The organism is Streptococcus sanguinis (assembly GCF_026781265.1).
GTDB classification, from domain to species: Bacteria; Bacillota; Bacilli; order Lactobacillales; family Streptococcaceae; genus Streptococcus; species Streptococcus sanguinis_T.
Genome location: NZ_JAKUVC010000001.1, coordinates 1 through 162,604, shown reverse-complemented (window position 1 = coordinate 162,604; position 162,604 = coordinate 1). Strand labels below are relative to the sequence as shown.

The following is a 162,604-nucleotide window of genomic DNA, read 5'->3' as shown; positions in this document are numbered from 1 at the left end:
AGCGGTTCGATCCCGTTAACTCCCATATTCAAGCGGGTGTAGTTTAGTGGTAAAACTACAGCCTTCCAAGCTGTTGTCGCGAGTTCGATTCTCGTCACCCGCTTTGAACGAAAGTTCATACCAAGTTTTCGAACTTGGGCGCGTAGCTCAGGTGGTTAGAGCGCACGCCTGATAAGCGTGAGGTCGGTGGTTCGAGTCCACTCGTGCCCATTTCAATAATATTATGGTCCGTTGGTCAAGGGGTTAAGACACCGCCTTTTCACGGCGGTAACACGGGTTCGAATCCCGTACGGACTATATATTCGGAGGATTACCCAAGTCCGGCTGAAGGGAACGGTCTTGAAAACCGTCAGGCGTGTAAAAGCGTGCGTGGGTTCGAATCCCACATCCTCCTTAGGGACGAATAGTAATAACGCGGGATGGAGCAGCTAGGTAGCTCGTCGGGCTCATAACCCGAAGGTCGTAGGTTCAAATCCTGCTCCCGCAATAGTTGGCTCGGTAGCTCAGTTGGTAGAGCAATGGATTGAAGCTCCATGTGTCGGCGGTTCGATTCCGTCTCGCGCCATAATTTTATAATCGGAAGGGTAGCGAAGAGGCTAAACGCGGCGGACTGTAAATCCGCTCCTTCGGGTTCGGGGGTTCGAATCCCTCCCCTTCCATAACCTTTACGGGCATAGTTTAAAGGTAGAACTAAGGTCTCCAAAACCTTCAGTGTGGGTTCAATTCCTACTGCCCGTGTTTAAATATGGCGGGTGTGGTGAAGTGGTTAACACACCAGATTGTGGCTCTGGCATGCGTGGGTTCGATCCCCATCACTCGCCTATTTAATATTATTGGGGTATAGCCAAGCGGTAAGGCAAGGGACTTTGACTCCCTCATGCGTTGGTTCGAATCCAGCTACCCCAGTTAAAAACTTGAGCCGGCGTGGCGGAATTGGCAGACGCGCTGGACTCAAAATCCAGTGTCCTCACGGACGTGCCGGTTCGACCCCGGCCGCCGGTATAGCTTAAGTTTAGCGAAGTATTTTTCTTCGTTTTTTTGTTTTCTCTTTAGTAATTCTGGCTCTTTGTCAACTGTAGTGGGTTGATGAGAAGTTATAATCTGGAGAGGACTAAATCAGTCCTCTTTTTTTTGATGTTCAAAGCGATGAGGATTCTAGTTTTAAAATTGTCAAAGTTCCGAAAGCCGAAAGCGTTTCGCTTGATGACTTTGATGAGGTTGTTAGTAGTTTCTAGTTTTGCGTTTGAGTAGGGCAGTTCCAGTGCGTTCAGGATCTTGTCCTTATCTTTCAAAAAGGTTTTAAAAACAGTTAGAAAGATAGGATTTACACAAGAAATGGTATCTTCAATGAGTCCAAAGAAATGTTCAGCTTGTTTCTCTTGAAAATGAAAAAGTAAGAGTTGATAAAGCTCATAATGTTCTCGGAGTTTTTGAGAGTACGAGAGAATCTTTTCAAGAATGTCTTTATTAGTCAAGTACATGCGAAAAGTTGGGCGATAAAATCGTTTATGACTTAGTTTACGGTTATCCTGTTGGATGAGTTTCCAGTAGCGTTTACGTGCCTTATATTCGTGCGATTTTTTATCCTACTGATTCATGATTTGGATGCGCAGGCGGTTCATATCCAGGCCGAGATGTTGTACAATGTGAAAGCGGTCGAGGACAATTTTCGCAGAAGGAAATAGTTTTCTGGCAATATCGTAGTAGGTGCTAAACATGTCCATTGTAATGATTTTCACGCTATTTCGGACCTGTCTGGAATAGCGCAGGAAGTGATTGCGAATGGTTGCTTGGGTCCGTCCATCTAAGATAGCAATGATCTGTCTGGAATCGAAATCTTGTGCAATGAAGCTCATCTCTATCTGCTGATTGAAACAGTCACTTCCCTGACTGTTTCCACATCCCAGCTCATGTGCGCTGGAAGGTAGTTAAGGTCAGTCTTGAACTTGAATTCTTTCAATTTACGAATGACGGTGGAAGTAGAGACAGCTAAGCTTTCAGTGAAGGCTGTCATAGGGACTTTCTCGATTAGTTTTTGAGCGATTTTCTGCTTGACGATGGCTGCGATTTGGTGATTCTTCTTGACTAAGGAAGTCTCTGCGACCGCCATTTTTCCGCAATCCTGACAGCCGAAGCGTCGTTTCCTTAGGCGAATGAGTGTCCTGTATCCCGCACACTCTAGGTAAGGTATTTTCGATTCTTTCTGGAAGTCATATTTAGCCATTTGTCCTTGACAGTGAGGGCATTTAGGAGCAGGATAATCCAGCTTAGCGATGATTTCTTTATGAGTTCCAGCATCTAGAACATCCAAGATTATAATGTTAGGGTCTTTTATTCCGAGTAAGTTTGTGATAAAATGAACTGTTCCATAAGAGTCTTTCTAATGATGGTTTTGTCGCTTTTCATTATAGGTCTTATGGGACTTTTTTTCTACAACAAATAGGCTCCATCATTCCTACAGTGGTTTTACCCACTACAGAAATTATAGAGCCGTAATTATTTGCAAGCTAAGGCGGAAGGTTGAATCGTGATTTTGCGTGTAAATTTACACTCAACTAGTGTAAGAGATATGGAAGAATTTCACCATTAAATGGCTTTTAAGATCTAGAATGCTAATACGAGGCAACTTTGTTTGTTCCTTTTATTCTCTGATTGAGTTTTATTTTAGGCTTAAGAATCTAATTGTATGATTAAATATTTTTTGTGAAAAGCATCTTACTTTTACTGAAAATTCTTGACTCTTTTCTGTTTTGTGGTATAATTAACCAGTAAAGCTTTAACTGGTTAAGAGAAGGAGGGAAGAAATGACTCATTTAGCGCAGAAGATCGATCAATTTTTAAATGAAGTTATTTTGAAAGCAGAAAATCAGCATGAGATTCTGATTGGTTCTTGCACTAGTGATGTGCCTTTAACCAATACGCAGGAACATATTTTGATGCTTTTGTCTGAAGAATCTTTGACAAATTCTGATTTGGCAAAAAAACTGAATGTGAGTCAAGCTGCTGTGACTAAGGCTGTGAAATCTTTGGTTCGGCAAGAGATGCTGCAAGCTTTTAAAGATAAGAGAGATGCACGGGTTACCTTTTACCGTTTGACTGAGTTAGCTCAGCCGATTGCAAAGGAACATCAGCATCATCACTCTCATACTTTGGAGACGTATCAAAAATTGGCAGAGCAGTTTTCTGCTAGTGAACAGGCGACAATCGCGAAGTTTTTGGAAGCCTTAGTGGGAGAGATTGGCGAATGAGATATATCACAGTGGATAATCTTTCTTTTTACTATGACAAGGAGCCTGTGCTAGAGCATATTCACTATTTTCTAGACAGTGGTGAGTTTGTAACTTTGACGGGGGAAAATGGAGCTGCTAAGACGACGCTTATCAAGGCTAGTTTGGGTATTTTGCAGCCTAAGCATGGGGAAGTGAAGATTTCCAAGACCAATGTGCGAGGCAAGAAATTGCGGATTGCTTATTTGCCTCAGCAGATTGCTAGTTTTAATGCAGGTTTTCCTAGTACGGTGTATGAGTTTGTCAAGTCGGGACGTTATCCGCGCAAGGGTTGGTTTCGTCGTTTGAATGAGCATGATGAGGAGCATATCAAGGTAAGTCTGGAGTCGGTTGGAATGTGGGAACATCGGGATAAGCGGATTGGTTCTCTCTCTGGCGGGCAAAAGCAGAGGGCTGTGATTGCTCGGATGTTTGCTTCGGATCCGGATATTTTTGTCCTTGATGAGCCGACAACAGGGATGGATGCAGGCAGCAAGGATGAATTTTACAAGCTCATGCACCATAGTGCTCATCAGCATGGGAAAGCTGTCTTGATGATTACACACGATCCGGAAGAAGTTCGTAAATATGCTGATCGCAACATCCACCTGGTCCGTAATCAGGACTCACCTTGGCGCTGTTTCAATGTGCATGAAAGCGACAATGGACAGGAGGTGAGTCATGCTTAGTCTATTTTCCTATGATTTTATGCAGCGAGCTTTTTTGGCAGTTATTTCCATGAGCCTCTTCTCACCGATTCTGGGGACTTTCTTAATTTTGCGTCGGCAGAGCCTTATGAGTGACACCCTTAGCCACGTTTCACTGGCAGGTGTGGCTTTTGGCTTGGTTCTTGGACTATCGCCCACTCTCACAACGGTGCTTGTCGTCATTGTCGCAGCAGTATTTTTAGAGTACCTGCGAACTATCTATAAGAATTTCATGGAAATCGGGACAGCCATTCTTATGTCAACTGGCTTAGCCATTTCCCTGATTGTTATGAGTAAAGGCAAGAGTTCTAGCTCGATGAGTCTGGACCAGTATCTATTTGGCTCTATTGTGACTATCAGTAGGGAGCAGGTGATTTCTCTCTTTGTCATTGCTGCAGCAGTGCTTGTCTTGACCTTCCTCTTCATTCGCCCCATGTATATCTTGACTTTTGATGAGGATACGGCCTTTGTAGATGGGCTGCCTGTGCGGACCATGTCTATTCTCTTTAATATTGTGACGGGTGTTGCGATTGCCCTCATGATTCCAGCTGCGGGAGCCTTGCTAGTTTCGACCATTATGGTCTTGCCAGCTAGTATTGCACTGCGGATTGGAAAAAATTTCAAGTCGGTCATTCTACTGGCCAATGTCATTGGCTTCTTTGGTATGATTGCCGGACTTTATATTTCTTACTATGCAGAGACGCCAGCTAGCGCTAGCATTACGATTATCTTCGTCAGCTTGTTCTTGCTGGTGAATCTGGTCAAAAAATTTATGAAATAGGAGCAGAAAATGAAAAAAATTAGCTTACTATTAGCAGGCTTACTGAGTATTTTCTTAGTAGCTTGTTCCAATCAAAAAAATGCAGATGGCAAGCTCAATATTGTCACAACTTTTTATCCGGTTTATGAGTTTACCAAGCAGGTGGCTGGAGATGAGGCCAATGTTGAACTTCTAATCGGGGCTGGTACAGAGCCGCATGATTATGAACCCTCAGCCAAAGCTGTTGCTACGATTCAGGATGCAGATGCCTTTGTCTATGAAAATGAAAACATGGAGACTTGGGTTCCTGATCTGTTAAAAACTTTGAAAAATAAGGAAGAAACGGTTATCAAGGCGACAGGAAATATGCTCTTGCTGGCTGGTGGTGAAGAGGAAGAAGACCACGACCATGGTGAAGAGGGACATCATCATGCCTATGATCCCCATGTTTGGCTGTCACCGAAGCGAGCTATTAAAATGGTGGAGCACATCCGTGATAGTCTGAGCAAGTCTTATCCTGACAAGAAAGCTGCTTTTGAGAAAAATGCAGCGGCTTATATCAAGAAGCTGGAAGCCTTGGATAAAGAATATGAAGATGGTTTGGCCAATGCCAAGCAAAAGAGCTTTGTCACTCAGCACGCAGCCTTTAAGTATCTGGCATTGGACTATGGCTTGAAGCAGGTGCCAATTTCTGGACTTTCACCAGACAGTGAGCCATCCGCTTCACGCTTGGCTGAATTGACCGAGTATATCAAGAAAAATAAAATCAAGTATATCTACTTTGAAGAGAATGCTTCTCAGGCTCTGGCTTCTACTCTGGCTAAGGAAACAGGTGTAGAACTTGATGTCTTGAATCCGCTGGAAAGCTTGACCGAAGAGCAGACCAAGGATGGGGCAGACTATATTTCTATCATGCAGGCCAATCTAAAGGCTCTTAAAAAGACTACTGACCAAGAGGGAGCAGAGATTGCGGCTGAGAAAGAAGAAGATACTAAGACTGTTCAAAATGGATACTTTGAAGACAGTGCCGTCAAGGATCGGACCTTGTCTGACTATGCTGGCGAGTGGCAGTCTGTTTACCCTTATCTGAAGGATGGTACCTTGGACCAAGTCTTTGCCTACAAGGCTAAGCTGACTGGAAAAATGACAGCAGCAGAATACAAGGACTACTATGACAAGGGCTACAAGACAAATGTTTCTAATATCAATATCACAGACAAGACTATGGAATTTGTGGTAGATGGAAAATCTAAGAAATATACCTATAAATACGTTGGTAAGCACACTCTGACTTACCCTAAGGGAAATCGTGGAGTTCGCTTTATGTTTGAAGCGACAGACGAGGATGCTGGTGAATACAAGTATGTTCAGTTTAGCGACCACAACATTGCACCGACTAAGGCAGCTCATTTCCATATCTTCTATGGTGGCGAAAGCCAGGAAGCACTCTTTGATGAACTGGAAAACTGGCCAACCTACTATCCAAGTAAATTGACTGGTCAAGAAATTGCCCAAGAGATGCTGGCGCACTAATATAAAAAAGTAAGAAGACGGGACTATCCCGCCTTCTTTTTTACATTTTTAAAATTAGCGATAAAAATACTTGACAAATTATGATTACAAATGTAAACTAATAAAGAGTTAGATTACAAATGTAAATGTTAAGGAAGTGTTAAACAATGGAACAGCAAAATATTAGCCAAGCAGAATGGCAAGTGATGCGTGTACTTTGGGCGTATCCACACAGTCGCAGTACAGAGATCATAGCGCGTTTGGAAGCTGATTTTTCCTGGAAGCCGGCAACCATCAAGACTCTTTTGAATCGTCTGAAGACCAAAGAATTTATCGCTATGGAAAAAATCGAGGGCAAGTTTTACTACGATGCTCGGATTTTAGAAGCAGACCATCTGGAAAGTACATGGCAGGCGCTTTTTGACAATATCTGTAATACTAAACACGGAGATCTTTTGATTTCGATGATTGAGAGAAGTCAGTTCAGTCAAGGGGACTTGGAGCGGCTCAGTCAGGTCATTGATAAGAAAAGAGCCTCGGCTCCGCTGGAAATTAAATGCCACTGTCCGCAAGGTCAGTGTCGGTGCGGGCACGGAAAGGAGGAGCATTGATGAGCGAGAAGAAAGAATACAAACTCTCAGGAATGACCTGTGCATCTTGTGCTATGACAGTTGAGATGGCGGTCAAGGACTTAGAAACGGTTGAGGACGTCAGTGTCAATCTGGCGACCGAACGTCTCAGTTTGCTGCCTAAGGCAGGATTTGACAGCCAGCAAGTGCTGGATGCTGTAGCTGAGGCTGGTTATCAGGCAGAAGAAAAAGGAAAAGCTAGGTCATCCGATGTGAGCGCAGAGGCTACAATGAAAGCGCAGGAATTGCGAAGGAAGAAGCAAGAATTACTAATTCTTTTGGTTACAGCTCTGCCTTTGCTTTATATCTCTATGGGCAGTATGGTCGGTCTTCCTCTACCTAGCTTTTTGGACCATATGGCGCATCCCTTGGTCTTCGTTCTGTCACAACTTCTTTTGACTCTGCCTGCTGTGTGGATTGGGCGCGGCTTCTATCAGAGAGGATTTCGCAATCTTATCAAGCAACATCCTAATATGGATAGTCTGATTGCAGTGGGAACCAGCGCAGCATTTTTCTACAGCCTCTACTCGGTCGGTCAAGTTTTTCTTGGTCATCATGCCTTTGTTCATCAACTCTATTTTGAGTCGGTTGCAGTGATTATTGCCTTGGTTCTTCTGGGTAAATATCTGGAGAGTTCTGCCAAGGGTCGAACGTCTCAGGCGATTCAGTCTTTGCTTGAGCTTGTACCTAGTCAGGCGACAGTGATTCGCTATGGTGAGGCTGTGATCATTGATACGGAGGATATCCGAGTCGGAGATATTATCCTTATCAAGCCAGGAGAGCGTATGCCTGTGGATGGCCTTGTGACGGAGGGCCAGACCTTTGTGGATGAGTCCATGATGACTGGTGAAAGTGTTCCGATTGAAAAGAAGGTTGGCGACACCATTACCAGTGCAACAATCAATCAAAATGGTAGTATTGACTATCAAGCAACTAGGGTGGGTTCGGATACGACCTTAGCTCAGATTGTTAGATTGGTGGAGGAAGCGCAGGGGTCTAAGGCGCCGATAGCGGCTTTGGCCGATAAGATTTCACTCTATTTTGTTCCAATCGTGCTAAGCTTGGCTACTTTGTCTGCGCTGGGCTGGTATTTTCTAGCTGGTGAGAGTCTTAGCTTTTCTCTGTCAATCTTTATCGCAGTTCTGGTCATTGCTTGCCCTTGTGCGCTGGGATTAGCCACTCCGACAGCCATCATGGTTGGGACTGGCAAAGGGGCTGAAAATGGCATTCTGATTAAGTCTGGTCAAGCTTTGGAAGCTGCTTATCAACTGGATACTATTGTTCTTGATAAGACGGGGACGATTACAGTTGGTAAGCCCAGTCTGACGGATCTGCTGCCCTTGAGTGATTTTAATCGGTCTGACTTGTTGCGGTTAATAGCCAGTGCTGAGCAGCATTCTGAGCACCCTTTGGCTCAGGCTATCTTGGAAGCAGCTGAAGAGGAGGAGCTTGGCTTGCTACCTGTCAGTCATTTTGAGGCCATTGTTGGTCGAGGATTGGCTGCTCAGGTTGAAGGTAAGCATCTTCTGGTCGGAAATGAAAGCTTGATGAAAGACAAGAACATTGACAGCAGTGCCTTTCAAGAACAGTTGTTGAAGCTATCCCAAGAAGGGAAGACAGCCATGTTTGTCGCAATAGATGGACAGCTGGCTGGTATTTTAGCGGTAGCAGATGAGATGAAGTCCAGCAGCCTGTCGGCGGTGCAGGAGCTCCAGTCTATGGGGCTGGAAGTTATCATGCTGACAGGAGATCGTGAAGAAACCGCGACAGCTATTGCCCAGAAAGCTGGAATCCAAAAAGTCATCGCAGGTGTATTGCCAGATGGTAAGGCCACTGCTATTAAGGGCTTGCAGGAAGCTGGGAAAAAACTAGCCATGGTCGGAGACGGTATCAATGACGCGCCAGCTCTGGTCCAGGCAGATGTTGGGATTGCTATCGGATCAGGCGCTGATGTAGCTATCGAGTCAGCAGATGTAGTACTCATGCATAGTGACTTGCAGGATGTGGTCAAGGCTATCAAGCTCAGCCAGGCGACCATTCGTAATATCAAGGAAAATCTTTTCTGGGCCTTTGCTTATAATACACTAGGCATCCCGATTGCTATGGGGCTATTGCATCTTTTCGGCGGTCCCTTGCTTAATCCTATGCTGGCTGGTCTAGCCATGAGCTTGAGCTCAGTGTCAGTTGTGGCCAATGCTCTGCGTCTAGGACGCTTTAAAATGAAGAAATATACGGAGGAATGAATCTATGAAACAAAGAGTCCAATTAGAAAACTTATCTTGTCAAAATTGTGTCAAACACGTCACCAAGCATTTCCTGTGCATGGAGGGAGTGTCAGATGTGGCGGTAGAGCTAGAGAAGCAGACAGCCCAAGTCACTACTGATAAGCCTTATGGTGCAGCTGATTATGAAGCTGCTTTGGCAAAAACAATCTACAGGGTTCTGGATGTGGCAGAAGCTGAATGAATAAAGTCAGTAGCTTTGCGCCTGCCTAGCTGCTAGAATTCTTCTTGTAAAAAGCGATAAAATAATCTATAATGTTACTAATCACATGATTTATCTTACCGTGAGAAAGAGGAGAAAAATGAAAAAAAAAGCTTTACCTTTTTTACTAGCAGGAGCTGCTTTATTAGCTATGACAGCTTGCTCAAACGGCAGTGCTGCAAATCAATCAGAGACGCCTACTAGCAGTACTGGCTCAGTAACAAGTTCTGTGGAGCAGGTATCTAGTCAATCAACTGTGTCAGCATCTTCAGCGGCTAGCAGCACTAGCTCAGAGAGTGCGAGCACAGAAAAAACCAAGGAAAAGAAGGAAGCGATGGACATTTCAGCACTTGCAAATGGCGGTTATGCCAGCGTTAAAGGAACCTGGCAGGATGCTTCTGGCAACAAGCTTGTTTTTGATGACAAGGGCTTGGTTTCAAGTGTTTATGAATTGTACGGAGCTTCTCTGACAGACTATGGCACTGCTGCTGGCGGTGTCTACGGCGGAGAAAGCGGAGGTTTTCTGATTGAGTTTCTTCCTAAGGGAGTTAAGATTGCAGACAAGGAAAACTTTACAGACAACTCCGATGCCGGTCAAGACAGAATCTGGACAGGGGTTGGTCTGAATAGCTTTGACGAGCAAGGCAGCTTCTATTATCGGGTAGATTAAACGAAGCTTGGCTTTTAGTTTTATAGCTTATATATTGACGAGAGCAGAAAAACATCTGCTCTTTTTTTGTAAAGTAAGAAATTTTACCGACAAAAAAGCCTGCCTAAATTAGGCAGGTTTTATAGCTTTTAGTTGAATTAGGACTCACTGTGAGGCGTTATAAACTGATCCATAGGGGTTGAAATCACATTCAGGAAGAGCTTGGCGAAATCCTCTGCAGGCATAGGTTTTTCTTTGATAATCCAAATTTCAATGAGGGAGTTAATCCATCTAACAACAATTTCCGTAGCCATTTCTTTTGGAATTCCCAACTTTTTAGAGTCAATTTCTAAATTTTGTACGACCCACTGAGTGAAGAAGGTAGATAGATAGTCACTCCAGAAAGGATCGATAGCTGTAGTGTAGAGCACCTTCATCCATTTCCTATGTTCATAGAGGGTAGGAATCATATGCTTGGCAAAGAAGCAGAATGGATTTTCTCCATTTCCTTCTTCATAGCTTTCATACAGGGGCAAAAACGGAGTCATAATTGTCTGGCGGATGTATTGAATAATGTCTTCAACATTGCTAAAATGCTTTTTATAGATAGCCTGGCGCGATAGACCAGCTTGTTTTGCAATCTCTGAAAAAGTAAAATAAGACTTTTCAGGATTTTGCTCTGCCAGCTCAATTAAGGCATTGACGACTTTGTCTCGAGTATCTTGGGGCATAAGTACCTTCCTTCTTTTTTATTAAGTTCTTGCTGGTTTGTCTAAAAATAGAGCAAATCCCAACAAAATAGTTTACCGCTTGTCAACTAAAATGATAACACTTTATAGAGGAAATGTCGAATTATTTTTAAAATTTAATATAAAAATATTAAAAAACCAGTCTTCCCTTACAAGGACCGGTTCTGTCATTTCTCTGTTTTTCTTCTGGTTGGCTATGCGATAACAATTTTATTTGAAGGACCAGCTGGACTATCATAAGCAGCAAAGCTGGTTAGGGGTGAAGATACAAGGTTGAGAAATGTCTTAGAGAACTGCTTGCAAGGAACGGGGTCATCCTGAGTGATCCAATTCTCAATAAGAGAACTAATCCAGCCGGCCAGCAGTTGATTGGCCAGGTCTTCAGGGATACCTAATTTTTGGTGGTCAAGATTTAGATTCTGCTCGATCCAGTCCTTGTAACTGGCAGTAATAAAATCGCTCCACAGGGGATCGACAGAACTAGTATATAATATTTTAATGCGTTGGCGTTGCTCATAAATAGCGGGAAGAATAGTTCGAGCCAAAAAGGTGAAAGGATCTAAGTCCGCTTCAGAATTGTTGCTATTCCAGTTGGGAGCAAAGGCTTGCTTTACCATGTCTTGGCGAATGTATTCGATAATTTCAGTAGTGTTATTAAAGTGTCGTTTGTAAATAGCCTGTCTTGACAAACCGGCTTCTTTAGCGATTTCTGTAAAGGTAAAACGCAGCCTGTCTGGCTGTTTATCTGCTAATTCAAAAAATGCATCCAAAATCCTATCTCGTGTATTAAGAGCCATAATTTTATCCCTCCTATACCATTTTACTTTTTCTGTCTGAAATAAGCTAGAAAATAGCCCAAAATTTTTACTAAAAAAGTTTACACATTGTTAAATGGAAAAAATTTTAGTTTTATTTCTGGACATATTGTCTATTTAAAAATAGACAATATTACAAAAATGTACATATATCAAGCCGATAATTGTTTTGTTTTAAAAGGTTAATATGATAAAATAATAAAAAATCTTATCAGAAGTCAAATAGAAAGTGTAGTTTAAAAATTACCAAATCTGAAAGATTTATGGGAGGTTTGACTGGACTTTTTATTAAGGGTTACTGATCAGGATAATAAAATATGTTCAGAGGAGAAAAAGATGAAAAGAACAGAAAAAGTTTTGCGATATTCTATTCGGAAGTCTGTTTTAGGTGTTGGGTCAGTCCTTATTTGTGCTCTGTTTTTGGGTCACAGTTTGGTGGCGGCGGATGAGGAACAGCCAGTGGCAAATGCAGTAGAGACTCCAGTCGCTGCATCGCCAGTAAATCAGGATTTGACAACGGTTAGGGAGGCTGCTAACACGGAAGTAGGCACATTTCTGGCTGAGAAAGTGACAGATCTTGGGAATAATCCAAATTTGTCAGATGAGGAGCTTGCAGCAGCTAAGGACGAAGTCAATCAAACAGCGGCAAAGGCTCAGAATGAAATTGCCGCAGCTGAGGATAAAGAAAAGATTGATCAAGCTAAAGAAGATGGATTGGCAGACATCAACTCTATCAATCCAGTCGGCAAAGATTTACTTCTAGATGAAATCCAAAATGGGAAAGCAGAGTTTGACAAACTTGTAGATAGTAGTGATTTATTGCCTGAGGAGCAAAAGAAAAGTTTCCAAGAGTCTGTAAGGAAGAAGGCTGCAGAAGCAGAAGATGCAATTCAAAAATTAGATGTTAATGCAGCAACAGCAGAGCAGGCGGAAGTGATTCAAGAGCAAGCAGTAACCGAGGAAGATAAGTTTTTCAAATTTATAGCAAGTTCAACCGTAGATTTCACTCTGGCTGCCAAGTTAGCTGACTTGGAAGCAAATCCTAATCTTTCAGAAGCAGAAAAGAAAGCAGTTAGAGGCGAGATAGAGCAGGTTGTGGAAGCGGCCAAGAAGGCTATTGAAGGAGCAGATTCTCAGGAAGTCTATGATCAGGCAAAAGAAACAGCCATAGCCCACTTAGCCAAGATTCACCCTATTGGCAAAGAGCAGTTTTTAAAAGAAATTCAGGAAGAAAAAACAGCTACTATCGAGGCTGTTGAGAAGAGTCAAAGTCTTTCTACTGAGGAAAAAACTGCAGCTAAAAAGAAGATTGAAGATGCAGCAGCTATAGCTCAAAAAGCAATTGCAGCTTATAATGCTTGGGTTGAAAGTCCTGATGATGCTGAAAAAATTCAAGAGCAAGTAGCTGCAGAGAAGCAAAGTTTGTTAAAAGTTACGACTGGACTGAAACTAGATCTTGCTCTGTCTGATAAGCTAGCCGACTTACGGAGCAACCCGAATCTGTCAGATGCAGAACGGGCTACGGCTAAAGCTGAAGCGGAAGCAACTCTAGCAGATGCGAAAACGGCGCTTGAAAAGGCTGATACCGAAAAGGAACTAGAGAGAATTGAGGAAGCTGGAATTACTAGCTTGGACACGATTCATCCAGTTGGTAAAGATTTGGTTTTAGATGAGCTTGAAGAAGAAGCTGATAAACAGCTTGAAGAAATTGAACGTCATCAAACACTTTCAGAACTCGATAAAAAGCAAGCTAAAGAAAAGATTCGAGCAGTATTAAAGGCGGTGACAGATGCGATTGCTCAGCTGGATGATAGTGTAGACAGTGCAGAAAAAGCAGAAAAGCTGCAGGAACAGATCGCTGCTGAGCAGACAAAGGCTCTTGAAACTCTAGAAGCGATTGTCAAGAATGCTGCTAAAGCTGAGACAGCTTCTTCTATTCCAAGTGATTCACCACAAGAAACCAGGAAAGAATTTAGTGGAGGCGTCAGCGACTCTGAGCCAGCAACAGCAACGGCGTCGGAATATGATTTGTCTAGCCATGAAGTTGGAACTCATCCCGATACAGCTCCGCAGGCGTCTGCACAAGCAGAATTCAGTGGCAATGTTAGTGATTCAGAGGCGGCAACAGTAACACGGCCTGAATTTACAGGAGGCGTCGGCGATTCTGAGCCGACAACAGTAACAGAGTCAGAGTATGATTTATCTAGCCATGGGGTTGGAACTCATCCCGATACAGCTCCACAGGTGTCTGCACAACCAGAATTCAGTGGCAATGTTAGTGATTCAGAAACAGCAACAGCAACACGGCCTGAATTTACAGGAGGTGTCAATGATTCAGAGCCAACTATGACAGAACATAACACCTATGATGCTGGCGTTCAGCCATCAGTCAGGAGCGCACATCCAGACAGTGCTCCTCAAATGTCGGCTCTTCCGGAATTTACTGGTGGTGTCAATGCTGCTGACGCGGCAGTAGCTGATGCTTTACCTGCTTACCAAGTAACTAGCGGTATTTTGCCAGCAGTTGATGGGACCAAATCAGTACAAGAGCAGCATTCATCAGCTAAGGTCACCCAGCTAGCTCAGCTTAAAAACATGGAAAGTAGGAGTGGTACGTCAGTCTTGCCGCATACGGGTCAAGCTTCTAATGCTCTTCTCACAGTTGCAGGAGTTATCAGCGCTTTAGGTGCAGCCGGATTGTCATTCCGTAGTAGAAAAAAGGAAGATTAAGTTTTAAAGAGGCCACTTGGTCTCTTTTTTGATGGAAAAAATTTTCAAAAATCATGCAAACGTTTTACTAAAAACGCTTGAAAAAGTTAAAAAAAAACGATATAATGGACAATGTGAAAGCGCTTTGCAAACGAGAGCTTGAAAGAAAATATTTTTATTCAAAAGAAGGGGCTTATTATGGTCGAATTAAATCTGAAAAATATCTATAAAAAATATCCCAACAGCGATCACTACTCAGTGGAAGACTTCAATCTTGATATTAAGGACAAGGAATTTATCGTATTTGTCGGTCCTTCTGGTTGTGGAAAATCAACTACGCTGCGTATGATTGCAGGCTTGGAGGATATCACAGAAGGAACTGCCTCTATTGACGGTACAGTGGTCAATGATGTAGCTCCAAAAGACCGTGACATCGCCATGGTCTTCCAGAACTATGCCCTTTATCCGCACATGACTGTCTACGACAACATGGCTTTTGGTCTTAAGCTGCGCAAGTACGGCAAGGAAGATATTGACAAACGGGTCAACGAAGCAGCAGAAATCCTAGGCTTGAAGGAATTCTTGCAGCGCAAGCCAGCTGATTTGTCTGGTGGTCAGCGTCAGCGGGTAGCAATGGGACGCGCTATCGTTCGGGATGCAAAGGTTTTCCTTATGGATGAGCCTCTGTCTAACTTGGATGCTAAGCTGCGTGTTTCTATGCGGGCGGAGATTGCCAAGATTCACCGCCGTATCGGGGCAACAACTATCTATGTTACCCACGACCAGACTGAAGCTATGACCTTGGCGGATCGTATCGTTATCATGTCAGCGACCAAGAATCCTGCTGGAACTGGAACGATTGGACGAGTGGAGCAGATTGGTACACCGCAGGAAGTCTACAACAACCCAGTTAATAAGTTTGTTGCCGGCTTCATCGGTAGCCCAGCTATGAACTTCATCCCAGTTAAGCTTGAAGGGACTGAGATTGTCGCAAAAGGGCTGCGCTTGACTGTGCCAGAAGGAGCTCTCAAGGTTCTGCGGGAGAAAGGTTACGAGGGCAAGGAGCTGATCTTTGGTATTCGTCCAGAAGATATCAATGCGGAAGCTGCTTTCTTGGAAACTTTCCCGAATTCAGTTGTGCATGCTAAGATTTCTGTTTCAGAATTGCTGGGAGCAGAGTCTCATCTCTACTGCCAAGTGGGTGCTAGTGAGTTTGTAGCGCGTGTGGATTCACGGGATTACCTAGAAACTGGTGCAGGAATTGACCTAGGTTTTGACCTCAATAAAGCGCACTTCTTTGATCCAGAGACAGAGAAGACAGTCTATTAATCAGTAGATAAATAAATAACGCAGACAGTGCTGTCTGCGTTTTTAAAATGGCTGCTATAACATCATTTTTGACTGAAAGCTGCTCAACTTTTTTCTTGTTTTAGTTTTCCGATAAGAATCTCAGCTGAAATGGTGGCATGTGTAAGCTGCTCCCAATTGATTAGATTTTTTTCAACATGAAAGAGTAAAGGAGTCATCTGCAGCAGGGCAGTTTTCTCTTCAGAATGCAGATCATGGGTTGATTCTACAGTCTTTCTAGATAGGATCGTAAAGTGTTTCTGAAAATGCTGGATGATATCTTGATTAGAATAATCTTTCTTGTCCAGATACTGAGCAACTTTTTGACGAATTTCCTTCAAATGATTTTCTGTTGGGATGACTTTAATGATAAGCCCCTCTTTTTTCAATACTCGCTGAAATTCATGGTAGTTAGCTGGTGAGAAGATGTCCAGCAAGACATCCATGCTTTGATCCTGAACGGGCAAGTGAGCCAAATCACCAACGAACCATTTTACAGCAAGGCTCTGATCACTTTTTGCAGCTAACTGGATAGAATCTTTGGATAAATCAAAAGCATAAATTTCTTTGTTGGGAAATTCTTCCTGAATTTTTCGAGCATAGTAGCCCTCCCCGCAAGCGACATCTAGAATGGTCTGTTCTTCAGGAAGGGGCTGCAGCAAATCCAGCAACTCGTCTAGGATATGCTGATAAAAGCCGGCTACCAAGATGACTTGCCTATTTTGAAAGCTCGTTTTGTCATAGTCTTTAGCTTGTTTGGTCTGAGGGGCGAGATTGACATAACCGAATTTGGCGATGTCGTAGGAATGGCGATTGGAGCACTTGAGGCTGTTTTCTTCCATAGCTAAGCTTTGCTGGCAGAGTGGACAGGCCAGAGCCGGAGCTTGGGCAAATCGGGCAAGTTTTGGTTTCATAGTCGCTCTCTTTCTATTGTTTTTATATAGCTGAATGACTTCTTTTTGGTAAGACATAGAAAAATCCGATTTAGGTAATCGGATTTGTATCTTTAGTAGGTCAGGACAAAGTATTTCTTCTTACCGCGGCGGATAACTGTCAGCTCGTCTTCCAGTTTATCTGAGGCGCTAAGGACATAATCTAAATCTTGGATGCGCTCGCCATTGAGGTAGATAGCACCGTTTTGGACATCCTCGCGGGCTTGACGTTTTGAGTTTACCACGCCGGCTGTCACAAGCAGTTCTACAATATTGAGGTTGTCTTCTGCCTGGACCTGATAGTTAGGCACACCGCGCAAACCTTGTTTGAGTTCCTTGACGGACAAATTTTTGATATTTCCAGCAAAGAGCTGCTCAGTGATATTGAGGGCTTCCTGATAAGCTTCTTGACCGTGAACCAGACTGACCACTTCGCGAGCTAGAACTTTTTGCGCCAAGCGTTCGTGTGGTGCAGCTTCAAATTGTTGGCGAATTTCTTCAATCTCATCCAAGGACAGGAAGGTGAAGATTTTCAGGAAGCGGATAGCGTCTGCGTCCATGACATTCATCCAGAATTGATACATTTCGTAAGGAGAAGTCTTGTCAGGATTAAGCCAGACAGCATTGCCTTCTGACTTGCCGAATTTTTTGCCAGTAGCGTCAGTAATGAGAGGCACGGTCATCACGTGTCCAGTCTTGTCGGCCTTGCGGCGTAAGAGCTCTGTTCCCGCTGTCATATTGCCCCACTGGTCGGAACCACCGATTTGCAGGGTTACGCCGTGGTTTTGATTGAGGATATAGAAGTCATATCCTTGCATGATCTGGTAGGCGAATTCTGTATAGGAAATACCTGTCTCAATCCGGCTCTTGACAGAATCTTTACTCATCATGTAGTTGACAGTGAAGTATTTGCCGACGTCACGCAGGAAGTCGATAAAGCTGATGCTGCTAAACCAGTCATAGTTGTTGACCATTTCGGCCTTATTATCACCCTTTTCAAAGTCCAGAAAGCGAGAAAGCTGATCTTGGATAGATTTCACCCAGCCTTCCACAGTTTCCTTGGTTTGGAGGCTGCGTTCTGCATCCCTAAAGGATGGATCGCCAATCAATCCAGTTGCTCCTCCGACCAGAGCGTAGGGTTTGTGTCCGGCTAGTTGCAAGCGACGGCTGGTCAGAATGGCTACCAAGTGGCCAAGGTGCAGGCTGTCAGCGGTCGGATCGTATCCACTATAATAAGAGACTTGTCCTTCTTCTAAGGCCTTGCGTAAAGCTGCTTCATCAGTAGTTTGGAATACCAAGCCACGTTCTTTTAGCTCATCAAAAATGTGCATCATGTCTCTCCTATTCTAAAAGCCAAGAAATTGGCTTATCTATATTTTAAATTTATGTTACTCTATTGTATCATAAAGCTTTTAAATAGCAATGTTTCCTTGAAATAAATCATAGATATTTGGTATAATGGGAGGATAATAAGGAGAATCGAACTTGGAACAATTAATAGAAAAATTAAAAGAGTTCTGGGGAAAAGCCCAGCAGTTTATCAAAAAAATACATCTTCCAGAATGGAGCAAGAAGATTGGCAGTGGCAACAATGGCTGGTCTATCGGTGATGTTTTTGCTGTTTTCTTGCGGACTTTTAAACTTCTGATGAATATGGCTTTTGTGTTTATCTTCTTCGGTGCCGTAATCGGTGCTGGGATTGGGATAGGCTATGCAGCTAGTCTTTTCAGCAAGGTGGAAGTGCCCAAGCAGGAAGAGCTGGTCAAGCAGGTGAATAATATCTCTGGTATTTCTAAGCTTACCTATGCCGATGGCAGCTTGATTTCAGATGTTGACAATGATTTGCTCCGCATCCCAGTTAAGAGTGACGCCATCTCTGAAAATGTAAAAAAAGCCGTTATCGCTACAGAGGATGAGAACTTTGAAACGCATAACGGAGTGGTGCCTAAGGCTGTGCTTCGGGCTACGCTCGGATCTGTTGTCGGAGTTGGATCTTCTAGTGGGGGTTCAACCATTACCCAGCAGTTGATCAAGCAGCAGGTGGTGGGCGATGCACCGACCTTCAAGCGGAAAGCAGCAGAGATTGTTGATGCGCTGGCTTTGGAGCGCTACATGTCCAAGGATGATATTTTGACCACCTACTTGAACGTTTCGCCTTTTGGGCGCAACAATAAGGGGCAGAATATCGCTGGTGTGGAAGAAGCTGCTCAAGGGATTTTTGGTGTTTCTGCTAAGGATTTGACAGTGCCCCAGTCTGCTTTTATTGCTGGCTTGCCACAGAGTCCGATTGTTTATTCGCCTTATGCAGCGGACGGCAGTCTCAAGAGTGCAGGGGATATGGCTCTGGGCTTGGAACGTGCCAAGGATGTGCTCTATAATATGTATCGGACGGGCCATCTAAGCGAGAAAGAGTACAAGGAGTACAAGGACTACGACCTGACCAAGGATTTCAAGCCTTCTGAAAGCTCGGAAAAATCTTCGCATGGCTACCTTTATTACACAGCTGTCGAAGAAGCCCAGCAGACCATGTATGAGTACTTGATTCAGCGGGACAATGTTTCTCAGCAAGAGCTGAAAAACAATGACACTGTCAAGGCCTACAAGGAATTGGCTGCTAAAGAACTGAGCGATGGCGGCTATACTGTTACCACCACGATTAACAAGAACATCCACACTGCTATGCAAAATGCAGTAGCTAACTATGGCGGCGTCTTGGATGACGGAACTGGTGCAGTTGAAGTGGGAAATGTCCTCTTGGATAATAAAACCGGTGCTGTGATTGGCTTTGTCGGCGGCAGAGATTATGCTTCCAATCAGAACAATCATGCCTTTGATACGGAACGATCGCCAGGTTCGACCATTAAGCCAATTTTGGCTTATGGGATTGCTATTGACCAAGGTCTGATGGGCAGCGCCAGCGTTCTTTCCAATTATCCAACTAATTTTTCAAGCGGCGATCCAATCATGCACGTGGACAGCCGTGGTACAGCCATGATGGATCTGCAAGAAGCTCTCAATACTTCTTGGAATATCCCAGCTTATTGGACTTACCGCGGATTACGCGAAAAAGGTGTCAATGTCCGTGGCTATATGGAAAAAATGGGCTATTACATTGATGACTACAGCATTGAGAGTCTCCCAATGGGCGGGGGCATCGAAGTATCTGTAGCTCAGCACACCAATGGTTTCCAAACCTTGGCTAATAATGGAACCTACCAGAAAAAATACATGGTTGAGAAAATCACAGACCGAGATGGCAAGGTGATTTACCAGCATAAGGCTAATCCTGTTCAGATATACAGTCCAGCAGCAGCTACGATTATGCAGGAGCTCATGCGCGGAGTTATCAATTCTGGGGCTACTACGACCTATAAATCCAGAATCAGTCATGTCAATGGAACCTTGGCTGGAGCCGATTGGATTGGTAAGACTGGAACAACCAACACCAACGGTGATATGTGGCTGATGCTTTCTACTCCAAAGATGACCTTGGGAGGCTGGATTGGTCATGATGATAATAGCTCTATGGCGGCGTTGACTGGTTATAATAATAATGCCTCCTACATGGCCTATATGGCAGATGCTATCTATCAGGCAGATCCAAATGCCTGGGGTGTGGGTGATAAGTTCACTCTTGATCCGAGTGTGATTAAGTCTGATGTACTCAAGTCCACAGGGGAAAAGCCAGGTACAGTAACGGTAAACGGCCGTTCTGTTAATCTCAGTGGTCCGACAGTGCCTAGTTATTGGGCTAAAAACGGTGCTCCGACCACGACCTACCGCTTTGGTATCGGGGCATCAGATGCGGATTATCAGAAAGCTTGGTCAGTTATACTGGGCGGTGCTAGCTCTAGTTCAAATTCCAACTCAAACTCTAATTCCAACGCGGGTACAAGTTCCAGCAGCAGTCGTCAGGGGAATTAGACTCGCAAGCTCAATTTCCCCTTTTCAGAAAGCGGATGAAATCCTTGCAATTTCTAGCTAAATAAGGTATAATGATAGCAATAATTTGTCGTCTGCTTTTTTGAAATATTGTCCAAAAAAGCTTACAGCAGTTAAATCAAGCTTTTATAAGTCAGATTTAGCTGCTCTTTTTGTGTCTATTTTTAGAAAAAACAAATTTTGTAACCAATATTTAATAATTCTGAAAATTAGATAAAAGGGACTGATTGTAGCTGTTTTGTGGTTTAGCGAAACAGATAGGGGATTTCCTCTAAAAAGATTTAATTGAACTTGCTCTGAAAGAGTTAAGAAAAGGATGGCCGATTAAAAGACGATTCTCATTTTTTGTCTTTAAAGGTCTAGAGCGCCTTCTTGATTCATAAAAGGGCTTCGTATCTTATTTTATAAAGGAGTAAAAACTTGGCAGGACATGACGTTCAATACGGGAAACATCGTACCCGTCGTAGTTTCTCAAGAATTAAGGAAGTTCTTGATTTACCTAACTTGATTGAGATTCAAACAGATTCTTTTAAAGATTTCTTGGATCATGGCTTGAAGGAAGTCTTTGAAGATGTACTTCCGATTTCAAACTTTACTGACACCATGGAATTGGAATTTGTCGGTTATGAAATTCGTGAACCAAAATATACGCTGGAAGAAGCTCGTATTCACGATGCCAGCTACTCAGCACCAATTTTTGTGACTTTCCGTCTGATTAACAAGGAAACTGGTGAAATCAAGACTCAGGAAGTCTTCTTTGGTGACTTCCCAGTAATGACTGAAATGGGGACCTTCATTATCAATGGTGGTGAGCGGATTATCGTATCCCAGTTGGTGCGTTCTCCAGGGGTTTACTTTAACGATAAAGTTGACAAAAATGGGAAAGTCGGCTATGGTTCAACGGTTATTCCAAACCGCGGAGCATGGTTGGAGTTGGAAACAGACTCAAAAGACATTGCCTACACTCGTATTGACCGGACGCGTAAAATTCCATTTACGACCTTGGTTCGTGCGCTTGGTTTCTCAGGCGATGATGAGATCTTTGACATCTTTGGTGACAGTGACTTGGTGCGCAATACCATTGAAAAAGATATTCACAAGAACCCTATGGACTCTCGTACAGATGAAGCTTTGAAAGAAATCTATGAGCGTCTTCGTCCAGGTGAGCCTAAAACGGCTGAAAGTTCACGTAGCTTGCTTGTGGCTCGTTTCTTTGATCCGCATCGCTATGACTTGGCGGCTGTTGGGCGTTACAAGATTAACAAAAAACTCAACATCAAAACACGCTTGCTGAACCAAACCATTGCAGAGCCATTGGTAGATGCTGAAACAGGAGAAATCTTGGTTGAAGCAGGAACGCTGATGACCCGCACTGTCATTGACAGCATTGCAGAGCAGCTGGACAATGGTTTGAACAAAATCACTTATATTCCAAATGATTCTGCTGTTTTGACAGCTCCTGTAGAGTTGCAGAAGTTCAAAGTTGTGGCTCCAACAGATCCAGACCGTGTTGTCACTATCATTGGTAACGCAAATCCGTCTGATAAGGTTCGGACAGTAACACCGGCTGACATCTTGGCTGAGATGAGTTATTTCCTTAACTTGGCTGAAGGTATCGGTCGTGTAGATGATATTGACCACTTGGGGAACCGTCGTATTCGTGCAGTTGGTGAACTTTTGGCCAACCAAGTTCGTCTGGGACTTTCTCGTATGGAGCGTAATGTTCGCGAACGGATGAGCGTACAAGACAATGAAGTACTGACTCCGCAGCAAATCATCAACATCCGCCCTGTGACTGCAGCCATTAAAGAATTCTTTGGTTCTTCACAGTTGTCACAGTTCATGGACCAACACAATCCGCTGTCTGAACTCTCTCACAAGCGCCGTCTTTCTGCCTTAGGACCTGGTGGTTTGACACGTGACCGTGCTGGTTATGAAGTGCGGGACGTGCACTATACTCACTACGGTCGTATGTGTCCGATTGAAACGCCTGAAGGACCAAACATCGGTTTGATCAATAACTTGTCTTCTTATGGACACCTTAACAAATATGGCTTTATTCAAACACCTTACCGTAAGGTAGACCGTGAAGCTGGCGTGGTAACCAACGAAATCGTTTGGTTGACCGCTGATGAGGAAGATGAATTTATCGTAGCACAGGCTAACTCCAAGCTGAATGAAAAAGGTGGCTTTGCAGAGCCTATCGTTATGGGCCGCCACCAAGGTAATAACCAAGAATTCCCATCAGACCAAGTAGACTACATGGATGTATCGCCCAAGCAGGTAGTTGCCGTAGCGACAGCGTGTATTCCTTTCTTGGAAAATGACGACTCCAACCGTGCCCTCATGGGTGCTAACATGCAACGTCAGGCTGTGCCCTTGATTGATCCAAAAGCGCCTTATGTTGGTACTGGTATGGAATACCAAGCTGCCCACGACTCTGGTGCAGCAGTCATTGCCCAGCATGATGGTAAGGTTACCTATGCGGATGCAGACAAGGTTGAAGTCCGCCGTGAAGATGGTTCTCTTGATGTTTACCAAATTCAAAAATTCCGCCGTTCTAATTCAGGAACTGCTTACAACCAACGTACCCTTGTAAAAGTTGGCGATGTCGTTGAAAAAGGCGACTTTATCGCTGACGGACCTTCTATGGAAAAAGGAGAAATGGCGTTGGGACAAAACCCAATCGTTGCCTACATGACATGGGAAGGTTACAACTTCGAGGATGCGGTTATCATGAGTGAGCGTCTGGTGAAAGACGATGTCTACACCTCTGTTCACTTGGAAGAATACGAATCAGAAACTCGCGACACCAAGCTTGGCCCTGAAGAGATTACCCGCGAAATTCCAAACGTAGGGGAAGATGCTCTGCGCAATTTGGACGAAATGGGTATTATCCGCATCGGGGCGGAAGTCAAAGAAGGCGATATCCTAGTCGGGAAAGTCACTCCAAAGGGTGAAAAAGACCTTTCAGCTGAGGAACGTCTCTTGCACGCTATCTTCGGAGACAAGTCTCGTGAAGTCCGTGATACCTCTCTGCGTGTGCCGCACGGTGCCGATGGAGTGGTTCGTGACGTGAAGATCTTTACCCGTGCTAATGGTGATGAGCTGCAATCTGGCGTTAATATGCTGGTTCGTGTTTACATCGCTCAAAAACGTAAGATTAAGGTCGGAGATAAGATGGCTGGTCGTCACGGAAACAAGGGGGTTGTATCCCGTATCGTTCCTGTGGAAGACATGCCTTATTTGCCAGACGGAACACCAGTTGATATCATGTTGAACCCACTCGGGGTACCATCTCGTATGAACATCGGTCAGGTTATGGAGCTTCACCTTGGTATGGCAGCTCGTAACTTGGGCATCCATATTGCAACACCAGTCTTTGATGGAGCAAGCTCAGAAGACCTCTGGGATACAGTACGCGAAGCTGGTATGGACAGCGATGCCAAGACTATTCTTTATGACGGACGTACCGGTGAGCCATTTGATAACCGCGTATCTGTCGGTGTCATGTACATGATCAAGCTCCACCACATGGTAGATGACAAACTCCATGCCCGCTCAGTGGGTCCTTACTCAATGGTTACCCAACAGCCGCTCGGAGGTAAAGCTCAGTTTGGTGGACAACGTTTTGGTGAGATGGAAGTTTGGGCCTTAGAAGCTTACGGTGCTTCTAACGTTCTACAAGAAATCCTGACTTACAAGTCAGATGATGTCAACGGACGTTTGAAAGCTTATGAAGCAATTACTAAAGGGAAACCAATTCCAAAACCAGGTGTGCCAGAATCCTTCCGCGTTCTTGTCAAAGAGTTGCAATCTCTTGGTCTAGATATGCGTGTTCTCGATGAAGATGATAATGAAGTAGAACTGCGTGACCTAGACGAAGGTGAAGATGATGACGTGATTCACGTTGATGATCTTGAAAAAGCGCGTGAAAAAGCAGCTCAAGAAGCGAAAGCAGCTTTTGATGCTGAAGGAAAAGAATAAGAATTCACACTGATTAGAAAATGAAGAAAGGTAAGAAATAGTGGTTGATGTAAATCGTTTTAAAAGTATGCAAATCACCCTAGCTTCTCCCAATAAGGTCCGTTCATGGTCTTATGGGGAAGTGAAGAAACCTGAAACAATCAATTACCGCACACTCAAACCTGAACGCGAAGGTCTTTTTGATGAAGTTATCTTTGGTCCGACTAAGGACTGGGAATGTGCCTGTGGTAAGTACAAACGGATTCGTTACAAGGGAATTATTTGTGACCGCTGTGGTGTTGAAGTAACCCGCGCCAAGGTTCGCCGTGAGCGCATGGGGCACATCGAATTGAAGGCACCTGTATCACATATTTGGTACTTTAAAGGAATTCCAAGTCGCATGGGACTCACTTTGGATATGAGCCCACGTGCTTTGGAAGAAGTCATTTATTTTGCGGCTTATGTGGTCATTGATCCTAAGGATACACCGCTAGAGCACAAGTCAATTATGACAGAACGTGAATATCGTGAGCGTTTACGCGAGTACGGTACAGGCTCATTTGTAGCTAAGATGGGAGCGGAAGCTATTCAAGATCTCTTGAAACAAGTAGACTTGGAAGCTGAAATTGCTGTTCTCAAAGAGGAATTAAAAACTGCGACTGGGCAAAAACGTGTGAAGGCTGTCCGTCGTTTGGATGTCTTGGATGCCTTCTACAAGTCTGGCAATAAGCCAGAATGGATGGTGCTCAATATCCTGCCGGTTATTCCGCCAGATTTGCGTCCGATGGTACAGCTGGACGGTGGTCGTTTTGCGGCGTCTGACCTTAACGATCTTTACCGTCGTGTCATTAACCGTAACAACCGTTTGGCTCGTTTGCTTGAACTAAATGCCCCTGGTATCATCGTTCAAAATGAGAAGCGTATGCTTCAAGAAGCGGTTGATGCTTTGATTGATAACGGTCGCCGTGGCCGTCCAATTACTGGTCCAGGCAGCCGTCCGCTTAAGTCTTTGAGCCACATGCTCAAAGGGAAACAAGGCCGTTTCCGTCAAAACTTGCTGGGTAAACGGGTTGACTTCTCAGGTCGTTCCGTTATCGCCGTTGGTCCTACGTTGAAAATGTATCAATGTGGTGTGCCGCGTGAAATGGCGATTGAGCTCTTCAAGCCGTTTGTGATGCGGGAAATCGTTGCTCGTGACATCGTGCAAAACGTTAAAGCGGCTAAACGCTTGGTAGAACGTGGAGATGAGCGTATCTGGGATATTTTGGAAGAAGTCATCAAGGAACATCCTGTACTTCTTAACCGCGCACCGACTCTTCACCGTTTGGGAATTCAGGCTTTCGAGCCAGTTCTGATTGACGGTAAAGCTCTTCGTTTGCATCCGCTGGTCTGTGAAGCCTACAATGCCGACTTTGATGGTGACCAAATGGCTATCCACGTACCATTGTCAGAGGAAGCGCAAGCTGAAGCTCGTATCCTCATGCTGGCTGCTGAGCACATCTTGAATCCGAAAGATGGTAAACCAGTTGTAACACCGTCTCAGGATATGGTCTTGGGGAACTACTACCTGACCATGGAAGAGGCTGGCCGCGAAGGCGAAGGCATGATCTTCAAGGATATGGATGAGGCGGTTATGGCCCTCCGCAATGGCTATGTTCACTTGCATACTCGTGTTGGTATTGCAACCGACAGTCTTAATAAGCCTTGGACAGAGGACCAGAAGCATAAGATTTTGATTACTACTGTTGGTAAAATTCTCTTTAACGCAATTATGCCAGAGGAATTGCCTTACCTGCAAGAGCCGACTAATGCTAATTTGACAGAAGGTGTGCCAGCTAAGTATTTCTTGGAGTCAGGGCAAGACATCAAGGAAGTCATTGAACAGCTTGAGATCAATGTTCCGTTTAAGAAGAAAAATCTTGGGAATATCATTGCGGAAATCTTTAAACGCTTCCGTACAACAGAAACATCTGCTCTTCTTGACCGCTTGAAGAATCTGGGTTATCATCATTCTACTTTGGCTGGTCTGACAGTGGGTATCGCTGATATCCCAGTTGTCGAAGACAAGGCTGAGATTATTGAAGAATCCCATAAGCGTGTTGAACAAATTACTAAACAATTCCGCCGTGGTATGATCACTGACGATGAACGCTACAATGCCGTTACAGCTGAATGGCGGGCAGCTCGTGAGAAATTGGAAAAACGTCTGGTTGCCAACCAGGATCCGAAGAACCCTATCGTTATGATGATGGACTCTGGAGCGCGGGGTAACATCTCTAACTTCTCCCAGTTGGCCGGTATGCGTGGTCTGATGGCTGCGCCAAATGGACGTATCATGGAATTGCCAATCTTGTCTAACTTCCGTGAAGGTCTGTCTGTTTTGGAAATGTTCTTCTCTACCCACGGTGCTCGTAAGGGTATGACAGATACGGCCCTTAAGACTGCCGACTCAGGTTACCTGACTCGTCGTCTGGTTGACGTTGCCCAAGATGTGATTATCCGTGAAGATGACTGTGGTACAGATCGCGGCTTGCTCATCACTTCTATCACAGAAGGCAAGGAAATGATCGAGTCTCTGGAAGAGCGTCTCAATGGTCGTTACACCAAGAAGACGGTTAAACATCCAGAAACTGGTGCTGTCATTATTGGTCCAAATGAATTGATCACAGAAGACAAGGCGCGCGAGATTGTTAATGCTGGTGTTGACGAAGTGACGATTCGCTCAGTCTTTACATGTAACACCCGCCACGGTGTCTGCCGTCATTGTTACGGTATTAACTTGGCAACGGGTGATGCGGTTGAAGTCGGTGAAGCAGTCGGAACCATCGCTGCTCAATCTATCGGGGAGCCTGGTACACAGCTGACCATGCGCACCTTCCACACGGGTGGTGTTGCCTCTAATACCGATATCACGCAAGGTCTTCCTCGTGTTCAAGAAATCTTTGAAGCCCGCAATCCGAAAGGGGAAGCGGTCATCACTGAAGTCAAGGGTGAAGTTACTGCTATCGAAGAAGATGCATCTACTCGTACCAAGAAAGTCTTTGTTACTGGTGCAACTGGCGAAGGTGAATACGTGGTGCCATTTACAGCTCGCATGAAGGTTGAAGTGGGCGACCAAGTTTCTCGCGGTGCTGCCTTGACTGAAGGTTCTATCCAGCCGAAGCACTTGCTCGCTGTCCGCGATGTCTTGTCTGTTGAAACTTACCTGCTTGCTGAGGTACAAAAAGTTTACCGCAGCCAAGGGGTAGAAATCGGCGACAAACACATTGAGGTAATGGTTCGCCAGATGATTCGCAAGGTGCGCGTTATGGATCCAGGAGATACAGATCTTCTCATGGGAACTCTCATGGATATTACAGACTTCACAGATGCTAACCGTGATGTGGTTATCTCTGGCGGTGTGCCTGCGACAGCTCGTCCAGTCCTCATGGGAATCACCAAAGCTTCCCTTGAGACAAATAGCTTCCTGTCTGCAGCTTCCTTCCAGGAAACAACTCGTGTCCTGACAGATGCTGCTATCCGTGGTAAGAAAGACCATCTGCTCGGACTCAAGGAAAATGTTATCATCGGTAAGATTATCCCAGCTGGTACTGGTATGGCCCGCTACCGCAATCTGGAACCTCAGGCTGTCAATGAAGTTGAAATTATCGACGAAGTGACAGAACTTCCAGGTGGATTTGAAACTGAAGAAAATATTGTTCTTAAATAAAGAACTTTCCCTCCCGATTTTCGGGAGGGATTTTTTGTTGCAGCCGATAATTTCTTGCCCGCCACTAAATATTATCCTATAATATACTTAGAAAGTTGTTTTTAAGTTCTCCTTTATGAATAAACAACTATAGAAGAAACACTCGAGATTTTCTATTTCAGTTTTTCTATGATGCGAGACGACATATTCATTTTTAATCAGGGAGGTAGCTGGTTTTTTGTAGTATGATAGCGCTAGGTTATACTATTTTAAAAATCCTAAAATAGTAGGAGGGGCAGGTTTGAAATTTTAAAAAAGAGGAGGTTGGTTTTAATGGTGGTGGTCGAAGATTGTGGAGAACAGTAGCTGGCGTTTATCTAGCTAGCTCATTCATGAAGGGAGGCTTTTGAAATATAAAGAATAGAAAACAATTAGATTACAAATAGAATAATATTTTATTACAATGAATAAAGATAAAAAAATATAGGTAAAAAACACAAAATTCTGCATAAATCAGGGCTTTAAGCCTATAAGTTCTTTCCTTTTTATTTATTTTTTTGATAAAACCAGAAAATTTCAGTAATTTTAAGTTACAATTAAGTTAAGAAAATTAAAATAATCTTAAATAAGTTACCAACATGTAAATTACTATTAAGAAAGTATAAAATAATAGTTCATGCTTTGATTATTGAAACGCTTGATGGTAAAATAACTAAGGTTACTTAAAACAAACATTTTTTAGTAAAAAGTTAATATAACAATGTTGATTTTTGGTGAGGAAAAATGAAGAAAATTAAGGTAATGGTTGTTTTTGGAACTCGTCCAGAAGCAATTAAGATGGCTCCACTGGTTATTGAACTGAAGAAGCAGGCAGACTTGTTTGAGACAACAACAGTTGTGACTGCTCAGCATCGTCAGATGCTGGATCAGGTACTTGAGACTTTTAAGATTAAGCCTGATTATGATTTGGATATTATGGGGAAGAATCAAACCCTGACAGATATTACTGTCAAGATCCTGCATAAGCTGGATGATATCTTAAAGGAAAACAAGCCAGATATTATGCTGGTGCACGGTGATACGACAACGACTTTTGCGGCTAGTCTTGCAGCATTTTATAATCAAGTTCGTATCGGCCACGTAGAAGCTGGTTTGCGTACTTGGAATAAATACTCTCCTTTCCCAGAAGAGATGAATCGTCAGATGACTGACTCATTAACGGACTTGTATTTTGCGCCAACAGATCAGAGCAAGGCTAACTTGCTCAAGGAAAACCATCCAGCAGAAACGGTTTTTGTGACAGGAAATACAGCTATCGACGCTCTCAAGCTGACCGTCCAGTCTGATTATCATCACGAGGTGCTTGACCGTATTAATCCAGCTCGCAAGATGATTTTGGTGACCATGCATCGCCGGGAAAATCAAGGTGAGCCGATGAGAAGGGTCTTTCGAACTCTCCGGCAGATTGTAGATGCCCATGATGATGTAGAAATTGTCTATCCCGTTCACCTGAGCCCAGCGGTTCAGGAGGCGGCCAGAGAAATTCTGAGTGACAATGAGAAGATTCATCTGATTGAGCCTTTAGATGTGTTGGATTTCCATAATATCGCAGCTAAAAGCTATTTCATCATGTCAGACTCAGGCGGAGTACAAGAGGAAGCACCTTCCTTAGGTAAGCCTGTACTGGTACTTCGTGATACAACAGAGAGACCAGAAGGAGTTGAAGCCGGCACCTTGAAGCTGGTCGGTACAGAAACTCAAGCAGTAGCAGAGGCAATGGAAGCCCTGCTGACAGATGAGTCACTCTATCAGGAAATGGCCCAAGCCAGCAATCCGTATGGTGATGGCAAGGCTTCTGAGCGGATTGCTCAAGCAATAGCCCACTATTTTAAGCAGACGGCTAGGCCGGAAGAATTTAAGACAGGAGTAAAGAATGTTTAGGAAAAAAGGACTAGAAAAATCATTAGCCGTCTTTGTACTGGCAATTGGACTAATTCTTTTCTACAGTTGGAATTTTGCAGCTAACATATTTTATATCGGAATCGCGCTGATTTTATTAGGTATTTTTAGTGTCTTTGTCCTATCTGATCTCTTGGTGACATGGGCTATGATTCTGGGTGTGGTTATCGCAACTCTGATCTTACTCTTTGATGTAACCTATCTACCGGACAATCAGGTTCTCTTCTTGCTTTACGTCTTCCCTGTCAGCGCTTGGCTGACCAGCCGAGTGAATTTCTATCTCCATCAGCGCTTGGGATTAGTGCAGGATGACAGTGAAGATGCTGCTGAGGCTTATGAAGAAATGGTTCAGAAAGTAAATCAGAAACAAGCTCCAGCCTTTCAGGCTTTGCTGGTCCATTGGGCACACAATCATCATTTTTATCAAATTCACTCTCGGGAGTACAAGCGGATGCTCAAGAGAATTTTACGACTGCTTAACTGGGACTTTCAGAATGTAGAAACAGTTTACTATGTATCCAATGGTAACTTTCTCGTTCTGGTAGAAGATCTGGATCAGGAAGTCAAGGAATATTTCCAAGAGAAAGTGCGTGACGATTTAACGATGATGCACTTTGAGAATAAGAAAACTGACCAAAAAATTCAGTTTCAGTCCGGCAGTTTAAAATTGAACGCTCAAAACATTGACAAATTCCATAATTTTGATGACGCTTTGAGCAATCTGGAGCGTCAGCTTGAAACCGACATTATCGTAGAATACTAGGAGGTAAACACATGTCTTTAACAGAAGTATTTTTTATCATCTCTATGGTGCTAAGTATCTTTTTTGCTATTAGCTTTTTGGTCCTCTTTATTTATTATCTGGTTATTTACAATCGGGTCAATAAAAATTTTAGGGCGGTGACTCGTCATGATTAGTCAACTTATTATGATTGTCACTCTGTTCTCCATCTGGATGTCTCTGGCTTGGGCCTTGGTTATTCTATGCTCTTCCGTACATTTCTGGATGAAACGCAGTGACTTCAACGTGGATACCAGCCCATTGGAGCATTATCCTATGGTTACAGTCGTTGTCCCTGCCCACAATGAAGATGTGGTTATCGCTCAGACAACTAAGGCCATTCTGGATTTGGACTATCCTCATGATCGAGTGGAAGTTCTGCTCTTTGCGGATAACTGCTCGGACGATACCTATCAGGAAATGCTGAAAGTACAGGCTATGCCTGAGTATGCTGGACGCAATGTTACAATTACAGACCGTACTGGTACGGGAGGTAAGGCAGGGGTGCTGAATGATGCCCTGAAGATAGCTAAGGGTGAATATATCTGTGTCTATGATGCGGATGCCATGCCAGAAAAGAATGCCCTCTACTTCCTAGTCAAGAAAGTTTTGGAAGATCCAGAACGCCACGTTGCTTCCTTTGGACGTAATAAGACCCGTAATGCCAACCAGAACTTCCTGACTCGCTGTATCAACCAAGAAATCGTTGTAACTCAGCGTGTTTACCACGTAGGTATGTGGCATCTCTTCAAGATTGGACGGATTCCAGGTACAAACTTCTTGATTAACACTGAGTTTGTTAAGAGTATCGGTGGTTGGAAAAACGGTGCCTTGACAGAGGACACGGAAATTTCCTTTAAGATTATGCAGAGCGGCAAGCTGATTGCCTTGGCTTATAACTCAGAGGCTTTCCAGCAAGAACCTGAGACCCTCAAGTCCTATTACTTGCAGCGTAAGCGTTGGGCTAAGGGAAATTACGAGGTGGTTATTGACAACTTCAAGCATCTTTTTAGCGGCGGTAATTGGCGCGTGAAACTGGAAGTCTTCAATTATTCTTGTATCTTCTTCTGGTTTAATTTGGCGATTGTCTTATCTGACTTGGTTTTCTTTGCCAATGTAGCGGCGATGATTACTCAGCTCTTTATACCGGATGTGCGGATTCCTTTCGCTTTTGATGCTCAGAATATCTATATCGTCCAGCTGATGCTCTTTAACTGGCTTCTGATGATTTTGCTTTATCTTTTGCAGATCAATATCGCCCTAGCTTCTCAGTTTGGACAGGCGACCACCAAACAGATTTGGCTGGCCCTTGTGTCCTATTTGACTTACTCTCAGCTCTTTATCGTTGTTTCTTTAGATGCAGTAGGATCTGTTATCTTGGACAAGATTTTGAAGCGGAAAGAAACCAAGTGGGTTAAAACAAAACGATTTGCAGGTTAGGAGAAAGTGTGAAAAGAACAAGATTAAGATTTATTTGGTTTGTGACAATTCTGGCTGTCTTGGCTGGTATCCTCTTGTACACCCGCATGGGCAGTACTCCTAATATCAAAAAGAAGATATACAGCCAATGGTCTAAAGAATATGTCGTAACCAAGGACAAATTGTCTTATATCAGGACGACAAACAGTAAGACTGAAGATGTTGTGTTGTCTGAGGCACAAGGTTATGGCATGGTGATTGCTGTGGATGCAGCTAAGCAGGGCCAGGCAAGTTCAGCTGATTTTGAAAAGCTCTATCAATATTATCTAGCTCATCGTCTGAAAGATACCCAGCTCATGTCTTGGAAGCAGACGATTAAGGATGGTAAGAGCAATCATGAAGACGAAAATAACGCTACAGACGGCGATCTTTACATTGCCTATGCTTTGATTCAGGCAGCTAAACAGTGGCCGGACAAGGAGAAAGAATACCAAGATCAGGCTCAGGCTATTCTGAAAGATGTCTTGGCATATAACTATAATGAAAGCAACGGCGTTTTGACGGTTGGGAACTGGGCAAATGCAGAATCGAAATTTTATAATCTCATGCGGACTTCTGATACATTGCCGCAGCAGTTCCAAGCTTTCTATGAGTTGACAAAGGATAAGCAGTGGCTGACAATCCGAGATAAGATGCTTAGCAAACTTGAAGCAATCAGCGCTGATAATAAGACTGCTTTGATACCAGACTTTATCTGGGTTGAGGGTGACAAAGTTCGGGCTGCTGAGCCTAATACGGTAGAGTCTGCAAATGATGGCTATTATTCTTATAATGCTTGCCGACTTCCTTACAACCTGGCTCAAAGCAAGGATGAAAAAAGCCAAAAAATGCTGAAGAAGATGTTGAACTTCTTCCTCAGTCAAGAAAAGATCTATGCGGGCTACACTCTGAAAGGGAAAGCTCTCAATAGTAATCAGGCTGGCAGCTTTACCGCTCCAGTATTCTATGCGGCTAACAACAATATAGAATTCCGCAAATTGGTGCAGCAAAATAAATATCTCTTCATGCAAGGTTTGCCGTCAGATAATTACTATGACGCAGCTGTGACAACGATGGTTGCTTTAGAAACTTTATAATGTATAAACAAGTAGAATAAAAATTTTGCTTAAGATTATGCAGACAATAGGGTGGGACAAAATGAAATATGTCTCACCTTTTTTGAATAAAAAAATTAAGATTTATTTCGCAGGCCGTTAAAATAGAAAGCATTTATAAGAACACAACATTTGTTCCTAAGGTTATTAAGATTACTACCCGTGAGATTAATCTTCATATTATGAAGAGTGATGTGCTTGTCTCCGTTCTAATGCAGTTCTTCTTTTCTGATTCTGAGCAAAATAGTTTTGTTCGCCAAAGAATTTATATATAATATACGGTACAAAGAGAGGACGAGTATGTATTGTGTAATTGAGATGTACGGGGACTATGAACCATGGTGGTTCCTGGATGGCTGGGAAGAAGATGTCATTGCAAAGAAGCACTTCGATGATTATTATGAAGCCCTTAAATATTATAAAAACCGCTGGCTGCAGATGGAAGAGCAGTCACCTTTGTATAAGAGCCGTAGTGATTTAATGACAATTTTTTGGGATCCGGAGGATCAGCGCTGGTGCGAGGAATGTGATGAAAATGTTCAGCAGTATCACTCGCTGTTTTTGCTGGAGAATGAGTGCAAGATTCCTAAGAGCAAGTACCGGCCAGGCTATACTAAGCAGAACGGCCTTGAAAAGCACCGAGCTTGCTCAGTCAAATTAAAAACCGCTAAGCCTCTTTAAATCGACAGAATATATTTTGCAAATCTGATAATAGAGCAGCAGAAGAGACCTAACTTACTAGAAGTTAAGTTTCTTCCGCTGTTTTTTCTTTTTCTGGATTTTTTGCGAATAGTAAGGTGAGGAGGATGTATGGTTCAAGAAATTGCAAAAGAAATGATTAGGCAGGCTCGGCAAGAAGGGGCTCAGGATATTTACCTCATTCCTAAGACTACTTGCTATGAGCTTTATATGAGGATTGGTGATGAACGTCGCTTTATAAAGACTTATGATTTTGAGCTTCTGTCAGCGGTTATCAGCCACTTTAAGTTTGTCGCAGGTATGAATGTTGGAGAGAAGCGCCGCAGTCAGCTTGGGTCTTGCGATTATGACTGCGAGGAAGCCAAGGTTTCAATCCGTCTGTCGACAGTTGGGGATTACCGTGGCTTTGAAAGCCTAGTCATCCGACTCCTGCATGATGAAGACAGGGAGCTGCGCTTTTGGTTCGAGCAATTGCCAGAGCTGCGCAAGAAAATTCAGTCTCGCGGTCTCTATCTATTTTCAGGACCAGTCGGCAGTGGCAAGACGACCTTGATGTACCATTTGGCTCAGCTCAAATTTTCTGGTCAGCAGGTTATGTCGATTGAAGATCCGGTTGAAATTAAGCAAGAGGCTATTCTGCAGCTGCAGCTGAACGAAACCATTGGCATGACTTATGACAGGCTGATTAAGCTGTCCCTGCGACATCGTCCAGATCTCTTGATTATCGGGGAAATCCGTGATCGAGAGACAGCTAGAGCAGTGGTTCGGGCAAGTTTGACCGGAGCTACGGTCTTTTCAACGATTCATGCCAAGAGTGTTCGCGGTGTCTATGAGCGACTTTTGGAATTAGGCGTTAGTGAGGACGAGCTAAGAATGGTGCTTCAAGGTGTTTGTTACCAGCGTTTAATTGGGGGAGGAGGTGTCGTTGATTTTGTCAGTCAAAACTATCAAGAGCACGAAGCCGCAGTCTGGAATCAGCAGATTGATCAGCTTTTTGCAGAAGGACATATCAGTGCTGAGCAAAGGCAGACAGAAAAAATTGTCTACGCCTAAGCAGAAAAAGATTATTGAGCTCTTTCATAATCTCTTTAGCAGCGGTTTTCACTTAGCAGAGATTGTAGACTTTCTGAGACGAAGTGCCTTGCTGGAGGAGGCTTATGTGGCAGAAGTGCGGGCAGGCTTGTCAGCTGGTCAGTCCTTTTCAGAGATTGTCAGTCGACTGGGATTTTCCAACAGCGTTGTAACCCAGCTTTCCTTATCTGAGCTGCATGGCAATCTGACGCTAAGTCTGGGCAAAATTGAGGCCTATCTGGAAAATCTATCCAAGGTTAAGAAAAAATTGATAGAGGTGGGGACCTATCCTCTCATGCTGCTGGGTTTTTTGGTTCTTATAATGCTGGGCTTGCGCAATTATCTTCTGCCTCAATTGGACAGCCAGAATCTAGCTACTCGGCTGATTAATCACCTGCCTCAGATCTTTTTGTGGAGCAGCCTTGCTTTAGCTGTCTTGGTTTCAGTGGCTCTCTTTTACTATCGAAAGTCATCAAAGATTCGTTTTTTCAGTAAACTAGCAGCTCTGCCTTTTATTGGACGTTTGGTCCAGGCCTACTTGACTGCTTATTATGCTCGTGAATGGGGCAATATGATTGGTCAGGGTCTGGAATTGAGTCAGATTTTTGCGATTATGCAAGAGCAGCCTTCCCAGCTCTTTCAGGAAATCGGAGAAGATATGGCTGCTGCTTTGCAGGGTGGTCAGGGCTATGCGGACAAGGTGGCAAGCTATCCATTCTTTAAGAAAGAATTGTCTTTGATGATTGAGTATGGTGAGGTCAAGTCCAAGCTGGGGAGTGAACTGGAAGTCTATGCTGAAAAGACTTGGGAGGAATTTTTCCTACGTATCAACCGGGCCATGAATTTCATTCAGCCCCTAGTATTTATTTTTATTGCCTTAGTGATTGTTTTACTTTATGCGGCAATGCTCTTGCCCATTTATCAGAATATGGAGGTTCATTTGTAATGAAAAAACTTAATACCTTAAAAGTTCAAGCATTCACCCTTGTGGAAATGCTGATTGTTTTGCTGGTTATCAGCGTACTCTTGCTGCTCTTTGTGCCTAATCTGAACAAGCAAAAGGATGCAGTTTCGGATACAGGAACTGCAGCGGTGGTCAAGGTCGTTGAGAGCCAGGCGGAGCTCTATGAGCTGAAGAATACCAATGAAAAGGCTAGTCTAAGCAAGCTGGTCAGTGCAGGAAATATCAGCCAGAAACAGGCGGATTCATATAAGGCTTACTATGGCAAACACAGTGGCGAAACTCAAGCAGTTGCCAATTAAGGCTTTTACACTGCTGGAAAGTCTCCTCGTTCTTTTTGTTGTTAGTTTTCTACTACTAGGATTATCTGGCTCGGTAAGGGCTGGGTTCAATCAGGTTCAAGAGCAACTCTTCTTTTTAGAGTTTGAGAGGCTCTATCAGGAGACGCAGAGGCTGAGCTTAGCCGGTCATGAGAAGCTTTCTCTAGAGATTTCAGAGCGCCAAATTTCCAATGGCTATCAAGAGCTGGATTTTCCGCAAACTCTGCAAAATCATGAGCAGCAGGTCATCCAGTTTGACCGAGCCGGTGGAAATTCATCACTCAGCAAGATTATTTTTCAGACGGAGGACAGGACAGTTGTTTACCAGCTTTATATGGGCAATGGAAAGTTTAAAAAGACGACAGCTTCAGGCTAGCATTCTGCTGGAAGCTCTGGTGGCCATGGCAGTTTTTGCGGCTATTGCCAGTCTGCTTCTGGGACAGATTAGCCGGTCTCGTAAAGAGCAGCGGATTCTTCTGCAGCAGGAAGAGGTGCTTCGGGTAGCTCGTATGGCCCTGCAAACAGGACAAGAAGAGCTTCATATCAATGGAATTGCTGTGCGTCAGCTTAAGACAGATAAGCAGCTGCTGGTCTATCACGAAGGGGAGGTAGTTATCCGTGCCCAAAAACCTTAAAGTCAAGGCCTTTACTCTCTTGGAGACCTTAGTAGCCTTGCTGGTTCTCAGTGGCGGGGTGTTAGTCTTTCAGGCCATGACCCAGCTCATATCTTCAGAACTGCATCAGCAGGAGAACAATCAACAGCAAGAGTGGCTTTTGTTTGCCGACCAACTGGAGACGGAGCTTTCGCGAAGTCAATTTGACAAGGTAGAAGACAATAAAATCTACATCAGACAGGATGGCAGGGACTTGGCCTTGGGTAAATCCAAGGGAGATGATTTCCGTAAAACAGATAAGAGCGGTCGCGGCTACCAGCCTATGATTTATGGTTTGGAAGCAGCTGATGTGCGTCAGGACGGTAAGCTTGTCCATCTTCATTTTCGCTTTGAAAAAGGCTTAGAGAGGGAGTTCGTCTATCGTGTGGAAGAAGAAAGTTGAGGCTGGTATTTTACTGTATGCGCTGCTGATGGCCGCTGTCTTTAGCCTGCTCTTGCAGTTTTATCTCAACCGTCAAGTCAGCAGTCAGCGTTTGCAGCTTTTCAACAGGGAAAGAACAGAAGCCTATGCAATAGCAGTTCTGACAAAAGCTACAACCAAGGATAATAGCGGTGAGATGGAGTTTGAGCAAGGCAAGACGGTCTACAGTAAGAAAGGGAAGGAACTGGAAATCAGCAGTCGACTCAGCAGCGGGCATTCCTATTCCTTTACTTTTAGTACTTCTAAGAAAGATGAGGATAAAGCAAAGGAAGACAAGAAAGCAACTGATAAAAAAGAGAAAGCGATTTCGGACGAACCTGGTAAGTCGGACTAATATAACTGTAAAATCTTTGTAATTTTATATATCTTGGAAAGGGGCTTTATTTTTGGTATGATAGGATGAACGGAGGATTCCATGAATTTTGAAAAGATAGAACAAGCTTATACTCTGATTCTCGAAAACATCCAGAATATCCAAAACGCTCTGGCGACCAATTTTTATGATGCTCTGATTGAGCAGAACGGCATTTACCTAGATGGAGATACGGACTTACAAGAAGTTCTGACCAACGATGAAAAAATCCGCTCTCTGCATTTGAACAAGGAAGAGTGGCGGAGAGCTTATCAGTTTATCCTGATGAAGGCGGCCCAGACGGAGCCCATGCAGGTCAACCACCAGTTCACACCTGATACAATTGGTTTTCTGATTACTTTCTTATTGGACCAGCTAGCTCACGGAGAGGAAGCTGATGTATTAGAAATCGGCAGTGGGACTGGGAATTTGGCTGAGACTATTCTCAACCATACTCAAAAGAAGATAGACTATCTGGGTCTGGAACTAGATGATTTATTAATCGACCTTTCTGCCAGCATTGCAGAGGTTATGAACTCTAAGGCCCACTTTGCTCAGGGGGATGCAGTTCGGCCTCAGGTTCTGAAAGAGAGTGATATCATTATCAGTGATTTACCGGTCGGTTATTATCCAGACGACAGTATTGCCTCTCGCTATGAAGTGGCTAGTCTGGATGAGCACACTTATGCCCACCATCTTCTAATGGAGCAGTCACTCAAATATCTGAAACCGGGAGGTTATGCTATATTTCTGGCGCCGAATGACCTCTTGACCAGCGCTCAAGCTCCTCTGCTGAAAAAATGGCTCCTAGCCAAGGCTCAGTTTATTGCGATGATAACCTTGCCAGAGTCTATTTTCTCAAGCAGCAAGCATGCCAAAACTCTTTTTGTCTTGAGGAAGCAAGAAGCGAATAACATTCAGCCATTTATCTATCCTCTGCGGGATTTGCAGGATCATGATGAAATGTTTAAATTCCGTCAAAGTTTTCAAAACTGGTACAAAGATAGTGAAATTCAAACAAAATTTTGATATAATGATTTTGAAAACGCTTAAAGAGGTGAAGAAATGTCGAAAACAATTTCTATTAATGCAGGAAGCTCAAGCTTAAAATGGCAACTCTATTTGATGCCGGAAGAAAAAGTATTGGCTAAGGGCCTGCTGGAACGGATTGGTCTCAAGGATTCTATTTCAACAGTGAAATTTGACGGTCGATCAGAAAAGCAGGTTCTTGATATTGAAGATCACACGCAGGCCGTAAAAATTTTGCTGGATGATTTGAAACGCTTTAATATCATTGAATCTTATGATGAGATTACCGGTGTGGGCCACCGTGTTGTGGCTGGCGGTGAATACTTTAAGGATTCAGCTCTCGTTGATGAAGAAGTGATTCAAAAGGTAGAAGAGTTGTCTCTTCTGGCTCCATTGCATAATCCAGCCAACGCTGCAGGTATCCGTGCTTTTAGAGAAATTCTGCCAGACATCACCAGCGTGGTAGTCTTTGACACCTCTTTCCATACAACTATGCCGGAAAAAGCATATCGCTATCCGATTCCGACTAAATATTACACTGAAAACAAGGTTCGCAAGTACGGGGCTCACGGTACCAGCCATGAGTATGTAGCGAAAGATGCTGCTAAAGTTTTGGGTCGTCCGATTGAAGAACTCAAGCTTATCACTTGCCATATCGGTAACGGAGCTTCCATCACAGCAGTTGACAAGGGCGTTTCTGTAGATACCTCTATGGGATTCACACCACTTGGTGGCGTCATGATGGGAACTCGTACAGGGGATATTGACCCAGCCATCATTCCTTACCTGATGCAATACACAGATGACTTTAATACTCCAGAAGATATTAGCCGTGTCTTGAATCGTGAATCTGGCTTGCTTGGCGTTTCTGAGAAGTCAAGTGATATGCGTGATATCCATGAGGCGATGCGGGCAGGTGATGCCAAGGCCCAATTAGCTAACGATATTTTTGTCGATCGGATTCAGAAATACATTGGTCAGTATCTTGCTGTTTTGAATGGAGCTGATGCTATCATCTTTACTGCAGGAATCGGTGAGAATTCTGTGACCATTCGTGAATTGGTTATTAATGGTATTTCTTGGTTTGGCTGTGACGTAGACCCAGAAAAGAATGTGCGTGGTGCAGAAGGCGTGATTTCCAATCCTGATGCCAAGGTCAAAGTCTTGGTTATCCCGACTGACGAAGAATTGGTCATCGCGCGTGATGTCGAACGATTCAAAAATCAATAAATTAAGAAAATCTAAAAGCTCAGTTTGACTGGGCTTTTTGTATGTTTTAAAAAAGGATTTTCTTGGTTGTTGGCCTTGAAAACATTGAGCGATTCGATCTCATAGTCACTATCAGTATTAGTTCCCAACCCGTGATATACAAGATGCTTGCAGTTAAGAATTGGCTATACAAAAAGAGAAAATTGAGCTATACTCGGTCTTTTTCATGGTCCGACCAATATCGGCAGTTTTGTTATATATGCAGGTATGGGTGCTGTTTTAGCCGCAGTTGCTTACATATTTAAGCGTTTGGAAATGTCTATTTTGGCACACATGCTGAGAAATGGAGTTGCAGTACTCATTATGATACTGACAGGTTTGGTGAACAAGTAGGAAAGCAGAGAATATCTGCTTTTTTTGTCATTTGAGGCACAAATTAGGACATTTGAGGGGATTTCTCCCAGATTGCTCTTACTTCTTCTATAATGATAAGAGAAGAATGGAGAGAATATGCTGAAATTAGAGAAAATCATTCAATTGTTACTGCTGGCTATGTTGACTCAGACGGGACTGCTGCTCATGATTCATCCAATGCCTCATCGCTTGGTCTTTAGTCAGGCTAATCTGCTTTTTATTGTGGGCTTGCTGGGATTGCTTTTTTGTTGTGCCTTTTATTTTTCCAGAGAACTGCAGGAAATCAAAGGTTCCCTGCGTCAGTCAAGCAATTATCGACACCTGCTTTTCTTGTACTTTTTGATGATTTTGGTCAATGCTGCAGGGGTTCTTCTGCTGTGTGGCAAGGAGGTCGAGTCAGCTCAGGCGGTGGAGCAGATGCTGACGGAGAGTTTTCTGTCATCTTCTCTTTTGCTTCTGGGGATTGATATTGGCGTTTTATCCCCTGCAGCACCGAAATTTGTTGACAGTGACTTTTCTCTTCGCTATCGGAAGAGCTGGGGGATTGCACTAGGTTTGCTCTGCTTTTCCCTTGCGAAAAATCCTCAGGAAACTCTGTGTTTTCTCTCCTATCTAGTTTTGGGACTGGTCTTTGCCCATCTCCTCAGGCCTTATTTACAGCGTTTGGAGCTGTCTATGCTGGCCCATATTCTCCGAAATATGATTATTCTCAGCCTTTTACCCTTTTGCTTTTAGAAAGTGTTTTGTCAAATAGAAGAATTATGGTAAAATGGTAAATGAAACAAGGGACTAGATCAGGTCTTCTTGTGAAGTCGAGTGCAGTTCATAGGACTGGATGCTGCATCTGCTGAGAGCTTTGCGGTACACTAGATGAGTGTGCCTTTTTTGTTGAAGAGCAGGGCAATCGATAGAAATGAGATGAAAGTCAAATGGTGAATCTAAAAGCAATTGCTCCAGATGGCCGAACGGGCCTCTGTGGTATTATCAATGCGACGCCAGATTCCTTTTCGGACGGCGGACGCTACAATACGGTTGAGACGGCATTGGCTCAAGCTAGAAAGCTGATTGCTGAGGGAGCTCACATGCTGGATATTGGTGGTGAGTCTACGCGGCCAGGCAGTCATTTTGTGGCTATTCAAGAAGAGATAGAGCGGGTGGTGCCAGTCATTGAAGCTATTCGTCGGGAAAGTGACATTGTGATTTCTGTAGACACTTGGAAGTCGGAAGTGGCTGCAGCGGCTTTGGCTGCGGGTGCAGATATCATCAACGATATTACCGGTCTTTTAGGCGATGAAAAGATGGCAGAAACTGCTGCGAAATATGGCGCGCCAGTTATTGTCATGTTTAATCCAGTGATGGCTCGTCCTCAACATGTCAGTTCAAGGATTTTCCCAGAATTTGGCTTTGGATCAGCCTTCACAAAGGAAGAGTTATCTTTTTTTGCAGAGCTGCCGATTGCAGAACTAATGTGGAAGTGTTTTGAGAAATCTTTGAAGGTGGCGGAACATGCCGGCCTTTCGCGTGATAATATCATGTTGGATCCAGGAATTGGTTTCGGTTTGACAAAGCGGGAGAATCTTCTCATTTTGCAGGAGTTGGATAGTCTCCATCAGGCTGGTTTTCCTATTTTTCTTGGGGTTTCTCGTAAGCGGTTTCTCGTTAGTATCTTAGAAGAAAACGGCTTTGAGGTCAATCCTGAGACTCAGGAAGGCTTTGAAAACCGTGATACAGCTTCAGCCCATCTGACTACCCTTGCGGCTAGCAGAGGCGTTGAAGTTGTCAGAGTGCACGAAGTGGCTAAGCACCGAATGGCTGCTGCCGTTGGCGATGCTATTCGTCTAGCGCAGCAGACAGAAGATCTCAATCTAGGTCAGTACAAGTAAGATGAAAAAACAAGAATTACCTGATTTAAGTTGGCTGGAAGCCTATCGGACAGCCAGTCCCAATTTTGGCTTGGAGCGGATGGAGCGTTTGCTGGAGTTGCGGGGCAATCCACATTTGCGGCTGCCAGTCATCCATATTGCAGGGACTAATGGCAAGGGCTCAACCATTGCGCATCTGCGCCAACTTTTGGAGGTGCGAGACCTGCGTGTTGGCACCTTTACCTCTCCTTATCTAGTCAGCTACAATGAGCAGATTGCCGTTAATGGCAATGCGATTTCCGACCAAGACCTTCAGCGATTGCTGAGCCTTTATCAAGAACTCTTAGCCCAGCATGCTACAGATTCTAGCTTGCAGGGGATAACTGAGTTTGAGATTGTAACTGCTCTGGCTTATGATTATTTTGTCCATCAGCAGGTGGATGTGGCTATTATCGAGGTCGGCATGGGTGGGCTTTTGGACAGTACCAATGTCTGTCAGCCCTTGCTGACTGCAATCACGACAGTTGGTCTGGATCATGTGGTCTTGCTGGGGGACAGTCTAGAGGCTATTGCGGAGCAGAAAGCTGGCATTATCAAGCCTGGAGTTCCCATTGTGACCGGTAGGTTAGAGCCAGAGGCTCTGGCAGTAGTCGAGCAGAAGGCTGCTGAAAAAGATGCTCCGCTCTTTTCTTGGTCTCAAGACTATCAAGTGGAACATCAAGAGTCAGAGAAGGGGGAGAGCTTTTCCTTTTCGAATGCCTATCGGGCCAAAGACTCATATCAAACAGCTTTGATGGGACTGCATCAGGCGGACAATGCTGGACTAGCTCTGCACTTGTGTGACCTATATTGTCAGCTGCAGTCGCTGCCCTTATTGACAAAAGAAGAGGTTGAGAGGGCCTTGCTTGCTGCTGTATGGCCAGGGCGTTGGGAAAGAATATCGGATCAGCCGCTCATCCTTTTGGATGGAGCCCATAATCCTCATGCCCTGCGGTCGCTAGCAGCCACATTGGATCAGCATTATCCGACTTATAGAAAGCACATTTTATTTGCTTGCATTCAGACAAAGGCCTTGGATGATATGGTGGAGCTGTTGCAAAAGATTCCCAAAGCAGCTATAAGCTTGACAGCCTTTGCTGATCCGCGGAGTTTTTCTAAAGAAAGTATGCAAGCCTTGGCTGAGCAGCAAGGTCTGTCTTACAAAGAATGGCCGGATTATTTAGCAGATTATTTAGCAGTAGAGCATGAGTCAGATGAGCTTTTGCTGATTACGGGTTCTCTTTATTTTCTGGCTCAGGTTAGAAAATCAATCCTTGAGAATCGCAAGTTAGCCTTTGCTGAGCGTCCTTCTCAGTCAAGTAAATTATCAAAAAATAAAAATGAACATAGGAGCATATATGGACACGAAGAAAATTGAAGCAGCTGTAGCCCAGATTATTGAGGCGGTTGGAGAAGACGGAAGCCGCGAAGGCTTGCAGGAGACGCCACAGCGCATTGCTAAAATGTACCAGGAAATTTTTGCTGGGCTGGGCGAGACTGCTGAAGAGCATCTGGCTAAGTCTTTTGAAATCATTGACAATAATATGGTAGTGGAGAAGGATATTTTCTTTCATTCCATGTGTGAGCACCACTTCCTACCATTTTACGGGAAAGTTCACATCGCCTATGTGCCTAATGGTCGGGTAGCAGGCCTGTCCAAGCTGGCCCGAACGGTAGAGGTCTATGCCAAGAAACCGCAGATTCAAGAGCGATTGACCGTAGAGATTGCTGAAGCCTTGATGGACTATCTGGGTGCTCAGGGGGCCTTGGTCTGGGTGGAAGCTGAGCATATGTGTATGAATATGCGCGGAGTCAGAAAGCCTGGCACTGCAACGGTTACTACAGCAGCGCGTGGCGTTTTAGCGACGGACAAGGACCTAAAAAATGAAGCTTACAAGCTGATGGGACATTGATCTTATCAGTGGTGGAGCATGTTAGGAAAGGCCAAATAGTTTTATTAAGGATGAAATGCAGAAACTTGAATCAGAAAGGATAAAAGAATGGATCAGCTGCGCATTAAGGATTTGGAAGTGTATGCCTATCACGGTCTGTTTGGAGCAGAGAAGGAGTTGGGCCAGCGTTTTGTGCTGGATCTGATTTTGGACTATGATATGACTCGGGTTGCCAAAACAAGCGACCTAACAGCTTCTATCCACTATGGAGAATTAGCTCAGGATTTGACCCGCTGGTGTCAGGAAAGCAAGGAAGACTTGATTGAGACGCTGGCTTATAAGCTGATTAATCGGATTTTTCTTACTCATCCTTTGGTGCAGAAGGTCAGCTTGGAGGTCAAGAAGCCTTGGGCACCAGTGCCGCTGCCTTTAGAGACCTGCTCAGTCAAGCTAGTGCGTCGAAAGCGGAAGGCCTTTATAGCTTTGGGAAGCAATCAAGGCAGCCTAACTGCCAATCTGGATGCTGCTTTGGAAAAAATGGCAGAGCAAAATATAAGAATTTTGCAGGCATCAAGCCGTATTGAGACAGAGCCTTGGGGTGGCGTTGAGCAGGATCAGTTTCTCAATCAAGTTGTTGAAGTTGAGACTTGGCTCAATCCTGAGGAATTAATGCAGACCCTGCTGGCTATCGAAGCGGATCTCGGGCGCGTGAGGGAGATCAAATGGGGGCCTCGTGTGATTGATCTGGATATCCTTTACATAGGACAAGAAAAGTTTTATAGTCCGGACTTGATTGTTCCTCATCCTTATGTGGCTGAACGAGCTTTTGTCTTGCAATCTCTGGTGGAAATCGCCCCACACTTTGTCGACCCCGTGCAGAAAAAAAGTATCCGCCAACTCTGGGATGCGGTTGAAAAATGAGAAAAGAAACTTGTCGCAAGGCAAGTTTTTTTATTGTCTGAAGTTTTTCTGAACTTGCCCCTGTATACTAAAGAAAAATCAAAAGGAGTTCAGTATGGAACATACAGTGAAAATAGAAGGAGTCTGCAAAAAGCATGGCAGCAAGCAGATTTTAGAAGATATTTCTTTTACAGCTAGAAGCGGTCGGATTACAGCATTTCTGGGTCCAAATGGTGCAGGGAAAAGTTCGACCTTGAGGATTCTCTTGGGGTTAGATCGGGCGACAGCAGGAACTGCGACTTTTGATGGGCAAACTTATCAGTCAATGACTTATCGTTCAAAGTTTCAGTCCTTTTTTACCGCTTTCTTCTTGACAAAATATGTAAAGGAGACTATACTATGTTTGAAAAGTAAAGGTCGTTTTACATCATAAAAAGGAGGCAGCCTTGGAAAATCGAATTCAAGAATTACGGAAAAGAAAAAAGCTCAGCCAGGAGGAGCTGGCTGAGAAGCTAGAGGTCACGAGACAAACGATTATTTCTTTGGAAAAGGGCCGCTACAATGCCTCGCTGCTTTTGGCTCATAAAATTGCATCCTTTTTCAATTTAAGGATTGAAGAAGTGTTTCTCTTTGAGGAGGATGAATCATGAAATGGACTTATTTGTGTAAATGGATATTGGCTATTTTGGTGGTGGTTGGCTTATCTTATCTCCATTTGCAAGCCAATTTTATACCTAAGGAAATCCTGCCTTTTGTGGGAGTTATCTTGATTGTGGTGATGTTGAAAATTTTTCAAGCGTATGAAAAATAGGAGGCTGACATGGAAACATTAACTAAACAAGAATTTCGGAAAAAACTTCAAAGGAAAGTTATCGTGGGGCGTATCTTAACCTTTATCATCTTGGTAGGACTGGCCTGGAGCCACTTTCATTCTCTGGATGATCAGCAGGAAGGAGTCATGGTCGGCATCCTGCTGGGGCTTTCTTTGATGACCATTCGGTATAATCTTGCCCTAAGACGGGAAGAAAATTTTGATAAGCTCTACATTCAGGTGACTGATGAGCGCAATCGCATGATTGACGAAAAGACTCGCACTCTGCTTTTTAATATTCTTTTGCTTCTGGCAGCGTGCTTGAGCGTTTTGTCTATGGTTTTTCCAATCATCTTAAGTCTCAATCAGTTTCTGACCTTGACCATTATCCTGGTTTTGGGACTTTACTATCTTTTGCGCTTTCTCCTGTCCAAGCGTTATTAACAAAAAAAGCTGGCGACGCCAGCTTTCTAAACAAGCTTTTAACAGAGCTTGTTTTTATTTTCTATAGAGTCTATCATACTGGTAAACGGGGTCCATGGTAACGTGGATGCCCAGCTTACGCAGGACGTTTTTGTCTTCATCAGTCAGAGTAACGGTGGAGTGGGCCTCGCTGCCCTTGAGATTGCCGAGTTGCTGCATAGCATTTGCTGCATCTTGATTTTCCATGGCTGTGATTGCCAGAGCCATCAAGATTTCGTTTGAGTGGAGGCGAGGATTGCGGCTGCCCAGATGATTGATTTTCAGGCCTTGGATTGGCTTGACATACTCAGGCTCGATCAGCTTGGTCCCTTTGGCGATATTGGCTAATTTCTTAATGGCATTAATCAATACAGCTGCCGTAGGGCCAAAGAGTTCAGAGGTCTTACCGGTTACGATTTCACCGTTTGGTAATTCCAAGGCCAGAGCTGGCTCGCCAGTGGTTTCAGCTTTATCGCGCGCAACAACTGTTACTTTACGGTCCAGCGGTGTGATGCCCAAGTCGTTCATCAAAAGTTCGATTTTCTTGACAGCAGATTCAGAAACGCGCTCCGCCTTGAAGTCCAGAATAGTTTGGTAGTAGCGACGGATGATTTCCTGTTGAGATGCCTCGATAGCCGCATCATTATCTACAATGGCAAAGCCGACCATGTTGACGCCCATATCCGTTGGAGAAGCATAAGGTGATTTTCCAAGGATGCGCTCTAGCATACGTTTGAGGACTGGGAAAATTTCAATATCGCGGTTGTAGTTAACAGTGGTTTTTCCGTAGGTCTGCAGATGGAAAGGATCAATCATGTTGACATCGTCCAGGTCTGCTGTCGCCGCCTCATAAGCTAAATTGACCGGATGGTGTAGGGGCAGATTCCAAACGGGGAAGGTTTCAAACTTGGCGTAGCCTGATTTGATGCCATTGATTTGGTCATGATACATGTTGGACAAGCAAGTAGCCAATTTACCAGAACCAGGACCAGGTGCGGTCACAACGACTAAATTACGGCTGGTTTTGATGTAGTCGTTTTTCCCCATACCTTCAGGTGAGATGATATGGTCCATATCGGTCGGATAGCCCTTGATTGGGTAGTGGATGTAGGAGGCGATGCCATTCTTTTCCAGCTGGCTGCGGAAGAGGTCAGCTGCTGGCTGGCCAGAATACTGGGTGATGACCACTGAGCCTACATAAATATCCAGCTCGTTAAAGGTATCGATTAGTCGCAGCACTTCCTGATCATAGGAAATGCCCAAATCACCACGTGCCTTAGAGTGCTCAATGTTGTTGGCATTGATAGCAATGACAATCTCTACTTGGTCCTTGAGCTCTTTGAGAAGTCTGATTTTATTGTCCGGCTCATAGCCTGGCAGGACGCGGGCAGCATGGAAGTCTTCCAGCATTTTACCGCCGAATTCCATGTAAAGTTTGCCCTCAAATTGATTAATGCGCTCCAAGATATGGTCGCGCTGCAGGTTTAAGTATTTCTCAGAATCAAAAGCAATTTTTTTCATGTATATTTTCACCTCTGCTAAGCATTATAACAAAATTTTCTTCAAATTGGAAAGTTGAAAGGGGAAGTGTCAGATAAAAGAGATAGCAGCCCGAATGAAGAACGGGCTGCCTTTTAAAATTAGTAGTTGGTAATCGTGTTCACCGTTGAGCGATCCAGCTTTTTGACCAACGCTTGCAAGAAGGCTTGGGCTTGTAGGAAATCGTCCATAGCATAGAGAGTTTGGTGGGAATGAATGTAGCGGGCACAGACACCAATGGTAGTAGACGGCACGCCACCGCTTTGGAGATGGGCAGCACCAGCATCCGTTCCGCCCTTGCCGCAGTAATATTGATACTTGATGCCTGCTTCCTCAGCAGTTGTCAAGAGGAAGTCTTTCATAGCTGGCAGCATGAGATGACCAGGGTCAAAGAAGCGAATCAGGGTTCCGTCACCGATGGCCCCTTGACCGCCATAGATGTCGCCCGCTGGTGAGCAATCTACAGCCAGGAAGACCTCAGGGGCAAATTTTGTCGTAGAAGCATGGGCACCACGCAGGCCAACCTCTTCTTGAACATTGGCACCGACAAAGAGTTGGCTGTCTAGTGGTTGACCAGACAAGGCTTGAGCTAATTCGCTGACCATAAGGACGCCGTAGCGATTATCCCAGGCTTTGGAGATGATGTTCTTGCCGTTAGCTGTGAGAATAGCAGAGCTGTCTGGCACGATCGTGTCTCCTGGACGGATGCCGTAGCTTTCGGCTTCTGCCTTATCCGCAAAGCCACCATCAAAGACAATATCTGCAATCTGTGGCATAACTGGTCCGCCAGATCCGCGCGTCAGATGAGGAGGGACAGAGCCTGAGATAAGAGGGATTTCCCGACCTTCACGGGTAAAGAGTTTGAAGCGTTGGCTGCTAACGACCAGCGGATTCCAGCCGCCGATTTCCACTACGCGGAAGGTCCCGTCAGTTTTGATCTCGCTGACCATAAAGCCAACCTCGTCCATGTGGGCCGCTACCAATACATGGGGAGCATTTTCAGCTTCTGCATGGCGTACCCCAAAGATACCGCCTAGGCCGTCGGTGACAACCTCATCGACATGGGGAGTGAGTTTTTCCCGCAGGTAACTGCGAACAGGTGCCTCGTGACCCGAAATAGCAGAAAGCTCTGTTACTTCCTTGATTTTTGAAAATAATGTTGTCATAAACTTACCTTCTTTCTGTCCCCTATTTTATCACTTTTTGCGGTAAATGAGTAGGGAAATCTTATAGCTTGTATGAATCAAGAGGACTGCCTATTCAAGAATCCAACTTCTCCCAGGAAAATCTGGAATATTGTTTGTCGCCTCTGCTCTTTTGTGTTAAAATATTCTACATGAAAGCTAAAAAAATCATTTTAACCACAACCGCCCTTTTGGGGGCTGGAGCGCTGGCTTTTGGAGCAGCCAAAGTCGTACAGGAGCAGAAACGACTGCGTAATCGGGAGGAAATCGTCGAGCTTGTGCGAGATTTCTTTTCCAGTCAGGGTACTATTTCCTGCCTTTATATCAAGCTCTACGAGTCCACAGATGAACGCTTGGTTGGTGGTCTGGTCCTAGAGGACGACCGTCATTTTGCCTTTGTCTATGAAAATGGTCAGCTAAGCTACGAGGAAGAAGCATGATTTTTCCTGTAAATATAGAGGAATTGGCCTCTTATGTCGATGATGCGGAGAAGACTGTCTTCTTTTTCACGGCTGACTGGTGCGGAGATTGCCGATTTATCAAACCTTTTCTGCCAGATATAGAAGCTGAAAATCTTGACTGTCGCTTTATCCAAGTGGACCGTGATGCCTATTTGGATCTGGCCAAAGAGTGGGACATTTACGGGATTCCCAGTTTAGTAGTGCTGGAAAAGGGACAGGAGATTGGCCGTCTGGTCAATCGTGACCGCAAGACCAAGGGCCAAATCAATGAATTTTTAGCTAGTATAAGAGAAAAAGGGAGCGTAAAATGATTTTTACCTATAATAAAGAATATGTCGGCGACGTGTTGATGATTATTGCTGCGGACAATCAAGGAGCTAAACTGGCAGCTGAGCGCAAAGGACGGGTAGCGCGTGTTTACCGCGAAGATAATGGCCAGACTGTTGCTTGGAATATTTTTGAGCAGTCAGACCTTTTTGAAATTGCAGAGTGCGGACAGGTCTTTTTGACAGATGAGCAAGTGGCTATTCTCAATCAGGAGCTGAGCAAGGAAGGATTCCCAGCGGACTTGGTCAATGACAGCCAGCCAAAATTTGTGGTTGGAGAAATTGTTGATATGGTAGCTCATCCAGATAGTGACCACCTGAATATCTGCCAAGTGCAGGTGGCTGCTGATAAGACCGTTCAAATCGTGGCCGGTGCTCCTAATGCCAAAGTCGGCCTCAAAACGATTGTGGCTCTGTCGGGTGCTATGATGCCGAAAGGGAATTTGATTTTTCCGGGAGAACTTCGAGGCGAAAAGAGTTTTGGGATGATGTGCAGCCCACGGGAACTTCAGTTACCTAATGCGCCTCAAAAACGCGGTATCATTGAATTAGCCGATAGTGAACTAGTTGGAACTGCCTTTGACCCAGCCAAACATTGGCAGGGATAAGGGAGAGGATTCAACATCATAAAAAGCTCAGAAATAGGTGAGGTATCCCATAGTAGCCGAGATATAAATAGAGCGAAACGATTTGTGTAGTCGTTTCGCTCTTTTTTTATAGTAATAAATTTAGCGTTATAAATCTATCTCATGCTAATGCTAGAGAAAATAAATGATTAACAGATGAAAAATCAATCTAACACAATGATGAGTATAATGAATCTGCTTCTTACTCATTTTTCTGTCATAGAAAAAACTTACCGAGGTCAAAATTAAAAGTATAGATATTAAAGTTTTCAGTAAAAAATTGAAGAAAAATAAATTCAGAAGAGTTAGGAAAAATAAAAATAAACTGACGATTAATGAGATTTTGGAGCTGCCCATCTTCTTTTTATAAGCAAAATAGGTTGAAAGTAATAAAAGAATGGAATAAACAAAAGCTATATAGTTCATTAGATATCCTCCGTAATCTAAAGTGATATGCCTTAACAATCACCACACTGTCTCAAAAGAAGACACTGTCGCTATTGTTTTGAGAGTCGGTTGTCGACTGAGGAGTGACAGTGGGGCTTTGACTCGGAGTGCTGTATTTGTATTGGTAGATAAGGCTGTTTAGGCTGTGGTCTTCCAATGCTTTGAGGCGCTTTCTCTTGAAAACAATACCGATAAGCTGGCTGTCAGGATAGGCATAAATTTTGTGGTGGGGATGGTTAAAGGCTGCAAAGTCATGGAAACCGTCCTCCATCCAAAGACTAATCTCGGATTCTTCACTGTCTCGGCTGTAGCGAGCATGACTAATCTGCTGCATAGGAATGCAGTAGGTGGCAGCTGATAAGAGTCCGCTATAATAGTAGGTTACATTTTCGTGGTCAAAGGAGAGGATAGTCGCATGAATGGTTAGCCTGCGAATAGCAAAGATAAGGAGCAGTGAGAAGAAAGCAGCAACCAGCAGACTAAGGACAAAGAAACTGGTGTCTTTGTAGGGGTTGGAGCTAGTCAGGTAGTCTACGGCAGCCAAGGCGGAAAAAACTCCGAACCACAGAGAAATCAGGATAAAAAGAATATTTTTCACAGGGGAATGTTTAATGGTCATCGGAGCCTCCATTATACAAGTCTAGTAGGAAAGGGGCAGAGACTGCAACTTTCCTTTTTATCTATACTATACCACATTTTTTTCACTTTTTGCCTCCTTTTACGAATGATAAGTTAGGAGGATATAAAATGTATAATAAAGTAATTGTCATCGGCCGGCTGACGGCTACGCCTGAACTGCACAAGACTGCCAATGAGAAGTCTGTGGCCCGTGCAACGGTCGCGGTCAATCGCCCTTATAAATCTCAGAGCGGTGAGCGTGAGGCGGATTTTGTAAATGTGGTTGTCTGGGGGCGCCTAGCTGAGACTTTAGCCAGCTATGCAAGCAAGGGCAGCTTGATTTCTCTGGATGGTGAGTTGCGGACTCGTCGCTATGAAAAAGAGGGGGCCACTCATTATGTGACAGAGGTGCTCTGTCATAGCTTCCAGCTCCTGGAAAGTCGGGCTCAGCGCGCTCTGCGTGAAAATAATAGTGGAGCTGATTTGGCAGATTTGGTGTTGGAAGAAGAGGAACTTCCCTTTTAAGCAAGAAGCAAAGACTGGGAAATGCCCCAGCTCTAAAAAAATCATTATTCAGTTTTGCAGGATGCAAGCTCTGTTTGACTGAAAGTCTCTTTCTATCAAGCTTTTTGAGGTTTAGTTATGATCGTCGAGGTGGGACCAAGAATCAAAAATCTATGATTTTTTAGATTCTCTCTCGCCTCTTTTATTATAGCTATTTCTGGAAAGATTTTGCTTTTTGGCGGCTTTGTAATATAATAATCCTATATGTTTCATAAAGGCGCTTGCGGCATAGGGGGTGAAAATGGTATCAGCTAAAGTCAAAAAACGGATACAGCATTATCAGAAAAAGGCTCTCTGGCCGCTTTTCATTCTGCTTATCTTGGGTTTGTTTTTTGTTTATTTCAAGGGCGTTCTGCCAGATGAGAAGCAGGTCAAGATTGGGGTGACCTACATGACCATGAACAATGACTTTTACAAGACCTTAAATGCGGAGCTGGAGAAGAAAACCAACCAGCAGGGCAGCAGGCTCTACGTTCGGGATCCTGAGCTGGATGAGGGCAAGCAGAGCCAGCAGATTGACTTTTTTGTCCGAGAAAAGGTTGATGTCATTGTCATCAATCCGGTAAAAAGCAATAGTCCAAGTATTATTTCCTCTCTTCAAAAGGCTAAGAAAGCTGGTATTAAAATCATCGTAGTGGATGCGCCTATCAGTCAGGATGTAAAAGTGGATACGACCATTGTGTCTGATAACTACCAAGCAGGCGTCCTGATTGCCCAGGACATGATGAAGCGCCTGCCTTCTGCTAATATCCTCCTTCTAGAGCACCGCAATGCCGTCTCTGCCATGGACCGGATTCAGGGATTTATTGATACGATTGAAAAACAGCCCAGCTACAAGATTATTTCCCAGAAAGAAACACTAGGCCAGACTGAGGAAACCATGCCACAGGTCAAAGGGACTCTAGACGAAGGTTTGGACTTTAATGTAGTTATGGCGCTTAATGACCGGGCAGCCATCGGGGCCTTGGCTGCTATTAAAAATCAAGGTCTTGATAAGAGAATTTCAATCTATGGCGTTGATGGTTCACCAGATATCAAAAACTTTCTGGCTACGACTAGCGAAATAGAGGGAACCGTAGCCCAATCGCCCATTGAGATGGGACGCAAGGTGGCGCAAGTAATTGAGCTGATGCAGGAGGGGAAATCCTACGACAGCCAATACCTGATTCCTGTTCATCTGGTTAATAGGGATAATATCAGTCAATACACAGTTACAGGGTGGCAATAATGAGACCTCAAAAAAGTATATTTTACAGCAAAATAGCCTTGATGGTCATCAATCTGGTTGCCATTGTCTATAATGCGTCCATCTATCTCTTTGCGACCAACTATGTAGCGGCTAAGGGCTTCAGTCACTCACTTTTGGAGCGTTTGGATGCTATTCCGGGATCTCCTAGCTTGATTTTCTGGGTATCAATTAGCCTCTATGGCAGTCTGCTTTTGGTCATGTACTATCGGGAGCGCCACCCCAATCAGCTGTCCGTCTATGACAAGGCGACTATTATTGAAATCCTGCTCATGCTAGTCATCTTTTCCGTCTTGCACTCGTCCTACAATGGCTTGATTCTCTTAGTGTTTGCGGATATTTTCTATGGCTCTAAGGAGTTCAATTCTTCCAAGGACAAGAAGTATTGGTTTTCTTTCATTATTTTGAGCTTTGGTATGCTGCTCTTGTCCAACTATGACCTCATGTCGCTCTTTATCAAACTGCCTTCTCTAGATACCTATATTCGGTTTTACCCAGAGTCCGTCCGGCTGTTACTGCTTTTTGGCAAGAACTTTCTCTACTCCCTCAATATTGTTGTCTTTATGATTTCCTTGCTCTTCTATATCTTGTCGGCTATTACGGAGCGTCATCGGATTGAGGAAGAGCTGCGCATGGCTTCTCAGGCCAATCGCGAGTTGAATTCTTACTTGGCCCTATCCGAAAAAATAGCGGAAGACCGAGAACGGAAGCGGATTGCCAGAGAGATTCATGATACATTGGGCCATGCCCTGACGGGAATTTCAGCGGGTATTGATGCGGTTAAGGTCTTGGTTGATATTGATACCAATCGGGCTAAGGAGCAGCTCAATAATGTCTCAGTTGTCGTTCGAGATGGTATCCGTGACGTCCGAGGCTCGCTCAATAAGATGCGGCCGGGAGCTCTGGAAAATAACACTTTGAAGGAAGCTCTGATTAAGATTATCCGTGAGTATGAAGCCATCTCCAACTTGGAGATTCATCTCCGCTACGAATGGGATAATATTGACTTGGATATTGCCAAGGAAGACATTGTCTTCCGGGTGATTCAGGAGTCTATTACCAACTCTGTCCGCCATGGGCATGCCAAGACTATCTGGATTGAGCTACTAGAGGAAGAAGAAGCTTATGTAATGACCATTCAGGATGATGGTGTTGGCTTTGATGAACTCCACTATGGCTATGGCCTCAAGCAGATGCAGGAGCGCCTAATGATTATTGGTGGAAGCGTCCGCTTTGAAAATCGGGACGGTTTCTACACGCATATCGAAATCCCCAAAATAGGAGGAAGACATGATTAAAGTTTTAATAGCAGATGATCAGGCCTTGATTCGTGAGTCTCTGCAAATCATCCTGTCAGCCCACGCTGATATTGAGGTTGTCGGGACAGTTGGAGACGGCAAGGAAGTGCTGGAAAAGCTTCATCGGGTGCGCCCAGATGTGATTTTGATGGACATTCGTATGCCAGTCATGGACGGTGTTCTCTGTACCAAGGCTGTCAAGGAGCAGTATACGGATGTTAAGATTATCATCCTGACGACCTTTGACGATGATGACTTTATCTTCTCGGCTCTCAAATACGGCGCGTCTGGCTATATTCTCAAAGGGGTTTCGACAGAAGAGCTTCACGAAGCCATTCAGACAGTCTATCGAGGCGGAGCTATGATCAATCCCAATATTGCCACCAAGGTCTTCAAAATTTTTTCACAGATGGCCCAGTCCAACTTTGCTATCACAGTGACGGAAGAAAATATAGAGGACATGAGCAGGACGGAGTGGAAGATTATTCAGCAGATTGGCTTTGGGATTTCCAATAAAGAAATTGCTGCCAAGCTCTTTCTATCAGAAGGGACAGTCCGAAATTACCTGTCAGGCATCCTAGCCAAGCTCAACTTGCGCGACAGAACCCAGCTGGCTATCTGGGCTGTGCAGACCGGAGTCACCCAGAGAGATTTTAGTAAGGAAAGTGACAAATGAAGTGGAGACTAAGACATTTGGCCCTGCTGGTTGTCCTGATCATATCTGTTGCTCTGGCTTTTGTCTTTTGGGCTTCTGCTCAGGAAAAAGTCCTGCGTATCGGTGTCTATGCTGGCTCTAGCTGGGATGTACCAAACAGCCGCGAAAACAAGGTCTTGGACAGCATGATTAAACAATTTGAAAAGACGCATCCTCATGTCAAGGTCGTCTACGAAAGCGGGATTCCTAAGGATGATTATGCTGACTGGCTGGCAGAGCAAGTCTTGAAAGGCGAGCAGCCAGATCTCTTTATGGTACCAGAAAACGACTTTAACATGTTGGCTTCGACTGGCGCGCTCAAATCCTTGGATACCCTCCTAACGGATGATGAACGAAAGGCTTTTTATCCGGTGGCTTATGAAGCTGGACAATATCAGGGAGTCAGCTATGCCCTTCCAGTTGAGAGCAATCCTATCATGATGTGTGTCAATAAAGACCTGCTTGAAAAAGAAGGAATTAGCATTCCTGAGTCAGGTTGGACCCTAGCGGATTTCTATGAGATTTGCAAGAAAGTAACCAAGGATACCAATGGCGATGGTGTGGTGGATCAGTACGGTATTACGGATTACACTTGGCAGCAGGCTCTGGTAGCTTACGGCGGCCATCTTACCGATAAATCCGGTATCAATGTAGACAGCTCAGAGATGCACCAAGCCTTGGCCTTTATGAGCAAGCTAGACATGCTCAGCCAGCATTATAAGGTGACTTCTAATGATTTTGATGAAGGGCGGGTAGCCTTCTATCCTATGAGTCTGGCCCAGTATCGGACCTACAAGCCTTACCCTTACCATGTTGCCAAGTATTCTAGCTTTTCTTGGACCTGTATCCCCATGCCGACAGCCAATAGCCAAGTGATGGGAACACAGGTTAAGACCTCGCTCTTTGCCATGTCTTCCAATACCAAGCAAGAGAAGCTGGCTTGGGAATTTATGCTCTTACTGTCACAGGATAAAGAAAGCCAGCAGGCCTTATTTGAAAAATCGCAGGGGACCTCAGTTTTAGCATCTGTGGTGAAAAGTAAACAGGCTAGAGAAATCTTACAGGCTGATGATTTTGGTTTGGATTCCTTGACTTCTGAGAGGCTAGACCACATGATGAATCGCTCCATCATTGACATTAGTCTGGAAGTAGACCGTCATACAATGGATCGGATGGACTATCTGATTCAAAATGCTATGCAGAATCAAGAGATTGATAGTGCCTTGCCGAGCATTCAAAGAGAAATAGAAAGCGGAAAATAACCTGCTTTCTTTTTTATTGCCAATTAAGTCAGAAAAAAGTACAACTGCCTAGACCAATATGACAAATGTCATATTTTTCCTAACAAATGTCATCTTTGCAAAATGACATTTGACAATATGAAATCGGTTACAAACCTTGTACAATAAAATCATCAATAAATCCTTCGTCATTTAAAGCCTGACTGGGCTAAGAAGTCGAAGGATAAAGGAGGCAGGAAAGATGAAATACCTTGTACTGGTCAGCCATGGGGGACTGGCTGCAGGCGTGCACAGTTCCTTGAAGATGTTTGCCGGAGACAAGACAGATCAGGTGATTGCGGTCGGTCTTCAGGAAGGCAAGTCAGTTGATGATTTTGCAGTTGATTTTACTCAGGCCTTGGCTGGCTTAAGCGCTGATGACAGTGTCTTAGTTCTGGCTGATATTGTAGGAGGCAGTCCTCTGACGACAGCAGCTAGCGTCTTAGCTGACATGGGTAAGCTCGACTCAGCAGTTATCTTAGGTGGCTTAAACTTGACCATGGGACTGACTGGCTTAGTTATGAAAGACATCTTAGACGGAAAAGAACTGGCTCAGGCTATCCTTTCCGAGGCCACAGCTGCTCTGCAGGAATTTGAAGTCGTAAGCGATGCAGCTGACGAAGATGAAGACGATATTTAGTGCTTCCGCCATACATTATAAAAGATAAAAGGAGATTTTAAAGATGACAGTATCATTTGTACGGATTGACGACCGCATGATCCACGGTCAAACAGTCACCCGCTGGGCTAAGGAATACCCTTGTGATGGCTTGATTGCAGTTAATAATGCAGCAGCAGGAAACAAGGTTTTGATTCAGGCCTACAAGGGAGCTTCTGACAAGAAGACTTTTGTTTGGACCAAGGAAGCCTTCAAGGAAAAATCAGGCAAGGTCACCGAGTCAGACAGTCGCTATTTCCTCATTACGAAAAATCCTGTAGATATGAAGGAAATCCTAGTGGACCAAGGTTTTGTACCTGGGGATGTTAAGGAAATTATCGTCGGTCCTGCTAATGACCGTCCGGGAGCTGTTAAGCTGGGCAACAACCAGTCCATCACACAAGAAGAAGCAGAAGCGATTGAGGCAATCGAAAAAGCTGGCTACAAAGTCAAATTCCAGCTCTTACCAGATGTTTCCATCGGTTACTGGAGCGATTTCAAGTCTAAATTTGGTTTTTAATTACAATAATGAAAAGGAGAGTCTATTATGACAATTTCTTGGCTGCAAGCCGCTTTGCTGGGTCTATTTGCTAGTTTAGCTTCTATGCCTGGTATGGGTGGTTCTAGTATTGGTAACTACACTCTGGGACGTCCTCTGGTCGGAGGTTTGATTAGCGGGTTGATTCTTGGAGATTTAAAAACAGGTATTATGGTTGGGGTAGCCCTTCAGGTCCTCTATATCGCTCTGGTAACACCAGGTGGAACAGTTTCCGCTGACGTGCGGGCGATCTCTTACATTGGGATTCCTCTCGCAATCTTGTTTGTTCACTCTAAAGGAATCACGTCTGAATCTGCTATCGCTGCAGCAGCTGCACCAATCGGAGCAGCAGTTGGTACTATCGGTACAGTTCTCTTCTATGGAACAGCCACTACAAACTTGCTTTGGCAGCACATTGGCTGGAAAGCTGTTGAAAAAGGCGAATTCAAAAAGCTTTACGCTGTTGACTGGGTCTATCCTTGGATTTCCCACTTTGTCTTCTCTTTCCTTCCAACCATGATTATCACGAAGTTTGGTCCCAATATGGTTGAACTGATGAAGACCCACCTGCCAATGGATGGCTTCATCATGAAATCCCTCTTTACAGTCGGAGCTCTTCTTCCATGTGTCGGTATTGCTATTCTTTTGAAACAAATCGTTACCAAGGCTGCTGACTTTATCCCATTCTTTGTGGGCTTCACTCTGGCGAAGTCACTTGGTCTTAATTTGGTTGCCAGTGCAGTTGTTTCATTGATTTTTGCAGTAATTTACTATGAATTGGAAGTAATCAAATCAGCTCGTGTGACCGCGCCGGCTGGTGGGGCTGACTTTGATGACGATGAGGAGGATATCTAAGATGGCTGAAAGAAAGAAAATAACTAAAAAGACTTTAGCGAAATCATTCCACCATTGGTACTATGGTCATTTGACTTGCTTCTCCCAAGAGCACATGCAGACTTTCGGCTACTTGACCTCTATGCTGCCAATCGTGGAAGAACTCTATAAAGACAAAGCACAGCAGAAAGAAGCTATGCAGACTTATACAGCTTTCTTCAACACAGAACCTCAGCTCGGAGCTTTGGTAGTGGGGATTACAGCTGGTTTGGAAGAAGCGCGTGCCAATGGTGATGCTGTTGATGGCGAAACCATCAATGGTATGCGTGCCGGTCTCATGGGACCTATTGCGGGTATCGGTGACTCTTTGGTGGTTGGAACTTTGATTCCGGTTCTGCTGGGGATTGCCCTTGGCCTCTCGAAAGGTGGAAATCCTATCGGGGCTCTCTTCTACATCCTTGTCTGGAATGTTCTCATCTATGGCGGTATGCGCTTTGCCTACTTCAAAGGCTATGAATTAGGGGACAAGGCGGTAGAATTCCTTGTAGGACCTAAAGGACAGGCCCTTCGTAAGGCAATCAGTGTCATTGGTGGTATGGTTATCGGGGCAGTTGCTGCAACTTGGGTATCTGTAACGACTTCATTAGAGCTGAAAAATGCTGATGGCGAAGCCTTCTTGAAGCTACAAGAAAAAATTGACGGTGTTTATCCAGGTCTCTTAACAGCTGGCTTTATCACTCTTTGCTGGTGGCTGATGGCCAAGAAAAAGGTATCACCAAACCTCGTTATGCTCCTCTTGGTTGTCATTGCTTTGATTGGTGTAGCGCTTGGCATCTTTGACCCTCAACTGAAATACTAATTCTCGCTCAATTTTAGGCTGGCAGTAAGTCCGATTTGCTGCTCGTCTAGTATAAATTTGTTTGAGCAGAGTAAAAGAAAGAACGGAGAAGATTATGACAGAACAAGAATTGATTCAAGGTTATGAAACAGAAATTCACTACCAGAAGCATATGATTGAAAATCTAGGACGCTGGTTCAGTCTCTTCTTTGCCATTGCCAGCATCGGTCTTGTTCTGATTTATCTCTTTCATGAGACCAATCTCCTAGCACTGATTGCAGGAATCGTCCTAGCTCTATTGGGGATTTTAGCCATGCTCGTATTTGGCTATGGCATCTATAGAGGGCGCCTAAATCTGCAAAAAGTGATTGATGATTTTGAAGTAAAACTACAACTTGCAAGATAGACATTCCCCTAAAGACAAGTCTGAGAGGATTTTAGCTCGGACTTGTTTTTTTCTTTGACTTTAGGAGGCAGTGAAGAAAAAAATAAAATTTTTCTTTCATCTAGCCGGTTTTTTTCTTGACTATTTCTGACCAAGTGATAAAATAATAACTATAGATTAGCACTCGATAGTTTAGAGTGCTAAAAATTCAATCTTTGGAGGAAAACCATGTTAAAACCATTAGGAGACCGTGTGGTCCTAAAAGTAGAAGAAAAAGAGCAGAAAGTTGGCGGATTTGTCATTGCAGGCAACGGCCAAGCAGCGACTAAGACAGCAGAAGTTGTAGCAGTCGGCCAGGGGATTCGTACCTTGAACGGTGAGCTGGTAGCCCTGAGTGTCAAAGAAGGTGACAAAGTTCTGGTAGAAAGTCATGCAGGCGTGGAAGTCAAGGACGGAGATGAAGCTTATCTCTTAGTCAGTGAAGCCAATATTTTAGCAGTTGTCGAGTAAGATTAGAAGAGAGGAATAATAAAATGGCAAAAGATATTAAATTTTCAGCAGATGCAAGAAGCAGCATGGTTCGTGGAGTTGACATCTTGGCAAATACTGTCAAGGTGACTTTGGGTCCTAAAGGCCGCAATGTCGTTTTAGAAAAATCCTTTGGTTCACCCCTTATCACCAATGACGGTGTAACCATTGCCAAGGAAATCGAACTGGAAGACCATTTTGAAAACATGGGCGCTAAGCTGGTGTCAGAAGTAGCTTCAAAGACCAACGATATCGCTGGTGACGGAACAACAACAGCAACTGTTTTGACACAGGCTATCGTTCGCGAGGGAATTAAAAATGTTACAGCTGGTGCTAATCCAATCGGTATCCGCCGCGGGATTGAAGCAGCCGTTGCAACAGCTGTTGAAGCCCTGAAATCTAACTCAGTGCCAGTTTCTAACAAGGAAGCTATTGCTCAGGTTGCTGCCGTTTCTTCTCGCAGCGAAAAAGTCGGTGAGTACATTTCTGAAGCTATGGAAAAAGTTGGCAATGACGGTGTTATTACCATCGAAGAGTCCAAAGGGATGGAAACCGAGCTGGATGTAGTTGAGGGGATGCAGTTTGACCGCGGCTACTTGTCTCAGTACATGGTAACCGACAATGAAAAAATGGTAGCCGAACTGGACAATCCTTACATCTTGATTACTGACAAGAAAATTTCTAACATTCAAGAGATTCTGCCATTATTGGAAAATATCTTGAAAACCAACCGTCCGCTTTTGATTGTTGCAGATGATGTGGACGGTGAAGCTCTGCCAACGCTGGTTCTTAACAAGATTCGTGGAACCTTTAATGTCGTAGCTGTCAAGGCACCAGGCTTTGGCGATCGTCGTAAGGCTATGTTGGAAGACATTGCTATCTTGACGGGCGGTACAGTGATTACAGATGACCTTGGTCTAGAGCTCAAAGACGCTACGATTGAAGCGCTTGGACAAGCTTCTAAAGTCACTGTTGATAAGGACAGCACTGTGATTGTGGAAGGTTCTGGCAATCCTGAAGTCATTGCTAACCGTGTGGCAGTCATTAAGTCACAGATTGAAAGCAGCACTTCTGAGTTTGACCGTGAAAAACTGCAAGAGCGTCTGGCTAAATTGTCCGGTGGTGTAGCTGTGATTAAGGTCGGAGCTGCCACAGAAACAGAACTCAAAGAAATGAAACTCCGCATCGAAGATGCCCTTAATGCAACTCGTGCAGCGGTAGAAGAAGGAATCGTATCCGGTGGTGGTACGGCTTATATCAACGTACTGGACGCTGTCGCTGGTCTTGAGTTGGCAGGGGATGAAGGGACTGGACGTAACATCGTTCTTCGCGCCTTGGAAGAGCCTGTTCGTCAAATCGCTCTGAATGCAGGCTTTGAAGGCTCAATCGTCATTGATCGTCTGAAAAACTCTGAAGATGGTACAGGTTTCAATGCAGCGACTGGCGAATGGGTTAACATGATTGAGGCAGGAATCATTGACCCAGTTAAGGTGACCCGTTCAGCCTTGCAAAATGCCGCTTCTGTTGCCAGCCTTATCTTGACAACCGAAGCAGTAGTGGCTAATCAACCAGAACCAGCAAGCCCAGCTCCAGCTATGGATCCAGGCATGATGGGCGGTATGATGTAGAAAAATAGTAGGATTATATATTCGTATAAATTAGATATAATCTTTAGCTTATATTTACCAAACAAAAAACTGAGCAGATTTGTTCAGTTTTTTTGATTATAACAAGTCTTGTCCGAAGCTTTCATACTTATGTTTATTGTCAAAATATATTTATATATATGATTAATTTTGTAGTCATATTATCAATGTTTGTTCATTTATTAGGTTGTCAAATATTACAATTTTGTTTCAAAGAATACAAAAAAGTGACGAATGAAACTGTTTCCAACTCCTATATGACAAGGTTTTTGGAGAAATAAACTGGTTTACAACCTGTGTACCAAACCGGAACCGGTTAAGGTAATTAGTTGACTTAAGGTCAATCGTATGCTAGTCTAATATATGTAGTAAATTGGAAATGTAAAGAAATCTTAATGTTTTTTACATGTTCAGTAAAAAGGAAAAAAGGAAAAATGGAGGGATTATTTATGAAAAAAATATCTCATACTATTGCGCGCTTTTTCTCAGTAGCCTTTGTGCTTCTCTTTAGCCTGTTTTCTAGCAGTCAATCTGCCAGAGCCAACACGGTAGACGATGTTATCACGTCAGTAAATGTTTACAATCAAAAGGGTGAAGAATTGACTGATGGCCTCTCCCCTTGGGAAAAATTCCAAATTGACGCAAATTTTGCCTTCAATTATGGTAAGGTTCAGCCAGGAGATACTACGACCATTGGACTTCCTGCTGAGTTTGCCTTGGAGGGAGCTGATTTTGAAGTCAAAGATGATGACGGAAATCTCGTAGCGACAGCTGTGGTTGATGCAAGCTCTAAACAGCTTACACTGACTTATACAGACTATGTCCTGACTCGCTCTTATATTGAAGGGAAAGTTCATCTCTTGGCTCGCGTTGATCATACAGTAGCCAGAGATAAAGGCTCAATCCCTCTGAAACTTATCGTTGGCAAGAAGATTGTCGAATATGGAAAAATTGACTACAAAGGTCTTCCTGGCCAAGCAACTCCTTATACTTTCATAAAATATGGCTGGAATAATGCGGATAATATCAAGAGCATTACTTACAGTCTGAATATCAACCAACAAAATCAAGAACTGGATAATGTTGTTATTTCAGATACTCTGGGCTTTAATACCGGAGAAATTGATCTTAACAGCTTCCAAATTCTTAAAGGTTCATGGGTTGTTGACCCAGCTGATAACTCTTATCGGCTAAGTCAGCAACGCGAGGATGTGACAGCAAATTATACGATTAATCTTGCTGCTGACAAGCGTTCCTTTACCATTAACATGGGGCATATCGGTGCCAATGAAGGCTTCTATGTTCGCTATCGTGTTAACTTCCCTACAGTTCCGGCTGATGGAACAGTCTTCCCGAACGAAGCAATTATGCGAGCAGATAATATTGAAGAGCAAAAATCATCAGTTGCTGTCCGCTACCAACGTGCGAACGGCTATGCACATGGGGATGTCTATGGTGTGCAGGTGACTAAGAAAGATGAAGCTGGTAAAGCCTTAGCAGGTGCTGAATTCACATTGTACGATGAAGATGGTGTGACAATTGTTCAAAAAGCAACTAGCGATGCTAACGGGATTGCTTCTTTCAGCAACTTGATTAAGGAGCATTATCTGATTAAGGAAACCAAGGCACCAGAAGGTTACCAACTGTCAGATGAAGAGATTCAGGTCAATGCGGCTCAGCTCAAAAATTATGGTTCTGGTATTATTTACAAAGATTTTACCAACCGTAAGGCATTGGTTACCGCTTCAGGTACCAAGACTTGGAATGATGACAACGATAAAGATGGCAAACGTCCAGACAAGATTACCGTTCGTCTCTATGCTAATGGTGTTGAAGTCGATCATAAAGAAGTTGGTCCGAATGATAAGGGTGAGTGGAAATATGAGTTCACTGACTTGCCAGCGACTGGTGAAGATGGAAAAGATATTGTCTACTCAGTTACTGAAGATCGTGTTTATGGTTATACAGCTACTGTTGATGGTATGAACATTACCAATACACCAGTTCCAGGAGTTCCGCAACCGCCGAAACCTAGCTCGGACAATAGCTCTAAGAGCAGCAGTAGTAGTTCTAGCTCTAGCTCAAGTAGCAGTAGCACGACTTCTAGCTCAAGCAGCACTACAGGAAGCACTGTTGTGATCATCGAATCAGATAATGGTACTGGCGGAGGAAATGCTTCTAATGTTGGAACCAAGAAAGTTCTCCCTAAAGCGGGTGAAAGTGCTAGCTGGATCATGATTGCTGCTGGAGTAGCTCTAGTAGGCTTGGTAGGCCTCATTGTCTTCCGTGCGAAGAAAAAATAAATTTTATCTCTGTTCCTTTTAGGGACAGAGATTTTTTGCTCCAAACCCGGATTAGCTGTAGTCGTTTTTAGAAAGTAGAAATAAAAATGCTTTTTTACAATCAGTCACTATCTTGTATCCTTTTGTTAATCCAGACTGTGATGTTCCGTAATATAGGTGTTTTAAAATAAAAAGCAACTAAGATGTTTCTTAGAACAAATTAGTTGCTCAGAACTACGGGGAAGGCCGCTTGGATATGCAAGCGTGAGGCACATCAAAACTTGATATATATAATCTTTCTTAATTCCTAAACCCAAAAAATTATAAGACATCCTTAGGAATATGCTCGGTGTGCAACCATCTTTATCAGGTTTTCGTCAAACATATTTTGCTTTAGTCTTCTCTCGTAGTTTTTTCTATGCGATCCCCCTTCTGTTTGTGCCTAAAGGAAGGGGATTTTTTTGTTGAAAATCTACTTTGAATTTAAGATGATGATTGAGCTGGAAAAAACGAGATTAAATAAGCAAAAAAGCCTTGATTATCAAGACTTTTTTGCTCTATTTCTATGCCCCCTGCATGCCTTGGATTTTGTAGGGTAATTTTGCAAAAGTTGATAGAACAGTATTTTAGGCTTATTAAAGTGTAATAAAATGTGATAAAAGAGGTTGGAAAATAGAAAGAAGTCGGTCAAAAATCGGACAGAAGGTATTTCAGAGGAGAAATATCCTTTTTATGCCGAAGGAAAGTCCCTTTTATGCCATGAGAGGGCATGAAATAAGGAAAAAGTAAGGCTAGATATGCTTAACAGTCATTTAAAAGGATTACAAAATAGAGCATTATCTTGGAATAATTTTAAATTTTTAACAACTAAAGCAATACTTAAGAAAAAAGTAAAAATAGATATAGATCCAGTACAATATTTTTCTAAGTAACTAGTAGTTACAAATAAGTTGAATACACTAGCTAGGAACAAGAAAAGTGTGAAAATAATTATTTTAATATTCAATAATAGTTTGTGGCAAGATAGTTTGATCACTTTTCCATAAGTTAAATATGTTATACCACAAAAAAACCATAGAGCGAAAAACAGCAAATTATAAATGCGGATTTGTTTAGGAATAATCGTGTAGTAGCCGCCCCAGATAAATTGTCCAAAAGGTGCTCCTAGAAATAAAGCATAGTGTAAAGCGGCATTTATAAAAAAATTTATTGAGCATAGTAAAGAGAGTATTTTAGTCATTTATTTGTCCTCCTTTAATAACTGACAATGGTAAAAAAATCCTTATTATTATATAATGAAGTCATAGAGTATAATTTAAAACGTGTAACTACTAATTGTAACAATTATAATAATTTCGATATACACGGTATTCTGAAATTCTAATACAAAGTATTTAAGAAGTCAATAGAAGAGGTAATAAGTGTCATATTCAAATGCTTTTTTTCAAGCAATAGAAATAGTTATTTTTATTAGTTTAGCATCTCAGAAGGATAATAGAAAGTATATTTCGGTGAAATTAATTTCTGAAAGTTTAGGATTTTCTTATTCTACAACTGTAAAAATTATTGATAAATTAAAATCTGAAAATTTAATTATTACGAAAGAAGGAATTAATGGGGGTATTTCAGTTGTAAGGAGCTTATCTGAGATTACTATGTTAGACATTTTTGAAGCAATTGAAAAAAATAATCCATTGTTTAAAATACAATATAATACTAGTTTGCTTGGGAACCCTATTAAGAGGATTGAGAACAATATTAGAAATAGATTAACTGATTCAGAGAAAATGTTGAGAGTATTTCTATCTCAAGTTTTTGTACAGGATCTAGTAGGGGAAGAGAGTCAAAAGATAATTTGTAACGAAAATGTAACTTTAGCTAATAATTTGAATAGGTGAGTAAGTGAGTGCGCTTATTTGCCTATTTTATTTTACTTTATATGAATTTACATTTATAATTTTCCTTAGAAATTATACATAAACATATATATTAATGAAATAAAGTGTTGACAACTAATCATAAAAGGTATATAGTTTGAGTAGAATTATAATTTTATAGGAGGATATATGACTACTATTGAAAATGCATACCCTTTAAGTGAGTTGCAAAAAGGCATGGTTTTTTATACGGAAAAAGAAGATGGACTCTATCATGATGTTTTTATATATTCTTTTTCGGGGGAATATGATTTTAATTTGATTAAAAAAGCTTTTCAAATATTGATGGATGAAAATCCAGTGTTGAGAACTTCGTTTAGGATAGGAGATTTATCAGAGCCTATCCAATTGGTGCATAAAAAAGCTGAAGTATCAATAACAGAATTTATAAATTTTGAGGATAAGTTGTTAGAAAACGATATTAATGATTACGTATCTGAGAGACAACATCTATCATTTGAATGGGAGCTTCCCCCTTTGTGGCAAGTAGGGGTATTTAAAAATCAAAACAATGATAAGTTTAGTATTTGTTTGGATTTTCATCACTCTATTTTAGACGGGTGGAGTGTAGCGACGCTTATGCAGACGTTTTGCGAATATTATTTTAAAGAGCTAAATGGAGAAGCGCATAATATATTAATTGAGGAGGATAATAACAAAGGAACTTATGCAGATTTTATTAAATTGGAGAGATCTGCTAGTGATGATAAAATTCATCAAAAATTTTGGGAAAATGAAGTTAAAAAGAGTAATTTAGTGTCACCTTACGGGGTAACTCAAAGCAAGAATACTAATATTAAAATTTATGACAAATCAAGAAATCTTAATAGTGATGATACTGTCTCTTTATATCAATTGAGCAATCGGTTAAAAGTTCCGTTGAAAAATATTTGTTTGAGTGTACATCTAAAAGTGTTGTCAATGCTTTCCAATGAAAAAAAGATTACTACAGGTATTGTGGCAAATGGCCGGCCAGAGATAGGGGGAGAGTCTACTTTGGGGTTGTTTTTGAATACACTTCCGTTCACAGTAAAAATCCCAGATTCTAAAAATTGGTCAGACTTTATTTTAAGTAATTTTGAAAAAGAAAAAGAAATTCTGCCATATAGGCGCTATCCTCTTTCTAAAATGTTGAGCGACAACAATAAAGATGCAATATTCTACACAGCTTTTAATTATGTTGATTTTCATGCTTATAAATCTGACACACTGAATAATAGATTCTTTTCGCTTTATGATCTTAAGGTGACAGAAAAAACGAATTTTTCTTTTTCAGCTCAATTTGTTAATAACTCCTTAGAAAATAAGTTAGGCATCACAATTACATACAATTCGGAACAATTCAGTAATGAACAAATTGACGAGGCTTTAGATTTATATCTAGCGACTTTTAAAATTGTTTTGAATTATTTGGACCACCCAGTAAGCGATAATCGTCTAATTCTTTTGGAAGATTCAAAGTGGTATGCTGAATTGGTAGGGGATAGAGATGATAATGATTTAGTATCAATTTTAGAAAGATTTGAATATATCGTTCAAAATCATGGAGAAAAAGTAGCGATAAAGGAAGAAAGTCAGTCTTATACCTACAGTCAACTTGATAAGCATTCTAATTTTCTTGCGTATTTATTACAAAATAAAATGCTGTTAAATAAGCAAAGTAAGGTAGGTGTATATTTAGATAGGAGTTTTGAATTAATTAGTTCAATACTAGCTATTTGGAAGTTAGGTGCAGTGTATGTTCCGATAGATAGAAAGTTTCCAATTAAACGTATTGAGCATATTATTAATGATTCCTCAATAGACTGTATAATAGCTAGGGATGAAAAAGATATTGAAAATTTACCAAGCAATACCCCAGTAGTTAGCTTAGATGTACTAAAAGAAGATGAACCAGCAATTGAACGAAAGATTACTTCAAAAATTGTTGAACAAAATGATATTGCATATATCATATATACATCTGGTACAACCGGTGTTCCAAAAGGGGTATGCATTTCTCATCAAGGTATATCGAATTTAATAAAAAATTATGATTATTTTGCTGATGATAAAGTGTTAATGACTTTTAATATTGCTTTTGATGGTTGCCTTTTTGATATCTTGATTTCTCTTTCAAGCGGATCTTGTCTGTGCGTACCATTAACTCAAAGTTTATTGGCTGAAAATTTAAAGAGTAATATTGAGTACTATGGTATTTCTGTTTTAACCACGACTCCTTCTATCCTTTCGAGTGTAAAGCCGCAAGAATTTAAAACATTGAGAATGGTCAGTGTAGCTGGAGAAAAATGCCCTTTTAATTTAGCAAAAAATTGGTCGAAATTTTATGAATTTAGAAATTTATATGGTCCATCAGAGGGGACTATCAGTACATCGGAATTCAATTTTTCTTCTAAGATAGATATTGATGAGCCTTTTGAAATTCCAATTGGGAAACCGATTAACAATATTGCTATAACAATCGTTGATAATTTACTACAACCTCTTCCCAAGAATGTAATTGGTGAGATAGCAATATCAGGACAAAACTTGGCTTTAGGATATACCTCACAGAAAGAGACTGATAAAAAGTTTAAGACTTTCTTAACTTGTTCTAAGCAATCTCGGGAAAAAAGAGTTTATCTAAGCGGAGATAAAGGGAAGATTACAGGGGCAAATATCGTATATTTTTATGGTAGGGTGGACAGCCAGATTAAGATAAATGGAATTAGGATAGAAGTTTCAGAAATCAAAAATATTTTAGAAAAATTTCCTAATGTGGAGACAGCTCATATTATAAAAGGCGAAAAAGGAAGTAGAGAATATATATCAGCTTATCTAGTATTAGAAAATAAGCAATTAGATTTTGAAGAAAATTTAGTAGATAAACTAATTGATTTTCTAAAACAATACTTACCTCTTTATATGGTTCCAGAAGAGTTCTATATTTTAGAGGAGACACCGACTAACGACAATGGCAAACTAAGTATTCATGAACTAGATAAAAATGCTATAAAATTACATAAAAGCAACCAAAAGATGACTCTTCCTCGAAATGAGACGGAGCAATATGTATTTGATACTTTGTGTCAACTTTTAGGATCAAGTGGCATGAGTATCTATAGTAACATTTTTGAAATGGGCTGTAATTCTCTAACAGTTTTAGAATTAACTAAAAAAATTAACTTAAAGTATTCTATCCAATTGTCGATTCAGAAAATTTTTGAAAATCCAACTATTGAGAAGATTGCTATTGAAATATTAAAACAATTAATTATAGAAAGATCTTAAAATTTGTAGTAAATGGAGGAATAAAAATTGGATATGAATATTGAAAACTTGGATCCTATAGAAAGAGAAAAAATACTTAAAGAATTATTAGAATCAACAAAGCCTTCAAAAAAAAATCAAACAATTATTCATAATGATCAAGAAAGGTTTGATATTTATCCATTATCGGATGTACAAAAATCGTATTGGGTCGAAAATAAAGGGGTTTTGAAATTTAACCGTCGATTAAGTAATATATATGTTTGCTTGAATTTTGATAAAACAGGTTTTATTTTTCCTAAAATTTTAAAAGTGAGACTAGAGAAATCTGTGAATTTACTGATTCAAAATCATGATATTCTTAGAACAAAAATTGTAAAGGAGTTTAAACAACAAACTAGTAATGAAAAATTAAAATTTAGAGTAGAGCTTAAAAAATATTCAAAAATTCTACGAAATGAGAATATTCTTGAAAGTCAAAAACAGTCTTTAATTAATAATCATATTAACTATGGTGAATGGCCGTTGCTAAAAATTATTGTTACACAGTGGAAAGATAGTACAAATGTTCAGATGTCAATTAGTCCGCTGTTGATGGATGGTGATGGAGTAGCTTTATTTTTAACTCAGTTATTTCAGAATGCTCTTGGATTTAGACATAAACGTGTTTATGATAATGGATTAACATATAGAGATTATGTCGTTCATTATGAAAAGCAAAAAGGAACAACTGATTATTTAAATGCTAAAGAGAAGAAAATAGCTAGGTTAGAAAATTTACCTCCTGCTCCAAATTTACCATTAAAAGATAGAAGAAGCATAAGAAAGTTCGAAAATCAACGTTTTAAAATTGATAAATTCACATTGTTAACGGCACAAGAATGGGAAGAATTCCAAGAATTAATCGCAAAAAAGAAAGTGACTGTACCAGCTGTTCTTCTTACAATGTTTGCAGATGCTGTATCAAAGTGGGTTGCTAGTCCCAGATATTATTTAGGGATGATAAATACTTATCATTTGCCTGAATTAGAGAGTGCCAATGTCTCTATATTAGGAAACTTTAATACGGTTGATTTTATAGAATTTGATTCAGGAATTGCTACTTTCTATGAAAGAGTTCTCGATATCTCTAAGCAATTTGCGTTTAATTATGATAATGGTAGATATAGTGGATTTGAAGAAATTCGTAAATTGAGAGTTGATAGACAACTGGGAGCAGAGGTAACTTTTCCAGTTGGATTTAATTGTACGGTTAATATCGCACATCCTTCACAAGATGATGTGCTGAAACCAAACAATATTTTAATGAAATTTGGAGAGAAATATCTACCAAGTTTAAAAATGGAGGAGTTAAACATATATACGACTCAATTCCCTTTTATTCCAACAATTGAGAGGGGGGACAGTGGAGAATTAAATTGTAAATTTGCAAGATACCTAGAATATTTTCAGGATGGAGTCCTTGAAGATATTTTAGGAAGTTTCAAACAAAATATTAAGCTCATTTTAAATGATGAAAATTATTGGTGTTATTCGACAAAGGAGACTTTTAAAAATATTGCTAGTAGCAACTTTGTTGAGCCGGAATCTCAATACTACAGAAAAGAAATTTTAAATAAAATAAAGAAGATTCATTTTGATATTGTTGGTTTTAAACCTGAAAATCTTGAAAATTTATACTTTTTTGGAATGTATTCTATACAAATTTTGAGATTTTGTTCGGAGATTAATAAAGAATTTGATGAATCCTTTACACCAGACGATCTGTTATTATTTGCAGAGACGGTAAATGATTTAGTAGAATATATCGCTTATAAGAAAGGAGTTAATAATGGTTGAAAATTTTCCATTAACTAATGCTCAAAGAAATATTTGGAATATTCAAAAGGTTAATCCTAGTTTAGCAGTTTCAAATTTAGGTGGAGTGGGGTTCTTTCAATTTGATTATAATTTTGAGTTTATGTCAGAGGTTCTGAATCAAATTATTTTTGAAAACGATAATTTTTGGTTGAGATTTTCTGAGTTAGATGGGGAACCTTACCAATATTTCATAGAGAATAATCAATTTGATAATTTTGAAGAATTAGACTTTACAGGTTATTCAAATGAATATATCAACGCATATTTTACTGAACAGAGTAAAAAAATTCAACAATTGGAAAATTCAAAACTTTATAACTTTTGTATATTTAAACATGGAAATGGCAAAGTGGGAGTGTTTGCTATAGTAAATCACTTGATATTTGATGCTTGGTCTTTCCCTTTGATTGTTGATCAAATTATTGATAAATATACTAAACTTTTAAAAGGTGAGAGTATTACTAATCCTAAGCGTCAATTATATAAAGCCTATCTAGAATCGCTTGATTTTAAGAAAATAGAGGATAAAAATGAAAAAGGGAGAGCCTATTTTGAACAGCTTTATTCAGAAGATTTTGTGTTATCAGAATTGAGTAATATTCCAATTAATCGCGACGATATTACTGGAGATAGGATCTTTTTTAATCTTACTGATTTGGAAAGTCAAACAGTGACAGAATTTTGCAATAATTCTAAACTGTCACTGGCAGTATTATTTGAGTCGGCTCTATTTATTTATTTATCAAAAATTAGTAGGCAAAATTCAGCTATTACAATCGGTTTGCCGACTCTAAATCGAAAAGGAAAGGAAAGACAAATTCTTGGTATGTTTATTGGTATGCTTCCGATGACGATAGACATTCAACAGGACCAAGATACATTACAAGATTTATTTAAGGCAGTGCAAGATAAACATAAAATATTGTTTAAACATCAAAGTTATAGTCTAAGTAATATTATGAAATTTTTATCTGCATCCCAGGGGTTTGATTCGGGTATGTTTGATGTTATGTTTAATTATCAAAATGGTAAAAGTGAATCTGCTTCGAAATATCATGTGAAAACAAGATATTATTCAAATGGGACTTCAGAAGTTCCGTTGGTAATGATGGTTAATGAGAGAGATGGGGAATCGATTGAAATTTCTTATGACTATCAGATAAATAACCTCTCTTTAGAAGAAATTGAAGCTTTCCATTCAAGAATACTTCATGTTGTAAAACAAATTATAGATAATTCACAACAAAAAATTAAAGATATAACTATTGTTCCCGAGGATGAATTAGAAAAAATCAATGATTTCTCTAAAGGAATTTCAGAGGATATTGGAACTCAATATGTCTCGCAACTTTTTGAAGAAGTTGCCAAATTAAATCCCCAAAAAGTGGCATCAAAGGATTCCACAGGAACCTTGACTTATAAAGAACTTGATGATAAATCTAATCAGTTTGCTCATTATCTGTTAGAACATGGCTTAAAAAAAGGTGATAGGGTTTGTGTCTGTCTCAATAATGATCTGAATTTAATGATTGTTTTCTGGGGAATATTAAAATCGGGTGGAGTCTACGTTCCTGTTGATATCGAATATCCTTTAGAAAGAAGGAAATATATAATTAGTAATTCACAATCTAAATTCTATATTGCTAATAGCATAAATAACGAAATTAAAAGGGAAAAAGATAATGTTATTCTTATAGATATAAAAGATTTGTTGGGAGAGTTGTTTTTCTATTCAACAGAGTCTTTAGATATCAGATTTAGAGCAGATGATTCAGCATATATTTTGTATACCTCTGGAACTACAGGAAATCCTAAAGGAGTTGAGAATACACACGCCGGTATTTTAAACAGAATTTTATGGATGAAGCAACAATTAAAATTTACAGCGAATGATAGAATATTGCAAAAGACATCTATAAGTTTTGATGTTTCAGTTTGGGAATTAATACTACCACATGTAATTGGAGCTGTACAAATCCTTTGTAATTTAGGAACCGCAAAAGATACAGATTATTTGAAGAAATTGATTATTTCTGAAGAAATTACATGTGCACATTTTGTTCCAAGTTTATTAAACGTTTTTCTTGAAGATAGTGTACGAACTAATTTGAAGAAAATTGTATGTAGTGGTGAGCAACTACAATACGAGACTGTTAAAGCTGCTTTGATGGAAAATCCTGGGGTTCAAATTTATAATTTATACGGGCCGACTGAAGCAGCTATAGATGTAACGTGCTATTCTGTAGATAAGAAAGCTTTATCAAACAGTATTATTCCTATTGGGAAACCTGTGTATAACACAGAGATTCGTATTGTTAATAAAGAAATGAAAGATTTACCCATCGGAGTTGCAGGAGAATTAGTGATTTATGGAATTCAAGTAGCTAAAGGCTACTTTGGTAATGAACATTTAACTCAGGATGTATTTGGAGCAGATTCATCGCGAGGTGGGATGAGATATTATAAAACAGGTGATATTGCTTATTGGAATAGATTAGGGCAGCTTATATTTATTGGGAGGGAAGATGGACAAATAAAAATAAATGGTACTAGAATAGAGATTGGAGAAATTGAATCACAATTATTGAAGTTGGAAGGTATATCTGACGTTTCAGTAGTTAGTAGAGTTATAAATGGTAAAGAGTTACTAGTTGCATTCTATACAGGGGAAAAAAAATTGTCTAATATGGAACTTAGAACTTCATTATTAAATACTCTGCCAAGAAAATGGGTGCCTTCCATATTTGAAAAGATTGAACAGATGCCATTAAGTAATAGCGGAAAAACAGACATCAAAAAATTGAAGTCTTATTCAATAAAATTGCCGATATCAAAAAACTCTAAGCCAAAATCAAAACTAGAATCTGATGTACTTGAACTAGTCAAAAAAATACTTGGAGTGGAAAATTTAAATGTTAAATCAGATCTTTTTGCAAATGGACTTGATTCTATAAAATCTATAAGAGTCATTTCAGAATTATCTAAATTAGGTTATCATACAGACATTGAAAAATTATATCAATATGTAACTGTAGATGAGTTAGTAGAAAAAGGACTGACTAAAATTCATCAGGAAGCAAAGGCTAAAGAGTTTGAGTTATTGAAAAAAGAAGATATGGATATGTTGTTTAACATGAATAGGAGTGAAGAATAATATGGATACAATTGTAGAATTTAAAAATGTCAGTAAAAGGTATAATAGTGGGGAAATTGTTGTTACAGCAGTTGATGATGTTAGTTTTACAATAAAAAAAGGTGAATTGGTTATCATTGTTGGTGCTAGTGGTGCTGGTAAAACGACTATACTGAATCTGTTAGGTGGAATGGACAGTTCTTCTGATGGAGACATCTGGGTTGAAGGGCAAAATATTAGTACTTTTTCTCAAAAGCAATTGACAGAATATCGAAGAAAAAATATTGGTTTTGTATTCCAATTTTATAATTTGATTCCTAATTTAACTGCTTTAGAAAATGTAGAGCTAGCTTCACAAATTTCTCAAAATCCACTTAACGAAACTCAGGTGCTAAAAGAAGTAGGATTAGAACAAAGATTGAGTAATTTTCCTTCTCAGCTTTCAGGTGGTGAGCAGCAAAGAGTAGCAATAGCAAGGGCTATTGCTAAAAATCCAGATATTCTTTTATGTGATGAACCGACTGGTGCTCTAGACTATAAAACCGGTAAAAGTATCTTGAAGCTTTTACAGGATACTTGTAGAAAAAACAATAAAACTGTTGTTATTATAACTCATAATTCGTTGATTGAGGATATAGGAGATAGAATTATACGAGTTAATAGTGGGAGAATAACAGAAAATATTGTTAATGAGTTTCCTAAGAACATAGATGAAATTGAGTGGTAATGGTGAATGTAATGAAATCATTTTATAAAAACATTTTTAGAACAATTAAGCAGTCTTTAGGAAGGTATCTAGCAATTTTAGGAATAACATTTTTGGGGTCAATGATGTTTTCAGGCCTTCTTTCTACTTCGCCAAGTATGACGAAAACTTCGGATTCATATTTTTCTAATGCTAATTTATTTGATATTAAGATTATTTCTAATTCAATGTTTTCTAATAAGGAATTAGTTAAAATATCAAACCAAAAGAATGTGAAAAAAATATTAAAAACTAGTTTATTAGATAGTCAATCGGAAATTAATTCAGAAAATTATACGTTACGTTTGATTGCTTTATCTAGTTTTGATAACTTAGGTATGAACAAGCTAACTTTAATTGAGGGAAAAATGCCTAAAGATGATAAAGAGGTTGTAATAGTAAAACCTGTTGAGGGATTTTCTGATTCTAAAATTAAAGTGGGTGATAAAATTAAATTATTTTCAAGTAGATTATTAAAAACTGATGAGGTGACTATTGTTGGGATTGTTAACTCCCCTGAATATTTTTCAAATGGGTCAGTTTCTTCATCTGTAGGAACTGGGAAAATTGATTTTGTTATCTACGGGAAAACGAGTTTATTATTAAATGAGTTTTATAATCAACTTTATTTGACAGTTTCACCTACTTATATCAAAGGTAAGGGAATTGCTAATGTAGACTATTCGAACAAAATAAATCAATTGAAAAAATCGATTAGGGAAGATATTTCTGATAGTAAAAATTGGCTAATAAGTGATAGAGATGCTAATGTAGGCTATATTGCTTTAAAGAATGATATCAATAGTATTTCAGGAGTGGCGCGGATATTTCCAATTATTTTTATAGTTGTTGCAGCTTTTGTTGCAATGACTACAATGACTAGATTAGTAGAGGAAGAACGAATAATAATTGGTACATTAAAATCGTTAGGTTACTCTAATCAGAGGGTGTTACTGAAGTATCTCATATACTCAATGACTGCAAGTATTTTAGGTAGTACTATAGGTGCCTTTGTTGGTTTCAGAAGTATTCCAAATAGCATTTGGGATACATATTCGATAAAATATTCACTTCCAACTCTTACTCAGAGTGTTGATTGGGAGGTTGCCTTAATTTCAATTATTGGTCTTACAATAGTAACTGTGATTTCAACATTAGTTTCTGTCAGAAACAATGTTAGTCAAACTAGCTCTCAATTATTGGTACCTCAAGCACCAGTGGCTGGTAAGCGAGTAATTCTAGAGCGGGTTACTTTTATTTGGAAAAGGATTTCTTTTTTATATAAGGTTACAATACGAAATGTCTTTTTAGATAAAAAAAGAATGTGGATGACAATATTAGGCGTAATGGGATGTACAATGATTCTAGTTACAGCTTTTGGCTTAAGAGAAAGTCTACAAAATTTTACTCGAGATCAGTACAAAGAAATATTTAAATATGATGCTACTTTTGGAGTCAAAACGGTAGACAACTCAGTATCAAAAATTTTAGAATCTAATGACGTGAAGTTTTTGAAGTTTCAAAATTCTTCAATTGAGATTGAGAAAGAAAATACCAACTATAATATTAATCTTATTGTACCTGAATTGAGAAATGCAAATATAGAATCTTTTATTTCTTTAAATGACTACAAGACTAATGATCATTTATCTTTTGATGAAAGTAGTGCTATAATAAGTCATAATATTGCTCAACGATTGGGAGTATCAGAGGGTGATACTATTACTTTCAATTTATATGGAGATACAGAAAAGAAAAAAGTTAAAATATCTAAAATTACTAAGAATTATCAGGAAAACTATCTATATTTATCACCTAAATTATATGAAAGTCTTTATAAACAGAAACCAATTTATAATAACTATTATATAAAATTTGTTAAAGCTAACAATAGTGAGAAAAATACTTTGTATAAAAAGTTGAGAGGTATTGAAGAGGTAACTTACATTAATAAAAAACAAACCATAGTGAATCAAATTGATGAAGGATTACAAGGAATGAATATGATAGTTATCATACTAATTGTAGCTGCAGGACTCTTAGCTTTTCTTGTGCTGTATAATATTAATAATATAAATGTTTCAGAAAGAACTCGTGAAATATCCACTTTAAAGGTTTTAGGTTTTAAGAATGGAGAAGTTGAAGCATATGTATTTAGAGAAGTAATTATTCTAACAATTTTTGGTTGCGTATTGGGGTTAATGATAGGCTACTACAGTTTCCTTAATGTTATAAAATCAATTGGAACCGATTTTTATGTATTTAACGAAAATATAAGTATATCTACTTTTGTATATTCAAGTATTATAACATTGGTTTTTGCTATGATTATTAATATTTTTATGATTTTTAAATTGAGAAATATTAATATGTTAGACTCTTTAAAGTCCGTAGAGTAGATAGATAATTTGAATCGAATATAGGTGAAAGTATACTATTGATTAACTTTCGCCTATTTGTATTAAGGAGAAAACATTGTTAAATATATATTATGCCAATGTTAAGGAAATGGATTATAATAATTTATATGATGATTTTTTTGAAATTCTTTCAGAAGAAAAAAAACAGAAACTTTCTTCATACATATTTGATAAAAATAAAATTCAGAGTATTTTATCTGAATTATTAGTTCGCTATGGTTTAATTCATGATTTTGGATTTAAAAAAAATGAAATTAATTTTATAGACAATCCTTTTGGTAAGCCTAAAATTGAATTTAGTTCAATACAATATAATATTTCGCACTCAGATGATATTGTAATTTGTGCCATTGGAAATGGTATAATTGGAATTGATATTGAGAAAGAGGAGGATATTGATTTTGACAATCTAATTACTTTTTTTCATTTAAAAGAAAGACTATTTTTAGAAAGTAAACCTTTTCAAGAAAGGAAGCGATTATTTTATAGAATGTGGTGTGCAAAAGAGGCGTATTTAAAATATAAGGGAATAGGTTTATTGAAATCTCTAGATTCATTTAATATAGATCTTGAAAAACTAATAGTGTTTGATGGGGGTGAAATGAAAGTTAGAATAAATTGTTGTTTATTAGAGAACTTCGAAGGTTATAGTTGTGCAGTTTGTCATAATATTGAAGGTGAAGATTTATCAAATTTAACAATTACTAAAGTAATGTCAGATAAATTATACATATTGAAATAATTATAAATTTTAGAGGGTTATAAATGATAGAAAGAAAACGGAAGAACAAAATAATAATGATATGTTTTCCATTTGCTGGTGGGCAGGGAAATGAATTTTTAAGGTGGCAAGATTATTTTGAAGAGGAAATAGAAATAGTTCCTCTTCAATTATCCGGCAGGGGGAATAGAATTAATGAGGAATTTAATGAGAATTTTGTTGAGGTAATTGAGGAGATTTCTAACAAGATATATTTATCTTATAGAGATTCCAAGTTTATTTTTTGGGGACACAGCATGGGAGGACTACTTGCATTTTGTTCGGGAGTATATCTTTACGAAAAGTACTCTATTTCTCCGGATTTTTGTTTTTTTTCGGGTTGTTTTCCAAAATTACATTTAAGTAATAACAATTATTTGTTAGGAAAAAGTGACAGTGAAATAGTTGAAATATTAATCAAGATGGGAGGTGTTCCAGAGGAATTACTTCCGTATCCGGAAATTATAAAATTTTTTTTACCTATTATTAAATCTGATTATAAATTAATGAGTAATTCTTATTTTCCAACTAAAAAAATTTCATGCCCAATTAAGACATATAGCGGTGAACAAGATTTTGTTAGTCCGACTACTTATGTGAAAGATTGGCAGATACATACTAATGATTATCTAGGAAATATGGAATTCCAAGGAAATCATTTCTTTATTTTTGAACATGAAAAAAAAATATGTCTTGATATAATGTCTACACTCAGTAATCATATGACGTTTGATTAACTTTATTATATAAAAAAAGAATTAATTGTCTATAGTTTAAAGCAGAAAGTAATTATGGTCATTTGAGGGTGAAAAAAGTGCATTTGAGGGTGAAATATTTATTGTTAGTAAAATATGCTACAATTGATTTATGAATAAGTTTCAACATAATTTTACAAAAGAAGATATACTCTGGAGCATTCAAGAGGTTGTTCAACATTTTAGATGGGATAAATCTAATAAAGAACTGAAATTACAGATTTGGCGGATGCGTTCTCGATTAAATATGATAGAAGAAATTTTGGAAAGAAATGATTAGAGATAGGAGATGGAATAAGGTAAAATAAAGCGTATGAGTTTTTTTATTCGTACATTTTATTTTGTCTATTTTATGATATAATGACGGTATCATCTCTTAACTTTCGTTGAGAAGCGAAAGGGGGTGGTATCAGTGAGTCAATTCCTATAGCTCTTACTTGCTATCGCAGCAAACGTAATCGCGTATTCATTTGCAAATGGCTAGATAGCAAGGACAATCGAGATGACTAGCCTAACTAACCCTGTTTAAACCGCAAGGAACATAAAAAAATACCCCAACTGTTTGCAGTGGTTGGGGTGTTTGGGTGTGCAGTGAGCACAATTCCTAGTAGTCTTATTATACTATACATTCTATAAAAGTCAAGGGTATTTAGTTTGTATAGAGTGTATGGTATAATATTTATAGAATATATGGAGGCGGAATAATGGAAGAAAAAGAAGACAAAGTTATTAATAAAAAGTTCGCATGGATTCTTATTGGATCGATTGCTGCTTTATCTCTTGTAGTATACTTAGTGGGTATCAATTCTAACGGTGGTTCTAAAAGTTCAGGGAATAACCTAGATGGTACCTATTATGTTTATCATAGACAGAACAATACAGTTATCGAAGATAACATTCTGAAAATTGATGGAGAAACAGCTCTATTTAAGGATGCCTTTTGGGTGAAAAATGGTGATAAAAATGAGGGGGTTATGTGGCATGTGGATACCAAAAAACAGGTGATTGTAGTTCGGCAGACGAGCGTGCACGAATTTCCATATGTCTTAAGAGATGGTGTACTTACTTTTGATAATGATGATTATGTAGAGAAAAATTCTGAAACCTATAGAAAGGCAAAGAAGATGACTGAATGGGATTATGAAAATAATTAGGTAGATATAAAGAAATGGACTGAATCACTCAGTCTTTTTTATTTTGTAGATCATAGAAGGCGAATTTGACTTTTCTGTTGACTTCTGTGTCGGTTAGCTGCTTGCTGTTCCAGGCATACCATAGTGTAAGTCCTTTATCGTACTTAGACCAGGTTTTGATATGTGGAAGGGCGCTTTTTATTTTTTGGCAAAATGATTGATTTTGAAGTTCTGGAAATTCAATATGAGTAATAAAATTATTATTCTCTAGCAGTAGTTTTAGTTTATCACTAGCTTTAATTTTAATCGTTTCATAGTTGCTGATGATATTGTCTTTAATAATCTCCAAGTAAGAAATTAATTTTCTTCCAGCAGATGTACCTGCTCTAAAGCTAGTCACAATTCCTTGTGCTTTGGGGTAGCTCATATCTGTATAGTGTTGAAATAGTTGAGTTAGTCGAACTTCTAAAGCTTTATTAGAAACTGCTAAATCTTGCATAACTCCTTGATAAGTTTTTTGTTGATAGAAAATTTTAGTTAAAAGAACTATATCTGGCATTAAAATAATAGAAGCAAAATAATCTGCTTCTAATTCTTGGGCGGTTTTATTTTTTAGACTTTCTGTAAAGAGGCTGCCTTTGTGATTTAAAAGTAAGTGCCCTAATTCATGACATTTGGTGAAATTCTGTCTTTCCTGAATACAATCTTTTTCGTAAGATATAGAAATTCCAAGAGGATCAATCATGGTGATGCCTGATATTAAATCATTTTCAAAATGATGTTCGAAAACCTTGATGTTATACTGTTCTTTTTTTGCTTGGAAATAACTCTCAAAAGAATAGTTTATTAGGGAAATATCGTGAAGTTTAATAAACTGGTAAATTTCAGTACGAGCTATAGCAGTGATTTTTTGGTAAATAGGATTCATTTAGTCTTGCTCTTCTTCAAAAGCTTTTCTTCTCATTTCAATAAAATTGTCAATATCAATTTTAAATTGCTCTTGCTGCTCTTTTGTTAAGTTAAAATCATCTACTGTTTTTCTAAAAAGTATTTGTGCTGTTTCCAAAACAGGTTTCTTTTCATCAGTATTACCCAAGAGATAGTCTACAGAGACATCAAAAAAATCTGCTGTTTCTATTAGTTTTTCTCTTTTTGGGTTTCGCTGGCCATTTTCCCAATAGTTTATATTTTGTTGACTAGTATTAAGTTTTAAAGCAAGATTTTTTTGAGACATTCCAGCAGCTTTTCTTAGTTTTTTTAAGCGTTCTGGGAACATGAGATAACCTCTTTTTAAAAAATTTTTAAATTTTTTCAAAAAAACATTGACAAAAACAACAAGACGTTGTATTATATTTCTAACAACAAAATGTTGTTTAAATCTAGTCCGATCTTTCTCAATGTTATGCTTTAGATAGATAAAAATTGAGCAGTAAGATTGACAGTCTAGATTGAAGATTGTTCTTTGAAAATTAAATAAAAGTGCGTCAGACAATCCTTTCAGACAATCAGACACACTAAAGCGTAGCAACTTTAGTATATAGTAAACTTAACAATTTGTCAAGTTTGCTAGAGAGGTTAAAAGTGGGGGATTGGAGCTGTTCTAGGTTATGACAAATCTAGCACACACGCATCAGCTTTTAGCCTTGTGAGCTGGCTTGGATGAATCACAAGGAACTGCTGGCGCTGGTGGCGTCGGAGATGAAGCTTGTCTACATAGAGAGATATATGGAAAGCGAGGGACTTTTGTTTTTCGTCGGCAGGTGGATTGGGCGGTAGCTAGGGACTCCTAGTGAAATAATGCGCGAGGATAAGAGCGCGTACTAAACAGATTAGTCATCTGTTTAGGAGAGCAGAAAATTAAAAGATTAACTTATTCGAGCCAAAACACTTTAATTTTATTGGCTATATTTGTAACTTTGTTTTAAAATATGATATAATAAAGGAAATTATATTTCGAGGTGAATAAATGAGTCAATTAGAAGTGTTGCGTGCTGAACATTGTCAACTAATTGTAGATTCTGTTTTAAAAGGAAATGATGATTTCTCCCAAAAAATGAAAGCAGAAAAAGATCGGTATAGGATTAACTCTGCTGCGAAAAATGGTCGGGTGAATATAATTGATAGCTCTCTCTTCAAAGCGTTTGAAGAAAATAAATTTAGCTTTATACAGGATTCTAATATCAAAAAAGCTGGGCGCACATGGGAGTATGGTGAATACATTTGTGAAACAACTTTTGGGAAATTCTTATTTATTGTCAAATCTGAAGACGCTTTAAAAAGAGGCTTTTCTAAATCTAATGTTACAGAAACTACAGAACAAGAAGAAAAGGAATATATTGAGGCTTATTTGGAAATTAATAAGAGAGTAATTCGTCAAAGTAAGGAGCCGCTAGAAGGTTTGTTTGAACAACCGATTTCTCTTTTTGAGGATGAGAGGGAGTCGCTTATTTCTTTAATTGATGATGAAGGAGATATTTATAAAGACATTGCTTATTTCTTTGTTCTTTCATACAAAGTTTCTAATGAAAAGCTTACAAATATTCAGTTAATTTTTCCTAATCCAATTACAAAGAATTTAAGACTGGCACAAGATTTAACAGATTATATTCAGTCAAGTCAATTTGACAGCAATGATAATTCACAATATACTAATATTACCTATTCTCCTCAAGAGAGTGATGATGATATTTCAATCTTTGATGAAAGGATAGCTGAAGTAAAAGAAATCAAATAAATAACTTAAAATGTAAAGGGGTTTTCACTCATGTTTAATGGTGATATATTAAAACAATTACGCCTTTTGTATGGCATGACAAGGAAGGAGTTGGCGACTAAACTAGATATAACTGAGCAAGCTGTTTGGCAATTTGAAAAAAATGAAACTTCCCCTAAAGCATCTGTTAAACAAAAAATGACTAATTTGTTTGGGGTTCGTTCAGACTATTTTTTTCAGATGAATTCTATTTCAAATTTTGACATGACATCAGTAGCTTTTAGAAATGAAGCAGAAAACACAAGAAAAGCCACAGACATACAGGAAGCTTATTTAAACACATTAGATAGACTTGTTATCTATTTAGAAAGTATGGTTACTATTCCTAATCAAAAAATTATAGATTTAGTAGATATTATTTCTCAAAAAGACCAAGACACTGTTAGTTTAGAAGAAATTGCATTATTTGCAAAAAGATTTTTAGAAGTCTCTAATGATAACAGCGATCTTCTCTATCAGTTAGAAAAATCAGGTATTTATATTTTTGAAAGAAATATGGCAAACAATGAAGACGCCTATAGTATATGGTCTAATACTAATAAACCGTTTATTATTTTAGGGATTGGAAAAACAGCTGTGAGGAGAAATTTTGACTTAGCTCATGAATTAGGACATCTTCTACTACATAGAAATATTGATTTTAGCACGTTGTCTAAAGATGAATTTTTAGAAAAAGAATCAGAAGCTAATAATTTTGCCTCTTGTTTTTTACTTCCCAAAGAAGAATTTTGTAAAGATATGACGAGCCTTGTTGGAAAACGGGTAAGTAATCCAGATAATTATATTGATTTAAAACGGAAATACTCTGTTTCTATACAAGCGCTTGAGTACCGAGCATTTAAATTAGGCTTGGTTAGTCCATCTCAACATGGTTATTTTTATAGATTGATTAGAAAAAATAATTATAAAACTTTTGAAAGACTTGATGATGAGATAATAGTGAGAAGACCATCTAAAGTAAGGAGTATGCTAAATACTATTTTGTCCAAACTTCTAACAGTAGATAGTATGTTTAACGCTTTAAAAGTTAACGAACGTTTCTTGTCTCATTTATTGACTATTCAACCACAGTTCTTTGATAAATATAAAAAGACTGTTAGTGATGAAGATAGATTTGATAATATTATTCATCTGAAGAATTTCAATAAAAGATTATCTTAGAGACTCTACTATTTTCTTCTCTTTTAAGCAGATGATACAGCCAGCCAAGAGCTGGTTTTTTATTTTATAGAAATGAGGTGATGGAGATGGTTAAGAAAATATTGCTGTTTATTGTGAGTCTATTTATTTTAACAGCTTCTCTTTCTGTCTTTGTCTTTCTTTTGATAATACTTTTGCTTGGAAAGGCGGTGAGAGGATAGAGGGGGTGAGATGATTTATATGCTTTTGTATTGTTTGGTTAGTGGTTTTTTGTCGAATCCAGATTATATTAGAAATTTTTCAGTCAAGTTTTGAAGTTAGTTAAATAAAGGAGGATGAAATGGATTTATTTGAAGAAATAAAAAATGAGGCTTTTGTAGCTTTGGTTGTAGATGGGGTTGATCAAGTCCTAAAACTTTATGACAACTATGCAAACACTGAGTTTTCAGGAAGTGTGACAAAAACAGAAGACGGGTATGTGCTTAGACTACAAGATTCCTTCTTCGGAGTAAGTCGGACCTTCAAGACAGCTGACGCACGAAAAATTTATGATGAGCTCTGGCAGCTGGAAGCAGGCTTGAATAAAGTTCATGCAGCGATGCCAGACTATCTGATTTGTTTTGAGTAAAGAGAAAGGAAACTGGATGATCAGGAATGAATCATAGTGAAGTTGTTATTGTCTATTATCAATCGGGTTATCGTAGAATCTACGATAACTTTTTATTTTCTTTTAAAATTTATAAGAATAATAGGCTGATGTTAAAACGACTCTGTAAAAGCAGCATAGAGGCTTTAGAACGATTAAGCAAACAATCCATAGAAAGAGATAAAATCGTGACACAGTCTCTTATGCTGCCATACAAGAGACAGATTGAAAAACAGTATCGAAAGCTGCAGAGAGGAGTTTGAAATGCGTTATTTTGAAAATCGATTTGAAGGAATATTGGAAAGGTTTAGATTTTCCCTGCGGATGTACAAGGGGGATCCAGCGCACTGTGAGCAGTGCTATCAGGAGAGCATGGGAGAGATGGATGCAATTTTTCACCGTCACGATAGCCATGATGCTTTTTCTAAGCAGCTGATGGACTGTCGAAACAGCTATAAGCGTCAGTTGAAAAAGGAATATTTGGGAATCTAGGAATGAGGTGGATAGATGATAATGGCTCGTGCTCCTGCGGCTGCTTTCTAAGTAAAAGCAAATAGAACAAATAAAAGAAAGAAATGAGGAATACACATGGCAGATTTGCAAGTGCTCCCTGTGGGGCAAGAAGTGATTGGAAAGACAGGACTCTTTGTCCTACCAAACTTTACGGAACGACCAGCGACTACTTACAATGACGCATACCGTGACTTTGAAGTCAGCGGAGATGTGCAAAATGGTGTCCGGATTCGGGTTTATGGCCTGGAAAACTCTGATATTCCAAAAGATAAGGGAATGCAGAAAATTGAGAGCCTGACTGGTCTTGTGATGACCGTTGGGTCCGTCCGTTCTCGTGGGAAGTCTAAAGATGAAATCGTCTTTGAAGCAAAGAAAATGAAATTGGCGAAATAAGGAGGCAACTATGACTTTTGTAGTAGAAAAATTTAATACCAGTACCGATCCTTACAATCTGGCGAACCTTGGCAAGCTGACCTTTGTTGGTTTCCGGGAAGCATTTGATATTTCCGAAGACGGGGAGCGAGAGGCTCATGCTACCCACATTGAGATCTTCTCAGATAAGCTCAATGATGTTATTGGCCTGAAATTGCCGGATGGCTACCAACCCGAAGAAGTTCCTTTCATGTCTGAGATTGAGGTGATTGGCAAAGCCAGTCCCTTTATCTATAACTTTAACCGGACAGTCAACCAGCGAAATACAGATCCTTATGAAGTCCGCTCGTATGGTTTCGCCTTGCGGGTTGATGGCTTTAAGAAGGCAGCTTCTCCAAAACCAGACAAAGCACCGGAAAATAAAGGGTAAGACTGAATCAACCAGATTCGGTCTTTTTTAATTGGACTAGGAAGGAGAGAAAATGTCTGTTTTACACTCCATTTTCCGCTATAAGGGGGTGCGGATTCGGCCTTGGATGATGAAAATCCCCTTACTCTTGTATGGCCTCCTGCTGCTTCCTGTATGGCTGACCTTGGGCTTCCTGCTCTACATTCGCAGAGAAGAAGTTCAAGCTCTGAATCAAGCTTTACTGTTAATGGTGGGAGCCGGATGGTTGCTGAACTTTTTCTTGGCGGCCTTTCTCAATCGCTTCCTGGAGGAGCGGTTGCTTTTCTGGAAAAAACTATTTCGCATGAGTATCCTAGCTCGTTATCTTTATGAGCGAGGCTACTACTACGAGAAAAAGAAGAAAGAAGCGGGCAAGAAAAGAACCATCAAGTTTCCCAGAGTTTACCTCAAGCAAGGCCGCTATGAGCTGGAGGTCATGCTGGAATTGTCCGGTTCTAAGTTTCAAGACCAGTTTTTGAAACTAGGTGGGGACTTTGAAACCACTTTTTTCATGGATTATATTGAAGATAACTACGAAGAAAAATTTATCGTTTATAAATTGGCCTATTCTGCTTATCTGAACCGAATCCATGCGAGGGATGTAAAAGTCGTTAAAGGCAAAGGACTGAAACTGTCTAAGTCTGTGTACTGGAACTATGTTGAAAATCCTAATTTGCTTCTTGCTGGGGGAATTGGCGGCGGGAAGACAGTCTTTTTGCGTTCTCTGTTGGTCGGAGCGGGAAAGGAAGGTGCGGCTTATCTATGTGATCCAAAACATGCTGATTTTGTTCCCTTAGCCCGACTAGAGGTCCTTAAAGATCGAGTCTTTTATACCAAAGAAGACATTGTCGCCATGTATGAGCGGTTCGAACAAATAATGGAGGCTCGTTATGCTCACATGAATCAACTCATGGAAGAGCGAGGCGAGAAAGAGTTGGGGAATTTTGAAAAATATGACCTAAAACCCGTTTTTCTGATTCATGATGAAGTGAATTCCTTCATGTCTTCTCTTGATGGGAATGCTTCTTATGGTTTGTGGGAACGGTATCGAAAGGCGGATGATAATGTGACATTAAAGGGCCGTCAGGCAGGCTGTTATATCATAAAAGCTTTCCAACGTCCTGGTCATGACGACTTACCGCTGAAAATCCGCTCTAATATGATGTTCCATGTCACAATGGGCCGCCTAGATGAATATGCTTATGCGGCTATGTTTGGGGAAGAAAACAAGAATAAGAACTTTCGTAATGTATCCTATTTAGCAGGAAAGCGTGTCTATGGCCGAGGCTACTGTGCCAATTTTGGCGACCAGGCTCAAGAATTCTATGCTCCCTTGATTGACAAAGATTTCAATTTTTATAATCTCTTTGAGAAATATGAACGGATTGAAAATCCTTTTGATCCTCTGGAGGCAGGCAGCCAACATCAGCCTGCTTCACCTGTATCAGAGAATCAGGTTTTAACTCGTAAAGAGGCTTTACAGGCTCTGCAGGAAGAATTCTCCAACCTGACAGACCGAAATATCCGAACGGTCTTTGACCTCTTAAAAGATGGATTCTATCCCTTTGAAACTGGAGAGACCGGCAGTCCAGTTATCAAACAAAAAGACTTGGCGGCCTTTCGTCAGGTCTTTGAAGAGAGGGAACGCTCGGACAAGTCTTATAAACAGATTGTTCAGGAACAATTTGGCTAGAGCGGACAAGCGAACAGCGCTAGCTTAAGCGGTGAGGCGCTGGGCGCTTCTGCCTAGCTGAAAGCGGCCGGCCGTGAGGCGGGCTGCTTTCATGTAACCCCCTGTATGTTAATAAGGGGGTTACGGTGAATCACAAAATCATGAATGCCTTGAGACTCTAGCTTTCAAGGCGATTTTAAAAATTGCTGAAAGAAAGACTTTCAGCAATTTTTAAAGTCGAAAGACTGACAAATTAAAAAAGGAAGGTGAATCTATGCTGTATGAAAGGGATTGAAACAAAGGACATGGAGAGGCTACGCCTCTACTTGGGTTTTTCCAAGAAAGAGTTTAGTCGGCTCTTAACCATTTCACCAGCGACTTATAACCGCTACTTGGGAAAGGACACGGTATCTTTTAAAAAGGTCGGTCTGCCCCTGCAGGAACTGCTGTCGCTGAACTCAACATCTAGTGTCCGCTTGACTGGTCGGATTGACTATATCCGCTTCCGCTTTCGTACTTTGGATTGGTTAGGAGTGATAGATAAAGTCTTTGGACTGAAAAAGAAGCCCTTTATCCAGTATGACTTTGGTCGCTACGGCTATAGTATGCTTGAAAATTTCAATTTTATCAATGTCTATCACTCGGAGAAAGACGAGAACATGGGGACGTTGGTTGAGATGACCGGGCGAGGCTGTCGGGAGTTCGAGTGGTACTTGAAAAATGAGCAAGGGGGCCGAACCTGGCAGGAGGTTGTAGAGGCAGTTCTGGCTTATGCCAAGAGGAAAACCCAGTCTCAGGAAGAGGCGGCCGATTTTCTTAAAATCACTCGCCTGGATGTTTCACTGGATGAAACCTATAACAAGGACGGGAACTATGACTTATACAAGCTCAAGGTAAAGAAAGAGCAGGGCTTGATTCAGTCTAAAATGCGCTCTTTCAAGTTCATTGATGGGGAAACGCAGAACCAGGCAGACGGCTGCTCAGTTTATTTTGGCTCTAGGCAGTCATCTGTTCTGTTGAACTTCTATGAAAAGGACTTTGAACAGGCTCACCAGTCCAAGGTTTCGCTGGAAACCATTCGGGAGCTGTACGGCTATAAAAACCGCTATGAGGTCCGCATGTTCGGTGATAAATCTCATGATTTCCTCCTGGAGTGGTACTATCAGCGGGAGGATATGGCCAAAAAGGCGGTCGGCGTTATCAATGACAAGCTCCATGTCTATGCCAAAAAAGGCAAGCGCCTGATTCTGGATCCAGACTGGTACAAGCTCATGGGGAGCTTGAAAGCCTGTCAGTTTGTGACAGCTCCTCAAGAGGTGGCTATAGCAGAAAAACAATACCGCTGGTATGAGCGAGTCGTAGCGGGGACTAGAAAGTTTCTGGAGGAAGTGGAGGCTGTTACGGGTTCGGGTCGACTAGCAGAGATAGAAGAATATGCGGAGATTCCAGAAAAACGGTTGAAAGAACTGGAATGGCTCCAAAAAGAAAGCAAGGAGGCAGCAGGTTGAAAAAGATTGAAAGAATTACCTCAGATTCGATGGCAGTTGTAGACCGTGAACGCTTATTTGTTCAAGTGGAGGGACAAGTAGATTTAGTTTTTGCCAGTCAGTATTTTCCTACATATCGGGGGTTTTACCGCTTATTGCAGATTCCCGTTATCCCGTCCGAGACCCAACCTCGTTTTCTGCGGGACTGTTCGATTGATTGGGACCGGATGCCGGAGGGAATCACAGCTTTAGTAGAAACTTGTAAGCAAAGGAGGGGAGATGGCCAATCTTAGTCTATTATTGAAAAGCCAGTTGCAGAAGAAAGAAGATTTGACTCTTGTCATAAAAAATCTAGTTTACGTAATTCCAGCTCATTCCTTCTACTATCCAGAAGTGCGCCATCATCCGACCTACCGAGATTATCAAATGGACATCCAGTGCCTTGTTCAGGACCTGAGAAAGTACAAGCGCCCTTCTGATAAGGAAATGCTTGGCTCGCTGATTCGGCAGTATGAGGAAGAATTAAGAAACTTAGTAAAGAATAAGCGCCACTGGTTGGAAGAAAATTTGTTGCGTCTGGAGAAAGACCAGCAGATTTAAGATATTTTGTTCTTTGCGGCTAAATACCACAAAGAGAAGTTTTTATTGGAAACTAAGACAAGGAGGTAGGCCATGTTTTATAGATTTTGGGAACCGCCTGGTATGGTGGAATGGGTAGGCCTGACCTTTCCAGATAAGCTGCTACAAGAAAAATCTAAGAGCTTATTCTGTAAGCAGGCAGAACAAAGAAAATCCCGTCCTCCTCCTGCCTTCTGCATCAGTGAATACCAGAGAACTTAAAAGAAATGAGGGAAAACAGATGGCACAAACACGAAACGAATCAGATAAGAAAGTCTTGGCTCTTGTGAAAGAGGCAGGGACATTGCTGGTCAATCATAAATATGATGAAGTCTGGCCAGTGATGGGGCAGTTAAATAGTTTAATCAAGAAGAAAGACGATTTAACCTTGCCGGGCTATATGGTTGAAGTTTTGGAAAAGTATACCAGGGACTACTACCATCAAAATGGTATTGTGACCCAAGCTCACAAAGCCATGACCGCTATTGGTGGGAAACTGTCGCAGGTGGAATAAGGGAGAGGCAAATGCCTCTCTTTTTTTGTTTTGAAGGAGACCAAAATGACACAACATGCAATGATTACCAATACCCGGACCGGTCAAAAGGCTAAATTTTCTTTGCCTTTTTCGATCCGTCAATTAAGCAAAATTGGAGTAGATGAAAACTTTGAAGGAGAGCTCTATGTAGATGGTGAAGATGATACTTTCGGTTTTGGGGTAGACGGTTATCTGACGGTTGAAGAGTTGCGGGAGTATCTTAAAGACTACGAAAATCGTCAAAATCCTTATCATTTTGATTATATGATGTTAAGCCGCTTGCAGCAGGACTGTAATTATTTTCTAGGCTATGGCAATCGCTATGAGGGGCATCTCTGGGCTGGTAATGTTGCTGGCCAAATTACAGAGATGAAACGCATTTGGAGAAAGTTCCCAGAAGATAGTAAGCCAGAATGGCTGACTTGGGAGGGGATCTTAGACTATGAAAGGAGGATGACAGAGCACTCATGATTGCGACGATAAGAGTTCGAGCAGACGGATCCAGCTCTGAACTTTGTCAGTTAGACCTGATGAAGTTTAGTATTGAGGGGGTTCGTCAGAGGATGGAAGAAAAAGGGATTCGGGAGGAAAATGTTTTTGTTTCGGGTTTCTCTGATTGGGAAGTGGATATAGTTATGTCTCTTCAGGAAGCTTATATTCTAAAACAGAAGATTGCGAATCGGTATGAAGGAGATGACTACTTAGTCCAGTATTTATTCAAAGCTCATAAGTCCTTTATCTTTGTGATGGCTCATAACTTTGAATTTGTGAGCAAAGACGAAGTTGAGCTTATGCAGCATCTGTTAAAAGAGGTTGAAATGGATAGGGTAGTCATGTTCTTTTACCAAGCCAACAACTGGACGGCTGCTATCCAAACCTATATCAGTGAGGGGGTTGTGCTGAACACTCCCAGAGGTTTCTATGTGGAGGTTTGAAATATGAACATTTATACCATTCAACATGACCGGATAAAAGAAGAAAATCCGTACAGTGTTTGGCTGAGAGATGAATTGATTGAAGATGATTTATCGTTTGGAGAGGCCTTGTATTGGACTTTTCGAGAATTGCAGAAATGGGTTCAATTCGGTTATCTCACTCAAGAGCAGGCAGATGCTATACGGGGAGATGTTCAGGCTTATAATGAATTCGTTTCTCGCCTATCTGAAGTATAGCAGAATAAACAATGTAAAGGAGAAAAATATTGGATGTAAAACAATGGCTTTCTGACTTAAGACAGAGAGCACGACAAGTGAAGTTTCCAAAGCCAAGAAAAACAAATGTGGAAGTAAAACCGCGAAAAATTAGCCAAAAGGCCGCTAATCGAATACTGATGGGATTTGTAGTGGGAATTGTGGGATTGTCTGTTTTAACGATTGTTTCCAATGCTATTCGGACCATGGGAACAAAGCCAATTATCCAGCAAGTTCAAGAAAAAAATCCCAGAATCTATTCTAACCAAATCAGTCTATTTATGACTGATTTTTTGAATCTCTACTTTTCAGAGAATAATGCGGAAAATCGGCTTGCTTTGACGAAGTTTTATGCTGCAGGACTGGATGAGAAGTCTAGTGAAATGGCTAATGCAGACAGTCGTCTAACAAATGCAACTTTGTTTGAGGTCACGGAAAATCTTGCTACTTACCGGGTAGAGTACGAGGTTAAAGTCGGGGAAGAATGGCAAAAAAACGTTGGCTTGGTTTCCATTCCCTATGGTGTGAAAGATGGTCGCTTTTATGTGTCCGATTTACCATATTTTACCAATGAGGCTTCTTATGTGGCAAGAGGTGTGAAATCGGGTTTGCGGCTGAAAGACCAGCAGGATGACAAGAAAGAATTTGAGAAAGCTAAACAATATGTGGAGGCCTTTTTCAAAGCTTATACTAGTGGGGATAAAACCCAGATGTCTCCTTTCTCTAAGGAAATTCAGCCAGTTCAAGGCTATCTGCTGAAAAGCATGGATTATGTATATTTTATCCAAGATGATAAGGATGAAACAAAACTGGTTGCTGTTGTGCAAGTGACAATGACGGACGCCTTTGAATTGGCACATCAGGAAAACTTTGTTGTGTCTTTGAAAGCAGATAAAGAAACGGATTCTTATCGCGTTCAGAGCATAGAGCATGGGATTGCTGAAAAGTATCGAAAACAAATTAAATAAGGAGTATAACTACATGAAAACACCAATTCAATATATGTTGACAGAGTATGGAGCGTGGCTTGCTATAGGGATTGCCGTGGGGGTTGCAATTGTTATCTTTTTTACTTCACGTTCAGCGGGGAAAATCCTTGGAGTTATCGTAACTGGATTGGCTATTTCTTTCTGTTGCTTAAACTCGGAATTAGTATTAACGAAAGTTAGCCAATTCTTCCAATTCGTGTTCAATCTGTGGACACCGGGAGGTTAAAGTATGGCCGAGGAAAAGAAAGATAAACGAGTTTATCACTACAGATCTGCTTTTATGCAGCCGACCTGGATTCAGAAAATTTCTGATAAATATTCTCTTCCTAATGCCGTTAAATTGGCTACCTTTGGCTGGACTGCTTTTTTATTTTTGCTTTACTATTGGTTGATAACAGAAATTGTCATGAAGATTATTCCCATTCCTTTACTTTTTTGGCTAGGAGTTGGGGTAATGCCCCTGTGGTTGCTAGGAATTCTGATGGCTGATTTTACGATTGAGCAGCAGGGAGTTTATCGATTTTTAAAGGATTATATTTGCTTTTACTGGAGTTACGGTAGGAAACGAAAAAAACAAGTGATTAATGATGGTTTGCTTTACTACAAGCCATCATGTATTTTAAGGAAAGAGGGGAAGAAAAAAAGTGAAATTAGATAATCAAATTGTGGACATTGTAGACAACCTGATTTTGAAAAAAGATGGCTCGGTTTTTGCGCTTTATGAAGTAGAGCCGGAGGTGATGAATCCGGTTGCTTTTACGAAAAAAGAGAAATTTAAAGCGACTGTAGAAAGCTGGTTAGGTGATATAAAGCCCTACGGTGATTTTGATATTGCTATGCTACCGTTTCCAAAGGACCTGCTTGGAAAATTTCGGGAACTGTCTGAAAGGTTTGCGGAGGACACAGAGGAGATGGCTTTCTCAGTCCTTGAAAAGTCCTATAATTACTTGATGAATCGGGAACTATGCGATTATCACTATTTCATTTCCCTGCCTCTAAAATCTTTCAATATCTCTGTGGACTTGAAAGAGGTAATCCAGGATTCCATTAATCATACAGCTGAAAAATTAGCAGAGGGATTTGGATTTCAAAAAGATGTCCTGGAGGGGTGGGAAAAGAAGTATGAGCGCCAGCGAGAAAAACTGGAGGAAGACCTGTCTCTGTTAGATTGTCGCCGACTGACGACCAGAGAGACAATTTTTGTCAATCGTTATTCCTACCTGCATTCTTTGAATGTGGATCAGGAATATGAAATCAATCTGGTTGAGAACTGGATGGACAATTTGGGGGATAAGACGATTGATTTTGAAAAAATCAATGCCTTGGAACTACTCAATGAAGAAGGTTCGCAGTATGTGGCGTTTCTTCCGGTAGCCTATAAGCCAGAAAATGCAAGCTATCTGCATTTGATTGAACGGGTACAGTCTTTAGGCTTTCCGGTGGAGGTCTGGACTAAGTCAAAGTTTGCCAGAGTCAAAGGCCTGCCTTTTAATAATGTTCGAACCAAGGCTAGGAATACCCGGTTGAAACTCAAAGGGGCTCAGACAGAATCCCTAGAAGCAGACAGCGTCCAAAAAAAGTCTGTGGCCCAAAGTAAATATCTTGTGGAAGATATTGAACAGAAAATAGATGAAGGAACTCCTATCCTCAACTATTTGCAGACCATGGTTGTATCAGATGCTGATCCGCAAGTACTTAAACAAAAAATTAATCTCCTGATGGAGAAGATGAAAGGGGATAAAGTCAGCCTTTCACGTGCTACTCCCTATCAGCTCTACCTGTTTGCTAAAAATCGATTTGGTGAAACATTAGAACTGGAAGATAAAAACTTTATCCAAACATCAGAGGTGGCTGCTTTTGCAGAAGACCTCTTTTTTGTCAGTCAAAAGGTCGGTCAGGAAGTTGGTTTCTATTTTGGGATGATTGATAACCAGATTTTAAGCTGGAATTCAAGATTTGAGAAAGCTTTGGCAGCCTGTGATAAACCAGTTTTGGTCGATATTCTACAAGCTAATGAAAAGGTGGAAGGAAAGAATACAGACAATCCTCATATTTCTGTAACTGGTGATACAGGGATTGGTAAAACTTTTGCGATTTCTAAAATCTTTTTCTATGCAAGTCTCTTGAACTGCCAGACGCTTTACATCGATCCCAAAATGGAGAAGCGATATTGGTACAATAAACTTCTCCGTGAACTGGAAGAAAAGGATAGTTGTTCAGAATTACAGGATTATATCCGTAGTATCCATTTTGTTACTTTGGACTATACAAAGTCTGAAAATCATGGTGTGTTGGATCCGCTGGTCTTTTTGAGTGGTGAGCAAGCAAAAGATTTAATTCTCTCCATGATTAATGAATTTATGCCCCTGGACGGCAAGGATAAGTTTGAAACGGAACTATCCAAGATGATTCGGATTTATGCGACCAAACGAGCCAATGGAGAAAAAGTCGGAACTCTATCTGTTATTCAGGAACTGATGAAGTCAGAATTTGATAAGGTCCGGGAGACAGCTGAAAACTTATTAGAAAAAGTGACAGCTTCTGTTTTGAGTCTAGTCTTTTCAGATGGTACCAATCCTGCTGTTGATTTGACTGCTCGCAATACCATTCTTGAAATTGCCTATCTGGATTTGCCAGCGGATGAACACGCAGAACTGACCCTTCAAAATAGGAAAGCTATGGCAGTGATGTATGCTTTGGGCGACTACTGTTTGAAATTCGGTGAGCAGGACTATGGCACAAAAACTGTTATCGGCCAGGATGAGGCTTGGGTCCTTAGTGTTACAGCTTCTGGTCGTGGCCTACAGGACCGTATTAAGCGGATGGGCCGTTCTCAAAACTGCTTTTTCGTCTTTACCTCCCAGCTGCCGGAGGATTCTAATCGGTCGGATGGAGAAGCTTCTGCTTTTGGGACTTATCTGTGTTTCCATAATGATGCAGAAGGTTCTGCAGAGAAGATTCTCCGTCGTTTGAAAGTGGAAGTGACAGATGACAGCAAGGCCTGGTTTGATAACATGACCAAAGGCCAGTGTCTTATGAAAGACACTTCTGGCCGTGTGGAGCGAATCACAGTAGATGGGCTGTACTTCCCAGAAATGAGTAAGCTGTTTGAGACGGTTCGCAAACAAGAAAAACAAAAGGAAGGTACTTAATGTTGAAATTTCTGAAACGGTTGATTTTGCTCAGTTTATTTCTATTTAGTTGGCTGCCAGTTGCTGTTGTAGCAGATTCAACAGTTCCTCAGCCGGGAGCCAATGGTTACAATACAAATCCCCCAGCCTCTAGTGCAAACACTGGGGCACCTCAACCAGGAGCCAATGGTTATAATACAGCTGCTAACACAATTCAGGATCTCTCTCCAAAAGAGAGTTCTGGTTATACTCCTCCTAATGTTCAAGAAGCAAAATCTAGGGAAGCACAGTATAAAAAAGAAAAACAGGATAAGAAAAAGAAAGACGAGAAGAAACTTTCTAAAGATAAAGAATATCAGTCCATCGAGGAGAAGGCTAAGAAAGTTGATGCAGTTTTGGAAAAGGAAAGCCCAACAACAAAAGAACTGAAGCAAGCTGGTAAAGATACTCAGGAAATCAATCAGTATGTTCAGGAACACCAATCTGAGGAGAATACGCAGCAGATTCAGGGGTTGAAAACAACTCAGAATAACTACAATGAGCAAGCAACTGCTAAATTGGAAGAGGCTAAGAATCGAGAGGAAGTGCAGGCCTACCTACAAAAGGCAAGAGAAAGTCAGAATCCGGGAGATATGTCCAAATTGACTTCTTATATTTATGTGGAGGGTGGCTTCTTCAATGCGGATGATATTTGGCCCAAGGCTGTTAATGCCATCAGTCAGGGGATTTTTTTCTTGACCAAGGCTATTTACTGCCTAACGATTATTGTACTGGAGCAGGTCTTCTCGGCCAATACGTATAGGGAGTTGGATAAGGTGGTGAATTTTTCGGCCAACTTCTTTAATACCTTTATGGTAGAGTTCCGCTATTTGGTTTATGGAGTGGCTGTAATGTGGGGAATCATGGAATTTTTCAAGACCAGAAAATTCCCTATTCGAGCCTTTCGTTTTATCTTGGTTTGGTTCTTTGCCCTCTTCCTCTATCAACATAACGGTTTACCTCTGAACTATGGGAATAGTCAGGTGACAGCCACTTATAACCTTTCTAAGATTGTCAAAGCCGTAGACGGTATGGGTCAGGACATCACTAGGATAGCGATTCAAGGCTTTGATCAGCTGGATGATAGTGAGGCAAGTAAGAGCATTCAGGGAAAATCTGGTGATAATCTAACAAAGATTAAGGAAGCAATTTTCGACCAGTTGGTCTATCGTCCTTTCCTAGCGATGAACTTTAAAGCCGATAAGTTAAAAGACCAAGAGATTACCAATATTCCGGAAGATAAGGTAATAGACTTATTTGAATCTAAAGGAGAACAAGGAAAGGTTGAGAAGTTTGCTCAAAAGAATAAAGATATTGAACAATTATCTTTTGATGCCATGGGGATTAAGTTTTTCACGGCTCTAGCTTCTCTAGTGAAGGCGGTTGTGGTAGGTTTTGCCTTAATTGTGATTGGGTTGATTTCCTTTGTTTTCCGTTACTTAGCGATTTTTCTTCTCGTTTTCCTGGTGCTCCTGCTCTTTATCGCCATGATTCCAAGCTGTGAGCAGGTCTTAAGCAATGCGGGGAAGAAACTCTTTCAGTTTGTGCTTGTGGGCTCACTCGGTCTATTCTTTATCCGGGCCTTCCTCTTTGTTAATAGCTTGATTGAGGGAGTATCTGGCGGAATGACCAAGGTGTACTTTTGGGTGGCTATTATCCAAGGCTTAGTCTGGATTATTATCTTTAAACTGCGCTATCTCTTAGGCAATCTTTTTGTCAGAGGAACCCTGTCTGCTAAAGAGCTGGCTCAGAAAGCTCAATCTGGCTTTGAGAGCTTCTCTATACCACATATGTTTGGAAAGAATGGCCCTTTATTTCCTACTCGAATGTTGCAACGGGGAGGAGCGGGTGTAGCAACCGCAAAATCTATTCCCGCGGCTCGGTTAGCCATGGCTGGAAAATCTATTCGGACACTATTGAAAGTAGGTAAAAACGGCGCTGTAGGTCTTTATGACCGTTTACGTTATGGGGTTGGACCGAGTCTGGATAAGGAAGCAGCTCAACAGTCCAGAGAAGACTTTAAACAACGTCTAAAGGACAGTAAAGACAACCTTAGCCATTTCTTTACGATACCAAAAGCAGAGCGCCTACGTTCTAAAATCCATGATTTGGCTGGGGACACAGGTACGCCAGTTCAGCAGAGCTTTGAAAAGCGGCAAAGCCGTCGCCTGGAGCGCTTGGAACGCAAGGAGAAACGCCAGGCGGAAGCGGAAGAATTTGAACGGTTCCGGGAAGAAAAACAAAAAGGAACCAAACCTTCATTCCAAAACATCTTGAAAAATCGCTTAGCTGTAAGAGGCTTGAAAAGAGAATTTCGAAAGGAGCGATTGAAAGATATGAATCCAGCTGATGATTTGTTTAGAAAGGGGAACAATTAAGCAATGAAAGCACTCAAACGAGGACTGATTGGAGCGGGAACTCTGTCGGCTCTTTTTCTTTCTTTCATGTTGCTAGTAATGGTGGGAGGCGGTACAGTTTCGTCTAAGACTTATTCAGCTACCTCTGGGGGAATTTCAATTTCTGCTGCAAGTTTTACACAGAAATTTACAGAAAAGACGGGTCACCAGTTGAGTGAGGAAAAGGCTCAGACCGCTCTTGACTTTGCAAGTCGGTTGATGAATCAGCACCACTTCACCCTCCAGGGAGCAAGCGGCAGCCTAGCGGTAGCCTATCGGGAATGCGGCTTTGATTACAAGGCGGTGAATCCTAGTGGAGGCGTTGCTGGTTTCTATCAGTGGTCTGGGTGGAGTTCTACTATTAATGGCGACCGCTGGGCTCAGGCTAAGGAAAAAAAGCTAGAGAAAAATATCCAACTAGATCTTATGAGTACAGAGTTGACCAGCTCCTATGCTCAGGTAACTGAGAAAGTAGCTTCCAGTATGGATCCAAAACAGGCAGCTCGCGATTGGTCTCAGTATTATGAAGGGGTGGCTATTAGCGATTCTCAAACCAAAGTCAGTGATATTGAACAATGGGCAGAGATTATCTATGATATTCTGAAAGACGGTCAGGCGACCTTTAATCAGGATAATAACACGGGAGCAAGTTTAACTGCTATCCCAGAGGGCTGGGGGCATATCAGCCAGTATGATGGTCATGCTTACGAGGGCAGCAACTCGTACCCAGCTGGTCAGTGTACTTGGTATGTATATAATCGAGCCAAACAGCTTGGCGTTCAGTTTGATTCCTATATGGGGAACGGTGGTCAGTGGGCGCAGAAAACTGGCTATAGTGTCAGTCATACGCCCAAGAAACATACGGCGGTCTCCTTTGTACAAGGTCAGGCAGGATCTGATCCAACCTATGGTCATGTGGCTTTCTGTGAGGAAGTTAAGAGTGATGGCTCTATCTTGATTTCAGAAATGAATGTAATAGGCGTACCCACAATGACTGTAGCCTATAGGGTAATTGATACCAATACAGCTAAACAGCTCTGGTATGTGGATGGACATTAATTTTTCGAACGGGAACAACAGATTTATGGTATAATGAGTTATATCAATTTTTGGAGGCAGATTATGGAAAATGATGTGATTCAAAAAGTTAAGATTGGTCATCTTGATTTTGAAAATCCTTTTTTTGATTCTCTAAGGGATGATTACCCTGGATTTAATTCTTGGCTTAGTAGAAAAAGTGGAGAAGACGCCTATGTTTTGGTGGATAACAATCAATTATTAGGATTTTTATATCTTAAAGATGAAGAGGAGGCTGATGATAGCATTACTCCTTCTTTTGATATGCGACGCCGTTTAAAAATTGGAACCTTTAAAATTGATTCTCATGGCACTGTTCTTGGACAGCGTTTCTTAAGCATTATCTTAAGAAAAATGTTGAATGATGGTCATGATTTTACTTATGTTACTTTGTTTCCTAAACAGACAGGTTTAATTAATCTTTTTGAGAAATTTGGTTTTCGTCAATGGGGAAACAAGAATAATGGGGAGTCAGTTTATTATAAAAATCTGACGGTCTTTAATAATATCTACAAAGATTTTCCAAGAATTAACCTGAACACAGATTCTCAGAAGCATTTACTAGGAATTTGGCCTGATTTTCATACAAAATTATTTCCATATTCTAGATTAAATACAGAGCGAGAGCACATTGTCGAAGACCTATCATTTACGAATACGGGTGAAAAGATCTATTTAACTAGAATGTTTGATGTTCAGCAGATGTTGCCGGGAGATTTAGTTGTTATATATAGAACTGCTGAAGCTGGGAGGGTGGCAGAATATTCCGCTGTTGCAACCTCTATTTGTACGGTTGTAGAAGTGATTAATATAAACACTTTCATTTCACTAGAGGCCTTTCTTCAGTATTGCGGGAGGGGGACAATTTTTACACAAGATATGTTAATTAACTTTTGGAATACCAAACGTTACCCATACATTATCAAAATGTTGTATAATTTCCCTCTGGAGAGAAGGGTTGTTAGAAGAGATTTAATTGAGCGAGTTGGATTAGACAGAAATGATTATTTTGGCTATCTAACTTTGACAGATAATCAATTTTACAATATTTTAGAAATGGGTGAAATAAATGAAAGCTTTATTATCAATTAAGCCAGAATTTGTAGAAGAAATTATAGAAGGGAGGAAAAAGTTCGAGTATCGGAAAAAGGTTTTTAAGCGTCCAGATGTTTCTTCAATCGTAGTTTATGCAACGAAGCCATACGGTAAAGTAGTTGGAGAATTTGAAATCGAAACTATTATAGAAGAGAATATTGATAAATTATGGAATGATACCAAACATCTATCTGGTATTTCTGAGGAATTTTTCTATGAGTACTTTAAAGATAGGGATAGTGGTTTTGCTATTCAGATTAAAATGTTTAAAGAGTACAAAAAACATCTTGATTTATCAGAATTTGATTCCACAATAAAAGCGGCGCCTCAATCTTTTTGTTATATAGGGAGGTATTAGTTTGAAATATATTTTATTAGTGGGCGTTCATGGGGTTGGTAAAACCACTTTGTTAGAGAATCTGAAAAAGGATGTGCAATTTGTTGCTTTATCAATCAGTGATTTAATTCGTCAAGCAGGAAATAAAATACAGTCATCTGATAAGTTCACAAAAAATATTGCTAACAATCAAGAACTGTGGAAACAAGAATTAGCGAACTATCCATTTAATGATAATGATGTTGTGATATTGGATGGACATTTTACCCTTTTGAATCATTCGAAGGAAATAGTCGAATTGCCTTTTTCTACTTTTGATGGTTTGGAGATCAGTAAAATTATATTGAAGACAGAACAAACTGTCGTTATTCGAGAGAGATTGGAAAAAAGGGATAATCAGAATTGGGAAAAAGAATTGATTGAGTCTTTTCAAAAAAGGGAGCAGAATCGAGCTTTGGAGTTCTCTCGCTTAAAAAATATTCCAGTTTTTACTTATGATAGTGATTTAAAATTGGAAGAACTAAAACAATTTCTATGTTGAGTATCTGAGGGCAAGTCTGAAAAGAGGCTTGCTTTTACTTTTTGTAAAAGGAGGAAACATTATGAGAGATACGGTTAATAAGAAGGATTTGCTAAATGAAATGAGCGACTACAAAGCTCGTAAGGTATTGAAGCAGGCAGTTGATTTGTTGATTCAGGATGGCTTTTCTTATTACAGGAATCAACGGAAAGTAGAGATTCCACAAGAATATATCTATCGAGTTTTAGGAAGGAAAATTCAAAATGGCTAGAGTTCGAAAGCGTGGGAAGACTTGGACTTATGAAATTAAAAAAACGAGCCAGCATAGATCGTATAGCGGGAGCGGATTTAAAACAAAAAAAGAAGCTGCTGCTAAAGCGAAAGAGATTGAAATGCAATTGTCTAGTGGCCAACTTTCAGTGTTTGAAAATCCACTAACCTTAGTTGAGTTATTTGATAGTTGGCTGGAAGTTGAAATTATGCCACAGAATATTGATATTGAAACAAAAAACCGCTATGCTCGTCGCAGGGAGATTATTAAAGATTATTTTGGAGATATGCGGGTTTCTCATATTGTACGCTCTAAGTATCAGAGATTTTTAAATTTTTATGGTGAACGTTGTGAGCTGAATGAGTTGGGACGGATGAATGCTAATATAGTAAAAGCTGTTGAATTTGCAAAAGCGGATAGAATACCGATTGATGATAGTTTCTTGAAGAGCATCAAGCTTAATTCCATGAAGGAACGAAAACATCCGGATAGAAAATTTCTACATAGTCAGGCAGATTATGACAGAGTAGTGGAGTATTTGTTGATGTTTATGGACTATAGGAAGTCAGTTGTTTTACATGTTCTTTATATTCAGTTTATGGTTGGATTGAGACCAGGAGAAACTTTAGCTTTGAAATGGAGCGATGTTGATTTTGAGAATCAAGAAATTTATTCTCATAGTCGCTGGTCCTCACATAAACATGTTATTGTTCCGCCAAAGAATGATTATCATTATCGGAGAATTAATCGTAGAAATCCATCTGTAAGAAAGGTACCAGTTAATAGTCAAGCAATTAAAGTTTTAAAAGATTTAAAGGAGTTACAAGAAAAAATTCTCAAAACTCTAAATATAAAAAATGAGCAGGATTTTGTCTTTTTTCAATATGGCGCAAAGTGGCCTGTGCCAGATGAAACGACTTTAAATCAAACTTTGAAAAAGATATTAAAAAAAATGAAGATTGAGCCTTTGATCACATCTTATGGAGCCCGTCATACTTATGGAAGTGTAAAAGTTCGGGAAGGAGTTCCTTTGGAGGTTCTGGCGAAGTGGTTTGGTCATAAGGATACAACTATGTTACGAGAAATCTATATACATTTGCTTCAAGAGACGAAAGATGAATGGGCTGAAATTGAGAAAAGAAAAGATGGCGGACAAAGTGGCGGACAAGTCTCAAAATCAAAAGAAAAAAGCCTATTCCAATAGGCTTTTTTACGTTTATACCTAGTGCCCCCTGCAGGGATCGAACCTGCGACCCACGGATTAAGAGTCCGCTGCTCTGCCAGCTGAGCTAAGGAGGCAATAGAAAAAGCTGTATTGGTGCCGGACCTTCACGATTTGTATTGAACCCGCGCAATTAAGCAGGTGGGCAACTCGCTCTAACTGAAGCTGCTTCCGCGTGACACGGCTTGCATGCTGTTAGAAGTCTTTTGTTTCCCTAATAATACAAAAAATAGTCGGTCAACACTTAAGTGTGAAGTCGTACACCACAGCGTTTCTATAATTATAATACCATAAATTTTGAAAAATTCAAGAGAAAAATGTGATTTTTTGCAAACGATGTCATCATTTTTTTAAGTCATCAATCTTATCCTTGGTCATTCCAAGGGCTCGCTCGTATTTGCTATTCTCATTAGGCGTGAAGTAATTGGCATCTTTGATCTTGTCGGGCAGATAGTCCTGCTTGACCCAATTGCCAGGATAGGAGTGAGGATAGAGATAGTCCTGTGCGTTGCCCAGTTCCTTACTGCCGGCATAGTGGCCGTCTCGTAAGTGGCGGGGAATAGGTAGGTTTCCATTCTTTCGTAAGTCAGCTAGGGCCTTGTCCATGGCTAGATAGGCTGAGTTGGACTTGGGCGATAGAGCTAGATCAATAACAATATTGGCAATAAGGATGCGAGCTTCAGGAAAACCGATCCGCTGGGCTGCTTCCAGAGCTGTAACGGTATGGACTTGGGCATCTGGATTTGCCAGGCCAATATCTTCGTAAGCGATAACGGTCAAGCGTCGAGCTAGGCTAGGGAGGTCTCCTGCCTCAACGAGGCGAGCTGCGTAGTGGAGACTGGCATTGACATCGGAGCCACGGATGGACTTCTGCAGGGCAGAGAGGACATCGTAATGGCCGTCTCCGTCCTTATCCATGGTGATATAGCTCTTTTGCAGGCTGTTTTCCATCACATCGAGCGTGATGTGGCGAATACCCTTGTCATCTTCTGGGGTAGAGAGTACGGCTAAATCCAACGAATTATAGGCGGAGCGCAGGTCTCCGTTGGTAGAGATGGCAATAAAGTCTAGAGCATCATCGTCTAGCTCCACTGGGAAATCAAATCCTCGTTCCTTATCCGTCAAGGCTAGCTGGATGGCTGTCCGGATGTCGTCGTTGCTGAGGGGCTCAAGCTCAAATATCTGAACCCGGCTGCGAATAGCCGGAGTGACAGAAAAGAAAGGATTTTCTGTCGTCGCTCCAATCATGATGACCAGACCACTTTCTAATAGCGGCAGCAGGAAGTCTTGCTTGGTCTTGTCCAAACGGTGAATCTCGTCTAGCAAGAGCACCAGTCCGCCGGAAAATTTCGCTTCTTCAGCAATCTCCTGCAGGCGCTTCTTGCTATCTACGGTGGCGTTAAAGGTGCGAAAGGCGAACTTGGTTGTGCCGGCAATAGCCGAGGCAATAGAGGTTTTGCCGATGCCGGGTGGTCCGTAGAGAATCATCGAGGACAGGCGGTTGGCTTCAACCATGCGACGGATGATTTTCCCAGGTCCGACCAGATGCTGTTGGCCGATGATCTGATCAATGCCGATCGGGCGCATGCGCAGGGCTAGGTTTTCTGGCATAAGATTTCCTTTCTGCAAGTGTTTTTCTTAGCGTTTTGTGTTACTATTGTAGATAGTAATATTTTATCACAATGAAAAGAGGAAATCATGGCTAAGTACGGTTTTTTGGAGATATTGGACGAGGAAATGGAGAAGAGCTTTCCTTTTGACTATGAGATAAACTGGGATAAGAAAAATCATGCAGTGGAAGTAGCTTTTCTCCTTGAGGTGCAAAATCCAGGCGGAGTTGAGACCGTTGATGCTGAGGGAAATGCCTCGGCTGAGGATATTTACTTTGAGGAAGCCGTGCTTTTCTATAATCCGACCAAGTCTCGTTTTGAGGCTGAGGACTATCTGGCAGCCCTGCCCTATGAGCCTAAGAAGGGGTTGTCACGGGAGTTTCTGGCTTATTTCGTGGATTTTCTAACCCAAACAGCTGAGTTTGGTCTCGATGCACTCATGGACTTCTTAGCAGATCCAGAGTCGGCAGAGTTTGAGATGGCTTGGAATGCTGAGGCTTTTGAAAATGGCAGAGCTGACTTGACTGAGACAGACTTTTATCCTTATCCGAGGTATTAGGAGGCGCTTATGGAAAATGCAGAAGGACTAGATTTGCTGCACACACAGATGGAATTTTCAGGCTGCAAGATTGCCTTGCTCTGTGATGATAAGCTACTGACTATCTTGCGAGATGATATTTCAACCATTCCATACCCTAATATGTGGGAGTTGCCGGGCGGTGGCCGCGAGGGAGAGGAGACACCTTTTGAATGCGTCCAAAGAGAAGTTTTTGAAGAGCTTGGTTTGAAGCTTGAAGAAGCTGATATTGTCTGGGCTAAGGCATATCAAGGCATGCTTGATCCAGACAAAACCTCTATTTTTATGGTGGGAACTATCACTCAGGAAGAATTTGCCAGCATTGTCTTTGGCGATGAGGGCCAGGCTTATCAGATGATGGATGTGAGCCAGTTCTTATCAGATAAAAAGGTTATTCCGCAGCTGCAGGACAGGTTGAGCGATTATTTGGAGGTGCAAGCATGATTCATATTGAGCGGGCTGGAGCTGAGGATTTAGAGACCATTATTGCCATTCAGCGAGCGAGTTTTAAGGCTGTTTATGAGAAATATCAGGATCAATACGACCCCTATCTGGAGGAGCGAGAGCGGATTCGCTGGAAGCTGGTTGAGCGGCCCAATAGTTTTTATTATTTTGTCAAAGACGACGAGAAGATTCTGGGCTTTATTCGATTGAATACAAATGACGAACAGACAGCAGGCTGGATTGGGACAGTGGCGATTTTGCCGCAGTGCCAGAATAAAGGATATGGTTCTGAGGGGCTTGGTCTGATAGAAGAGACATTCTCCACCATTACAAAATGGGATTTGTGCACGGTTTTCCAAGATAAAGGTATGGTGGCTTTTTATGAGAAAAATGGCTATCATCAGACCCATACGGAGCCCGAAAAAGCGGGCATGGATATGGTTTACATGACGAAGACAATGAAATAAACAAAGAAAGGATTGTTCAGTTAAATTTCTAAACTGAACCCGCCCTAAACACTGTGCTAAAAAGATAAGGTTCTCTTAGACGCAAGCGTCGTCAGAGAATTTCCTATTTTGGCTCTGTGTTTTACGGGCTTGGTATTTTAATGATGGACACTTGGCAGGAATTAACGATTGAAGTTAAGAGGGAGGCGGAGGAAGCAGCCTCTAATATTCTGATTGAGCTGGGCAGTCAGGGTGTGGCTATCGATGACAGCGCAGATTATCTGGGGCAGGTTGACCAGTATGGTGAGCTTTTTCCAGAAGTTGAGCAGAGTGAGCGAGTCAGGATTACCGGCTACTACCCGGCTTCGGTGGATATAGAGGCTGTTGCAGCCAAGGCCAATGAGCGACTGGCTGAGCTGGATGGCTTTGGCTTGGAGACGGGAGATATTGAGCTGACTCAGCAGGAACTGGCTGAGGAAGATTGGGCGGACAATTGGAAGAAGTACTTTGAGCCGGCTCGCATTACTCATGATTTGACTATTGTGCCATCATGGACGGACTATGAGGCGACAGCTGGTGAGAAGATCATCAAGCTGGATCCTGGTATGGCCTTTGGTACGGGCACTCACCCGACGACCAAGATGAGCCTCTTTGCGCTGGAGCAGGTCTTGCGAGGCGGAGAAACGGTGCTGGATGTGGGTACAGGCAGCGGTGTCCTCTCCATTGCCAGCTCACTCTTAGGCGCTAAGGAGATCTACGCCTATGATTTAGACGAGGTGGCGGTGCGCGTAGCTCAGGAAAATATTGAGCTCAATCCAGGTATGGAGAACATTCATGTAGCGCCGGGAGATCTTCTCCGAGGTGTGGAAATTGAGGCGGATGTCATTGTTGCCAATATCTTGGCCGATATTCTCATCCATCTGACAGAGGATGCCTACCGTCTGGTCAAGGATGAGGGCTATCTGATTATGAGTGGGATTATTTCTGAGAAGTGGGAAATGGTGCGCGAGTCAGCGGAAACAGCAGGATTTTTCTTGGAAACGCATATGATTCAGGGTGAATGGAATGCCTGTGTCTTTAAGAAAACGCAGGACATTTCAGGCGTGATAGGTGGTTAGATGCAGCAATATTTTATAAAAGGTAAACCTCAGTCTCCTCTGATCATCACGGATAAGGACACAGCCAAACACATGTTTTCGGTCATGCGACTCAAAGAGGGCGACCAAATCACGCTGGTTTTTGATGACGGTGTGAAACGGCTGGCTCGAGTATTGGATCCCAGTCAGCAGAGCTTGGAAATCTTGGAGGAGCTGGCAGACAATACTGAGCTGCCGATCCAAGTGACCATTGCTTCGGGCTTCCCCAAGGGTGATAAGTTAGAGTTTATCACTCAGAAGGCAACGGAGCTAGGAGCCAGTGCTATATGGGCCTTTCCGGCTGACTGGTCGGTGTCCAAGTGGGATGGCAAAAAGCTGGCTAAAAAGAGTGAAAAGCTAGAGAAAATTGCTCAGGGAGCAGCTGAGCAGAGTAAGCGCAATCTGATACCGGAGGTTCGGCTCTTTGATAAAAAGGCAGACTTTCTGGCGGCCTTGGCAGACTTTGACTGCATCATCGTAGCCTATGAAGAATCGGCCAAAGAAGGAGAAACTGCGGCTCTAGTCCGAGTTCTATCAGGCTTGGAAGCCGGCGCAAAAGTCCTCTTTATCTTCGGACCGGAGGGCGGTCTATCGCCAGAGGAAATAGCAGCCTTTGGCCGAGCAGGGGCTGTCTCCGCTGGTCTAGGCCCACGTATCCTACGTGCTGAAACCGCTCCGCTTTATGCCTTGACCGCAGTCAGTGTTTTGTTGGAATTGAGCAAGGACAGTCTTTAAAAAGTAAAATCAGTAGCTATTTTGGCTACTGATTTTTTAATCATTATTGTCTTTCACGTTTTTTAAAGGCGAAGATTCCTGCAAGTCCAGTCACAACAAGTCCCAAGAGTCCGAGTGAGGATGTCTTTTCTCCGGTTTCTGGGAGGCTTTCTGCTCCTGCCTGTCTGTGGGACGCTTGCTTGTTTGTGCTAGGGTCAACAGCAGTCAAGACAGGGAAGTCTACTCTGCTATGCTGCAGATTGGCTGCTTCGACTGCGATAGTTGGAGAGCTTGGCTGCTCGATAGGCACCGTTTCTGTTTTCGGTGCGACGTAGACGAACTTGTATTCGCCGAATCCCTCTTGGGAAGATTCCGCTAGGTAGACGATGTCTCCGTCTGTGCCAATCAAGTTCTTAGCCTTATCAGCTGTCAGGAAGCGCAGGTCCAGTCCCTTGATGGTATCAGCGAAATGCCAGTTCTGATCTGCACTTGGATTGATATTTTTGACAGCCAAGATATAGTTGATGATAGCTTGGCGGTTTTCCAGATTGAGCAGACGGTTGAGACTAGCTTCTCGAACACCAGGGAAATTACCGTTAGACCGGTAGTTGTTGGTCACGACGATAAATTCCTGATTGGGGTCAATCTCTTTGCCTTGGTATTTCAGATTACGGACCCGGCTGGCATTTGGATTGGCCAGTTTGCCTTCGCGGTCGTATTTGTTCGGCTGGGTAATGTCAAACTCATAGGTAACACCGTCAATAACATCAAAGTTATAAGTCCGGTAGTCAGTATTGACGAGATTTTGCGGTTGGCTATTATTTGGGTCAATGGTGTTGAATTGGCCAGCTGACATTTCCAACCATTCTTTGAGCTGGGCACCGTTGACCTTGAGGATAGCTGTGACATTATCGTAGAGATAGAGGTCTGCTACGTTCTTGATGGCAATAGGGCCAGCTGGAATGTCTGTGTAGGCCGTTGCATCTCCACGGGTTCCCGCCTTGAAAGGTGCTGCTGCAGACAGAATAGGAAGGTTAGCTTCAGGCGTGCCAGCAAGCTCTTGCTTAGCATACCAAAGCTGAGCATTGTTGACGATTTGCACGGATGGATCGTCTTTGACCAGAGCGAAGTAACTAGTAATCGGTGCAGTCGTAGTGCCGACTTGCTGGCGGACGTAGTTGATAGTACCTTGGTGGGATTCTTTGGCAATGTCAATGACGCGCTTGTCTGCTTCGTTAGACTTGGTATCTACCTTGCGGATGGAGCCTTTGCTGTCAGTGACTTTCCATTTGCCGTCGGTATAGTTGAGCTTGAGGTCGATGACGCCCAGATGGTCGCCGTATTTACCAGCCATGGTTACTGGAGTGCCGTTGATTTTACCATTGACCCCATCTACACCAGGATATTTTTCATAGAAGCCAGTTCCGTTTCCGCTTGGAAATTCTGCGTGGGAGTGGCCCGTTACGACAGCATCCACACCTGGCAGGCTGGCGATTTGATAACCTTCATTTTCCTCGCCTTTTTCATACTTGTCGTCTCCGATACCAGAGTGAGAAAGTACCAAAGTGATGTCTGCACCGGCCTTGCGCATCTCAGGAATGATGTCTCGAATAGCCTCAACAGAATCGCGAACGACCACTTTTCCTTCTAGGTTTGCCTTATCCCAGTTTAGAATCTGCGGCGGTACAATCCCTGTCACACCAATCTTGACGGTCGTCAAGCGTCCCTGAGTATCTGTAAAGGTCTTTTCGATGATTTTGTAAGGCTGATAGATGAATTTACCAGTCGCTGGATCCAGTACATTGGCATTGACAATAGGCAGGCCAGCTGTCTCAATCACGCGGTTTAGATAGTCCAGACCGTAGTTGAACTCATGGTTCCCTAGCGTACCAGCTTCAAAGCCCAGAGCCTGAAGAGCAGCGTACATAGGGTGCTGCTCGCCCTTCTCCACAGGATCTACAATTGCCTTATAGGTTCCAAGCGGCGTTCCTTGGATGGTATCGCCATTATCCACCAAGAGGACGTTTGGATTTTCTTTCTTGGCCTTCTCGATCAGAACGGCTGTTTTAGCCAGCCCCAAGGTCTCCACCGGCTTGTCCTGATAGTAGTCGTAGTTGACTAAGTTGGTATGGAGGTCAGTCGTTGCCAAGATACGAAGATCGACAGTCTGTCCCTCCACGGGCTTAGTATCCTCAGTAGCTGCTACATTGCGAGCCATAGCTATCAGAGCATCAGCGTTCCCACTGGCATTTTCTGAGGAAATAGCAGAGCTAGGCTCCGTGCTCTCTGTTGTCGCAGTAGCTTCAGTAGGACTTGCAGCAGTCGTTGGTTTTGCTTCCGCCACGCTGCTTTCTACTGGAGCAGGATTAGCAGTGACTGGTGCAGTATTCTCATCAGCCTGAACAGTGTTTACAGCTGCCGCAAGAGCCGCTGCGCTCAAAAGTACAACCGTTTTTTGAAGGGATGATTTAGACATAATATCTCCTTTGTTAAAATAAATTTCAGACTTATATTATACTATATTGAAACGCTATCATCAAGAAGGAATTTCCAGTTTAGAGCTTTCATGCTGTCTAATATTGGTTTGAAAATGCTGAATGAAGACATCAGTGGATAAGTGAATGATTGGATGGAGGTAGAATAAAATAGAGTTTTAAAAAATTATGGTACACTATACAGTGACTGAAATAAGTTACTTTTTTTAAGCATAATAATCAAGGAGAATATCATGAAAAAGCTAATTTTTCTCAAAATATTACTTTTAGGGGGAGTCATGATAGGATTAATAGGATGTGGAGAAAAGAGGAGCAGCCGAGATTGGATTGAGAATAAGGTAGCTGAAATGAGTCGCGTCTATCCCACTGAAAACCTATTTGATTTGTTTAAGCAATTTCCGGATGGGTTTAAAATAGAGCAAGTGTATATCAAACGTGGGACTTATCTTATCGAAATAACTTTACAAGGGGATAGTAGCAATCACACAATTTCTGGAGTGCTAACCAAGACACGGGCTTCTGATGATATTACTGAAAAGCCAGAAGAAACAATAAGAGTTGATTATATAGACAGCAACTTTGTCTTTTCTGATGATGAGAAAGCGAAAGAATTATGGCCTTTTGATGGATTCTTATTTCAAAAGTTAACGATTAATCAGTCTTTTCTATCTTCTTTATCTATGAAATCCAAAAGTTATAATGGCAACAACGGGGCGTTCGATATTGATTATTCTGTTCAAAATCAAACTATCAATCAGTATTTTCACAAAAATGAAAGAGAGCAGGCAATTTTAGGATTTGGAAGTTCAAACCGAAACGACGATTATTACTATTATTCAGTAACTGTTAACTACGACAATGTTTATTCATTTAGAGAAACCGTGTCAAATTAAAAAAGGAGATAAAAAATTTGTTAACAGTGACATTCCTACGTTAGACGCTTCAAATTTAGCATGTTATCTATTTTGATAAAATCATTGTTAGGAACAACTGTCTCACTGCCTTGTATCCGCTTTCGTATTTTGGTATAATAGTGGTGAGCTCACTTGGGTAAGTCGGAAAGGAAAATAAAACGGAAAAAATCAGACTGTCTAAGCTGGGAAGCGTATCTGCATTTTGCCTGATAAGGAGAGGAGGTTCGCCATGACTATGTCTGCCTTATTTGAGTTGTTTGTCGCCCTTTTAGGTGTGACATCTACTTGCTACCTTGTCTACGCTTATTGTCAATTTATCAAAGAAGAAGTTCATCACTTTCTTCACCACAACCCGCCCGTTTAAGGCGGGTTTTTATATGAACTGTCTTCTAGGTTTTCATATCGGGTTAAAAGTGATAAAATAGTAGGCAGGAATTGGAGAGACGAGATGCCAAAAGAAGTGAATTTGACGGGCGATCAGGTGTTGGCCCTTACGAGAAAATATCTGGCTGCGGAGGATGTGGCCTTTATACAGAAAGCTTTGATCTACGCAATTGACTGTCACAGTGGGCAGTTTCGCAGGTCAGGTGAGCCTTATATTGTGCATCCTATTCAGGTGGCAGGGATTTTGGCCACGCTCAAGCTAGATGCAGTAACGGTTGCCTGCGGTTTTCTGCATGATGTGGTAGAGGATACCCGTGCGACGCTGGATGACTTGGAAAGAGAGTTTGGGACGGATGTGCGCGTGATTGTCGATGGCGTTACCAAGCTGGGTAAGGTCAAGTACAAATCCCACGAGGAGCAACTGGCAGAAAATCACCGTAAGATGCTGATGGCCATGTCGGAGGATATCCGGGTTATTTTGGTCAAGCTGGCAGACCGTCTCCATAATATGCGGACGCTCAAGCATCTGCGCAAGGATAAGCAGGAGCGGATTTCCCGGGAAACAATGGAAATCTATGCCCCCTTGGCTCATCGTCTGGGGATTTCCAGTGTCAAGTGGGAACTGGAGGATTTGTCTTTCCGTTATCTCAATGAAGTGGAATTTTACAAAATTTCCCACATGATGAAGGAGAAGCGGCGGGAGCGTGAGGCTCTGGTAGAAGAGGTGGTTCAGAAGATTGAGACCTATGCTGGCGAGCGCAATCTGCATGGTAAGATTTATGGCCGGCCCAAGCATATCTACTCAATCTATCGCAAGATGCAGGACAAGAAGAAGCGCTTTGATGAGATTTATGATCTGATTGCTATTCGCTGTATCTTGGATACCCATAGTGATGTCTATGCCATGCTGGGCTACATTCATGAGCTTTGGCGGCCGATGCCGGGGCGGTTCAAGGATTACATTGCCAATCGCAAGGCCAATGGTTACCAGTCTATCCATACGACCGTTTATGGACCCAAAGGTCCGATTGAGTTTCAGATTCGGACCAAGGAAATGCATGAAGTGGCAGAGTACGGGGTTGCGGCTCACTGGGCTTACAAGAAAGGTGTCAAGGGACAGGTAGACAGCAGAGAATCAGCCATCGGGATGAACTGGATCAAGGAGCTGATGGAGCTTCAAGATCAATCCAATGATGCCAAGGACTTCGTTGATTCGGTCAAGGAGAGCTATCTGGCTGAGGAAATCTACGTCTTCACACCGGATGGAGCAGTGCGCTCTCTGCCTAAGGACTCGGGACCCATTGACTTTGCCTATGAGATTCATACCAAGGTCGGTGAGAAAGCCACAGGAGCCAAGGTCAATGGCCGCATGGTGCCCCTGACAACCAAGCTTAGGACAGGGGATCAGGTGGAAATTATCACCAATGCTAACTCCTTCGGACCGAGCCGCGACTGGCTTAATATTGTCAAGACCAGCAAGGCCAGAAATAAAATCCGTCAATTCTTTAAAAATCAAGACAAGGAGCTATCTATCTCCAAAGGGCGGGAGCTCTTGCAGGCTCAATTTCAGGAGCATGGCTATGTAGCCAATAAGTACATGGACAAGAAGCACATGGAAGAAGTGCTGCAGAAGACCAGTTATAAGACTGAAGAGGCGCTTTTTGCAGCGATTGGCTTCGGTGAGATTGGTGCCATTAGTATTTTCAACCGTTTGACAGAAAAAGAGCGCCGTGAGGAAGAACGGGCCAAGGCCAGAGCAGAAGCGGAGGAATTGGTCAAGGGTGGCGAAGTCAAGGTTGAAAACAAAAAAGACACCCTCAAGGTTAAGCACGAAGGCGGTGTGGTTATTCAGGGTGCGTCTGGTCTCCTCATCCGGATTGCCAAATGCTGTAATCCTGTACCGGGTGATGATATTGTCGGCTATATTACCAAAGGACGCGGTGTAGCCATTCACCGGCAGGACTGCATGAATCTCAAGGCCCAGGAAAATTATGAGCAGCGGCTGATTGATGTGGAATGGGAAGACAACAACACGACCAAAGAGTACACGGCTCACATTGATATCTACGGTCTCAACCGCTCTGGTCTCCTCAATGATGTGTTGCAGGTTCTGTCCAATACCACCAAAAATATTTCAACAGTTAATGCTCAGCCAACCAAGGATATGAAATTTGCTAATATCCACGTTTCTTTTGGCATTGCGAACCTGTCCATGCTGACGACGGTGGTGGATAAGATTAAGAGCGTGCCGGAGGTCTACTCGGTCAAGCGGACTAATGGTTGATCCATTTCGGAAATCATTACCTAGCTATAAGTTACCGTTAAATCAAAGGAAAAGATATGAAAATAGTGATTCAGCGCGTGAAACGTGCTCAGGTCAGCATTGACCAACAGCTGCACAGCAGTATTAGCCAGGGTCTCCTGCTCCTAGTAGGCGTAGGGCCTGACGATAGTAAAGAGGATATGGATTATGCAGTCAGGAAGATTGTCAATATGCGGATTTTTTCCGATGCTGAGGGCAAGATGAACCTGTCTATCAAGGACATTGCTGGAGAGATTTTGTCCATTTCCCAGTTCACTCTGCATGCAGATACCAAAAAGGGTAATCGGCCAGCCTTTGTTAAGGCTGCTCCGCCAGAGATGGCTAGCAATTTTTATGATGCCTTCAATCTTGCCTTGCAGCAGGAGGTGCCGACTCGGACGGGGATTTTTGGGGCAGACATGCAGGTAGAACTAGTCAATGATGGGCCAGTGACCATTATCTTGGATACAAAGAATCGCTAATAAGAAGCATGAAAAGGAGTTTGAACACTAGTGTTCAAACTCCTAATTTTTTACTTCTGCAGCAATGAGGCTGTGGCTTCAGGCTTCATTGCTAAAAACTATCAATAATTTCTTGAGGAATGACTTGTTTGATGGTCGTCACTAGCTGGTTGATGAGCTTTATCGCTTCAGCGGGCTCTGTGTAGAGTTTTTGAAAATAGGTCTGTATATTTTCTTCAAAATGCTGAGGTAATAGTGGGCAGTTGTTTTTTGCAAACTCCAGCATTCTCTTTTCTCCAGGGTGAGTTTGTTCGTTTAGAGCGAAGAGCAAGTCAAAATAGAAGCAAAAAATTCACTGTTACGGTGATTGATGCTGAGCAGGTCCTGACGCTTGAGGGCTTTTTCTATTTGTTTGGAGAAAGCTGGCATGGCTTGATCGAGTAAAAGGAGCTGCTTCTTAATAATATTCTTTTTAAGTTCAGCTGGATAAGGTCGTCTGTACTTGTTTTGAAGTGCTTCATAGCGACCATTTCGGTCGTAGATGATTTTGCTGTGGAGCAGATTGTGCCACATACAGGTGGTATAGGCATTCTGGGCTTGGTGGTCTAGGACTACAGTCTGCAGATCTTTATCAAAGCTATCCAGTGTACGGTAAATGAGCTCAATTTCGATCTTGCTCTTTAGCACACAGTCATCCTCTAGTTCCCAAAATTGATTGCCGATTTCCATGTAGGAGCAGTATTTGCTGAGGATATCGCGTCTAGTCATGGGAGCAATGGAATCTGTCAAGTAGATATAAACATCATAGTCTGAGTCTTTGTCAAAATGCTGTCCAGCACGAGAGCCACCGAGAACAATAGCTTCCCCTTGATCTAGCTGGGCAAATTCTTTAAAAAGTTGTTGTGGCATAATTTTTCCTTACTGATTTTTGACATCATTGTAGCAAAATGTAAGCGGGTTGGCAAGAAGGAAAAAACAGCTTTTGGCATGGTTCTGAGCCTGTAAAATTGAAACCCCGAGGGGGATGAAATGGATGAGCAGGAGCTGGAAGTATTGGACTAAAAAGAAAATGATCTAGGATCGATAGGCTGAAAATTTGACTTTTTGTAATAAAGTTTTAGGATTTTTTTCTTTCTTTAAAATCATTGTCAGTTTTCTATTTTTTAAACTCATCGCCTTGTTTTTATCAGCAACTTTTCTTAGATTTTGAGATAAGTTTTTAAAGATCTTTTTGACATCATTTAGTCCAAAAATGATAAGCATAGTAGGCAAGTGGAAGTGGCGATAATTCTTGATTTGTTTATGTTTTTTATCATTCTTTAGAAATATTTTAGAATTGCTTTATAAATTCTTGAAGTTTGTCTTATATAATCATATTAAAGAAAAGAAAGGAGCCTCTTACTATGGGAAATCTAGTTCAACAGATACTGAATGCTCTGATTCAAATTGCTTTGTTTGCGTTTCTTCCTTTTGTTTGGTGGTTGATAAGGGCTAGGAGAAAAAGTCCATTTTTAGAATGGCTTGGCTTAAAACCGCTAAAAGATACTGGCAGCCGGAAGATCTGGCTGTGGATTTTGTTGGGTTCCCTATTTTTCCTGATTCTTTCGTTTTTGCTAGTATATCCTGCTGTAAAAAATCTGGATACAGCGACTTCAAACTTCTCAGACCACGGCTTCCAAGCCTTGCCAGCTATTCTGATTTATGGTATTTTTCAAACTGCTCTGCCAGAAGAACTGCTATTCAGAGGTTTTCTTTTAAAGAGATTGGCTAGCCGCTTATCCTTTGTGGTAGCCAACACCATACAAGCTGCTCTTTTTGGTCTGCTCCATGGCTTAATGTTTATAACAGTGCTCTCTTGGCAGCAAACCCTGCTCATCATTTTGTGTACGGGTGGCATCGCGGCCTATATGGGCTTTGTCAATGAAAAGAAATCTGAGGGCTCCATTTTATCCAGCTGGATCATGCATGCTTTAGCCAATGTAGTTGTGGGTAGTTTATCGGCTTTTATGCTGATTTGATGACAGGTGAGTAAAGGTTTAGGTGTAAGTCAAACGAAGCTGCTTTTACTGATGTGCAGTGCTTTCTAGTTTCATTTGCTCAAAAACATAAAGGAAGAAGTCTTTCGAAACTTCGAAATGTCCGTATCTTATCTGAGAAGCATATTGGCGCCACTGAGGATGTTGTCGGACTAGGTCAATGGGGCAGTCTTTGACAGGTTGGTAGTAGCTGACATCTCGCCGAAATGGGACAAAGCCTTCGAACATCTCTACTTGGTAGGCAGTGTCATCTAGAATCTTGTCAATTGCTGTAAAGGCCTGCAATTTTTCCTGACCATTCAGCTGATACTTGGGACTGTAGTACAAAAGAAAGTCCCCCTTTTTCATTCGGTTCAGCGGTGCTTTCTTACCATGGCAGACTTGGCAAAATCCACCTTCTACACCTCTTAGTACATGTCTTTTGATACGACACCAATCCAAAATCTAGTCATTTTCTGCCTCCAGTTTGATTAAGAGTTGGTTTAATATTTCTGTTTTATTTCCTAATTTTCCAAAGAATGCCTGATCAATGCCTTCTACCAGAGGAAGGGCTTGGTTGACCTTTTGCAGCCCCATATCCGTTAGAAGTATGATGTTGGCGCGGCTGTCCTTGGGATGGACTTCCCGCATGATCAAACCTTTCTTGACCAAGAGGCGGATGATTTGGGATATGGTCATAACATCCATGTCAGAAAATCGGGCAATATCGGTCTGACTCACCCATTCTTGCTGACGCAGAAGCGCTGCAAGAGTGGTCAGAACGACAAACTGGGGATGGGTCAAATCAATCGTTCTCAGTTTGTTTTTTATCAGCCCATGCCACTTGTGGTAGGCACGGATAAAGAGCAGACCGGTTGATTTTTGATATTCATCCTTGTAGATGGAGTTAAACTGCGATTTTTCCATTAGCTTTCCCTCTAGATATTTTATAAGTACACTTATTATAATCTGACATCTTATTTTTGTCAATAAAAACCCAGTTTAGACTAAAAAGTCCGAACTGGGTTCTGTTTATAGTTTTTCTACATAAATCTGTTGGGCAATCATAGGATTGATTTGGATTTCTTGGGTTTCTGTCTTAAGAAGATAGACCTGAGCGAAAGAATCGTATTGGATGAAAGTGATGGTTTGGCCGATTTGCAGGTTGTATTTTTCCAAGTATTTGAGCAAGTCAAAGTCGTCATGCACCCGTTTGATGATATAGTCGCCAGGGGCAGAAGCCTCTTCCAGAGTTAGTTGGTTTTCTTCGTCCAGAAGCTCTCCCTTGGCTGGGATGGTGCCTCCGTGAGGACAGATTTTGGGGTACTGGAGCATGGCATCCAGACGCTCAACGAAGCGCTCAGAAACAGTATGCTCTAGGACTTCGGCTTCCTCATGGATTTCATCAGTCGAGTAGCCGAGATGGTTGACCAGAAAGACTTCAATCAGTCGGTGCTTGCGATAGAGGTCAGAAACTAGCCTTAGCCCCAAATCAGTCAGCAGGTAGCCGGCTTTTTTATCCTTGACCAGAAGTTCTTCCGCCAGCATTTTTTTCATCATTTCCGTCACAGCCGGAGGTGAAACCTGCATGAGCTGGGCGATTTCTTTATTGGTGATTTTTTTGTGGCGGCTGCCAATCTCATAGATACACTTGAGATAGTCTTCTTTATTTGGGGTCATCTTGCATCCTCGCTGAACTTTCTATCATTAGTATAACAAAAATCGCTGCAAGAATACAGTGTCTAAGCCTTTCTTTGATGTTTAGATTTTCTTCATTCGCTTGTAATCGTTTTGCGATTATTATATAATCAAAGCGTACGATTTAAAAAATAAAAAGTAAAAATTCTTTAGCTGGTTTGCAAAAATTTGGCTTGCTTTTTACTTTTTTGCAAAAGGAGAATCCTATTATGAAAAAAAGACGAATGATTGCGTCTCGAGCAGAGAAGTTTACTCGTTTTGGCATTCGCAAATGCAGTCTGGGAGCAGTCTCAGTAGCGATTGCGACTGGTCTGGCCTTTCTTGGAAGTGGAGCGGTTCAGGCAGATCAGCTGGCACCTAGTCAGACAGCTGACAGTGTCGCTGTCAGCCAAGCTGTGGAGAACCAAGCTAGCACAGCTGCAACTGCGACTGTGACAGAAACCAGTCTGTCAAGTATGGATAAGGCTGCACCAGCACCGGAAGCTGTTAGTCCTGCAGCTAGTCAGGTACCTACGTCTTCCGATATCAGCGCTCAGTCTACTTCTTCAGGTCCTGTAGAAAATGCCCAGCCTAAAAGTGATACTGTAACTTCGACAGAAAATCAACCTGCTGTGGCTGAGAACTCAGAAAAAAGTGATGCTTCTAATCAGCCAGCACAAGCAGCTTCTGCTACAGAGCGCCCCTTGGTGGCAGCAGAAGTCAAAAAGCCTCAAGGTAAGATTACCATTCAGAATAACAATCCACAGACAGGTGAATTTGATATAGTCGTGTCTGATATTGTCGCACCGGATGGACTGAAGTCTGTTTATCTACCGACTTGGTCAGCTGTTAACGACCAAGACGACGTGCAGTGGTATACCGCTGAAAAGCGTGCCGATGGGACCTATTTTAAGCATGTCAGCTACCGAAATCACAAGAACTCCTTGGGCGAGTATAATGTTCACCTCTATTTTGTAAATGATGAAGGCCAGCTGCAGGGTGCAGGTTCAGCAAAGACAGTGGTTAACCGCGCGCAGCCACAAGGCAAGATTACCATTCAGAACAACAATCCGCAGACAGGTGAATTTGATATTGTCGTTTCTGATATTGTTGCCCCAGATGGTCTTAAGTCTGTTTATCTACCGACTTGGTCAGCTGCCAATGACCAAGACGATGTGCAGTGGTATACCGCTGAAAGACGCGCCGATGGGACCTATTTTAAGCATGTCAGCTACCGTAACCACAAGAACTCTCTGGGCGAGTATAATGTTCATCTCTATTTTGTGAATGATGCAGGCCAGTTGCAGGGTGCAGGTTCAGCTAAGACAATGGTTACTCGCGCCCAGCCTCAAGGCAAGATCACCATTCAGAACAAGAATCCGCAGACAGGCGAATTTGATATAGTCGTGTCAGATATTGTCGCACCGGATGGACTGAAGACAGTTTACTTGCCGACTTGGTCAGCTGTTAACGACCAAGACGACGTGCAGTGGTACACGGCTGAAAGACGCGCTGATGGAACCTATTTCAAGCATGTCAGCTACCGCAACCACAAGAACTCTCTGGGTGAGTATAATGTTCACCTCTATTTTGTAAATGATGCAGGCCAGCTGCAGGGTGCAGGCTCAGCAAAGACGGTGGTTACTCGCGCGCAGCCACAGGGCAAGATCACCATTCAGAACAATAATCCACAGACAGGTGAATTTGATATAGTCGTGTCCGATATTGTTGCCCCAGACGGCTTGAAGGCAGTCTACCTGCCGACTTGGTCTAGCAAGGATGACCAAGACGACGTGCAGTGGTACATCGCTGAGCGCCAAGCTGACGGCACCTATAAAAAACATGTCCGAGCTCAGGATCATAAGTTTTCAGTGGGTGAGTACAAGGTTCATCTTTACTATCTGAACGAGGATGGCCAGATGCAAGGTGCAGGTGGCGAGAAGCTGATGGTTTCTGTAGCACCTGAGAACATCCGTGCAACTGGAAAAATCAATATCCAAAACAATAATGCGCGAACAGGAACCTTTGATGTAGTTGTGACAAATGTCTCTAATCCAGGCGGAATTCAAGCAGTCTATCTGCCAACTTGGTCCACAGATAAGGATCAGGATGATGTCAAGTGGTACTTAGCTCAAAAGCAGGCGAATGGTACCTATAAGATTATGGTCCGAGCTAGTGACCATAAGCTTTCTACTGGCGAGTACAAGATACATCTTTACTATAAGCAGGACAATGGTCAGCTCATCGCTGTTGATGCTACTACGACCCAGGTCTACAAAGCAGTTTACAATACTCCGTACTACTCACAGCGTGATGGTCGCTGGGGTGGCAGGAAGTATGGTCCTTACAGCATGGATGCGACAGGATGCGTGCCGACAACGCTAGCCATGGTTATTTCTGGTATTACTGGGACAGAAGTGCTTCCAACAACTGTTGCGGATTACCTATATAACCATACCAATGAATTTAATAAAGATGGATTTGGTACTAGCAGCCGTGGTATAGTCCGAGCTGCCCAGCACTGGGATCTGACGACTGAGACCCTGTTTACAGCTTCTGCAGTCAAAGAAGTGCTTTCGCAGGGGCATCATGTGCTAGGTGCCGTTGGTACTAGTATCTTTGCCCATTATCCAGTGACTCATGAGCTGGTTCTCAAGGGCTATGACAATGGAAGAACCTATGTCCGTGACCCTTATAATGCAGCTAATAATGGCTGGTACCCCGTAGACTATCTCTTTGGAGTCAAGAGTGTAGATCCGACGGATAATACAGAAGGATCACCCTTCATTGCCATCAAAGGATAAGAAATTCGTGAATAAGAAGACCGCTCGTTGCTTGACGGGCGGTTTTCTGCATTCTATAACTAGTATACTTGTACTCGTTCAAGAGTTTATCATTGACAAAGTCAGCAAGATACAAATTTATTATAGTATGGATGGCAGGACACTTAGATTTTTGGGAGTAATTGAGATGAGATTCTATTTTTTGGACATATTTGCGATAAAAGTTCTAATAAAAACATGTAAATAGTTTGACAAACAAAGCTTTTCTCATTATACTATTAACATATCAGGAGGAAAAACATGAAAAAAATCCAAAAACATGTCATTCTAGGTGCAGCAGTTCTTGCTAGTACTGGCTTTGCTCACACTGTAGCTGCAGATACAACTCCAGTGGATGCAAATGCACCTGCAAACCAAGATAAGTCTCTATCTGCAGGTCCAGAGGCTCTTAAACAGCAAACTGAGCAGGTTAATCAAGCGAAAGCGGCTGTTGACCAAGCCAAAGAACAGGTTGCGACTGCTGAGACTAAGGTTGAAACAGCCAAGAAAGATAATGCTGATACAAGTGCACAAAAAATTGCGGAGGCTCAGGCAGCTGTGACAGAAGCTGAGAAAAAAGTTGCCCCAGCGGAAAACGCAGCCAAGCAAGCCCAAGCAGCTCTTGATACAGCTAAAAAAGCAGAAGACACACAGGCAGCTGTAGCTCAGGATGCTCAAGCTCAAGCAGCTAAGGCACAAACCGAGACTCAAACTGCTCAGGATGCTGTGAATGCAGCCCAAAAAGCTGTGGATAGCAAACTGGTAAGTGAAAAGGTAACGAAGGCAAAGGCTGAGCTTGATAAGGCTAAAAATAACTTAGCTTCTTACGAAGATCAGTTGAAGACAGCTGAAGCCGAAGATGCGAAACGCCAAGCAGTGATTGATAAAGCCCAAGCAGATATTAAAGCAGCTCAAGCAGAAATCAAGGAAAAAGAAGCGAAACTTTCTTCTCAAGACCAAGTACATAATACCTTTACCCTATCACAAGCTTACATCAATGCAATTAAAAGCAATAATATCAACGGTACGGCAAAGTTACCACCTGAGGCACAAGAAACACTTGCTAAAGAAGCAGCTACCCTAAAATCGAGCAATAATTATATTGGTAGTCAAAAAGATGCGCAACGAATAGTTAACATCAATGCTATTCCAAATGATGTTCTGATGGAATTGAACTATTATGCACAAGATTTGATTAATCAAATCCGTAAGCAAGCAGGTACAGCACCAGTAACATTAACACAAAATAGTATTGACTATGCAGAAGCTCTAAGCCAAGCAGCCCGTGAACAAAAATATAAATACCAATCAAAAGAATCTATAACTTCACAAGTAGATGTTCCAAGAAATGTGGTTGCTAAATTTGGACTGGATCAGTTTGGTCATAGAGTATCAGGAACTAACGAACTCGGCCCTTATCCTATTCTTGCTAGCCAAGAGAATGTCTCTGTTGACTATTTAAAAAAGGCAATTTACGATGATATCAAATTCCAACTGTTTGATTTAGGAGATAGCAGTGCGTATAGGGAGAGAGGGACTATCTATGCCCAAAAGGTAGTGGGGCATCTTGACAATCAGAAAAAAGGTGCATATGTCGCTGTTAACTTTAGCAACAACGGCATTATTAACCGAATTAACTTCCTTCTTTTCCCAAATACCGACAACGATATTAAGGACCCTTCCAAAATCACGCCAGCCTTAATCAATCCAAATGCCAATAATCAAGAGGCAGACGCTGCTCGTAAAGATTTGGCTGCTTCACAAGCTAAGTTGGATGCTGCTCAACGCGCGTTGACAAATGCTCAGAACAAGCAGGAGACAGCACCATTACTGCGTGAGGTTGTGAAAACTGCTAAGGACAAATTGGCCAAGACAGAACGTACTTACCAAGCTAAACTCGAAAATAGCAAGAATTCGGCTTCTGAAGAAACCAAGGCTAAACTTGCAGTTTTAGCTAAAGCTCAAGCAAGTTTGAAAGAAAAAGAAGCAGCCCAAGCAAGTGCGCAAAAAACAGCTGAGGAAGCTAATGCCAAACTTGCCGAATTGAAAGCAGCTACAGCAAATGCTCAAGAAAAGGCAACTGCTGCGGCTACAGCTCTGGAAGAGGCTCAACGCGCTGTTCAAGCTGCTAAAGACTATGTTACTCGCTTGCAAAACGCCCCTGCTCTTCTAAAAGAAGCAGAAGCGGCTCTCAATGATGCTAAAGCTAACTTGGCAAGTAAGGAAGAAACATATAGAGTTGAAAATGCCAAACTTGAAGCTTTGAAAGCAGCTCTTGCAACCCTAGAGACAGACGACCCAACCAACCTCATTTCTAAGAATGAGCGAAAGGTTCTGAAAGTCACTACAACGGGAGTGAAGCACGGAAAGAAACCAGTTCAGACCTATCAGGCTCCGGCAGCTCTTCCAAAAACAGGTTCTGCTGAATCTTCTCTAGCACTGGCAGGATTGGGATTACTCTCTACGTTGGGACTGGCTTTTGCAAAACGCCGTAAAGCTTAAGAGCATTTATTGATAAAATCGAATTCTAGATGAATTACCCAAATTCAAAGTTTGGACAGCACATTTGAAGAAAACTCATACTGAGAGAGGGCCGGTTTGGTCTTCTCTTTATTTATTGAGTGATTTGTTAAGAACATCTTTATTGTTAGTATTCCAAGGATTCATATTTTGTTCTTTGCTATCATGTGAGTTTGTGATAAAATCTAATTGTTCTATGTTGATTAGATTTTTTATTATAACCTCTACAGTTTTTAACTACTAGACCTAAAAGAAAGGAGGGGAGTCATGTATCCGAAAGAAGAAAAAGAGCAGCTCTTTCAGCAATTGCAATCAATCGGTTGGTCTCAGACAGCGTTGGGACGAGTTTTTGAAGAGATTGGTGAGCAAGAGAAAACATTGACAGAAGAAGGAGATTACCTGCAGGAGGCTCAGCTTTTTGGCAGTACCTTTTTTCAAAAACTCTGGCAGGCTGAGGCGGCTCAGAACAGCAGGTTAGGAGCTCAGGAGCTGCTGGTTCTGGCTATGAGTCTTGTTAATATGCCTGAGGAGTTGAGCGGAGATAAGAGAGAGACGAATCTTCTACTGGCTCGAATTGCTCCAGACCTAACACCGCATGATGGCTTTTGGAAGATTTTCTCAAGGACCTTGCGCCAGGCTTTTCCGGCAGATGATTTGAGCCAAAAAGATGGTAATCAAAAGCTCAAAAGGAAGCTACATCAGTTTCGTTATGTCATTTCCTGCCAGCAGGCCCAGTGGGTCAGAGTTCACTACCGTCAGGCTGGCATGACAGATGCAGAAGCCTTGGCCTCCTATTTAAAGGATTGGCCAGCGTTGCCTTATAGCTTTCAAGAATCCTCTCGCTTGCATAATAAAGCCTATATTGATAAGAGTTCAGAGCAAGCTATCTATCCGGATGGTCAAGCTAGTCAGGCCAATATAAAAATCCTGATTGATTTTCATACAGAGTTTATTCTGGATCAGACAGGTCGTTTTCTCAATATTATCGATCCAGAGGGGGCTAGCCAAAATGGTATTGTGAATGGCGCTAGCTTTAACTACGGTGAGCACAACCGGCCGGGCAATCAGGCTTCTCATACTCGCTATGATGTCAAAACGCCTGCAGTCTGGGATCCTCGCTTTCGCAGGCTTGCTATTGAAAATAGCGGCCGCAAGTTCAAGTCACCTCAGAATAATCGTGGTCCGCTGGGCTATCGTTCGATGACAGGTTCCCGTTCTCAGGCAGGCCGCAGTACCAAGCAGGCAGTGGATGATCAAATCCGCCGTTTCAAACAGCTTCTGGGTCGGCCTCTCTTTTTGCTGAGGCTCTGGGGGTGGGTTCGCTGTTTTTGGGAGTAGTGGATAATAAATGGTTAAAGATATAAAATTTTTAAATTTTAATGTCGTGGTTTAAATATAACACATTTTTCCTAGAAAATATGTTATAATTAGTATCGAATTTATGGAGTATAGAGACTGGTTATATAATTTAGAGTAATCGAATAATCTCAATAAATTTTAAAACCAGCAAAATAGTGATAAGAAAATCAAATTAGTAAGGATAGTTATGTAGTCTAACTAGTTATTCTACATAAGAGGGTATTGATTGTGAAACAAAATATTTCAAATTTAGTTAAGAAATATAGAAAAAAGAGAGGAATGACACAAGAGAAACTCGCCGAGGGAATATGTACTCAAGCAATCATCAGCAAGATAGAAAAAGGACAGACAAATCTTTCTGTTGATATATTTTCGGAATTATGTAAAAAATTAGAAATTTCCAGTAAAGATATTCTTCAGATATTGGAGTTAGATGGAATTGAAGAGGGAGATGAAAATGTATTTATAAAAGAATATCGTCAATTATATTATGATAGAGACTATAAATCTATCAAATTTTTTCTTAAACATCTAATCAACTATGAAGAATTATCAGAGGTTGATAAAGTTTATTACGAATGGTTAACGGCGGTTGTGGTATTTTATTATGATAAAGATCAGGAGCAAGGCTTAAATAGTTTGCTAAAAATATATTATTCTTTAGAAAAAAATGGGGAACAAGTTAAATTATTGGATAGAATAACTCAAAGCTTAGCTGATATGAATTATCAAATGCAGCAATATGAAAGTGATTAATGAACTAAAGTTACAAGGAGCTGCTATTCTAATTACATCACATAATTTAGATGAATTAGAGAGGATTTCTGATTATGTATACATTATTGAAAAGGGAAAAATAATTAAAGAGGGTTCCGTATCAGATATAACTCAAAAAGGAAAATCAGACACTTATATTTTAAAAAGTAGAGAAAGCAATATAATATACAATTTGTTTCAAAAAAAGTATAATTTCCTTGGAATTGATCATGAAAAAATAGAACTGAATTTTGCAGACGAGAATAATTTAAAGGAGTTTGTTACAGACCTTACATTATGTAATTTATCTTTTTACGAGTTATATAAATATAAAAGGAGTTTGCGACAATCAGTATACTGATTGTCATCTTTTTGTTGACCTACAAAAGAAGATGGTCAACGACCAAATCCGCCGTTTCAAACAGCTTCTGGGCCAGCTCTTACTTGCTTGCTTCAAATAAAAAATGCAGATTTTTCGTCTGCATTTTTATTATGATTTTTATAAACTCTTAACTGCAGCGATAGCTGCTTCGAAGTTAGGTTCGGTGTTGATATTGTCGACATATTCAGCGTAGGTCACAGTGTTGTTTTCGTCCAAGACAAGAACTGCGCGAGCCAAAAGGTGCCATTCATTGATGAGGACAGCATAGTCACGGCCGAAAGAATGGTCGAAGTAGTCAGAGAGCATAACAGCATTTTCAATGCCTTCAGCAGCACACCACTTGCCTTGAGCAAAAGGCAAGTCAACTGAAACCGTGATCACAACGGTATTGTCCAAGTCAGATAGTTCTTGGTTAAAACGGCGAGTCTGAGTTGAGCAGACACCAGTATCGATAGATGGGATGATGCTCAGGACTTTCTTTTTGCCAGTAAAGTCAGCCAGAGTTTTCTTTGAAAGGTCAGTTGCTGTCAAGCTAAAATCGTGGGCGGTGTCGCCGACTTGCAGTTGCTTTCCAGTAAAGGTTACAGGATTTCCGAGAAAAGTTGTCATAGGAAGTCTCCATTCATGTTTGATAGCTTCATTGTACAGCGAATAGTGATTTTTTTCGAATAATTTGACCGGAAATTTGAAATCGACTCCATGCGAAGCTCCTTCTCCAAAAATAAAAGGTTAGGATTTTGTCTTCCTAACCTTTTATCATTATTTGGCCAATCCTTCAGAAATTTTATCCAGATTGTATTTCATCATGCTGTAGTAGCTGTCGCCTTCTTCGCCTTCATCAGCGATTGAGTCAGTAAAGATTTTAGCGTGTATTGGGATGTTGGTGTCTTTAGAAACAGTTTTCATCGGACGATCGTCCACACTTGATTCGACAAAGAGAGACGGCACTTTGGTCTTGCGTAGTTTTTCAACCAAGCTTTTAATTTGGTCTGGAGTTCCTTCTTCTTCGGTGTTGATTTCCCAAATATAGGCTGATGGCACATTGTAGGCCTTAGAGAAGTACTTGAAGCAGCCTTCACTCGTCACAATCATTTTCTTTTCTTCTGGGATATTGTTGAATTTCTCCTTGGCTTCCTTATCCAAAGTGGTCAGTTTTTCTACATAGGCTTTGAGATTTTTCTCATAAGTAGCCTTATTGTCAGGGTCTTTTTCAATCAAACGCTTGGTGATATTTTGCGCATAGATAATACCGTTTTCCAAGTTGAGCCAAGCATGAGGATCTTCCTTGCCTTTTTCACTTTGCCCTTCAAGGTAGATGACGTCAACGCCATCGCTGACAGCGTAGTAGTCCTTGTTTTCTTCCTTATTGGCATTTTTGACTAACTTGGTAAACCAAGCATTGCCGCCAGTTTCCAGGTTGATACCGTTGTAGAAGATGAGGTCTGCTTGAGAAGTCTTTTTGACATCTTCAGGCAGGGGTTCGTATTCGTGGGGGTCTTTGCCGACTGGTACAATGCTGTGCAGGTCAATCTTATCGCCAGCTATATTTTTGGTAATATCAGCGATAATTGAGTTGGTCGCAACAACCTTGAGCTTGGACGAGTCACTAGACGCCTTCTTCTGACCAGAACAGGCAAAGAGAGTGCAGACTGCTAGCAAAAGCAGGGATAAAAAACCTAATTTTTTCATGGGATTCCTCCATCAAATTTTATTTTAGTTTAGGTCGGTTTTTAAGTTTTAAATAGCGTTGCTTAGGGGCAATAAAGAAAGAGATGAGAAAGATGAGGGCCGAGGTCAGGACAATGCTGGATCCTGCAGCGACATTAAAGCTATAGCCGATAAAGAGTCCCAGCACAGAAGCCAGAGCTCCCAAACTCGAGGACAGCAGAATCATAGTTTTCAGACTGTTGGCATAGAGGTAGGCCGTTGCTGCCGGCGTAATCAAGAGAGCGACAATCAGAATAGTTCCCACGCTCTGCATGGCTGTCACAGAGACTAAGGTCAAGAGAATCATCAGCAGATAGTGATAGAAGCTGACTGGCATGCCCATGGCCTGAGCCAGCAGTGGGTCAAAGGAAGTAATCAATAGCTGCTTGAAAAAGAGGGTGATGATTAAGAGCACAGCTATTCCGACTCCAATACTAATCCACATATCAATGTCCTGTACGGCCAAGATATTCCCGAAGAGAATATGAAAGAGGTCAGTGGAGCTATTAGCAACGCCGATCAGGATCACCCCCAGAGCTAGGAAGGAAGAAAAGGTAATCCCAATGGCTGTATCGCTTTTGATAATGGAATTGCCCTTGATGTAGGTGATAATAATCGAGGCCAAAAGTCCGAAGGTGATGGCTCCGATAAAGAAATTAATCCCTAAAATGTAGGACAGGGCCACACCGGGTAGAACCGCGTGAGAGATAGCATCCCCCATGAGTGACATGCCGCGCAGAATGATAAAGCAGCCGACAGCTCCAGCAACAATCCCAATGACGGTGGCTGTGATGAGGGCATTTTGCAGAAAGTGAAAGTCCCGCAGCCCTTGGAAAAATTCTAAAATCATTCTAGGCACCTCCATTCATAAAGAGCTGGGAGCCGTAAGTCTTTTTCATATTGTTCTTGGTAAAGGTGGTCTCGGTAGGACCAAAGGCAATCAGCTCACGATTGAGCAGGATAACTTGGTCGAAATAATCAACAACCTTGCTCAGGTCATGATGGACAATCAGGATAATCTTGCCTGCGGCTTTGAGACTGCGCAAAGTCGCCATGATAATCTCTTCGCTGACAGAGTCAATCCCGACGAAGGGCTCGTCCAAAAAGATACAATCCGCCTCTTGAACCAAGCAGCGAGCAATCAAGACCCGCTGGAATTGGCCGCCAGACAGCTGGCTAATCTGACGTTCTGCCAAGTCTTCTAAACCGACAATTTTCAATGCCTCAGCCACCTTGTCCCAATGGGAACTCTTCAGCCCCTGAAAAAGCTTGAGCTGAGGGTAAAGCCCCAAAGAGACACACTCTTTGACTTTGATAGGAAAATGATAATCAATATTAATCTTTTGCTCTACATAGGCAACCCGCTGGAGAGAGTTCTGCAGTGGCTTTTGATCCAGCAGAGTCTGGCCTTGGTGGTCAATAATCCCTAGCATGCCCTTGAGCAGGGTGGATTTTCCGGCTCCGTTAGGACCAATAATCCCAGTAATGGTGGGCTCCTTAATGGTTAATGAAAGGGGCTCAAGAGCCAGCGTATCCTGATAGCTGACAGTCAAATCTTTAATCGTAATCATCTCATACACCTCTATGGTTTTAATATACATTAAAACAAAAATTAAGTCAAGTTAATTTTTAATAAATCTCTAAAATTAATATAAGAAATGTTTGAAAAAAGAAGTGGATTTTGATAAGGTTATATCAAAAGCATGAAAGTGAGAAGAAGATGACACGACTACAAGATGATTTCTATGATGCGGTTAATGGCGAGTGGGCTAAGACGGCGGTCATTCCTGATGATAAGCCGGTGACGGGCGGCTTTATGGATCTAGCAGATGAGATTGAAGAACTTATGCTCGCCATGACAGACAAATGGCTGGCTGGCGATGGAGTGCCAGAAGATGCCATTCTGCAGAACTTTGTTGCTTACCATCGCCTAGCAGCGGATTATGACAAGCGGGAAGCGGCTGGCATTGAGCCTGCGCGTGCTTACATTGATGAAATTCGCAACCTAACATCTTTTGAAGACTATGCTTCTAAGATTGCTGATTTTGAGCTGGCTGGCAAGCCGACTTATTTTCCTTTTGGTGTGGCGCCTGACTTTATGGATGCCCGTATTAATGTCCTTTGGGCTGACGGACCGGGAACGATTTTGCCAGACACGACCTACTATGCTGAGGACCATCCGCAGAAGGCGGATCTCCTTGCGAAATGGCGCAAGGCTCAGGAAGATTTGCTGGCAAAATTTGACTTTGCAGAAGAGGAAATCAAGGATCTTTTAGATAAGGTCTTGGAGCTGGATGCTGTCTTTGCTCAGTATGTTCTGTCTAGTGAAGAAAGCTCTGAGTATGCTAAGCTCTACCATCCTTATAAATGGGACGATTTCAAAGCCTTGGTACCAGAATTGCCTCTGGCGAATATTTTCACCAAGTTAATCGGTCAAGAACCCGACCAAGTCATTGTGCCAGAGGAACGCTTCTGGAAAGCAGCTAAGGATATCTATACAGCCGCTAACTGGGATAAACTCCATGCTCTGCTGATTCTCTCTGCGGTCCGCAATACGACACCTTATCTAACGGATGACATCCGTGTCTTGGCAGGAGCTTATCATCGTGCTCTATCAGGGACTCCTCAGGCTCAGGACAAGAAAAAAGCAGCCTTTTACCTGGCCCAAGGTCCCTTTAATCAAGCTGTTGGTCTCTGGTATGCCGGTCAGAAGTTCTCACCAGAAGCCAAGGCTGATGTGGAGCAGAAAGTGGCGACAATGATTGAAGTTTACAAAAACCGCCTGGCCCAGAATGACTGGCTGACACCAGAAACTCGAGGCAAGGCTATTGTCAAACTCAATGTCATCAAGCCTTATATTGGCTATCCTGATGAGCTGCCTGAGCGCTACTCTCGAAAGGTCGTGGATGAAAAGCTGACTCTCTTTGAAAATGCTCAGAAGCTGAGCCAGATTGATATTGCTTATAGCTGGAGCAAGTGGAATCAACCAGTGGACTACAGGGAATGGGGAATGCCAGCCCATATGGTCAATGCCTACTATAATCCACAGAAAAACCTGATTGTCTTTCCAGCGGCTATCCTGCAGGCACCTTTCTATGACCTGCATCAATCCTCGTCAGCCAATTACGGTGGTATCGGAGCGGTCATTGCCCATGAGATTTCTCATGCTTTTGATACCAATGGCGCTTCCTTTGATGAAAATGGCAGTCTTAATAATTGGTGGACGGAGCATGACTACCAAGCCTTTACCGAACGGACTCAAAAGGTCATTGACCAGTTCGAAGGGCAGGATTCCTATGGTGCTAAGGTCAATGGCAAGCTGACTGTTTCAGAAAATGTGGCAGATCTGGGCGGTATTGCAGCAGCTCTAGAAGCGGCCAAGAAAGAAGCGGATTTCTCTGCTGAGGAATTCTTTACCAACTTTGCCCGCATCTGGCGAATGAAGGGCCGGGAGGAATATATGAAGCTCCTGGCAAGCGTCGATGTCCATGCGCCGGCTAAGCTTCGGACGAATGTTCAGCTGCCAAACTTTGACGACTTCTTTATAACCTTTGATGTGAAAGAGGGAGACGGCATGTGGCGGAGCCCAGAAGAGCGGGTGGTCATCTGGTGATGCAGAGATAAGACGCTTATCGAATCCTGCTCAGTTCAAAAATAACCGAGTTCATTTCAATAGTCTGCTTTTGTTTGTGAAAGCAGGCTATTTTGTCAAAGAATTTATAAAGCGTTTACATTTCTATGACCTTGTGCTATACTGTAGTTGATAACAAAAAAACAAAATATCCAAATAGAATAGATTTCAAAGTGTTTATTAATGAATAATAAAGAAAAGAGATATTCTTATGGTAAAACGATTCATTAGTTCAAATGCTTCAGAAATTTTAAATATGACTGCGCCGGAGCTGAAACAGAGCATCAAGGCCAGTGAGGGCCGCGTTATCCTGTCTGAAAACGTGGCTTTTAAAGAATCTTATATCGGTGATGTGACCAATGCAGAGATTGCTCGGTCTTTTGGTGCTGACTTGATTTTGCTGAATGGGATTGATATCTTCCAGCCTTTTGTGGCTGGTCTGGACGCCAAGGAAGATTTTGTTGAGGAGCTGCACCGCTTGGTTGGCCGTCCTATCGGTATCAATCTAGAGCCGGTGGACAGTCAGGCCCAGATGGCAGGAGAACGCCTGATCATCGATGAAGGGCGTCAGGCTAGTCTAGCGACCATTCAGCGAGCAGAAGAGTTGGGCGTTGACTTTATCTGCCTGACGGGTAATCCGGGAACTGGTGTCACCAATCAAGCCATTATTGACACCATTCGAGTGGTCAAGGAGAATTTTTCAGGCCTGCTGATTGCAGGCAAAATGCATGCTTCAGGTGTGGATGAGCCGGTAGCAGACCTAGAAGCAATCGCTCAATTTATCGAAGCTGGTGTTGATATTGTCCTAGCACCGGCAGTCGGCAGTGTGCCTGGCTTTGATGAGCAGGACTTGAAGCAGATTGTCCGCCTGGCCCATCAAAAGGGGGCTCTGGTTATGAGTGCGATTGGTACCAGTCAGGAGAGTGCTGATGAGGATATTGTCAAGCAAATGGCCATCCGCAACAAAATCTGCGGTGTAGATATCCAGCATATCGGAGATTCAGGCTACGGCTGTCTGGCTCCGGTTGAAAATATCTTTGCCATGAGCAAAGCTCTCAGAGGACAGCGCCACACCATTTCCATGATTTCACGTTCGATTAATAGATAGTAAAATGAGACAGACTTTTAGGGGGCTAGCGCCTAGAAAGCCTGTCTCTTTTTTTGTAAAAAAAAAGACCGAGATTCTTGTCTCGGCTTTTATAGGTTTCCTTTTTTATCTAAAAATTCATGATAGACACAGAGGCTGACTGCAGAGCGGGCAATACTGTATTTAGAGTAGGGGATAATGACAATCTCTGCTTGTTTTTGCTTTGGAAAGAGAGGAGCTTCCTGCTCTAACTGAGCCAGAACCTGCTCGGCAATAATCGGATAGGAGAAGAGCTGGCCGTCCAGATAAATCCTTTCGCTATCAATAAGCTGGCAGAGATTGGAAATGGAAATGGCCAGATAGCGGCAGGCAGTATGAATCAACTCAATACTGCCCAAGTCTCCTAAGCGATAGGCAGCCATCAAACTTGTCAAATCAATGTCATTGACGTCCTCTACAAGGGTCTTTAAGAGCGAGGTCTGGGAAGCCCGATACAGGATAGCTGCTTTATCAATCAGAGCGCTTTCGCTGGCATAAACCTGCAAGCAGCCGTGCTTGCCGCAAGGACAGCGCTCGCCTTCAGGATTGATGACGGTATGCCCCACCTCCCCGATAAGATAATTCTCCTGACTGTAAATGCTACCCTTGTACATGTAAGAGCAATGAATACCTCTGGCGACATGATAGACGATAAAATTACTGTCTGTCGGATGATAGCTAAAGAGGCGTTCAGCCATTGTCAAACAGTGGGACTTATTGGCAAAGTAGACAGGAAGGTCAAAGGCTTCTTGAATAGTCTGCAGGTTAATCTGTCCCCAGTGGGGATTTTTAGAAATGATAAAATCACTCTCAGAGAGATTCACATGCCCCGGCAGCCCGAGGGCAATCGCTGAGATGGGGTATTGGCTGTTCTTTTTCAGAAAATCTTGAATCAGCCGGATAATTTCCTGGTCAGACGGGCCGCCTGTCACCTCGACCTGATAAGTCCGAATGCTGCTTTCTGCAATCTCACCGGTATTGTCAGCGATGACCATGGCCAGCTGTTTTTCAGAAATCTCAAAGCCTAGATAGTAGCGGCTACGAGGCGCAATATCTAGCAGGGTTTTCTTGCGGCCTACGCTCTCGTCATTGAGCTCACCCAGCTCCAGAACCAAGCCTTCCTTGATCAATTCATTGATGATACTGCCAGTCGTGGCTGGTGTAATTTGAGTTTCTTTTGAAATATCAATCCGAGAAATCGGTCGTTTGGCATAGAGCTGATCCAGGACAGTTGCCCTTAGCTCGTTTTGTTTTCTAGTTCGTGTCATCTTGTTTCCTCTGTTGCTATACTATCAAAAAAAGCTAGAAATCTCAAATGTAAGCGTTGACATAGTACAAAAAAATAGTTATAATGTTTATAGAATATTAATAACATAGTGAAAAATATTCTGTTTTCGGATTTTTGTTTATATATTGAAAATAAATAGCAAGCTTCGTTGCAGGCTAGGTCAGATTCATAAAGGAGGATGCTGATGGAAACAAAACAAATTATGTTAGTCTGTGCGGCTGGGATGAGCACCAGTCTCATGGTCAATAAAATGCAGAAAGCTGCAGAGGAGCGCGGCTTGGCTGCGACGATATTTGCGGTGCCAGTGTCAGAAGCAGAAGACTATCTAAGCGAGAAAAAGGTTGATGTCCTGTTGCTGGGACCTCAGGTCGCTATCTGTTGGAGGATTTACAGGAAAAATTAGCTTCAAAAGGCATTCCGGTCGATGTTATCCCTATGACGGACTACGGAATGATGAAGGGGGATAAGGTCCTCGATCTGGCAGAGTCGCTCATGAAGTAGGTACTCCTATGGAAAATAAAGATTCTTTAGAGGTCGCTATGACCCTCATCATGTATGGCGGAGAGGCTAAGTCTTGTGCTATCGAAGCCATTGCAGCAGCTAAAAAGCAGGATTTTGACCGAGCTCAGGAGAGACTGAGTCAGGCTCAGAAGGCCCTGCTGCAAGCCCATCACGCTCAGGCTGAAATGCTGAGCAAGGAGGCACAAGGAGAAAAGACAGAACTTAGTTTATTTATGGTACATGGGCAGGATCATCTCATGACCAGTATTGCCTTTGTTGATTTGGCAAAGGAGATTGTTGATTTGCATAAAAAATTTGATGAATAGGAGAAATGCAGATGAGTAGTTTGGTTGATAAATGGCAAGCGCGTCTCATGCCTATTGCCAATAAAATCGGCAACCAAAAATTCCTGGTTGCCCTGCGGGATTCCTTTATTGGGACCATGCCTGTGATTATGACGGGCTCTTTCGCCCTCATGGTAAATGCCTTTCTATCTGACTTGCCAGGACAGTTCGGCTGGAACTGGATTTCCTCTACCTTCCAGTGGCTGATTGATATTAACTGGCTGGTATTTAAGGGCAGTATTCCTATCGTTACCCTCTTATTCCTCTTTACCTTCGGGGTCAATATCGCTAAGATTTACAATACTGATAAGGTGTCTGCTGGTCTGGTAGCTGTTGCTTCCTATATCATTACCATTGGTGGCTCAGTTACTAAAACCTTTGAGTTGGCTAGCAAAACACCAGGGCTGAGCAAGGCGATTTCAAAACTTCCAGAGCTAAAACTTGACGGCAGTAACCTGTCTGTGACGATTAACAGTGTCATTCCAGGTGACCAGATCAGTGCGCGTGGTTATTTCACTGCCATTCTGATTGGTTTTGTGTCTGCCATTATCTTCTGTAAGGTCATGAATCGTAACTGGACCATCAAACTTCCGGATTCTGTTCCGCCAGCTATCATGAAGCCGTTCCTGTCTATCATTCCGGCTGCAATTGCCATGTATGTCGTGGGGATTGCGACCTATCTCTTTAATCTGGTGACAGGCGAGCTGTTGATTGACTGGATTTACAAGATTCTTCAGGCACCGCTTCTCAGCTTGTCTCAAAGCTTCTGGGCTGTGTTGCTCATTGTCTTTCTCAATAAGATTTTCTGGTTCTTCGGACTGCACGGCGGTAATGTGCTGGCGCCAGTTATGGCCAGTCTCTTTGGTGTGACCATGCTGGCTAATCTAGAAGCTTATCAGGCTGGGCAAGCCATTCCTTATATGTGGACGGATAATTCTTTCGGTGCTTTTGTCTGGTTTGATGCAATTGGGGTTGCCATTGCCATTCTCTGGCAATCTCGGAACAAGCACTATCGCGAAGTGGCTAAGTTGGGAATTTTCCCAATGGTCTTCAACATCGGTGAGCCGGTCATGTACGGTCTGCCAATCGTTTTGAATCCGATTATGTTCATTCCTTATGTCCTGACGCCAATGGTCATGGTAACAGTAGCCTACTTTGCAACCTCTATGGGCTTGGTTGCGCCGGTTACTCAAAACGTTACTTGGGTAATGCCGCCGATTCTCTACGGTTTCTTTGCGACAGCCTTCGACTGGCGGGCAATTATTCTTTCGCTGGTTAATATCGCTATTTCAACCGCTATATATCTGCCCTTTGTCAAGATGGCGGATAAACAGGAGGAGCTTGGATAGATGGCAAAATTTGAAATTAAAGATGAATTTTACCTGGATGGCAAACCTTTTAAGATTTTATCGGGAGCTATTCAGTATTTCCGGCTTCATCCAGACCAGTGGCGAGATACCCTTTACAATCTTAAAGCTTTAGGCTTTAATACGGTAGAAACCTATATTCCTTGGGCATTGCATGAGCCTCAAGAAGGTCAGTTTCAGGCAGAGGGCATGCTGAATTTTGAAGCATACTTCAAGTTGGTTGAGGAGATGGGGCTTTATCTCATTGTCCGTCCGACGCCCTACATCTGTGCAGAGTTTGACTTTGGCGGCCTGCCGGCTTGGCTCTTGAGATATCCTTCGATGCGCCTGCGGGTCAATCATCCGCTTTTTCTGGAAAAGGTCAGTCATTTCTATGACTGGCTATTTCCCAAGCTTCTGCCCTATCAGAGTGATCAAGGCGGTCCTATCCTCATGATGCAGGTGGAAAATGAATACGGTTCTTATGCCGAGGACAAGGCTTACATGCGCAGCATTGCGCAGATGATGAAGGTACGTGGCGTTACGGTTCCCCTCTTTACCTCTGATGGGACATGGATAGAGGCTTTGGAGTCTGGGACCTTGATTGAGGATGATATTTTTGTGACGGGGAATTACGGATCTCAGCCCAAGGAAAATACAGATAATCTGCGAGCTTTTATGGAGCGCTATGGCAAGAAATGGCCGCTTATGTGTACTGAGTTTTGGGATGGCTGGTTCAGCCGCTGGAGCGAGGAAATCGTTCGGCGAGAGGCAGAAGATTTGGCTCAGGATGTCAAAGAAATGCTGCAGCTGGGCAGCATGAACCTTTTCCTACTGAGAGGTGGGACCAATTTTGGTTTTATCAGTGGCTGTTCGGCTCGAAAGACCAAGGATTTGCCGCAGATTACCTCCTATGATTTTGACGCACCCATTACTGAGTGGGGGCAGCCAACCGAGAAATACTACGCTGTTCAGCGGGTGATCCACGAGGTCTTTCCAGAGCTTGAGCAGATGGAGCCTATTAGCCGACAGGCCAAGGCCTATGGCAGTTTTCCACTGCTTGGGACTGCAAACCTGCTGGATGTGGCAGCGGATATCACAGAGGAAATTCTGCTGGATTATCCACAGCCTATGGAGCAGATTGGGCAGAATCATGGCTATATCCTCTACCGTTCCGATATCAAAAATCAATACCATGAGGAAAGGCTCAAGGCATTGGAGACTCATGACCGCTGTCATTTCTATATCAATCAGGAGCACCTGGCTACCCAGTATCGGGAAGAAATTGGTGATGAGATGCTCTTCTCAGCTGATACCGAGCGGATTCAGATTGATGTGCTGGTGGAAAATATGGGGCGTGTCAACTATGGTTACAAGCTGGGCGCACCCAGTCAATCCAAGGGAGTCAAGGGTGGTATCATGATTAACCACCAGTTCCGCAAGGGCTGGAAGCATTATGCGCTCAAGTTTGACCAGGAAATGCTGGCCAAGCTAGACTGTTACTCAGCTCCACCGGAAAGAGTCAAAGCACCAACCTTCTATCGCTTTGAAGCGGAGTTGGATGATATCGCTGATACCTTCATCGACTGCTCTAAGTATGGGAAGGGCTGTATTTCGGTCAACGGCTTCAACCTAGGCCGCTACTGGAATGAAGGGCCAATTCACTATCTCTATGTGCCGTCTGGCTTGCTTAAGGAAAAGAATGAATTTATCGTCTTTGAAACTGAAAATGTCAAGATTGAAGAGTTGTCCTTGCTTGACCATCCAGTCTATAAGAAATGAGGTGCTGCGATGAAATATATGACAGTCGGGAATGAACTGAAAGAAGCCAGTCAGCTAGTTTTGGGCTGCATGCGTCTAGCAGAGCATGCTCCCGAAGAGATCGTTTCCGTTCTTGAAACAGCATTAGAAGTGGGAATTAATTTCTTTGACCACTCAGATGTCTATGCTAGCGGCCAATCTGAAACCAAGTTTGCGCAGGCTCTTCGCTCGTCTAAGATTCCCCGGGATCGAGTACTCATCCAGTCTAAGTGCGGACTGCGGGATGTTCACACCAACTACCATTTTGACTTTTCTAAGGATTATATTATTCGTTCGGTTGAAGCCAGCTTGGAGCGTTTGCAGACAGACTATCTGGATGTGCTCCTCCTACACCGGCCAGATGCTCTTGTGGAGCCGGAAGAGGTAGCTGAGGCTTTCTCACAGCTGCACCAGGCTGGGAAGGTCCGCCATTTCGGAGTCAGCAATCAAAATCCTTATCAAATAGAATTGCTGCAAAAAAGTGTGGAGCAGCCACTGATTGCCAACCAACTGCAGTTTGGTCCTGCCCATACTCCGATGCTGGATGCTGGGCTCAATGCCAATATGCTCAATCCGTTAGCAATCGTCCGGGATGGTAGTGTGCTGGACTATTGTCGATTGCATCATATCACAATTCAGCCTTGGTCACCATTTCAGGTCGACTTAAACCAGGGACTCTTTATGGAGCATCCTAAATATGCTCAGCTTACAGAAACTCTGCATGCCTTTGCGTCAGACTATCAAGTTTCCTTTGAAGCCTTAGTTCTCGCCTGGATTTTGCGTCATCCGGCACAAATGCAGCCGATTGTTGGCTCCATGAATCCGCAGCGAATTCGCTCAATGGTGGCTGCTTTTGATATTGAGCTCTCTCGGGCTGACTGGTATAAGATATACAAGAGCGCAGGGAATCCTCTGCCCTGAGCTTGTTTTTGCAGGGAGATTATTTGTTATTCAGAATCAATGAAGGCTAAGAGCAGTGAATCAGTCTGCTTGTTTCATTGATTAAGCTAGATTCTGTGCCTTATGAAAGGAGAATGATATGAATAATAAGTTTTCTTGGCAAGCCCTAGCAAAATCCGCTTCTGCTGCCAAGTATGGGAGCGGCTTGCTGCTATGTGCTTCCCTCTTGTCCTTAGCAGCTTTTACAGCTGTCTCAAGAGTTGAAGCAGAAGATGTTGCACCTGCCCCTGCCGCAGTGGCTGAAACGCCGGCTTCTCCAGCAGCGCAAGCAAGTCCTGAGGCTGAAAATCCAGCTGTGGCCGAACCCCAAGCAGCTCCTGCAAGTCAGACCGAATCAGCTGCAGCTGCTAGCGAGTTGCCAGCCAGTCAGGTCATGTCCGATGAGCAGAAACAGCGCGCCATTGCTCAGATGGGAGCCAATCAAGGGGATGTCTGGGTTTGGTCGGAGGAAAATGTCGTTGAAGAAAATGGGGAGCGTCAAAAGCGCGGTCCTAATGGCGGTCCTGGCCAATTTAATGGCGGAGCCGTCGTGTTAGGAGGTCGTCCGACTTATGACCCAGCAGCTGATTGGTACTACTTAGCTTATAAAGGCGAAGGAATGACCGATGAAGAAGCGCAGGCTGTCTTTGACAAGGAACGTGGCAAATGGATGAACGAGTTTGATCCTTGGGGCGTTGTGATGGAAATGACGGACAATAAGGCCAGCAATGCTTGGGCGGATATTCGGAACATGCAGGCTTTCGTCCTTCGGAAGGACTCCAATGTCTGGGAGAAAATTGTGGATCACCCTCAAGGGGTTCAATGGGTTGCTCAGTTCAAGGGGAATATGTCCAGCTACGTAGGAGATGCACGGCAGGAAGCCTTGGTTGGCGGAGGAACAGCTATTGAGGTCTTACCTAAGCAGGATCGGGTTGCCCACTGGGGTTCTGATCAGGCTCGTGATATTCCGAATCCTCAGACCATTCGGGCTGTTCTGGTTTCTGTCGAAGCGCGTATTTCTGAAAAATCTGACCCAGATGCCAAGCTTGGTATTCAAGTTGGTGGTGACTGGAAATTTTCTGAAGAAGTGAGCAAGCCGCTCTGGTATCCAGGAGCTGGTCTGGCTGGTATTCAGCGACTGACCAAGGATTGGGCGCGTTACTATTTTGTCAGTCTTACTGGTATTCAAGATGCAGTTGACGAAAGGGCCATTTCACAAGATGAGTTTATGAAGAGTATCGTGCCGTTAGCCGATATGGAGCAGGCCTCTCAAAATCAAGCCCAGCAGCCAACCCCTGCAAGGCCTGATCCAAAGGGGAGCCAGGTGGAAAATCTGACCTACAAAACAAGCGGCCAGACGAACTTTCAAGCAGCGTCTCAACAGCCAACTCTTAAGCAAACTTCTTCCAAACAATTGCCTAAAACCGGCAGCCAAAGCAGTCTATTGACCAATCTGCTTGGGCTCGGGCTCTTAGGGCTGGGGGCTGGCTTTCTTGGCTTGAAGAAAAAATCTTAGTTTTGCAAGCTAGAGTAAGAATAATCTACAAAAAAGCAACAGCAGATTCTAGCTGTTGCTTTGTGTTTGATTTAGGTTTTGCACGACAGGCTGTCCAAAATTAGGTGTTTGCGTAGCAGACGGACTGCAGACTGGCTCCTGGTATTTTTGAGTAAAGCGGCATCTAGGGAAATTGGAGCAGCCCCAAAATTGCTGACCTGCCCTAGAACCTTTGGATGCTGTACGGAGCACCAATCCATGCTTGCAGCGAAGGCAGATCTTTTCAGCTTCTCTACGCTGTTTATTCTGAGCAATGCGGTTAATATGGCGCTCTTTGATGACCTGCTTTCGCTTGGTCAAGGGCAGGAGCATACGATAGAGGTCGTCAATCTGCTCGGGCGACAGGCAGACTGGACTTTGGCAGGCCTGCCGGTCAATTGCCCCAATCACTTGCCAGGTCTGAATAACCTTATGCCTGTCACTGTGTAGATGGATTTCCTTGAGCTGACAGTCATTGCCAAAGACGATATAAGAATATAGATTTGGCGTGTATTGGTTGAGATAGTAGCTGAGCCATTTGAGATGGACTTTATTTTGAATAATGGGATTGAAAAAAGAATGTTTGTAAGATTTTCCGCGGCCTCCAGAAAGAACCTGAGTCCAGTATTGCTGATTTTCTGAGCCGAAGATCCAGCCCTTGTAGTTTTTTGACTCAAAAATGTAAATTCCAGATGGATGAATCAGTAGGGCATCAATCTCGGTGGTCGTGCCATTTTCTTTGAAGATGTAGAGATTATACAAGATCTTTTTATAGCCATGGAGCTGGTTCAAGACCTGACCAAGCTGGTACTCTCCCTGTTTTCCCTTGTTATATTTGAGTTCCCAAGGGGCAGTCTGGGTTTGCTGGAAATAGTCAGGCTCTGGGCTTTGGCTGGACGACCAATCTGAGTCCGTATCTTCCTTGTCTTCAAGTAGCTTATAACTGATAAAAAAGACGATGCCAAAGACAGCCACAAACGCGACGAAAAAGAATCCAAACATTTCCTAATCTCCCTTAAAATCTCTAATTCGAGTATAGCACAAAATAAAGAACGAAAGATTTTTATAAGTGTAAAAACACAGCAATTGAACAATAGAACAAAATGTGTCTAAAAATAGAAAGCTATCCTTTAAAAACTTATTTTCCAAAAACACCTCACAAACCTAAAAAATCATGTATAATAAAAAGACAGGAAAAGAATAGGAGTTATCATGTCTCAGGAATTAATCAGTGTTATCATCCCTGTTTACAATGTTGAGCAGTATTTAGCAGAATGTGTGAACAGCGTCTGTCGTCAGACCTATCAAAATCTGGAGATTATTCTAGTCAATGATGGTTCAACAGATGCTTCTGGCCAGATTTGCCAAGAGCTGGCTGACCAGGATTCGAGGATTCGTCTCATTCATCAGGACAATCAAGGCTTGTCCGGTGCCCGCAACACAGGGATTGAGCACTCTAGTGCAGACTATTTGATTTTTGTGGATTCAGATGACTGGCTGCCTGAGCAGCATGTTGCCCGCCTTTATGAAAAGCTCAAGGAGTACGATGCGGATATTGCTATTGGTCATCATTGTAGCTTTCGTGCAGAGGATTCAGCCTTCCTCTACTATTCGACAGAGCATTTTGAAACCCTCTATACGCGAGAAGAGATAATCGAGGAGCACCCTAGACGTCGCATGGTAGACGGTGTTTTTCTCTGTGCCTGGGCTAAGCTCTATAAGCGTGAGCTCTTTGATACAGTGCGCTATCCAGTCGGCCGAGTGGCCGAAGATGCCTTCACAACTTATAAGCTGTACCTTCAGTCAGAGAAGATTATCTACCTCAATGAACCGCTCTATTACTATCGCTTGCGGCCAAATAGCATCTCCATGACTTGGAATGAGCAGTGGTTCCGAGACTTGATTATAGGTTTTGAGGAGCAACTAGCCATTCTAGGTAAGCTGGGCTATGACCTGAGCTTCTACTACAAGTACTACACCTTCCTGCTCCAGTATTGTCGCGACAGCGCTGCAGCCGTCGGTATGCAGTCCAGTCGGGTCTATCAGGAAATTGAAAGCAAACTCAAACTGTTTGGAGAATAAATAAAACAAGCTACCTTTCAACCGTAGGGCTGAAAGCGTGGCTTGTTTTTTGGTGAGATTACCAGATGCAAGGAAAAACTCGATATCTAACCTTTTGGCAATAAGCTTCGTAATTTTTCCCAAAGTGATTGCCTAAGGCTTTTTCTTCAACTCTAAGTCGAATACTATATCCTACCACGAGTAAAATAAGACTGATAATGATTGTCAGAGGATTTAGTGATGTAATCGATAGGCCAAGGATAGACAAGATACTGCCAGTATAGGCAGGATTTCTTACAATAGAATAAGGGCCATGGTCTACTAATTGTTGACTATCTGTTGTTTGAACGGCCAGTGTAAAGTTTTTTCCGAGATAATTGACTGCATATATCCGCAATGCGAATCCTGCTAGAGAGATGAGAATTCCAAGATAGATAGTGAGGCTGGGTAAGTGGGGGACAAAGTCGAGAAATTGTCCGTTTATCAAAAATAAGCAGCAGATAACACTGCCGATAATGAAGTAGCGGCTCCCTTTATCTGCAGAGTCGTTTACATTGTTTGACTTGGTTTTATTTTTAATCCACATTTCTGTGCTAATAAAAATAACAAAGAAAACATAAGTGAAAATAGTTTGTAAATTCATGATTATTCCTCCGGTCAGAATTATACAAATTTTAATTTTAGAGGTCAATCAAAGACTAACGCTTTAGAGATGAGTTATAGTTTTTGTCAGTGAAAACTGGATTCCGTCTTTCAAAATCCCTTGAAAATGGTATAATAGAAACAGTACAAAAAATGGAGAAAAGAATGGCTTATTATAATCACAAAGAAATCGAGCCCAAGTGGCAGAAATATTGGGCAGAGCACCATACATTTAAGACAGGTACGGATAAGGACAAGCCTAACTTTTATGCGCTGGACATGTTTCCCTACCCATCAGGAGCGGGGCTCCATGTAGGGCATCCGGAGGGCTACACGGCGACAGATATTCTCAGCCGCTACAAGCGGGCTCAGGGCTATAATGTCCTGCATCCTATGGGCTGGGATGCCTTTGGTCTGCCGGCTGAGCAATACGCCATGGATACAGGGAATGACCCAGCTGACTTTACAGCAGAAAACATCGCCAACTTTAAGCGTCAAATCAACGCTCTTGGCTTTTCCTATGACTGGGATCGGGAAGTGAATACAACTGACCCCAACTACTACAAATGGACCCAGTGGATTTTCACCAAGCTTTACGAAAAAGGCCTGGCTTATGAAGCTGAAGTGCCAGTAAACTGGGTTGAAGAGCTGGGAACGGCTATCGCAAATGAGGAAGTCTTGCCAGACGGAACATCTGAGCGCGGTGGTTATCCAGTTGTCCGCAAACCCATGCGTCAGTGGATGCTGAAAATCACAGCTTATGCAGAACGTTTGCTCAATGACTTGGAGGAGCTGGACTGGCCAGAGTCTATCAAGGATATGCAGCGCAACTGGATTGGTAAGTCAACCGGTGCTAATGTAACCTTCAAGATTAAGGACACAGATAAGGACTTCACCGTCTTTACAACTCGTCCGGACACTCTTTTTGGAGCGACCTATGCTGTTTTGGCTCCAGAGCATGCTCTCGTTGGTGCCATTACAAGTGCAGAACAAGCTCAAGCAGTTGCAGACTACAAACACGCAGCCAGCCTCAAATCCGACCTAGCTCGGACTGATTTAGCTAAGGAGAAGACTGGTGTCTGGACAGGAGCTTATGCCATCAATCCTGTCAATGGCAAGGAAATCCCCATCTGGATTGCCGACTATGTGCTTGCAAGCTACGGAACAGGAGCTATCATGGCTGTTCCTGCGCATGATGAGCGTGACTGGGAGTTTGCTAAGCAATTTAACCTAGAGATTATTCCGGTTCTAGAGGGGGGCAATGTTGTTGAAGCTGCTTATACGGAAGATGGTCCGCATATTAACTCTGGCTTCCTAGATGGCTTAGACAAGGCTACCGCAATTGACAAGATGGTTGCTTGGCTGGAAGCAGAAGGTGTCGGAAACGAAAAAGTCACCTATCGCCTGCGCGACTGGCTCTTTAGCCGTCAGCGTTATTGGGGTGAGCCGATTCCAATCATTCATTGGGAAGATGGTACTTCAACTGCTGTCCCTGAAAATGAACTGCCGCTTGTCCTGCCTGTAACCAAGGATATCCGTCCTTCTGGTACTGGTGAAAGTCCTCTGGCCAATCTGACTGACTGGCTGGAAGTGACTCGCAAAGACGGTGTCAAAGGACGCCGCGAAACCAACACCATGCCTCAATGGGCTGGTTCTAGCTGGTATTATCTGCGTTACATCGACCCACACAACAATGAGAAATTAGCAGATGAAGGGTTGCTTAAGGCTTGGCTGCCAGTTGATATTTACATCGGCGGTGCAGAGCATGCTGTGCTCCATCTTCTCTACGCTCGCTTCTGGCACAAATTCCTCTATGATATCGGAGTGGTGCCAACCAAAGAGCCTTTCCAAAAACTCTTTAACCAAGGGATGATTCTGGGGACTAGCTACCGTGATAGTCGAGGTGCCCTAGTGGCGACAGACAAGGTGGAAAAACGCGATGGTTCTTTCTTCAACATCGAAACTGGAGAAGAGCTGGAGCAGGCGCCTGCTAAGATGTCTAAGTCTCTGAAGAATGTGGTCAACCCAGATGATGTAGTAGAGCAATACGGTGCCGATACACTGCGTGTCTATGAAATGTTCATGGGGCCACTGGATGCATCCATCGCTTGGAGCGAGGAAGGTCTGGAAGGCAGCCGCAAGTTCCTAGATCGGGTCTACCGTTTGATTACAAGTAAAGAAATCGTTGCGGATAACAATGGTGCTCTCGACAAGGTATACAACGAAACAGTCAAGTCTGTCACAGAGCAGATTGAGGAGCTCAAGTTTAACACAGCCATTGCCCAGCTCATGATCTTTGTCAATGCAGCCAACAAGGAAGAAAAACTCTATGTCGAATATGCCAAAGGCTTTGTCCAATTGCTAGCGCCTTTTGCACCGCACTTGGCTGAAGAACTCTGGCAGGCAGTAGCTCAAACTGGCAAGAGCATTTCCTACGTAGCTTGGCCAACTTATGACGAAAGCAAGCTGGTTGAGGCAGAGGTCGAAATCGTAGTTCAAATCAAGGGTAAAGTTCGTGCTAAGCTAGTCGTAGCTAAGGACCTGAGCCGTGAGGAAATGCAGGAAATCGCTCTGGCAGATGAGAAAATTAAATCTGAAATTGCCGGCAAAGAAGTCGTGAAAGTGATTAGTGTGCCAAATAAATTGGTTAATATTGTAGTGAAATAATTAGTTTGTTACAGCATTATAGTGATTATAAAGAAAGGAGTCGTTTAAAACGGCTCTTTTTTCAATGCCTTTCTTCTCTTAAATAGTAGAACTTTTCTCATTTTTCGATTTTCTCTTGTATTACTTCTGGATTTTATTTATAATCATTATAAATAAAAAAGGAAGAGAAAATTTAAATAGTGGAAGAACATAAAATTGATACGAACTTTAGTGGTCGGCTGAATATATTGCGGGCAGGGGTTTTGGGAGCCAATGATGGTATTATTTCCATTGCAGGTGTGGTTATCGGGGTGGCCAGTGCGACGGACGATGTCTGGATTATCTTTCTGTCTGGTTTGGCGGCAGTCTTTGCGGGTGCCTTTTCTATGGCTGGTGGAGAGTATGTTTCTGTTTCTACTCAAAAGGATACAGAAGAAGCTGCTGTTGCCAGAGAGCGGGAGCTTTTAGAGAAAAATCCGGATATCGCTAGGCAGTCTCTCTATGCCGCTTATGTCCAAAATGGCGAATGTGAGACTTCTGCCCAGCTCATGACTAATCGGGCTTTTCTCCAAGATCCGTTGGAGGCTTTGGTGCAGGAAAAATATGGCATTGAGATTGAGGAGTTCACTAATCCCTGGCATGCTGCCGTATCAAGCTTTTTAGCCTTTGCTGTTGGTGCGCTTTTCCCTATGATTACCATTATCCTGCTTCCAGCCGGCGTTCGTATCTGGGCAACCGTATTAATCGTGGCCTTGGCTCTCTTGGGAACAGGCTATACCAGCGCTAGATTGGGCAAAGCACCGCTCAAAAATGCTATGATTCGCAACCTCGTTATCGGTCTTTTAACTATGGCTGTTACCTATGCTGTAGGGCAAGTCTTTGCAATTTAATGGAATAAAATTTCTAACGAAGTTCGTTGATTTTTAGCAGCGTTTTTTTGAGCTGTGTAATAGATATTGATTTATGACTATACCAATCTCATGCTTGACAAACCAAAAAAGAGTTTGTATACTATCTCTATTGAATTTATTTAATTTCAATCGAACTATACCAATTTTAATAAGAAGGGCTGGTTTCTAAGACTAGAAATCAGAAGTAACGTTATGTGTGGAATTGTCGGAGTTGTCGGAAATCGCAACGCAACAGATATTTTGATGCAGGGGTTGGAAAAGCTGGAATACCGTGGTTATGACTCAGCTGGAATTTTTGTAACAACAGGGAAAACTTCTAGTCTGGTCAAGTCTGTCGGTCGTATCGCTGACCTACATGCTAAAATTGGCATTGATGTCGCTGGGACTACTGGTATTGGACATACTCGTTGGGCTACTCATGGAAAACCAAGTGAAAATAATGCCCATCCTCATACTTCACAGACAGGCCGTTTTGTCTTGGTTCATAACGGTGTGATTGAGAACTACCTTGATATTAAGAATACTTATCTAGCTGGTCATGACTTCAAGGGGCAGACAGATACAGAGATTGTTGTACACTTGATTGGCAAATTTGCTGAAGAAGAAGGTTTGTCTCTTTTAGAAGCATTTAAAAAAGCTCTCCACATTATACGTGGTTCTTATGCCTTTGCTTTGGTGGACTCAGAAGATGCAGATGTTATCTATGTTGCTAAAAATAAATCACCTCTTCTAGTTGGACTGGGTGATGGCTACAATATGGTCTGTTCAGATGCCATGGCCATGATTCGTGAGACGAATCAGTTTATGGAAATTCATGATCAAGAGCTGGTTATTGTCCGTAAAGACAGTGTGGAAGTGCAGGATTATGACGGGCATACTCTGGAGCGTGAAAGCTATACTGCTGAGCTAGATCTTTCCGATATTGGTAAGGGAACTTATCCATACTATATGCTCAAGGAAATCGATGAGCAGCCAACTGTGATGCGTAAGCTAATCAGCGCTTATACAGATGATAAGGGGCAAGTATCAGTAGATGCAGATATTGTCAAAGCTGTCCAGGAAGCTGATCGTCTCTATATCCTTGCAGCTGGAACTTCTTATCATGCTGGCTATGCTTCTAAGCGTATGCTGGAAGAGTTGACGGATACACCTGTTGAGCTGGGCATTGCTTCTGAGTGGGGCTACGGCATGCCTCTCCTCAGCAAGAAGCCTCTCTTTATCTTTATCAGCCAATCTGGTGAGACAGCTGACAGCCGTCAGGTCTTAGTCAAGGCGAATCAGATGGGTATTCCAAGTTTGACCGTGACCAATGTTCCAGGTTCTACGCTTTCTCGGGAAGCCAATCATACCATGCTGCTGCATGCAGGTCCGGAAATTGCAGTGGCTTCCACCAAGGCTTACACGGCTCAGATTGCAGCGCTAGCATTCTTAGCCAAAGCCGTTGGTGATGCCAATGCTTCTGAAAAAGCGGCAGCCTTTGACTTGGTTCACGAGCTGTCCTTAGTTGCGCAGTCTATTGAGTCCACTTTGTCAGAAAAAGAGTTGATTGACAATAAGGTCCGCGGCCTTCTAGAAACAACTCGCAATGCTTTCTATATTGGCCGTGGTCAAGACTACTATGTGGCGATGGAAGCTAGCTTAAAACTCAAAGAAATTTCTTATATCCAGTGTGAAGGCTTTGCTGCTGGTGAGCTCAAACACGGTACGATCTCTCTGATTGAAGACGGAACACCAGTTTTGGCTTTGCTTTCAGATGAAGTCTTGGCTAGCCATACTCGGGGCAATATTTCAGAAGTCGTAGCTCGGGGTGCCAAGGTGCTGACCATTGCTGAGGAGAATGTAGCCAAAGAAGGAGACGATATCGTACTCAATCAGGTTCACCCATATCTGTCACCAATCTCTATGGTGGTGCCGACACAGCTCATTGCTTACTTTGCAACCCTGCACCGTGGTCTGGATGTTGATAAACCGCGTAATCTGGCTAAGTCTGTCACTGTAGAATAAGCGCAGCAGGCTTTGACTATAAAAATTACCTATCTCATCCATAGAAAATATATATAGTACTTATCTAAAAAGGGTACGAAAAATAAGGTTATTCAGCGGAGTCTGAAAAGCCTTGAAAAAGCTAGCTTAGTCTAGCTTTTTTATTTTGCTTTGATAAATATTTTTAATCAGGCTGATAGGGAAAATATATTTCCCAGGAGAAAAAGAGGATGGTAAGATATATTACAAATTCAAAGAAGGAGGAAGTAATGGTCAGCAAGAAAGAATTAGTGCTGAGAGCTTTTCGGGGTGAAGAAGTTGACCGAGTGCCTGTTGGATTTTGGTTTCACTTTGTAAGCCAAGAGGAAAAGATGCTAGGCCTGGACAATCCAGTGATTTTCAATAAAAGTGTTGAGGGGCATGCTGCTTATGTTCGAGCTGCACGGCCAGACTTTGTCAAGATTATGAGCGATGGCTTCTTTAAGTATCCCAGCACGCTTTATTCGGATCATATTGAGTCCATTCGTGACTTAGCAGCTATCCAGTCTATCGGTGAGGATCATCCTTGGATTGAGCAGCAGATTGAGATGGTGAAGGCTGTGAAAGAAAGCTATCCGGAGGACCTCGCTTCCTTCTACAATATTTTTGCGCCGGTCTCCTATCTCAAGCGCTGGTTCCGCAGGGAAGGGTCGCGAGGAGATAGAGAAATTGCAGATTTTCTAGCAGAGGATCCTGAGCTGACAGGACATGTTCTAGATGTCATTGCCGGTGATATTGCTATTTTGACTAGACGTATCATTGAGGAAGTGGGCATTGAGGGGATTTATCTCAGTACCCAGCAAATCCAAGACGGTCGGGTAGATGCGGCCAGTTATCGTCGTTATATTGAGCCTAGTACGGTTAAGGTCCTGGAAGCGGTCAATGCGGCTGGCGGTCAGAATATTCTCCACATCTGCGGCTTTGAAGGGGCCAGCAATGATTTGGAACTGTTCAAAGACTATCCGGCTCAAGTCTTTAACTGGGCAACCCATCATGAGGGGGTCAGCTTAGCGGAAGGGCGCAAGCTCTTTGGTGGTCAGACTGTCTTGGGCGGCTTTGAAAATGGCAGAGCAGCTCTTCTAAATACAGGCAGTCGTGCAGAATTAGAGGCTGAGACCAAGCGGTTGCTGGCTGCAGCTGGCAGTCAGGGAGTGATTCTAGGGGCTGACTGCACAGTACCGGATGATTTCGAAATAGAAAGACTGGACTGGATTCGTCAGGCAGCTAGTCAGTTCTGACGGACTTGCCAAAGACATAAAAAGCAATTTTCAACTCTTTAAAGGAGGAAGATAGATGAAGCGGTATCAAAAAAGGCTTGCAGTTCTTGCTCTGATATTCTTGATAATAGGAACATTTCTGAGCATCAGTCAGATTTATGCTCACCATTCTTCAGACAAAAAAGAAGATGATTTGCAGGTGATCAAGAAACTGCCAGAGCAGTCAACTGGCTTGATGCAGCCCAATGATATCGCTGCCCTGCTCTTGTCAGATTAGAATTTTTACTAAAAAGTTAGATTAGCTCTATGAGAAAGCTAAAAAAACAACTCATTGGCTAGATAGGAATGATAGAAAAAGGAGAGAAAATGACTTCAAAAAGAGAATTAGTACTGAAGGCTTTCAGAGGAGAGCCCGTTGACCGAGTGCCAGTTGGTTTCTGGCATCATTTTACCAGCGAGGATGAGTGGCTGGCAGGTTTTGGAAATCAGGCCATTATTGAGAAAAATCTGGCTGGTCATCAAGCTTTTCTGGCAGAAGCTGAGCCAGACTTTATCAAGCTGATGAGTGATGGTTACTTTGCCTATCCTAACGAGCGCTTGAAAAAAGTCCAATCTATCAAAGATTTGGCAGATATTGAGCCGCTAGGTGCTGATCACCCTTGGATTAGTGAGCAGGTGGAGCTGGTTCAGAAGATTAGGGCTGGCTTTACAGAGGACTTGGTCGCTATTTACAATATTTTTGCGCCAGTGACCTACTTTAAATGGTTGGTCGGCAAGGTTGCCGGTGGAGATGATATCATTGCAGATTTCCTGGTGGAGGATGCGGCACTCACGAAGCGGGTGCTGGATGTGATTGCTCAAGATATTGCAGCTCTGACGGAGCGGATTATCAAGGAAGCTGGTGCGGATGGAATCTACCTCAGCGTTCAGAGCATCCAGGATGCGCGGGTGTCGGCTGAAGACTATGAGGTTTTTATTGCTCCTAGTGAATTGGCAGTGCTGGAAGCAGCCAATGCGGCTGGCGGAGTGAATATCCTGCACATTTGCGGTTACGAAGGCGCGCGAAACGATGTTCATCTTTTTACTGACTATCCAGCTCAGGTCATTAACTGGGCAGTGGGGCCAGAAGGCATCAGCCTAGCGGAGGGCCGGAAATTGTTTGGCGGTCGGACTGTCCTGGGTGGTTTTGAAAATGGCAAGAATAGCCTTCTCTACACGGGCAGTCAAGCAGCTATTCAAGACAAGACCAAGCGATTGATAGCAGAGGCTGGTAAGGAAGCTTTGATTATCGGGGCTGACTGTACTATTCCAAGCGATATTAAGGCAGAGCGGATTCAGTGGGTTCGCCAAGCAGCAAGCTTAACATAAGAAGGAGACGAAAGAATGAGCAAGAAAAAATGGATTATTGTCGGAGCGGCAGTGATTGCTATTGTAGCAGCGACTTATTTGGGGCGGACCTTGACGGGAGCTTCATCTAGCAAGACGAGCAGCTCTGCATCAGGCAGTGGTAAGGTCACAACTTTGAAAGTGGCTCATACACAGAACTATGTTCCCTATGACTTTGTGGATGAAAAGGGAGAATCAGATGGCTATGAGGTTGCTGTTCTCAAGGCTATTGATGAAAAGTTGCCAGACTACCAGTTTGAATATACTGGCACTAGTGATGAGGATCTTTTGGTCGGTCTGGAATCTGGGAAATATGATATTGGAACCAAGGGAGCATGGTACACCGAAGAGCGGGCGAAGAAGTTCATCATTCCAGAAAGCCCAATCGGCGCTAGTATTATCGGTTTCACTATCCGCAAGGAAGACGCTGAAAAATTCAAGACCATTGATGATTTTGCCAAGGAAAAGGGCAAGCTGGTACCAATCTCTCCGCAGAATGCTCAATGGGCGGTTATCGAAGAGTATAACCAAAAGCATAGTGGTGCTCCTATTGATTTGACTGCAGCAGAGTCCTTCAAGGTGGCTGATGCTTATGCTTGGGTTCTGGAAGGGCGCTACGATGCTTTCTTTGACATCAAGCTGTCATTTGAAAAAGCCGTGACGGACAAAGAAGGTTCTTACCATCAGTATGCGGACCAACTGATTTGGTTCCCTTACAAGGGGATTCCGACCTATCCCCTGCTTCATAAAAACGAAAAAAATCAAGAATTTGCCAAGGCATACGAGAAGGCAATTAAGGAACTGGAAAAAGACGGAACCTTGGCTAAACTATCGGAGAAGTATTTCGGAGAAGATGTCTTCTCTTATGTGGACAAGGATTAGTGGCTGCTGTCTGCTGATTATGGAAAATCAAAGGCTGACTGAGAAGCTAGCTGAATACAGAGCTGGTGGCTTCTAAGCTGACCTTGATGCTGTTTGAAGGAAATTTCAAAGAGAGAGCAAGGTTGCTCCAATCTGAAAGTGCCCGTCCAAGAGAAGCTTATTCTATCTAATCACTGTCGAAGGAGAAGAAAATTATGGTCTCGTATGACTTATCCCGTGTCTTTGGCCTGCTGCCTAGTCTGCTGCAGGCTCTGCCGACCACTTTATGGATTATGTTTGTGACAGCATTGATTGGCTCCTTGCTGGGTGGTCTGTTGGCTTGGGCTCAGATTGCTGAGGAGCAGTCTTTTGCTGGCCTGGCTAGAGGATATATATTTATTCTTAGATGTACACCGCCTATTGTCTTACTTTTCTTGGTTTTTTATGGTATTCCAGAGTTTTTAGAATGGTGGCTGGGGCTAGATATCAATAATTGGTCGCGGACTGTGTTTGTCATCATCACCATGATTCTGCTCTTTGCAGCCATGATTGCGGAAGTCTTCAAGGCAGCTTATCTTGCTGTTCCCAAGGGACAGACTGAGGCAGGTCTCAGTATTGGCTTGACACCGGTGCAGACATTTCTGCGCATCGTCCTGCCACAGGCTTTTCGCATCGCCCTGCCCAATCTCACGACTGCCCTTCTTAATCTCATGCGGGATGCTGCTCTGGCTTATACGATTGGAGCTGTTGACGTCATGGGAGCAGGGCAAAATCTCATCAGCCGGAATCTAGGCAATTATTCTCTAGAAACCTATACAGCGGTGGCCTTGATTTACTGGGGGATTGCTCTAGTGGTTTCACTGGCTTCCCAGCTTCTGGAAAAAAGTCTGACAGTCAAGGAGAGGTAAAGCATGGATTTGAATTATATTGTAAATACCTTTCTGGTTACTCTGAAAGGCATTCCAGTAACCCTAATCATTATGGTAGTGGCTATTCTGCTCAGCTTTATTCCGGCTCTGCTTCTAGCTCTGGGACAGATTTATAAAGTTCGGGGTGTTCGGACTTTTTCGGTTGTTTATCTTGCTTTCATTCGAGCGACGCCGCCCATTTTGCTCATTCTCTTTTTCTACAGTCTTTTTCCTAGCTTACTGAATCAAATATTCAAAAGTCTGGGCAGTCAGGTAGACGTCTTTAAGTTTAATCCGCTTTACTATGCTTTCATCATCTATAGCCTGATGACAACAGGGAGTTTGTCGGAAATACTGCGCTCTGCAATTTTGACAGTGGATAAAGGACAGTTGGAGGCGGCTCAAGCGATTGGTTTAACGAATTTTCAAGCCTATCAGAGGATTGTTTTTCCTCAGGCTCTGCGCTCTGCCCTGCCTAATCTGGCCAATCTGGTTATCAATCTAGTCAAGGGAACCTCGCTGGTGTTTGTCATGACGGTCAAGGATATCACAGCCTTGGCTAAGATAGAGGCCTCCCATTCTTACCAGTATTCAGAGTCTTACTTGGTGATTTTTGTTATTTATCTCATTATTTGCGGCTTGATTCAGTGGATGTTTAAGGGCTTGGAAAAGCGCTACGCTCTTACTTAGGAAGGAATGATTATGTTAGAAGTAAAACATATCTCCAAACGATTTGGAGAGCACCAGGTGCTGGCAGATGTCAGTCTCAAGGTCAATCAAGGTGACGTTGTGGTTATTCTGGGACCCTCAGGATCTGGGAAAACAACATTTCTGCGCTGTCTGAATCACTTAGAAAAAGCGGATGGCGGCCAGCTGACTTTGTCTGGTAAGGACTATGATTTGGCTAAACTTAGCAAAAAGGAGATTTTGGAAATTCGTAGAAAGACAGCCTTTGTCTTTCAGCATTATAATCTCTTTGCCAATAAAACAGCCCTTGAAAATATCTTAGAGGGCTTAGTGATCGCTCGTAAGATACCGAGGGAAGAAGCGCTTGAGATTGCAGAAGAGTCCTTGAAGCGCGTGGGCCTCTTGGCCTACAAGGACTATTATCCTTCTCAGCTATCAGGCGGCCAGCAGCAGAGGATTGGGATTGCCCGTGCCATTGCTGTCAAACCAGATGTCATCCTGCTGGATGAGCCAACTTCGGCTCTAGATCCGGAATTGGTCGGGGAAGTCCTCAGTGTCATGAAACAGCTGGCTCAAGAGGGAGTGACCATGGTTCTTGTGACCCACGAGATGAGCTTTGCCCGCGATGTGGCTAACCATGTCATCTTTATGGACGGAGGTCATATCGTCGAAGAAAATCCTCCTCAGGAATTCTTCTCTAGTCCGAAGGAAGAGCGGACCAAACAGTTTCTGTCCCGCATTCTGTCGGACGCCAGCTATAGTGTAGAGTATATGATTTAAAATCTGGATTGTGTCCAGATTTTTATTATAAAAAAGCGTCTTTATAGGAATGAAAAGGACCTAAACGACAATTTTGATTACATTTGTAAATTTATTTTAGAAAATTATGTAAAATCTATTGACAAATAAATTCTGTCATGATAAAATTACAACTGTAAACAAAAAAGTTTACGTAAATTTAATCAGAAGATATGAATACAGCCGGAAGGTAATTATTTTTGGGAGGATTAAAAATTATGTAAAATCATCTTCGTCTGAAAGAGATTTGATTCACTCATAAAAGTAGAGACTGACTCAGTCTTGATTTTTGGAAATGAAATAAGTTATGTAAAATAATAGATAGGAGAAGATCTCCCAAATGAATATTTTTTATAGTAGATAAGGAAAAGATTTCTTATCTGAAATTTTGGTAAAAATAAAAATTATGTAAATCAAAAAATGAAGAAAAGTGAGGCAATGCTATGAACAACAACTACAACAATTTTAACAATATGGATGACCTTTTCAACCAACTCATGGGGCGCATGGGCGGCTACAACAGTGAGCACCGGCGCTACTTGATTAATGGTAGAGAGGTCACACCGGAAGAGTTTGCTCAGTACAGGGCTACTGGCAAGCTCCCCGGTCAAGGAGCAGGTGAGCAGACTAGCCAGACTGCTGCTCAGGGACCTAAGCAGGATGGTATCCTGGCTAAGCTAGGTCGCAATCTGACTCAGGAAGCTCGTGATGGTAAGTTAGATCCAGTCATTGGGCGCAATAAGGAAATCCAAGAAACTGCTGAAATCCTTTCACGCCGGACCAAGAATAATCCTGTATTGGTCGGAGATGCTGGAGTTGGTAAGACAGCTGTCGTAGAAGGATTGGCTCAGGCTATCGTCAACGGTGATGTGCCAGCGGCCATCAAGAATAAGGAAATTATTTCTGTTGATATTTCCGGTCTGGAAGCTGGTACCCAGTATCGTGGTAGCTTTGAAGAAAATATCCAAAACTTAGTCAATGAAGTCAAGGAAGCCGGCAACATTATCCTCTTCTTTGATGAAATCCATCAAATCCTAGGAGCAGGATCTACTGGCGGAGACAGCGGATCCAAGGGACTGGCGGATATTCTCAAACCTGCGCTCTCTCGTGGGGAGTTGACCGTTATCGGGGCTACTACTCAGGACGAGTACCGCAACACCATTCTCAAAAATGCAGCTCTGGCTCGTCGTTTCAATGAAGTCAAAGTCAATGCGCCGTCTGCCGAAGATACTTATCAGATCCTTCGAGGCATTCGGGATCTGTATGAAAAGCACCACAATGTTATCCTGCCGGATGAAGTGCTGAAAGCGGCTGTGGACTACTCTGTTCAGTATATTCCACAGCGGAGCTTGCCAGACAAGGCGATTGACCTGGTCGATGTGACAGCTGCCCACTTGGCAGCTCAGCATCCAGTAACCGATGTTCATGCGGTTGAACATGAGATTGCTGAGCAAAAAGACAAGCAGGAAGCAGCTGTTGAGAAAGAAGATTATGAAGCAGCTCTGAATGCCAAGACCCGCATTGAAGAGTTGGAAAAGAAAATTCAAAACCACACCGAGGATATGAAAGTGACTGCTACGGTCAACGATGTAGCGGAGTCTGTTGAGCGGATGACGGGAGTGCCGGTATCTCAGATGGGTGCCAGCGACATTGAGCGACTCAAGGGCATGAATGACCGTCTCAAAGCCAAGGTGATTGGTCAAGACAAGGCTGTAGAAGCTGTGGCTAGGGCTATCCGCCGTAACCGTGCAGGCTTTGATGAAGGCAACCGTCCGATTGGCAGCTTCCTCTTCGTTGGTCCGACAGGTGTCGGAAAGACTGAGCTGGCTAAGCAACTGGCTCTGGATATGTTCGGTACCAAGGAAGCCATCATCCGTCTGGATATGTCAGAATACTCCGACCGGACTGCTGTTTCCAAGTTAATTGGTACCACTGCAGGATATGTTGGCTATGATGACAACAACAACACCTTGACCGAGCGTGTGCGCCGCAATCCATACTCTATCATTCTCTTGGATGAGATTGAAAAGGCTGATCCACAAGTAATTACCCTTCTCCTTCAAGTTCTGGATGACGGTCGTTTGACAGATGGTCAAGGGAATACTGTCAACTTCAAGAACACGGTCATCATTGCGACTTCCAATGCCGGATTTGGCTATGAAGCTGGCTTGGAGGAAGATGCAGAAAAACCTGATCTGATGAACCGACTCAAAGCTTATTTCCGTCCAGAGTTCCTCAATCGTTTCAATTCGGTTATTGAGTTCTCTCATCTCAAGAAAGAAGATTTGATGGAGATTGTTAATCTCATGCTGATCGAAGTAAATCAAACCTTGAGCAAGAAAGAAATTGATCTGGCTGTATCTGATGCAGCTAAGGAATTCCTGCGCGATGCTGGTTATGACCAAGTCATGGGTGTTCGTCCGCTCCGCCGTGTCATAGAGCAGCAAATTCGTGACAAGGTGACTGACTTCCACTTGGATAATCTAGATGCTAAGCACTTGACAGCCGATTTGGAAGATGGTGTCTTAGTTATCCGGGAAAAAGGTGCTGCCGCATCTAAAGAAGACAAGCAAGCAGAATAAAGCTTACTAAGTCAACTAACTTTTCAAAGACCTCCTTCTTAAATGAAGGCAGGTCTTTTTTGTTGAGTAGGAATTTCAAATATCTCCCTTTTCTGGAAATAAATTAGCATTTATCCCAAAATCTCAACTTAATCCTTCTTGACAACACCTAAAAGAAATGATGCTATTAGGTATACAAAAAAGAAAAACATTGAAATCTGATGCTGATGAAAAGTCAGGCTTGCTTAGGAAGTATTGGTAAAATGAAACAAAGTTTGGATAAATTCTTGTTTGGTTTTATAATCGTCCATAATTTCCTTATCTGTTAAACATTTATTACTGGACAATGATAACTCTCATCAGGGAAGAAGTCCAGCCCATTTTCGATGTATTTTTTACAATCTAAAACAGATGAGGGAGCCAGTTTTTTGGAGTTTTCGAAAGTTCGATGAACAGAGAATTTTTCTTCGGCGTGAGAATATTCAGGCGTAATTTACGCCAGTTTTTGAATGGCTGATTTAGAGATTTTGTACTTTCGAAATGTTTAAATGTAGTTATTTATTTTTAAAGAATCGCTTGCTAGTACACCTGAAAACGCTCGTAGAATGATAATAAGTCGCCTGACGAAACTGCTCAGAAACGGCGGTGTTATGCTGAAACAATCTGACGCGATGCGAAGGGCGGTGCGAAAGGGGTTACGTACTTATTTTTCAACAATTTAGCAGAGTATTTTTATAAGTGTGATATAATAGAAGTATAATTTGTTCTGATAGTTTATTTTATGGAGAAGTAGATTTTTAGAATGCGGAGGTTCAATATGGTTGAGTTTATAAAGTCTAAGAAAGAAATGAGTGAGGAGGATATTAAAGCAAATTTCATCACTCCTGCTATTGTATCCAAAGGATGGAAAAATGGTGAGCATATCGCTTACGAGGAATACTTCACTGATGGTCGAATCGAGGTTAGAGGAGATAAGGCTCGTCGCAAAGAAGGGAAAAAATCAGACTATTCATTGTATTACCAATTTGGAACTCTAATTGCAATCGTTGAGGCAAAGGATAATAAACATAGCGTTCGAGCGGGATTACAACAAGCGATTGAATATGGTGAGATTTTAGATGTTCCTTTTGTTTATTCTTCGAATGGTGATGGCTTTATTGAGCATGACCGTATCACAAGAGAAGAGCGTGAGCTGGCGCTAGATGAATTTCCCACTCGTGAAGAATTATTTTCTCGTCTGAAGAAGGAAAAAGGACTAACGTCTGAAATAGCAGAAGCTATCTCAACTCCATATTACACAGATGCCTTCTCAACTAAAACGCCACGATATTATCAGCAAATAGCTATCAACCGTACAATTGAAACAGTTGCCAGAGGACAAAAACGAGTAATGTTTGTGATGGCAACAGGAACGGGAAAAACATTCATGGCTTTTCAAATTATTCATCGTCTTCGAAAAGCTGGTTTGGCTAGACGAGTTTTATTTTTAGCGGATAGAAACATCTTAGTAGACCAAACGATGGCTGAAGACTTTAAGCCATTCGAAAAGGTGATGACGAAAATTACTCCAAAACTTTTGAATGCTCCTGAAAAATTAAATTCTTTTGAAATTTACCTAGGACTTTATCAGCAACTAACTGGTGAAGATGGTACTGAAACGCATTATCAAAAGTTCGACAAAGACTTCTTTGATTTAATCGTAATTGATGAAGCGCACCGTGGATCAGCCAAGGAAGACAGCAACTGGCGTAAGGTGATTGATTATTTCAGTTCTGCGACACAAATTGGTATGACGGCAACTCCTAAAGAAACCAAGGATGTCTCCAATATGGAATACTTCGGGGAGCCAATTTATACTTATAGTTTAAAACAAGGAATCGAGGATGGTTTTTTGGCTCCGTATCGTGTTATGAGAGTTAATTTAGATGTGGATGTGGATGGCTATCGTCCAGAAACTGGGAAAGTTGATGCTAAAGGGCAGTTAATCGAGGATAGGTACTACGGCAGGAAAGATTTTGACAAAACTATTGTTATTGATGATAGAACTCAAAAAGTTGCTAAGTTTGTTTCGGACTATATGAAGCAAAACAATGCACGATTTGATAAAACGATTGTTTTTTGTGTTGATATTGACCATGCTGAACGGATGCGTGCTGCACTTGTAAAAGAGAATCTAGACTTAGTCCAAGAAGACTATCGTTATGTCATGCAAGTAACTGGTGACAATGCTGAAGGAAAAGCTCAACTGGATAACTTTATGGATGTCAATTCTAATTTTCCCGCTATTGTAACAACGTCTAAATTATTAACGACAGGAGTTAATGCTAAAACATGTCGTTTGATTGTTTTAGACTCTAATATCCAATCTATGACTGAATTTAAACAAATTATTGGTCGTGGCACACGTCTTTATCCTCAAAAGGGGAAAGAATTTTTTACGATTATTGATTTTCGAAATGTTACTAATTTGTTTGCTGACCCTGATTTTGATGGTGAACCAGTGAAGGTTCTGGAAACAGGTGCAAAAACAAATAATGGTGCTACACCTGGTTTTGTAGACGAAGGTGGTGACCCAGTAGAGAAATATGTCGTTGCAGATAAGCAAGTGACCATTTTGAATTCAACAGTTCAAGTATTGGATGAAAATGGAAAACTGGTCACTGAAAATCTAACCGACTACACCCGTAAGAATATTTTAGGTAGTTATGCTACTTTGAACGATTTTATCACGGCTTGGCATACAGCAGATAAAAAGAAGATTATATTGGACGAACTTTATAAAAAAGGAGTTTATCTGGATGCTATTCGAGAGTCGGAAGGGATTTCGGAGCAAGAAATTGATGACTTCGATTTACTCCTAAAACTTGCCTATGGTCAAAAAGAATTAACCAAAACAGAGCGTATTAACAAACTCAAACGAAGTGGATATTTATATAAATATAGCGAAGAAGCACGTGCAGTTTTGGAAATTTTGTTGGACAAGTACATGGATAAAGGTATTGGAGAACTCGAAAGTATTGAAACACTAAAACTTCCAGAATTTCAGCTATATGGTGGAACCTTCAAAATCATCAATACTTACTTTGGAGATAAAAAACGGTATTTACAAGCAATTAAAGAATTGGAGCAAGAGCTATTTACGGTAGCTTAATGAAAGGAAAATATGTCAATTACATCATTTGTAAAAAGAATTCAAGATATCACTCGAAACGATGCGGGTGTTAATGGTGATGCTCAACGTATTGAGCAAATGTCTTGGTTATTATTTTTGAAAATTTACGATAGCCGTGAAATGGTTTGGGAGTTAGAAGAAGATGACTACGAATCGATTATTCCAGAGGAGTTAAAATGGCGAAATTGGGCTCATGCTCAAAAAGGGGAACAGGTATTGACAGGTGATGAATTACTTGATTTTGTTAATAATAAATTATTTAAAGAGTTGAAAGAGCTTGAAATAACTCCAAATATGCCTATTCGAAAAACGATTGTCAAGTCAGCTTTCGAAGATGCGAACAACTATATGAAAAATGGTGTTTTGTTACGCCAAGTAATCAATGTTATTGATGAAGTCGACTTCAATAGCCCTGAAGACCGTCATTCTTTTAATGACATCTACGAAAAAATTCTTAAAGATATTCAAAGTGCTGGGAACTCAGGAGAGTTTTATACACCACGTGCAGCGACTGACTTTATCGCTGAAGTCCTTGACCCAAAACTTGGCGAATCAATGGCAGACTTCGCTTGTGGAACAGGGGGATTCTTAACTTCGACTCTGAATCGTTTAAGTAGTCAACGTAAAACTAGTGAAGACACTAAGAAATATAACACAGCTGTTTTTGGTATTGAAAAGAAAGCATTTCCCCACCTTTTAGCAGTTACAAATCTGTTTCTTCACGAAATTGATGACCCTAAAATTGTTCATGGCAATACTTTGGAGAAAAATGTTCGCGAATATACAGATGACGAAAAATTTGACATTATCATGATGAATCCACCTTTTGGAGGTTCTGAATTAGAAACAATAAAAAATAATTTTCCAGCAGAATTACGGAGTTCTGAAACAGCTGACTTATTCATGGCTGTTATTATGTATCGTTTGAAAGAAAATGGTCGTGTTGGGGTTATTTTACCTGATGGTTTTCTATTTGGCGAAGGCGTAAAAACTCGCTTGAAACAAAAACTGGTAGATGAGTTCAACTTACATACGATTATTAGGTTGCCTCATAGTGTATTTGCGCCGTATACAGGAATTAATACGAACATTCTTTTCTTTGATAAAACAAAGAAAACAGAAGAAACTTGGTTTTATCGTTTAGATATGCCAGATGGTTATAAAAATTTCTCGAAAACCAAGCCGATGAAGTCAGAACATTTTAATCCTGTTCGTGACTGGTGGAAAAATCGTGAAGAAATTCTGGAAGGTAAGTTCTATAAATCTAAATCATTTACACCTAGCGAATTGGAAGAGCTAAATTATAATTTAGACCAGTGTGGTTTTCCAAAAGAAGAAGAGGAAATTTTAGATCCCTTTGAGTTGATTCAGAATTATCAAGTGGAAAGAGCAACTTTAAATCATAAGATTGATACTGTATTAGCTGATATTTTGCAGTTGTTGGAGGACAAATAATGACACCAGAACAACTTAAGGCAAGTATCCTCCAAAGAGCGATGGAAGGGAAATTAGTACCACAAAATCCTGATGGCGAACCAGCAAGCGAATTGCTAAAGAGAATTAAAGCTGAGAAAGAAAAACTTATCAGTGAAGGCAAAATCAAGCGAGATAAAAAGGAAACCGAGATATTTCGTGGTGATGATGGGAAACCTTATGAGAAGTTCGCTGATGGAAGTGTTCAAGAAATTGATGTCCCTTATGATATTCCTGATAGTTGGGAGTGGGTGAGGTTTTCTACATTGGTTGAAATTGTTAGAGGTGGCTCTCCACGACCAATCAAAGATTATCTTACTTCTGAAGTAGATGGAATAAATTGGATAAAAATAGGTGATACTAAAAAGGGTGAAAAGTATATAAATAATGTTAAAGAAAAAATCAAAAAATCAGGGCTTAACAAAACTAGATTTGTAAAAAAAGGTACATTTTTGTTAACTAATTCTATGAGTTTTGGTAGACCTTATATTTTGAATGTTGATGGTGCAATACACGATGGATGGTTGGCTATTTCGAACTATGAAAACTCATTAAATAGAGATTACCTATTCTATATTCTTTCATCAAATGTAGTTTATTATCAATTTTTATCTCTAATTAGTGGAGCTGTTGTGAAAAACTTGAATAGTGATAAAGTTGCTTCTATTCTCATCCCTCTCCCCCCACTTACCGAACAACAACGCATAGTAGAAGCAATCGAATCAGCTTTAGAAAAAGTGGATGAATACGCTGAAAGTTATAATAGACTAGAACAGCTAGATAAAGAATTTCCAGATAAACTAAAAAAATCTATTCTTCAATATGCTATGCAAGGAAAATTAGTTGAACAAGACCCAAATGATGAACCAGTTGAAGTTTTACTTGAAAAAATACGGGCAGAAAAACAAAAACTATTTAAAGAAGGCAAAATTAAAAAGAAAGATTTGGAGATTTCAATTGTTTCTCAAGGAGATGATAACTCTCCTTATG

General features: G+C 41.9%; 146 protein-coding genes, 12 tRNA genes and 6 pseudogenes. 139 read left to right on the top strand and 25 right to left on the bottom strand.

What is annotated here, in order from left to right; all coding sequences use genetic code 11:
• Positions 1-32: 32 nt before the first annotated feature.
• The 11 genes from MK370_RS00820 (at position 33) to MK370_RS00770 (ending at position 1,002) form a co-directional block, all read left to right on the top strand.
• Positions 33-103, top strand: a tRNA-Gly gene (locus MK370_RS00820).
• A 33-nt stretch (positions 104-136) separates the two neighbouring features.
• Positions 137-210, top strand: a tRNA-Ile gene (locus MK370_RS00815).
• A 15-nt stretch (positions 211-225) separates the two neighbouring features.
• Positions 226-297 (top strand) — tRNA-Glu (locus MK370_RS00810).
• 7 nt (positions 298-304) lie between these two features.
• Positions 305-394: transfer RNA gene (locus MK370_RS00805), tRNA-Ser, on the top strand.
• 19 nt (positions 395-413) lie between these two features.
• Positions 414-487: transfer RNA gene (locus MK370_RS00800), tRNA-Met, on the top strand.
• Positions 488-492: 5 nt separating this feature from the next.
• Positions 493-565 (top strand) — tRNA-Phe (locus tag MK370_RS00795).
• Between the two features lie 13 nt (positions 566-578).
• Positions 579-659, top strand: a tRNA-Tyr gene (locus MK370_RS00790).
• A gap of 8 nt (positions 660-667) precedes the next feature.
• Positions 668-738, top strand: a tRNA-Trp gene (locus MK370_RS00785).
• 10 nt (positions 739-748) lie between these two features.
• Positions 749-821: transfer RNA gene (locus tag MK370_RS00780), tRNA-His, on the top strand.
• A gap of 13 nt (positions 822-834) precedes the next feature.
• Positions 835-906: transfer RNA gene (locus MK370_RS00775), tRNA-Gln, on the top strand.
• Positions 907-918: 12 nt separating this feature from the next.
• A tRNA-Leu gene (locus MK370_RS00770) sits at positions 919-1,002 on the top strand.
• 92 nt (positions 1,003-1,094) lie between these two features.
• Here the strand turns inward: MK370_RS00770 and MK370_RS00765 are convergent.
• Positions 1,095-2,353: pseudogene (locus tag MK370_RS00765) on the bottom strand (ISL3 family transposase).
• A gap of 451 nt (positions 2,354-2,804) precedes the next feature.
• Here MK370_RS00765 and MK370_RS00760 point away from each other — a divergent pair.
• The 8 genes from MK370_RS00760 (at position 2,805) to MK370_RS00725 (ending at position 10,028) form a co-directional block, all read left to right on the top strand.
• Entirely contained in the window at positions 2,805-3,248 is a 444-nt protein-coding gene (locus tag MK370_RS00760; RefSeq protein WP_268683770.1) for a zinc-dependent MarR family transcriptional regulator, read from the top strand.
• Entirely contained in the window at positions 3,245-3,955 is a 711-nt protein-coding gene (locus MK370_RS00755; protein ID WP_125434554.1) for a metal ABC transporter ATP-binding protein, read from the top strand. The genes MK370_RS00760 and MK370_RS00755 overlap by 4 nt, the downstream gene beginning before the upstream one ends.
• Positions 3,948-4,754: a metal ABC transporter permease gene (locus MK370_RS00750; protein ID WP_268683769.1), complete on the top strand. Its 807-nt coding sequence runs from the start codon at positions 3,948-3,950 to the stop codon at positions 4,752-4,754. Before MK370_RS00755 ends, MK370_RS00750 begins: the two co-directional genes overlap by 8 nt.
• A gap of 9 nt (positions 4,755-4,763) precedes the next feature.
• Positions 4,764-6,266 carry a zinc ABC transporter substrate-binding protein AdcA gene (locus MK370_RS00745; RefSeq protein ID WP_268683768.1) on the top strand — a complete coding sequence of 501 codons (1,503 nt, stop codon included), beginning with the start codon at positions 4,764-4,766 and terminating at the stop codon, positions 6,264-6,266.
• Positions 6,267-6,412: 146 nt separating this feature from the next.
• Positions 6,413-6,856: a CopY/TcrY family copper transport repressor gene (locus MK370_RS00740; protein ID WP_125445705.1), complete on the top strand. Its 444-nt coding sequence runs from the start codon at positions 6,413-6,415 to the stop codon at positions 6,854-6,856.
• The gene (locus MK370_RS00735) at positions 6,856-9,117 is read left to right on the top strand and encodes a heavy metal translocating P-type ATPase (protein ID WP_268683767.1); all 2,262 of its coding nucleotides are present in this window, start codon (positions 6,856-6,858) and stop codon (positions 9,115-9,117) included. The genes MK370_RS00740 and MK370_RS00735 overlap by 1 nt, the downstream gene beginning before the upstream one ends.
• 4 nt (positions 9,118-9,121) lie before the next feature.
• Positions 9,122-9,340 carry a heavy-metal-associated domain-containing protein gene (locus MK370_RS00730; RefSeq protein ID WP_268683766.1) on the top strand — a complete coding sequence of 73 codons (219 nt, stop codon included), beginning with the start codon at positions 9,122-9,124 and terminating at the stop codon, positions 9,338-9,340.
• A gap of 85 nt (positions 9,341-9,425) precedes the next feature.
• A complete protein-coding gene (locus MK370_RS00725; protein WP_268683765.1) occupies positions 9,426-10,028 on the top strand; it encodes a DUF6287 domain-containing protein in 603 nt (200 codons plus the stop codon).
• Positions 10,029-10,165: 137 nt separating this feature from the next.
• On the opposite strand, the gene MK370_RS00720 is transcribed toward MK370_RS00725, so the two are convergent.
• Both MK370_RS00720 and MK370_RS00715 read right to left on the bottom strand, forming a co-directional pair.
• On the bottom strand, positions 10,166-10,738 hold the full coding sequence (locus tag MK370_RS00720; protein ID WP_126436014.1) for a TetR/AcrR family transcriptional regulator: 573 nt from the start codon (positions 10,736-10,738) through the stop codon (positions 10,166-10,168).
• 212 nt (positions 10,739-10,950) lie between these two features.
• On the bottom strand, positions 10,951-11,553 hold the full coding sequence (locus tag MK370_RS00715; RefSeq protein ID WP_268683764.1) for a TetR/AcrR family transcriptional regulator: 603 nt from the start codon (positions 11,551-11,553) through the stop codon (positions 10,951-10,953).
• A 354-nt stretch (positions 11,554-11,907) separates the two neighbouring features.
• On the opposite strand from MK370_RS00715, the gene MK370_RS00710 reads away from it, so the two are divergent.
• Together MK370_RS00710 and MK370_RS00705 are read left to right on the top strand one after the other, a co-directional pair.
• Complete coding sequence (locus MK370_RS00710; RefSeq protein WP_268683763.1) at positions 11,908-14,301, top strand: SIALI-17 repeat-containing surface protein; 2,394 nt, start codon at positions 11,908-11,910, stop codon at positions 14,299-14,301.
• 177 nt (positions 14,302-14,478) lie between these two features.
• The gene (locus MK370_RS00705) at positions 14,479-15,609 is read left to right on the top strand and encodes an ABC transporter ATP-binding protein (protein WP_268683762.1); all 1,131 of its coding nucleotides are present in this window, start codon (positions 14,479-14,481) and stop codon (positions 15,607-15,609) included.
• An 83-nt stretch (positions 15,610-15,692) separates the two neighbouring features.
• Here MK370_RS00705 and MK370_RS00700 read toward each other — a convergent pair whose 3' ends face one another.
• Both MK370_RS00700 and tyrS read right to left on the bottom strand, forming a co-directional pair.
• A complete protein-coding gene (locus MK370_RS00700) occupies positions 15,693-16,541 on the bottom strand; it encodes a putative RNA methyltransferase (protein WP_268683761.1) in 849 nt (282 codons plus the stop codon).
• Between the two features lie 92 nt (positions 16,542-16,633).
• On the bottom strand, positions 16,634-17,890 hold the full coding sequence (tyrS, locus tag MK370_RS00695) for a tyrosine--tRNA ligase (protein WP_268683773.1): 1,257 nt from the start codon (positions 17,888-17,890) through the stop codon (positions 16,634-16,636).
• Positions 17,891-18,044: 154 nt separating this feature from the next.
• Between tyrS and pbp1b the strand changes: the two genes are divergently transcribed.
• From pbp1b to MK370_RS00555, 28 genes and pseudogenes are all read left to right on the top strand, one after another.
• Entirely contained in the window at positions 18,045-20,483 is a 2,439-nt protein-coding gene (pbp1b, locus tag MK370_RS00690) for a penicillin-binding protein PBP1B (RefSeq protein ID WP_268683760.1), read from the top strand.
• A 438-nt stretch (positions 20,484-20,921) separates the two neighbouring features.
• A complete protein-coding gene (gene rpoB / locus MK370_RS00685; RefSeq protein WP_268683759.1) occupies positions 20,922-24,488 on the top strand; it encodes a DNA-directed RNA polymerase subunit beta in 3,567 nt (1,188 codons plus the stop codon).
• A 40-nt stretch (positions 24,489-24,528) separates the two neighbouring features.
• Entirely contained in the window at positions 24,529-28,176 is a 3,648-nt protein-coding gene (rpoC, locus tag MK370_RS00680; protein WP_268683758.1) for a DNA-directed RNA polymerase subunit beta', read from the top strand.
• Between the two features lie 762 nt (positions 28,177-28,938).
• Positions 28,939-30,096, top strand: a complete 1,158-nt coding sequence (gene wecB / locus MK370_RS00675) for a non-hydrolyzing UDP-N-acetylglucosamine 2-epimerase (protein ID WP_268682768.1) — start codon at positions 28,939-28,941, stop codon at positions 30,094-30,096.
• The gene (locus tag MK370_RS00670; RefSeq protein WP_002896779.1) at positions 30,089-30,877 is read left to right on the top strand and encodes a hypothetical protein; all 789 of its coding nucleotides are present in this window, start codon (positions 30,089-30,091) and stop codon (positions 30,875-30,877) included. The genes wecB and MK370_RS00670 overlap by 8 nt, the downstream gene beginning before the upstream one ends.
• Before the next feature lie 11 nt (positions 30,878-30,888).
• Positions 30,889-31,032: a hypothetical protein gene (locus MK370_RS00665; RefSeq protein WP_002896778.1), complete on the top strand. Its 144-nt coding sequence runs from the start codon at positions 30,889-30,891 to the stop codon at positions 31,030-31,032.
• Positions 31,025-32,335 carry a glycosyltransferase family 2 protein gene (locus MK370_RS00660; RefSeq protein ID WP_268683757.1) on the top strand — a complete coding sequence of 437 codons (1,311 nt, stop codon included), beginning with the start codon at positions 31,025-31,027 and terminating at the stop codon, positions 32,333-32,335. The genes MK370_RS00665 and MK370_RS00660 overlap by 8 nt, the downstream gene beginning before the upstream one ends.
• An 8-nt stretch (positions 32,336-32,343) precedes the next feature.
• Entirely contained in the window at positions 32,344-33,450 is a 1,107-nt protein-coding gene (locus tag MK370_RS00655) for a glycosyl hydrolase family 8 (RefSeq protein ID WP_268683756.1), read from the top strand.
• Between the two features lie 318 nt (positions 33,451-33,768).
• Positions 33,769-34,149, top strand: coding sequence for a DUF1033 family protein (locus MK370_RS00650; protein ID WP_268683755.1), 381 nt, complete (start codon positions 33,769-33,771; stop codon positions 34,147-34,149).
• Between the two features lie 129 nt (positions 34,150-34,278).
• Positions 34,279-35,220 carry a competence type IV pilus ATPase ComGA gene (comGA, locus tag MK370_RS00645; RefSeq protein ID WP_268683754.1) on the top strand — a complete coding sequence of 314 codons (942 nt, stop codon included), beginning with the start codon at positions 34,279-34,281 and terminating at the stop codon, positions 35,218-35,220.
• The gene (gene comGB / locus MK370_RS00640; RefSeq protein WP_268683772.1) at positions 35,150-36,184 is read left to right on the top strand and encodes a competence type IV pilus assembly protein ComGB; all 1,035 of its coding nucleotides are present in this window, start codon (positions 35,150-35,152) and stop codon (positions 36,182-36,184) included. The genes comGA and comGB overlap by 71 nt, the downstream gene beginning before the upstream one ends.
• Entirely contained in the window at positions 36,184-36,501 is a 318-nt protein-coding gene (gene comGC, locus MK370_RS00635) for a competence type IV pilus major pilin ComGC (protein ID WP_268683753.1), read from the top strand. Before comGB ends, comGC begins: the two co-directional genes overlap by 1 nt.
• Positions 36,461-36,895, top strand: a complete 435-nt coding sequence (gene comGD, locus MK370_RS00630; protein ID WP_268683752.1) for a competence type IV pilus minor pilin ComGD — start codon at positions 36,461-36,463, stop codon at positions 36,893-36,895. The genes comGC and comGD overlap by 41 nt, the downstream gene beginning before the upstream one ends.
• A complete protein-coding gene (comGE, locus tag MK370_RS00625; protein ID WP_268683751.1) occupies positions 36,861-37,154 on the top strand; it encodes a competence type IV pilus minor pilin ComGE in 294 nt (97 codons plus the stop codon). The genes comGD and comGE overlap by 35 nt, the downstream gene beginning before the upstream one ends.
• Entirely contained in the window at positions 37,138-37,575 is a 438-nt protein-coding gene (comGF, locus tag MK370_RS00620; protein ID WP_268683750.1) for a competence type IV pilus minor pilin ComGF, read from the top strand. The genes comGE and comGF overlap by 17 nt, the downstream gene beginning before the upstream one ends.
• On the top strand, positions 37,556-37,948 hold the full coding sequence (comGG, locus tag MK370_RS00615; RefSeq protein WP_268683749.1) for a competence type IV pilus minor pilin ComGG: 393 nt from the start codon (positions 37,556-37,558) through the stop codon (positions 37,946-37,948). The genes comGF and comGG overlap by 20 nt, the downstream gene beginning before the upstream one ends.
• An 81-nt stretch (positions 37,949-38,029) precedes the next feature.
• Positions 38,030-38,995, top strand: a complete 966-nt coding sequence (locus MK370_RS00610) for a class I SAM-dependent methyltransferase (RefSeq protein WP_268683748.1) — start codon at positions 38,030-38,032, stop codon at positions 38,993-38,995.
• A gap of 36 nt (positions 38,996-39,031) precedes the next feature.
• Complete coding sequence (locus MK370_RS00605) at positions 39,032-40,225, top strand: acetate kinase (protein WP_268683747.1); 1,194 nt, start codon at positions 39,032-39,034, stop codon at positions 40,223-40,225.
• A 189-nt stretch (positions 40,226-40,414) separates the two neighbouring features.
• Positions 40,415-40,597: pseudogene (locus MK370_RS00600) on the top strand (type II CAAX prenyl endopeptidase Rce1 family protein); the annotation flags it as partial.
• 117 nt (positions 40,598-40,714) lie between these two features.
• The gene (locus MK370_RS00595; protein WP_268683746.1) at positions 40,715-41,353 is read left to right on the top strand and encodes a type II CAAX prenyl endopeptidase Rce1 family protein; all 639 of its coding nucleotides are present in this window, start codon (positions 40,715-40,717) and stop codon (positions 41,351-41,353) included.
• A 194-nt stretch (positions 41,354-41,547) separates the two neighbouring features.
• A complete protein-coding gene (folP, locus tag MK370_RS00590; RefSeq protein WP_268683745.1) occupies positions 41,548-42,501 on the top strand; it encodes a dihydropteroate synthase in 954 nt (317 codons plus the stop codon).
• A gap of 1 nt (position 42,502) precedes the next feature.
• The gene (locus MK370_RS00585; RefSeq protein WP_268683744.1) at positions 42,503-43,897 is read left to right on the top strand and encodes a bifunctional folylpolyglutamate synthase/dihydrofolate synthase; all 1,395 of its coding nucleotides are present in this window, start codon (positions 42,503-42,505) and stop codon (positions 43,895-43,897) included.
• Positions 43,878-44,432 (top strand): GTP cyclohydrolase I FolE, encoded by a 555-nt coding sequence (gene folE / locus MK370_RS00580; protein ID WP_002896758.1) that lies wholly within the window; start codon positions 43,878-43,880, stop codon positions 44,430-44,432. The genes MK370_RS00585 and folE overlap by 20 nt, the downstream gene beginning before the upstream one ends.
• 87 nt (positions 44,433-44,519) lie before the next feature.
• Positions 44,520-45,332, top strand: a complete 813-nt coding sequence (gene folK, locus MK370_RS00575; protein ID WP_268683743.1) for a 2-amino-4-hydroxy-6-hydroxymethyldihydropteridine diphosphokinase — start codon at positions 44,520-44,522, stop codon at positions 45,330-45,332.
• Between the two features lie 94 nt (positions 45,333-45,426).
• Positions 45,427-45,645 (top strand): annotated as a pseudogene (locus tag MK370_RS00570) (ATP-binding cassette domain-containing protein); the annotation flags it as partial.
• Between the two features lie 112 nt (positions 45,646-45,757).
• Entirely contained in the window at positions 45,758-45,961 is a 204-nt protein-coding gene (locus MK370_RS00565; RefSeq protein ID WP_002896748.1) for a helix-turn-helix transcriptional regulator, read from the top strand.
• Positions 45,958-46,122 carry a hypothetical protein gene (locus MK370_RS00560; protein WP_080980268.1) on the top strand — a complete coding sequence of 55 codons (165 nt, stop codon included), beginning with the start codon at positions 45,958-45,960 and terminating at the stop codon, positions 46,120-46,122. The genes MK370_RS00565 and MK370_RS00560 overlap by 4 nt, the downstream gene beginning before the upstream one ends.
• 9 nt (positions 46,123-46,131) lie before the next feature.
• Positions 46,132-46,566 (top strand): hypothetical protein, encoded by a 435-nt coding sequence (locus MK370_RS00555; RefSeq protein ID WP_125407746.1) that lies wholly within the window; start codon positions 46,132-46,134, stop codon positions 46,564-46,566.
• A 54-nt stretch (positions 46,567-46,620) separates the two neighbouring features.
• Here MK370_RS00555 and MK370_RS00550 read toward each other — a convergent pair whose 3' ends face one another.
• Both MK370_RS00550 and pepA read right to left on the bottom strand, forming a co-directional pair.
• The gene (locus tag MK370_RS00550; protein ID WP_125341200.1) at positions 46,621-48,105 is read right to left on the bottom strand and encodes a DUF1846 domain-containing protein; all 1,485 of its coding nucleotides are present in this window, start codon (positions 48,103-48,105) and stop codon (positions 46,621-46,623) included.
• Between the two features lie 119 nt (positions 48,106-48,224).
• On the bottom strand, positions 48,225-49,289 hold the full coding sequence (gene pepA, locus MK370_RS00545) for a glutamyl aminopeptidase (protein ID WP_048771982.1): 1,065 nt from the start codon (positions 49,287-49,289) through the stop codon (positions 48,225-48,227).
• A gap of 170 nt (positions 49,290-49,459) precedes the next feature.
• On the opposite strand from pepA, the gene MK370_RS00540 reads away from it, so the two are divergent.
• From MK370_RS00540 to ytpR, 3 genes are read left to right on the top strand one after another with little or no spacing between them, the layout of a single operon-like run.
• Positions 49,460-49,747 carry a DUF4651 domain-containing protein gene (locus MK370_RS00540; protein WP_048772530.1) on the top strand — a complete coding sequence of 96 codons (288 nt, stop codon included), beginning with the start codon at positions 49,460-49,462 and terminating at the stop codon, positions 49,745-49,747.
• On the top strand, positions 49,744-50,079 hold the full coding sequence (locus tag MK370_RS00535) for a thioredoxin family protein (RefSeq protein WP_268683742.1): 336 nt from the start codon (positions 49,744-49,746) through the stop codon (positions 50,077-50,079). Before MK370_RS00540 ends, MK370_RS00535 begins: the two co-directional genes overlap by 4 nt.
• Entirely contained in the window at positions 50,076-50,702 is a 627-nt protein-coding gene (ytpR, locus tag MK370_RS00530; protein WP_223311943.1) for a YtpR family tRNA-binding protein, read from the top strand. Before MK370_RS00535 ends, ytpR begins: the two co-directional genes overlap by 4 nt.
• A 496-nt stretch (positions 50,703-51,198) precedes the next feature.
• Here the strand turns inward: ytpR and MK370_RS00525 are convergent, their stop codons facing one another.
• The gene (locus tag MK370_RS00525) at positions 51,199-51,786 is read right to left on the bottom strand and encodes a hypothetical protein (protein ID WP_268683741.1); all 588 of its coding nucleotides are present in this window, start codon (positions 51,784-51,786) and stop codon (positions 51,199-51,201) included.
• 128 nt (positions 51,787-51,914) lie between these two features.
• Between MK370_RS00525 and MK370_RS00520 the strand changes: the two genes are divergently transcribed.
• The 13 genes from MK370_RS00520 (at position 51,915) to MK370_RS00460 (ending at position 64,597) form a co-directional block, all read left to right on the top strand.
• Positions 51,915-52,310, top strand: coding sequence for a single-stranded DNA-binding protein (locus tag MK370_RS00520; RefSeq protein ID WP_002928959.1), 396 nt, complete (start codon positions 51,915-51,917; stop codon positions 52,308-52,310).
• A 280-nt stretch (positions 52,311-52,590) separates the two neighbouring features.
• Positions 52,591-53,577 (top strand): substrate-binding domain-containing protein, encoded by a 987-nt coding sequence (locus tag MK370_RS00515; RefSeq protein ID WP_268683740.1) that lies wholly within the window; start codon positions 52,591-52,593, stop codon positions 53,575-53,577.
• Positions 53,577-54,893 (top strand): sensor histidine kinase, encoded by a 1,317-nt coding sequence (locus MK370_RS00510; protein WP_002898587.1) that lies wholly within the window; start codon positions 53,577-53,579, stop codon positions 54,891-54,893. The genes MK370_RS00515 and MK370_RS00510 overlap by 1 nt, the downstream gene beginning before the upstream one ends.
• Positions 54,886-55,569 carry a response regulator transcription factor gene (locus MK370_RS00505; protein ID WP_268683739.1) on the top strand — a complete coding sequence of 228 codons (684 nt, stop codon included), beginning with the start codon at positions 54,886-54,888 and terminating at the stop codon, positions 55,567-55,569. Before MK370_RS00510 ends, MK370_RS00505 begins: the two co-directional genes overlap by 8 nt.
• Entirely contained in the window at positions 55,566-56,849 is a 1,284-nt protein-coding gene (locus MK370_RS00500; protein ID WP_268683738.1) for an ABC transporter substrate-binding protein, read from the top strand. The genes MK370_RS00505 and MK370_RS00500 overlap by 4 nt, the downstream gene beginning before the upstream one ends.
• 220 nt (positions 56,850-57,069) lie before the next feature.
• Entirely contained in the window at positions 57,070-57,507 is a 438-nt protein-coding gene (locus MK370_RS00495) for a PTS sugar transporter subunit IIA (protein ID WP_268683737.1), read from the top strand.
• A gap of 43 nt (positions 57,508-57,550) precedes the next feature.
• A complete protein-coding gene (locus MK370_RS00490; RefSeq protein ID WP_002896729.1) occupies positions 57,551-58,045 on the top strand; it encodes a PTS system mannose/fructose/N-acetylgalactosamine-transporter subunit IIB in 495 nt (164 codons plus the stop codon).
• Positions 58,046-58,072: 27 nt separating this feature from the next.
• Positions 58,073-58,918, top strand: a complete 846-nt coding sequence (locus tag MK370_RS00485) for a PTS mannose/fructose/sorbose/N-acetylgalactosamine transporter subunit IIC (RefSeq protein ID WP_002896728.1) — start codon at positions 58,073-58,075, stop codon at positions 58,916-58,918.
• Positions 58,902-59,756 carry a PTS system mannose/fructose/sorbose family transporter subunit IID gene (locus tag MK370_RS00480; protein WP_268683771.1) on the top strand — a complete coding sequence of 285 codons (855 nt, stop codon included), beginning with the start codon at positions 58,902-58,904 and terminating at the stop codon, positions 59,754-59,756. Before MK370_RS00485 ends, MK370_RS00480 begins: the two co-directional genes overlap by 17 nt.
• Before the next feature lie 94 nt (positions 59,757-59,850).
• Positions 59,851-60,141 carry a DUF202 domain-containing protein gene (locus MK370_RS00475; RefSeq protein ID WP_268683736.1) on the top strand — a complete coding sequence of 97 codons (291 nt, stop codon included), beginning with the start codon at positions 59,851-59,853 and terminating at the stop codon, positions 60,139-60,141.
• A gap of 207 nt (positions 60,142-60,348) precedes the next feature.
• On the top strand, positions 60,349-60,630 hold the full coding sequence (groES, locus tag MK370_RS00470; protein ID WP_002919847.1) for a co-chaperone GroES: 282 nt from the start codon (positions 60,349-60,351) through the stop codon (positions 60,628-60,630).
• Positions 60,631-60,653: 23 nt separating this feature from the next.
• Positions 60,654-62,276: a chaperonin GroEL gene (groL, locus tag MK370_RS00465; RefSeq protein ID WP_268683735.1), complete on the top strand. Its 1,623-nt coding sequence runs from the start codon at positions 60,654-60,656 to the stop codon at positions 62,274-62,276.
• Between the two features lie 467 nt (positions 62,277-62,743).
• Positions 62,744-64,597, top strand: coding sequence for a Cna B-type domain-containing protein (locus tag MK370_RS00460; protein ID WP_268683734.1), 1,854 nt, complete (start codon positions 62,744-62,746; stop codon positions 64,595-64,597).
• 787 nt (positions 64,598-65,384) lie between these two features.
• Here MK370_RS00460 and MK370_RS00455 read toward each other — a convergent pair.
• The gene (locus MK370_RS00455; protein ID WP_268683733.1) at positions 65,385-65,816 is read right to left on the bottom strand and encodes a hypothetical protein; all 432 of its coding nucleotides are present in this window, start codon (positions 65,814-65,816) and stop codon (positions 65,385-65,387) included.
• Positions 65,817-65,997: 181 nt separating this feature from the next.
• Here MK370_RS00455 and MK370_RS00450 point away from each other — a divergent pair, with 181 nt between their 5' ends.
• The 9 genes from MK370_RS00450 (at position 65,998) to MK370_RS00410 (ending at position 80,589) form a co-directional block, all read left to right on the top strand.
• The gene (locus MK370_RS00450; RefSeq protein ID WP_268683732.1) at positions 65,998-66,474 is read left to right on the top strand and encodes an RrF2 family transcriptional regulator; all 477 of its coding nucleotides are present in this window, start codon (positions 65,998-66,000) and stop codon (positions 66,472-66,474) included.
• Between the two features lie 168 nt (positions 66,475-66,642).
• Complete coding sequence (locus MK370_RS00445) at positions 66,643-69,783, top strand: non-ribosomal peptide synthetase (protein WP_268683731.1); 3,141 nt, start codon at positions 66,643-66,645, stop codon at positions 69,781-69,783.
• 33 nt (positions 69,784-69,816) lie between these two features.
• A complete protein-coding gene (locus tag MK370_RS00440; RefSeq protein ID WP_002916250.1) occupies positions 69,817-71,601 on the top strand; it encodes a condensation domain-containing protein in 1,785 nt (594 codons plus the stop codon).
• On the top strand, positions 71,594-74,776 hold the full coding sequence (locus tag MK370_RS00435; protein WP_268683730.1) for a non-ribosomal peptide synthetase: 3,183 nt from the start codon (positions 71,594-71,596) through the stop codon (positions 74,774-74,776). The genes MK370_RS00440 and MK370_RS00435 overlap by 8 nt, the downstream gene beginning before the upstream one ends.
• A 1-nt stretch (position 74,777) precedes the next feature.
• A complete protein-coding gene (locus tag MK370_RS00430) occupies positions 74,778-75,482 on the top strand; it encodes an ABC transporter ATP-binding protein (protein WP_268683729.1) in 705 nt (234 codons plus the stop codon).
• Between the two features lie 11 nt (positions 75,483-75,493).
• A complete protein-coding gene (locus MK370_RS00425; RefSeq protein WP_268683728.1) occupies positions 75,494-77,899 on the top strand; it encodes an ABC transporter permease in 2,406 nt (801 codons plus the stop codon).
• 76 nt (positions 77,900-77,975) lie between these two features.
• Positions 77,976-78,662 carry a 4'-phosphopantetheinyl transferase family protein gene (locus MK370_RS00420; protein ID WP_268683727.1) on the top strand — a complete coding sequence of 229 codons (687 nt, stop codon included), beginning with the start codon at positions 77,976-77,978 and terminating at the stop codon, positions 78,660-78,662.
• Between the two features lie 23 nt (positions 78,663-78,685).
• Positions 78,686-79,417 carry a thioesterase II family protein gene (locus MK370_RS00415; RefSeq protein ID WP_268683726.1) on the top strand — a complete coding sequence of 244 codons (732 nt, stop codon included), beginning with the start codon at positions 78,686-78,688 and terminating at the stop codon, positions 79,415-79,417.
• Positions 79,418-80,139: 722 nt separating this feature from the next.
• Positions 80,140-80,589, top strand: a complete 450-nt coding sequence (locus MK370_RS00410) for a hypothetical protein (RefSeq protein WP_268683725.1) — start codon at positions 80,140-80,142, stop codon at positions 80,587-80,589.
• A gap of 28 nt (positions 80,590-80,617) precedes the next feature.
• On the opposite strand, the gene MK370_RS00405 is transcribed toward MK370_RS00410, so the two are convergent.
• Together MK370_RS00405 and MK370_RS00400 are read right to left on the bottom strand one after the other, a co-directional pair.
• A complete protein-coding gene (locus MK370_RS00405; RefSeq protein ID WP_268683724.1) occupies positions 80,618-81,496 on the bottom strand; it encodes an ImmA/IrrE family metallo-endopeptidase in 879 nt (292 codons plus the stop codon).
• Positions 81,497-81,844: a helix-turn-helix domain-containing protein gene (locus tag MK370_RS00400; protein WP_032909837.1), complete on the bottom strand. Its 348-nt coding sequence runs from the start codon at positions 81,842-81,844 to the stop codon at positions 81,497-81,499.
• A 690-nt stretch (positions 81,845-82,534) separates the two neighbouring features.
• Here MK370_RS00400 and MK370_RS00395 point away from each other — a divergent pair.
• From MK370_RS00395 to MK370_RS00265, 27 genes are all read left to right on the top strand, one after another.
• The gene (locus tag MK370_RS00395) at positions 82,535-83,302 is read left to right on the top strand and encodes a hypothetical protein (RefSeq protein WP_268683723.1); all 768 of its coding nucleotides are present in this window, start codon (positions 82,535-82,537) and stop codon (positions 83,300-83,302) included.
• Positions 83,303-83,332: 30 nt separating this feature from the next.
• On the top strand, positions 83,333-84,502 hold the full coding sequence (locus tag MK370_RS00390) for an XRE family transcriptional regulator (protein WP_268683722.1): 1,170 nt from the start codon (positions 83,333-83,335) through the stop codon (positions 84,500-84,502).
• A gap of 319 nt (positions 84,503-84,821) precedes the next feature.
• On the top strand, positions 84,822-85,109 hold the full coding sequence (locus MK370_RS00385) for a hypothetical protein (RefSeq protein ID WP_268683721.1): 288 nt from the start codon (positions 84,822-84,824) through the stop codon (positions 85,107-85,109).
• A 26-nt stretch (positions 85,110-85,135) separates the two neighbouring features.
• The gene (locus MK370_RS00380) at positions 85,136-85,390 is read left to right on the top strand and encodes a hypothetical protein (RefSeq protein WP_002916229.1); all 255 of its coding nucleotides are present in this window, start codon (positions 85,136-85,138) and stop codon (positions 85,388-85,390) included.
• Position 85,391: 1 nt separating this feature from the next.
• Positions 85,392-85,619, top strand: coding sequence for a hypothetical protein (locus MK370_RS00375; protein ID WP_002916228.1), 228 nt, complete (start codon positions 85,392-85,394; stop codon positions 85,617-85,619).
• A 96-nt stretch (positions 85,620-85,715) separates the two neighbouring features.
• Positions 85,716-86,033, top strand: coding sequence for a hypothetical protein (locus MK370_RS00370; RefSeq protein ID WP_002916227.1), 318 nt, complete (start codon positions 85,716-85,718; stop codon positions 86,031-86,033).
• 10 nt (positions 86,034-86,043) lie between these two features.
• The gene (locus tag MK370_RS00365; RefSeq protein WP_268683720.1) at positions 86,044-86,442 is read left to right on the top strand and encodes a hypothetical protein; all 399 of its coding nucleotides are present in this window, start codon (positions 86,044-86,046) and stop codon (positions 86,440-86,442) included.
• A 52-nt stretch (positions 86,443-86,494) separates the two neighbouring features.
• On the top strand, positions 86,495-88,153 hold the full coding sequence (locus MK370_RS00360) for an FtsK/SpoIIIE domain-containing protein (RefSeq protein WP_268683719.1): 1,659 nt from the start codon (positions 86,495-86,497) through the stop codon (positions 88,151-88,153).
• Between the two features lie 260 nt (positions 88,154-88,413).
• On the top strand, positions 88,414-89,640 hold the full coding sequence (locus MK370_RS00355) for a replication initiation factor domain-containing protein (protein WP_268683718.1): 1,227 nt from the start codon (positions 88,414-88,416) through the stop codon (positions 89,638-89,640).
• Positions 89,637-89,912, top strand: a complete 276-nt coding sequence (locus MK370_RS00350; protein ID WP_268683717.1) for a hypothetical protein — start codon at positions 89,637-89,639, stop codon at positions 89,910-89,912. Before MK370_RS00355 ends, MK370_RS00350 begins: the two co-directional genes overlap by 4 nt.
• Positions 89,899-90,219 carry a hypothetical protein gene (locus MK370_RS00345; protein WP_268683716.1) on the top strand — a complete coding sequence of 107 codons (321 nt, stop codon included), beginning with the start codon at positions 89,899-89,901 and terminating at the stop codon, positions 90,217-90,219. Before MK370_RS00350 ends, MK370_RS00345 begins: the two co-directional genes overlap by 14 nt.
• A gap of 72 nt (positions 90,220-90,291) precedes the next feature.
• Positions 90,292-90,459 (top strand): hypothetical protein, encoded by a 168-nt coding sequence (locus MK370_RS00340; RefSeq protein ID WP_268683715.1) that lies wholly within the window; start codon positions 90,292-90,294, stop codon positions 90,457-90,459.
• A 19-nt stretch (positions 90,460-90,478) separates the two neighbouring features.
• Positions 90,479-90,751 (top strand): hypothetical protein, encoded by a 273-nt coding sequence (locus MK370_RS00335; RefSeq protein ID WP_032909834.1) that lies wholly within the window; start codon positions 90,479-90,481, stop codon positions 90,749-90,751.
• Positions 90,752-90,796: 45 nt separating this feature from the next.
• The gene (locus tag MK370_RS00330) at positions 90,797-91,243 is read left to right on the top strand and encodes an LPD11 domain-containing protein (RefSeq protein ID WP_002916219.1); all 447 of its coding nucleotides are present in this window, start codon (positions 90,797-90,799) and stop codon (positions 91,241-91,243) included.
• A complete protein-coding gene (locus MK370_RS00325) occupies positions 91,240-91,707 on the top strand; it encodes a hypothetical protein (RefSeq protein WP_002916218.1) in 468 nt (155 codons plus the stop codon). Before MK370_RS00330 ends, MK370_RS00325 begins: the two co-directional genes overlap by 4 nt.
• A gap of 3 nt (positions 91,708-91,710) precedes the next feature.
• Positions 91,711-91,944 (top strand): asparagine synthase, encoded by a 234-nt coding sequence (locus tag MK370_RS00320; RefSeq protein ID WP_002918278.1) that lies wholly within the window; start codon positions 91,711-91,713, stop codon positions 91,942-91,944.
• A 107-nt stretch (positions 91,945-92,051) separates the two neighbouring features.
• The gene (locus tag MK370_RS00315) at positions 92,052-92,930 is read left to right on the top strand and encodes a conjugal transfer protein (RefSeq protein WP_268683714.1); all 879 of its coding nucleotides are present in this window, start codon (positions 92,052-92,054) and stop codon (positions 92,928-92,930) included.
• Between the two features lie 13 nt (positions 92,931-92,943).
• Positions 92,944-93,177, top strand: coding sequence for a TcpD family membrane protein (locus MK370_RS00310; protein WP_235787713.1), 234 nt, complete (start codon positions 92,944-92,946; stop codon positions 93,175-93,177).
• Positions 93,178-93,180: 3 nt separating this feature from the next.
• A complete protein-coding gene (locus MK370_RS00305; protein WP_125380285.1) occupies positions 93,181-93,609 on the top strand; it encodes a TcpE family conjugal transfer membrane protein in 429 nt (142 codons plus the stop codon).
• Entirely contained in the window at positions 93,596-96,103 is a 2,508-nt protein-coding gene (locus tag MK370_RS00300; protein WP_268683713.1) for an ATP-binding protein, read from the top strand. The genes MK370_RS00305 and MK370_RS00300 overlap by 14 nt, the downstream gene beginning before the upstream one ends.
• A complete protein-coding gene (locus tag MK370_RS00295; RefSeq protein ID WP_268683712.1) occupies positions 96,103-98,499 on the top strand; it encodes a hypothetical protein in 2,397 nt (798 codons plus the stop codon). Before MK370_RS00300 ends, MK370_RS00295 begins: the two co-directional genes overlap by 1 nt.
• Before the next feature lie 3 nt (positions 98,500-98,502).
• A complete protein-coding gene (locus MK370_RS00290) occupies positions 98,503-99,576 on the top strand; it encodes a phage tail tip lysozyme (protein ID WP_268683711.1) in 1,074 nt (357 codons plus the stop codon).
• A 63-nt stretch (positions 99,577-99,639) separates the two neighbouring features.
• Complete coding sequence (locus MK370_RS00285; RefSeq protein WP_268683710.1) at positions 99,640-100,686, top strand: hypothetical protein; 1,047 nt, start codon at positions 99,640-99,642, stop codon at positions 100,684-100,686.
• Positions 100,664-101,047, top strand: a complete 384-nt coding sequence (locus MK370_RS00280) for an ASCH domain-containing protein (RefSeq protein WP_268683709.1) — start codon at positions 100,664-100,666, stop codon at positions 101,045-101,047. Before MK370_RS00285 ends, MK370_RS00280 begins: the two co-directional genes overlap by 23 nt.
• Position 101,048: 1 nt before the next feature.
• Positions 101,049-101,567, top strand: a complete 519-nt coding sequence (locus tag MK370_RS00275) for an ATP-binding protein (protein ID WP_268683708.1) — start codon at positions 101,049-101,051, stop codon at positions 101,565-101,567.
• A gap of 61 nt (positions 101,568-101,628) precedes the next feature.
• The gene (locus MK370_RS00270) at positions 101,629-101,817 is read left to right on the top strand and encodes a DUF3173 family protein (protein ID WP_002918266.1); all 189 of its coding nucleotides are present in this window, start codon (positions 101,629-101,631) and stop codon (positions 101,815-101,817) included.
• Positions 101,810-103,021: a site-specific integrase gene (locus MK370_RS00265; protein ID WP_268683707.1), complete on the top strand. Its 1,212-nt coding sequence runs from the start codon at positions 101,810-101,812 to the stop codon at positions 103,019-103,021. The genes MK370_RS00270 and MK370_RS00265 overlap by 8 nt, the downstream gene beginning before the upstream one ends.
• Before the next feature lie 22 nt (positions 103,022-103,043).
• On the opposite strand, the gene MK370_RS00260 is transcribed toward MK370_RS00265, so the two are convergent.
• Together MK370_RS00260 and MK370_RS00255 are read right to left on the bottom strand one after the other, a co-directional pair.
• Positions 103,044-103,116 (bottom strand) — tRNA-Lys (locus MK370_RS00260).
• A gap of 265 nt (positions 103,117-103,381) precedes the next feature.
• Positions 103,382-104,650, bottom strand: a complete 1,269-nt coding sequence (locus MK370_RS00255; protein ID WP_268683706.1) for a replication-associated recombination protein A — start codon at positions 104,648-104,650, stop codon at positions 103,382-103,384.
• Between the two features lie 87 nt (positions 104,651-104,737).
• Between MK370_RS00255 and MK370_RS00250 the strand changes: the two genes are divergently transcribed.
• The 5 genes from MK370_RS00250 to MK370_RS00230 all read left to right on the top strand — a co-directional run bounded on the left by MK370_RS00250 (position 104,738) and on the right by MK370_RS00230 (position 107,987).
• On the top strand, positions 104,738-105,208 hold the full coding sequence (locus MK370_RS00250; RefSeq protein ID WP_268683705.1) for a DUF3013 family protein: 471 nt from the start codon (positions 104,738-104,740) through the stop codon (positions 105,206-105,208).
• A gap of 9 nt (positions 105,209-105,217) precedes the next feature.
• On the top strand, positions 105,218-105,670 hold the full coding sequence (locus MK370_RS00245) for an NUDIX hydrolase (protein ID WP_268683704.1): 453 nt from the start codon (positions 105,218-105,220) through the stop codon (positions 105,668-105,670).
• Entirely contained in the window at positions 105,667-106,137 is a 471-nt protein-coding gene (locus tag MK370_RS00240; protein WP_268683703.1) for a GNAT family N-acetyltransferase, read from the top strand. The genes MK370_RS00245 and MK370_RS00240 overlap by 4 nt, the downstream gene beginning before the upstream one ends.
• A gap of 143 nt (positions 106,138-106,280) precedes the next feature.
• Complete coding sequence (prmA, locus tag MK370_RS00235) at positions 106,281-107,234, top strand: 50S ribosomal protein L11 methyltransferase (protein WP_326845064.1); 954 nt, start codon at positions 106,281-106,283, stop codon at positions 107,232-107,234.
• Positions 107,235-107,987, top strand: coding sequence for a 16S rRNA (uracil(1498)-N(3))-methyltransferase (locus MK370_RS00230; RefSeq protein ID WP_268683701.1), 753 nt, complete (start codon positions 107,235-107,237; stop codon positions 107,985-107,987). It begins immediately after the preceding gene.
• Positions 107,988-108,030: 43 nt separating this feature from the next.
• Here MK370_RS00230 and MK370_RS00225 read toward each other — a convergent pair whose 3' ends face one another.
• Complete coding sequence (locus MK370_RS00225; RefSeq protein WP_268683700.1) at positions 108,031-110,442, bottom strand: bifunctional 2',3'-cyclic-nucleotide 2'-phosphodiesterase/3'-nucleotidase; 2,412 nt, start codon at positions 110,440-110,442, stop codon at positions 108,031-108,033.
• 252 nt (positions 110,443-110,694) lie between these two features.
• Here MK370_RS00225 and MK370_RS00220 point away from each other — a divergent pair, with 252 nt between their 5' ends.
• The 4 genes from MK370_RS00220 (at position 110,695) to dtd (ending at position 114,543) form a co-directional block, all read left to right on the top strand.
• Positions 110,695-111,354: a hypothetical protein gene (locus tag MK370_RS00220; RefSeq protein ID WP_268683699.1), complete on the top strand. Its 660-nt coding sequence runs from the start codon at positions 110,695-110,697 to the stop codon at positions 111,352-111,354.
• Positions 111,355-111,610: 256 nt separating this feature from the next.
• Positions 111,611-111,739 carry a hypothetical protein gene (locus MK370_RS00215; RefSeq protein ID WP_255297029.1) on the top strand — a complete coding sequence of 43 codons (129 nt, stop codon included), beginning with the start codon at positions 111,611-111,613 and terminating at the stop codon, positions 111,737-111,739.
• An 84-nt stretch (positions 111,740-111,823) separates the two neighbouring features.
• Positions 111,824-114,043: a RelA/SpoT family protein gene (locus MK370_RS00210; RefSeq protein WP_268683698.1), complete on the top strand. Its 2,220-nt coding sequence runs from the start codon at positions 111,824-111,826 to the stop codon at positions 114,041-114,043.
• Between the two features lie 56 nt (positions 114,044-114,099).
• A complete protein-coding gene (gene dtd, locus MK370_RS00205) occupies positions 114,100-114,543 on the top strand; it encodes a D-aminoacyl-tRNA deacylase (RefSeq protein WP_268683697.1) in 444 nt (147 codons plus the stop codon).
• 91 nt (positions 114,544-114,634) lie between these two features.
• Here the strand turns inward: dtd and MK370_RS00200 are convergent.
• Positions 114,635-115,431 (bottom strand): annotated as a pseudogene (locus MK370_RS00200) (DUF4037 domain-containing protein).
• 494 nt (positions 115,432-115,925) lie between these two features.
• Between MK370_RS00200 and MK370_RS00195 the strand changes: the two are divergent.
• Positions 115,926-116,540, top strand: coding sequence for a CPBP family intramembrane glutamic endopeptidase (locus MK370_RS00195; protein ID WP_268683696.1), 615 nt, complete (start codon positions 115,926-115,928; stop codon positions 116,538-116,540).
• 45 nt (positions 116,541-116,585) lie between these two features.
• Here the strand turns inward: MK370_RS00195 and MK370_RS00190 are convergent.
• The 3 genes and pseudogenes from MK370_RS00190 to MK370_RS00180 all read right to left on the bottom strand — a co-directional run bounded on the left by MK370_RS00190 (position 116,586) and on the right by MK370_RS00180 (position 118,217).
• Positions 116,586-117,010, bottom strand: a pseudogene (locus MK370_RS00190) (EVE domain-containing protein).
• Positions 117,003-117,464, bottom strand: coding sequence for a MarR family winged helix-turn-helix transcriptional regulator (locus tag MK370_RS00185; RefSeq protein WP_268683695.1), 462 nt, complete (start codon positions 117,462-117,464; stop codon positions 117,003-117,005). Before MK370_RS00185 ends, MK370_RS00190 begins: the two are co-directional and overlap by 8 nt.
• A gap of 105 nt (positions 117,465-117,569) precedes the next feature.
• On the bottom strand, positions 117,570-118,217 hold the full coding sequence (locus tag MK370_RS00180) for a metal-dependent transcriptional regulator (RefSeq protein ID WP_061595015.1): 648 nt from the start codon (positions 118,215-118,217) through the stop codon (positions 117,570-117,572).
• A gap of 227 nt (positions 118,218-118,444) precedes the next feature.
• Here MK370_RS00180 and MK370_RS00175 point away from each other — a divergent pair, with 227 nt between their 5' ends.
• From MK370_RS00175 to MK370_RS00155, 5 genes are all read left to right on the top strand, one after another.
• On the top strand, positions 118,445-121,018 hold the full coding sequence (locus MK370_RS00175) for a GBS Bsp-like repeat-containing protein (RefSeq protein ID WP_268683694.1): 2,574 nt from the start codon (positions 118,445-118,447) through the stop codon (positions 121,016-121,018).
• Positions 121,019-121,297: 279 nt separating this feature from the next.
• Entirely contained in the window at positions 121,298-123,538 is a 2,241-nt protein-coding gene (locus MK370_RS00170) for an SEC10/PgrA surface exclusion domain-containing protein (RefSeq protein ID WP_268683693.1), read from the top strand.
• A 285-nt stretch (positions 123,539-123,823) separates the two neighbouring features.
• Positions 123,824-124,894, top strand: a complete 1,071-nt coding sequence (locus MK370_RS00165) for a DUF3114 domain-containing protein (RefSeq protein ID WP_268683692.1) — start codon at positions 123,824-123,826, stop codon at positions 124,892-124,894.
• 249 nt (positions 124,895-125,143) lie between these two features.
• The gene (locus tag MK370_RS00160) at positions 125,144-125,671 is read left to right on the top strand and encodes a helix-turn-helix transcriptional regulator (RefSeq protein WP_268683691.1); all 528 of its coding nucleotides are present in this window, start codon (positions 125,144-125,146) and stop codon (positions 125,669-125,671) included.
• The gene (locus tag MK370_RS00155; RefSeq protein WP_268683690.1) at positions 125,658-126,032 is read left to right on the top strand and encodes a hypothetical protein; all 375 of its coding nucleotides are present in this window, start codon (positions 125,658-125,660) and stop codon (positions 126,030-126,032) included. The genes MK370_RS00160 and MK370_RS00155 overlap by 14 nt, the downstream gene beginning before the upstream one ends.
• A gap of 138 nt (positions 126,033-126,170) precedes the next feature.
• Here the strand turns inward: MK370_RS00155 and tpx are convergent, their stop codons facing one another.
• The 4 genes from tpx to MK370_RS00135 all read right to left on the bottom strand — a co-directional run bounded on the left by tpx (position 126,171) and on the right by MK370_RS00135 (position 129,331).
• Complete coding sequence (gene tpx, locus MK370_RS00150) at positions 126,171-126,662, bottom strand: thiol peroxidase (RefSeq protein ID WP_268683689.1); 492 nt, start codon at positions 126,660-126,662, stop codon at positions 126,171-126,173.
• Between the two features lie 150 nt (positions 126,663-126,812).
• The gene (gene ssaB / locus MK370_RS00145) at positions 126,813-127,742 is read right to left on the bottom strand and encodes a metal ABC transporter substrate-binding lipoprotein/adhesin SsaB (protein ID WP_268683688.1); all 930 of its coding nucleotides are present in this window, start codon (positions 127,740-127,742) and stop codon (positions 126,813-126,815) included.
• A gap of 19 nt (positions 127,743-127,761) precedes the next feature.
• Positions 127,762-128,610 carry a metal ABC transporter permease gene (locus MK370_RS00140; RefSeq protein WP_326845063.1) on the bottom strand — a complete coding sequence of 283 codons (849 nt, stop codon included), beginning with the start codon at positions 128,608-128,610 and terminating at the stop codon, positions 127,762-127,764.
• A gap of 1 nt (position 128,611) precedes the next feature.
• A complete protein-coding gene (locus tag MK370_RS00135) occupies positions 128,612-129,331 on the bottom strand; it encodes a metal ABC transporter ATP-binding protein (protein WP_326845062.1) in 720 nt (239 codons plus the stop codon).
• Between the two features lie 149 nt (positions 129,332-129,480).
• Between MK370_RS00135 and MK370_RS00130 the strand changes: the two genes are divergently transcribed.
• Both MK370_RS00130 and MK370_RS00125 read left to right on the top strand, forming a co-directional pair.
• Positions 129,481-131,373, top strand: coding sequence for a M13 family metallopeptidase (locus MK370_RS00130; RefSeq protein ID WP_268683685.1), 1,893 nt, complete (start codon positions 129,481-129,483; stop codon positions 131,371-131,373).
• Positions 131,374-131,602: 229 nt separating this feature from the next.
• Positions 131,603-132,499, top strand: coding sequence for a hypothetical protein (locus MK370_RS00125; protein ID WP_002910768.1), 897 nt, complete (start codon positions 131,603-131,605; stop codon positions 132,497-132,499).
• A gap of 89 nt (positions 132,500-132,588) precedes the next feature.
• On the opposite strand, the gene MK370_RS00120 is transcribed toward MK370_RS00125, so the two are convergent.
• Complete coding sequence (locus MK370_RS00120) at positions 132,589-133,785, bottom strand: ROK family protein (protein WP_268683684.1); 1,197 nt, start codon at positions 133,783-133,785, stop codon at positions 132,589-132,591.
• A 204-nt stretch (positions 133,786-133,989) separates the two neighbouring features.
• Between MK370_RS00120 and MK370_RS00115 the strand changes: the two are divergent.
• The 6 genes and pseudogenes from MK370_RS00115 (at position 133,990) to MK370_RS00090 (ending at position 140,251) form a co-directional block, all read left to right on the top strand.
• Positions 133,990-134,306, top strand: a pseudogene (locus MK370_RS00115) (PTS sugar transporter subunit IIB).
• Positions 134,307-134,314: 8 nt separating this feature from the next.
• Complete coding sequence (locus MK370_RS00110) at positions 134,315-134,632, top strand: PTS lactose/cellobiose transporter subunit IIA (protein WP_002898520.1); 318 nt, start codon at positions 134,315-134,317, stop codon at positions 134,630-134,632.
• A 5-nt stretch (positions 134,633-134,637) separates the two neighbouring features.
• The gene (locus MK370_RS00105) at positions 134,638-135,999 is read left to right on the top strand and encodes a PTS sugar transporter subunit IIC (RefSeq protein ID WP_268683683.1); all 1,362 of its coding nucleotides are present in this window, start codon (positions 134,638-134,640) and stop codon (positions 135,997-135,999) included.
• Positions 136,000-137,778, top strand: a complete 1,779-nt coding sequence (locus MK370_RS00100) for a glycoside hydrolase family 35 protein (protein ID WP_268683682.1) — start codon at positions 136,000-136,002, stop codon at positions 137,776-137,778.
• Positions 137,779-137,787: 9 nt separating this feature from the next.
• Positions 137,788-138,717, top strand: a complete 930-nt coding sequence (locus tag MK370_RS00095; RefSeq protein ID WP_268683681.1) for an aldo/keto reductase — start codon at positions 137,788-137,790, stop codon at positions 138,715-138,717.
• A 118-nt stretch (positions 138,718-138,835) separates the two neighbouring features.
• The gene (locus MK370_RS00090) at positions 138,836-140,251 is read left to right on the top strand and encodes an LPXTG cell wall anchor domain-containing protein (protein WP_268683680.1); all 1,416 of its coding nucleotides are present in this window, start codon (positions 138,836-138,838) and stop codon (positions 140,249-140,251) included.
• A 48-nt stretch (positions 140,252-140,299) separates the two neighbouring features.
• Here the strand turns inward: MK370_RS00090 and MK370_RS00085 are convergent, their stop codons facing one another.
• Positions 140,300-141,271 carry a nuclease-related domain-containing protein gene (locus MK370_RS00085; RefSeq protein ID WP_268683679.1) on the bottom strand — a complete coding sequence of 324 codons (972 nt, stop codon included), beginning with the start codon at positions 141,269-141,271 and terminating at the stop codon, positions 140,300-140,302.
• A gap of 210 nt (positions 141,272-141,481) precedes the next feature.
• On the opposite strand from MK370_RS00085, the gene MK370_RS00080 reads away from it, so the two are divergent.
• Positions 141,482-142,351: a glycosyltransferase family 2 protein gene (locus MK370_RS00080; RefSeq protein ID WP_268683678.1), complete on the top strand. Its 870-nt coding sequence runs from the start codon at positions 141,482-141,484 to the stop codon at positions 142,349-142,351.
• Positions 142,352-142,409: 58 nt separating this feature from the next.
• On the opposite strand, the gene MK370_RS00075 is transcribed toward MK370_RS00080, so the two are convergent.
• The gene (locus MK370_RS00075; protein WP_268683677.1) at positions 142,410-142,973 is read right to left on the bottom strand and encodes a methyltransferase family protein; all 564 of its coding nucleotides are present in this window, start codon (positions 142,971-142,973) and stop codon (positions 142,410-142,412) included.
• 164 nt (positions 142,974-143,137) lie between these two features.
• Between MK370_RS00075 and leuS the strand changes: the two genes are divergently transcribed.
• The 14 genes from leuS to MK370_RS00005 all read left to right on the top strand — a co-directional run.
• On the top strand, positions 143,138-145,639 hold the full coding sequence (gene leuS / locus MK370_RS00070; protein ID WP_268683676.1) for a leucine--tRNA ligase: 2,502 nt from the start codon (positions 143,138-143,140) through the stop codon (positions 145,637-145,639).
• Positions 145,640-145,818: 179 nt separating this feature from the next.
• On the top strand, positions 145,819-146,508 hold the full coding sequence (locus MK370_RS00065) for a VIT1/CCC1 transporter family protein (RefSeq protein WP_268683675.1): 690 nt from the start codon (positions 145,819-145,821) through the stop codon (positions 146,506-146,508).
• A gap of 213 nt (positions 146,509-146,721) precedes the next feature.
• The gene (gene glmS, locus MK370_RS00060; protein ID WP_268683674.1) at positions 146,722-148,533 is read left to right on the top strand and encodes a glutamine--fructose-6-phosphate transaminase (isomerizing); all 1,812 of its coding nucleotides are present in this window, start codon (positions 146,722-146,724) and stop codon (positions 148,531-148,533) included.
• A gap of 209 nt (positions 148,534-148,742) precedes the next feature.
• The gene (locus tag MK370_RS00055; RefSeq protein ID WP_268683673.1) at positions 148,743-149,789 is read left to right on the top strand and encodes a uroporphyrinogen decarboxylase family protein; all 1,047 of its coding nucleotides are present in this window, start codon (positions 148,743-148,745) and stop codon (positions 149,787-149,789) included.
• A 55-nt stretch (positions 149,790-149,844) separates the two neighbouring features.
• Positions 149,845-150,045 carry a hypothetical protein gene (locus MK370_RS00050; protein ID WP_268683672.1) on the top strand — a complete coding sequence of 67 codons (201 nt, stop codon included), beginning with the start codon at positions 149,845-149,847 and terminating at the stop codon, positions 150,043-150,045.
• A gap of 89 nt (positions 150,046-150,134) precedes the next feature.
• Positions 150,135-151,136 (top strand): uroporphyrinogen decarboxylase family protein, encoded by a 1,002-nt coding sequence (locus tag MK370_RS00045; RefSeq protein ID WP_268683671.1) that lies wholly within the window; start codon positions 150,135-150,137, stop codon positions 151,134-151,136.
• 15 nt (positions 151,137-151,151) lie between these two features.
• A complete protein-coding gene (locus MK370_RS00040; protein ID WP_268683670.1) occupies positions 151,152-152,036 on the top strand; it encodes a transporter substrate-binding domain-containing protein in 885 nt (294 codons plus the stop codon).
• 194 nt (positions 152,037-152,230) lie between these two features.
• On the top strand, positions 152,231-152,923 hold the full coding sequence (locus MK370_RS00035; RefSeq protein WP_002916549.1) for an amino acid ABC transporter permease: 693 nt from the start codon (positions 152,231-152,233) through the stop codon (positions 152,921-152,923).
• 3 nt (positions 152,924-152,926) lie between these two features.
• Positions 152,927-153,613: an amino acid ABC transporter permease gene (locus MK370_RS00030; RefSeq protein WP_268683669.1), complete on the top strand. Its 687-nt coding sequence runs from the start codon at positions 152,927-152,929 to the stop codon at positions 153,611-153,613.
• A gap of 12 nt (positions 153,614-153,625) precedes the next feature.
• Positions 153,626-154,390, top strand: a complete 765-nt coding sequence (locus MK370_RS00025) for an amino acid ABC transporter ATP-binding protein (RefSeq protein ID WP_268683668.1) — start codon at positions 153,626-153,628, stop codon at positions 154,388-154,390.
• 461 nt (positions 154,391-154,851) lie between these two features.
• The gene (locus MK370_RS00020; RefSeq protein ID WP_268683667.1) at positions 154,852-156,990 is read left to right on the top strand and encodes an ATP-dependent Clp protease ATP-binding subunit; all 2,139 of its coding nucleotides are present in this window, start codon (positions 154,852-154,854) and stop codon (positions 156,988-156,990) included.
• A 796-nt stretch (positions 156,991-157,786) separates the two neighbouring features.
• Complete coding sequence (hsdR, locus tag MK370_RS00015; protein ID WP_125378784.1) at positions 157,787-160,120, top strand: EcoAI/FtnUII family type I restriction enzme subunit R; 2,334 nt, start codon at positions 157,787-157,789, stop codon at positions 160,118-160,120.
• A gap of 12 nt (positions 160,121-160,132) precedes the next feature.
• Entirely contained in the window at positions 160,133-161,596 is a 1,464-nt protein-coding gene (locus MK370_RS00010) for an HsdM family class I SAM-dependent methyltransferase (protein ID WP_125396696.1), read from the top strand.
• A partial coding sequence (locus tag MK370_RS00005; protein ID WP_268683666.1) for a restriction endonuclease subunit S occupies positions 161,596-162,604 on the top strand: 1,009 nt, incomplete at its 3' end. The genes MK370_RS00010 and MK370_RS00005, both read left to right, overlap by 1 nt.

Bases quoted from the DNA above. Each gene is read 5' to 3' on its own strand.
- MK370_RS00760 (WP_268683770.1), top strand. From the start codon at position 2,805: ATGACTCATTTAGCGCAGAAGATCGATCAATTTTTAAATGAAGTTATT.
- MK370_RS00755 (WP_125434554.1), top strand. From the start codon at position 3,245: ATGAGATATATCACAGTGGATAATCTTTCTTTTTACTATGACAAGGAG.
- MK370_RS00750 (WP_268683769.1), top strand. From the start codon at position 3,948: ATGCTTAGTCTATTTTCCTATGATTTTATGCAGCGAGCTTTTTTGGCA.
- MK370_RS00745 (WP_268683768.1), top strand. From the start codon at position 4,764: ATGAAAAAAATTAGCTTACTATTAGCAGGCTTACTGAGTATTTTCTTA.
- MK370_RS00740 (WP_125445705.1), top strand. From the start codon at position 6,413: ATGGAACAGCAAAATATTAGCCAAGCAGAATGGCAAGTGATGCGTGTA.
- MK370_RS00735 (WP_268683767.1), top strand. From the start codon at position 6,856: ATGAGCGAGAAGAAAGAATACAAACTCTCAGGAATGACCTGTGCATCT.
- MK370_RS00730 (WP_268683766.1), top strand. From the start codon at position 9,122: ATGAAACAAAGAGTCCAATTAGAAAACTTATCTTGTCAAAATTGTGTC.
- MK370_RS00725 (WP_268683765.1), top strand. From the start codon at position 9,426: ATGATTTATCTTACCGTGAGAAAGAGGAGAAAAATGAAAAAAAAAGCT.
- MK370_RS00720 (WP_126436014.1), bottom strand. From the start codon at position 10,738: ATGCCCCAAGATACTCGAGACAAAGTCGTCAATGCCTTAATTGAGCTG.
- MK370_RS00715 (WP_268683764.1), bottom strand. From the start codon at position 11,553: ATGGCTCTTAATACACGAGATAGGATTTTGGATGCATTTTTTGAATTA.
- MK370_RS00710 (WP_268683763.1), top strand. From the start codon at position 11,908: ATGAAAAGAACAGAAAAAGTTTTGCGATATTCTATTCGGAAGTCTGTT.
- MK370_RS00705 (WP_268683762.1), top strand. From the start codon at position 14,479: ATGGTCGAATTAAATCTGAAAAATATCTATAAAAAATATCCCAACAGC.
- MK370_RS00700 (WP_268683761.1), bottom strand. From the start codon at position 16,541: ATGAAACCAAAACTTGCCCGATTTGCCCAAGCTCCGGCTCTGGCCTGT.
- tyrS (WP_268683773.1), bottom strand. From the start codon at position 17,890: ATGCACATTTTTGATGAGCTAAAAGAACGTGGCTTGGTATTCCAAACT.
- wecB (WP_268682768.1), top strand. From the start codon at position 28,939: ATGAAGAAAATTAAGGTAATGGTTGTTTTTGGAACTCGTCCAGAAGCA.
- MK370_RS00670 (WP_002896779.1), top strand. From the start codon at position 30,089: ATGTTTAGGAAAAAAGGACTAGAAAAATCATTAGCCGTCTTTGTACTG.
- MK370_RS00665 (WP_002896778.1), top strand. From the start codon at position 30,889: ATGTCTTTAACAGAAGTATTTTTTATCATCTCTATGGTGCTAAGTATC.
- MK370_RS00660 (WP_268683757.1), top strand. From the start codon at position 31,025: ATGATTAGTCAACTTATTATGATTGTCACTCTGTTCTCCATCTGGATG.
- MK370_RS00650 (WP_268683755.1), top strand. From the start codon at position 33,769: ATGTATTGTGTAATTGAGATGTACGGGGACTATGAACCATGGTGGTTC.
- comGA (WP_268683754.1), top strand. From the start codon at position 34,279: ATGGTTCAAGAAATTGCAAAAGAAATGATTAGGCAGGCTCGGCAAGAA.
- comGC (WP_268683753.1), top strand. From the start codon at position 36,184: ATGAAAAAACTTAATACCTTAAAAGTTCAAGCATTCACCCTTGTGGAA.
- comGD (WP_268683752.1), top strand. From the start codon at position 36,461: ATGGCAAACACAGTGGCGAAACTCAAGCAGTTGCCAATTAAGGCTTTT.
- comGE (WP_268683751.1), top strand. From the start codon at position 36,861: ATGGAAAGTTTAAAAAGACGACAGCTTCAGGCTAGCATTCTGCTGGAA.
- MK370_RS00610 (WP_268683748.1), top strand. From the start codon at position 38,030: ATGAATTTTGAAAAGATAGAACAAGCTTATACTCTGATTCTCGAAAAC.
- MK370_RS00605 (WP_268683747.1), top strand. From the start codon at position 39,032: ATGTCGAAAACAATTTCTATTAATGCAGGAAGCTCAAGCTTAAAATGG.
- MK370_RS00595 (WP_268683746.1), top strand. From the start codon at position 40,715: ATGCTGAAATTAGAGAAAATCATTCAATTGTTACTGCTGGCTATGTTG.
- folP (WP_268683745.1), top strand. From the start codon at position 41,548: ATGGTGAATCTAAAAGCAATTGCTCCAGATGGCCGAACGGGCCTCTGT.
- MK370_RS00585 (WP_268683744.1), top strand. From the start codon at position 42,503: ATGAAAAAACAAGAATTACCTGATTTAAGTTGGCTGGAAGCCTATCGG.
- folE (WP_002896758.1), top strand. From the start codon at position 43,878: ATGGACACGAAGAAAATTGAAGCAGCTGTAGCCCAGATTATTGAGGCG.
- folK (WP_268683743.1), top strand. From the start codon at position 44,520: ATGGATCAGCTGCGCATTAAGGATTTGGAAGTGTATGCCTATCACGGT.
- MK370_RS00560 (WP_080980268.1), top strand. From the start codon at position 45,958: ATGAAATGGACTTATTTGTGTAAATGGATATTGGCTATTTTGGTGGTG.
- MK370_RS00555 (WP_125407746.1), top strand. From the start codon at position 46,132: ATGGAAACATTAACTAAACAAGAATTTCGGAAAAAACTTCAAAGGAAA.
- MK370_RS00550 (WP_125341200.1), bottom strand. From the start codon at position 48,105: ATGAAAAAAATTGCTTTTGATTCTGAGAAATACTTAAACCTGCAGCGC.
- pepA (WP_048771982.1), bottom strand. From the start codon at position 49,289: ATGACAACATTATTTTCAAAAATCAAGGAAGTAACAGAGCTTTCTGCT.
- MK370_RS00540 (WP_048772530.1), top strand. From the start codon at position 49,460: ATGAAAGCTAAAAAAATCATTTTAACCACAACCGCCCTTTTGGGGGCT.
- MK370_RS00535 (WP_268683742.1), top strand. From the start codon at position 49,744: ATGATTTTTCCTGTAAATATAGAGGAATTGGCCTCTTATGTCGATGAT.
- ytpR (WP_223311943.1), top strand. From the start codon at position 50,076: ATGATTTTTACCTATAATAAAGAATATGTCGGCGACGTGTTGATGATT.
- MK370_RS00525 (WP_268683741.1), bottom strand. From the start codon at position 51,786: ATGACCATTAAACATTCCCCTGTGAAAAATATTCTTTTTATCCTGATT.
- MK370_RS00520 (WP_002928959.1), top strand. From the start codon at position 51,915: ATGTATAATAAAGTAATTGTCATCGGCCGGCTGACGGCTACGCCTGAA.
- MK370_RS00515 (WP_268683740.1), top strand. From the start codon at position 52,591: ATGGTATCAGCTAAAGTCAAAAAACGGATACAGCATTATCAGAAAAAG.
- MK370_RS00510 (WP_002898587.1), top strand. From the start codon at position 53,577: ATGAGACCTCAAAAAAGTATATTTTACAGCAAAATAGCCTTGATGGTC.
- MK370_RS00505 (WP_268683739.1), top strand. From the start codon at position 54,886: ATGATTAAAGTTTTAATAGCAGATGATCAGGCCTTGATTCGTGAGTCT.
- MK370_RS00500 (WP_268683738.1), top strand. From the start codon at position 55,566: ATGAAGTGGAGACTAAGACATTTGGCCCTGCTGGTTGTCCTGATCATA.
- MK370_RS00495 (WP_268683737.1), top strand. From the start codon at position 57,070: ATGAAATACCTTGTACTGGTCAGCCATGGGGGACTGGCTGCAGGCGTG.
- MK370_RS00490 (WP_002896729.1), top strand. From the start codon at position 57,551: ATGACAGTATCATTTGTACGGATTGACGACCGCATGATCCACGGTCAA.
- MK370_RS00485 (WP_002896728.1), top strand. From the start codon at position 58,073: ATGACAATTTCTTGGCTGCAAGCCGCTTTGCTGGGTCTATTTGCTAGT.
- MK370_RS00480 (WP_268683771.1), top strand. From the start codon at position 58,902: ATGAGGAGGATATCTAAGATGGCTGAAAGAAAGAAAATAACTAAAAAG.
- MK370_RS00475 (WP_268683736.1), top strand. From the start codon at position 59,851: ATGACAGAACAAGAATTGATTCAAGGTTATGAAACAGAAATTCACTAC.
- groES (WP_002919847.1), top strand. From the start codon at position 60,349: ATGTTAAAACCATTAGGAGACCGTGTGGTCCTAAAAGTAGAAGAAAAA.
- groL (WP_268683735.1), top strand. From the start codon at position 60,654: ATGGCAAAAGATATTAAATTTTCAGCAGATGCAAGAAGCAGCATGGTT.
- MK370_RS00460 (WP_268683734.1), top strand. From the start codon at position 62,744: ATGAAAAAAATATCTCATACTATTGCGCGCTTTTTCTCAGTAGCCTTT.
- MK370_RS00455 (WP_268683733.1), bottom strand. From the start codon at position 65,816: ATGACTAAAATACTCTCTTTACTATGCTCAATAAATTTTTTTATAAAT.
- MK370_RS00445 (WP_268683731.1), top strand. From the start codon at position 66,643: ATGACTACTATTGAAAATGCATACCCTTTAAGTGAGTTGCAAAAAGGC.
- MK370_RS00440 (WP_002916250.1), top strand. From the start codon at position 69,817: ATGAATATTGAAAACTTGGATCCTATAGAAAGAGAAAAAATACTTAAA.
- MK370_RS00435 (WP_268683730.1), top strand. From the start codon at position 71,594: ATGGTTGAAAATTTTCCATTAACTAATGCTCAAAGAAATATTTGGAAT.
- MK370_RS00430 (WP_268683729.1), top strand. From the start codon at position 74,778: ATGGATACAATTGTAGAATTTAAAAATGTCAGTAAAAGGTATAATAGT.
- MK370_RS00425 (WP_268683728.1), top strand. From the start codon at position 75,494: ATGAAATCATTTTATAAAAACATTTTTAGAACAATTAAGCAGTCTTTA.
- MK370_RS00415 (WP_268683726.1), top strand. From the start codon at position 78,686: ATGATAGAAAGAAAACGGAAGAACAAAATAATAATGATATGTTTTCCA.
- MK370_RS00410 (WP_268683725.1), top strand. From the start codon at position 80,140: ATGGAAGAAAAAGAAGACAAAGTTATTAATAAAAAGTTCGCATGGATT.
- MK370_RS00405 (WP_268683724.1), bottom strand. From the start codon at position 81,496: ATGAATCCTATTTACCAAAAAATCACTGCTATAGCTCGTACTGAAATT.
- MK370_RS00400 (WP_032909837.1), bottom strand. From the start codon at position 81,844: ATGTTCCCAGAACGCTTAAAAAAACTAAGAAAAGCTGCTGGAATGTCT.
- MK370_RS00395 (WP_268683723.1), top strand. From the start codon at position 82,535: ATGAGTCAATTAGAAGTGTTGCGTGCTGAACATTGTCAACTAATTGTA.
- MK370_RS00390 (WP_268683722.1), top strand. From the start codon at position 83,333: ATGTTTAATGGTGATATATTAAAACAATTACGCCTTTTGTATGGCATG.
- MK370_RS00385 (WP_268683721.1), top strand. From the start codon at position 84,822: ATGGATTTATTTGAAGAAATAAAAAATGAGGCTTTTGTAGCTTTGGTT.
- MK370_RS00380 (WP_002916229.1), top strand. From the start codon at position 85,136: ATGAATCATAGTGAAGTTGTTATTGTCTATTATCAATCGGGTTATCGT.
- MK370_RS00375 (WP_002916228.1), top strand. From the start codon at position 85,392: ATGCGTTATTTTGAAAATCGATTTGAAGGAATATTGGAAAGGTTTAGA.
- MK370_RS00370 (WP_002916227.1), top strand. From the start codon at position 85,716: ATGGCAGATTTGCAAGTGCTCCCTGTGGGGCAAGAAGTGATTGGAAAG.
- MK370_RS00365 (WP_268683720.1), top strand. From the start codon at position 86,044: ATGACTTTTGTAGTAGAAAAATTTAATACCAGTACCGATCCTTACAAT.
- MK370_RS00360 (WP_268683719.1), top strand. From the start codon at position 86,495: ATGTCTGTTTTACACTCCATTTTCCGCTATAAGGGGGTGCGGATTCGG.
- MK370_RS00355 (WP_268683718.1), top strand. From the start codon at position 88,414: ATGAAAGGGATTGAAACAAAGGACATGGAGAGGCTACGCCTCTACTTG.
- MK370_RS00345 (WP_268683716.1), top strand. From the start codon at position 89,899: ATGGCCAATCTTAGTCTATTATTGAAAAGCCAGTTGCAGAAGAAAGAA.
- MK370_RS00340 (WP_268683715.1), top strand. From the start codon at position 90,292: ATGTTTTATAGATTTTGGGAACCGCCTGGTATGGTGGAATGGGTAGGC.
- MK370_RS00335 (WP_032909834.1), top strand. From the start codon at position 90,479: ATGGCACAAACACGAAACGAATCAGATAAGAAAGTCTTGGCTCTTGTG.
- MK370_RS00330 (WP_002916219.1), top strand. From the start codon at position 90,797: ATGACACAACATGCAATGATTACCAATACCCGGACCGGTCAAAAGGCT.
- MK370_RS00325 (WP_002916218.1), top strand. From the start codon at position 91,240: ATGATTGCGACGATAAGAGTTCGAGCAGACGGATCCAGCTCTGAACTT.
- MK370_RS00320 (WP_002918278.1), top strand. From the start codon at position 91,711: ATGAACATTTATACCATTCAACATGACCGGATAAAAGAAGAAAATCCG.
- MK370_RS00310 (WP_235787713.1), top strand. From the start codon at position 92,944: ATGAAAACACCAATTCAATATATGTTGACAGAGTATGGAGCGTGGCTT.
- MK370_RS00305 (WP_125380285.1), top strand. From the start codon at position 93,181: ATGGCCGAGGAAAAGAAAGATAAACGAGTTTATCACTACAGATCTGCT.
- MK370_RS00295 (WP_268683712.1), top strand. From the start codon at position 96,103: ATGTTGAAATTTCTGAAACGGTTGATTTTGCTCAGTTTATTTCTATTT.
- MK370_RS00290 (WP_268683711.1), top strand. From the start codon at position 98,503: ATGAAAGCACTCAAACGAGGACTGATTGGAGCGGGAACTCTGTCGGCT.
- MK370_RS00285 (WP_268683710.1), top strand. From the start codon at position 99,640: ATGGAAAATGATGTGATTCAAAAAGTTAAGATTGGTCATCTTGATTTT.
- MK370_RS00280 (WP_268683709.1), top strand. From the start codon at position 100,664: ATGAAAGCTTTATTATCAATTAAGCCAGAATTTGTAGAAGAAATTATA.
- MK370_RS00270 (WP_002918266.1), top strand. From the start codon at position 101,629: ATGAGAGATACGGTTAATAAGAAGGATTTGCTAAATGAAATGAGCGAC.
- MK370_RS00265 (WP_268683707.1), top strand. From the start codon at position 101,810: ATGGCTAGAGTTCGAAAGCGTGGGAAGACTTGGACTTATGAAATTAAA.
- MK370_RS00255 (WP_268683706.1), bottom strand. From the start codon at position 104,650: ATGCCAGAAAACCTAGCCCTGCGCATGCGCCCGATCGGCATTGATCAG.
- MK370_RS00250 (WP_268683705.1), top strand. From the start codon at position 104,738: ATGGCTAAGTACGGTTTTTTGGAGATATTGGACGAGGAAATGGAGAAG.
- MK370_RS00245 (WP_268683704.1), top strand. From the start codon at position 105,218: ATGGAAAATGCAGAAGGACTAGATTTGCTGCACACACAGATGGAATTT.
- MK370_RS00240 (WP_268683703.1), top strand. From the start codon at position 105,667: ATGATTCATATTGAGCGGGCTGGAGCTGAGGATTTAGAGACCATTATT.
- prmA (WP_326845064.1), top strand. From the start codon at position 106,281: ATGGACACTTGGCAGGAATTAACGATTGAAGTTAAGAGGGAGGCGGAG.
- MK370_RS00230 (WP_268683701.1), top strand. From the start codon at position 107,235: ATGCAGCAATATTTTATAAAAGGTAAACCTCAGTCTCCTCTGATCATC.
- MK370_RS00225 (WP_268683700.1), bottom strand. From the start codon at position 110,442: ATGTCTAAATCATCCCTTCAAAAAACGGTTGTACTTTTGAGCGCAGCG.
- MK370_RS00220 (WP_268683699.1), top strand. From the start codon at position 110,695: ATGAAAAAGCTAATTTTTCTCAAAATATTACTTTTAGGGGGAGTCATG.
- MK370_RS00215 (WP_255297029.1), top strand. From the start codon at position 111,611: ATGTCTGCCTTATTTGAGTTGTTTGTCGCCCTTTTAGGTGTGACATCT.
- MK370_RS00210 (WP_268683698.1), top strand. From the start codon at position 111,824: ATGCCAAAAGAAGTGAATTTGACGGGCGATCAGGTGTTGGCCCTTACG.
- dtd (WP_268683697.1), top strand. From the start codon at position 114,100: ATGAAAATAGTGATTCAGCGCGTGAAACGTGCTCAGGTCAGCATTGAC.
- MK370_RS00195 (WP_268683696.1), top strand. From the start codon at position 115,926: ATGGGAAATCTAGTTCAACAGATACTGAATGCTCTGATTCAAATTGCT.
- MK370_RS00185 (WP_268683695.1), bottom strand. From the start codon at position 117,464: ATGGAAAAATCGCAGTTTAACTCCATCTACAAGGATGAATATCAAAAA.
- MK370_RS00180 (WP_061595015.1), bottom strand. From the start codon at position 118,217: ATGACCCCAAATAAAGAAGACTATCTCAAGTGTATCTATGAGATTGGC.
- MK370_RS00175 (WP_268683694.1), top strand. From the start codon at position 118,445: ATGAAAAAAAGACGAATGATTGCGTCTCGAGCAGAGAAGTTTACTCGT.
- MK370_RS00170 (WP_268683693.1), top strand. From the start codon at position 121,298: ATGAAAAAAATCCAAAAACATGTCATTCTAGGTGCAGCAGTTCTTGCT.
- MK370_RS00165 (WP_268683692.1), top strand. From the start codon at position 123,824: ATGTATCCGAAAGAAGAAAAAGAGCAGCTCTTTCAGCAATTGCAATCA.
- MK370_RS00155 (WP_268683690.1), top strand. From the start codon at position 125,658: ATGAAAGTGATTAATGAACTAAAGTTACAAGGAGCTGCTATTCTAATT.
- tpx (WP_268683689.1), bottom strand. From the start codon at position 126,662: ATGACAACTTTTCTCGGAAATCCTGTAACCTTTACTGGAAAGCAACTG.
- ssaB (WP_268683688.1), bottom strand. From the start codon at position 127,742: ATGAAAAAATTAGGTTTTTTATCCCTGCTTTTGCTAGCAGTCTGCACT.
- MK370_RS00140 (WP_326845063.1), bottom strand. From the start codon at position 128,610: ATGATTTTAGAATTTTTCCAAGGGCTGCGGGACTTTCACTTTCTGCAA.
- MK370_RS00135 (WP_326845062.1), bottom strand. From the start codon at position 129,331: ATGATTACGATTAAAGATTTGACTGTCAGCTATCAGGATACGCTGGCT.
- MK370_RS00130 (WP_268683685.1), top strand. From the start codon at position 129,481: ATGACACGACTACAAGATGATTTCTATGATGCGGTTAATGGCGAGTGG.
- MK370_RS00125 (WP_002910768.1), top strand. From the start codon at position 131,603: ATGGTAAAACGATTCATTAGTTCAAATGCTTCAGAAATTTTAAATATG.
- MK370_RS00120 (WP_268683684.1), bottom strand. From the start codon at position 133,785: ATGACACGAACTAGAAAACAAAACGAGCTAAGGGCAACTGTCCTGGAT.
- MK370_RS00110 (WP_002898520.1), top strand. From the start codon at position 134,315: ATGGAAAATAAAGATTCTTTAGAGGTCGCTATGACCCTCATCATGTAT.
- MK370_RS00105 (WP_268683683.1), top strand. From the start codon at position 134,638: ATGCAGATGAGTAGTTTGGTTGATAAATGGCAAGCGCGTCTCATGCCT.
- MK370_RS00100 (WP_268683682.1), top strand. From the start codon at position 136,000: ATGGCAAAATTTGAAATTAAAGATGAATTTTACCTGGATGGCAAACCT.
- MK370_RS00095 (WP_268683681.1), top strand. From the start codon at position 137,788: ATGAAATATATGACAGTCGGGAATGAACTGAAAGAAGCCAGTCAGCTA.
- MK370_RS00090 (WP_268683680.1), top strand. From the start codon at position 138,836: ATGAATAATAAGTTTTCTTGGCAAGCCCTAGCAAAATCCGCTTCTGCT.
- MK370_RS00085 (WP_268683679.1), bottom strand. From the start codon at position 141,271: ATGTTTGGATTCTTTTTCGTCGCGTTTGTGGCTGTCTTTGGCATCGTC.
- MK370_RS00080 (WP_268683678.1), top strand. From the start codon at position 141,482: ATGTCTCAGGAATTAATCAGTGTTATCATCCCTGTTTACAATGTTGAG.
- MK370_RS00075 (WP_268683677.1), bottom strand. From the start codon at position 142,973: ATGAATTTACAAACTATTTTCACTTATGTTTTCTTTGTTATTTTTATT.
- leuS (WP_268683676.1), top strand. From the start codon at position 143,138: ATGGCTTATTATAATCACAAAGAAATCGAGCCCAAGTGGCAGAAATAT.
- glmS (WP_268683674.1), top strand. From the start codon at position 146,722: ATGTGTGGAATTGTCGGAGTTGTCGGAAATCGCAACGCAACAGATATT.
- MK370_RS00055 (WP_268683673.1), top strand. From the start codon at position 148,743: ATGGTAAGATATATTACAAATTCAAAGAAGGAGGAAGTAATGGTCAGC.
- MK370_RS00050 (WP_268683672.1), top strand. From the start codon at position 149,845: ATGAAGCGGTATCAAAAAAGGCTTGCAGTTCTTGCTCTGATATTCTTG.
- MK370_RS00045 (WP_268683671.1), top strand. From the start codon at position 150,135: ATGACTTCAAAAAGAGAATTAGTACTGAAGGCTTTCAGAGGAGAGCCC.
- MK370_RS00040 (WP_268683670.1), top strand. From the start codon at position 151,152: ATGAGCAAGAAAAAATGGATTATTGTCGGAGCGGCAGTGATTGCTATT.
- MK370_RS00035 (WP_002916549.1), top strand. From the start codon at position 152,231: ATGGTCTCGTATGACTTATCCCGTGTCTTTGGCCTGCTGCCTAGTCTG.
- MK370_RS00030 (WP_268683669.1), top strand. From the start codon at position 152,927: ATGGATTTGAATTATATTGTAAATACCTTTCTGGTTACTCTGAAAGGC.
- MK370_RS00025 (WP_268683668.1), top strand. From the start codon at position 153,626: ATGTTAGAAGTAAAACATATCTCCAAACGATTTGGAGAGCACCAGGTG.
- MK370_RS00020 (WP_268683667.1), top strand. From the start codon at position 154,852: ATGAACAACAACTACAACAATTTTAACAATATGGATGACCTTTTCAAC.
- hsdR (WP_125378784.1), top strand. From the start codon at position 157,787: ATGGTTGAGTTTATAAAGTCTAAGAAAGAAATGAGTGAGGAGGATATT.
- MK370_RS00010 (WP_125396696.1), top strand. From the start codon at position 160,133: ATGTCAATTACATCATTTGTAAAAAGAATTCAAGATATCACTCGAAAC.